Genomic DNA, 230686 nt, shown 5'->3' on the forward strand with positions numbered 1-230686 from the left:
TTATTTGTTTAGTACCTTCCAGTGAGAAAGAACATACTGTAGGCTCCATTTCTTATATTGATGAAAATACAGTGATTTTCGTTACAAATTATGAAGAAGAGTTTTCCTATGTAGCTTCTTTTGATTTAAATAAACAGGAATTCAAACCAATCTGTAAAATAGAGAAGGAAGATATATCCGATATAAAATGGCATGCTGAAACAAAAAATGGCTACATTGTTTCGTCGAAAGGTGTTACAGATAGGTTATATAAATTTGTATGGGATAAAAAAGAGTTAATTCTATTGAATTCTCCGGTAGATACGATAAGTCAAATTGAAATTACAAAATCGGAAAATTTATATTTACTAGGTGAAAGTGCGACGAAAACAGCAAACATCTATTACAAGAAGAATAGAGATACAGAATGGGCAGCATTAACAAAAAACTATGTTATTGGTCTATCTGAATCTTCTTTTGTTGAACCGGATGTTATAACATATGCCTCTTTTGATGGGTTAAACATAGAAGCATTATTATTCCGGGCGAAAGGAGAAGTACAAAACGGATATACAATATTTTGGCCTCATGGTGGTCCACAAAGTGCTGAGACGAAAGATTTCAGAGCATTATTTCAATATTTATTAAGGCAGGGATATAATATTTTTGCGCCAAACTTTAGAGGTAGTACAAGATATGGTTCAACGTTTACAAAAATGATTGAAGGTGATTGGGGAGAAGCGCCGCGTTTAGATTGTGTAGCAGGGATCGAATGGTTATTTGAACAGGGGATATCAACTCCTGATAAATTATTTGTTATGGGCGGTAGTTATGGAGGATATATGACCTTATTGCTTCACGGGCGTCATTCAGAGTATTTCCGTGCAGCCATTGACATTTTTGGACCTAGCAATTTATTTAGTTTTATCGAATCTATGCCTGAAAATTGGAAACCGCTCGCAGTTAATTTAATAGGTGATATTAATAATGATAAAGATAAGCTTATACAAGATTCACCAATTACTTACTTAAATCAAATGAATAAACCACTCCTTATCATCCAAGGGGCAAATGATCCACGAGTTGTAAAGGAAGAATCGGATCAAATTTTTCACGCGTTGCAAGAACAAGGAGTAGATGTAGAATACCTAGTATTAGACGATGAAGGGCATGGATTTTCAAAAAAAGAAAATGAAATATATGTATATCGTCGCATAACAGAATTTTTAGCAAAGCATAAGTAAAAGAAATGGCATTTTACGGGGTATGATCATATCGCTATCAGGCTAAAAATGCAGAGAAATGACAATGAAATTATTGAATAAATAAGAATGAAACAACTTAATCGTTACGTAACAAAAACGCTATTCTTTCCCTAGAATCATAGGAAAGGATAGCGTTTTTGTTGTGAACTTATTGATTTTGTATGAACTGGAATTGTTGTCTAAAGAGTTGCAACAGATTTTTTTATAAATTGAAAGACAAGGAGACGAACTTGGAGGGAGTATTGGAAGCACACAATGAATATATTGAGGAGTGCATGTTTGAAAACATTAAATCAATGGAAAATGAAATGTTTTGTTAGAATGTCTGAGCTGCGGACCAATTCTATCACTTTAATTAACTAAAAGAAGAATTTCCCCATCCCGATTAGACTACTAATCATTCCTATTCCATTCATGGTGCCTTTTCCTGCTGTAAATAAGTTTCCAAGCATTCCTGGCTGACCGTTACCTCCGTTATTTCCCCATCCCATTGGGGCCCACGGACTACCCCATCCTGGAGGGTTTCCAAAAACACCCGAGTTATTGGTATTGAAATGAAAAGGCTTAGTTGGCGGCGATAGTAAAGCGGCAAGATGCCCTTGTGCGAACATCCCTGTATGATTGAATGGTTGGGCCCAGGGGAAGGAAGGTTTTTGAAAATTAAAACCTGCATGACCTGGTAGTGGAGTCCAATTATCGGGATGTCCTTGGGGCATCGTCCCTGCATAATTGATTGGCTGCCTCCAAGAGAAGGGAGGGGATTGGGGACTGAACCCCGTATAATTGGCTGATGAATCCCAACTAACTGGATAAACTCGGTAACTCCAATTCTCAGGAATCTTCAAATCATTCATTACCTCAGATGTAGTTATTTCGGGCTGTGAATATAATGAAATTTCGTTAGTATATTGTTCCCCGTTTCCCTTTGAATTCAAATACCAATATTGGTCCATACGCTTATTCTCCTCACTTTAAAAATGTAATGTTAGACTTAGCCTATGTAATATTCCTTTTTATGGATGGTTACATAACTAGATATACAAGCCTGTATTTAAAGGAATGGGTGCGTGGTCTTTTTGATTTTTCTCGCTGCCCGTAAAATACCCATTGATTTAAAGTTTCACTTTATTTTAGAAGGTGATTTTCAGTTGCTTATTTTGTGTATTTCAGCCTAATTTAAATTCCGTTAACAAACGTTTTTATAAAGGTTTCATCAACAAAAAGATTTTAAAATGGTATGTTGAGCAAGTGGAATTGCTAAAAAGAGAATATCCATTCGAAGAGTTTGGCAAAATACTGCAAGGGTAATGTTTTCTTGTGCAAATATGTAAACGATTTAAACGAATCAATGAAATTTATAATGAAGGGGCAATTAAATATATGAGTGAAACATTACATAAAAGAAAACCACCATATTTAATGCTTGTAATCCTTTTTATTGGGGCATTTGTTTCATTTCTAAATAACTCCCTTTTAAATGTAGCCTTGCCATCAATAATGAAAGATTTAAACATTCAAGATTATTCAACGATCCAGTGGCTTTCTACAGGGTATATGCTTGTAAGTGGTATATTAATTCCGGCATCAGCATTTTTAATAACGCGTTTTTCAAATAGGAGCCTATTTATTACATCTATGGTGATTTTTATTCTTGGTACTGCCTTAGCGGCTGTAGCACCGAACTTTGGTTTATTACTTACTGGGCGGATGGTTCAAGCGGCAGGCTCTTCAGTTATGGGACCTTTGTTAATGAATATTATGCTAGTAAGCTTTCCAAGAGAAAAAAGGGGAACAGCAATGGGGATTTTTGGACTAGTTATGATTACAGCTCCAGCAATTGGGCCAACACTATCAGGTTATATTGTAGAGTATTATGACTGGCGTTTGCTGTTTGAAATGATTTTACCGTTAGCAATCATTAGCTTACTGTTAGGGATTTGGAAATCTGAGAATGTCATGAAACAAAACAAAAATGCAAAACTTGATTATCTCTCATTACTATTATCTTCTGTCGGTTTTGGCGGTTTGTTATATGGATTCAGTTCTGCAAGCTCCGATGGTTGGACAAATAAATTTGTCTTAACAACCTTAATCATAGGCGCTATTGCCCTAATTGCTTTCATTATTCGTCAATTAAAAATGGATGAGCCGTTATTGGATTTACGTGTTTACAAGTACCCAATGTTTGCACTTGCGTCTGTAATTGCAATTGTTAACGCGGTAGCCATGTTTTCGGGTATGATTTTAACACCAGCTTATGTACAAAACGTCCGTGGCATTTCTCCGCTGAGCTCTGGACTGATGATGCTTCCAGGTGCGGTTATAATGGGGATTATGTCACCAATTACAGGTAAACTATTTGATAAATATGGTCCTCGGATTCTTGGCATAGTGGGGCTTTCCATTACAGCTGTTTCAACTTATATGTTGGCAAGTCTGCAAATTGACTCTAGTCACACACATATTATTCTTATCTACACACTGCGGATGTTTGGGATGGCGATGGTTATGATGCCACTTATGACAAATGGTCTTAATCAATTGCCAACTCGCTTAAACCCGCACGGTACAGCTGTTAATAATACGGCTCAACAAGTGTCCGGTTCGATTGGTACTGCTATTCTTGTTACGATTATGAACTCTGTAACAAAAACAAAAGCTGAAAGTTTAATGTCTCATATAGATCCAACAACCTTTACAGAAACTACGAAGGCAATAGTAACTCAGAAGGCTTTATTATCTGGAATTCAATATTCATTTTATGTAGCGCTTGGCATGAATGTTGTTGCACTACTATTAGTTTTTTTCGTTAAACGTGTAGATACAAGTGCGGAAGCTGTCGAGAAGTTAAATCGGTAGAGAAGAATAAAACGCTTGATAATGATTCCTACAAGTTTTTTGCTGCTAAGGCGCCGGTATTTAAAGCTGGAAAAGAACTGAAAGAAGCAGTGAAATAATTATGTGGTGAAAGAGGACCTGATATTCATATCAGGTCCTCTTTCATTAGTAACACGGTATACTTGCTTATCGTATTGGTTTAACTAAACTACTGATTTTTCGAATACTACAATCTTAAGCTCGTCAACTTTTCTATTTTGGGGTGTTTTAGAAGAAAATAAATCAAAATAATCGTTTTTATAAACAAATACAAGAGATGAGATCCGTTTGCAATTTCTCATAAACATTACAAGTCTAGATTATCTTTTAACACCAACATTAAAAGGCTCCAATTATATTTATTCGCTTCATTTTAATTTAGTATTTTTCTACAAGTTATAAATTTAATTGCCAAGCTTATACGCAATATCATAATCATGAATAGTTAGGGAAAAGATAAAATAAGGTAATCAATTATATATCTTTATCCCAGGCGATTAGTTGCTATTTCTTCTTTATTAAATGGGATATGTTATCCCGAATTAACGGGCAGTAAGACCCCCACCTCAAAATTTAGCGGAAGCAAAGAAGTTAGGTGGGGGACCAACTGCCCGTAAAAGCCCGATTGGTTCAACTAATAATCAGTGGGGGATGAACAAAACCCCCACTGATTAAAGTTTCACTTTATTTCATGCTTTTTTGAAAGGGTGTTTTAAATGGAAAAAAAAGTATCTGCCATTCCTCAGCCGAAAACATATGGACCGCTGGGTAATCTCCCATTAATCGATAAAGATAAACCGACCCTATCCTTTATCAAGATAGCGGAAGAGTATGGTCCCATTTTTCAAATTCAAACTTTAAGTGATACCATCATTGTCGTTTCTGGACATGAATTGGTAGCAGAAGTTTGTGACGAAACACGGTTCGATAAAAGTATAGAGGGTGCTTTAGCAAAAGTTCGTGCCTTTGCTGGGGACGGATTATTTACTAGCGAGACTCACGAGCCTAACTGGAAAAAAGCTCATAATATTTTGATGCCTACATTTAGCCAACGGGCAATGAAAGATTACCATGCCATGATGGTCGATATTGCTGTACAACTCGTTCAAAAATGGGCACGACTTAATCCGAATGAAAACGTAGATGTTCCGGAGGATATGACTCGTCTTACGTTAGATACAATTGGTCTATGTGGTTTTAATTACCGATTCAATAGCTTTTATCGTGAGACCCCTCATCCTTTTATTACTAGCATGACCCGTGCTCTAGATGAAGCGATGCACCAATTACAGAGGCTGGATATAGAAGATAAACTCATGTGGAGAACGAAACGTCAATTTCAGCATGATATTCAATCTATGTTTTCTTTAGTAGATAATATTATTGCTGAACGTAAAAGTAATGGGAATCAGGAAGAAAATGATTTACTTTCCCGTATGTTAAATGTGCCAGATCCGGAAACTGGTGAAAAATTAGATGATGAAAATATTCGTTTCCAAATTATTACCTTTTTAATAGCTGGACATGAGACAACAAGTGGATTGTTATCTTTTGCAATTTACTTTTTATTAAAGAATCCGGATAAGTTGAAAAAAGCCTATGAAGAAGTAGACCGTGTTTTGACAGATCCTACTCCAACATACCAACAAGTTATGAAACTGAAGTATATACGGATGATTTTAAATGAATCGCTACGTCTATGGCCTACCGCTCCAGCATTCAGTCTCTATGCAAAAGAAGATACAGTGATTGGCGGGAAATACCCAATTAAGAAAGGAGAAGATCGTATTTCTGTTCTTATTCCACAGCTACATAGGGATAAAGATGCATGGGGAGACAATGTGGAAGAATTCCAACCTGAACGATTTGAAGAGCTGGATAAGGTTCCTCATCATGCTTATAAGCCATTTGGAAATGGCCAGAGAGCATGTATCGGTATGCAATTTGCACTTCATGAAGCCACTCTTGTAATGGGAATGCTTCTTCAACATTTTGAATTAATCGATTATCAAAACTATCAGCTGGACGTAAAACAAACATTAACGCTAAAGCCCGGTGATTTTAAGATTAGGATTCTACCCCGAAAACAAACTATTAGTCATCCTACTGTTCTTACACCTACAGAGGACAAGCTGAAAAACGATGAAATTAAGCAGCACGTTCAGAAGCCACCTTCTATTATTGGGGCCGATAATCTTTCACTTCTTGTTCTGTACGGCTCGGATACAGGTGTAGCAGAAGGTATTGCAAGAGAATTAGCAGATACAGCTAGTTTAGAAGGGGTTCAAACGGAAGTGGTAGCTCTTAACGATCGGATTGGAAGTTTGCCAAAAGAAGGAGCGGTTCTTATTGTAACTTCTTCTTATAATGGAAAACCGCCAAGTAATGCAGGACAGTTTGTGCAGTGGTTGGAGGAACTAAAACCGGATGAGCTAAAAGGTGTTCAATACGCAGTTTTTGGTTGTGGAGATCATAATTGGGCTAGTACCTATCAACGGATTCCAAGATACATTGATGAGCAGATGGCTCAAAAAGGAGCAACAAGATTTTCTAAACGCGGAGAAGCGGATGCAAGTGGTTATTTCGAGGAACAGCTTGAGCAATGGAAACAAAGTATGTGGTCTGATGCGATGAAGGCATTTGGATTGGAACTCAACAAAAATATGGAAAAAGAGCGCAGTACTTTGAGTCTACAATTTGTCAGTCGTCTTGGAGGATCTCCTCTTGCACGAACATATGAAGCAGTTTATGCATCTATACTAGAAAATCGTGAACTCCAATCACCCAGCAGTGATAGAAGTACACGACATATCGAGGTATCTTTGCCAGAAGGCGCTACATATAAAGAAGGAGACCACCTTGGAGTGTTGCCAGTTAATAGCGAGAAAAATATCAACCGAATTTTAAAACGTTTTGGATTAAATGGGAAGGATCAAGTTATACTGAGTGCAAGTGGACGAAGTATAAATCACATACCTTTAGACAGTCCTGTTAGTTTATTGGACCTTCTTAGTTATAGTGTTGAAGTTCAAGAAGCTGCCACTCGAGCACAAATACGAGAAATGGTAACATTCACAGCATGTCCTCCTCATAAAAAAGAATTGGAAGCATTATTAGAAGAAGGAGTTTACCATGAACAAATACTAAAGAAACGGATTTCAATGTTGGACCTTCTTGAAAAGTATGAGGCTTGTGAAATCCGATTTGAACGCTTTTTAGAACTTCTTCCTGCGCTCAAACCGCGTTACTATTCTATTTCAAGCTCTCCACTCGTTGCACACAATCGTCTGAGCATTACGGTCGGTGTTGTTAATGCGCCTGCATGGAGTGGGGAAGGGACATATGAAGGAGTCGCTTCTAATTACTTAGCTCAGCGTCATAATAAAGATGAGATTATCTGTTTCATTCGAACGCCACAATCAAACTTTGAATTACCTAAAGATCCAGAAACACCAATTATTATGGTTGGGCCAGGTACTGGAATTGCACCATTCCGTGGATTCTTGCAAGCGCGTCGTGTTCAAAAGCAAAAAGGTATTAACTTAGGACAAGCGCATCTATATTTTGGTTGTCGTCATCCTGAAAAAGATTATCTCTATCGTACAGAATTAGAAAATGATGAAAGAGATGGATTAATCTCTTTACACACAGCTTTTTCTCGTCTAGAGGGACATCCAAAAACATATGTACAGCATTTAATAAAACAAGATAGAATCAATTTAATTTCGTTATTAGATAATGGAGCTCATCTTTATATATGTGGTGATGGAAGTAAAATGGCTCCAGATGTAGAAGATACCCTTTGTCAAGCATATCAAGAAATTCATGAAGTCAGTGAACAAGAAGCAAGAAATTGGTTGGATCGTGTGCAAGATGAAGGGCGATATGGAAAAGATGTTTGGGCTGGTATATGAATGTTTCTTAATTAGTTACGTATTAACTAATGAATTTCTTTCGAATAAATTTCACTTTATTAGTATAGTGTATTTAGATGAATAGTAATTAACCGGACTATTTAGTATCTACTAAATAAAAAACAGGACCTGATATTCATCTATCAGGTCCTGTTTCACATAGACATTATACATGGATATTTTCCACACATTATCAATGTTTGTAATGTAGTTAGTCTTGTGGGTCAGCAATAAAATCAGATATTATTTTTTCGATATCGAAAGGAGTAATCCCTTTATCCAAAGAAAAAATGCTTTCTGCTTCTTCGATTTCTTGAACGAGTTCACCTCTAGCTTCAATATGTAATCGGAACAAGTCATATAAATTCGGTTTAACTAAATTAGTTAAAGCCTTTCCAACTAGTATCATACCTTTTTGATTAGCCTCGATGGTATTATCATAAGTTAGATCTCTTGTAAGAGACAAATCTGTCCAAATCAATTTTCGTTCCTTTAAGTCTAAAATAACTGGAATAGAGATTTGGGTGTCGGCAGTAATATCCACTTTATCTTGAACAGTAGAAGGTTCAAATACTTCACCTGAACCAGGATATTGACGAACCATCCAACCAGTAAAGCATTCTGGTAAATCTTTATATGGTTGGTCTGTGTAAGAAAGCAAAGTCATAACTACATAGCGTCCACCTAAGAATATTGTTAGAATTGGAGATCAAGCTTTAGATGTTTCGCAGAAAGAAACCTATGATTGGCGTGATGATGATAAGCACGTTAAAGAAATGCCTAAACAGTTTAGTAGATAAAACAAGAAAATTTAAATGTATTTAATCTTATTTGTTTAACTATAGATAGTATTATATGAGTGAAAGAGTCCATTTAAATCTTCTAAATGGACTCTTTTAGGTTTCTAGATACGACTACTGATAAAAATGGAACAAACTTGTTACTTAGGTTGTCTATTAAGTATACGTATAAAACAGGTGTTCATGATAGTTCAATCATTTTATGAAAAGTGAGATGCAAGAAGAGTGATATCCGATACACTCTTTAATTGTATCGATATGTATAACACCTAGAAAAACTATATATTCTTGAAAGAGGTTGAAAATATATGATAGTCTTAAACAAGTTTTTTAACATTTTACATTACAAAAAGATGGTACCTGTAGTATTTCTTTCGTGTGCAACGCTTATAGGCTGTTCCGATGGCAATACTCAGTCTGAATTACCTAAACAAACAAAACAAACAAATCAAACCAAACAAGAAACTACTGGTAATGATTCTTTTGCTAAACTTGAAAAAGAATTTGATGCTAAACTCGGTATTTATGCATTGGACACTGATACGAATCAAACCGTTACGTATCAATCAGATAAACGGTTTGCATACGCATCTACCCACAAAGCTTTAGCTGTGGGAGTACTTTTACAAAAGAAATCAATAGAAGATCTAAATCAAAGAGTTTTGTATACTTGTGAAGACCTTGTTAATTACAATCCAATTACAGAAAAGTATGTTGATAGGGGTATGACTCTGAAAGAGCTTGCAGATGCTTCCCTTCGATATAGTGATAATACTGCGCAAAATCTTATTCTTAAACAATTAGGTGGACCTAGTGAATTCAAAAAATCACTGAGAGAAATAGGAGATACCGTTACAAATCCTGAACGTTTTGAACCAGAGTTAAACGAAGTGCATCCAGGAGACGTACATGATACTAGTACCCCAAAGGCATTAGCTACTAGTCTTCAGGCTTTTGCGCTAGGAGATGTACTTTCAACTGAGAAACGGGATTTATTAATAGATTGGATGAAAAGGAATACTACGGGAGACAACTTAATTCGTGCTGGAGTTCCAGGAGGATGGGAAGTAGCTGATAAGACGGGCTCGGGATCTTATGGAACCAGAAATGATATCGCAATTATTTGGTCACCAAATAAAAAGCCAATTATTCTTGCGATACTTTCTAATCATGATAAAGAGGATGCTAAATACGATGATAAGCTTATTGCAGAAGCAACCAAAATAGCGCTGGGTGTCTTAAAAGCTAAAAATAAATAATAATAGTATTAGTTATTGAAATTTTCTTGTTTTTTCGTCACAATACTGTGACGGTCTTTTTGTGTATTTTACAAAAGATCGTCTTAAGTAAAGAAAGAAGATAGAAACCATCTCTATTAAGTTTATTAACTAAGTAACAACAAATATATGCTTTATTGAATACTTATTGCATTTAATGTGGAGGAATAAAATGGAGTCGAAAATTCTTATTGTTGATGATGATAAAGAGATTAGAAATCTTATCTCGGTATATCTGGAAAATGAAGGTCTAAAAACTCAAAAGGCAGAAGATGCTATACAAGCTTTACAACTGTTAGAAGAAAAGGACTTTGATTTGATTATTTTAGATATTATGATGCCGAATATGGATGGCATTGAAGCATGTATGAAAATTAGGGAAGATCGCAATATGCCTATCATTATGCTATCTGCAAAATCTGAGGATATAGACAAAATTCAGGGCCTAGCCTCTGGTGCAGACGATTATTTATCAAAACCGTTTAACCCACTAGAATTAATTGCTAGGGTAAAATCCCAATTAAGAAGGTTTAAAAAATACAATACATCCATAGAACATAATAAAAGCATTCTAGAAATTGGTGATTTAACCGTAAATACAGATACACGTCAAGTATGGGTAAGGGGAAAAGAAACAAGGTTAACTCCAAAAGAGTTTGCTATTCTCGAACTACTCGCCCGCAACAAAGGGATTGTCCTGAGTGTAGCAAAAATATATGAAGCAGTTTGGAAAGAGGTTTTTTATAAATCAGATAATACCGTCATGGTGCATATTACAAAAATAAGAGACAAAATTGAAGAAGATTCTAAACATCCCATTTATATTAAAACTGTTTGGGGAATTGGGTATAAAATATGAAGAATGTTAGTTTCAGAAATAAGATTATTATAAAACTTCTTGGTGCTGTTGCAATTAGTTTTTTTATTTCATTTGGTTTAACAATTCTCATTGTGCAATACGTCATAGATCCATTTTTTATAAAACACGAAGATTTTGGCATGTTTGAAGTGAGACTCGCAATGTTGTTCTTATTTACGTTCGCAATCTTAAACTTTATAGTAATCTTTTTGCTATTGGTTCGAAAGAAAATAGTATATTTGAAGCTCATTTCGGAAAATGTGAATGATATTGCAAATGGAAAACTGGGTTTAACAATTGGGATTAAGGGGAAGGACGAATTGACCCAACTTGCTCAAAATATCAACTATATGTCCAAGGAATTGGAGAATACATTTGAACAAGAAAGACAATTAGAACGTACAAAAAATGAACTTATCACCAATGTATCTCATGATTTACGCACACCTTTAACATCTATTATTGGCTATATAGATTTATTAAAAAGAGGGCAATACAACAGTAACATACAATTACAGGAATACCTTGAAACCACGTATTCAAAGTCACAGAGACTGAAATATTTAATTGATGAGCTGTTTGAGTATACTCGTTTATCAGGTATAGATGCTAAGTTAAACCTTAATGAAGTTGATTTATCAGGTTTGTTGGAACAAATAGTTGGAGAATACATACCTATATTTGAAAAGGAAAGTTTAATCGTTCAAAAATCAATTACGCAAGAAACAATACCTATCTTCATAGATGTAGAAAAAATGGTACGTGTTTATGAAAATCTTTTTATGAATGCGATAAAGTACAGCATGAAACCATCCGAATTATCTATATGTCTTGAACTAATAGGTAACAAGGCAATGTTGAAAGTATCAAATAAAGTCGAGAAACCGCCTGTTAGCGATCCAAATAAATTGTTTGAAAGGTTTTTCAGGGGGGACAAGGCAAGAAAAGATGACCAGGGAAATGGACTGGGACTTGCTATTTCAAAAAGAATTGTTGAACTTCATCATGGTAATATACATGCAGAATATAAAGATGGTTGGATGTCTTTTATTGTTGAACATTCAATTAGATAGAAAGCTTATGGAACTACAGGTTCCATAAGCTTTTTTTAAAACTTAAGAAATCTTAAGGATTTTACGGGGTGTTTCCTAATTTTCATAGTTTATCATGGGTGTATTCAAAGTGATGAGGTGAGCAAAGAAGATAAAAGGAAAGATTTCATTGTAGCTTAAGTGTGGAGGTAACATGTCTATTTTGTTAGTAGTAAACAAATTTAGTAGCTTATTGTAATGAAATAAAAAAATGTAGGAGGATATAAATGATAAAGCCAGTTGTAGATGTAAAAAACATTCAAAAATTGTACGGTAAAAAAGGTGAGAATCAATCACACGCATTAAAAGGTGTATCATTCTCAATTCAAGAGGGAGAGTTTGTTGGTATTATGGGGCCTTCTGGTTCTGGTAAAACAACATTATTAAATGTAATTTCAACGTTAGATAAAGCGACAGGCGGCGTTGTTGAAATTGCAGGAACGGATATTACGAGGATGAAGCAGGGTGAACTTTCTGATTTTCGTTCACAAAAGTTAGGATTCATTTTCCAAGACTTTAACTTATTGGAGAATTTATCCATCTATGAAAATATCGCACTCCCACTTTCACTTCAAGGTGTTTCATCTCGTAATATTGGAAAGAAAGTAGAAAAAGTAGCTGATATGTTAGGCATTACAGCTATACTTCAAAAATATCCTTCTGAAGTATCTGGTGGACAAAAGCAACGTTCCGCAGCAGCACGTGCGTTAGTTCATGAACCAGCAATTATTTTGGGAGATGAGCCGACTGGAGCTTTAGATTCTAAAAATGCAACGAGTTTACTTAATGCCATGACAAGCTTAAATAAAGAGCAAGGTGTATCCATTATGATGGTTACGCATGATCCTTACAGCGCAAGTTACTGTCAACGTATTTTATTCATTCAAGATGGTGAGTTATATAAAGAAATTCATCGCGGTAGTACCCGTGAAGAATTCTATAAAGAAATTTTAGATGTGCTTGCAAACTTAGGCACACAAAAAGCGTAAGGAAGGAAGTTCAATCATGTTATTTAAGCTTTCTATGTCAGGCCTAAAAAGTAAGTTGCAAGATTACATTGTTTTACTTGTTGGTCTTATTGTCTCTATTTCAACTTTTTATATGTTTCAAACGCTAGCATCCAATAAAACGTTCCTTGAATCTAACTCTTCTATTAGGGATATTGTGGCTGTCTTTAAAATTGGTTCCGTTTTGTTAGCGATTATCACATTTTTCTATATTTTATATGCAAACTCTTTCTTATCAGCTCTTCGTCAAAAAGAATTTGGTATGTATATGATGTTAGGAGCAAAAAAGCATAAAGTTACCTTACTTATGTTCATTGAAACAATCATATTAGGTGCCACCTCTCTTTTGATTGGAATTACAATTGGTGTAGGACTTGCAGAAGGTATCGGTCAGCTATTAATGAAACAACTCGAGTTTGCTGGCGAAGGTTATAAAGCATTTTATCTGCCATCTATAGCTATTACTTGCATCTTTTTCTTTGCACTCTTTGTATTATCTGCAATTATGAATAGTATTAAATTATCTCGTATTTCTGTACTGCAACTTGTACATGCTGATGAACAAACAGAACGTGTTGCCATAAAAGGAAAAATGACAGTTGTAGTTGCATTCCTTGGTATTCTTTTATTGGGTATTGGTTATGCATCACTTATTTATATATCATATGCAAATTCGCTAATTGTTTTGGGATTAATGGCTGTTGGATTAATCTCAGCAACTGTTGGTACTTACCTTATATTTGGATCACTTCTTCCAGTTATGATTAACAAGCTAAAGAGTAATAAAAAACGTAGTGAAAAAGGCCTCAATGCTTTTACTTTTGCACAATTAAATTTCCGCATTAATAGTCTAACAAATGTGCTTGCAACAGTAGCAATTTTAGTGGCTCTTGGTGCTGGTGGAATTGCTTGTGGTATGGCATTTAAAAACAACATCCTAAAAATTACAGATCAAATACAAATTTACGATTCAGTCATTCATAATCCAACAGTGGAAGAAAAGACAATTTTGGGTAGTATCTTATTTCAAGAAAAACTTGAATATCATTACAAAGTTGATGATAGATATGTTTATTATCTTAAAGAAGATGTAGAGAAAAATCGCCCTTTCTTGCAAGGTATGAAAATAGAGAAAGCTTCAGAGGAAATACCAATTGGTGCATTTTCAATAAAACGGGCTGAAGGAGAGACAGACACAAAACAATGGATTCAGGTTTTCAGAACGATCCAGCCCAATTATTTATATCCTGATTATGAAATAAAAATTGTAGATTATAACATATACAATGGATTGAAGGGGAAAGAAAGTATTGTGTTTATGGGGAAAACAGATGATTTTGGATCATACATAAAAGAATGGAAAAAACTTGATGAATTACAGATAGCAAAATATAAAAATGTGAAAGCGGAAGAATTGGGTAGTAAGTATCAAACATATATTATGAGTCATGATTTTGCCAGCGGACTAATGTTTATGGGTTTCTTCGTTGGAATTGCATTTTTAGCAATGATGGCAAGCTGCTTAATGTTTAAAGTTCTGTCGGGAGCATCAAAAGATGTAACACGTTATCAAATGCTTCATAAAATTGGTGTTCGCCGAGAGTTATTAACAAAATCGATTTATAAAGAGTTATTCTTCATATTCTTATTCCCAGCAATTGTAGGGATTACTCATATATTAGTTGGTATGAACATGTTTAGCCCTCTTGTAATCGATCCGTACTCTCGCATTTGGTTACCACTTGTTATTTTTGTAGTAATTTACTCGATGTATTACTGGATTACTGTTCAATTATTTAAAGGAATTGTACTCCCTAAAAAAGATTAATGTAATGATGTTGTTTATCCCGCATTAACGGGCAGCACGATTGGTGAGGGCTCATAATCAGTGGGGGATGAACAAACCCCACTGATTAAAGTTTCACTTTATCTTCTACTGTACCTTGTAACTACATTTTACCTTGCTGTAGAGAAACAAAAAAACATTTTTCTTATTCAATAATTCCAATTTCTAGAGCCTTTTGAACAGCTTCTTCTTTGTTACGGACTCCCAGCTTTGTATAAGCTGTGGAAGCATAATTTCTGACCGTACCATTCGATAAATATAACCTTGATGCTATGGTAGTGTATCGAAGTCCCTTTGCTACTAGCTGCAATATTTCTATCTCCCTAGCTGTTAGCTCATAAGCGGTTGCTTTTGATTGTGGTGTCTCTTTTTGCTCATCAAATTTCTCAAATATTTTGTGAGACATTCCTTGATCAATCAGTGTCCCACCTTTGTGAATAAGTCGGATCGTATTAGCTAGCTCCAATGTTTCAATAGATTTGAGTAAAAAACCATCCGCACCGTTGCGAAGCGATTCCAACGCCTGTTCGGTATCCTGAAAAGTGGTAAAAATCAATATGCGGATATGTGGCCATTGTTGCTTAATCTTTTTGGTTGCTTCGACTCCATCCATGTGTTGCATATCTAAATCCATAAGTATAACATGAGGCTGAAGGCGCCCACACAAATCGATGGCTTCATTGCCATCCTCGGCCAAACCGACTACATTTAAATCTTCATATCTATCGAGTAGTGTCCTCAAACTTTCCCGAATAAACGGCTGGTCGTCTACAATTAACAAACGAATAAGTCCATCTTTTATTTCAGTTTGTCGCGGTATGGTACATGTAACAAGCATTCCTTCATCTGGCTTTGTATATACAGACAATTGACCTTGCAAATTCATTGCTCGTTCTTTCATTGCATTCAGACCGAAGCCTTCCTGCCATTCTACATTTCCTTTTCCATTATCTTGAACTTCTAATCTCGTATATTGTTGTTCAAACTGCAATGAAACTATAATTTCAGTTCCCTGACCATGACGTACTGCATTCGTAAGGGACTCTTGTAAGCAACGAATGAACGCTATCTTCGCTTGCCGAGACAATTCATATTCCTCTCCGTATGCCCGAAAACTTACATTAACCTGAGCGTGCTCCTGAAATTCGGCTCCAAGATTTTGGAGAGATTGAATTAAGGAAGGCGATTGACAAGGAGACTCCATTTGATGTAGGTAACCTCTCACGTCCTCGATGCTTTTACGTCCCATTTCAAGCAGAGAATCTAGCCTCTGTATACCCATTTCAGTAGCAAGTTCGGTGCGCAACGTTTCCATCCCCATAATAATAGAAGTATAAGCGTGACCAACTGTATCATGAAGCTCACTCGACAGTCTGTTTCGTTCTTCCGCCAGTGTAATGCGTTCAATCTGAGACATATATTGCTCAAGTACTGCGTTTTGTTTACGAATTGATTCATTTTGTTTATGATTGACGATTAATAAATGAAAAGCGAAGCCCATTACATATGCGAATCCATAATAGGTGACCATAATCCAATAGCTATTACTTGGCGAGACCGCATAGAAAATTCCAGTTGTTATAAAAACCGTTATTGGAGCTGTCCAATAATAGGACAAATGCTTACTATTCGCAGCAATTAGAAACACTGATATAAGAAATGTGTTGTAAGCCCCTGGAAATAATGAGGTTAAATATATACATAGTCCACCATACAGCAGTATTTCTGTGAACAAATAATATTTATAATTGAATAGTAAGGCTACCCATGGAACAGAGAAGGCAATAATTTCCCAAAGAATAATAATCCAAAGTGGTAATGTTAAACCATCCTGAAAATTTAATGTAGCTAGAATGATAGACACACTAGCAAGTAGGCGTACCCCTAACATAATCCAATCATACCAAAACCAATACTTAACCATATCTAACAAGTCCTTTACCCCCTAAATAGCCTACCATTTTACTTCCTATATTATAATTTAATCCTTCCTGCCTTATTATACTTTTTAATTTAAAACTACGATACTACTCACAAACTGCAAACTTCTATTGATTTAGTTGCCGAATCATACTACGTGTATAGCCCCCAATTTTCTTTGTCAAACCATCGACTATTCTAATACTTATGGCGGTAAATACTATACCCATAAACATTACAAAGAGTGACTTGGCAAAAGTATCTATTTGTATAAATATAATATTCATATCGATGTATCGATACAGTAGTGGTGTCAACAGGAACATAAGTGGCATTACGTAAAAAATGATTGCACTAATGAGACTGAAAATGCCAATCGTAAATTTCTGCATTAGCCAATAGACAGCACACCAAGTGCGACGATCTGTTAGCACTAATTTCACCTGAGACCAGTTCGATGTATCCATTGTTATACTTCTATCGTAAGAGTCTGTTGAAATATCTGTATAAATTTTCGTCTGTATGCGCTCGAATTGGATAAAGGGTGTGGTAGTCTGTAGTACGCGTATAACTAGTGGAATCCCAACAACAGTAAATGAAAGGGTTAAACTAAATAGCAGAGCTATTAGGTAAAAACAAAAATAAAACAATCCTGTACCGAAAGTTAGCAATAAAAAATAACCATTCTGGATGAATCTTGATTTCATAAAGTTCATCGCTCCTATCTATGTAATAACCGAATCATACTGCTTTTTTTGTCATTCTCACTAGTGTAAAAGTGTCATATGACAGTTCTAAATGATGTTAAAAAGGGGAGAGCAGCTTACTTCTGATTAAAAAAGATGCTTTTATCCCGCTATTTACTGGGCAGTAAGACTCCCACCTCAAAATTCAGCGTTAGGTGGGGGGCGGGCTGCCGGTAAACGCACGATTGGTGAAGGCTAATAATCAGTGGGGGATGAACAAAAACCTGCTGATTAAAGTTTCACTTTATTAATCCTCACAAAACAATCCCGTTCTTACATCTGCAAGAACGGGATTGTTTTGTACTTTTATTTAATATGAGATGGACTTGTTTTTCGAATATGAAAAATAATATCAAATTGCTCAAACAATGAAGTATCAAAATACACCGAACTGTTCGGGAGGATTTGTCCCCCTATACTTAGTAATGGTCTTTTTGCTTTAACCCATTTTTCTGCTTGTCCTTTAAGGTGACGGTTATCCAATAAAAACATTTTATATGGCACTTTTCCGAGAGTATAATTGAAACTTTTTACATCTTGTGGAATAGTGTCGGTTGTAATCTTACCTCCAGTGGAAGGATCATATTCGCTGTATAAGGTAAAATTCCCCTCCGTAGTTGTACTACCAATTGTGACATAATTATTGTCTAAACGTTCCTTCAAAAACTGCCCCGCAACATAAGGGTATAATTTCTCATCGATAATTCCTTTAGCTATATGAATATTGTGTGCCCATACCATCGTTTTACCACCAAATGTCTCTTGTGCCCACATTGCATGATCGGCCAAGTATTGTTCATGTAGTTTTATTATACTTGGATAGTCGTTAGGAAGTAGCATTGTGGTAAATTTCTCTATTGCACTTGCCGTTGCTTTCGCCCAGATGTACTCGGATGGGATTATTTCTGTGTTGGCTTGCTCATTCTCATCTTTTAGTAATCGGGCTACTCTCTCAGCGTTTGCTTTAAACTTCTCTTTTCTTTCAGGAGCAAGTTTCATATATTCCTGTATACTTCCAGTAAAAGAAGACAATTCTTTATAATTTTCTTCTACTTCTGCCAGCAAATCTGGTCGATGGAGCCTTACATAATCAATTACTTTATTAAAGCTACCTTGGTCCAATGCCTTTAAGTCGAGCCCAATAAATTGGATCTTTTTTTTATTGGATGGATCAGCATTATAATCTTTCATCCACTCAATCATGGCTATAATTTCATCAGTAGGATATAACAATTTTAAAAATTCCCTAGGGTTTCCTTTTCCTGTTTGGATATATTCATTTAGTTTTAAGCCGTTTCCCCAATCTTCTTCCATTGCAAAATTCGTAAAACCCATTTCAGTAACCAAATATTTCACAAGGCGAAACTTCATAGTAAAAATTTCAGAGCTTCCATGAGTATTCTCTCCTAATCCTACATATTGCGCGTTCCCAATCATTTTCTTAAGTGGTTTTAAATCTTCAAATGGTTTTGACGGCTCTATCGTTTTTAATGGGTTAGCCTGTGATTGTATTGATTTAACTATATTTTTTTGGACTGATTGACCTGAATTTTCGACTGCTACAGTTTGAGCGTTTCCTACTTCCGCGCATCCTGTGACTAATAAAGCTGTACTAACCATTGCAATCATTCTTTTCTTATTCATTTTTGCCCACCTCAATTGAATTATTTTTATAAACAAGATTGATTCATGTACTTGCACGAATCAATTGCCTTGATTCAATTGTTATTTATTCCATATCATATTTTCTAGTTACATATTGTCATAAGATTAATTGACACAAGTCATAGGTTAATCATTACACTTTTGTACTATCGGCTATGACAGTTTATAAATAATAATTAAATTGTTGAATCGCAAGTAAGACTAGATTATGAATTTGGGAGGGATTTTAAAGATGAATGATCTGTATGTCAAAATATTTTTATTCTAAGTTGTAGCTGTTGAAATGACAGGAAGTAAATTTGATAAACAAATGAATAAAAGGGGAAGGGCGGATTACAATGTTATTACACGGAGAAGCATTCCACAATAAAGATAAAATCCAACGTGCTAAAATAGGACTTCAACTCTTTCTAAGTATCTTAACCATTACTTCTATTATTCTAAATGTAGTAGTAATGATTACTAAAAGTATGCCGCTTATTGTGGTATATATGTTTACCCCAGCATTTTCTTCTATTTTGACTCGCATAATATTGAAAGAAGGGTTTAAAGATGTATCTTTTAGTCTCGGTAACTTAAAAATATGGAAGGGGATTGGTTTTGCTCTGCTAATACCTATGATTATTTGTGGAATTACTTATTCTATCGCCTGGTTGAGCGGAATTGCGAAGTTTCAGCCCCCGCAAGGTGGTATGCTAGAACCTATTTACAATATACTTGGATTTCAGTATCTACCGATACCATTAAGTTTCATTTTTATAGTAGTATTGAGCGGAGTTTTAGGAAGCTTGCTTAACTTAATCCCAGTTATGGGGGAAGAAATAGGATGGCGAGGTTATATGCTCACAAGGCTAATCGATGCAGAGTTTTCACGTCCCATTCTTATTAGCGGATTAATTTGGGCAACGTGGCATGTTCCAATTGTTATTGCTGGTCTATATGTAGAGGGAACATCTGCCCTACTTTCAGTACTTGGCATCTATTTTTGTATTGTGCCATTCAGTTATATTACAGCTTATTTACGACTTATCACAGGTAGCGTTTGGCCTTCGGTTATCATTCATACTACTTGGAATGCCATTATTCAAGGACCTTTCGCACGTGCAAGTACAGGAGATCAAACTGAGATTTGGATTGGAGAATCTGGTTTGATAACCGCTATTATTATCTTGGCTACTGCAATAATTATGTCTCGAATCGTAAATTTTCCTAAATAGCATACGGATTTGTTTTAAATTCAATTAGTGTAATATGACGAGGCTGAAATAAGATACTCCTAAAAATATTAGAAAAAATCTAGTTGAACGGACTCTTACTTAATCTTAGGCTGCTGGATATATGGAAGGCATCAAGCTAAGGGTTTAATTTATAAAAATAAACTTGATTGTCATAAAAAAATAATGTTTTTCATTTAAAGGCTATGAGATGAAATTTCATCATCTTCATCACATTAGACCTTCAGGAAATAAAAAGTTAAACGATTATACAAATACTCTAACTGAAAAAACGATAGTCCTTTTATCAAAAATGTAGAAGGACTATCGTTTATTTTTTTTACAAAATTAGGGGTTGATGTTCATGAAAATGGATAATATAATTCGTATTTTACGTAAAGAGAAAAATTTCCCCCTAGAATATTAAGCTAAATATCTTGGTGTGACGGTTAATTTAAGTTTCACTTTATGACTTGTAAAGGGCTGTTCAATGCATCGTACTATTAAAAAATCTAAATTAAATCATTAAATTGCGATAAAATGTGGTCGGAAATAATGAAATTTTAGGAAAAATAAGGTACACTAGTCTATGATTTTAGTTGAAAATCGTTTGACGTTAATGCATACGGGGGAAAGATTGATGAACAACAATACAACAAATGAATCAGTTGAAGAAATTGATCAAAAACGAGTAAGATCAAAAAAACGTTATACAAATTGGAAGTTTATCGCAGCGGGTATTGGTGTAATTGCACTTCTTATTGGGGGAATGAGTTATTATCAGGCAACTCACTTCAATTCGAATGTTACAATTAATGACACAAAAGTTGGTGGTCTGAGCGCTGATCAGGCAATACAGAAATTAAAGACATCTGGACTAGCAAACAAAGTCTATGTTGATCAACAACAAATTTTAGATGAAAAAGATACAAAAACGGAACTTACGGAAAAAGATTTGCCTCAAGTTAAGAAACTATTAAAAAGTCAGTGGACATTTTTCCCTTCCTCAAAGGGAGAAAATTATTCATTGCTACCAGAGAAGGCAGATCAGTATCGTAGTGAAACGATGAAAAAACTTGTAGAAGAAACGCTCATCTCTATGAATGAAAAATTAAAAGCGCCTCAAGATGCTATGGCGAAGCTAGAACAAGGGAAAATTGTTATTTCGAAAAGTGTTGAAGGAAAACAGTATGACGTTACTAGTCTACTGAAAGATTACGATAAGCAAAAATATAAAAGCGAAATTCATCTGAAGTCTGCATACATAAAACCTATTAAAGAAGACGATCCGATTGTCAAAAAAGAGGAGAAAGCACTACAGAATCTTCTTGGGCAGTCTGTTGAGTATAAAGTGCAGGATGAAGTTTATCCTTTAAAAGCGAAAGATTTAATTCAAAATGCCTCTATGTCAAAGGATATGAAAGTTACAATTGATGCGAGTGACATTAAGAAGAAAATTACTGAAATTAATAATGCCAAATCAACATTAAATAAAGATTTCTCATTTAAAACGCATTCCGGTTCAGTTATATCAGTAAAAGGGCAAGGCTACGGCTGGGCACTAGATGTTGAAAAAGAAACTAAACAAGTTCAACAAGCCTTTGAGAAAGGCGAAAAGGCGCTTTCTGCTTTTAATATTCACGGAAATGGTTGGGAGAAGGAAGGTATCGGTTATAAAACAACAGCGAATAATGGCATCGGAGACACGTATGCGGAAGTTTCAATTGCAGAGCAACAAATTTGGATTTATAAAGATGGGAAATTAGTCGTTACAACAAATGTAGTAACGGGTAAACATAGCACGGGTGAAGATACATCACCAGGTGTGTGGTACGTCCTATACAAACGAACACCATACACGCTAAGAGGTAGCGCAGTAGGGAAAGCTGATTATGCGGTTAAAGTAGATTACTGGGTTCCATTCACCAATAGCGGTCAAGGATTCCACGATGCCGGCTGGCGAAAAGACTGGGGAAATAATGCTTATTTAACAGGAGGATCAGGTGGGTGTGTGAACCTTCTTCCTAATGTTGCAAAAACTGTATATGATAGTTTGAACACGTATGATCCGGTTATCGTGTACTAGAAAATAGCTACGTATCAAGAAATAAACAAAGTAGGAAATCTTATCTGATGGTATATGAAAAAAACACCTCTTGCATTCGCATACTAAGTGTGCAAATGTAATGGAGGTGTTTTTGTTTGAATATAAAAGTGTATTGCTTATAAGAAACAAAGTAGAAAGAGATTAAGAATAAGTATTCAAATAATCAATAAAATTGACAATGAATATCATTTTCACTTAATATAGAATCGTCGCATTTAATTAGACATGAATTTTTGTTAATATAATAGATTTCTATTAAGTTGTCATATTTACGAACTATCATTAAATATTTTAAGAATTTAAACGTAGGAAAGGGTAATATAAAATGAACTGGAAAAAAGGCGGGTTATGGGTTATTATTTTTTTCGTTGTAAAAGGCACGATTTCTACACTTTTAATCGTTACAGGTGCTAAATATTTTGATTTATCATTTATGCAACTTATCTTATTAATTCTGACCTTATTAGTGATTTCTCTAATAAGTCGAAAGTTACTGTATAGACATAAACAAAACAAAAAGCAAAAAGAGCTAAATATATAATGAAGCCCCAGAGACCGTTGGATTTCTGGGGTTTTATTTCGATAGTTTTTTTCGCATCCACATTAATTTAACAGAAAAGGTTGTCCAAAATGATAAAATCGTTGATGTTTAAAATGCGTCAGTTATTTTTACATAAGGATTGTAGAGAGCCTTTGAATCAATCTTTATTCTGAAGCTACAGACACGCATAAATTATGCTCTTTTTTCAATTGGTAGTTTAAATGTAAAAGTACTGCCTTCTCCTAATTCACTTTCAACTGTAATTTCTCCTCCGTGTAGTTCGACAATCCATTTTACCATCGACAATCCTAAACCTGTGTTTCCGATGTTTGAAGATGTGCGTGCTGCATCAATTCGATAGAAGCGGTCCCATATTTTAGTAATATGTTGCTCGCTGATGCCTATGCCATTATCGGAGACTTTACCTATTATGTTGGTTTCATCACGGAATAGTTGCATATTCACAGTTCCGCTCGCTTTACTATAAGCAATCGCATTCGTTAGTAAATTCATTAATAAACGCATCATCAATGTTTGATCTGCTTTAATAAACAGGTCTTCCTCTATATTAGTTGTTAATTCAATCGAAGCTTCTTGAACCATTAATGAAAGTTCTTCTACAACGATTTCCGTTAATTCACTCATATTGATACATTCAAATTGGAAAGTATTATGGTTTCCTTGGTCAGCTCTTGCTAATAATAAAAGTTGTGAGATTAGAGCGGACATTTTACGTGATTGCTTTAAAATTACTTCTAACGATTCTTCCATTTCTTTCGGGTTATTCCTCTGCGATAAAGCGTATTCGCATTGTGAAATAATAACAGATGTTGGTGTTCTTAATTCATGAGATGCGTCAGATGTAAATTGTTTTTCACTTTCAAATGATGTCTCCAATCGCTCAAACATTTTGTCAAAGGTTTGTGCTAAATGATACATTTCGTCTTTCGGTGAACCTTGTAAATTAATTCTCTTCGAAAGGTCTTTACCATCACCAATTTTACTGGCGGAATCACTCATTTGTTGCACAGGTCGAAACGCCCTTTGCGTAATAAAATATCCTCCGAATGCCGCAATAAGAATAAGTAATGGGAATGAGATGATTGTTACCACGATAAGCGTATTCATCGTTGAGGATAATTGGTTCATAGTCATTATTCCACGAACCCAGACTTGCTCATCGCCGCCTGCATTATGGAGAAAATCATATACTATCCATTCTTTATTGCCGTCTTTAATGGTTTGTATTTCATCGGATTTAAGCGATATCTTTTTATTAAAGCTTGTTGGACTATGTCCTACCAACAGCTCACCTTGTTTACTATAAATACTAAGATTTACTCCATCTTCTAAGGTTTCAAAATCATCGTCAATCTTTAACTGCCCATGCTTATATTCGATATCTTCCATGCTTTCTTTTACTGTGCTCTTTAATTGATCTTTCATATTAAAAAGCAAAACTTTATCTGAAGAAGTTAAAATAAAAGCTAACACGAGTGCCATAATAATTACAATTAGCCCCGTATACCACAGGGTCACTCTCATTTTTATTGATAGTCTTTTCATGATTCTACTCGCAATACGTAACCAGTTCCGCGCACTGTATGAATTAACTTCGTTTCAAACTGGCTATCAATTTTTTTACGAAGATAGCGGACGTAAACATCAATAATATTCGATCCGCCTTCATAGTCGTAATTCCACACATGTTGCTCAATTTTATCTCGTGTCAGCACAACTTCTTTATTACGAATCATATATTCTAAAATAGCAAATTCTTTACTGGAAAGAGTGATAACTTGGTCTCCTCTTGTTACTTTATGCATATTGCAATCTACCACTAGGTCAGCGATTTCAAATACATTAGATGTATTTCCTGTTTTTCTTCGCATTAACACTCGAATTCTTGCTAACAGTTCATCAAAAGCAAACGGCTTTACTAAATAATCATCCGCACCTAAGTCGAGTCCTGTTACACGATCATCAATTGTATCTTTAGCTGTAAGAAGCAAGACAGGAGTTGCATTATTGTCCGCGCGTAATCTTTGTAATACGCGTAAACCATCTATTCCGGGAATCATAATGTCAAGGACAATCAAATCGTAGGTAGCCATGTTTATATAATCCAGGGCATCTTCTCCATTCCCACATGCATCGACACTATAATGTTCTGCATTTAATCGTTTCACCAATATATTTTGTAAGTCTTGTTCATCTTCGACAATAAGAACTCGCATTAACATTCTCCTTTTCTTCTTATTAATATGTATCACTATAATTCCAAAACATTAAAGAAAGATTAGAAACTAGTTAATTATATCATTTTATCCCGCATTAACGGGCAGTAAGACTACTCCCTCAAAATTCGGTGAATGCGAGGGAGTTAGGTAGGGATTAACTGCCTGTAAAAGCCTTCACTTTATTTTTTTGTACATTAATCTTCCTTTAATGTTTGTTCGGTAATATAAAGGCAAGGATAAGGTGCACATGTAAAGGGAGGAAAACAGAATGGGAAAATGGATGCTGATTGGAGCAATGTCCTGTGTATTGTTATCAGCTTGTTCTACTCAAGCTGATAACAATACAGAAGTACAACAACTGAAAGTGGAAAATGATAAATTGCAAAAAGAAGTCGCTCAACTACAACAAGAACCAAACAAAACACAAGCTGCTACAAATGATAAGAAGCAAATACAAGATTTCAAAAACGAAGTCACATCTATTGTAGAAAAGGCAAATAAAACAAAACCAGTTGGAGCAAAAGAAGAAAACTTAAATACGTACTTAGCAGCAAAAAAAGAAATTGACCAATTGGATGACAAGATAGATCTATCTGATAATCAGCTAGAAGCAGATTATCGCGCTGGAACGATAACTGTTGAACAATATCAAACGCAAGAAAAAGAACACGATATACTAGAAGATCAATTAGAGCAAGCAGAAAATGCACTTGAAGCAAGATTTGGAATAGATGATTAATCATTAAGGAGTGGATGAAAATGTTAAAACATAAAAAGAAAATAATTATAAGTGTAATTGCTATTTTAGTAAGTGGTATTGCTATTGTTGGTGGATATTATGGTATGGGTTACAATTATGCAAAAAAGAATGAAAACTACACAGAGAAACAAGTTCGTGAAATTTCTTTAGCTCATACAAATGGAGAAATTATTAATGTGAAAAAAGAATTCGAATTAGAAGATGACAACTTAGCACAATCAAAATTTGAATATGAAGTGGAAATCAAGACACCTGATAATCTGTTAAATATTTTAAAAGTTAGTGCTAGAACAGGTACAATAGAACTCAATAATGAAGATTAAATAAATATCGCGTATTTGAAAAAACTCCGAACAAAATTTGTTAGGAGTTTTTTCATGTTTATACTTTACTATTTTAAAATGTGGAAAATCTCCATACTTCTACAATCTATATAAATGACTCAAGCTTCGCATCTTTTGAATGCCCTGAAGTGCTAAACCTAAGCAAAATAATGAACTATCCTATGGAAGAAAGTTGAGGGAGCTAATCGCATATGTTTTATTGAAAGGATGTGATTGAATTATGGAACGGCCGAATTGGGGAATTGGAGGATTAGTATTCGTTGGCTGTATGTTTCTTGGTGGAGGAGTGGGATCTATGTTAGGTAATGCCCAAACTGGATGGCTAATAGGAATGGGCATTGGATTTCTTGGGATGGCTTTAACGAGACTGATCAGAAAATAATGTAACTGAGATTCTTCTTCTGGTAAATAAGGAAATATGTAAGTAATTCATGGCATAAGAGCTCTATAAATTATAGTTAGAAGCTTCTCTTTTCTAAATTTCTCCATACATAGATATGATTCTCAAATCGGAGAATGGCACCTTAAGGTGTCTTTTTTATGCTTTTTAAAAATGTCTTAATATATAGCTGAGTTAATTTAAATAATCAAGAATAATTGAGCTAATAGCTCTCGGTAGATTGCCATCATTTTTTTAATAGATTAGATTCATTACCGTTTCAGACCTATGTATTCATTCATAACCTAACAGTAAAAGGGGGATGATTAAAGGTATGGCGTTTAATGATGAATTAATTTGTCAACAGTTTGCAAGAATTATCGGCGGGCAAGAAGGATTCGCCGGTGGGAAATGCGTGGCAACAATAAACAGGGATGAAATACGAGCAACAATCTTAGGAAAACGTTTTAGAGTAACAACTTCCTTTTCATTCGAATCACGAGACAATAAAACTGGACGGGCATTATGCCTAGGCCGAGTAGCACTCTTACAAAAAGAAGTCACTGAATTTGTGGCGACAATTATTAAACAAGGAATAATCGTTTCGTCTATACACAATGAGTGGTTATGTGATGATCCAAATTTGATTTACGTTAATATCGAAGACGTTGATGATCCACTAAATTTTGCAAGAAAAGTGAGAAGAGCGTTATGCATGTAATCAATTTCTTTAGTTAAACGAGTGATTATATTAAATTGAAAAGTTCAGCGTGTTGGATGGTTTTATAAAACGAAAGAGGGTGTTTCATATTTGGAATGCCTTTTCTTTATGTTTTCGTTGCTAATGTGGGTGGTTAACGGATTATATGCTGTTTATCTTGTAACAGCAAGAACTGGACGAGGTATCTTTAAAGGTGTTTGACTATTTGTCGATACCATATTTTATCAAATGTTATTAGAATATCATAAAACGACAGGGGAGAAATCGTCAGAGAGATACGTCAAATTAGTCATTCCTTCTATAATCTAAGGAGGCGATTTTGTTTTTGAAAAATAATAGGTAAATCATTTGACAATTAAAATAATCTACTTTAATATATGTGCCATAGCATATATATGTTGAAACAAATACATTCATTGTGAATGATTGACTGGTATGCTATATCCTTTTATATCTTAATTTATAGAGGTGATATATGAACTTACATGATTTAATAGGCTATCTTGTTCATCGTACTGATGTGAAAATGACCAATTATTTTACGAAGAAATTAAAGCCTTATGGAGTTACGCCAGAGCAGTGGGGGATCATTAGTGTTCTTTGTAGCCAAAGGAGCACTACTCAAAAAGAGTTGGCGGAAGCTATTGATAAAGATCAAACTACTGTTGTTAGAATGATACAGTCAATGGAGAGAAAAGGGATTGTAAAGAAGGCTTTGAATGACCAAGATAGGCGTTCACATAACCTTTTTTTAACTGAAAAAGGTGACGAATTAAAGAAAACAATCTTGCCTGTAGTGAAAGACGCTCACCATTTTGTTACGAGTAATTTGAGCGAGGAAGAAATTAAAGTATTACAATCGTTATTAAACAAATTGTATGATACACACTATTAATATTTGTTCCTTATTGATGCTATGCTATTCATAAGGAACAAACTTTGTTTTAGATATTATATATGCTGCAGCATATAATTTCTGTTTGTTTGGACGAATGGGAAGATAACTTTATTTTGTATCATATTTGATTCAGGTTCACTTTTTTGCCTAGTACCAGTCAAATTTCCGTATTATATATGCTATAGCATGTAATTTTTAGCCCTTTAATATGGAAAAGGGTAATGTAAATGGAAGCGACTTCCATGCGGGTAATCTCAGGAAATAGGGTAAAGGTAGTGACTACTACCTGAACAATACTGATTTTTTATCAAATAATAAGAAAGGTGTGATTACTATTTTAATTTTCATCAATATTGTAAAAGTAGTGTTGTTTCTGTTCTTTTTAATGACAGGAACGAAAATTATATCCGGGAAAATGGCAGATGAGTTCAAACGATTTGGTTTACCTTCGTTTTTTAATTTCTTAACTGGAGCTTTTGAGATTGTAGGAGCGATTGGAATGTTGATAGGAATCTGGATTCCAGTAGTAGCTTTATGGGCAGGATTGTTATTAGGCGGTACGATGCTTGCAGCCGCATTAACTCTAATTGTATTAGCGAGAGATCCTTTTAAGAAAGCAATACCTGCGCTTGTTTTGTTTGTCCTTAGTTTAGGGGTAAGTTTGTATCATATTTTTTTAACATAACTGAAAACTATTAAACTTTCACTTTATGCGTTCAAGTTACTATCGTTTTGTGATTATGTTACAAATAGGGGGATTCTCCAATTAGTGCTTGAATAATAATAGCAATACGAATTTAGACATTACTATCATTCGAATCATAGTAAAAGAATGGGAAGAATTTTATATTAAAAATAGGAGTGAGTGAAAATGGCATATTTATTACAAGTTGATTTTCCGTTTGAAGGTCCTTTTGGTGAAGAAATGGAAAAAGGATTTTGGGATTTAGCAAATAGTATTAACGAAGAAGAAGGATTCCACTGGAAAATATGGACTGAGAATGAAGAAACAAAAGAAGCTGGAGGCATTTATGTATTTGAAGAGAAACAAGATGCTGAAAAATACGCGGAAATGCACAAGAACAGACTTGAAGCAGCTGGTGTTAAAGATATTAGAGTAAGAATTTTTAACATCAATGAAAAGTTAACTAAATTGAATCGTGGTTATATTAAATAATTCCGACAGTCGGAGCAAGCGTAAAAAGGAGGGGGGATAATCCCCTCCTTTTTTAATTCTTAAATTGATGGTGAGGGGGCTCACATAAAAAACAATCAATTATAAAAGTGATTTTGAACGTAAGGAATTTGTAAGGAAGAGGTAAGAAAAAAGAGATTTTCATTGTGTAAGATGAAAATGTAAAGAAGAGTGAGAGGAGAAAAATACTATATATTTCTATAAAAAACAAATCAATTAATAAGACTTGTTTGGAGGAAAAGAGACATTACAGATTCAATGTCGTCCTTTTGCAGTGGGGTAAGAAGAAAGCTGTGTGATTAGTTCCAAACAGCAAATAACCATTTATACAATATGAATAGGGGAGAGGAATATTTTGATGAAAAAGCATCGCCAAATTACATGTACAGGTTTAGCTCTATTAATAACTGGAGGTTCCCTGTTTTATACACCTCTAACCTCAAGTGTAAAAGCGGAGTCCATTCAAAATGTATCTAACTCGTTACAAACAAGCACTCAAAGAGACCGTAATTCCGTCAAAGAGGCAATGCGGGATACATTGAAACTAGGATATCCAGGGATACTTGCTAAAACTTCTGAGGGTGGAAAAACATGGAGTTATGCGGCTGGTGTAGCTGATCTGAGTAACAAGAAAGCAATGAAAACAGATTTTCGTTTTCGGATTGGCAGCGTGACAAAGACGTTCACTGCAACAGTTGTACTTCAATTAGCAGGAGAAAACCGCTTGAATTTAGACGATTCTATTGAAAAATGGTTGCCTGGTGTCATTCAAGGAAATGGATATGATGATAAACAGATTACTATCCGGCAATTATTGAATCACACAAGTGGTATCGCTAATTACACAAGGTCAAAGGATTTTAATATGATGGATACAAAAAAATCTTATACTGCTGAAGGATTAGTAAAGATGGGAATATCCATGCCTCCAGATTTTGCTCCAGGAAAGAGCTGGTCGTATTCAAATACAGGATATGTATTACTAGGAATTCTTATTGAAAAAGTAACTGGGAACAGCTATGCGGAAGAGATTGAAAATCGAATTATTGAACCACTTGAATTAGCGAATACATTCTTACCTGGAAATTCAAGCGTCATTCCAGGAACCAAGCATGCCCGCGGATATATCCAATTAGACGGAGCAAGTGAGACAAAAGATGTTACTTATTATAACCCAAGTATGGGGAGCTCGGCCGGAGATATGATTTCTACAGCTGATGATTTAAACAAATTCTTTTCTTATTTACTTGGGGGCAAGTTATTGAAAGAACAGCAACTAAAGCAAATGCTTACAACAGTCCCTACAGGAGTAGGTGAGCTTGGTGATTCCGGGCTTGGAATTTTCAAAATGAAGCTTTCAAACGGTGAATCGATATGGGGGCATGGAGGAACCATTCCTGGCTTTTTAACTTTTGCTGGAGGCACACTTGGAGGCAAGCATACATTGGCAGTCAATTTGAACAGCCTTAAAGCTGATACTCCTGATCCTTTTAAAAATATTTTACTTGCTGAATTTAGCAAGTAGTCTAAAAGTAAAAACGGGTAAAATTTATCATGGTTTCATAGTTAAACAAATTAATGATGAAAACGATCCATTATTTAAGGAGGTATCCGTGATGAAAAATAAGCTAACTGGTGTGTTAGCCACTGCATTAGTGGTAACTATGATTCTACCAACAGGAGCGAAAGCATTTTCTGAAAGTAAGACTACTGTTGTAACTGGTGAAGAAGTAGCTAGTCAGGAACTGAAGAAGATTGCAGCAGAGAAGGCGGAGCTACTTACGAAGTCCCATGGGGCAGCTAGCGTGCAGTATGCACTAATTGATAATGGAAAACTTATTTTGTCGGGTCAGGCTGGCAAGAACGATATGGAAGGGGAAAAGCCGCTAACCAAAGATACTTTATATGGGATTGGTTCAGTTAGTAAAATGTATGCAACAGCGGCTGTAATGAAATTGGTCGATGAAGGGAAAGTCGATTTGGATGCTCCTGTTGTCCGCTATGTTCCTGATTTTAAGATGAAAGACGGTCGATACAAACGTATTACACCGCGTATGTTATTGAATCACTCCTCTGGATTGCAAGGTTCTACGTTAGGTAATGCATTTTTATTTAACGATAATGATACCTATGCCCATGATACTTTGTTACAGCAATTGTCAAATCAAAACTTGAAGGCGGACCCTGGTGCTTTCTCGGTATACTGTAACGATGGTTTTACGCTGGCCGAAATTTTGGTGGAAAGAGTTAGTGGTATGAGCTTTACTGAATTTCTACATCAAAACTTTACAGGGCCTTTAAAAATGAATCATACGAAAACGCCGCAGGACAAATGGAGGGATGAAAATCGGGCTGGACTATATTACCCGGCGTACCAAGGGCAACTTCCAATTGAATCGGTGAATGTTATTGGTACGGGAGGTATATCTTCCACGGCAGAAGATATGGTGCGATTCTCACAACTATTTATGGGACAGGGAAAAGGAATCCTCTCTGATAAGGTAGTTAAGGCAATGGAGCAAGAGGAATATAAAAAAGGAATGTGGCCGGGGGCTGGCGAGAATATTTTTAACTATGGTCTTGGCTGGGATAGTGTGAAACTATACCCATTCAGTGAATATGGGATCAAAGCTTTGGCTAAGGGCGGCGATACGGCATTGCAACATGCTATATTAGTCGTGCTTCCGGAACAGAAAATAGCAGCGGCTGTATTGACATCTGGTGGACGGAGCTCTACAAATCAGCTAATGGCAACTGAATTGCTGCTCGCTACGCTTAAAGAAAAAGGTATTATTAAGGAAATCAAGCCGAACAAATCCTTTGGTAAGCCGGTCAAAGTCAAAATGCCTCAAGGCGTAGCAAAGAAAGCTGGATTTTATGGTAATAGCGAAACTCATTTCAAGATTGAAATTACGAAGAACGGTGAACTATTCTTACCATCTAATCCAGAAGAAAAATATGTATATACTGCTGATGGAAGCTTTATTAATGAGGGGGGTACTTCCAAGCTCAACTTCGTAACCGAGAAGAATGGAAGAACTTATTTGAAGGAGAGCGCATATAAATCTCATCCAGGTTTAGGGCAAAGTGTGATGACCCACTATTTAGCTGAGAAACTAGAAGATAACGTGCTTTCGAAGAAAACCGCTGCTGCATGGGCAAAGAGGGAAGGTGTCAAGTTTTATCGTGTAAACGAGAAATTTAGTTCTATTCAATATCTTGTTCAGTCGAAACATCTTAGTACTCAAATTACTCGCAAGGAAGGCCCAGCAGGCTATTGGGATGGCAGAAAAATTACAGGTCCGAACACCGCGGTGCATCAGATCCAAGTACCCGTGATGAATGGTCGTGATACGACGGAAACGCATTTCTATACAGAAGGCGGCAATGAATATATGGAGATGGCTGGATTGTTATACGTAAGTGAATCTAATGTAAAACCAATTGATGTAGGCCAATCATCCAAAGTTACGTTGGATGCAAATGGGCATGCGAAATGGTTTACAATTCCACAAGCGGCAACAGACAAAAGGATGACCGTGACGCTGCCATCAAATGGTTCATTTGCGGTGTATGATGAGAAGGGAGTTTGCGTCAACTTCACCATTGTGAGTGGCAATAACAAGGTGGAACTTCCGAAGAACGGAACAATCGTATTCGCTGGGGCACCGAAATCGGAATTTGCAATCTCGGTGAACTAGCTATAATTTAAGATGATCTTAAACAAAACCAGTACGGTACAGAAAAGATGTATTACTGGTTTTGTTTGTATTTATGCATTCTCAATGAAAAAACTTGAATAATATCACGCTCAAGCACTATAAAAACATCAAAACTAGAAAATTAGTATCTCTAGAAGATGTACAGTTTTTTGGGAGTTGAATAATTTTAACAGGGTAGAGAGATTAAATTTCTACTCTTTTTCTTCAATTAATAGAAATGTATGTACATACACATTGTATTTTTATTCCATAACTTTTAAAATTTTGTTCGCGATAGTTTGATATTGTAAAAAAAGAAAATATGTGGCACGACATCACTTTGTTTTTTATACAGCTTTGTAATTAAACTATAGTATTGTATTTTTTTTCATTATTGAAATTAGTAATAATAAAATGTATTATTGAAAAGCACAATTTATAATTCAAGTAATCAAGCATATGTACCCATAATAATTTGAACATTCAGAAATTATAATATTGTCTAAAAACGAGGTGAGATTCATAGAAACAGTACATATTAAGTGGTATGGCATGTATAGTATAAATGACTTTTATAATAGGGAAGAAGCTTCTAAGAAGGGGATATTTGCAATCTCTAGAGTATATGCTAAGAATGTAACATTGCTTTATATAGGACAAACCAAAAGAAGCTTTATACAAAAGATAAGAGAACTTAATAAAGAGTGGACTTTTGATGAGAGCGAATTAAAGATTACATTAGGAATAATAGAATTTCCTAGTGGTGAAATTTACTCTGAAAAGAAGGTAAAAGAGATAAAATCTCTTTTGATTTTACGACATACCCCATTAGAAAACGAAACATCTTTATTATACTATAGAGGGAAATTTAATTTAAAAATTATAAATAAGGGAAGAAGAGGCTTAATTGTTAAAAAGCTTTCTACAGGAGATCTAATGTGGACGTAATTGGAATCACCTTTGAATAAAATTGAAGGTTCCTTAAGTGCAGAAGCTTATCAATTTTTAATGTATTAAACTATTTTGAATAACATATGTCAGATACTTGAAAAAACACAAATTATATTATGATATGAAATCCTGTATGGAAAGTGTAGTTTATTTCTATTGTTTAATAAAAATATTAAGAATTTTAGGGATAATACATAAAGAGTAGAGGAGAAAGTAAACACGGAGGTTTGAAGAATGGGACAAGTAAGCAGATTTCAAGAAAAACAACAGAATCGTCGTCAAAAGGCAATTTTTAATATTGCATTTACTTTGGTGTTAGTGACAGTTGGTATAGTGACATACCAATTGTTTACCCCTTCTAATACATCAACGAAAGCAATTGCTCAAGAAAAGAAAGTAACAAAGATAGAAGAGAAGAAAACTGAAGATAAAGAAACAGCAAAGATAGAAGAGAAGAAAACTGAAGATAAAGAAACAGCAAAGATAGAAGAGAAGAAAACCGAAGATAAAGAAACAGCAAAGATAGAAGAGAAGAAAACTGAAGATAAAGAAGCAGCACAGTTAGAAGGGAAACAAAAAGTAGAAAAATCGGTAAAAACGAACGGAAATGAGAATAAAGAGGAAGAAAAAACGGTATCTCAAGAAAAGGACCCTCAAACTAATCCTTCATGGAAGCCAATTGGTACAGAGCAAGGAGCGAAACCTGATATGAAATTTAAAGAAGGAACAGTAGATTGGAGTGAAATGAAAAAAGCAATCTCTTATGCTGTTGATGTTCCAGAGAGCCAATTGATTTTCGATTTTATTGGAAATAATGGTAATAATAAAGCCTACGGTAATGTACGAGATAAACAAAGTAATAAAAAATATAAGGTTAATATTGATTGGGTAGAGAATCAGGGGTGGAAACCAGCATCTGTACAAGTGGTAAAATAAATAGTAGAAATGTAATTATATGTTTAAAAGTTTACTCTTGTAAAACTCATAAAAGAGTTTGTTTCAATCAGGACTCTTTTGCTATGTTGACAGGATTAATTACTCAGGCTCAATTGTGAGATCCTGATGCAGACAAAGTTCGAAGTTTATTAAAATCTATCTAATTTAGTGCTTCGAAAGGTTCAAAATTGCATTTTTAAAGCATTAAATAATTAATGGTACCTTTTGAAATATTTTTGGTCTCATTTTATTAGAAACAATTCCGTCTATATACATTTCCTTTACTATTTTTAAAATTGAATAGATATTTCAATCTGTGTAATTACAATAGACTTGATTAAAATTAAAACTGCAACAAGGATAATACCGTCCATATTTGTAGTAAGAAATATATATATAATATCTTAATGCAAGGTTGGCCTATGTTCTATGAAGATACTAAAGAATTATAGGAAACATTGAGAAACGGGAATTATTTTTATTACAATATTTATGCATCTTTAGGCCTAAATAGCTGGGTATTAGCTAAGAAACTTGAGATATTAGACTCCTATTAAGTTAAAAATGACCTTAAGTGTACTTCCCATAAAGAAAATTGTGTAAATAAGCTGTCCATATGGGCAGCTTATTGTATTTTTTGGCTTAGCTTGTTTTTTTCGAAGTGCTGGCGGTTCCTCTACAAGTATTCTTGCATTTAAATTATTTTTAATATATTATATTTATATGGTTATATAGAAATGGATGTATACAAAAAAGACTCAAATCTATTAATAAGATTTAAGTCCTTTTCAAAGATAAAAAGATTGTACCGAAATGGAATACAACTTATACTTTTCTTTTTAATATGTATCTAGTAAAAAGACATCTTTCATCAATAAAATTGTATTTTCAATATAAATGGAAGTTCATTTATATTCAATGATAGGAAATAGTGGGTCTAGAACATAGAGGAACAAAGAACCATACAGAGAAATTTGAAGAACCTGAAAGCTATTGTATGTAGTTTGTTCATCTCAAGTACAATAAAAGAGTCTTACCTCTGTAGGCAAAACTCCACTAGTATTGTTGTATAATATTTACATATCAACTAAAAAACAAAAACCATATAACACCAAGTAGCAGAATCCTAATATTCCTCCTACAGCTAATACTTGTTTAAACCAACTTTTAAATTTTATATTACTGTAAATACCTTGAACTTTTTCCATATTTCCTCCTATTAAGGAGAACCCTTAAAGACTCTCACTTCGTTATGGTACCATTAAAGAATGACTAATAGAGGTTAAATATTGTCAAAATGTATAAATATGCAATATTGCATAAAGAAATGTATTGTTACAAATGTAAACGTTTACTATAATAAGGGTATAAAGTTTAATCACATCCCAGTACTAACAAAAGAGGAGGAAATAATATGGAAATCGCAATGGCAGTTTTAAAATTTATAGGTGGAGCAATCCCATTAGTTCAAGAGCTTCTAAAAGCATTTATGTAAATTCACTATTTAGCAATTATTTATAAAAATTATCATTCGTATGAGTAAAGCCCCTTTAACAATATTAGGGGGCTTTTTAAATTTCTAAATATTTAAGGTTACGTCACTTTTAGCTAGCAGAATTAATAGAGCTATTGAATTTTATAAGAAACAAGAAGCAGTTTCCTCACCACCTAAGATTATTTTCTCTGGTGGACAAGGATCAGATGAAAATATTTCTGAAGCGAAAGCTATGCAGGAGTATGCTGTGAATAATAGGATTCCTCTAGAGAATACAATAAAAGAGGACCGTTCTACTACAACATACCAAAATATGCTTTTTTCAAAGAGAATTATGGAATCATTAAAAGGAACACAGTATAACTGCATTTTTTCTACAAACAACTTCCATGTGTTTCGCGCCGGATTATACGCTAAAATAGTAGGATTAAATAGCCAAGGAATTGGCTCAAAAACAGCCTTCTATTATTGCCCAAATGCGATGATTCGAGAGTATATTGCAATCTTCGTTATGAATCGTGTACGTCACAGTATTGTAATAGCAATTATTATGGGATTCTCTATCATAGCAACCGGAGTAAATTATTTATTTTTTTAAGGATGTTGTATAACTTATATTTTGGGAGTTATCTTAGGCAAGGAGTCACCTTAGGGTGACTCCTCTTTTTTGTGTTATATGGGTTGGTTTATTTAAATGTTAGACTACAATGCAAGTGATTGTTATGATGTTGATTAAAAAGGCAGCTGTTGTAGTCGTCTTTTTATTATCTTACAAAAGTGTAATCTTCATGTCAGGTTCTTGAATTTCTTCTCAAATAAAAAGGGGTTATGATAACAGCATAATAAAAAACACATGAGGTGAATGACGTGAAAAGATATATTACACTTTTTAGTATTCTAGTTGTATTTGCTACAATGTTAGTTGGTTGCGATGTGAATCGTATGGGAAAAGATGAATACTATGTTCAAATTACAACTGATGCGAAAATAAAGTCAGGGGTATCTAAAGAAGGAAATAAATACACAGAGTATAATTATGAATTACAAGGATTTGACGAAAATGGTAATGAAAAAACAGTGAAATTTAATGGATTTAAAGAGCTTCGTAAAGAAGCATTCTTACGCGTATTCCACTCCGATAAAAAAGGTGTAACTGCTTGGGAAGAGGTGAAGAAAGACGAGCTTCCTGGGAAGGTGAAAGAAAAATTAGACGTGAAATAAATGATTTATAATGGCGAACCCACATATTCGAAGGGTTCGCTGTTTTTTTGTGGGGTAATTTTGCCCAAATCCCCGAAAATGGAGAATAAGCTAAATTAAGTAGGTATACCACCATATCGCCATAAAGACGTTATTCTTACGGTAGAATTATAGGAAAGGATGACGTTTTTTTATGTCTAATTCTGTATCTGACGACTTACAATTATTTGCACAGGAGATTAAGAGTCTTTTATCACCAAATACCTTACAGAATCTAGCTAGAGATGTTGGATTTGGGGTACTGCCACATCGCCATCAACCTAAGATTTTGAATTATCCCCAAAACGAAAATTTCATTCTTTCATAGTTGTCCATAGAAGTTCAGTTCGTTTTTTCGTTTATGGGAAGAATGTATTTTTTAACTTGATAGCACTGTGACGATTCCCCTAAGAGACCTAAAAAAACTATGTAAAGAAGGTTTTCCAAAAGATTAGGCATAGCGCTACTCTTTTTGGAAAACCCTAATCGATAAATTCGTGTTATTATTCTTGATATTGCTGTTGAACCGCCTCTGGTAGTTCCTCAAAGATTATTCTTTTAAAATGTTAATAATACTTCATTAAATTCTTTTGTAGGAGTTGCGTTTAATCCATGAGGACAACTTGTATTAGAGCAAGTTTACTATCAGGAATGGAATCATATGTGCGTTTCCACTTAACTCAAAAGGTACAGTTGCATCAGAGTCACCGTGAATTATAAGATTTAATATAAATATAAAATTTACCAATATATATAAACCAGTATTATAGTTTGATACTAATTTATTTGATTCTTTTATTTATGTGCTTGTTAATTTAGCATAGACGATAAAAAATAAGGTTAATTGTCCTATTATCACAATATTCGGCACTACTATAATTAAATTAATAACAAAAAAGACTGCTAAAATTCCTAAAAACAAGCACAAATGATAAATGTTCAAGCGGTGTTGTTCAAACCTGTATTGATGAAAAACAATTGTAGTTGACAGGAAATAGAGCAATACAGAACCAAAAACAAAATATAAGATAAAAGAATAATAGACCTCATGTAAAAATAATAATCTAATGGATGCTGCAACCATACTCAAAGACATTAAAATAAATAGATGACCGTAAATAATAATTTGACCAGAAGTTTGTCTAGACTTGTCGAGTTTCTTCTCCATGTTATCGAAATATTGCCACCACATCGAAATAATGAGGATAAATGAAATGATCGCAAAGCTTATTGAATCCCAATTTCCTTGTTTAGGTTGAATGACCACAAGAGTGCTTACAAGAGCTTCCCCAAAGAGAATAATGGAAAATAGACCAAATCTCTCTAACAAGTGGGCTGTATTTGTAGGAACCTTTTCTAAACACTTCCTTCCAAGCAGTGGGACAATAATATCGATAAGAATCCCAAAATATAACACAGCATATCGAATCCAAGAATCAAAAAAGACGGATAATAATGAAATAACGATTCCAATCCAAAAATATCTTCCTAAAAAGAGTGCTGCTTTTTTTCGAGCTCCCTCTTCTATACGCTGGACAACAAGATATTGAATTGCAGTCACGACCCTTAAGCCAATATAGCCAATTAAAAAAGAAAGATAATAAGGATCAAAATCAGCTGATAAGCTTGATGTCATTATTAGGACAAAAAACATTTGCAGGATCAAAAAAATTCTTTGATGAAATAAATCTTTTCCAAACCGGTTAACAAAGATGGTTTGCCCTACCCAAGCCCACCAGATCGGAATAAAAATTAAGACAAATTTTACTAAATACTCTGCATGGATTTGACCATCTTCAACATGAAGTAAAACATGAGTCGCAGCCGTCACTGCCGCCACAAATAACAAATCATAAAAGAGTTCTAACCACGTCACTTTCTTTTCTTCCATTTCGGTACTCCCTCCTTATAGTTAATAGTATGCTAAAAAGATATAGTAATTGGAAGAGAAAATAATATAGACATAAACCATTTTTCCTCATTATTGTATTCAACATAATCCCCTGGAACGTCAGTGTTACATTTTATATAGTTGGCTACCCTTAAAATTTTAATATTAAAATACAATACTTTTAGACCGTTTAGTTTTTCTCCTATGTCATCCGCTACGATTCTATCTCCACCATATAGGGGACACCCTATATTCCCATCAATTTAAGAAATTTTAATACCTTTAAGTACAAAAAAACGTTATCATTTCTAAACAGGATAGATTAGAAATGATAACGTATGGATGATACTAGCTTATATTAGTCTTTCTGGTGCTGTGATGGTATATCATACTAATTAATAAAATGAAAGAATGTAGCAATAATAATTCTAGAATTTTTTATCATAAAGATGTAGCAACTATAGAACGCTTAGTAACAGCTATGAACAAGAAGAACGTAAAGCTAGAACAGGCTATAAATCGAGCAATGTCAAGTGTTGAAGAAAATGAGATAGCAACTGTTGCTACAGATAGTGTAGCGGATACAGAACATGAACTTCATCACATGAGGGTCATCCGAAATCGGTACTTGAGTTAATCGTCAGCTGAGGTCTTTGGAATTGAATTGACGGGTAACTTTAACAAAATAAGGAGTACAATTAAACAGCCTAAAATATGCAAGTTTTTATGCGGAACTGCTTGCGTATTTTGGCTATTTTTGCATTCGTAAAAGATACTGCTATAAGTAAACAGCATTTTTGAATTGCAAAATACCCCCATGACATCAATAGTATAAGTACCAAAAAACGATAATAAAAACTGTATTCATCAGTTTGTACTCCTTATGTGGATCATAAAGTTATTATCCCGTTTATTGTGGGCTGACTAAAGTTTCACTCTATCTCTCCGTCTCAAAAAACTCAATCCACTCCCCATCAGGACCAGCGAAGAATATGTAACGTGTTCCATCTGGTAATGTTTCGATTTCTTCTCCTAGTAAAAAGGTTACGCCGTGTTTTTGTATTCTTTCAATTTCATCCTCTAATGAATCTACCTTAAAGCAAATGTGATGTACTTTTCCTTCTGCTGGCAAGGAAGAATTGTAGCCTTCAATGAGTTCGAGTATCGTTTCTTTCGATTCTTCCACACCTAAAAAAGCGAGTTTTAAATCTGGATTCGGGTGCCCCATACGTTTAAGGAGCTGTAAGCCGACTACTTCTTCATAAAATGAGATAGATGCTTCTAAGTTTGCAACCATAAGTCCTACGTGTTCAATTCTTCTAACTGGCATGTAGATTCCTTCTTTCTGAAAATTATATACAATATATTATTGAAAATTAAGAAAATAAGCAAGATAAAAACCTTACAAATTTTAGCGTGTTGTATGGTATAGTGAGAAAGTATGTTTGGGGAGAAGGAAGGAGATTATACGATGAATACAACTACTCAAACTCCTTCATTATCAGAAACGATGAAAGAGTGGCATTATGCATTAGCATATGAAATTAAACATTGGAAAACGATAGGTGGTAGTAAAATTTCTATCATGAACGGTCGTTTTTTATATACAGATTATGAGAATACAGTGTATGTATTTCAGCTTATTTCGGAAGTAAGCTTACCTGAAGGATCACCAATTCGAATTGAGTTCGATGGTGAGGAAGCGACAGGAGAAGTATTATCTGTACATGGATTAGAAATAGAATTGAAATTAAATGATTATATACAAGGTGAAATAAGAGAAGCGGTTTTATACAGTGAACCGTGGCAACTTTTAGAGCAACTGCAAGAGCGATTGAAAGAAGCACGTAAAGACAAGCTAAAACGTAATCGTATAAAGCGTCTTGTTGATGGGACGAGCAGTCCGAAACATATTGAGAAGATGAAAAATCCAAAAAATGAACTGGCATATCGCGCGTTTTACAATCCGACAACGTACGTATGGGGACCGCCGGGAACAGGGAAGTCTTACAATTTATCACGTATTATTTCGGCTCATTATCAAAAAGGAAAATCGGTACTTGTGTTAGCTCATAGTAACGCGGCAGTAGACGTATTAATGAGTGAAGTAACGAAGCAAATTGAAAAGAAAAAGAAATGGACGCCTGGCGAAATTGTTCGTTACGGTTATAGTCAGCATGAACATATACGAAATCATGAAACGTTACTTGCATCTAAGTTAGTTGAAACGACGAACGGATCATGGGGTGAGGAAAGACTCTACTTAGAAGAGACACGCCAAGATCTTCGTGAAAAAATCTTATCGTATAAAGCAACATCTGCTGATAAGAAGCGTATACAAGAGATTGAAAGTGAGCTTCGAAAGCAAAAGGCTAAAATTAAAGAAGTAGAAAAAGAATATATTGAAAATGCGAAAGTAATCGGCGCAACTTTATCGAAATGTGCCATTGATGCGCTAATTTATGAGCGTACATTTGATTTAGTTGTCGTAGATGAGGTGAGTATGGCGTTCGTTCCGCAAATTGCATTAGCTGCTTCACTTGGGAAACGTATCGTCGTTTGCGGTGACTTTTTACAGTTACCTCCAATTGCGATGGCAAACCATGAACTCGTTCGCAAATGGCTTGGGGAAGATATGTTTTACCACGCTGGGATTGTTGATTCTGTAAATAAATCAGAAGCGCATCCGAACCTATTTATGTTGCAGGAACAAAGACGTATGCATGCGGATATATCGAAGTTTACGAATTCATTTATTTATAAAAATAGAGTATACGATCATCCGTCTGTTTCAGAGCGTAAAGAACTTGCGCAATTGCAACCGTTCGCAAATGAAGCGAGTGTTTTATTTGATACGAGCCAAATGGGAGCTTTTTCGTTAAAAGATGCTGCTTCTGGTTCACGTTTTAACATTATGTCTGGTTTAGTAGCGATGCAAATGATGTTAATCGGATTGTTAGACGGTATTCAATCAATTGGTGTTGTGACACCTTACAGGGCGCAGTCACGCTTTTTATCGACGTGTATTAGAGAAATGTTGCAGAGAACGAAATATCAAAACATACCAGTTTTAGCGGCGACAGTTCATAAGTTTCAAGGTTCTGAAAGAGATATGATGATCTTTGATACAGTTGACAGTTATCCGCAAGAACGACCTGGCGTGTTATTCTTTGACCATAAAAATCATCGCCTCGTCAATGTAGCAGTGACAAGGGCGAGAGGGAAGTTCATTCAATTATCAGATTGCCATTATATGCGTAAAAATCTTTCTAGAAAACAAGCGTTATCGCAATTAACAGCTCATATAGAACGTCATGGAGATGTGTATGATCGCACGACATCAAGACAATTGTGGGAACGGAAAATTTCGAAACGTTTACGCTGGTTTATGGAAATGAATCTTGAAGAGCCGAAAGGGCTATTAAAAGATATTTTAGCCGCAAAACGAAAAATTATTATTTCACTTCCAAGTACAAAACAAGTGGATAAGCGAGTATGGCAAGCGTTAATGCGTACAAATGCACAGATAATAGTTTATAGTGATGGACCAGTTCCACTGAAAAATGTAAAGTTACAAAGACAAAATAAAGCATTCCCGTTTATCGTAATTGATGATGAAATCTTCTGGGCAGGCGCACCGCTCACATCTCAAATGATATTTGAAGGTAGCACGGAATTTCCGTACGTATGTGCAAGACTGCAAGCACCAGAAACAATTGGTGTATTAAAAGGATTTTTAGATATTCGGTAAATTCGGATAGGAATTCCTTGACTTTTACTTGGAATGAACTTAGAATAAAAAATAATTTAATATAATTTTATGAAAATTCTTATCACGAGAGGTGGAGGGACTGGCCCTATGATACCTCGGCAGCGGATTCGTTATGAATACTGTGCCAATTCCAGCAAGGTAACTTGAAAGATAAGAAAGAAGCTCATTTTGACTGTATATACAGAAGCCTCTTTCTATCTTTTAGAAAGAGGCTTTTTTACGTGAAAATAAAAGGAGGAAGAACAATGGGAGCGACAGGAGTAACGTCACAAAGAAAAACAATTGAAGAGAGTATCGAAAGAAATAAGGAAAAGTACATAGAAACAAGTCATGATATTCATGCGAATCCAGAGATTGGTAACCAAGAGTTTTATGCATCTAGAACGTTAAGTTTATTGCTAGGCAGTGCAGGATTTCAGTTGCAGCACAATATAGCTGGACATGAAACGGGATTTATCGCGCGAAAAAGCTCTGGAAAACAAGGACCAGCAATCGCATTTTTAGCGGAGTACGACGCTTTACCAGGACTAGGCCATGCGTGTGGTCACAATTTAATCGGCACAATTAGTGTTGCAGCAGCAATTGCATTATCAGAAACGCTTGAAGAAATTGGCGGGGAAGTTGTTGTGTTTGGTACGCCAGCAGAAGAAGGCGGGCCAAATGGTAGCGCGAAATCAAGTTATGTAAAGGCAGGTTTATTTAAAGACATTGATGCGGCGCTTATGATTCATCCGAGCGGAAAAACAGCGACAACGAGTCCTTCACTAGCAGTCGATCCACTTGATTTTCATTTTTACGGAAAAACAGCTCACGCTGCAGCTTCGCCAGAAGAAGGGATTAATGCATTAGATGCGGTTATTCAGCTCTATAACGGTATTAACGCACTTCGCCAACAACTTCCGTCAGACGTGAGAATTCATGGCGTCATTACAGAGGGCGGAAAAGCACCTAATATTATTCCTGACTATGCCGCAGCAAGATTCTTCATCCGCGCAGCAACGAGAAAAAGATGCGCGGAAGTAACAGAAAAAGTAAGAAACATTGCTGAGGGAGCAGCGTTAGCAACAGGTGCAAAAGTAAAAATCCATCAATTCCAAAATGAAATCGATGAATTACTCGTAACAAAAACATATAACGATATTGTAGCGGAAGAACTAGAACTATTAGGTGAAGATGTAAATCGTAAAGAAAGAGTAGGGATCGGTTCAACCGACGCAGGAAACGTAAGTCAAGTTGTACCGACAATTCATCCGTACATTAAAATCGGACCAGATGATTTAATTGCACATACGAATGAATTTAGAGAAGCAGCACGTTCAGAACTTGGAGATAAAGCATTAATTACATCGGCAAAAGCATTAGCAAATACGGCGTATCGATTAATTACGGAAGAAGGGTTGTTAGAGAAGGTGAAGGAGGAGTTTAGAGAGGCGCAGAGGAATCAAGGGTAAGGGGATTAAAGTGCTCTTTTCAAAGAGTAATCTAATTAATAAGTAGAGATACAAAAAGAACATTGAAATATCAATGTTCTTTTTTGTTTACTAGTCATTGATTTTGTTGGTTTTTCTCAAGAAAGAGAAACTTTTACTGTTAGTGAGGATAATACGTATCCCTTTATCAAAACGACAATTTCTCCTCAAATTCACTCTTTAATACTATTAAAGGAGATGACAAGCCAAATTGCATTAAGGAGTCTAAAAATGCAGCGAGGGAATCCATCGAATCGCTCATGACCTTCATCATATAATTAAATTCCCCACTAATTCGAAATAAATCTGTTACTTCAGGAGCTGCATTACAATACTGGATAAAATCAGAGCATTGGCTCGTTTTAAACATGATGAATGCTTGAATGTTTTTATTAATTTTTGCAGGCTCAAATTTCGTTCGATAAGCCGCTATAACTCCTTGATCTTCAAGCTTGTTAATACGTTCTTTTACAGCAGGTTGCGTCATGGATATAATTCGTCCTATTTCTGAAACAGAAATTCTCGCATTTTCATACAACAAGTTCATAATTTTATGATCGATTTCATCCAGTTTTACGGCGTTTTGCATTGTGTAGCCTCCTTGTTTTGTTTTCTAAAGTGAATCGCAAATTATAACTATAATATCATAAGTGAACGAACTAAAACACCTATAAATATGTATTTAAAATGATTGTTTTTTGCATGAAAATATAATTATAGGATTTATCAAACGGAAATTTAGGAAGGATGGAAAAAATGAAGAATCTTGATGGAAAAGTAGCGTTAGTAACAGGAGCGAGTCGCGGAATTGGCCGTGCGATTGCGATGAGATTGGCGAAAGATGGAGCATTAGTTGCGATTCACTACGGCCGAAATAAAACAGCTGCAGATGAAACGATTAGTGAGATTGAATCTAATGGAGGAAAAGCGTTCTTAATTGAAGCTGAACTCAATTCAATTGATGGTGTCAAAAAGCTAGTAAAACAGTTAAAGAATGAATTACAAATAAAAGTTGGTACATCAGAGATTGATATTTTAGTAAACAATGCAGGGATAGGTACACAAGGAACGATTGAAAATACGACAGAAGAAGTTTTTGATGAAATTATGTCTGTGAATATTAAAGCACCATTCTTTTTAATTCAGCAAACATTACCATTAATACGAGCAGAGGGCCGTGTGATTAACATTTCATCAGCTGAAGTACGACTTGGTTTTACAGGCTCAATTGCATACGGTTTAAGTAAAGGTGCATTAAATACGATGACACTGCCTCTAGCTAAACATCTTGGAGAAAGAGGTATAACAGTGAATACAATTATGCCTGGATATACGAAGACAGATATCAATGCAAAATTGCTAGATGATCCGGAAATACGAAATTTTGCTACAAACTCATCTGTGTTCGGACGAATAGGGCAAGTTGAAGATATTGCAGATGCAGTAGCATTCCTTGCTTCTTCTGATAGCCGCTGGGTAACGGGGCAGATTTTAGATGTTTCTGGTGGGTTTTGTTTATAGGGGCACTACTCCATAGCTATCAAGATAATCAAGTAAATTACTAGTTATGAAACGATCCTTGTTTCATAACTAGTAATTTATAGAAAGGTAGGGATGATAAAGAAGTCTATTAAAACGTGATTTTTTCGCTAGGCAATTTGAATAAGGGGGCTATTTTTCATTATTCGTAATCTAAAATAATCAAATTTTATTTTACAGTAACAATAAAACAAAATTATTGACCGCATGGTACAAAAAGGGTATTCTATTCATGTTATCTTTAAAATGAGAGGAGGATACGATTGAATAAACGCGGCAGACCTCGAGAGTTTGATTATTCCTCAATTGTAGATGTTGCAATGAAAACATTTTGGTTAAGAGGATATGAAGGGTGTTCTACACAAGATTTATGCAGTGATACAGGACTTGGAAAAGGAAGTTTATACAATACTTTCGGTAGTAAACATGAACTGTATAAACAAGTATTAGAACGCTACCATGAAATTGGGATTAGGGAACAAAGGAAATTGTTACATACTTCAATTCCAGTTAAAGAACGATTAAGTAATTTTTTTGAATGGGCATTGAAAGAAGACTTTGAGAATATGGATCAAAAAGGATGTTTATTGATTAATGCCAGTATAGAACGTGCTAAAAACGATTTAATGGTACAAGAAATTTTCTCGAAGCATGTTGAACTTCTTAAACAAGCTATTGAAACAGTGATGGAGGAAGGATTGCAAACAGGTGAAATTTCAAAGAAGCAATCAGCTGAGGAATTAGCTAGTCTGCTTTTAAGCAGTTATTACGGATTCCGTGTTCTTAATGTATCGATGCAAAATCGGATGTTGTCTGAACAAGTTATCAAAGGAACAATAGAGTCTATTTGTGGCGCTTAGTGCGCTCTTTTTTCGCACTATTTTTGTACCGATCATTACAATAATGAATAAGGAGTGTTTTTATGCCATCGATTATTTATTTATTAGCTTTAGCAATCTTTTGTATGACTACATCAGAATTTATGGTTGCAGGTATGATGAATGAACTTGCTCTTGCATTCCAGGTTCCTGTATCATCTATTGGGTATTTAATTTCAGCTTATGCAGGAGCAATGGTAATAGGAGGCCCCATTTTAACTGCAATCCTCTTACGAATGCGCAGCAAACAAGCATTATTGTTTTTAATGTTCATATTTTTAATTGGTCAATCGCTCGGAGCTATCGCTTGGAACTATGATATTATGATGATTTCACGTATTATAACTGGTATTGCTTCAGCTTCAGCTTTTGGAGTTGCGATTTCCTTTTCTGCGACATTGGTTCACTCTGATTCAAGGGGAAAAGCTGCATCAATTGTACTTGCAGGTTTAATGTTCGCAACTGTATTAGGTTTACCTATAACGACCGTTATTTCGCAATATTTTGGCTGGCGTATTAGTTTTGGGGCTGTTTCTGTTCTTGTGCTAGTATCAGGGATTATGATTCAACGGTTGTTACCATCCTCTTCAAATAAAGAGCAATTAAATTGGAAAGACGAACTTCTGCGATTTAAGAATATTCATCTTTGGGCAGCGTATATAACAAGTATGTTCATTATTGGTGGTACGTTTGCAGCATTTAGTTATTTCACTCCTATCTTTACAAATGTTACAGGGTTTTCAAGTGCAAGTATTCCATATTTACTTGCTCTCTATGGTAGTGCGACGGTAATTGGGAATATAATAATTGGCAAGTTCGCTGATAAATTTACAATGAAAATACTTACGGGTGGATTAATTATATTAATCATAGCGTTGTCTTTATTTGCTTTAAGTGCAGAGAATAAATACATTGCAGTGATTTCTACGATTTTTATTGGTTTAACTGGTGTAGCATTGAATCCAGCTATGGTTGCGAGGGTGATGAAGACAGCTAGTAATGGCATAATGATAAATACCGTTCATAGTTCTTTTATTACGCTAGGTATTGTTATTGGTTCGTCACTAGGTGGTATTGGGATCAGTAAAGGATATGGTTTTGTATCTCCGCTATGGATTGGAGCTTGTTTAGCTATCCTTGGGGTAATTTCGTTATTCCCATATTTACATAAAGGAAAGGCAGATTAAGATGTTTAAAATTTCTTTATATGAGGTACCGCCACATCGCTATCAAGCTAAGCTTATGCAAAGTCCATTTTAGGCGAAATTGTTTCTTTTTCTAAAGGGCAAGTGTAGGTGATTGAAAGATTTGCATACGAAATAAACCTTAACGGGTTTCACTTTTTTGAATTAAGCGGCTTGATTATCAGACATGGTACAATTGTAAACGACACCTAATATATCAAAGACCGTTTTTTTCTCATATCGATAAGATTTCCGCCCGTTTTGCTGTAGGAGGTTGAACAGGAGAATGAGAATCTTTGATAATTCTTGGGTGTCTTTCTGTATGGCTTGATAAATAAGAAAAAAATAATCTCTAATCATATATATGGCCTTATATTCACTCAGCTCTCGTTTCTTTTTCATAAGAAGTAATTGACGCATTTGAAACATAGTAGAAGAACAGAGGAGAATGGCGATCAGTTGCCCATACAAATGGCATTCTAATCTTTCTCGTTTTATCTTTTTACAATGGTGAATATAAAAGAATGATTTCCATGTTTTAAATAAAATCTCGATTTGCCAACGTAAAGAGTACAAATCATGTACTTGTCCCATCGAGACAATATCTGTAGAGGCGTTTGTCATATATACATTGATACCACTAAGTCGTTTGCTACGAGGAGAATACGTCATTCCTTTCTTTTTTTCTCGTATAGCTTGATCACGTAATCGTTTTTGTTGTTGTTCTTTTGTTAGCCGATGAACAATCACACGAGTTGGGACTTTATCAGTCATTCCTACATAAGCGTCGGATATTTCATATGTTTGTCCTGGTTGAAGAGAGCTCATTAAAACCTCCATATCTATCTGGATATACTCTGTACCTTTCTTGATTCTGCTATCTTGAAAATAATCAGGGTTAGGATTTTTTTGATAAATACGTGTATTCGATTTAATACGTGAGATAGAATAAGCTTTTTTATCTTGTATATGTTAAAGATGTTTCAAATAAAAGAATGGGGCAGTTAATGTAGAAGCATTTGATAAAAAAATCGCATAAATGAATTCAAAAAATAGAAATACATTTAATAAAACATATATGGACTTTTCTTTAATATCATAGCTTCAGTTTAACGATAGATAATTACCATGTAATTAGCCGTGCTAAAAAATACATATGATATTTCTATCTCCAGAGTTATATAATAGTGAGCTGTTGTACGTTAATACCACGAAATTTCTTCAATTTCTTTTTTATACTCTTTTTCATCATCTTTGTTTAACTTTTTATTATTAATGTAAACATAGTGCCATTCATAATTTTGTTTTTCTAAATATACATAGAAAACTATTTGTACATGTTCTTTTTCACTATTATCATAACCTGTAAATTCAACTACATAATGTTTTCCTTCTTTTTTTATATACTTCCATTTCGAGTTAGTGGTAAAGGATTCTAATGTCTCTCCTTCTTCACTCCAACGTACAACATTTTTCACATTTGTTTGGGTTGGTAAATATGCTAATTTTATGTCCATAATGTAAAGAAATGATAATAAAAATAGATTGAGGCATAGCATAATTTCAATGTGAGTGCCACCTTTTGCTCGTAAATACAGGTCTTGTTGAGTTTGAGGTAAACTCTTCACTTTTCCTAGAATTTGTATAGCGTGCTTAAAATACCAACGATTACCGTTCCACCCTACAACAAAACAAAATTCTAAATATAAGACTATGTCTACCCACAATGGGATATCTATTAGATGGAAAATAATAAACCATGGAATTTGTAGTAGTCCTAAGAGAAAGAAAAGTTTATACATTTTTCGATATGCTATCCAAAATAACGTGAAGAAGAAGGCTATCCAATTCCAAGTATTTTCTTTTGCTGGATCTTTAACTTCTCCCCATTTAAAGTCATAATAAGATTTCTTATTTTGAACGATTTTAAGTAGTGCTGGAAATGATGTAGCTTCTCCATCTAAATTAGTTATTTTCATCAAAAATTCCTCTCAGTACTGTTTGCATATAATTAGAAAGTGAAGGTAAATCGACAGTTTCGTTTTTCATACTTCTTCAATATGTTATGTATTTTTATAAATTTAATTTTGGTATTTATCATTTTTCTCTAAAGTGTTTTGATGAAAATAATTCTTCATTCATCAGACCAAAGTTCACTCATCAAATATATGAAATTGCAAATTATGGAGTTATCTCATGAAGTGAGACAACATTTACAGATTATTTCTGAAATGAGTGAAATGATAAATAGGAACATAGATCTCATTTCACTCCAACGTAGACACTACGATATATTAATTGGAAAGAGGAGTGAAATAAGTGTCATAACGCAAAGATTACAAATCGATATTAATGATATGGATGAACATTTTAATTCTTATATAAAAGAGTACAAATGAGTGATTTTCAAATAGTAGGTTCTCCATCTGCCATTTTCTATGATGAAGAGTATATTCCGAACCACAATGATATTGAATTAAGAATTCCAATTATATATGATAACACTGGAAATGTATCGCGGGATTGGGAGATAAAAAGCTAGATCAGCATCAAATTGTTACTACCTTACATCATGGGAGTTATGACGATATAGGTTACGATTATATGGCACTAGAAGAATGGATCAAGAATAATAGATATTCTGATAGTTGCTCCACTATATGAAGTCTATTTAAAGGGTCCCGAATGTGATTGTCCAGTGGAGGATTATGCGACGCAAATTTGATATTCGGTTATTAAAAAATAACAACAATAATGATTTGACCTTGACAATATGTTAACGTTTATTCTATTTTCAAAAGTAATTTATCTTAATAAAATAGGTAGAATCTAATTATTTAGTTCACATTTTAATCCAAGGGGTACAAATTTGATGCGACGTGAAAAGGATTTGTTGAAACAATGGAAGGCGGATTTGCAAGCTATTCAAGAAGAGAAGAGACTGAAGAAGAAGAAGGCTAAGAAAAAGAATAAGAATAAGAAATATAGCATTCCGGGTAATACAGTTGACTTCATGGATGGCAAGAATACTTATCGTAAAGAGAATGGGGTATGGAAACAAAGGAATAAATAAAGTGAGGATAAATGATTTTGATTAAGTGTATGGAAATTACTGTAGGTGCTGACATAATCTAGCTAGCGTCTTATTTGTTGTTAAGGAAAGATACTGAAGCAAAAACAGAGTTTGTTAACAAATACACTAAAATTGCGAAAACTAAATTTGAAAACAAATACTATAGTAAATATGAATGGACCATACAGCGGGATAGTAAATGAAGAGATTCAATTTCATAGTGATGGTACAAAAAGTGAAAATGAAAAAGTTATTTCTTATCTATGGAACTTTGGAGATGATACAACAAGTACAGGAGCAAATCCTACCCATGTATATGGAGAAAAAGGAACATACACTGTGGAATTAACAGTAAAAGATAGTAGGGGAAAAGAAAGCAAAGAACAAACAAAGTTACTGTAAAACAAGATCCGCAAACAGGTGAATCCCATGAAGAGGAGAAGGTACTCCCGTTTAATACGCTTGTAAAAGGAAATCTGATTACTCCTGATCAAACAGATGTTTATACGTTTAATGTTACAGATCCAAAAGAAGTAGATATTTCTGTGGTAAATGAACAAAATATTGGGATGACATGGGTACTTTATCATGAATCAGACATGCAAAATTATGTAGCTTGTGGTGAAAATGAAGGAAATGTTATAAAGGGGAAATTTACAGCGAAACCAGGTAAATATTATTTAAATGTATATAAATTCGATGATAAAAACGGTGAATATTCATTATTAGTAAAATGAATTTATTTCTAACATGTATAGAATGATTGTTTTAAGGAGGAGTCTGTTAGGATAGGCTCCTCCTACTTTTTATTTACATATTAGAACCATTAAGAATAGAAAAAAATCGTGTTTGAAAAAAGTTTAATTATTTCCTATCTGCATTACTATAATATCAGACTCTTTTCTTTAATAAGTCTAAAAGTTAATGTACAAAATTCAAGTGCTTATAAGGAATACTTAGCTAACTGTTCACCCCAAGATGATAATTCAGTTTCAATAAATCCTGCTTTTTTATATACAAATTTAGCTGTAAGGTTTTCAGGAGCATATCCAATCATTATTTTAGAAATGTTTGGGTTATTATTGCTTCTTATCTTATCAATTACCAGAGGTATAGCTTGTTTACCTATACCTTGCCCTTGAAATTTTTTATCAATCATAAGTCTATAAATCCAATAATTATTATCATCAGGATCTATCCCAAACATAGTAAATCCTATCATTTTTTCATCAAGATAAATACCGTTTGCATAGAAATTATCTAGAAATTGAACTTCTGCGATAGAATAAAGGTTGGATGCAATAAATGTTTGTTGTTCTTCTGTAACAGAAAGTGTAATTGCTTCTTCCCAATTACTTTTGTCAATAGCCTTTAAATAAATCTTATTCAATCTGAAACTCTCCTTCCAATATTGAAGAGGAAGCACATAGTTTATGGGCTAGTGATACGTTATCCTCTTGTTTTTTTGCCCAATCAAATAGAAATATTTTCTCATCGACAACGCCTCCTTAAAGTTACAATTCAAAAAACATTATTATAATCAATATCAATATAAATATATTTTATCCACTATAAATTATTTTCCTGTTGAAAAGATTCTATTTTTCTGTCTAATTTATCCAAGGTATATGATACCAAGTATCGGGAGAATCTCTTTGCAAACAATTATATTTCACTTTGAATAAAGAATAATGTTTTTTGTTTTGGAGAAGAATATGATTGTTAACTTGATAGCAGTGTGGCGGTACACTATTGTCATCAACCTATTATTCTATGATTTTTGTTTCTATTTACTTATATTTTCATTGTTGCTGAACTCTACTTCATTAAAAGTTTGTTTATACCCCAGATTACCTCGTGTGAAAATAAGAATAAGTAAAGCGACAAATCCCAATCCTATCACTACAAATATATCCGTATTCTTTATAACAGGGTTGGTGGAATGAGTTTGTGCTAAACTAAACGTATTTATACTCGCATGAATTAGTATGACAATAAATAAATTACCGTGATTGCAGTTATAGCTCCAAGTAAGAATGATTGAGATCGGCAAACATAGTAAAATAAAAATTGGCAAATGGATATATAGGAGAGAAAGGTCAGAACCCGGGCCACCCTTTTGTGCAGCCGTTAAGAAATGTGGAAGATGCCAGAAAGTCCACAAAACACTAAGTAGTAAAGTAGCTTTTAACGGTCCAAATTTCGATTGTAATCGAGGCAGAGCGAAACCACGCCATCCGATTTCCTCGGGTAAAGGCCCACCGAGAAAGAAAATTGCTATAAAAGAGAAGAGATAGGTTATAAAAAATTCAAAATTAAGGTCACGGAAAGTAGGTATCTCTCCATTTACTATTACCATACCCAGAAACATTGCAGCGGGGATAACGATGAGGGTAAAAAAGTACCACTTCAAACCGACCTTAGTAGTTAGAATGCTGTTTCTAATTTTTTTCCATGACTCTTTGCCTTCAAGAATTCGGATCATGATACATGCTGCTAGCATAGGACCTACAAATGCATTGGCATAAAAGAAAAGATTAAACATTTTTGTTTTCGGGAAAATACCCCATTGTGACAAGATAAATGGAATTAATACAACCCACGAGAAAACATATGCCATAAAAAAAAATGAAGTTAACGGATAGAATTCCAAATACCTTCTCAAACCTGTTGATGAATTTTTTGATTTTGTTAAATAATCCAACACAATCACCTCTTCATTTATATAAACCTGCATCCGTGCTAATTCTACATGTTTTGATAAAGAACCTTTTTGATGTAATAATGTTCACTAAAATTTATTTGGTTTGCCGGCTCCAAATAAGAGAAAAAAACTTGCAGAATCTTTCTGTAAGGTTTTTTCTTTAAAAGTATGAGCTATCAGTACTAAAAACCTACAGTACCATATCTAATCTTGTTTCATTAGTTAATTCAATAGTATTAGTAACATCAGTTGGAGAGTTATTTTTAGTTTAGTTTGATTCCTTCTCCTTATCAGCACGGAACTTGTTTAGCATCTCCATAATAATCCATAAGGGGACACCTTTATCTCTTAATATTTTCCATAAATCCATTTCAGTAAATTTGACACTAGATTGTTTTTCTTCTTTTTCTGATGACCGAATATCAAATTTGATAGCTAAATCATTAGTAGCTTCTTTTCCCTGAGTAGAAGGGAAGCCTTGAGTATTTTTTTTTGTACCCACAGTTGAATATATTGTAGATTGATTTACATTATGTGCATGTAACCCAAATTCCATTTCTTGCATATATTTTATATTAATTTAATATATAAATGTAATTGTTTTAAATGTGCTTTGTAAAAATAGCAAATACTAATTAAGTGTGAAGTTAAAATTCAATTCTATATAAATAGGGGTATCACCCATCGCTATCAAGCTAAGAAAGGTAAATGCCCCCAGAACGAGATTTTGTGCTAACTTGTAGCAAAATAGCTCATTTTTTCGTTTTGGGGGCATTTCTTTTTCTTAAGTTAATGGATATGTATGGTGACCTCTATTAGTCGATAGTGAATGAACAATTTCGGGGTTCAGTTCAACTTTATTCAAAATAAGATTTTTTTGCAGTAAAATCAATGTTAGTGGAACTTTTTTAATCAAACTTTTTTAAAAATTAACATAAATACTTGCAATATTTAAATTAGTACTATATAGTTCTAGTTATGACAAAGATAAAATTAATGAATCAAAAACGTGTGATTGAAGTAGCTGCAACATTATTTTTAGAAAAAGGGTTTGCTTATACAAGTATGGATGAATTAGTACGTGTAAGCAAAGTTTCAAAGTCTAATGTGTATTATCACTTTTCTAATAAGGAAGTATTATTAGAAGGGGTCGTTGATTATTGGATTGAAATGTATCAATCTGCAATTGATGACGTACTTTCTCAGAACCAATTTTTAGTTGAAGATCGTATCCAACTGTTTTTAAAGCAATTATCACAAGGAGTTCAGTCGAGAGAGTATAAGGGGAGCTGTCCATTTATTACTCTTTATATTCAAAGTCCTACACAGGCCACGCAAATAAAAGAAAAAATAGGTCTTTTTTTTACAGGATTACAAAAGAAAGTTTCTCTATTACTTAAACAAGGGGTAGAGAATGGAGAATTTAGAAATACGATTAATATTGATGAGGTTGCATCACTTTTTATTACAAATCTTGAAGGAGCGTTATTTATTTCAGAAACATTGAAGGATGCAACTGTAATCACGAAAACAGCAGATCATTTTTTAAAATTGCTTCGATAAAAGAAGCATTTTTTTTACATTAAATTAGTACTAAGCGGTACTAAAAGGGGGATTTTATATGAGAACAGTATTTTTAACTGGTGGAACAGGCTTTATTGGAAAGCAATTAGTAAAAGAATTAGCCAAAGAGGATGTTAAAATTCTTCTTTTAGTGAGGTCGAAAAATAAAGCAACACGCCTTTTTCAAGAAAGAGGCATCTTAAAAAAGGAAGTTATGCACTTTATTGAAGGTGATTTGACGAAAATAGATTTAGGTCTAAGTGCTGAAGATAAGGAGAGGGTATTGAAAACGGATGTGATTATTCACGCAGGAGGCCCCATGGATATTCAAGCGACAAGTAAAGAGGCAGCTTCCGTATTTTTAAATGGCGCCAAACATATTAGTGAATTAGCTAAAAGTATTCATCAATTGAAGGGTTTGCAACAATTTATTCATGTTGTAGGTTATATGAGTCCCTTTGATGATAAAAATAGCAAGATTGCAATTGATGTGTTTAAAGAAGGAAACAATTATTTGAAAATAAAAAATCCATATGAGAGAACAAAATTTTTAGCAGATCTTTATATCCGTCAGCAGGCATCAGCAGTAGGTTATCCGCTTTCTGTAATTAATCCGCCAACTGTAGTCGGTAGTAGTAAAACAGGGAGTACAGAGCAGATAGCAGGATTAGGTTTGCTTGTGATGAGTATGCGAAGAGGGCTCATGCCAGTGATTCCTGGATGTAAGGGATATAGGTTACCACTTATTTCAAACGATGAGCTTGCGAAGTTTATTGTGCAGGTTTTCAGATTGGAGCAACCGACTATTCAAACATATACACTTGTTGAAGACAAACAGCACGATCAAAACATTGCTGAATTATTAAGTATTATGTCGGAAAGTATGAATATGAGGGCACCAAAAATCTCTGTTCCAATGCCATTTATGAAAGCAATTATGAATAGTGGAGGAAGTAAAATAACAAAAATTCCTTCTGATGGACTGAATTTTATTACAAAACAAAAATTTTTAAATGTTTCAGCGAAAAAAATTATGGGAGGAGATTGGTTTAAGAAGACGAGTGTAATGAAATTTTTCCCTGCCGTAGTAGCTGATCTGGATTATCGAATAATGTATCAAAATGGCCGGCATAATCATTTATTTAAACGAACATTATGCGATAACACTACCCTTTACCAATTACAAGGAGAGGGTAAACCGTTTATATTATTACATGGTTTATTGAGTGATGGAGAGGACTTATTTCCTTTAGCACAAGAGCTTCATGAAAAAACTGGTCAACCTGTATGGATCCTGGATCTTCCAGGTTTGGGACGGTCTCCTTTTAAACTAGAGAAAAATCTTCTAGATATCTATTTGAATGTAGTGAAAAAGTTATTGGAGAAAGCTACGAATGGTGCACATCTAATTGGCCATTCATTCGGTGCGTTTATTCTTCTGGAAGCGTTGGTACAAGAGTACATAGATAAGAAGTATTCAATCACTTTACTTCAGCCACCTGTTGCTAAAAAAAATGCTAAATCGCTAAATGTTCCTCAATTTATGAACAAATGGACATTAAAATTGGCAACTACTAATTTGATAGGGCGATATTTATTAAGTAATGGTTTGTTTGAAAGTATGGAGAGCATCCCTGAATATTATATTGAAAAAATAAGAAAAAGTTTTACTTCTCCTAGAATTTTAAATACTACGGTTCAGCTTAACAGTTTACTACTAAAAAATGATCAAGGTGATTTCAATGAAGTAACAAAGTATAATCTTCACATTATTTGGGGGGAGTATGACAGAGGCTATTCTGCTCCATCGCATCTTGGTAAGGTTGATTTTGTTCCATATGGCCATCATTTTCCTCTTAGCCATCCGAGTGAAACGGCAACATTAGTAATAAAAAATAGTAATACTAGTAGATGAGAGTGTGGGATAAATAAAAAGTGTGTAGTAAGATCGTTGTGTCTTTGAAATAAAATCGTACTGTTTGGGGGCCCGCGAACAAGACGCGAATTTTGCACGCTAAGCAAAAAAAAACAATAAGCTGTCCACATGGACAGCTTATTTACATTATTCTCGTTATTGGAAGTTGTTTTTAACTTTTCTTGATCTGAAAGAGTCAATCTTTTTTTATATAATTTATCAATAATTATTCTTTTTTCTCCGGCTGATAGGAAAGAATAACGACACCTGAACTGGTCGTTCTTGTTTCGATCAGTTTTAAAGCCTTTGTATCGTTTCCGTTTTTAAAGAGATGCTTTCCGCTTCCCACGATAACGGGATTGACCATAAAATGATATTCATCAATGAGGTCGTGTTGCATCAATGTTTGTATAAGTTCACCACTACCATAAATTAAAAGGTTCTGACCGGGCTGTTCCTTCAGTTTCGATATTTCTTCTACAATATTGCCCTTGATAAGGTTTGCATTCCATTCGGTTTCTTCCAAAGTTGTTGAAGCAACAAATTTAGGCATGCTGTTCATCTTATCAGCAAAACCCTCTTCATCAGTCATAGAAGGCCAAGCAGCTGCAAAACCTTGATAGGTTACTCGCCCTAGTAGAAGAGCTTCACTTTCAAACAGTAAATTGGATTGAAACTTTGCTACTTCTTCATTGAAGTATGGAGCAGTCCAAGCTGGTTCCTCCATGACACCATCTAGTGAGAGGTACATCGATACAATTATTTTTCCCATTTTGTTCTCCTTTAGTTTTAAATTGAGATTTTTACATATTGGTAACACAATTATTAATTCTCCAGCTAAAGAAATTCTCCCTTTTTAATAGTTTCGACAAAATGTGTTTATGTATGTTTCGGAATAATCTTATATATTAATAACTTTGAAACATTGTATAACAACTAATTTTTATGCGTTATTGATTAGCATTGCTTATTGTGCTAACGAATTAGGGTAATGTGGCGACCGACCAACTAAATAGTTGCTTATCCTCAATTATTAGAAGGAACGTTCTATCATTTCGCGAATTTATTAGACATAGACGAGTGCTATAATTTTCTATATCTACATAAAGAGGTGACTACGCATGAATCAAAGACCGTCAGAAGAAGAATACGCCGGGAGCTCCGGCGAATATATCCGTTTGGTGCCGGACGGTAACATCATCGACATTCTGCTCGCCCAGGAAAAGCAAATGACCGAGTTCCTGGCATCGTTGACCGAAAGCCAGGCCGCGTATCGGTATGCGGAAGGGAAATGGACGCTGAAAAAAGTCGTGGGCCACATTACAGACGCGGAACGCGTCATGACCTACCGCCTGCTTCGGTTCGCAAGAGGGGACCAGACGCCTCTGACCGGTTTCGATCAGGAATTGTTCATGCCTCCTTTCGGAAGCTGGACAACTGCGCAATTGGCCGAAGACTACCGGGCCGTACGGCAATCAACGATCACATTGCTGCGCGGGCTACCGGCTGAGGCGTGGACCCGCAAGGGCACAGCCAACAACCTAAGCATTACGGTGCGCGCCCTCGCGTACGGCGTCGCAGGACACGAACTTCATCACATGGCGGTCATCCGAAATCGGTATTTGAGTTAATCGCCGGCTGAGGCCATTGGAATGGAATTAACACCTCTCATACAACCTTAGATACCGTTCTTATTGGGGTCCCGCCCCACAACCATCTTAGACAATTTTTGAAATTAAAAGCACGTTACTATTCTCTTATGTTAATGAGAAAGATTGACGTGCTTTTTATGAATATGCACCAAAAACAAGAGCATATCGATTTTTCTCATTTTGGGGTATTTGTTTTTCTTAGATTGAGGGTGAGGGGGCACTACTCTATAATGATCAAATTAAAATTTAAAATAGTTATAGAGACTCCATTTCTCGGAAATATTGTAACTATTAAGTTGTAAAAAGAACCGTAGTTTTTCATTTTTGAAAAGGTTATGGTCTTTTTTAATTGTAACAAAGATATGATGCGAGGAAGTTTTTTAGATAAATCAAAAAAACTTGATTAATAAGTTGCATATAGAACTCATCTACGTATATACTATAAATATCAAAAAAAGTTGATGAAGGGAAGTGAACTACATTGGCACAAAATTTTCAGCTCTATGAGAAAAAGTTTAAAGCGTTGGCGGATCAGAAACGTTTAGAAATCATGTATGAACTTTGCCAGCGAGGACAGACGTGTGTATGTGATTTAACAGAAGTTTTTGAAATGACGCAATCTAAATTATCATATCATTTAAAAATTTTATTAGATGCAGGTTTGATTGTAAAAGAAACAAAAGGTACGTGGAGTTATTATGATTTAAATGATGCGGAAGTGGATAATTTATTATCAGAAGAATTGTGCTGTATCTTTAGAAAAACAGGGAAAGGTAGTTGTTGTTAAAATTTTGTAATATTAATCAAAAAAACTTGATTAATGACATGTAAAGAGGAGAAATAAGGTATGAGATATGTTCACGTCGGTATAAACGTTACGGATTTAGAGAAGTCTATTGAATTTTATGAAAAAGTATTTGGTGTATTACCAGTTAAAGTGAAAACAGATTATGCAAAATTTTTATTAGAGACGCCAGGACTTAATTTCACGCTGAACGTGCGAGATGAAGTGAAGGGAAATCAAGTAAATCACTTTGGTTTCCAAGTGGATACAGCTGAAGAAATTACATTACATAAAGAACGATTAGAAAAAGAAGGTTTCTTTGCGCGTGATGAGATGGATACGACTTGTTGCTATGCAGTACAAGATAAGTTTTGGGTAACGGATCCCGATGGTAATGAGTGGGAGTTCTTTTATACAAAAGCAGATAGTGATGTTCATAAAATAGAAGATCCATCTTGTTGCACGACTTCAAATGAGGTAGCTAAAAATTCTTGTTGTTAATAGGAGATGGAAAATAAAATGAAACGTTTATCCTTTCTAGATCGATATTTAACACTATGGATTTTTCTAGCAATGGCTGTTGGGATTGGTTTAGGGTTTGTGTTCCCTAGTGTAGTAGATGGACTGAATACATTACAGGTTGGAACGACGTCTATTCCGCTTGCTGTTGGATTAATTATAATGATGTATCCACCGTTAGCGAAAGTTCGCTATGAGGAAATGGGCCGAGTATTTAAAGATGTAAAAGTGTTAGTGCTATCTTTAGTACAAAATTGGATTATTGGTCCGGTACTTATGTTTGTGTTAGCAATTATTTTTCTTCCTGATAAACCAGAATACATGGTTGGTCTCATTATGATTGGGTTAGCACGTTGTATTGCAATGGTAATTGTTTGGAACGATCTTGCTGATGGGGATAAAGAGTATGCGGCAGGTTTAGTTGCTTTTAATTCGGTATTCCAAATGCTCTTTTTCTCAGTTTATGCATACGTATTTGTAACTGTAATTCCAGAATGGTTAGGGATTGAAGGTGCTATTGTCGATATTACAATGATAGAAGTAGCAAAATCAGTATTTATCTATTTGGGAATTCCTTTTATAGCAGGTATGTTGACACGCTTTGTACTAGTTAAGTTAAAAGGAAGACAGTGGTATGAAAAGGTGTTTATACCTAAAATTAGTCCACTTACATTACTTGCATTGCTATTTACGATCATCGTTATGTTCTCTTTAAAAGGGGAGATGATTGTTAGCGTGCCACTAGATGTAGTAAGAATAGCGATTCCGTTATTAATCTATTTTATTGTAATGTTTTTTGTTTCTTTCTTTATGGGAAGAAAAATTGGTGCAAACTATCCAGTAACAACAACGTTAGCATTTACAGCAGGTAGTAATAACTTTGAGTTAGCGATTGCTGTAGCGGTTGGTGTGTTTGGTATTCATTCGGGCGCAGCATTCGCAGCTGTCATTGGACCGTTAGTCGAAGTACCTGTCATGATTGCACTTGTAAATGTCGCTTTTTGGTTTAAACGTAAATATTTTAATGATCAATCAACTTAAAAACAAAGGTGGAAAACAACATGGAAAACAAAAAGACAATTTACTTTTTATGCACAGGAAATTCATGCCGAAGCCAAATGGCAGAAGCATGGGGAAAACAATATTTAGGGGATAAGTGGAATGTGTATTCTGCAGGTATTGAAGCACATGGAGTGAATCCAAATGCGATTAAAGCAATGAATGAAGTGAATATCGATATAACAAATCAAACATCAGATATAATTGATGCAAACATTTTAAATAGTGCTGACTTAGTCGTTACACTTTGTAGTCATGCGGATTCTGTTTGTCCATCTACTCCGCCGCATGTGAATCGTGTTCACTGGGGATTTGATGATCCAGCAGGAAAAGAGTGGTCTGAATTTCAACGTGTTCGCGATGAAATTGGTGAACGTATAAAGCGATTTTCTGAAATTGGGGAATAAATAAAGGCAAGAGCCAATCTTCTATTGTGTTGGAGATTGGCTCTTTTTTATTATGTATTTCATTTACTTATCGCATCGCTTTAAAACCACTATTAGTAATAATACAGAATATTATGTAAAAATGGTAAAGTTAGAATAGAGCAGTTTAAAAAAGTGGGTGTAACGTATGATCTGTGAACTAAGCAAGGTTGATTTTTATAGGTGTAATCGTTTAGTGAATGAACAAGGTCAATTAGAGGTACGTGCTGTAATTGCAGGAGTGAATCCTGGTCGTATATTTGTAGATAACATGTCTTCTCCTAATTCGGGACTCATTTGGTTAGGTAATAATGATGGCTTCTTCTTTATTGGAGATGCTGAAAATGAAGAGTTTAATAAAGAAATGAATCGTTTTATTAATAATGTAATAGTACCTGGAGCGAGGAAAGCAGGACTAGATTGCTTTGAAGGAATCGGAAATCATTCAAAGTGGAACAAAACAATTGAAAGAATATTTCAGCACCGTAACTTAAAGAGTTGGAATCAAAGAGTGTATACGCTAAGAAAAAAGGGTTATGAAAATCATCATGAACCTGAAATTGAACAGGAATATACTGTGCTGAAAATGAGTAAAGCTCTCTATGAAAATAGTAATAATACATTTAAGAATATTGATTTTTTACAATCAAAAATTTTAGAGTTTTGGTCTTCATCGGATCGTTTTTTCAATGAGGGAATCGGTTATTGCATTGTTTATGATGATGTAATTGTGAGTGTTTGTTTTTCAGGGTTTGTATTTGAAAATATACACTGCATAGATATTGAAACAATAGAGGGTTACCAGGGGAGGAAATTAGCTCAAAAGATAGCGCATAGTTTTGTAAAAGATTGTTTGGAGAATGATATTATTCCATATTGGGACTGTATGGAATTGAACAAGCCTTCTGTTGCAGTTGTGGAAAATGTAGGGTTTACAAATGTTTTTAATTATGTAGGATATTATTTTCTATTTGAATAATCTGTTGAATATAGAAGTAGTTTTTTTAATTCATACATGTAAGAAAAGGACATGCAAATCCGATTTTACGAAAAATCTAATGACTTAAAATTCATACGAGGTGAAAATAATGGTAATAAAACAAGACCAAATGAAAGTAGTAGTGGCAGCTGGGGGATTTAATAACAATCCGGGCTGGATTCAAACGCAAGAAGATGATCTTAACTTATTAGTTGAAACAATGTGGGAAGCAAGATTTGAACATAACTCCATTTCAGCTATTTTAGCAGAGCATGTATGGGAGCACCTTACTTTTGAAGAAGGGGTAAAAGCAGCTAGCATTTGTTATAAATTTTTAAAACCGTCAGGCCATATTCGGTGCGGTGTCCCTGATGCATTTTTCCAAGATGAAACATATCAAAATATAGTGCAAGTAGGCGGACCTGGCCCGAAAGACCATCCAGCTGCAAGCCATAAAATCGTTTATAATTATAAAACATTAACGAAAATGTTTGAAACAGCTGGATTTGAAATAGTTTTACTGGAATATTGCGATGAAAATGGGCAATTTTATTACAAAGAATGGGACGCAAATGATGGCGTTATTTTCCGATCAAAAAGATATGATCCTAGAAATCAAGGAGATAAACTTGGTTGCCCATCGTTAATTGTGGATGCGATTAAACGGTAAGGTATGCGTTAGTTAAATAAGTTTATGAGCCGCAAATGCGGCTTTTTGTTTGTATTGTAATTATTGCTGAGGTTTTTTTTCGAAAAACTGAATGATTTTTTTAGAATTATCTTCACTTAAATCATAACCTTCACCGTGTGTTTCATCGCTCGCTTTTGCCATTACGATGTCACCATCCGATTCTATCCAAACAAAAAATTCCTGTATAGATTTATCTTGATAAGTAACCTTCATTTTTGAATGCATATGGTTTTTTGCATCTTGATCTAGAAGGAGTGTTTTTTTCTCTGCACTTTCCATACTTGTAAAAATTGTTTTCATATTTGCTTTATTTACTATTTTATTACTCCCTTTTGAATTTACAGGACTAATCTCAAGTTTTCTCACTTCTTTTTGTTCAAACATAACGTTTTCATATACAATTTCTTTTTCTTTCACTGTTGTGGATGCTTCTTTATTGGAAGCTTTCGTTTCATTTGAATTACTTGTACATCCAATTAATAAGGTGATACTTAATGCTCCAATTATACCGAATGTTAATCTCTTCAATAATATGCCCCCCATCTACTATTTTCTATAATTCTATTTCCTATTTGAAATATCCTAGCTATGCTTAATGAAGTGAAATACATTTTGTTATGGGGAATAGAATGGATTGCATGTACGTTAATTTTTTGTATGAAAGGAGAGAAGGAAGTGAAGCACATAATAAAAGATGTATTAATGAATTATTTTACAGAAATCCGTTCATTAGTAATAGAAGAAGAATTACATATAAATAGCTGGCATACAGATTTACACTATAAAATCATGGTAAATGGAAAGCGATATTCCGCACGGTTTATGAATAGCAATCGAATAATCAATCCAGCTTTTGGAGCGCTTTCAAACCAACAATTGAAAGAGCAAGTACGCTTTACTTATTATTTACGTGAGCATGGAATTCCTTTTATGAAAATTAACAAGAATACGTCAGGGGAGTCATTTACATTAGTCACTTGGAATGATGAACAGTACCGATTTGTATTGGCAAATTGGATTGAAGGAGAGCATCTTACACACTGCACAGAATCTATTGCAGAATCGTTTGGAAAGGAAGCAAGAAAGATTCATGATATTTCTAGTACATTTCAAAGCTCGATTTTTCAAAAGAAATCTCATTTAGATGGGTATGCCCAGTTTATTGATATGTTAGAAAGTAAGGTAAGCGCATGTAAGGAATTACGGGAGTACATAAATCTTGCTACATATCATATAGAGTGCGCATATACGAGTAATTTACAGTTTATTGTACAAACAGATTTAAATCCTTTGAATGTTTTATGGGACTCAAGTCAATGTGTAAAAGGAATTGTAGATTTTGAATCAATTGGATATGTTGATCGTATTGAAGGACTAGCCTTTTTAATAAAATGGTACTCGCGAATAGAAGGAATACAGTCTCATGAAGTATGCTCAAGTGTTGCTAGTTCATTTTTAGAAGGGTATACGGTACATAATATTGTAACACCAAATGATTATAAGAGACTTTCTTCATTGTTATGGTTATCCGGTAGTTTGAATTGGAATTTTGTGAAGAAAACGCTAAGTGTATTAGAAGATGCGAGGCAGTTAGAGGAACATTTGAAGGTTTATAGAGTAAGGGGAGAGAGGTTGTCTTCATTATTAATTTGTAGATAACCTTTCTTCTCCTTTGGGATTTATAAAACAAAACATATGAGGTGTTCTAAAAATGAAAATACAAACTGTATTGTTTGATGGTTTTGGAGAACTTGTCTCATTCGCACCGTTTGAGGTACTGAAAAGAGCGATAGAAGAAGGGGCTCCATTTACAATTGAATTCGTTTCGAGTGAACCAAAATAAGAAGTTACTACTGATTAAAGTTTCATTTTATAAATTTTACTTTATTAAAAGTTGATTTGTTAGAAAGGATAATCATTTATTGCTATAATGAATGGATGCGTGGCAGGAAATAGATAGAAAGATACTGCTAGTAATTTATACTTAAAATGTAGGGAGATTGAACAGAGTTATGGGGACAGAAAAAGAAATTAGTTCCGCTAAATTAATATGGAAGATGACGCGCCCGCATACATTAACGGCGACGTTTTCTCCTGTAATTTTAGGGACAGTGGCATCACTTTATGTTGCCAAAATTGATTGGCTTTTATTTATTGCGATGATGCTTGCATGTTTAGCGCTGCAAATAGCAACGAACTTATTTAATGAGTACTATGATTTCAAACGTGGATTAGATACCGCTGAATCCGTTGGCATCGGTGGCGGAATTGTCCGTCATGGATTGAAGCCAAAAAATGTGTTAACAGTTGCGCTTTTATTATATGTCGTAGCAGCTTTTATTGGCATTTATATTTGTATGAATAGTAGTTGGTGGTTAGTGGTTATTGGTTTAATTGGGATGGCAGTTGGCTATTTATATACAGGCGGTCCATTACCAATTGCGTACACCCCGTTTGGAGAATTAGTTTCTGGGTTGTTAATGGGAACATGTTTTGTGCTCATTGCTTTCTTTATTCAAACGAATACTGTAACGATTGAAAGTGTATTGATTTCCATTCCAATTGGAATTTTAGTAGGTGCAATCAATATGTCAAATAACATCCGAGATATCGAAGAAGATATTAAAGGTGGAAGAAAGACATTAGTAATCCTCCTTGGGAGAGAAAAAGCTGTGGTAACACTAGCGGTAGCCTTTTTCATTGCGTATTTATGGATTGCCGTAATTGTATTAATGGGTTATATAAGCCCTTGGGCATTAGTTATGTTCTTAGGTTTGAGAAAGCCAATTTCTGCGATTCAAAGTTTCCAAAAAGGGGCAAAGGATCCTGGATATATGCGCATCGCAATGAAATCAACAGCGATGACAAATACGATTTTCGGCTTCTTGTTGTCAGCAGGATTATTAATTAGTTATTTGTTTTAAATAACTTAACCCCAATTTCTCGATTTTAATATAGAGAAATTGGGGTTTTATTTTGAGTTTTTTACGTTATAAACTATTATCATTTGAAATGTATATACCAATAAATTGCAACTTCATCACTTGTCTTATCCAAACCTTTATAAACAAGAAAATCAAACCCACCAATTACAAATCCACATTTTTCATAAAATTTACATGCTGCGACATTATTATTTTGCGTTTCAAGCATGATACCTGGCATATTTCCTTTTTTTGCCCACTGCTTTGCTTGATCAACTAATTTTTTGCCAACTCCGATTGTACGATATTTTTTATCTACCGTTATATCTTCTATGTAAGCATAGTGGTTCCAATTCTTTTTCAATACCATTAATCCAATGATTTGGTTATGTAACATAGCTATGTAAATGACTTGATTAGGTTTATTTATATATTCATTGTAAGCCAGTTCTTCATTATCATCTTGATTTTGTAAATAACTTTTTTCATAACTCGGAACGTCTTCTACTGTATATTCTATGCGTCTATTTCCTTTGGAAAGAGAAAGAATTAACCGAGCATTCACTATAAAACTGTCATCAATCTCCGGGAGATTATCTAAATCATTTGTTTCTAACTCTCTAATTACAAGGTTCATCGGAGTACCTCCACATAATAATATTTCTTCTAGTTCTTCATTTGGTTCAAATGAATTCCAATTACAAAATTATAATAGAATTTCAATAGTACGGCCATCTCTGTATTTTATCTTTATACCGACATGCTGTTATCTTGATGTGAAAATGTTATTTAGAAAGAGTAGTATTTTTTATTTTGGATGTATATCGAGTTTTCAAATTTAACTGTAGTAGAGAAACAAATATTTTTTTAAAGAGTGGATGTAATAGGCTATTCTTTAACTAATTTCGACATTATCTGCATTTTATCTTCACCTTCCTCTATTAATCTATTTATTGTAAATATCAGCTGAAGTTAATGTTTAGCTGCATAAATAATGAATATGAAAATGAGTAGGGAAAGGATCGAAACATAATGAAAGAATCACAAAATAAGAAAAAAACAAGTGTAGTAACTAAGGCAATACTATCTCTAGGAGTTGTTTTAGCAACGACCTTTTTCACGTTCTTTTTAATAGGGAAATGGAACTCTATCCCAGCGAAAGGGGTAGCTAATGAAAATATTAGGCTAGCTAATACGCAACAACAAAAAAAGAAAGAGGACACATCGCTGGCAAAACAGAAAAGAGCTGATGGAAAACCAGTAGGAAAGGTTGTTTATTTAACATTTGATGACGGTCCTAGCGAATTAACTGGAAAATTTTTAGATGTACTAAAAGAGCAACATGTTGCTTCGACATTTTTTATGCAAGGTAGCAATTTACAGAATACCGGTTTTCAGGAAAATGTAAAACGAGCAGTAAAAGAAGGACATTATATTGGTGCACATAGTATGACACATAATAGTGATAAGCTATACAAAAAAGGACAATTTGTAACGGAGATGAAAGAAACGTTAGCTCTTATTCATAATATTACAGGTACAACTCCTAAACTAGTCCGTCCGCCATATGGATCTGCACCAGGATTAAAGGAGCAGGACATTCGTAACAAAATTGTAGAAGCAGGAATAAAAGTTTGGGATTGGACGATAGATTCAAATGATTGGAAATTAAAAGGTAACCCACAGCAAATTATAGAAAATGTAAAGCGTACAACAACAGAAGATGTGGAAGTAGTTCTAATGCATGAAAAACCACAGACATTACAAGCACTTCCGGAAATTATTAAATTTTATAAGGAAAAAGGATATGAATTCGGGGTATACAATGAAGCGGATCATTTTCAACTAAACTTCCAGAAAGATCAACGTCTATAGTATCAAATAAATAAATTAAGAGCATGTTCTGATTTATCTTTCTTCAGAACATGCTTTTTTTGCTCGTTTCTATAAGCTTATTACTATCAATTTAACAAAGCATCATTTACAAGTTACTTTATGGATAACTCATTTTAGAATAACTAACTTATAGAAAAAATTGAATAATTTTCATGTGTAAGGAGATTTTAAGAAGGATATAGAGGGGATATTTTCCTGTTGTTTTCTAGATAAATGATTACTTACAAAAAACATTTATTGGAACTGTTTTTTAAAGCTATTCTGTGAAGATATTATTAACAATTGGGTTCAAAACATAACCACTCGATAAATGGGGTAGTATGATGAAAAAACTTAGTAGAAAGCGTTTGAGAAAAGATATTCAGGAACTTGAGAGTGCAAGTATGCTGCTCCAAAATGATCAAGAGTGCGAAATCAAGCAGAGTGTATCTGCGAATGAAGAAGTTTTGAGACAAGTTTTTGAAAATTGTTCCGATATTGTTTTTCGTCCAATAATCATAGATAGTCAAAATAAAATTCTCTTTATTTATATAGATGGATTAATTGACGCTAAAGTTGTGGAACAAGTTGTTTTGAAACCAATGATGTTTGAAGGTCTGCCTAGATCTCTGTTCGTGGCCCTCGGGACGGGTTTACGGAAACGATAAGGGTCAATACGAGCCTGATTCGCCGAAGAATTCGAAGCCAAAAACTAAAAATGGAACCTTATTCGATTGGGGAATTGTCACAGACAGATGTGGTAATTGCCTATATTGAGGGAATTGCACCTGATTCGGTTTTGGATGAAGTTCGCCAAAGGGTAAAGCGAATTCAAATTGATGGAGTATTGGAGTCAGCTTTCATTGAAGAGTTTATTGAGGACCAACCCTTTTCGCCCTTTCCACAAATTCAAAATACTGAGCGGCCAGATGCGGTTTGTGCAAGTTTATTAGAGGGAAAAGTCGCCATTTTAGTAGATAACACACCTTTCGTTTTGATTGTTCCTATGACATTTTGGACTGGTCTACAAGCAGCGGAGGATTATTATGAACGCTCCATCTACACAACTTTTGTTCGATGGATACGTTTAATATTAATTAATATTTCATTATTTCTTCCTTCTCTCTATGTTGCTATTACAACCTTTCATCCTAAATTAATTCCGACAAATTTGCTTATTAGTATTGCAGCTGCGCGAGAAGGCATTCCGTTCCCGGCTGTCATAGAAGCGCTAATGATGGAGTTTTTATTTGAAGGCTTGAGGGAAGCGGGGGTTCGGTTACCAAAACCTGTTGGATCAGCAGTTAGTATTGTCGGAGCACTTGTTATCGGGCAAGCTGCTGTGCAAGCAGGTATTATTTCCGCACCTTTGGTCATTGTTGTGGCGACGACCGGTATTGCGTCATTTGCGTTCCCGCGCTACAACTTAGGAACAGCTTACCGGATGTTACGCTTTCCGATGCTGTTATTGGCAGGGATGCTCGGGCTATACGGTGTTGCAATAAGTACCCTTGCGATTTTGATTCATTTAACTAACATTCGTTCTTTTGGCATTCCGTATTTAAGTCCAGTTGCACCTCAGACTCCTCGTGATTTAAAGGATGTTTTTCTCCGAACACCTCGTTGGAATATGACCCACCGCCCAATAATGGTATCTGGTGAAGAGAAAGTCCGTTTTCCAGGTGGACAAAAGCCAGATGAGAAACGGGGAGGGGAAACAGAATGAGCCTGCACAAGGCACTCTGTATGATACTGGTCATTTCTTTATGCTTCTTGACGGGATGTTGGGATCGGACAGAATTAAATGATTTGGCAATAGAATTAGGATGGGGACTTGATCAAGCGAAGAATAATAAGATTGAAATTAGTGCTCAGTTTATTATTCCATCAAAAATGGGAATGGGACAGAGCGGAAGAAGTAATGCAGGAAAAGCGTTTTTTACAGAATCGGGAACGGGAAGGGATACACATGAAGCTATACAAATGATGCAAACAAAAATGTCGAGAGAAATTTTTCGAGGGCACCAGCGTGTAATATTGATTGGAGAAAAAATGGCTAAAAGTGGTCTTGCTCCAGTTTTAGATGCATATAGCCGCGATCCTGATATTCGATTACGAGCAGGTGTGTTTGTCATAAAAGGGAATACTGCAAAAGATTTTCTGAAAGCATCCATCCCTTTAGAGTCTATCCCGGCACTTGGGGCACTTAAAGAGCATATGCAAATAGAGGCAGCGGGAGATATGTCTTTATTAAATTTTCTTATTGCTGGTACGAGTGATGGAATCACCCCGATTTTGCCCGTTATTAAACTAAATGTGTCTCATAAAAAAGGTGAAACCGTGGTCAAAGGGTTTCAAATTGTAGGCGGTGCTATATTTAACAACGATTTCAAATTGGTAGGATACTTGAACATGCAGGAATGGTTAACTACTCTTTGGATAGTGAATCGTTTAAGTAAACAGACAGTTACAGCAACGGCCTCTAAAGGAAATGGTAGTGCAAGTTTATATATGACAAAGATCAATAGAAAAATCATACCTACTATACAAGGGGACACAATTAAGTGTGACATTGTTTTTTCTGGTGAAGGAACAATTCAGGAGAACAATACGAATTTAGATCTTTCGCAGCCAAAAAATCTTACTCTTTTAGAACATGTATTGGAAAAACAGTCCGAAAAGGAAGCTCTCCAAACTATTAAAAAGGTTCAAAAACAATACGGAACCGATATCTTTGGATTTGGAGAAGCCATTCATCAAAAATATCCATCCGAATGGAAAGGGTTAAAAAAGAATTGGAGAAAACAATTTCGAAAAGTGGAGGTTTCTGTTCATACACAGCTCACTATTCGGCGAGTAGGACTGACTGGACCACCGTTGCAGTTGAAGAAAAATGAAATGAAAAAATAAGGAGGAATATAGAGTGTGAGAAATTCGATGAAAATCTCTGGCAGGCAAATCTTTTGGATGATGTTCACATTTGAAGTGGGACAATCACTCCTTCTAGTTATTCCAGCGACGATTCGTACTGTCAAACAAGATGCGTGGATCTCGATTTTGATTGCAGGAGTGATAGGGGTTGCTCTTACTTTTTTGGCAACTACACTTGGTTCGCTTTATCCGAAACAAACTCTCATTGAATTTAGTCAAACTATTCTTGGTAAATGGCTAGGAAAGCTACTGATGATTCCTTACTTCTTTGGGTGGTACATGATAATTTGGATAACCGTCCGTGAATTTGGTGAGTTCATTATTATCGCTTTGTTTCATAATACACCTTTGTGGGTCATTGTCTTTACTGCGATGTTATTGCTCATTTTTATCATTTACCAAGGAGGGGTGGAAGGTATTGGACGTTTAAGTGAAATCATAGGGCCAATTGTACTTTTAATGATAACGTTTGTAATCATTTTGAATGTTGGTAATATGAATTGGGATTATATGCGGCCTATTTATCACGATTCTGGCTGGCTTCCCATCCTGAAAGGTTCCTATACGCCTGTAGCCGCATTTTTTGGAGAGGCTGTCATGATGATGATGTTCGTTTTCTTTATGGATAAACCAGAGCAAGCGTCATCAAGGGCGATGTTGGGGGTAGGATTAGCCGTTTTCATGGTAACGATCGGAACATTAGCGGTCATTTTAACATTCGGTCCGAATTTATCTTCAAGTTTTTTGTATCCCGTTTACGATTTGAGCCGATACATATCTGTCATGGAGTTCATTCAAAATGTGGATATTTTGATAGTTATTATTTGGTTTTTTAGTATTTTTGTGAAATTGGCGTTATATATGTTTATCGCTTGTTATGGAACAGCGCAAATATTTCATTTGAAGGATTGGCGAAAAGTAGCGTTCGTTCTTGCTCCTATTTCGTTCATCATAGCTGTGTCAGTTAAAAATATCCAAACATTTACCCATTATTACTACATATTTTTCGTAATTCCAATTGCATTTCCCGTTTATGAGCTAGGGATTCCTTTACTGTTATTGGTGGTTGGCAAAATTCGAAGGAAATATGCATAAACCCAATCGGTAATATGTTTGGAGGGCAGGTATACTTTTAGTTTTTTGACTAATATAAAAAGAGAAAAATCCTATTCATAAGTGTAGGATTTTTCGTTTGTATATTACGTTACAAGAGTTTCCTTATTTTCTCCGGAATGTCCTTTTTAGAAATGTATGCAACAGAGTCTTTATAGTAAGAGTATTTTGTTTGGGATAGTAAAAAAACGTATATTACAATATGAAAATTCACTTTAATATTAAAGGATACATGACAACGATTCCTATAAATTCTTCTCAATAATTGAAAATAAAATCAATCCAGATTATTATATTGTTATTGTAATTATAAATGTAATTACATTTTATTGAAGGAGGATACAAAGATGAAAAACTCAAAAGGCTCTATTGAATCAGAGATAAGCAAAGCAATTACTCACTGGGAAAAGGACTACCTAGGACGCGGGTCTATATCCGTTAAGACAGATATATTAAGGGATATGATTATCGTAAATCTACAAGGTATTTTAACGCCGGCTGAATATACGGTTTGCGAAACGAAAGACGGTATGCTAACGATAAAGAAAAATCGTTCGGAGCTAGTTGAATCTGGAATTGAAGATTTGAAAGAGATTATACTAGAATTAACTGAAGAAAAAGTGAAAAGCTTTCATACGGATATAAGCTCCCGCACTGGTGAACGAGTAATGATTTTTAAATTGTTTCATAATCTTGAGGAAAAATTTTAAAAATTAAAACCACCGTAGGGTTAGTGGGAGATAATTAAGAAACCTAAAAGTTTTGCACTTTATTTAAATTTATTAACATAATAATAATTAAAAACTTGAAATTATTTACGTATACTGAATTTTAATTGGAATAACGTTCAAAAAAACTGATAAATAAATTGACAAACTGCTTAATATAGTTTATCTTATAATTGTTTTAAAAAATTAATAGATGCGTATTTTAACTGTTTGCTATAATTAAGGCTTTAGCATTTTTTTAATATGTAATATTGACTAAATGAAAAAGTTTCTTAATTGAAAGATAGCGCATAACATAAATTGATATATTGATTGCATAATCTAGGAGATCAGAGATATACTGTTATTTTTAATAGGAGTAATACATACATTACTATCCTCTATAAAATGGGAGCTCTTCAAAAAACTTTATTGAAGTTAGTTGAAGTGAAACCGACAATCTCCATAATTCAATGATGATATAAAATCATTGAATTATGGAAGTTGTCGGTTTTTTTTATGGGGAAAAAACGATGCACGAAAAAGAGTGAATGAAAATTGAAATTTAAAAAACTATCGTAATTAAAAGGAATTTTTATAGGTTATTTTCGCTTAGAAGGGAGTATTTAACATGTTAATTTCACTGAGTTCATCAACACTGTTAACTTTATTTTTTATGGCGCTTAGTGCTTCTTGGCTAAGTGGATTATTGTTTTTACATGCAAGGGTACCTTTACGTTTTGTTCATATCCATATTGGTATCGCTGCTTTGCCTTCATTGGTTTCTTTACTCGCACTTGTTAATAACAATGGAGATAGAGTTGTGGGGCCTTGGCATCTAGATACTTTAGCTTGGTTAATGGCTTTCTTTGTTCTTACAATTGGTTTAATCATTCAGCGTTTCTCTGTACGTTACTTAATGGGGGATCACTCATATCGAAAATACTTTGCACTTTTTACATTTACTACAGGTGTATCTTCGGTTGCATGGTTAAGTGATGATCTTCGCTTAATGCTCATTTGTTGGGGAGCAACGCTTATAGGATTGGTTCTACTTATAGGGCTAAATAAAGGGTGGAAAGTAGTTAGTGAAGCAACTAAAATCTCTGGCTATTTATTTACAATAAGTTGGATTGCCTTACTATCAGCTATCATTTGGCTTTTTCAAGTAACAGGACAGTGGCAGTTAACGTCAGTTTTAACGAATGAAAATGTAGCGCTACATGGAACATTGGAGAGAACAGGAATTAACTTATTAATTATATTAGCTGTGATGATTCCAGCAGCACAATGGCCTTTTCAAAGATGGTTAATTGAGTCTGCTGTTGCTCCAACTCCTGTTTCTGCTATTATGCATGCGGGTTTAGTAAATGCTGGCGGTATCATGTTAACTAGATTTTCACCTCTTTTTCATGATGATATTGCACAAATAATTTTACTAATTTTCTCTAGTATTTCTGTCTTAATAGGTACAGGAATTAGTTTAGTCCAAGTTGATTATAAACGTCAGCTAGTAGGTTCAACTATTGGACAAATGGGATTTATGCTTATTCAATGTGCATTAGGCGCCTATTTAGCGGCTGTTATTCATTTAATTTTACATGGTTTGTTTAAAGCTACACTGTTTTTACAAGCTGGTTCTTCCGTGCAACGTTTTGGGGTAGTGAATCAGTCTAATGAAAATATATCTAATTTATGGATTATAGTTGGGCGTGTTTTAGGATTATTTATAGCAATTACTTTCTGGTTTATGTCTTCTGGAGAGGGGTATCAACTAGTTAGTGCGTTAATCTTAGGATGGTCACTATACTTTTCATGGAAACAGCTTGTTGTTTTTGGAGAGGGAAGAATGGGACGAATTGCTGGCTTAATTGTTTTGATTGGATTTTCTCTCATTTACTTTACTGTTCATAATTCTCTTTATAAATGGTTGCATACTGATATTTATCAAAGTGTTCAACCTTCAGCTCCAGCCGTTATCTTTGTTATATGTATTTTACTATTTAGTAGTGTTATTAGTACTTTCGTTACTCGTCATCAATCTTCTGCTTTATTCGCTGTACTTTATCTTTGGTTAGTTCGAGTAGGTGAGGCGAAAAGAAAGTCAGTAGAAAGTCACCCAAGCTATCTGAAACATTATGTATCAAAGGGAGGTAATTCGTGATGAACATACCGTCAATATTAAAGAAAGATACAAACATTGATATGCAAGAAAATAATATAAATGATTTAGTTGCATCTGCTAGCCGAGTTATTGCACCACTTTGGCCTATCTCGACGTTTGCAGCTCACCACCCTTGGATGGGACTTGAAAAGCAATCATTTGAACAAGTCGCAAATTGGTTAAAAGAAGCTCGTAATGTGGATATTTATCCTAGTGCCTCCATGATTCATTCGGCAAAAGCAAAAGGTGAGATTGAGGAATCATTTTTACAAATGAGTTTGTCTCGTTGGCTGGATTCACAATCTTTTAATATTCCGCGAGAGAAAGCAGAGCGATTTTGCCAAGCAGCTTTAAAGTTAGAAAAATTACCTTCTAGTCTATTATCATCGCCAGAAGTAAATAAATTGGCAGAAGAAATGAGTTATATAAATACAGCAAGTATGAAAGCGTCTGTTATGCAGCCAATAAGTTCGCTTATAGAGAATCAAAATAGTGAAAACCTATCTGATGTTCTTAATTATCATATCATTAAATGGTGTAAATTATATCTTGATGACTCCGGATCAAGTTGGACGATGCCAAATCGAGAGAAAGGTTTTTATCGTGCATGGCAACACCTTATTAAATTTGATCCAGCGCTCAGTAAAAATGAGCGTAAAGTTTTAAAAGATTGGCCACAAGATGCCGAAGTAGCTTTAGCGAGAGCATTATCTGAACTAGGAATTTCTGAATCTAACATACAATCTTACCTTGAAGGGCACTTGCTTTCTTTGCCTGGGTGGGCAGGAATGATACGATGGCGCTCACAACAATCAATTCAGGAACAGGAACTTCTCATAGAATATTTAGCAGTTCGAATTTCTATGGAGCTGGCTATTGCAAAACCTTATTTACCTTTAAAAAATCAAAAGGTTGAGAAAAAAGTTTCGATCGTCCCACTTATAGCTTCTTGGATCTATTGGGGGAATATTTCAACACGGGAATGGTTACAAATGCCTGCTGCTGAACAAAGTGAATTATTAGTATTCGCTTATCGTTTTGATGAAAATATTCGCAGAAAACTTTGGCTGGAAGCTTGGGAACAAACGCATGCAGAGCAATTAAGGGAGAAGATTGCTTCTACACAACGTGCAACCGATGATAAAAAGCGTGTATTAGCTCAATTAGCATTCTGTATTGATGTACGTTCAGAACCGTTTCGTCGCCATCTTGAAAAATTAGGTCCGTTTGAAACATTTGGGATAGCTGGTTTCTTTGGATTACCAATTGCAACTAGTGAACTAGGTAGCAATAACAACCATCCTTCTTTGCCAGTTATACTCAAACCGAAACATCAAATAAAAGAGCTCACAAATGAAAATGAACTTAAATCTTATGAGCAACGTAAGAGGGTAGGCAGTTCGGTACGTTATACATTTAAAACGATGAAACAGAACGTACTGACAAGTATGGCGCTACCTGAGTTAAGTGGTCCTTTACTTGGTCTACAGATGGTGACAAGAAGTTTTGTCCCAAGAGGAGTTGGTGGTTTCATTCGTAACCTTCGTAAAACTATGTTACAAAAACCTGATACAACATTCTCGCTTAATCATGTTCATGACACAAAGGGTGAGATACCTATCGGTTTTACTAAAGAAGAAAAAGTGAACTATGTGCGTCAAGCTTTAAAAATGGTGGGACTGACAGAAAAATTTGCTCCTTTAGTTGTAATGTGCGGACATAGTAGTCAAAGTACGAACAATCCTTATGCTGCAGCACTTGAGTGTGGTGCTTGTGGCGGAGCAGCAGGGGGATTCAATGCAAGAGTTTTTGCTACTTTATGTAATCTTCCAAAAGTGAGAGAAGCGTTGTTTGCTGAAGGTATTAAAATTCCTGAGGATACCATTTTTGCAGCAGCTGAACATAAAACAACAGTGGACGAATTGGAATGGATTTACGTTCCAGAACTTTCGGAAACTGCGCAAGAAGCATTTGATTGTATCGAGTCGATTATGCCAAATGTGAGCCAACATGCAAATAGAGAGCGTTTAACGCAATTACCAAATTTTAAAACGAAAATAAAAAATGCGAGTAAAGAGGCACATCGATTTGCAGAAGATTGGAGTGAAATACGTCCAGAATGGGGATTAGCTCGTAATGCATCTTTTATTATCGGGCAACGAGAATTAACTCAGGATTGTGACTTAGAAGGTAGGGCTTTCCTCCATAATTATGATTGGAAACAGGATGAAAGTGGCGATATATTAGCTAACATTATTGCAGGACCAGGAACAGTAGCTCAGTGGATAAATCTACAATACTACGCTTCAACTGTAGCTCCTCATTATTATGGTAGTGGAAACAAAACAACCCAAACCGTAACGGCGGGTCTTGGTGTTATGCAGGGAAATGCAAGTGATTTGTTGCCAGGCTTACCTTGGCAATCCGTTATGCAGTCAGATAGTGAGACGTATCATTCACCACTTCGTTTACTAATTGTAATTCAAGCGCCTATTCAATATATAGAACGTTTGCTAAATAATGATTTCACATTTAGAGAAAAAGCTCAAAATGGATGGGTTAGACTTGCAAGTGTTGATCCAGAGGGACGCTGGAAAAATTGGTAACAATCATGCAATGCATAATCAACTATTGTTACTAGCTTAAAAATTTCATAAATACAATAATGAAGAAGGAGTGCTCCATATGAATTCAAAGAATAAAAAAGTTTTATTGTTAACAGACATTGAACATGGAATAGAGCCTATTATCCAACAAGTAACTAACATTCAACAAGAAAACATGTTGACTATACACAGCTACGATTCTATAATTGTACATCCTTATGGAGATATAATGAGATCTATTATTATTGCTATTTATCAAGAAAATGTTGAAGAAATTATTGTTGTAGGAATAGAGGATAAAGAAACTGATGTAGTTAATCTACAAATTCAACGTGATTCCATAAAAAATAACAGGGAACTAGATTATCTCTTTGAAAATTGCATGCCTGAATTTTCAAATGGTAGCCTTGATGAATGGCTAAGTGGAAAAGAAAATGTTAGTGAAAATATTGAGAAGAGTATAGATATGATTTGTCATCATCCACTAGTACCGTCTGATGTTAAAGTTCATGGTTTCAAGATTGATAGAACAAGGGGAAAAGAAACGGTCGTTAAAATTCCTACTAAAAAAATAGTTGAAAAAGTTAACTAATTTATTAAAGACAAATAAATTCTTATGTAAAAATTGCTGTTGTATAATAAAATTTATTATGTTTTAAAAATCAGAAAGGATAGCCATGCAAAATAAAATTATTGTTATGTTTCAAAAAGATTTTCGTTTATATGATAACCCAGCTCTATTTGAGGCTGTTCAGTCTGGTGAGGTTCTTCCTGTATATATACAAGATGAAACTTTTTCAATAGGAAGTGCGGCAAAGTGGTGGTTGCACCATGCTGTAATAGATGTAAAGAAGCAACTTGAGGCATTGGGCTCTACTTTAATAATTCGTAAAGGACGTACGGAGGAAGAAATACTTTCTCTCATAGAACAATTAGATATAACAGCTGTATATTGGAATATTTGTTACGATCCGGACAGATTACAATCTAATCAAAAAATGAAAATGATGTTAGAGGATAAAGGTATTATCTGTAAAGAATTTAATTCGCATTTATTATTAGAACCGTGGATTATTAAAAAGAAAGATAACACTGAATATAAGGTGTTTACGCCTTTTTACAATGCATTTCAAAAGCAGGTAATACTTAAACCTATTAGCAGAGTGCAGAGTGTAAAGTGGGGAAACTCTTTACCAGCAAGCTTATCTGTTTCAGAATTACACTTGTTGCCAACTATACCGTGGACATCTCATATGGAAGTAATATGGGATCCGACAGAAGAAGGGGCATATAAAACATTCAAGAAATTTTTCTCTAGCAAATTAGTCTCTTATAGTGAAGGAAGAGATTTTCCAGATCAAAATGTCCATTCGATGTTGGCACCGTATCTTTCATTTGGTCAAATATCAGTAAAGCTAATGTTTCATTACTTAATAAATAAAAGTACCGAAAGACAATGTAGTCTTTTTGAAAAACAAGTTAATAGCTTTATACGTCAATTAATTTGGCGAGAGTTTTCTTATTATATACTATACCATTATCCATTTACAGTATATAAACCTCTTAATAAGAGCTTTGAACATTTTCCGTGGAATAAGGAAGAGGAGTTATTAAGAGTATGGCAAAAGGGGAAAACGGGTTATCCGTTTATTGATGCGGGAATGCGAGAACTATGGCAAACAGGTTTTATGCATAACCGGGCAAGAATGGCTGTAGCCTCTTTTCTTGTAAAGCATTTGTTAATTCCGTGGCAAGAAGGAGCAAAATGGTTTATGGATACACTACTAGATGCTGATATTGCAAATAATACAATGGGATGGCAATGGGTTGCTGGAAGCGGAGCAGATGCATCACCGTACTTTCGTATTTTTAACCCCATCACACAAGGAGAAAAGTTTGATAAAAATGGAGAGTATATAAGAAGATGGGTACCAGAATTAAAAGATATCCCAAACAAATATATATATAAGCCTTGGGAAGCACCTGAGCATATTTTACAAAAATCCAATATAAAACTTGGGGATACATATCCTTATCCGATTGTTGATCATAAGGCAGCACGAGAGAGAGCCCTTTGTGCATATAAAAGTATGAAAGAATTTGTATGAAATAGGTTAAACAATATGTATTTGGAATTTAAATATTAGGATTTTATCCATTACAAGGACATACTAATCATATAAAGTTTCTATAATCTTCTAGTAAAAAGGAGAATGTTTATGAAAAAATCTAGTATTATAGTATTTTTACTAACATATGGTTTGTTTTATGTTTCTAGTGTTTTATTCCCTATTGATCGTACTTGGTATGATGCGTTAGAAAAGCCGTCTTGGACACCTCCTGGTATGACAATCGGAATGATATGGGCTGTATTATTTGGACTTATTGCATTATCAGTTGCAATTATTTACAACAACTATGGATTCAAGCCAAAAACATTTTGGTTTTTATTCCTTTTAAATTATATATTCAATCAAGCGTTCAGCTACTTTCAATTTAGCCAAAAGAATTTGTTTTTAGCAACAGTAGATTGTTTACTAGTCGCTATTACTACGTTACTTCTCATTATGTTTTCTTCCAATTTATCTAAAGTATCGGCATGGTTGCTAATCCCATATTTTTTATGGGCTACATTTGCTACATATTTATCTTGGACAATTTATAGTATAAATTAAAGACGTAAATGAAAACTTGAGCACAATGAAAATGCTCGAGTTTTTATGTTTATTAATGATAATCTAAAGTATAGAATATACACATCTTAGGGAGGTCATATATGTGAAGAAATGGATAAAAATTGTTCTGTACTCTTTACTAGGTATTTTACTCATCGGAAGTATTACTTTTTTAACTTGGTCTCAGTTTACTTATAAACCAACGAAAGAGGCTTTGTCTTTAGTAGATGATAAAAAAGATGAAGATTATATAGCTTTTGGAGAGAAAGATGCTAAAATAGGGGTTATTTTTTATCAAGGAGCTAAAGTAGAAGCCGAGGCTTATAGTTACTTAGGGGAAGCACTTGCAAAAGATGGGCATTTTGTAGTAATGCCTAAGTTACCATTAAACTTAGCGATATTTGGAATAAATGAGGTAGATAGTGTAATTGAACAGTATCCTGAAGTTCAAAAATGGTATGTTGCTGGGCATTCAATGGGTGGAGCTATGATTTCTAGGTATGCCTTTCAACATGAAGAAAAGGTAGACGGGATTATTTTCTTAGGTTCGTATCCTGCAGATGACTTCTCTACTAAGTCGATTCCAATGTTATCAATTTACGGAGAAGTAGATGCTTTAGCAACTGTAGAAAAAATAGAGAACAATAAAAAGTTAATGTCAAAGAATACAACTATGCACATAATAAAAGGGGGCAATCATGCTCATTTTGGCATGTACGGTGAGCAAAAAGGTGATAATGCGAGTTTAATTACGCCAAAAGCACAACGAGATGAAACAGTGAAAGTAATTGAAGAATGGTTATTGAAACAATGATAACGAATTTAATAAATCTACCGAAAGAATTCTCCCAGCGGTAGATGGAAGAGAGAATAAAGAGCCAACTCGTATGAATTGGCTCTTTTATTTATTTGCTATCTCCAATTGTCCCCTTATTTTCTCCGGAATATCCTCTTTAGAAATAATATCGTAAGAATACACATACTTTCCTTTTACATGAATTTTTAAGTAAGTTTTTCTTATAAAATCATTAGGCGTGTTCGTTCCAACATTATATTCTTTTTCATTGCTTAATTCATCAACAGCTTTTAGTGAGTACATAGCTTTTCCTTTTTGATGATAATCCGGAACACCATATCCTTTCGCAACGGCATATACATTTTTTTCTTCAGCAATCGGATTAAATCTGTCTAAATCCCCGCGTAATATGAAAGGTAGTAAGTATATAGGAAGGCCTATTCCTAATATGCAAATTACAAATTTTCTCATTATCGTTTCTCCTCTTGTTCATTTACATGCTTCAGTATAGAAAAAAATTCTTATGAATAAAGGGAGATTTTCTTAAGTTTTTCTTAAAAAGAGTTTAAAGGTTATTTTAACCAAACATTATGTCACTAGAACATATAGAAGAGAAAAGAAAAACTATCACCAACATGTTAAACATGTATCTTTATAGGGTAGCGAGTATTGGGGAATTTACACAATTTAGATTCTGAAATTTTAAAATTAGTAGTTGTTAGGGAAGAGAGAGGGTTTAGAGTTTCAAATGTGTGTCAGTTACAATTGAAAAGTTACATCAACAACAAAAAGGAATACATAAGTAAAAAAGACAGCAAGAAATGTATCTAATGTCTTAAAAGTGTAATTGTAGGAACTATTAGGATATTTTTCCTTAATATATGCATACTAAACATACTATAAAAGGTACATAGAAAGTGAGGGAATCATGGCTAAATTTTTGAGGCGTTTAAAATATAGAGACAACCCTAAGTCATGTTCAATACGAGACAATACTCATTTTCAGGAAAAAAATATTGAAGACTCCCTCTTAGACGCTGATTTATCCAAAAACATAGCTCATATTCAGAATATATTTCGTCAAGCGCCTGATTTAGTAATTCGGCAGTTTCAAATAACAGTAGGTGGATTAGAAGCAGCCTTAGTATACTTATCTGGATTAACAGATAAAGAATTGATTCAAAATCATGTTCTCAGTCCTTTGATGAATATTGATTTTGATACTAATAGAGAACTTCCAATTCCGTTAGGACAAATTAAGATTATTAATACATTAAGTCAGATTGAAAATGCTATTTTTGGGGGAGATAGTGTTTTATTAATTCACAGTCGAACAACAGCACATCAATTGGATACAAAAGGGTGGCCACAAAGAAGTGTTGAGGACGCACATAACGAAATAGCTCTAAAAGGAGCACATCAAGCTTTCATAGAAACTGGAAGTCAAAATATCGCAATGATTCGAAGATATATTCCTCATCGTGAATTAGCGATAAAAGAAATAATAATTGGTGTACGGAGCAAAACCAAAATTTCTATTTTATATTTGAAAGATGTAGCTTCTGAAGATGTGCTGAAGGAATTAGAAACACGAATTCAAAATATTACAATCGACGCTGTTGCTAGTAATGGCGAACTTATAGAATTCATTGAAGATCACCCTTACTCACCGTTTCCGCAATTTATATTAACTGAAAGACCTGATTTGGCTGTATCTCACATTTTACAGGGCAGATTTGTAACTGTAATGGATCATTCACCTAATGTATTAATTACTCCAACAAATTTTATTTCCTTTTTTCAAGGAGTGGATGATTACGGTACAAGGTGGTTAGTTGCTTCGTCTATTCGGTTGCTTCGTTTTGTCGCCTTTATGGTTGCTTTATTTCTGCCTGCGAGTTATGTTGCGTTTATTTCCTTTAATTTTGAAGTTATTCCTGTAGAGCTATATTTATCTATTGCTGAATCAAGAACGCGCGTACCCTTTTCTCCAGTTATGGAAGCGTTACTTATGGAAATAACATTGGAAACGATGAGAGAAGGGGCTTTACGGATACCTACTCCGATTGGTCAGACAGTTGGAATTGTAGGTGGTATTGTCATCGGCCAGGCGGCTGTTCAGGCGGGAATTGTAAGCAATATTATGATTATTGTTGTTGCTGTTACCGCCATCTCTTCTTTTGTTATCCCTAACTATGATATGGGAGCGGCAGTAAGACTTTTACGCTTTCCAATGATGCTAGCAGCTGCCTTATTTGGAATTGTAGGACTTGTTATCGGGTGGATGACTTTAATTGGGCATCTAAGTAGTCTTAAATCGCTAGGTACTTCTTACGGAACACCATTAGCACCCTTTCGTTTTGCAGATATGAAAGATGTTTTTGTACGCTTTCCTTTATGGACAATAAGAAGGCGTCCTAAGGGGAATGGAACCGATCAAACTATTCGACAAGGAAAGAATCGTAATAAAAGGTGAAATTATGAAAAAGTATGCCTATAATGAAATCACTCTTATGCAGTATATTATTTTAATTAATGGAGTGCAGGTGGGCACTGGCGTTTTATCGCTTCCACGTGTGCTTGCAGAAAAGGCTGGAACAGATGGATGGATAGCTATATTGATTGGTTGGATTTTCTCCACAATATCAGGTGTGTTTATAGTGAAAACAGCTGCAAGATATCCTGAGGATACGATTTATGATATTCTTATACGATTGTTTGGAAAAATAGTAGGGAAAGCATTCGTTGTTATTTACATGATGTACTTCGCTTTTTATTCTTGTATCGTTCTTATAAACGCTATGCTTTACCTTAAGGGATGGCTTCTCCCGAAAACGCCTGACTATATCGTTATCTTTTTGTTTTCGATTCCTACTTATTTTGTTGCACGTAACGGTCCTAGTATTTTAGGACGATACGCCGAACTTTTTTTTTATATGGCGCTTTGGATTCCGATATTTTTTTTAATCCCTCTTATAGGGAATGGAAGCTGGATGCCTTTCTTTCCGCTTTTAAAAGAAGGGTGGAAACCGATATTAACCGCTGTACCAAGCACTGTTTATGCTTATTTAGGGTTTGATATTGCTTTCTTTTTATATCCATTTTTACAAAAAAAACAGTATGCAGTCCATGGAATGGTTATAGCAAACACCTTAACGATGTTATTTTATTTATTTGCTACTATTGTTTGCTTTGCCTATTTTAGCCCTGATAGCATTACGCAATATAATCAACCGGTAATAAATTTACTGAAAGTAATTGAATTTCGTTTTTTAGAACGTTTTGACATGATTTTATTGGCTGTTTACTTAACCATTGTTTCCACATCATGGATCCCTGCCCTATACTGTTCTGTATTTTGTTCAAGCCAATTACTTGGAAAACAAGATCACAGCTCTCATGTAGTTGTTCTCTTATTGCTTATTATCGGATTCACATTTTGGACTCATCCTAGTTGGAATGAATCTGAAATTTGGCAACAGGTATTATCGAATACTGGATTAGGAGTAACATATATATTACCTATTATTTTATGGCTGTATTGCTGTCTATATGAGAAGTTTCGCCGGAGGAGAATACATTGAAAAGAAAAGTACTATGTTGTATTTTGTTATTGGTGTTCTTGATGACTGGATGCTTCGATCAAAGAAATGTTGAAGATGTTTCTCTTACTCTTATTCTTGGTATCGATTTAGATCCTAATGATAATTTATTAGTGTATATATCAAGCCCTGTTTTCAATAAAGAAGCAAAAATAAAAGAAGAAACTACTGGTGTGAAATCTGCTACGGTTCGAAAAGCAAGAGACAAATTTGATGCTACGGTTATGGCACTTACCGCCGGAAGTAAAACACAGGTTATTTTAGTTGGAAAAAGGCTACTGAAACAAAAAAACTGGGAAATTTACCTTGATCCATTTTACCGTGATCCCAAAAATACAGTTACCGCAAGGGTTGTCGCTGTAGATGGACCTGTTTCAGACGTCATCTTCTATAGTCCAAAAGATAAACCAAGGCTTCCTATATATTTAACAAAACTAGTTGATACCGCTTTTTTAAGAAATATCACGGTGAAAACAACACTTCAAGAATTATATGAACAAAGAGCAGACAAAGGGCTAACAGCAAATATTACTGAACTGAAAAAAAAGAATAAAATATGGGTGACAGGTACAGCCTTATTGGATGAAAAAGGAAAGTATAAATTAACACTGAAACCTGATGAAAACAAACTCTTACGCATTTTGCAACAAGGAACTGCAGGGGAGTTACCATTTACAGTTCCAATTAAGCTAAATTCAGATAGTCAAGATAAAGATTTGATAAGTTTTACTGCCTATGGTATTAAAGTAAAGACAAAGGCAAGATATGATGATCATTTTATATTTAATGTAGATGTAAAGATGAGAATCGGTATTACAGAACGACTTTTTTCGTTTAACACTAGAAAGGACGCAGCAAAATTACAAAAGGCGATTGAAACTAAGTTGGAAGCTGATTTCAAGCAATTAATACAAAAAATACAAACCGCCAAAATTGATCCTATTGGGCTTGGAGGATATGCAAGAACATACACATATCCTAAATGGAAAAAAATACAAAATAATTGGGGTAACGAATTAGCAAAAGGCGATGTAAACGTCAAGGTTAAGATTAAAATTGCCGGAATGGGTACGATTAAGTAACATGAATTCAACTGTGATTCGTACTAAAATTACAAGTACTGTCTGTTTTAGAAGGAGAAATGCCTTTAATAATAGTGCCGCCACATCGCTATCTGGGCTTTTCCGTTATAGGTAACATTTTTCAATGCGTAAATAAGAAGGTTCTAGTGTAAAAACTTCAGAGCAATTGCGCCAGAATCACTATTGGATCAGTTTAGATCCATAATAAAAAAAGATTCGATATTCTGAAGTTAAAAGTAAAAAATGAAATTATGAAAGGTAAATTTCAAATAATGCTAATGTTTTATAAAAACATTGTATACGAAGGGATGTACCATTTATGATTGACGAGAAAACAATACAAATTGTGCAGTCAACGGCTCCAGTATTAAAAGAACACAGTATAGAAAAGGAAATGATTCATTATGAATCATTTAGCCCATTTGCAATTTTAGGTGAGTAACTAATACCGGATAGGGTTATAGTCATAATAATGTAAGTAAATAGTTTTTTTGCGATACTTCAATAGTGAAGTATCGTTTTCTTTGTATAATTAAAGCCCAACTATGGATTCTGATGTAATGTTGAAAAAGGATCGCAAGTAATGATCGGTCTGTTCTAATACTAAGTAACTATGATGAAATTGAATCTAAAAAGTATTACGCTAATAAAATAGCGAAAAAATTTTGGAAAAGCAAAAAATAATAGAGCTTAGATTTGCAATAATAAATGTTTTTTTCATTAGATAATTACTTTACCAATAATCGGGATGTTTGCGGATACATTTATTTTTGGGATACATAATTATATTTAGAGAATACCCAGTTACAGTATTTGAATTTTTAATAAGAAGGGATGCGAAGGAATGAACTCACAGAGACAAGGCTATGCAGGCTGGTGGCAAGGCGGACACGGTGGTTGGCCGGGTGGACACGGTGGTTGGCAAGGCGGTTGGCAAGGTGGACACGGTGGTTGGCAAGGTGGACACGGTGGTTGGCCGGGCGGACACGGTGGTTGGCAAGGCGGACACGGTGGTTGGCAAGGCGGACACGGTGGTTGGCAAGGCGGACACGATGGTTGGCAAGGCGGACACGGTGGTTGGCAAGGCGGACATGGTGGCTGGCAAGGCGGACATGGTGGCTGGCAAGGTGGACATGGTGGTTGGCAAGGTGGACATGGTGGTTGGCCGGGCGGACATGGTGGTTGGCAAGGCGGACATGGATATTAAAAAGATACTATAAAATCATTTTTTTATGCAAAGTTTGTATATTTAGTATCGTTGTATATTTTCATTTGTATAGTAAGGATATAGTGAAAACAGCAAAAAAATCCTGTGAAGTAAGGATTCTATCCATAAAATTAAAGCAGTGGAAATGTCAAAAGAACAAAAGACACCGCTTTTTATTATTCAAGGAGAACGAGACTATCAAGTTCAATCAAAAATTGAAATTCCTCTTTGGAAAGAACAATTAAAAGAACGAGATAATGTAGATTATCGACTATATCCAAAGTTAAATCATTTCTTTACAGAGGGGGATGGGGGAATAAGTAAGCCAGATGAATATTATAGTCCTACTAATATCCCTGAGTATGTTTTAGATGATATTGTTACTTGGGTGCAAGGCAAATCGCAATTAAATTAGCAACCATATGTTTTAATAAAGACTTTCTTTCCGTAATCAAAATAGAAATATTTTTATTAGGTTATATGTTTTTTAAAAGCACTCTTTGAAAAGGAGTGCTTTTTTATTTTTCTATGATTTCTATAAAACAATGGGCTTGCCTTCCAAACAAATCGTTATTTGTAGCGCTTTTATCAAAGCAAAGTTCTTGTGACATTTCTTTGATATTAAAAACATGAATAACCTATTGTGTGAAATTTTTTGAAAATTTAGGTTTAACATCTTTAAAATAGGTGTATTACATATTACATAACAACTAAATAAAAAATCTAAAGGAGGAAAGATACCATGCATACGAATGAAAGAAAAACGGTAGTGTATGAATATCAAAATGAACAGGAAGTAGTTATGAAAGTAAAAGAGCTAGAATTGCAAGGGGTTCGCCACGATGACATTTATGTTTTAGCACATGAAAAACATATAACAAAAAGGATTGCGGATGATACAGACACAAATACGATTGGAGTAAAAGAACAAGGATTGGGAACAAGTATTATCAACTTTTTCTCCAAAAAAGGGGACGAACTTCGAAATCAAATGGAAGAAATGGGGTTGTCGAAGGAGGAAGCTAACTTATATGAAGAAAAACTAGATCAAGGGAAGATTTTACTCCTAGTAACAGCTGAAGTACCAATGGCGAATGATAGGCAGCCGCAAAACTATCATTCTCTGTAATAGATTGCAACATCTGATAAATAGGTAAGGTAATTATTTTAGGTTGTAGCATTGAAGAAAATAAAAATAGAAAAGGATGAGAAAAATGAAACATACAATATTTAAATATACTGTGATTGGAATTACGACCGGAGTCATAGTCTCCCTATTAAAAAAAGAAAATCGGAAAACTATACAAACAAAAGGAAAAAGCGTAAAAGAAAAACTACAAGAAGGAAACATAAAGGAAACATTGGAGAAGGTAACTGAGACAAGTAAACAATTTTCTGTAACTGCAGCTAATGTTGCAAAACAAACATTACCACAACTGCTTACAGCCACACCAGTTGTCATTTCTACCATTAAAGACTTAACAGAAAACGAAAATAATAAAAAGAAAACAGATGAAAAGGATTACGAAATAAATGAAAATAGTAAGAACTTAGACGGGGAAAAAACGAAAAATGAAAAGAAATATGTGAAAGAAGGGAAAGAAGAGAGTGCCTAGATTTAACTCTAAAAATAGAAAGTGGGGAAAAAAGTATGAAATCTCTGTATGCAATTGATGTAGGAATTGGCTTTACCAAAAGGGCATATCGACAGGATGTAGCTTCTGAGATGACAGTCAAGAGTGAAGCTTCCACACTAGCCCCTGTACCTAATCATGCTGAAAGTGAAGATTTAACAAAGGTAAGTTTTATAGACTTAGACTTTGCATACTACATGGGAAATGAAGCACATCAATCTGACGCTTCATTTCTTCCTCCATTTGACGATGAAATAGAAAATTATTATGAAAGCGAACGATTTAAACAACAAATATTTGGTTGCATTGCAAAGGATTATAAAGAAAATGTCGTGTTACCTCTAGTTGTTACCGGGCTTCCCATCACTTGTTTTGGTAGTCAGCATGAGCAATTACAACGTGCACTAAAAAAAGAAACTTCCGTGCAAATTGATGGGAAATTTATTCATATTACGGTGGAAAATGCTTTGATTCTTCAGCAACCGGTCGCTTTACATGCCTATTTCTTAAAAGAGGGAATCATTCAGGAACGAGATCGTATCTTAATTATTGATGGTGGATTTCGTACATTAGAAATGACAGATATGAAACAGAATCTCATTTTAAATCATTATGAGACGGAACTAGGATGTAGCAAGCCTTTGAAAAATATTAAGAATATCGTGCAGAATTATGAGGGTGAAAGTAATCAATTGCATATTAACGACATGCCAAACATATTAGAAAAAGGATATGAATGTCGAGAAGAAAATCATGAGACAAGTCAGGTTCATACTTTGATTCAAAAAGAGTTGGATGCACACTTCCAAGACGTCATACGTGTATTACAAGAACAATTTACGTTAGAACAGTATGATACTATTATTTGGACAGGAGGAATAGTAGATCTCCACAAAAAACGAATTGAAAAAATGCAAAGTGAAATTTCTTCTTTCCGTATGGTAGACGCTTCGAAAGAGGCTGCACTTCATGGATACTACATTATTGGGAGTCAAGTATTTGACGACATCACCAATCAATCTGCATATGAATCCAAATTATAATAACGACTGAAATGGAGTTCGTTGAATAGACGTGCCAAATTATGTAGCTTCTTTTCCACATATAATAAATTCTTTATAAGAAAAGATAAAAAGTGATTGTATAGAGGAAATGTTTAAAATTGAGAATAAAAATAATTAATATATAGGGGGTCTTCCTTTTAAAAGAATAAGGCCTCCTATGTCATTTATTTTGTAATTTAGATGATCTAAAAACTTTTCCTCCAAGACATGAATACCTACATACAAATGTCATATTACGGTTATGATTCGATTAAACATAAAACTATTTAGAAAGGAAGAATAATATGGAATGCATAAAAATGACGAAATGGAGTTGGTATCATGTGAAAACTAGTGAGCTTGAAAAATTTTCTTCTATAATCCCTCGTGATGTAACATCTTATTTCGCTCAATTTGTAAAGAAAATAAGTTCTCCTTGTGAAAATGGATTATATGTTTATACGTTATCACCAAGTCAAACTTGTGTATATGGTTCGTTTTTATATGATCAAGATAAAAAGGACGCCAAAATTCAAAAATTTCTTCATTATTTCGTAGCTCATGGAATACTGATAACAGTTCAGGAAAAGGAGGAAGAGGATTTCCAAAAATTAATACATAATATCCCTATGGGTACAAAAAATTGTAATAGTTCTGCTGAAGGATTATGTGCTATCTTATCAATGTTTATATCTCACTATTTGCGAAAGCTTGACTACTTTGAAAACAATTTCAGAAATGTATTATGGGATTTTTATCATCATAATAACATAGCAGTTTTAGAAAGGATTTATCATATTCGTCATGAATTATTTATGAACACACATGTGTTTCGCTTAATACAAGAAGTGTTACAAGGCCTAAAAGAAGCTTGGTTAGAAAAACTAACAAACACCCTTTGTTATAAACAAACACACGTAAAATTAGAGCGTGGATTACAACTTGTTAAAGAGTACCAAGAAGAATTAGACACGATGATTCATTTACAAGAAGTTGTTTCTTCTCATCGTGGGAATGAAATTATGAAAGCTCTTACTGTATTAACTGCTGTGAGTACGCCTTTGACAGCCTTAGGAGCATTATGGGGTATGAATTTTAAATACATGCCTGAACTAGAATGGAAATATAGCTATTTAATCGCTCTCTTATTTATTATTTTCACAACAGCGGGTATGTATATGCGATTCAAAGGATGGACAGGTGACTTATTACGAGTAAAGAAAAAGAAATCTTTTTTTAAATCTAATTAATCCTGTTTATAAAAAATATGATAGATATATGGTTTGTAATATTTGTTAATTGAGATAGCACCATATCCCCATCAAGTTAAAGTTTTGATGTCCTCGCAATGATAAAAATGGTGAATATTTATATGAAAGATTAGAGCCCTCCTTCTTGTAGGAGGGCTCTAACCTTTGTTAAAAAAACTATATCATATACTTGGGGGGGGCAGACTCATCATCTGAAATTTGTCCGAATTCAATTTAGAATATGGCAAAAGAGAACTTGTGATTAAAAACAAGCTCTCTTTAAAAGAAATAACGTAATTGAGATACTTATATATTAACAATTGTTTTCTTCTAATTCCATATGTCATATGTTGAGAAATAAATTATAAATGGATTGATAAAGCTAAAATGAATGATTGACATAATATTTTGACGATAATATAATGAATCTCGAATTCAAGATAACTTGTAAAGGATTGGTAATTATGAGCGTGATTAACGATGAGAGCTTATCTTTAAAGTTATTTGTTATATTATCTAGGGCAATACAGTCAATTACTAAGCGTATTGAAGAGGATATAAAAAGTTATGGACTTAATCCAACAGAATTTGCAGTGCTTGAGCTACTGTATAGTAAAGGCGATCAGCCTATACAAAAAATTGGAGACAAAATATTACTTGCAAGTAGTAGTATCACGTATGTAGTGGATAAGTTGGAAAAGAAGAGGTTCTTAATACGAAAACCATGTCCTAAAGACCGCCGTGTCACGTATGCGTCAATTACTTCAGAAGGTATTGAACTAATGGATATTATTTTTCCTCAGCATAAAGAGGCGATTCAGCAAATATTTGGTGGTTTGGACTATATTGAGAAAAAAATGATAATCGAAAAGTTGAAAAAATTAGGGTATTATGCACTAGAACTATAAATCTTTAGAAATATATCTCGAATTAGTAATGTCCTAATTAAATATAATTTAAATAAATAGGAGGAAAAATTAATAAATGGTAGTAAATTTATTATAATACAAAATGAATAAAGCGTGTAATTTCAATCGGTATAATATGAAATAAAGTTGTTATGTTAACGTATACATATCGTCCTTTAAATTATAAATCTTTCATAAAGCGGAGAGTGGGTATCAAGAATGGAATTACGTCATTTAGAGTATTTTATTCAAGTTTGTAATAATAATAGTTTCACTAAAGCTGCGGAAGTTCTAGGTATTTCACAGCCGACTTTAAGTCAACAAATACGAGTTTTAGAAGGTGAACTTGATACACCCTTGTTTCATCGAGTTGGAAGAGGTATCAAAATGACAGAAGCGGGTAAGCTGCTATTTGATAAAGGAAAATTTATCATGCAACAATTTGATGACGTTTATAATGAAATTTTTGAATTAAAGGGTGTAAAAAGAGGTGTGATTACTATAGGAGGTCTATTAGAGGATCTCACTTATTTAACACCTTATATTATGAAGTTTCAACAACATTATCCCAACATTGTAGTAAAGATTATAGAATCCGAAGTTGCTGTAAATCAAATCGTTGACAAAAATATTGATTTCGGGATTACACGTAGTGCTCAAATTCCAGACACATTAACAAACACCCTTTTGTATAGTGAAGAGCTCGTCCTTGTAATTCCAAAAAATCATCCTTTGAATGATAAATCATTTGTTTCTTTTCGAGAATTAGTGGGGCTCAGTAGAGTAATGGTTTCATGTAGTTGTCGTGAATCTATTAAGATATATTGTGAGAGTTTAGGGTTATCTTTATCTGAAGCAAATATAGAAACAAAATCTTCTATTTCTCTATTGAGCCTTGTATACAATGGACATGGGGTTGCCATAATACCTCTTTCACTGGTTAACTTTGTTAATAATGATACTTTGAGCATAGTTCGTATTACTGATCCAACACCAAGTCAAGATATTAATCTTATACACTTTGATGATAAATTTTTAAGTTTTGCAGCACGCATCTTTATGCAGAAGTTAAATGATTCTCAAAAAGTATCAGTGTAATAGAAATAATAATGATTCTAGTGTAACAATTGAAAAAATTAAAATCTATATTAAAGTCAAAGGACAGTGGGGTTATATGTGTGGTGTAGTCGATCAAAAAGGGGGATACCATTGACTTTTAATTAAGGAAAAAAGACAGAGTTTGCAAGGAGAGAAGGCTATCAAAAACAAGTTAAGTTAATCAATCAATTCTTTGGTCTTATCGCATAGTAACAGATTCCATGTAGGGATATACACTGCTATTTTGAATCTACATATCCTTATTGTAGAAAGAAAACCACCGGCATTATACCGGTGGTTTTGATTTAGAAAGCAAAGCAAGTACAACCAATCCCCCATTTAGTTCCATCTTTTCCTATTACGGTATGAGTGTGTTGATGGAGAGGGTTACTACAACTATGTAACTTGTTATCATGGGAATCGTGAGAAAGTATAGTGTTTGCTAGGTTAGCACCACCATAACCATAAACGCCCGTCGGTGACCAATCAGGTGATGCTGGCGGCAATTCAGGTGATAAATTTTTAAATTCATCATTTCCATAAACAACCTGCCCACCCATAATGGTAAGTAATGATTCAAGGTCTTTGATTTCTTCTTCTGGCACAGTAAAGTAGTCAGCAGACAATACAGCAATATCAGCAAACTGACCTACTGCAAGGGTTCCCTTTTTACCTTCATCACCAGAGAACCACGCACTTCCTTTTGAATATAATTCCAGGGCTACTTTTCTATCAAGTTTATTTTTTTCATCGTATATGGAAAGACCACCAATGGTTTTTCCGGCAACCATCCAGTAAAGAGCGACCCAAGGGTTATAGCTGGAAACCCTTGTTGCATCACTACCGGCGCCAACAGGTATACCAAGATCTAACATACGATAAATCGGAGGAGTATGCTTTGCAGCTTCCTTTCCGTATAAGTCAACAAAGTATTCACCTTGAAAAGCCATGCGGTCTTGGATGGCAATACCGCCATTTAAAGCCTTAACACGTTCCATACTACGATCTGAGATTGTTTCTGCATGATCAAACCACCAGCGTAGCCCATTAAAAGGAATTTCTCTGTTAACTTCCTCAAATACATTTAAGAAACGTGTGATTGACTCGTCATAAGTTGCATGTAAACGGAATGGCCAACGGTTTTCCACCAATAGAGAAATTACTTTCTTTAAGTCGGCTTCCATTACTGTAGCTAGTTCGGGCCGTGGCATTTGAAATTTTTCAAAATCGGCTGCCGAGAATACTAACATTTCTCCGGCACCATTCATTTTATACTTATCATTTCCTTGACCAGGAGAAACAATTTTTGCCCATGAAGCAAAGTCTTCATATTCATGATTAGGATTTTGCGTAAATAGATTATAAGCAATACGCAAAGTTAATTGTTCCTTCTCGGCTAAATGTTCAACAACTTTGTAGTCATCAGGGTAATTTTGGAAACCGCCACCTGCGTCGATGGCGCTTGTAATACCTAATCTATTTAATTCACGCATAAAATGGCGAGTTGAGTTAATCTGGTCGTCAAGATTAAGTACTGGAGCTTTACCCAAACTTGAATAAAGAATAGAAGCGTTAGGGTTAGCAATTAAAAGGCCTGTTGGATTACCTCTTTTATCCCGCTGAATTAAACAGCCTGGAGGGTCTGGGGTATCTTTCGTGTATCCCAGTGCACGTAGCCCTGCACGATTTACAAGTGCTCTATCGTAAAGATGTAGCACAAAGACAGGCGTGTCTTCAGAAACAGCATTAATCTCTTCTAATGTTGGCATCCGTCTCTCTTTAAATTGAAATTCAGACCAACCTCCAACTACTCTTACCCACTGAGGAGCAGGTGTACGCCTTGCCTGTTCTTTGAGCATTTCTAGAGCAATAAAAAGTGATGGCACGCCTTCCCAACGTAATTCCATATTATAATGCAGACCACCACGAATCACGTGTATATGGGAGTCATTCAGGCCTGGAATAGCTCTCTTTCTTTTAAGGTCTATTTTTTTTGTTTTTTCCGTGGCACTATTAAGAAGCTCATCTCCACCTACTGCAGTGACTAAACCATCAGTTATGGCGATAGCAGATACCTCAGGCTGAGATGGGTCAAGGGTAGTAATTTTTCCGTTATATAAGATCATATCCGGTAAATTCATGTTCACACCTCGTCTACTTTCTATTATTTTGTAACCATGGATGAAATAATTTACCGAAAATCGGCATGACTACCCATGATAGCAAGGAAACTATACATACAGAAACAAAAAAAGCTGACATAATAGGATTCATATGTTTTATAATAGGTCCTATCACTTTAGGAACTAACATGCTAAGAGGCCATACACCCAGAAGGGTAACGATAGACATTTTCCATTTTGGAGGTGGAACTGGCGTTTTCGGAGTAACAAACCAATAAGCCAAACTGCTTTCAGTTTTGTAAGTTGGATTAGTGGCTTGAAATTGCTCGGCCGTTTTTAACAAATCCCGGCGAACATCTGATTCTTGCCAAGCACGTAGATGCTCATACGTATCAAAGCGAAAAATAACAGTATACTCTCTGGATTCGTTACTTGGGACTATTAGATTTACACCTAAATGTCCTGGGAATTTAGTAGCCGCAGCCTCAATTTCATGTCTCCATGTTTCAAACTGTTTTTCTCTACCTTCTTGAATTTCCCATGTAACAATCGTTGTTACTGGATTGCCAGCATCCATCGTGTTCCCTGTATAAGTCTCTTCGACAGCTACTCCTTCTTGTTTCATATTTTCCTGCTTGGAAGTGCGCCATGCACCATAGTATATGCGTATTCTACACCTTGACCATAAGCACCAGTGTGTTCCTTTACAATCTCCATTACAGCATCATAAGTGTCTTTGTGTGCCCAGTCACGTTGGTATTCAAGTAAAACTTGAATTGCTGTCACTGGAGTTGCACCAGCTTGTTCTACACGACGCATAGCAGCGTTATGTGCTGTCAAACTAGTACCACCTGAAGCATCATCAACTGCATACACCTCATAGCCAGCTTTAATTGCTTCAAGCACAGGGAATGCAAGGCAAACTTCAGTCCAAAGTGCTGCAAATATTAATTTCTTTCTACCGGTTGCTTTAACTGCCTCAACAAATTTCGGATCTTCCCAAGAGTTCATTGAACTACGTTCTATAATTTCATGGTTTGGGAATATATCAAGAATTTGTGGCCAAAAATAACCAGAAAAGCTGCGTGTTTCAACTGTAGTAAGAATAGTAGGTACGTTAAAAGTTTTTGCTGATTTAGCAAGCAGCATAACGTTATTAATCAATGTTTGTCTATCAATACTTGCAACTCCAAAAGTCATTTGAGGTTGAAAATCAATTAAAATTAATGCACTGTTCTCCGGATTTAACAATTCTAAATTACTCATAATAAACAGCTCCTTTTTTAATTGTTTAAAATTAATATTATTGAAAAAATATATTTTCTGTTAATTAAACCTGTAATCGTAAAAATAAAATATTTGCTATACCTTTTAATTTAAAAGAGAGTGCTGATTTAATCAGCACTAAATGTATACTATCTAGTTTTTTGAAAGAAAAGCTATTATGCATTTTGTTTACTAAGATCTCGCTGCGCGCCCATATAGCTTCCAATTATATTTTGATAGCCTGGAAGATTGCTAGCAAGCAAATTGCCAAAACCTTCGACATCGTTGTGCCAATCGCGTTGTAATTCGCAAGCTACGCTAAACCAGTTCATAAGTTGCACACCACTATGTGCCATACGAGTATTTGCAGCATCTGCAACTTGTTTACTGAAAGTTCCTGAAGCATCAGTAACAGCAAATACTTCATATCCAGCTTTTATAGCGGAAAGTGCAGGGAAAGCAACACAAACGTCCGTAACTACGCCGGCGATGATAAGTTGCTTTTTTCCAGTTTCTTCGATTGCTTTTACAAAATCATCATTATCCCATGCGTTAATTTGTCCAGGTCGAGCTATTTTTGGTGCATGAGGAAAGAGATCAACCAATTCTTGCATTAAAGGTCCGTTAGGTCCGTTTTCAAAACTTGTTGTTAAAATAACTGGTAAATCAAAAAACTTAGCAGTATGAGCAAGAGCTAAAACATTGTTCTTGAATTCATCAACACCATAGTCACGTACTAGTCCGGACATAAGACCAGTTTGATGATCTACTAAAAGAACGACAGCATCATCTTTGTTAATACGAGAATAGAGATCAGTCATTATGTATTCCTCCTAAAAATTAAGTAATCGAAGAAAGTTTAAATAGTCAAATACTATCATAAGTTTCTTCGTTTATAACTAAGCTGACCAATAATATTGGTTATAGCAGCATTCACAGAACATGAAGTGCTATACAAATTTATAGTATTTGAAAACTGATTCATTAATCAATTCTAAATTTTCTATAATTTGTATAGGTCGTAACTATAGTTGTTTTCACTATAAAATAGATTGGTTTTACCTATACATCCTATAGATAGAACAATATTGATAGTCACCTATTTTTGTTATTACAATTGAATATGAGTAATGTTCAGTAATTATTTTATGATGAAAAAGGTATTAGAGGGGGGATTGTTCCAAAAGGAGAAAATGAATGCATTGGAACAATAGAGTTTCATACTTAGAGTTCACAACATAAACGTGCATAAATAGATTGTGAGATTCATCCGGATTATTGAAGAAAAGGATACATATTAGAATACTTTTTGGAGGTAGAAGCATGGCTAAAATTACTGTGGGAACCGAAAATCAAGCACCAATTGAGATATATTATGAGGATCATGGCACAGGAAAACCAGTTGTACTAATTCATGGTTGGCCGTTAAGTGGTCGATCTTGGGAATACCAAGTTCCAGCTCTTGTTGAGGCTGGATACAGAGTTATAACGTATGATCGTCGAGGGTTTGGAAAATCATCTCAGCCGTGGGAAGGGTATGAATATGATACCTTTACTTCTGATTTACATCAACTATTAGAACATTTAGAGCTTCAAAATGTCACACTTGTTGGTTTTTCTATGGGTGGAGGCGAGGTAGCCCGGTACATTAGTACGTATGGAACAGATCGTATTGAAAAGGCTGTTTTTGCTGGAGCAGTGCCTCCATATTTATACAAATCAGAGGATCATCCTGAAGGGGCATTAGATGATGCTACAATTGAAGCATTCAAAAGTGGTGTGATAAATGACCGCCTTGCATTTCTTGATGAATTTACTAAGGGATTTTTCGCGGCTGGTAATCGAACAGATTTAGTTAGTGAACCATTCCGTTTATATAATTGGGATATTGCAGCCAGTGCATCACCTAAAGGAACGCTTGATTGTATTACCGCCTTTAGTAAGACAGATTTTAGAAAAGACCTGGAGAAGTTTAATATACCTACTCTTATTATTCACGGTGACTCTGATGCAACTGTACCTTTTGAATTAAGTGGAAAACGTACATATGATGCCATTCCTGGTAGTAAACTCGCTTTAATACAGGGCGGTCCTCATGGGTTAAACGCAACTCATGCTAAAGAATTTAATGAAGCACTCCTATTATTTTTAAAGGACTGATTACAACTATATAATTGTTAATTGATAAATTATAAACAAGTAAAAATAAATCTAAAAAAAGATGCTCTTGGATAAATCCAGGAGCATCTTTTTAAATGGTGATATTGAGATGTTAGGCTGATAAATATCCATTAATTTTGGATTGAATATTCTTCTTAACAGCTAAAATGTATTGATTAGAGTTTTTTAGATTTCTTAGAAGTATTGTTATTTTACTATCAAGATAATATTTTGAATAATCCTCAAAACAAAGAAATGTACATTTTTTTTGAGGAAGAAATATCTTGTCAGAAAACAATAAAATCTTATTAATTTTTATAATTGGTAGAATTTTTATGGAAATAATTCTCTTGATATATTAAAATAACATCGTATTATGTCAGATTTTAATTAGGGGAGAGAAATTTTATGTTGAAAAAAATCATTCCAGTTGCTTTAGCATTAAGTACAGTTACTTTTACTAGTGTATTTGCTGCGCCTTCAATCCAAGCGAGTACAGAACAAAACCGCTACATAGATGTACAAATGCTCGGTATTAACGATTTTCATGGGCAACTAGACACTGTAAAAAAAATTAACAATAAAGATGCAGGGGGAATTGAGTACTTAGGGGCTTATTTACGTGATCGTGAAAAACAAAATCCAAATACATTAAAGGTACATGCTGGAGATGTTGTTGGAGCAAGTACTCCTGTTTCAGCATTATTACAAGACGAACCTACAATTGAATTTCTAAATGATTTGAAATTCGATGTTGGAACGATAGGAAATCATGAATTTGATGAAGGTGTTGAGGAAATGCATCGTCTTATTTATGGTGGATACCATGAGAAAACAGGTAATTTTAAAGGAGCAAAATTCCCATATGTTGCTGCGAATTTCTATAATAAATCCACCGGTCGTTTATTTTTACCACCATTCACTATAAAAAAGGTACAAGGAGTTCCAGTTGGCTTTATTGGAGTCGTGACAACAGATGTTCCTAACCTTGTTATGCCTACTATGCTAAAGAATGTAGAAATTACAGATGAAGTTGAAGCTATTAACAAATCCGTAAAGCAATTAAAAAAACTAGGCGTTAAATCTATCGTTGTTCTTGCGCATAACGGAGGTATAACAGATGGGAACGGCGTAACAAATGGTGATATCGTCCGATTAGCAAATGAGACTGATCCAGAAGTCGATGTTATTTTTGGTGGGCATAGCCACACCTATGTAAATGGAACTGTTAATAATAAACTTGTCGTACAAGCAAATTCATATGGTATGGCTTTTGCTGATGTTGATGTAAAGATTGATCGTAAGACACAAGATATTGTTGAGAAAAAAGCAGAAATTGTTACAACTTACCATGAAGGCATGGAGCCTGATAAAAAAATAAAGAAGAAGATGGAGAAATATCAAGCAAAAATCGCACCTCTTGTTAATGAAGTTGTAGGTAAGTCTATTGCTCCACTAGATCGCAAACAAAATACAGCTGGTGAATCTACTCTGGGAAATTTGGTTGCTGATGCCCAGCGTGCAACAATGCAATCCCAAATTGCACTTATGAATCCTGGTGGTATTCGTAATGACTTAGATGCTGGTGATATTACATGGGGAGAGATATATGGTATTCAACCATTCGGAAATCAATTAATAAAAGTAAATTTAACAGGTCAAGACATTCGTGATATTTTAAATCAACAATGGCAAAAAGATATAACAAGAATGCTTCAAATTTCAGGGATCCAATACACTTGGGATGCGAACAAGCCTAATGGAGAAAAAGTAACAAGTATTCGCTTAACAAATGGAGAAGAAATTACTCCATCTAAAACTTACAGCGTCGTTGCTAACGCATTTCTAGCTTCAGGTGGAGATGGATTTGTATCCTTTAAAAACGGTAAAGATGCTGAAACAGGACCAACTGATTTTGAAGCATTAGTAGATTATATAAAAAAATCAAAAGAACCAATTCAGTCTATTATTGATGGAAGAATTCAAAAAATAAATTAGTCTTTTATTAATCTCAAAAACAACTAGATTATCTGTGCGCTATACTTTTTAGTGTACAGGTAATCTATTTTTTTGATTTGAAATAGTCTAACTGTGGCCAATGCGTATACTGTCTAGATGCAGAGTGCCGAAAAAAATGAAGTGAACAAAAAATAACCCCTAAATTAACTCTATGATAAAGAGACTACAAACAATCAAAATTTGGAACCTCATATTAACCATATATTAACTACGTTAATAATACATACTGAAATTGAATACTTTAGATAACATCATTTATAACGAATATCTATACATTATGATGTTATGCAATGAGGAGTTTACACTACAATGGATTGAAGCTTATGTAGTTTTATATTCGTATAAGTGAATTAAGAATTTCTTAAGAACCTATTAAGAAATAAGTGAGTTTTAGGAACTAGAATAAATGTATCTGAACAGTAATAAGAAAATGAATGTTTTAAATAGAAGTTGGCAGAGTATGTCAAAAAGCTATAAGTAAATATTTCAGGAGGTTTTTTATGAAAAAGAAAATAATTATTGCAATTGTTGCTTCTGCTATAACAATGACTCATTTTGTAGGAAATACTTATGCAGATTCGAAAACAAAGGTTTCTGTTACAGCTCCCTACAATACAAATCAAATAGCAAAATGGTTAGAGGCACATGCAAAGCCTTTAAAAACAACTAATCCAACTGCACCTCTTAATGATTTGAAACCACTTAAGAATATGGTAGGTTCAGCTTCAATTGTAGGTCTAGGTGAAGCTACGCATGGGGCTCATGAAGTTTTTACGATGAAACACCGTATTGTTAATTATTTAGTATCTGAAAAGGGCTTTACCAATCTAGTTTTAGAAGAGGGATGGGACAGGGCCTTGGAACTTGATCGATATGTTCTTACTGGTAAGGGAAACCCAAGCCAACATCTAACACCTGTATTTAAGACGAAAGAAATGCTAGATTTACTTGATTGGATTCGGCAATATAATGCTAATCCAAAACATAAATCTAAAGTACGTATCATCGGGATGGACATTCAATCAGTAAACGAGAATGTTTATAATAATATAATAGAATATATTAAAGCGAACAATTCAAAACTATTGCCTAGAGTAGAAGAGCAGATAAAAGGTCTTATTCCTGTAACAAAGGATATGAATGCTTTTGAAAGCCTTACGAAAGAAGAAAAAGAAAAGTATATTTCAGATGCTAAACAAATTAGTGCTTTATTAGAAGAAAATAAAAGTTATTTAAATGGAAAATCTAAAGAGTTTGCATGGATAAAACAAAATGCTCGTATTATTGAACAGTTTACTACAATGTTAGCGTCACCTCCTGATAAACCATCGGATTTTTATTTGAAACATGATATTGCAATGTATGAAAATGCGAAGTGGACCGAAGAACATTTAGGAAAAACCATTGTATGGGGACATAATGGACACGTTTCGAAAACAAATATGCTTTCTTTTATATACCCTAAAGTAGCTGGGCAGCATTTAGCAGAATATTACGGAAAACGGTACGTATCTATTGGAACGTCAGTTTATGAAGGACAATACAATGTCAAGAATAGCAATGGTGAATTCGGCCCATACGGAACATTAAAATCGGATGATCCAAACAGTTATAACTACATTTTTGGACAGGTGAAAAAAGATCAATTTTTTATTGATTTACGTAAGGCGAACGGCGTGACAAAAACTTGGTTAAACGAACAACATCCAATTTTCGCTGGAATAACTACCGAAGGGCCTGATATACCAAAAACTATTGATATATCATTAGGTAAAGCGTTTGATATACTCGTTCAAATTCAAAAAGTGAGTCCATCTCAACTACATTAATAAATTTAGAATAATGTGCCTTAATGACAACTTGAGAAGTGTTTCATATAATACTATGAAATTTGTTTTATATAGTAAGAAGAATAATCGTATTAGAAAAAATCAGCAATTTAACCTGTTAAGAGTAAAATGAATCTTCAATATGTAAAGCGCAAAAAACACTGAAGCGAAAAGCATCGGTGTTTTTTGCGCTTTCGGGCACAGATGCTACTTCAACCCTAGTGTACAAGTGATTTTGAATGTAAGGAATTTGTAAGGAATAGGTAAGAAAAAAGAGATTTTCATTGTGTAGGATAAAAATATAAGGAGGCGTGAAGGGGGGAACAATTACGGCCTACATATAAAACAAACAATCAGTAACAAGAGTGTTTTGTGAAAATAATGAGTACAATGATTGCAAATGCATTGTTGCCTTTTCATCATTTGGAGAATGGATAGCTGTGTGGTTCGTATATGACACTTCTATCAACTATCTATACAATTTTAATAGAAGAGAGGAATTCTTTATGAAAACACGCAGTAAAATTACATGTGCAAGTCTAGCACTTTTAATAGGTGGAAGTTCCCTGTTATACATAACACCAACATCAGTTGTAAAAGCAGAACCTACGCAAAATGTATCTAGTTCGTTACAAACAAGTACGCAAAGCGATCGTACTTCCATTAAGAAAGCAATACGAGATGAACTGCAACTTGGATACCCGGGAATACTCGCTCAAATTTCTAAGGGTGGTAAAACTTGGAGTTATACGGCTGGGATAGCGGATCTGAGAACTAAGAAACCAATGAAAGCAGATTTTCGCTTTCGCATTGGCAGTGTGACGAAAACGTTCATTGCAACAGTTCTACTTCAATTATCTGGAGAGAACCGTTTGAATCTAGACGACTCCATTGAAAAATGGTTACCTGGCGTTATTCAAGGAAACGGATATGATGGTAACCAGATTACTATCCGTCAAATATTGAATCATACAAGTGGTATTGCTGATTATATAAATTCAAAAGACTTCGATATTATGGATACAAAAAAATCGTATACGGCTGAAGAATTCGTCAAAATGGGGATTTCTCTTCCCCCAGATTTTGCACCAGGAAAGGGTTGGTCTTATTCAAACACAGGTTACGTATTACTGGGGATTCTTATTGAAAAAGTAACTGGCAACAGTTATGCGGAAGAGGTTGAAAACCGAATTATTGAACCGCTTGATTTGTCAAATACATTTCTACCTGGTAATTCAAGTGTGATTCCAGGCACCAAGCATGCCCGTGGCTATTTGCAACTAGACGGAGCGAGTGAGCTAAAAGACGTTACTTATATTAACCCAGGTAGCTCAGATGGAGATATGATTTCTACTGCTGATGATTTAAACAAATTTTTCTCTTACTTACTAGGTGGTAAATTACTGAAGGAACAGCAGTTAAAACAAATGCTTACTACAGTTCCTACAAATAGAGAGGGAACCGGATATGGTCTTGGAATCCTTGAAATTAAGCTTCCGAACGGTGTCTCGGTATGGGGACACAGAGGTGGCGTTCTAGGGTTTTCCACTTTTGCTGGTGGAACACTTGGAGGCAAACATACACTTGCTATCAATTCGAACAGTTTTAACATTAATAATCCAGAGTCTTTTAAAAACGTTTTAATTGCTGAATTTAGCAAGTAGGCAAAAAGGAAAAACAGAAAAATTTTGTCATTTGTAATTTCAATCGGAATGGATTACCGCTTGAAATGAGTATAGAAGGCGTTAAGTATCTAGGAATAATCAAACCAATCATGAGAGATGGCTAAGTAAAAGGATTGGTTTATATATTGTATTCTCTCTAGCCGATTAAAGAAGTAACAGATATAATGAGTGATTATTATGTATATATTATTGCATTTGTGTTTGTATCGTCACTGATTATAAATTTGTATAAGGTGCGAAGTCTAATTTAAGACTTCGCACCTTTGCTGTTTAACAGCTTTTATTACTAAGCTATTAATAATAGCAAAAAGGAGAATGTAACTAGTTATGCAGATGAATCTTGGCACAGGTGCTATAGGAGATTTTGCTGAAAATAAATTTAGAAGAATATATGAATTAGAGACATGAAAGCTGAAATGAATTTTAGTATTTTTTATGTTCATCAGTTACTTGAAATTCTAGCTGTTTTGTATACAGAGTTTTTCCAACCGTGATTGATAGCGCGTAAATATCATTCTTAATTATATGTAGTATGCATTGAGTGAGATTTTTTAGAACTAAATACAGTGTCATCTCCTAATGGTGAAAACAGTATTTGAATATTGTAGGGCTCTTAAGTGTTTTTAGATTTTTAAAGCCCGGTCATTTTAACCAAAATTTTCATAGAAATACCTTTTAAAAGAACGTAAGTTCGTATATAATAAGAACAAATGTTCTTCCGTTAGGAGTGATTACCTTGTATGATTATTTTCTTTTACCGAATCGTATTATTCTTTGTGTAGATCTTCGTAGCTTTTATGCGAGTGTATCATGTATTAAAAAAGGACTTGATCCAAGATATACAAAATTGGCTGTCGTAGGGGATGTGAATCAGAGCGGATCAATTGTATTAGCGGCAACACCGCCATTAAAAGCGTTAGGAATAAAGAAGATGGCTCGTTTGTACGAAATACCGAAGCGATCAGATATTATTATTGTGAATCCAATTATGCATACGTATATGAAGTGTTCAACTTTCATAACGGGTTTAGCTTTGCAGTATGTCGCGCCGGAAGATTTTCATCAATATAGTATCGATGAATTTTTTATGGATATGACTGCAAGCATTCATTTGTTTGCCAGTAATCCGCGCGAGTTCGCATTAAAGTTCAAGCGAGAAATATATGAACGCACACGGATTGAAAGTACGATTGGTATAGGGCCTAATTTATTATTGAGTAAAGTTGCGATGGATGTGGAAGCGAAAAAGAATAGGGATGGAATAGCGCAGTGGACGTATGACGATATACCCGAGAAGTTATGGAGCATTAGACCGCTCAGTAAATTTTGGGGTATATCGTATAAAACGGAAATGAAATTGAACCGAAAAGGTATACATACAATTGGAGAATTAGCTCAATATCCTTTGAAATATTTAAAGCAATCTTTCGGAGTAATTGGAGAAGAATTGCATCTACATAGTAACGGAATTGATTTTAGCAGAATAGCAGAGAAATATGTTCCAGCGACAACATCTATAGCGAAAAGCCAAATATTATTGCGTGATTATTCGGTAGAAGATTTCATAGTTATTTTATTAGAGCATATAGAAGAAGTTTGTTATAGGTTGAGGAGAGAAAAGAAATGCGCACAAACAATCCACTTTTCAGTTGGATATAGCAAGGAATATGGTGGAGGAATAAAAAAGGCACATACGTTAAATAGAGCAACAAATTTAACGATGGATATTTATAATGTCTGTACATATTTTTTATACGAGCGTCATACAGGGGAACCAATTAGATCGTTAAGTATTTCATTAACAAACCTTACTAATGAAGGAGAAGAGCAAATTTCACTTTTCGATAACATTGTACATAGAGAAAAAGAAATGCGATTAACGAAAGTTATGGACGAAATTCGAACACGATTTGGTAAGAACAGTATTTTACGAGGTATTTCTTACACAAGCGTCGCAACAGCAAGATATAGAAACACATTATTAGGAGGGCATAAATCGTGAAGAATGCTAATATGCCAAAAGGAAGAGGGATGGTAAAGTGGCAACCATTTGCCAGTATGCCGGAGCAGTTCGCAGTTATTAAAGAAATGATAAAGGAGCAAACGAAAGCCTCGCGTCCAATTGTAACACAAGATGCAAAAGAAATGATTGAAAATAAGCTATTAACTTCATTTTTAGGTGAGGAAGAGGTTTTACTTACATATTATAAAGATGGTTATTTATATAAAAATTACATAACAGTAGTGGATATTAATCCATTAATGGAGACGATTACTTGTACCGATGCTTTTCATAATCAAAGAATGTTAAAGTTTGGCGATGTAATTGAGGTTGATTAGAATACTTTTCTATGCAGTAGGTTTATTTTTAGCAGTCTACTGCATAGAAAAATAAAAGGTTCAGTCACATAACAATTTTCAAGGTTTTAAAATAACTTTAATACAATCATCTTCACGATTATTAAAAATCTGATAACCATAGCTCGCTTCTTCAAGGGGAATTTTGTGTGTAATAATCTCTTTTGGATCAAATTCTTTATTTGTTATTTTTTCAAATAGTTCCGGCATAAAATGAATGACAGGTGCTTGTCCCATTTTAAGATTAATATTTCTAACCCAAAATGCCCCGAGTGGAAAGGCGTTATAATTGCCACCATAAACGCCGGTCATTTGAACCGTTCCATATTTTCTTACGGCTTTCGTAGCGATTTGAATAGGACCGAGAGTTCCACCTTGTAATTTTAATTTTTGTTCCAGAAATTCTAGAGGCGATTTTTTTCCATCCATCCCCACACAATCAATAACTACATCAGCACCGCCATGTGTAATTTCCTTTAAATGTTCTCCCATATCGGGGAATTTTGTAAACTCAAATACCTCAACATTGTTAATCTTTTTTGCATAATTCATCCGATAATCTAAGTAATCCACTGCAATTACACGTTTAGCACCTTGCATCCAAGCGAATTTTTGTGTCATTAATCCAACAGGTCCACAACCAAGGACGATAACAGTATCACCTGGCTTAACGCCTGCGTTTATTACACTCCAATAGGCTGTTGGTAAAACATCTGATAAAAATAGTAGGGATTCATCTTCAAGTTCGCATGATTCCGGTATAACAAATGGAGTGAAATTACCAAATGGAACTTTTAAATATTCTGCTTGTCCTCCTGGATGATTACCAAATTTCTCTGTATAACCAAAGTATCCACCAGAATCGTAATGAGGGTTTGAGTTATCACATTGACTTTCCATTTCATGTTGGCAATAGAAACAATGTCCACAAGAAACGTTGAAGGGGATGACAACACGATCGCCTTTTTTCACTCTAGTGACATCTGGCCCGACTTCTTCAACGATTCCCATTGGTTCATGGCCGATAATGTATCCTTGAGGTAAGGGCATGTTGCCTTGATATAAATGTAAATCAGAACCACAAATAGCGGTTGAAGTAATTCTTACAATAATATCATCTTTTTTTCTAATTTTGCATCATCCACTTGTTTAACCTGTACTTGGTTTGGTCCTTGATAGGTTACAGCTTTCATCTCATATCTCCTTTTGAATTATGTCTCAAAACATAATTTTATTTAATCTCTTGGTGAAATAGAAATCTTTCTTTTATTTACTGAAGGGAATTAGAAAGTATACATAGTGTTGTTATGAAAGTATGTTATATCAGTTATTCTTTCTTATATGTTTTGCCCTACTTTAAGAAAAAAATCAATTTTTATCCATAATGCAATTACCATAAAAAGGATAATTGTTTTTTCATAATTTGTAGCATATTAACAACATCGGAGGTGAAACAATATGGCAAACAATAATAGTGGAAGTCGTAATGAATTATTAGTTCGAGGCGCTGAACAAGCTCTTGATCAAATGAAATATGAAATTGCACAAGAGTTTGGTGTACAACTTGGTGCAGATACAACAGCTCGTTCAAACGGATCTGTTGGTGGTGAAATTACAAAACGTTTAGTAGCAATGGCAGAACAACAACTTGGTGGTAGAGCTAACCGCTAAGTAAATTGGCATAAAATATAGCAAATATGTAAATCAATTTCTTTTGTGTATTCATAAAAATAAAAGCCCTTATATTAAACAGATCCTCACTCAAAGATTATTGATAATCTTCTTTCATAATCTTTGAGTCTTTTATTTGTAAACTACTTTCCTAAACAATAAACACGCAGTGTTGGAAAGGTGTTTTCCATGTATAGTAGAAAATCTTTTGCAGGAAAAAGCATACTTAAAAATTTGATTTCAATATTGAAATCAATATTTATTATGATATTTTCGAAAGGTAGGAATTTAAAAATGGGTATATTAAGTGGAAATCCTCACAATGAACCTTTACATTACGGAGAAGTGTTTGATACTTGATGAGTTCAATTATTCCCCCAACATGATCAAAATGGCCGTGAGTTAAAATAATTGCTTTTGGGCGACTATTGGTACCAAATCGATCTTTAGCGATAGAGATAATTTCATTTGCACATTTAGGCATTCCAGCATCAACTAAAACAAAATCATTGGTCTTAGGATTTCCAACAAAGCATATATTGACGATTTGAATCGTGTAACAAAATAAATCACTTAATACTTCGATGCCGTGACCACTCTCAATTGAAGTTGCTGGAATAAACTTGTAATCACTTCCATAATTCATTTCATTGTCCAATTTTTCTCCCCCTTAATATATTTTAATACGACATTATAGTTCCCTAATCTTGAAAATTCATTTTGACGAATTTTAGAAAAGAATTAATATGGGATTAAAAAACAATAATTTAGTCCTAGAATTAAGAGGGATTCATATCAATTTATATAAAGTGCAAACAAAAATATTGCTTTTAAAGTCACAGATTCTACTATTTTTTGAGGCGAATTTATGGCTTAATAAAAGATTTATAAAGATATTACAATATGGATTTATATAAAAAATACATAACAAATGTCGATAGAAATCCATTATGTCTAATGATTGCTTTTCATAATCAAAGAATGTTTAAGTTTGGTGATGTAATTGAAGTGAATTAGAGGGGAAATAGAAGTGATAATCTCTTCCTAACTTAATTATATCATGTAATTTACGTTCGAAATAGACTGTTTCTTCTCATTTACTACTGTTACAATCAAGAACACATGAATAGTAAGGAGAGGTGCCAAATGAGTTCTTTCGTTCTCGATTTTCAGGAAATAGAAAAAACGCAGCTTTTTCTCGTTGGTGGAAAAGGATTGAATTTAGGGGAGTTATCCAATATTCAAGGGATACAAGTGCCAGAAGGATTTTGTGTTACAACGGTAGGGTATGAACAGGCCATCGGAAAAAATGGAGCGTTTCAAACTTTATTGAATCAATTAGCAATGCTAAAAATTGAGGAACGAGATCAAATTGGTGAAATTAGTAAGAAGATTAGAGAAGTCATTATGGCGGTGGAAATTCCAGTTGATGTAGTGGAATCAGTAGCTCATTATCTCTCGCACTTTGGCGATGAACATGCATATGCAGTGCGTTCGAGTGCTACTGCTGAAGATTTACCGTATGCCTCGTTTGCTGGTCAACAAGATACGTATTTAAATGTTATTGGAAAAGAAAACATTTTGCAGCATATTAAAAAATGCTGGGCTTCTTTATTTACAGATCGAGCGGTTATATACCGAATGCAAAACGGTTTTGATCATAATCAAGTTTCTATATGTGTTGTCGTTCAAAAAATGGTTTTCCCTGAGGCTTCAGGGATTTTATTTACTGCGGATCCGATTACTTCGAATAGGAAGGTGTTATCAATCGATGCCAGCTTTGGACTTGGCGAGGCGCTAGTATCTGGATTGGTTTCTGCCGATAATTATAAGGTAAAAGAAGACGAAATCGTCGAAAAGGTCATCGCAACGAAAAAATTAGCTATCTATGGACGAAAAGAAGGCGGAACAGAGACAAAGAAAATTTCTCCTAATCAGCAAAAAGTTCAAACACTTACTGAACAACAAATTTTACAACTAGCACGCATCGGAAGACAAATCGAAGCTTATTTTGGTTGTCCGCAAGATATTGAATGGTGCTTAGTTGATGATACAATTTATATAGTCCAAAGCAGACCGATTACGACTTTATATCCAATTCCAGAAGTAAATGATGGGGAAAATCACGTGTATGTATCGGTTGGTCACCAGCAAATGATGACTGATCCTTTGAAGCCATTAGGAATGTCTTTATTTCAGTTAACATCTTTCGGACCAAGGTTTCAAGCTGGGGGAAGGCTGTTTGTTGATGTTGCACAAAGATTGGCTTCACCTGCAAGTAGGGAGTTTTTATTAAATACAATAGGTGAGTCGGAGCCGCTTATTAAAGATGCATTAATGGCTGTAATAGAGCGAGATAATTTTATCAAATTGTTACCGGATGATGAAAAAGAAAATAGTAAGAGAACGCCGCCTGCAGGCTCACAACCACAAATCGAAAATGATCCAGTAATCGTTACGGATTTAATAAAGAATAGTGAAGCATCAATCGAAGAATTAAAACAAAACATTCAAATGAAATCAGGATCAGATGTACTTAGTTTTATTTTAGAAGATATCCAGCAATTAAAGAAAATATTATTTCATCCGCAAAGTATGGCTGTAATTATGGCAGGTATGAATGCTTTATCATGGATCAATGAAAAAATAGAACAATGGCTAGGGGAAAAGAATGCAGCAGATGTACTTTCACAATCTGTACAACATAATATTACGTCAGAAATGGGGCTAGCGTTATTGGATGTGGCAGATGTGATCCGGCCGTATCCGGAAGTCATTGCGTATTTACAGCATGTAGAAGATGACAGATTTTTAGATGAATTAATTCAGTTTAAAGGCGGGGAAAAAGTTCGGGATGCAATCGATGCCTTTCTAAATAAATATGGAATGAGATGCAGCGGAGAAATTGACATTACGAAAACTCGCTGGAGTGAACAGCCAGCTACAATTATACCGATGATTTTAAATCATATAAGGGACTTTGAATATGGTGCTAGTAAACGGAAGTTTGAAGAAGGGCTGCAGGAAGCTTTGAAAAAAGAAGCAGAGCTGTTAGAGCGATTGCAGCACTTGCCGGATGGGGAACAAAAAGTAGAAGAGACGAAGAGAATGATTCGTAACCTCCGCAATTCCATCGGTTATCGTGAATATCCGAAATACGGCATGATTCATCGTTATTTCATATATAAGCAGGCATTACTGAAAGAAGCAGAGAAACTTGTGAAAAATAATGTTCTGGATGAAATAGAAGATATATACTATCTAACTTTTGAAGAACTTCACGAAGTCGTCCGCACAAATAAACTAGATTACAAGATTATTCATAAACAAAAAAATGCGTACAAATTATATGAAAAACTAACACCTCCGCGTGTTATCACGTCTGATGGAGAAATCATTACAGGTAAGTACAAACGTGAAAATCTCCCGGCTGAAGCAATTGTAGGTTTGCCTGTTTCTTCTGGAGTGGTTGAGGGGAGAGCACGCGTTATTTTAAACATGGAAGACGCGAATTTGGAAGATGGAGATATATTAGTTACGGCATTTACTGATCCTGGCTGGACGCCTTTGTTTGTTTCTATAAAAGGGTTAGTCACTGAAGTCGGCGGGCTTATGACGCACGGAGCAGTGATTGCTCGTGAGTATGGCCTGCCAGCAGTTGTTGGAGTAGAGAACGCTACGAAATTAATAAAAGATGGGCAACGAATTCGGGTACATGGAACAGAAGGGTATATTGAAGTGCTGTAGTTGTATTTTAGATAAATAAAGAAATCGTCCACTAAATATAGTGGACGATTTCTTTATGATTTTAATAGTTTTATCAACTTTCATCAATATTTTCTGAAATATTGATGAATCAGAATGTATGTTCATCTAAAATAAAGGATTTTTTCAAAAATATTACAAATCAAGACAATGAATTGATTGTTATCTGAATTTTCTGTAATATATAAACGTTGTATCGTATTTAATATTAGGGAGGAATGGGGATGAAGAAAAAGCCTTTTAAAGTGCTGTCTACGTTTGCGGCGGCAGCTGTGCTTAGTTGCACATTTGGGTATGGGGGTCAATCTGTTTATGCGGCAACGCCGTCTAATGGAGGAACTTTAAGTCCGATTGATGAAAATTTAATTCAAGAGGAGCGTTTAGCAGATGCGCTCAAGAAACGCGGTGTAATTAATGAATCTACGTCGAAAGAAGACACATTAAAAGCTGTTGAAAAATACGTAGAGAAGAAAAAAGGAGAAAATGCGGGAAAAGAACCAGCGGCGGGGGATAGTGTTACGAGAGAAGCTGCTGACTTTTTGAAAAAAGTTAAAGATGCAAAAGCAGATGAGAAAGAAAAAGCAGATCAACCTGCTAGTGGTCCAGTAGCGGGACAAGAGCCGGTTAAAGGGGGATTAAACGGCCAAGTACCAACTACTTCAGCGAAGCAAAAACAATATAACGGTGATGTTCGTAAAGATAAAGTTCTCGTATTGCTAGTAGAGTTTGCGGACTTTAAGCATAACAATATTGATCAAGTACCAGGTTATATGTATTCAAATGATTTTAATCCAGAACATTATCAAAAAATGTTATTTGGTAATGAGCCATTTACACTCTTTGATGGTTCAAAAGTACCAACATTTAAACAATATTATGAAGAGCAATCTGGTGGTAGTTATACAGTAGATGGCACAGTAACAAAGTGGTTGACAGTTCCTGGTAATGCGGCAGATTATGGTGCAGATGCAGGAGATGGCGGTCATGATAATATGGGACCGAAAGGACCTCGTGATTTTGTAAAAGAGGCATTAAATGCGGCTGTAGAAAGTGGTATTGATTTATCTGAATTTGACGAATACGATCAATATGACAATAATGGTGATGGCAATAAAAATGAACCAGATGGTCTGATTGATCACTTAATGGTCATTCACGCTGGAGTTGGGCAAGATGGGGGCGGTGGTAGACTAGGTGATGATGCAATTTGGTCACATCGTTGGCACCTTGGAACACCATATCCAATTGAAGGAACAAAAGCAAAAGTTGATAACTGGGGCGGTAAGATGGCAGCATACGACTACACAATTGAGCCAGAAGACGGAGCGGTTGGTGTATTCGCACATGAATTTGGTCATGATTTAGGTCTTCCAGATGAGTATGATACGAAGTACACAGGAGCAGGTGAGCCAATTAACTCCTGGTCTGTTATGAGTGGCGGTAGCTGGGCTGGTAAGATTGCAGGAACAACGCCACCGAGTTTTTCTCCGCAAAACAAAGAGTTCTTTCAAAAGAACATAGGTGGAAACTGGGCCAATATTGTAGAGGTTGACTATAATAAATTAAATCGTGGTATTGGCTATGCGACGTATTTAGATCAAAGTGTAACGAAATCAAATCGTCCTGGACTGATTCGCGTTAACTTACCAGATAAAGAGGTGAAAGGTATTCAGCCTGCATTCGGTAAGAAGTACTACTATAGTACAAAAGGTGATAACCTTCATACAACATTAGAAACGCCAGTGTTTGATTTAACAAATGCAACAAATGCGAAGTTTGATTACAAATCAATGTATGAAATTGAAACGGATTATGACTTCCTTGAAGTACATGCAGTGAAAGAAGATGGTACGAAAACGTTAGTGGATCGAATTGGTGAAAAGAATGTGAAAAATGGTCTAGACACAACAGATGGTAAATGGGTAGATAAGTCATATGACTTAAGCAAATTTAAAGGTCAAAAAGTAAAATTAGTATTCGAATACATTACAGATGGTGGTTTAGCGCCGATCGGTTTTACTTTTGATAATGCTACATTAACTGTAGATGGAAATGTTGTGTTCTCTGATGATGCAGAAGGCGAAACGAAATTAAAATTAAATGGTTTCGTTGTAGCAGACGGCTTTGATAAGAAGAAGCATAACTACTATTTAGAGTGGAGAAACTATGCTGGTGCTGATCAAGCGTTAAAATATAGCAATGGTGTACCGTATAATACAGGTCTTCTAGTATGGTATGCAGACTCTAGCTTTACAGATAATTGGGTTGGTTTACATCCAGGTGAAGGTTTCTTAGGAGTTGTTGACTCTCACCCAGAGGCAATTGTTGGAACGCTAAACGGAAAACCAACTGTTAAAAATAGTACACGATTCCAAATCGCAGATGCTGCGTTCTCCCTTAACCAAACGCCAGCATGGAAAGTCGTATCTCCAACACGTGGAACATATGATTACAAAGGATTACCAGGTGTAACAAAGTTTGATGATTCTAAATTGTATATAAATGATTTAATCCCAGATGCAGGACTTAAATTACCGAAATTTGGATTGAAATTTGAAGTAGTTGGACAAGCAGATGATAATTCTGCAGGTGCAGTTCGTTTATATCGTTAATAATGTAAAAGCTGTTGAAGGGGAGTCCTTTCAACAGCTTTTTTTACAGAAATATAAATTTCAAGTTATTAATAAAATAATAGAAATTACTAAGCAAGCTGGCTTATTTCTTTAAGCCAGCTGCATAAAAAGGTCCATGAACTGCAATAGTTGATAAAAAGCGAGCAATCTCCTCAGGTGTTTCTTTTTGTCCATTATTTAACCATTGCTGGATGACACCTATATGTGCAGATGCCATATAAGAAGTTAAGTATTCGCTTGGAACAAGTAAATTCTCCTTATTAATGAGAGGACCATTCGTATCTTCAAATAATGTTTTCCACATAAAGTCTTTCAGTTTTGTTTGGAAAGATAAATCTCCTTTCGGACTTAGTACAGCTCTCATAAAATCACTATTTTCATTTAGAAATTCAAGAATAGAAGTGATAAGTATAAATGGCATTGTTGGAGAAGGATTTGTTCCAAGGTCAGCAATAACTTCCGGGAATTTCTGTTTAGCAATGTTAGAAAACTCGTACATAATGTCTTCTTGGCATTTTGTCATTAAATCAAATTTATCTTGATAGTGCGCATAAAAAGTACCGCGATTAATATTTGCTTTCGTTGTGATATCTTTCACTGTAATGGCGTCAAAACCCTTTTCTTCAATTAGCTCCACCAATGCATTTCGTATGGCAGTTTTCGTACGAACAACACGCAAATCTAAATTACTATCGCGCAAGGCATGTCCCTCCTTTATTTTTTCAACACATTTAGAAAATGTGTCTTATAACCGACACATTCGAGATTTTTGATTATTGAATAAGGCTTAACTCAAACATATAATTCAAAATATAAATAAACAACACGTTGTCCGCTTATTGTAACTGAAGTTAAAGGAGGAGAAAAGAGAATGTTGAAAAACAAACTGTTATTTTTATCACCAGTTATTGCACTACTTATTGTTTTTATTTTTTCATTAACATTATTCCCGACAGTTCAACCTCAGCCGAAAAACTTGCCAATTGCAATTGTAAATGAGGATCAAGGTATAGAAATTCCGAATCAATCGAAAATGAATATGGGGCAAACAATTGTTGATATGGTGAAAAAATCATCGAAATCAGATGAAGAACCTGCGGTAAAGTGGGTAGAAGTGAAAAATAAGGAAGCAGTTCAAAAAGGGTTAAATAATAAAGAGTATTATGCAGCGTTAGTCATTCCGAAAGAATTTAGCGCAAAGCAAGCGTCATTACGAACACCACAGCCATCTTCACCAGAGATAGAAATATATATTAATCAAGGAATGAATACGGTTGCATCAACTATGGCAGGGCAAATATTAAATGGTGTAGTTGATAATATGAACAATAATGTCCGTACGCAAATATTAGAAGGGTTGAAAGCAAAAGGAGCTACTGTAACAACAGATCAAGCTGCGAAATTAGTAACACCTATTGTAAAGAACGTGAAAAATGTGAATGAGGTTGGCAAAAATAGTGCGAACGGTAACTCACCAATATCATTGTTCCAGCCGTTATGGATTGCAAGTTTAGCTAGTGCAGCGATTATTTTTATTGCGATTAGTAAAATGCCAGTAAGCTCAAGAAAAGAAAACTTTCTGTTAAAAGTAAAACAAATCGTAACAGGAGCTATTGCGACACTTGTAATTGGATTTGGTCTTACATGGATTGCAGATGGGATGGTAGGATTAAATATTTCGAACTTCACGGATACAGCTCTATTCTTATCCATTACTTCTTTTAGTTTCTTCTTAATGATATCTGCGGTACTTTCATTAGTTGGGCTAAAAGGAATCGGTTTATTCGCTTTATTACTATTCTTCGGGGCGCCGTTATTATCGTTAGCACCTGAGATGTTGTCTCCGTTTTATCAAGACTGGGTTTACTCATGGTTACCAATGAAATTTATGATTGAAGGCCTAAGAGAAATCTTCTTCTTCGGAAAAGGGTTAAGCTGGAATACACCTGTTACTGTACTCGTTTGGATTGGTATAGTAAGTATGGTTACTATATTAGCAACTGCATTCAAACGTAGTGTAGTAAAAGGGCATAAAACAGAATTGAACGCTTAAAAAAAGCCGTTTCACTAATTAGTGAAACGGCTTTTTTGTGATGAAATCTAAAAGCTGAAGAATGAGTATCTGCTGTTGTCGCCTTAGAATTAAGTCGGAATCTCTAAAGATCGCGTACGTTCCAAACAATCTCACCACGTTCATCATCCCACGTACTGTGATGACGCTTAAATCCTATCTTTTCTAGTACCCGGAGGGAAGCGATATTCCAAGCGCCTACAGTCGACCAAAGTTTGTGGCGCCCAGTAGCAATCGCAGCGTCCAGTACAACGGATGCCGCCTCAGTTGCATAACCTTTACCATGGGCGCTGCGGAACAACTCGTATGCAATCTCCGGCTCTTCAAGTGTGGAACGACCGATAATTAAGCCGCAGTATCCGATGAAATCGCCTTCGTCTCTCCTCCGAATAGTGAGAAGGGAAATGCCATTTTCGTCTGCCTTTTTGCGCATCTCAATAAGCCGGCTACGAACGGAATCAACGGCTGGAATGTCCACACCACGTTCACCAATTAATTTGCTCAGCCAAACGGAATCGGATTCCTCCCACATACTAAGCTCAAGTCTTTCGGTTTTCAGCTGGAAGGCCATAGGTTTAAATAAAGATGGCATAGTGGTACCTCCTAGTTATATGACTGGATTCATAATAGCTTCGCATCTCAACACCACATCTGGTTGGAAACCTGATTCATTCGCGAATTTATAGCAACAGCGTACAAAAAATAGTGATATTTTATCCGCTATTTGCCGTGTAGTAAAATCCCCACTGATTATAGTTTCACTTTATGAATAAGCAATTCCTTTGCAAAATAGACCCTTTTCTTAAACTTTACTTTCAATCTAAAGCCGTCCCGTTATATATACAGGCTCCTACTATTTCTAAATGCATAAAATGTTAAAAGTATGGAGGGATACGATGTATAATCCGAATTATTATGATTGGTATAGACAAAATGATAAGTTGATTAGTGATATTGAAAAAGCTATAAATGGAGAGTATAGCGCTATAAGCTGCTATGCAAAATTAGCGAATATGGCTCCAAATCAAGTAGAACAAAAACAAATTCTTGAAATTCGTAATGATGAAATAAAGCATTTCCACAACTTTGTACAAATTTATACGAACTTAACTGGCAGGCAGCCGAAACCACAGATTACCGAAGACTGTCCGAATACCTACTTACAAGGATTAGAGTTCGCTATACAAGATGAACAAAAGACAGTAGATTTTTATTTGGAAATTTCAGATGAGACATCGGATGCACATTTGAAAGAGTTGTTACGGAGAATAGCTGCGGATGAACAAAATCATGCGGTATGGTTTTTATATTACTTCGTGAAGTCGAAGTGAGCATTAAGAATGAACGACTGATGTGGTGAAGATATTAAAAAATATTTTAAAACGCAGTGAAACAATTGAATGAAATATTTAAATGTAAGCAGAAGGAAACCGTTTCGCTAGTAGTGGAGCGGTTTTTTATGATGTACATATGTATCGACAAAATATAGTAATTAAATTCGATATATAATGTATGAAACGAAAATGAATAAGTTAGGAGCAGACATATGAAAAGAGGGATTTTTGTAGATATTCCAAATGAATACAGCAATGTACTTTGGAAAGTGTTAAAGTCTATTGATATTGCTGTATTTGATTGGCGAGTGAGGAATGAAGAGTCCTATTTAATAGCACGTGGTGAATTGGATGAGGCATTATTTCCAGAAGAACCAAGTGTAGTGGAAGGGTTAGCGTTGAAAAAATTAGTTAAAGACAACGTATATTATCTTATTTTTGCAGATTTAAAAGCATATCCTAAAGGAGAAATAGCGATAGATATTGAAACATACGAAGAGTTTAAGGAAAGCAAGTGTGAGGTAGTTGTATTAGCGGTGGATGCTCAATACATACAAATTTATGCGAAAGATCAAAAAGCGATTGAATTGATGTATGAAAACGCACGGAATCAAGGTTTTTATGTTGAATACGTTACAGACGAAAACGATGGTAGAACGCGTTTGTCAGTATGGTAGCAATTTGAAAGGGGAAAGGCAATATGGAGAGAAATATAAGTAAAGAATATGCAATTCGAATTGCTACTGAAAATGAAAGTGATAGTATTATCCTTTTATTAAAAGAGGTAGCACAATGGCTACAATATAAAGAAGTGGATCAGTGGCAGTATCTTTTAGGAGAGGAAGCTACGGCTGAAATACTAGAATGTATAAGAGAAAAATGTACATATGTTGTTCTGAAAGAAGCTGAAATAGTTGGTACGGTTACAGTTTCTCCTAAACAAAATGAATGGGATGAGCGTATTTTTGGTAAGGAGGAAGTTTCTAATTCTTTATACATTCATCGATTTGCGGTGAAACGGAAGTATAAGGGAAATGGAATAGGAGAATGGATTTTACGGTGGGTAGAAGAGAATGTACAACATGACAAAGAGTATTTGAAGTTAGATTGCGTGGTGCATAATCGTACGTTGAATGATTTTTATAAGAAAAATGAGTTTGAATATGTTGGGAGTACGGATGGGCTTAGTAAGTTTCAAAAGAAAAGGAGAATGTGAATGCATCCAATTAACGTAAGTTTAGTTGAAAAGTTAATACAGGAACAGTTTCCTGAATGGGTCCATTTAGAAGTGAAGTCTGTAAAGTTTAGTGGGCATGATAATAGAACGTTTCACCTAGGGGATGAGATGAGTGTAAGGTTGCCAAGTGATGCGGCATATGCACCGCAAGTAGAGAAAGAAAATAGTTGGCTTCCTATATTAAGTAAGGGACTTTCTTTACCAATTTCTACACCGATTGCGAAAGGGAATTCGTCTGAAGCGTATCCATGGCCTTGGTCTATTAATAAGTGGATAGAAGGGGATACAGTTACGAAAGAAAATGTTCGTGATTTAAGTGAATTTGCGGCGGACTTAGGATCGTTTTTAGTAGAATTACAATCTATTGATGCGAGTAACGGCCCTTTAGCTGGAGCACATAATTTTTACAGGGGCGGACTTATATCGGTATATGATGAAGAGGCGAGAGCTGCTATTGAAAATAATAAGGATGTTTTTGACGAGGCATTATTAAAGCATCTTTGGAATTTAGCACTTAGTTCAACATGGGATCGTGAACCAGTTTGGGTGCATGGAGATGTAGCGCCGGGTAATTTACTCGTTAAAGATGGAAAACTTTGTGCTGTAATTGATTTTGGTATTTTAGGCGTAGGAGATCCTGCTTGTGATGCAGCGATGGCTTGGACGTTTTTTGATGAAAATAGTAGAAATGTATTTAAAGAAGTATTACGCATGGATGAAGAAACGTGGAATAGAGCGAGAGGATGGGCACTTTGGAAGGCGTTAATTACATATGATGCGAATAGGGATAGTAATGAAAAAGTAGCAGAAGAATCTTATCGTATCATTCAAGTGCTTGTGGATGATTATGAGAGGTAATAGAAAAGCCTATTTTAAAATAGGCTTTTTCATATGATTAAATAGTAGAAATGGAAAGAAGGAATACAACATTATTATACAGAATATTTAGATAATAGGAGGTGTCGAATTTTGAGTGAAATTGAATTAAAGAGTAATGTAATTAAGACAGGGCGAGAGAAGGGGATTATTCTTCGGTTTATACTTGCTAGTCTTGTTGGAGTGTTTATGTTTTTCGTTCCTGTTACGATAAACGGTGCATCGTCTATTATGATTGATCATATCGTATCGTGGATCAGGGCTTCCGTTCCAGGCGTAGTACCTTATTATGCATTGTTTGTTATGGCAATTGGTGCGATTTATCCATTTTATACGAAGAAATGGAATGCATCTATCGTAGACATTTGTTTTTCTATTTTAAAAGTAGTTGGCGTTGTTTTTGGAGTATTATATTGTTTGAAAATAGGGCCAGCTTGGTTCTTTGCACCAGATGTTGGGCCGTTTTTGTATGAGAAGCTAGTCATATCAGTAAGTTTGCTCGTTCCAATTGGTTCGGCATTTTTAGCGTTATTAGTTGGATATGGATTGCTTGAATTTATCGGTACATTTTGCCGTCCGATTATGAGGCCATTATGGAATACGCCAGGGAGATCGGCGATTGATGCAGTTGCTTCCTTCGTTGGAAGTTATTCGCTTGCCCTTCTTATTACGAACCGCGTGTATAAAGAAGGAAAGTATACGACAAAAGAAGCGGCGATTATCGCTACAGGATTTTCTACAGTATCCGCTACATTTATGATCATCATCGCAAAAACATTAGATATTATGCATTTATGGAATGTTTATTTTTGGACTACACTTGTTGTAACATTCATCGTGACTGCTATCACCGTAAGAATCCCGCCCCTTAGTAGAAAACCAGATACATATGTAACAGAAGAAGGGTTCCCAGAGCCTGTTTATAAAGAAAAAATGCTAGAACGTGCTTGGGAAGATGCGTTAGAAGTATCAAAATCTGCACCGAGCATTATGAAAAATATTGCAGTGAATTTAAAAGACGGATTTATTATGACGATGGGAATTTTACCAACTATTATGTCAGTAGGATTAATTGGTATCGTCTTAGCGAAGTTCACGCCAATATTTGATTGGATCAGTTATATTTTCTATCCGTTTACATGGCTATTACAATTACCGGAAGCAGACTTAGCTGCTAAAGCTGCATCAGTTGGTATTGCAGAAATGTTTTTACCGTCATTATTAGTAGTAAGTGCACCACTTGTGACAAAGTTTGTCATTGCAGTTGTTTCCGTATCATCTATACTGTTTTTCTCCGCTTCCATTCCTTGTATATTATCAACAGATATTCCGTTAAAAGTATCTGAACTTATTATTCTGTATGTGCAGAGAACGATTTTAACGTTGCTTATCATTACGCCGATTGCTTATTTGTTGCTTTGAACTATAATGTAAGTTCTAAATATATGGCGTTTACTAAATTATGTAAATGAATATTTATCGTAAAATCGTAGGTAGTGCAAAATTATAAGTGCGATGCTTGAATAAAGGCATCGCATTTTTTATTTTTAGATGTACTATATGTTTATGATATGAATTTATTTTTATGTATATATTAATAAAATGATTTTAATGATATGTTATAGTAACAACAAAGGGGGCTTAAAAATGGAAATTATTCACGAAAGAGCAAAGTTACGGTTAATAGATAGTGATGATGTCGAAACTTTGTTTTCGATTGTAGAAGGAAATCGGGATATTTGGGCGTATTTAATCTCTAAAATGGATATTGTGCAAGATATGCAGCAATATGTTCAAAAAGCGATAAAGGGTTATGGAAGGGGTAATGAAATACCTTTCGTTGTAGTGGATCAACAGACGAATACGATTGTAGGAAGTACACGTCTATATAATATTTCAGTAGAAGATAAAACAGTCGAGTTAGGGCAAACATGGTATCATCCGAGTGTGCAACGTACGAGTATAAATACAGAGTGTAAGTATATGCTTCTTCAGTATGCTTTTGAAAAATTGCATATGCTGAGAGTGCAAATTAAGACGGATGCAAGAAATGAAAAAGCACAACGAGCAATTGAAAGGTTAGGCGCAGTAAAAGAGGGTGTGCTTAGAAATGAAAGAAAATTACCGAATGGTTATGTGAGAGATGCGGTGGTGTACAGTATTATCTCGAGTGAATGGCCAGGCGTAAAAGAACAATTGTTAGAAAAATTAGAGTTGTATAAAGAAAAGTTATAATTCGTGTTTTGAAAGGTATATTGTTCGTGAGGCATGAAAAATATACCTTTTTTCTTACAAAATGCTACTTTATTTTAATTCCTTTTGTTTCATCGTTCCCTTCTGAGAAAAAATTCGTTACAATGTAGTTGTATGGTAATAAACTTATGAATTTAAAAAATGTAATGAAAACCGCAAATGAAAATGAATTGATAATCCTCAATTTTAAATGAAAACCCTTTTATACATAAATAACAAGTAAAGTTCCTTCTTTTAAATAAACTCAAACAAAACGATTTGATATAAATGTTTTTTATAGAAGTATGGATGATGTACGGAGGCAATTACAAATGAAAGAAAATAAGAAGAGTAAGAAAAGACGAATCTTTCAAGTATTTTTACTAATGATTTGTTCTGCTATTTTATATGTAAGTTATGCAGCTTACGATATTTGGAGTTATCGTTTTAAAGCAAATGATGACGTGAAAACGGATGCTGGTATCGTACTAGGAGCAGCTTCATGGAACGGAAAACCATCTCCTGTATTTAAAGAAAGAATTAATCATGCGATTTCTTTATATAAGAACGGAAATATTAAAAAGATTATTTTTACAGGTGGTACAAAGTTCGAGGCAGAACTTGAGGAAGCACGTACTGCAAGAGTATATGCAATGAAACAAGGTGTAAAAGAGGAAGATATTTTAATTGAAACTAAATCCCTTTTCACTGAAGAAAATTTAAAAAATGCGAAGCAAGTTGGAATAGAGAACGGTATACAAACATACACGATTGTAAGTGATCCACTTCATATGAAACGCGCAATGAGAATCGCAAAACATATTAATATTGAAGCGTATGCTTCACCAACGCCGACATCAGCATATAAAACGTTAGATACAGAAATACCATTCTTCTTTAAAGAATTATTCTCGTATATTGGATATGTAACCTCTTTGCCGTTAAAAGCATTGAAGGGGGACTAATATAAGAAAAGGATCTATCCTTAAATAGGAACTTTTCTTATTAGTCAAAAACATTGTATTTTTATCGGAATAGTGAAACAATAGAGAGGTAGCTTCATATAATCATAATGACAAAATGAACGGTTTATGAATCGAGCATAAAGTGAAACTTTAATCAGTGGGTGGGTTTCTCACTGATTATTAGTTGAACCAATCGGGCGTTTACGGGCAGTTGATCTCCCACCTAACTTCCTTTGCTTCACCTGAATTTTTAGGTGGGAGTTTTACTGCCCGCAAATAGCGGGATAAAGGAGATTATAGTATGGCACTCTCATTTGTTGAAACAGAAGAACAGTCTTTAATTATTGAGAAAATAAATAAATTGATTCCGAAGTTCATGGAAAGGGAGCATCAGCTAAGTGAATTAGGATCATTTCCGTATGAAAATATAAATGATTTGAAAGATATCGGATATACGAAATTAACGTTACCGAAGGAATTTGGTGGTAGTGCCATTTCTTTATATGACTTTGTTTTATTTCAAGAGAAAATCGCGGAAGGCTGTGGAGCTACTGCATTATCGATTGGCTGGCATCTTGGCATTGTGAAGGAGCTAGCGGAAAATCGCTCTTGGAATGATGAGATGTTCAAATGGTTTTGCGAAGAAGTTCGTAATGGTGCGCTCTTTAACAGGGCAGCAACAGAACCGAAAACAGGGAGTCCGACGCGTGGCGGTAAACCAGAAACAATAGCGGTTCAACAAGGCGAGAAGTGGGTTATAAATGGAAGAAAAACTTTTACAACGATGGCGCCAGTACTTGATTATTTTATTATTTCAGCAAGTATGGAAGGCCAAGAAGAAGTTGGTGAGTTTGTTATTCCAAGAAATACACTCGGTGTATCTATTGAAGAAACGTGGGATAGCGTTGCAATGAGAGGGACTGCTAGCCACGACCTTGTCTTACAAAATGTAGAGATAGAAAGCCGCTTTTTTACGGATGTGAAGGGCGGAAAAGTAAAACAAAAGGGTATTGGCTGGTTGCTACATATACCAGCATGTTATTTAGGAATTGCACAATCAGCAAGAAATTATGCAGTTCAATTTGCGGGATCATACAAACCAAATAGTTTAAATCATTCTATTAGTTTATTGCCGAATGTTAGAAGATTAGTTGGAGAATTAGAACTTGAGCTTATGCAAGCTCGCGTCTTTTTATATCAAATTGCGAAAAAATACGATAAGGCAGAAGATAAACTGTCACTGCAAGCAGAATTAGCGGCAGTGAAATACGCCGTAACAAATGCGGCGATATCCATAGTGGATAAATCAATGCGCATCGTAGGAGCAAAAAGTTTATCAGAAAAAAATCCGCTTCATCGTTACTATTTAAACGTCAGAGCAGGATTGCACAATCCGCCGATGGATGATGCAACACTATCTATATTAGCGGATGCGGCGTTTCGGTCGTAGTTTTTTTAACTTGCATTTTATTGTTTATGGACAATATAGTTGTTTTGAAAGCACGTGTTTGATTACTAATCAAACACGTGCTTTTTATGTGTACGACGTACCAAATTGAGATATAGATTTTTAATATAAATGGTTATCATGATTTTTGATTGTTATTGGCTGAAAGAATATTTATTGCAATGTTAGTTGAGAAACTTTTAATCCCAAATTAAAGGTCTTTCCAAGTTAACCATTCGCAAATATTGTAAAAATTGACCTGCATGGACCGCATCATGATAGGCAATTCGTAATAGCATATCACCTAAATATCGTTGATAGCCAACATCACTTCGATCAATAAGTCTTGAATCTAGCTCGGCTATGCTTATTGATTGAACATATTCTATGAAATCGGCAAAATATGATTGTGCTAATTCAATCTCTTTTTTAACACAAGTAATTGGTTCGTCATCATACGGGATGTGAATGTCGTTTATTGAACCGTTGTTTTTTATAATCATATGATAGTAAAAAGTTGAGCTCCATACGTGACGAATCATTTCACCAAAGGACATAGCCTCAGGATCAGGCTTCCAATTAAGAAAATTATCGGGAAGAGAATTCCATAATTTTTCTGAGCGCCTTCTCGTTTCTTGCAAATTTAATATACTAAGATCAATTGCATTCATAATACATTCTCCTTTACTATTAAAGTTAAAATAATTGTATCAATTTAATAGTTAGGGTATCATCGAAATATGAATGTATATCCGAATATCTCATATATAGCTAAACTAATTGCTGAACCTACAAGAGCAATCATCTTAGATTGTCTAATGAATAATCAGGCACTACCTGCTAGTGAATTGGCTTATATGGCAAAAGTGTCACATCCAACAATTAGTTCGCATCTTTCTAAATTAGTAGAAGGGAATTTACTTACAGTTGAACAACATGGTAGACATCGTTACTATCGACTTGCTAATCAAGAAGTTGCAGAAGTGCTTGAAAAGTTAGGGACAATTGCACCAACAGTTCAAGTTCGCTCTTTAAAACAATCAAGCCAACTAAAACAAATTCGTTATGCTCGAACTTGTTATGATCATCTTGCAGGTAAACTCGGTGTAGAGATAACCGAAAAATTATTAGATAAGGAATTTATCATTTTAGAGAAAGGAGAATACATTGTAACGGAACAAGGTAAGCAGTGGTTTCTGAATTTTGGAATAAATGTTGATGAGGCAGATATAAAGAGAAGAATATTTGCAAAACCTTGTCTTGATTGGAGTGAACGACGCTACCATATTTCTGGTTGGTTAGGATCTGCAATAGCAAAACTGCTTTTTGAACAGGGATGGATTATGAAAGCGGATAAGAACCGAGCTGTCCATCTTACAAAGAAAGGTGTAAAGTTATTGGAAGATCAATTAGGCATTGATATGAAAACTGAGGAAAGAAAAGATTGAAATTAGAAAAGTCCGTCAAAATGACGGGTTTTTTCATTATGGTAGGAGTGTACATGAATAATAGGATGTTACCAATAATCGTTGCCAATAAAAAAATCTTTCTTTTCATTCTTCTTTTTTAAGTTTTAAAGGAGAAAGCTAGGCTTCTTATTTTTACTAATGTTATAATAAGAAAAAAGCACGAAAAGAGGTCATCTCATGCTAGAGGTTATTGCAACATGTTTAGAAGATGTAAAACGAATTGAAAGTGCTGGCGGGAAGCGGATTGAATTAATTTCATCTTATACAGAAGGTGGTTTAACACCGAGTTATGCTTTTATAAAAAAAGCGGTAGAAGTGGTAAGTATACCAATTCATGTTATGATTCGTCCGCATGCGAAGTCTTTTACATATACGGAAGAAGAAATTGAAATGATGAAAGAAGATATTATAGTTGCGCAGAAGTTAGGAGCAGCTGGTGTAGTATTAGGCGTATTAAACGAACGAAATGAAGTGGATGAAGAGAAATTAGCGGACTTACTATCTGTTGTAGATGGAATAAATGTAACGTACCACCGTGCGATAGATGATATAGAAAATCCAGTAGAAGCAATGAACACTTTAAAGAAGTTTCATAAAGTGACTCACGTTCTAACTTCAGGTGGACAAGGAAATATAGTAGAGAATATTCCGGTGCTTACAGAAATGCAAAAGGTAAGCGATGGTCAAATTCAGCTTGTAGCTGGAGCTGGCGTGACGAAAGAAAATATAAAGCGATTGCTAGATGAAACTGGAATTTCGCAAGCTCATGTCGGTACAGCGGTAAGAGAAGGAAAATCATGTTTTTCTGAAATAGACCCTAATTTAGTACAAGAATTAGTTAAAATCATAAAATAAGTGCTTAAGAAAGAGGAGAAATGATGAAGGAAAATACGAAGAAAGAATTATTCTCTTGGGCTAAAACGATAGGTTTTACCCTTGTATTAATTGCTATTATTCGCGGTGTTTTATTTACACCTTCTTTAGTGCAAGGTGAATCAATGATGCCCACTTTAAAAAATAACGAACGAGTTCTAGTGAATAAGATTGGTTATAGTATAAGTGGATTAGATCGCTTTGATATTATCGTCTTCCACGGAAAAGAAGGATACGATTTAGTAAAACGAGTAATTGGTTTGCCAGGAGATACAGTTGAGTATAAAAATGATGTTTTATATGTAAACGGAAAAGCGATGGAAGAACCATATTTAAAAAAGTTTAAAGAAAAAGCAGTAGGCCGTGTATTAACTCCAGACTTTACGTTAGAACAAATCACTGGGAAAACGAAAGTGCCAGAAGGCCAAGTATTTGTTTTAGGGGATAATCGTGAAGTTTCTAAGGATGGTCGCATGTTTGGCTTTATTTCAGAAGATGAAATTGTCGGAAAAGGACAAGCTGTTTTCTGGCCGTTGGAACAAGTAAGAGCGTTATAAAGAAAAAGTATGGGAGAAATATTCTTCCGGTGGATTTAAATTACATTTTTTTGTAAAACCGAATGTTCAATTAAGAAAGACAGAGGTCATTTTGATTATTACTTTTCAAAATGGCCTCTGTTTATTTGAAGATAGTATTGCAAGGAGGGAATTTAAATGATAAAGAAAGAATCAGAAATTATCTTAAACAGGAAAGGAGCCAGGAAAGTAAACGAAATTCCTAAAGAGGTCTTACAATTACTACAGCAAGGGAAAGTAGAAAGTGTTAATCTAACAGAATGGCTAGCTATAAATCATATTGAACTACTTAAAAATGTCTTACCTTCAATAGGACTCAAGAATAGTTTGGAATGTATAGTAGCTGAATTAGAAAAACAGAACGTTGAAACAGGAATGAAAGTCATACGAATAACAGGGACTTTATTGGATGAAATTATACTCAAAGAGAATGATGGAAACAAGGAAGACGTACTGTTAAAATTATCTAATCATATTTCAGATAGTGTACGATGTTGGGCAGCGTTTATGAATAAAAAATCAAATGACACATTAAAAGATACATTAACATACATTCGACCTTTTGCGGCGGATCATCATTTTGGTGTTCGAGAAATTGCTTGGATGTCTATTAGAGAAGAACTTTCACAAAATATAGAAGAAAGTGTGGAATTGTTAGTAGAATGGGCAAAAAGTGAAGATGAGAATATTCGCAGGTTCTCTGTAGAATCTATTCGTCCTCGAGGTGTATGGAGTAAACATATTGAAATATTAAAACAAGAACCTGAAAAAGCACTTCCTATTCTTAATTTACTTAAATCAGATCCATCAAAATATGTACAAGATTCGGTTGGAAACTGGTTAAATGATGCAAGTAAAACTAAACCGGATAGGGTAATGAACCTGTGTAAAGAATGGGAAAAGGATGCTGACATAAAATCAACTAGTAGAATTATTAAAAAAGCTAAAAGAACGATTTTGAAAAATAAGTAATATACAACTAATAGACTCGGTAGTTGTACGAAGGAACATTCAATCATGTTAAAAAAGAATAATTTGAATAACTATGAGAAGAGCATGTATTGATCAATACATGCTCTTTATATTTACTTTTTTATTGCAGCTTTTATTCTAATAGTTTTGTAGCAATGTGAACTTTAGAAATTGAACCGTCGTGATTTCTAGGGTTAATTTTATATTCACTGTCAGGAAGCGAATCACTCCAATATAAATTACATTCACTAATAGTTCATTCTTCACGTGTTAAAGTTTTTTCAATCATCCAAGAGCCTTTCATTTTATATAAATCACATATTATTTTTGTTTTTTAATAGCGGACAAAATATATCGGATTATGTACGTGAAAAAAATATTGATAGAATTGAAAGAATATTTTATAATTTTAAATTATATGTTTGTTTCGAAAAACGGAATTTAAGTTCCGTAATTCGGAACGAAAGGGAGATAGAATGAGTATAAATAAAACGGCAGTTAAGACAATGGATATTTTAGATTTGTTTTATGAGCATGAAGAGCTAAGTTTAACTGAGATGGTTCAGCTTACAAATATGCCGAAAACATCTGTTTATCGTTTAATTGGCTCGTTAGAAGAGATGGAGTTTTTACAAAAAAGCGAAAAGGGGAAATATCGTTTAGGGGTCGTATTTTTACGGTTCGGTCAACTTGTTTCACAACGATTATCAGTAAGGAATATAGCAATTCCTTATATGAAAGAACTTAGAGATAGTTTAGGACAGGCAGTTAATTTAATAATTCAAGATGGTAATGACGCAATTTATGTTGAAAAGATGGAAGGTGTTCAGCCAGTACGCGTGTATACGGCGGTTGGAAGAAGAGCACCGCTTTATGCTGGTGCATGTCCGAGAATTTTACTATCGTATTTTTCTGAGGAAGAGAAACGGAGATACATAGAGGAAGTGGATTTAAAACAGTTTGCAGATGGAACAATTGTGGATAAGGAACAATTGCTAGAAGTGTTGCAAATGGCAAAAAAGGAAGGCTACACAATTAGTTATTCTGAGTTAGAAAATCATACAGCCGCAATAGCAGCGCCCATTTACGCAAGTGATGGAACGGTTGTAGCAGGTATGAGTATTTCGGGATTAGCAATTGAGTACAGCGAAAGTAACATTTCATATTTTATCGCTAAGGTGAAAGAAACAGCACATCGCATTTCGAAAGAACTCGGCTTTTTGGCATAGAAAGAGGGAGTAGGATGAAATTTTCTGCGTTAGGGGATCAAGCAATTATTGTTACATTTGGTGAAGAAATTAAGATGGATATATATGAGAAAGTACAGCGGTTATTTCAAGCACTGCAGCAACATCCATTTGCAGGAATGATTGAGTGCGTTCCGTCGTTTACTTCATTAGCTGTTTACTACAATGTATACGAAGTATGGAAGAGAAATGAGAGAAGTGAAAGGCCATATGATTACGTTCACCAGTATATAAAGGAGCTGTGTGATTCTTATAAAGAAGAAGTAAAACAGGATGTGAAACATATTTCTATACCAGTGTGCTACGGGGGAGAATATGGACCTGATTTAGAAGAGGTTGCGCATTATAAAGGTTTACAAGTAGAAGATGTGATTCGAATACATAGTGAAACTACATATTTTGTATATATGCTAGGTTTTACACCAGGGTTCCCGTATTTAGGAGGACTATCAAAAGAATTAGAAACACCTAGAAAAGAAATACCGCGGTTACAAATCTCACCTGGTTCGGTAGGAATCGGCGGAAATCAAACAGGTATTTATCCACTTGAAACACCGGGTGGATGGAATATTATTGGTCGAACACCAATCTCCTTATTTAATCCGGAAGAAGAAACACCAACCTTTATTCAAAGCGGTATGTATTTACGATTTATCCCAATAACGAAGGAAGAGTACGTATCACTTGAGGGGGCTAAAGAATGGATGTAGAGGTTTTGCATGCAGGAATGTTTACAACAGTCCAAGATTTAGGGCGATCTCATTATCAACAATACGGTGTACCAGTTGGCGGGACTATGGATCAAAGTGCACTTCGGATGATCAATATGTTAGTTGGTAATGAGGAGAATGAAGCGGGACTCGAAATGACGATTATGGGACCTAAATTGTTAATAAAGAAAACGACTTTACTTGCGATTGGCGGAGCAGATATGGAACCGTTATTGAATGGAGAACGTATCCCGTTATGGCGTCCCATTTTAGCGGAAGAAGGTAGTATGCTTTGTTTTGGAAAAGTGAAAAGTGGTTGCAGAGCGTATGTAACTTTTGCGGGTGGTATACATATTGAGCGTACAATGGGAAGCAAAAGTACGTACATACGTGCTGCGATTGGTGGTATAGAAGGAAGAATGCTGAAAAAGGGTGACTACTTCCAAATTGGTGCACAACCAGAAATGGCGAATCGTTTCATTCAAGACTTACAAAAAGATGAGTGTATAAAAACGAAGTGGGCAATTAGCAACAGCGTACTACCAAAGTATAAGAAACATCCTAAGCTTCGTGTCATAGCTGACTTTGAATATAATCAATTTACAGAAGAAAGTAGAAAGGCATTTTTTACGAAAGAGTATAAGGTATCTAATTATGCTGACCGTATGGGCTATAGGGTTGAGGGAGAAGTTTTAAATAGGATTGAAGAAAAAGAGATTTTATCGAGTCCTGTTACATTTGGAACCATTCAAGTTCCTAATGGTGGACAGCCGATTATATTAATGGCAGATAGGCAAACGACAGGTGGCTATCCGAGAATGGGAAATATCATTTCAGTAGATTTACCTCTTCTTGCCCAGCTAAAGCCGGGGGACTATGTTTCTTTTGAGAAAATTACGCTTGAAGAAGCGGAACAATTGTACATAGAACAAGAAGTAAATATGAATCTATTAAAGAAATTCATCGCTTTACGAAGCTGAAATTAGGAGGAATACATTATGACTACAATCGATTTAAACTGTGATTTAGGAGAAAGTTTTGGCTCTTATAAAATGGGGAATGATGATGAAATTCTTCCGTTCGTTTCCTCTATAAACGTTGCTTGCGGTTTTCATGCGGGTGATCCGTCTATTATGCGTCAAACTGTTGAAAAAGCTTTGGAGCATAACGTAGCAGTAGGGGCGCATCCTGGATTTCCTGATTTAATTGGATTTGGTAGAAGAAACATGAATGTTTCAGCAAGTGAAGTATACGATTATGTTTTATATCAAACAGGCGCATTAGACGCATTTGTGAAAGCGGCAGGCGGGAAAATGCAGCATGTAAAGCCGCACGGTGCCTTATATAATATGGCGGCGTCTAATCCGGAAATTGCAGATGCAATTGCAAAGGCAATTTATCATATAAATCCAAGTCTATTACTTTATGGATTAGCAAATAGCGAGGCGTTTATACAGGCTGCAGAAAAATACAAAGTAACTCTTGTACAAGAGGCTTTTGCGGATCGTACATATAAGCAAGATGGTACATTAACGAGCCGTACAGAAGAAAATGCGCTTATAAAAGATGAAGACGAAGCGATAAAGCAAGTACTTCAAATGGTGAAAGCAGGCCATGTAAATGCGGTCAATGGAGAGAAAGTAGCAGTTCAGGCGCAAACAATTTGTTTACACGGTGATGGGGAAAAAGCAGTGCAATTTGCAGAAAGAATATACAGAACATTCAAACTTAATGATATTTCTATTTGTGCACCGAAATAAAAAATAGGGGGAAGTGCTGGGATGATTAAATTAATCGGAATACTACTTGTTGCAGTGGGCTTTTTATTTAGATTAAATACACTTTTAGTAGTTATGGTTGCAGGTATTGTTACTGGTATGGTTTCAGGATTAAGTTTTTATGATGTGATCAGCATGTTCGGTAAATTTTTCATAGAAAATAGATATATGTCTATGCCAATTATATTAACTTTACCGGTAATCGGAATTTTAGAGCGTTACGGTTTAAAAGAAAGAGCAGAAGCACTTATAACGAAATCAAAAGGAGCAACAACTGGAAGAGTATTAATGTCATATTTTACGATAAGAGAATCATCAGCAGCACTAGGGCTTAATATTGGTGGGCATGCGCAAACAGTAAGGCCGCTCGTTGCACCGATGGCAGAAGGGGCCGCGCAAGGTAAATACGGTAAACTTCCTGAAAAATTAAGAGAAAAGATTAAAGCAAACGCAGCAGCTGCTGAAAATACAGCTTGGTTTTTCGGAGAAGATATTTTCATCGCAACTGGAGCTATTTTATTAATGAAAGGATTCTTCGATTCAGTAGGTATGCATGTCGGAGTATGGGATATGGCACTTTGGGGCATTCCGACAGCAATATCTGCACTTATTGTAAGCTGGATTAGATTTAGAAGGTTTGATAAATATATAGAGAAAACAATGAAGGCAGAAGGAAAAGAAGAGAAGGAGGCAATTTAATATGAACATCATCACAATGGATACAATCTATTATGTATTAGGGATAATCGTTGCTTTTATCGCTGTTCGTATCGCATTCGATCGTGAACATCCAAACAGATTCGGTTCTAGTTTATTTTGGGCATTGTTTGCAGTTACATTTTTATTCGGAAATGTAATTCCTTCGTTTTACGTTGGCTGTATAGTGCTCGCTATGGTCGTTTTAGCTTCACTAAATAAAGTAACAAAATCAGAGGAAAAAGAAGTTCCAGTACAAGAACGTGTGAAACATGCTGAGAAATTAAAAAATAAAATTTTTATGCCTGCACTATTAATTCCTATTTTTACAATTATCGGTACGTTGACGTTAGGGAAAATTAAATGGGGAAATGTCTCTCTTGTTGATCCAGATAAAGTAACATTAGTTGCATTAGCGCTTGGTGCATTACTCGCATTCGTTGCGGCGATGCGTATTACAAAATCAAAAATAACAACGCCTGTACAAGAAGGAAGCAGACTATTACAAGCTGTCGGCTGGGCTGTTATTTTGCCACAAATGTTAGCAGCACTTGGCGGTATATTCGCGAAGTCTGGCGTTGGACAAGTTGTTTCAGACTTAGTTGGACAAGTGCTACCGACAGAGTATCCGTTCGTTGCTGTTATGGCGTACTGTTTAGGCATGATGCTATTTACAGTCGTAATGGGAAATGCATTCGCAGCGTTTGCTGTTATTACTGGCGGAATTGGCTTACCTTTAATAGTTCAAATGCACGGCGGAAACCCAGCAATTATGGCAGCACTCGGTATGTTTGCTGGATATTGCGGAACGCTGCTTACACCAATGGCAGCAAACTTTAATATCGTACCTGCGATGCTTTTAGAGCTAAAGGATAAAAATGCGGTTATTAAAGCGCAAGTACCAATTGCTCTTTCAATTTTTATCATAAATATGTTTATTATGTACGGCCTTGTATATCGTTTCTAATTAGGAGGATAAAACTATGAAAACAGTATTATTAACAGGGTTTGATCCGTTTGGCGGAGAAAATATCAATCCAGCTTGGGAAGTAGCAAAAGGTTTGCATGAAAAAACAATTGGAGAATACAAGATAATAAGCAAACAAGTACCAACTGTATTTCATAAATCAATAAGCGTATTAAAAGAGTATATAGAAGAACTAGCGCCGGAAATTATTATATGCATTGGACAAGCTGGGGGCAGACCAGATATTACGATAGAACGTGTCGCAATTAATATTGATGATGCAAGAATTGCTGATAATGAAGGGAATCAGCCGGTAGATGTACCAGTTGTAGAAGAAGGAGTGATTGCATATTGGTCTACACTTCCGATGAAAGCAATCGTAAAAAAACTTCGCGAAGAGGGCATACCGTCATCTATTTCACAGACGGCAGGCACATTCGTTTGTAATCACTTATTCTATGGACTTATGCATGAACTAGAGAAACATGATAAGAAAATAAAAGGTGGATTCATTCACATTCCGTTCTTACCAGAACAAGCGAGTAATTATCCAGGGCAACCGAGTATGTCACTTTCTACTATTCGTAAGGGGATAGAATTGGCAATCGAAGTAACGACGACAGTTGAAGTAGATATTGTAGAGGTTGGGGGCGCAACGCATTAAGTAAAATGAATTGTACAACACCTCCTGTAAACAACTGGTATAATAAGAATAGGAAAATACATAGAGGTGATTTTTGTGCAACAATTTGAAGAAGTACGTTCAATTTTAGAAAAAGCGAAGAAAATTACAGTATTAACAGGCGCTGGTGCAAGTACGGAAAGTGGTATTCCAGATTTTCGTTCAGCAAATGGGTTGTATGCTGATGCGAATGTGGAGATGTATTTATCAAGAGGGTATTATAATCGAAGTCCGAAAGAGTTTTGGAAGCATTATAAAGAAATCTTTCAAATTAATACGTTCCATCAATATAAACCAAATCGTGGACATCGCTTTTTAGCTTCGCTAGAAGAACAAGGGAAAGATATTACGATTTTAACGCAAAATATTGACGGTTTACATCAATTAGGTGGCAGTAAGCATGTCATCGATTTACATGGAACACTTCAAACAGCACATTGTCCAAAATGTAAATCAGGCTATGATTTACAGTATATGATTGATCATGAAGTACCGCGTTGTGAGAAGTGTAATTTCATTTTAAATCCAGACGTTGTTTTATACGGAGATACATTGCCGCAATATCAAAATGCTATCAAACGTTTATATGAAACAGATGTGCTTATCGTTATGGGAACATCACTAAAAGTACAGCCTGTCGCTTCATTCCCGCAAATTGCAAAGAGGGAAGTGGGAGCAACAACTATTTTAGTAAATGAAGAGTTAGCAGGACAGGAATATAACTTTGATTTTGTTTTTCAAAATAAGATTGGTGAGTTTGTTGAAGGGTTATCGTCGGTTAAATAAGTTATTATTTTTATGAAAAACTGAGGTGTATAGAGAACACCTCAGTTTTTTGTTTGAATAAAATTCATGTTATGACTTATGAAGGGGAATGGTAATAAATAGGTTATAAAATTAAAAAACTGAAAATTAAATCTTTTATTTCTTTAGTAATTAATATAAAATTCTATATATATCATATAAATAAATTTGATACATAATGATTTTGCGTAGAAATGTTAATAGAATGAAGCGAGGGAGCGAAATGAGACAGAAAAAGGAGCAGAAAAAACAATCGAAAAAGAAAAAGACTCATATTCCATTTCGGTTAAATGTACTATTTTTTATTGTCTTTCTTTTATTTTCAGCTATTATAATTCAATTAGGTAAAGTACAAATCATTGATGGAGAAACGTATAGAAATGAAGTAAACAAAAAGGAAGATGTAACGGTAAGTACTCCCGTTCCTAGAGGGAAAATGTTTGATCGACAAGGTCACGTTATTGTAAATAATAAACCATTACGAACCGTTACATATACGAAAATGAGAGGAGTGGACTCAAAAGAAGTTTTACAAGTAGCAAGAGATTTAGCCAAGCTAATTGAAATGTCGCAAGAGGACATGGATAAGTTAACAGAGACAGATAAGAAAGATTTTTGGATGCAGTTAAATGAAAAGCGGGCAGCAGCGAAAGTAACGAAAGAAGATGAGAGTAAATTTAGAAAGCAAGAAATAGAAGGAAAAGAATTAGATAAAAAAGTAGAAGAACTGCGCCGGGAAAGAATTACGCAAGAAGAATTAAATGAGCTTTCAAAGGAAGATATAGAAGTATTAGTAATTAAAAGCAAAATGAATGCAGGATATAAAATGACACCGCAAATCGTTAAAAAAGATGTAAGTCAAAATGAATATGCTGTTGTTAGTGAAAGGTTGGCAAGTTTACCAGGGGTAGATACGACAGTAGATTGGGAACGTGAATACCCAAATGATAAAATACTGCGTTCTATACTAGGTAGCGTTTCTAATGAAAATGAAGGGTTGCCAAGAGAGCAATTAGATTATTATTTAGTTCGTGATTATAATCGAAACGACCGTATTGGTAAAAGTTACATCGAAAAACAATACGAAGATGCACTACATGGAACGAAAGAACAGTCTAAAAATATTATGGATAAAGCAGGGAAGATTGTTCGAACAGAAAAAGTGACCGAAGGAAAAAGTGGAAATAATTTAATGTTAACAGTCGATATGGATTTGCAGAAAAGAGTAGAGGGAAGTCTTGAAAAGAATTTACGAGCCTTTCATGCTGCAGAGCCGATGATGGATCGTGCGTTCGTAGTAATGATGAATCCGAAAAACGGTCAAATTTTATCAATGGCAGGAAAGAAAATTGTAAATAAAGATGGCGGTATGCAAATAGAAGATTATGCATTAGGAACGATGACAAGTTCTTATGAGTTAGGATCAACTGTAAAAGGGGCTACTTTATTAGCTGGATATCAAACAGAAGCGATTAAGCCGTATACACATTTCTTTGATGCACCAATGTATTTTAAAGGAAGTTCTAAGCCGAAGAAATCGTGGAAAGAATTTGGGGATATTGATGATTTAAGAGCTTTACAAGTGTCATCAAACGTTTATATGTTTAATACAGCTTTAAAAATGGCAGGCATTAATTATGTCCCAAATAATCCATTAGACATTAAACAAGAAACATTTAATAAAATGCGCTACTATTTTAGACAATTTGGCCTAGGTGTGTCGACTGGTATTGACCTGCCAAATGAATCAATCGGTCAAATAGGTAGAACTGATAACATACCCGGATTTTTACTTGATTACGCGATTGGACAGTATGATACATATACGCCGCTTCAGCTTGCACAATATATTTCCACAATTGCAAATGGCGGTTACCGAATGAAACCACAAATTGTACAAGAAGTTAGAGAGCAACCGAATAGACCAGAGGATGTAGGAAAAGTCGTTCGGTCGATTGAACCAGTTGTATTAAATAGATTGGATATGGACACTTCGTACATTAATCATGTAAAAGAAGGATTTAGAAGAGTTTTTCAAGAAGCTGACGGAACAGGTACCGGAACGTTTAAAGGTCTACCATATAAACCAGCGGGAAAAACAGGAACAGCTGAGACAGTATATGGTGGAGAAAGTGATATTGGAAGAGATGAGAACAACAACCGAAAAAAATGTTATAATTTAACTCTTGCCGGTTATGCACCATATGATGCTGATCCGGAAGTAGCTTTTTCAGTTGTTGTACCATGGGTGAATGATGATAAATCAGGAATTAATTCTGCGATTGGTAAAGAGATTTTGGATGCGTATTTTGAATTAAAAACAAATAGATCAAATACAAATTCAATTCCAGTAGAACAACCGAACAAGGCACAGTAAAAATAGTATCACTGCATGGAAACATATTGTGCAGTGATATATTTTTTGAGTTAAAAAGCGCTTTATAAGGTGGGAATGGATATGAAAAAGGAGATTAAGAGAGGCTGGGGAAAGTACATACTATTTATATTTGTGATGGTAATAGGCTACCATTCTTTTACTTTATGTAAAGTGGAAGGCGAATCGATGCAGCCGACTTTATATGAAGAAGACTACGTATTTGTAAATAAAGCAGTAGTACGTCTTTCTAATTTACAGCACGGAGAAATTGTCATTATAAAGGAAGAGGATGAATCGAAATATTATGTGAAACGTGTAATAGGGCTTCCTGGTGATGTAATTAACATAACGAACGGAAAGGTATATGTGAACGATAAAAAGCAAGAAGAACCATATACGAACAAAGATTTATTTAACAACACACAAGTGTTTTATAACTTTCAAAAGACAAAAATTCCGCCAAATAAGTTATTTGTAATGGGAGATAACCGCGAAGTGAGTAGAGATAGTCGCAATGGCTTAGGATATATTGAAGAAGATAACATAATTGGCAAGGTGGAATTTGTATATTATCCTTTTTCAAAAATGAAAATGATAGAATAAGTGGGGATGTGCAAAACCCCACTTATTAAAGTTTCACTTTATTTTCTTTAAAAAACCTTTTGGATTAAATGATATGAAAAATTTATGTTTAGACTCGTCGATTATGAAGTTATTGTTTTTAGTTAAAAACTCTTCCACAGCTTCCATTGGGCCAGGACCCCAATCGGGAAGAAGCGGATTTCCGTTAATGGAGGTATCTTCTACAATTATATAACTGCCAGTAGTGACGATAGATTTATATAGCAAGAGTTCTTTGGAAACATGCTCTTTACTATGATCAGAATCTAAAATAACTAAAATCACATCATCAGGTTTGCGCATACTTACTATTGTTTGGATGGCCTGCACAGAAACAGAAGATGCTGTTAAATACGTAATCCGATTATGTGATGGCCGATTTGGCTGCGGAGTTATATCGATAGTAAGTACGTGACCTTTTCCAATTAAATCTAACATAGAAGCTAAATACAGTGCACTACCACCGTGAAAAGTCCCGCATTCAATAATTAAATCGGGCTTTAATTCATAAATAATTTCTTGATACAAAAAGAGATCAGAGGGAAGTTTACAGATTGGAACCCCGAACCAGTGTGTATCGTTTAACCACACGAGGCTGTTGTAATATTGGTTTAAAAATTTATTGCTTATATTATCGATTTTAAATTCTCCTTTCTAAAAAGGATTCTCTCGTTTGACGTAAAGTGTTTACGCATGAAAGTTGTACTATATATTATGTAGTAAGGAATTGTAAGGCGAGTGTTTTTACTTGAAAATAAGCCAAATAACTCATGTGGAAAATGAAAGGAAATGATCGTATGTACAAATACACAATTTGCTTTATTAGAAAAAGCGATAAAATACTGCTATTAAATAGAAATAAAAAGCCGAATATGGGGATGTGGAATGGTGTTGGAGGAAAAATAGAAGAGAATGAAACGCCATACGAAGGAATAATTAGAGAAACGTTTGAGGAAACGGGCATAGAACTTTCAAGTGTAACGTATAAAGGGACTGTTGGTTTTAAAGGTAAAGGTGAGCCCCAGGCTAGTGAAGGAATGTATGTGTTCGTTGCTGATTTGCCAGATGGAATGCAAATGAATTCACCATTACGTACGGCTGAAGGCTTATTAGAATGGAAAGAAATTGATTGGATATTAGATGGTGATAATAGAGGAGTAGTTAGCAATTTACCAAAATACTTACCCACAGTATTAACAGAAGAAAATAAGTTAAAACATATATTCACGTACGATAACCGGAATATTATTCATTACACAACTGCATGTTTGAAAGAAGATGATGCGAACAAGCGATATGAAAAACAACTCGTTTCTCAATAGAAGAGGAAAGTGAAAAATCACGTTTTTGCTCTCGTTATATATGCGAGGTGATTATAAGTTTCAGAAATACAATTCATTGGTCATAATTGTAATATGTATGATATAACTTTTCTTATGGTGAAAGAGTAGAGAACATACGTAAACGGAACAAAAAAGGAGGTGGCTTTGCCACCTCTTTTCCGTTAGTCACGAATCGCCTTAATCATAAATCGATGTTGCTTCACATCAAAATATCCTTTTTGCAAGATAATCTCATGTATACGATATAACTCCTCATAGTACCTTTCGACAGTGAAATCAGGAATTTGCCACGGAATTGCTTTTAAATAATAGACGATAGCGCCAATATCATAAAAGCGTTGGAAAGGGAATTCTTCTTTCGCTTCTAAGATAGTAAATCCGTTTTCCTGTAGTTCATTACATGCCGCTTCAAGCGACCAACTTGCAAATTCACTATTTAGTAGTGTGTCAAATTGGTCATTAAGTTCCGCGCAATCGAGACCGCCAACTTGTTGTGTAAGAAATGTTCCATTTGGAGAAAGGATTCTTTTTACTTCAGAAGCAGCATATGATTCATGTTGGTTTAGGATTAGATTAAACTGACCATCTTGAAATGGCAATGAAGTATCATCGTTCACCTCTACAACAGTAACCCCTAAAGGCTCTAATTTCTTTCGAGCAATTGGCACGTTTGGAGCGTAGCCCTCAGTAGCATAAATAGTTGACGGGAACGGTTGTAACAGAGATAAAAACTCTCCGCCGCCAGTACCCATATCGAGCATTGATTCTGCATGCTGCATAAGCTGGAAAGCTGTACTGCCATATGACCACGATAAAGGCTCACTCTTCATTCGACCCGTTTCTGAAATAAAAGAAAAATCCCAACCGCTAAAATTTGTATTAGCACTTGCTAATAAAGTTAAAAATAATGGATCACGTTTCATAATTGTATCCTCCTATTTTGTAAGTAAATGATATGGTGAGAAAAGAAAAAAGGAGGACCTCTTATGAAAGGGGAACGGTTTTACGTTTCGTGTTCGAATAGATTCATATAAATTCGCTCCTTGTGAGAATAGTAATTTATATATTTGGGATAATCGAGTGGGAATCCTTTAAAATTATGGGAGAAGGTAGTTGTTTGATGAAAGATTGGATGGAGTGTACAGAAAAAGGGTGCACTCAAACTTTAGAAAAGGTATTTAGTAAACTTAAATTTCCGCCCAGCCCTTTTATGAGATATGTGATATTTCTCACTACTATTAAGTAACAATAAATTCGTACTGTTTATAAAAGAAGTGACGTTTTTGTATCCCTTTGGATTTACTTATCTATGGGATAAGTAAAGAAGTAGACGTATAAACTGAATATAAAAACGTTTTAATTCTTTGGAAGCATTCCATAATTTAGTATTGTTATATATGGAATAATTTATTTGTACGAAAAGAGGAATAAGATGTTTATACAAAAGTATAAGGGTTTGATGCTAGGGATAGTTGGTGCTGTATTAGGAGTAATATCCTTTGTTTATTTTAAAGATTTAGATTATATATAAGACGGGCCTTAAGTTATTATCTGTAACATTAATCATTATAGGTCGGGTTATTGCCTGTGATTCGACCCGTTTCAATAAAAAAGAGAATAATAACGTATAAGATTATTATTATATAAATTTAGCTTGTTGAGCATGGGGAATACTAATCTTACAAAATTGTAAGATTAGAAGTCACATAGTTAGATAGAAGTCATTAACTTATGAAAAAAACTCATCTATAATCCAGATATAAATCATTTACTAAAGGAGTATTCTAATGAAAAAAATTATAAGTTATACAGTTGTTATTGCTATTTTTATAGGAATAGGATTAGGAGTAAAACGTTATGTGCAAGGTCCAGGACAACTAGTCGATGGGATTCTAGTTAGTGGTACTGCAACTGACGTAGAAAAAGTTAAACAAGAGTTTAAAGATGACACTAAACAATCAATAGACTATAAGGTAAAGTACGTCACAACAACAAAAAGGATTCCATTATCAGAAGAAGATAAGAAACAAAATGATACAAATGAAGAATTTGAAATCAGCACTACAGAATATGCAGTTATTAATAGTTCTACCGCGGTAAAATTATTTAATAAGGGACTTCTAAGAGCTAGAAAAGATCCAAATTTAGCATCTACTATTTCTGAGAGGGTGAAAGATAAAAATAAAGTATCTAGTGATCAGAATCTATTATTTTCTTATGCGGATAAGGATTCTATGGTTGATAATTTTGAAAATAACCAGTTGAATTTGAACGGTAAGATGGTATCTGCCCAGTATGTTAAACAGCAAATTTGGATTGGGTATGCCCCAATGAACCTTGTTATTCTAAAAGACCAAGACTATAATGCAATTTCTGAATCAGAGTCAATAATGAAATTGATTCAATTTCAAAAACGTAATTTTGATTATAAAAACAAACAAGAAGTAGACAAAGTTTTACAACAGATTGATAAGCTCTCTTCGAATAATCAGAATAAAATAAACTTTGTAGAGGTACAAGACTAAATTAAAATGAAAATAAGGTGATATAAATGGAAATCGTAAGAATAGAAAATGTAGTCAAAAGTTATGGTGAAGGAAATAGTAGGGTAGATGCTTTGAAGGGCATAAATCTTTCTATACAGCAAGGGGAATTTGTTTCAATCGTAGGAGCTTCTGGCTCAGGTAAAAGTACATTGTTGCATATTTTGGGAGGATTGGACCGTCCGAGTTCAGGACAAGTATTTATTGGAGAGAACAATATTTATAATTATTCAGATAATGAACTTTCGATATTTAGAAGAAGAAAAGTTGGTTTTATATTTCAGTTCTTTAATTTAATTCCTGTATTGAATGTGCAAGAGAATATAGCTTTGCCCACTTTACTAGATAATGAACCTGTAGATAATCCTTATATGGACGAAATTATTGAAATTCTGGGACTTCATGAAAGACGAAATCATTTACCATCTGAATTATCAGGAGGTCAGCAACAACGGGTTTCGATTGGGAGGGCACTTATAAATCGCCCACATTTAATCTTAGCTGATGAACCTACAGGAAATCTGGATACTCAAAACACAAAAGAAGTCATGGATTTATTAAGATTGACAGCAAAAAAATATAATCAAACTATTGTATTGATTACTCACGATTTAAAAATTGCATCAACTTCTGACCGTATTATTACAATTGAAGATGGCCAAATCATTTCCGATCAGCGGCTATCCACGAATAAGCCTAAGACGGGAGGAAACTAATCTTGATTGGTAATTATAAACAATTAAGCAGGAGATACTTAAAGGGAAATAAGAAACGAACAATTTTAACTTTGATAGGAATCGTACTCTCTGTATCGTTAATTTCTACAATCGGCCTATTTATGAACGGTACTCAGATTTCTCAAATCGAGAATACGAAAAAGAGGCAAGGGTATTCTTTTCATGCCGTTGTATTAAATTACGATGAATCGATATTGAAAAAAATTAAATATAACCCGCAAATTGAATCATTTGGTTTAATGTCACAGGGAGAAACAGTCCAAGTTGGAGAGGCTGCTGTAAAAATGAATTTTGCTGATGATAACGCCTTGGAATTTTTAAAATACAGTATTATTAAGGGCAGATTGCCATCTAATGATCAAGAAGTTGCTGTTGATCCCTGGGTATTACCTTATATAAAAGAAAATATTCAAATAGGTGATTCATTCGAATTAAATGAAAAAAAATACAAATTGGTTGGTTTTCTAAGTGATAGTACATATACACAGGAAAATAAGGTGGGACGGTTACTAACCTATAAGAGTAAGTTTAGCGCTGGTGAAGGAAAAATATTAGTTGGAATTAGCTCAAAAGCAAACTTTAATGAGGTTTTAGAGGGACTCAAGACCATTTCCGGAGAAAATAATATTAATATAAGTAATGAATTAATTCAATTAGAGAAACCAGGTTACAATAATTCGATTATGGCTACGCTAATTATTACAATCAGCATTGTTGTGATAGCGACAATTGTTGTGATTTACAACGCTTTTCAAATCAGTGTCGTAGAACGAACGAGGCAGTTTGGCTTGTTGAGAAGCATTGGTGCAACACGAAAGCAAATTAGGCAAATCGTTCTGAGAGAAGCTACTTTTCTGGCTGTTATCGCTATACCAATTGGAATTATATGTAGCCTAATAGCACTTGCCTCTCTGCAGTTCACTTTTTCACTTTTAATGGAAAATAGTAAAGCGGTCTCGATATTTTATGTTGATTGGAATATTTTACTAGTAAGTTCGATTATTACCTTGCTTTCTGTAATAGCGTCAAGTTTGTACCCAGCTTATTTTGCAGGGAAAATCTCCCCTTTGTTGGCAATTAGTAGCAGGTTGTCAATTAAAAAGGAACAAATCAAAAAACAAAAGAATTCCATGGTGAAAAAACCTTTATCTATTCCTTTGAGCATGGCTATGAAAAATGTTAAGCGAAATAAAAATCGCTATACCATTACAATCTTATCAATTATTATAAGTAGTGTGTTATTTATTACTTTCTCGTATTTAATGAGTGTTGCATTTGCATCTAAATCTTTTGATAAGTTATCTGTTAAATCGGATATTACAATTAAGATAGTGGATAATAATCCAGATCATTTAGCTGAAAGTGAACAAGTTTTGCATCAATTGAAATCACTTGAAAATATATCTAAAGTATACGAAAAAAAGGAGAATAGCTTTGAAACTAAATTAAAGGATGTAACTCAATCTTCCGCGACAGTAAAGGAAATAGAAAACACGATTGGAAAAAGCTATACCATTACAATCGTAAATAATTATCAAGAAAATAAAACAAAAAAAGAAGAAAAACTTACTTTACAAGTGCTTGCATATGGTTTCATCACAGTCATTTCTTTAATTAGTAGCGTTAATATCCTCAATACTATAACTATAAGTATCATGACTAGACGAAAAGAATTGGCCGCTTTGAAATCCATTGGTATGTCACAAAAGGATTTGAAAAAAATGATTACCTATGAAGCTTTGATTTACGGTTTTTCTGGAAGTTTACAAGGAATCTTTTTTGGCTGTATATTGTCTTATATTATATATTTAGCTATATCTGATATGTTGAAAATGACATGGACGATTCCCTATGAGGCTTGTATCATTACGTTTGTTTCAGCTTTAATAATTAGTTATTTATCAGTCTTAAATCCATTGAAAAAAATTCAACAAGATAATATTATTGATAATATCAGAGAACAATAATATTATAAGCCTGGCTAGATTATAGCCAGGCTATTGTAATTGGAGTATAAGCTAGGGGAAAAAAGGAGAGGGCATACTTGAATAAAAAAATATTACTAGTTGAAGATGATGAAGCTCTTGGCATAGCCATCGAATTTTCATTGAGAAATGAAGGTTATGAGGTGATTAGAGCGTCCAGTGTAAAAGAAGCTAAACACCAGTTTGTTCACAATACATTTGATTTGTCCATCCTTGATATCGGCCTACCAGATGGTAATGGTTATGACTTATGTTTGTATTTTAAAAAGAAAAACGAGAATTCGATTATTATTTTCTTAACTGCACTAGATGAAGAAGCAAATGTGGTAATGGGGCTGGATATAGGCGGTGATGATTATATAACCAAACCTTTTCGGGTTAGGGAACTCATGGCCAGAGTGAAAGTACAATTGCGTAAACAAGCGTCGCTAGAAACGCCATCTCAAATTTTAAGATCTGAGAATATAAGAATCGATACGAACCTAGTCAAGGTTTATAAAAATTGTGAAAGTATTACATTGACGAATTTAGAATACAAGCTGCTATTGAATTTCATGAAGAATTCTCACAAAGCATTAAAAAGAGATGAACTCCTACAACAAATAACAGAAGGAGAAAATGTTTTTTTTGATGAAAACACGTTATCTGTATACATAAAGCGTTTAAGAGCTAAAGTTGAAGACAATCCTCAAAAACCACAGTTTATCGTTACCGAAAGAGGATATGGTTATCGTTGGAGCAAGGACGTGATTGGGTGAGCAAGATAATGAAAAATACCGAGTTAAAAAGCTATATGACGATACTAGCCGTCCTTTTATCTATATTTGTGATTTACCAATTTATTATTCAACAATTATTTTATGATCATTTGAAAAGAGACTCTATTGCAACATGGGGGGAAATTACAGCTAGGTTGGTAGAGCAGAATCCAGAAAATGAAGCGGAAATTATGAAAGTCTTATCAAGTCATTCGTCTCACTCAAGTAAATATCAGGAAAAAGGGACAGAGATCCTAAAGCAATATGGATTATATGAAGACTTGGATTCAAAATTTTTTCCTCACTTAAATAATCTAATTATTAATCACAATCAATTTATGATGTGGGGATTGATTGCTTTTGGATTTTTACTTTTTGTTGCAAACTACATGCAACAAAAAATTATTTTCAATAAGATTAGCCAGCTTACTAGAGCTGCAAAAAAGATAATCGAGGGAGATTACTCGGTTGTCATCAATGAAAATAAAGAGGGGGATTTCGCGAAACTGGCGATTTCATTTCGTTCAATGAGGGATATCATTAGAAAAAATATGCATGATTTGCTTGAAGAGAAACGGTTTTTAGGAGAAGTGTTGCAGGATATATCTCATCAGTTAAAAACGCCGCTTTCAACTATTTCTATCTATAATGAAATGTTGTTAAATGAGAAACTATCCCGAGAGCAACAAGCTCAATTACTACAAAATAATGATATTCAGATTTCTAGAATGAATGTCTTAATTCAGAATTTGTTAAAAGTAGCAAAAATTGATGCAAAAGCGATTTCGTTTGATAAAGAGCCAGGGAATTTAGTAGATACGACTGAGGAAGTACTAAATCGCTTGCAAAGCATGATAAGTGATAAAAATATTTTGATTGATTGGAATGCACCAAGAGAAATAGTCGTTATTCACGACAAATTATGGATGCAGGAAGCTTTGTTAAACCTGTTGAAGAATGCAATCGAACATTCTAAACCCGGTGGTAAAATAATGATTCAGGCCAAAAATTCTCCAATCTATACAGAACTAGTAATCCAAGACTTTGGAGAGGGAATTTCAGCTGAAGAATTACCTCATATTTTTGAACGATTCTATAAATCAAGTAGTTCTAAAAAGCACGGATCGACCGGAATTGGATTGGCACTTGTCAAAGCTATTATAGAGGCACATCACGCCTTAATTACAGTTGAAAGTGAAAAAGATGCTTATACAAAATTTACAATTATTTTTATGAAATTTTAATAACAGTTTGGTATATATTTTAATCTTTTTAATATAAAGGGGTTTTTTTATGTTTAATAGATTGAAGTGTTTTCTTTTATCTGAGAAAGAAATAGTTGATACTGTGAAAAAATACAAGGAGGAAAAAATACACGTTTCCATAATAAAAGATTTTTTAGGGGATTTAATCATAATAAGAACTTTTACATTTTTAATGTTTGTTCCAGTATCAACTTTTATTTTTTCAGTTATAATTTATGGAGCTGTTTTCTTTTTATCAGGCATTAAGATTACTGTTTGGGGCATCACTATAATGTTATTAGTTCCAATAACATTACTTTTCTATATGAATATAACTAATACATCAATTATTATTACTGATTTAGTGAGAAAATTTTTATTAACCATAAAATATCTAAATCCATTTTACTCAATCATAAATAAACCTTGGCTCTTTATTTTTGAATTATTAATTGGTTTTTTATATGTATTTCTGCTATCTTTATTTTCTATTTGGATAGTATTACATTCATTAGAAATAGATTTTTCTGAATTTAGTTCGGAGGACAATCGAAGTTTTCAATTTTCAATTATTATTTTACATACAGCAATTTATTTGTTTATAAGAGTTCATGGCCAGTATTGTAAGACAACTAAGCAAAAAATTAAAAAGCTGAAAATGAAGTTTTATTTATGGTTTTGTTCTATGATTGCAAGTATTGTATATATATTTGAATCACTCTTTAATTATATGAATGGAATCCAAGCAATTTATTTTATTTTTGTTTTAATGATTGCTTTAGAAAGAACAGTGACACATTATAAGAAATTTATAGATTTTTTAGAATGTGAAAATTTGTATGAAAAATATTTTTAGAGAGAAAAGTCTTTTGAAATATAAAAAGTTATACCTACTAAATGCTGGACGAGTAAAAAAACGCTATTCTTTTTCTAGAATCATAGGAAAAGATAGCGTTTTTATTTAATATACTCAAAAACAAAAATCTTTTGGTAAAGTACCATTTTTAATAACTGTTCTTAACCCATGTTTTATAATCCAAGGATTAATAGGATGCTGTTTATCACGTAATTGCTGTAACCACTGAAAAACGAGTTCTTTATCTTCTTTCGTAATATCGTTAATATGATTGGCTACAGATTTTTGAACATATTTAGAAGGGTCATTCATTAATGGTTCAAGGAGTTGTAAATTGTACTTAAAATCACCTTTTAGAGCTCCTATTTTTTTAGCCCAAGGAAGCCTTGGTCTTGTACCTTCAGAAACTAATCTCCTAATGTGGCTGTTTTCGTCATGAATCCACTGTTGTAATATGTTTAGTGTATCTTCATGGTATGTTTCAAGAAAGGGCCGAATGGCATATTCAGCAGTATTCCTTTTCGTTATTTCATACATTGCATTAAACGAGATTTTAAAATCGTTAAGCCCATATTTTTCAACGTATTTTGCAACAGGCATGTACATATATCCATTTGTAAATGTGCCTACTTCTGTTGTATTTTCTGGTCCTAATGTTTTCAGTAATATATGTATTGCAGCATTAAAATCTTTTTGTAAAGCATTGTGTAATTCATCTGCAATTACTTCAATACGCTGTTTTAACTCTAAATTTTCAACTTTACAAGCTACAGAATCTACAAAGATGCTTTTAGAGAAACAAGGATCGTGTTTACAAATAGAATCAGCTATTTTTTCTGCTAATTCTTCATTAAATAAAAATTTTAACGGAACATATTTACCCATTTTTTCACCTCGGTGGTCAAATGAAAACAATTTTTATTTTTTAATCGACAATCCATAAACCAAAGTCTCACTCGGAGTCGTAATACTAAAACCTGTCGTCTTATAATCAAGTTTCACCGTATCACCAGTGTAGTCTTTCGTGAATGAATCCATTTGTACGATAAGCTCTGCATCTTCATATACAACATCATCTGCGTTATATGTATCCCAAATTAAATCGATATCAACGAAAATACTACAAGAGTTCGTCATTGTTCCTCTAATGCGAACGATTTTTTTATCTTCAAGTTCTAATCTATGTATAGCTGCTTTCGCTTCATCAGTAATGCGGATGTTCATTGTATCCCAACCTTTATTTATATTTCCTTTATTATTGCAAAAACAGGAGCAATAGGGAAGTAAAGAGGTTTGCAACAAAAAACGAGCAAACAAATTTGTTTGCTCGTTTCACTTTATTTTAGTTCACATTTATCAAGTGGAATCACTTTTGTTTTTTTCGTAAATTTATAACCTAACCATAGTACTAAGAAGAGTGGTAAACCGATGTAAGAAACGAGTACACCGTTCCAATCAATTGCTTCACCCATAAATGCGCCGTAGTTTTGTCCTAAAATTACGATGATACAAAGTGTAAATGCGAAGATTGGACCGAATGGGAACCATTTTGCTCTATATGGTAAGTCATTTAAATTTTTTCCTTGTGCGATATATGCTTTACGGAAACGGTAATGACTAATTGCAATTCCAACCCATGCGATAAAACCAGACATTCCGGATGCGTTTAATAACCAAATGTATACAACACCATCACCGAATAAAGAAGCAATGAAAGCAATACTACCAACAATTGACGTTACGATTAACGCGTTAACAGGTACACCGCGGCTATCTAATTTACCAAGAAACTTTGGTGCTTTTCCTTGGCGTGCTAAATCCCAAAGCATACGAGTTGATGCATACATACCAGAGTTACCAGCAGATAGTACAGCAGTTAAAATAACAGCGTTCATAACAGAAGCAGCAAAGGCAACGCCCGCTTTTTCAAAAATAAGTGTAAACGGACTTACTGTAACATCACTTGCAGCAAGGCTTTCAGTTGTATAAGGAATTAATAAACCGATAACGAGAATCGCAAGGATATAGAATAAAAGAATACGCCAAAAGATTGAACGAATTGCTTTTGGGATATTACGTTCTGGATCAGACGTTTCACCAGCAGCTACTCCTAATAGTTCAGTACCTTGGAATGAGAAACCAGCTGCCATAAACACACCGATAATTGCCATGATACCGCCGTTAAATGGTGCATCTGCAACAGTGAAGTTTTTAAATCCAACCGTTTCACCGCCCATAATTCCAAAAATCATCATGAAACCAACAATTAAAAAGATAATAATCGTAACTACTTTAATAAGTGCGAACCAATATTCAGATTCACCAAACCCTTTAACAGATAAATAGTTTAAAAGGAAAATAATAGCTAAACATAATCCGCTCCAAATAAGAGAAGGGGTATCTGGGAACCAAAATTTCATAATTAATGTTACGGCTGCAAGTTCAGCAGCAATCGTAATTGCCCAGTTATACCAATAGTTCCATCCAAGTGCAAAGCCAAGTGATGGATCAACAAATTTTGTTGCATACGTGCTAAAAGATCCAGTAACAGGCATGTAAGCTGCAAGTTCAGCTAAGCTTGTCATTAAAAAATAAACCATAATTCCAATTGCGGCGTATGCAATTAATGCGCCACCAGGTCCAGCTGTATGGATGACACCACCGCTGGCAAGAAATAGTCCGGTACCAATTGTACCACCGAGAGAAATCATCGTAAGGTGACGAGATTTTAATCCGCGTTTTAATTCACCTTGTCCTTGTGTAGTTTGCGTTTTAGAGGTAGATTGATTTGTTGCGCTATTCATGTTCAACACTCCTTTTCTTGTAGGTTAGGAAGGAGCGGGGGAGAAAAATACAAAAAACCGCCAAAGGAATTTGGCGGAACGTTTCACAAATAACCACCCCATCATACCCTTCCGTTAAGATAGCACCCCACGTTTACACGGTAATTTTGTAAACGTGACAGTTCTGTTCCTTTCGGAGACAGCCCCAGCTCATATTTCCAGAGAAGAAATATAAACTTCGGCAACTTTTCCTTTCAAACGGAGTCAGCTGACATTCTCTGTGTCTCGTCCGTTTTACTATTAAAAGTCGCAACCTCTACCTCATCGGATTGATGAGGATTTATATATTGCTAAGATTTTTAATATATGGCAATTGTAATGACTTTCTGAATATATTGCAAGATATTTTGTTAGGAAAAGTCAAAAAATATCGGTTATTGTATAGGAAACGCTTGCAAAACTCCACCCGAACCTACTATTATGTAGCAATAAGCAAAGAAAAAATTGTTATACAAATGTTTCGCAAAAAATATTGAAAAACCCTCTAAATTAAAAGAAAATTCAGAAAAATATAATTCGACATAACTATCAAAAGAGGATTATTCCTTAAATTCGTTTCAAAGAATAAGTATAAATTTAACGAATAGGATGAATATTCTTTTTATTTTTAGTAAAATTGAGGTATTGTTTAATTGAAAAGGGGAAATCAATATGAAATTAGAAACAGAAAGGCTCTATATAGTGCCGTGTACAGAAGAGAGAATTCAAATTGCTAACGAGCAAGGATACAATAGCGGTCCGCATATTGTAGGGCATGTAAAGAATGTAAAACAAGATGCAGCTATATTACCATGGGGCGCGTGGTATGTTCTTCGGAAAGAAGATGATAGCGTTATAGGTGATATTGGGTTTAAAGGGAAACCAAACGAGAATCAAACAGTGGAAATTGGCTATGGATTTATTGAGAAATATTGGAATAAGGGCTATGCAACAGAAGCTGTAAGAGAACTAATCGATTGGGCTTTCAAAACAGGAGAGGTAGAAACAATAATTGCAGAGACACTTCTAGATAATTATAGTTCGATTCGTGTTTTAGAAAAGTTACATATGAAGAGAGTAAATGCTACAGAAACGATGATTAATTGGAAAATAGAAAAATAAAAAATACCGCTCTAAATTGGGCGGTATTTCTTATAGTTATGGTAGCATTTGCTTCTGATCATTTGGATACTCAGCGGTTGATGCGTTAGGACGATTGGAATGATTTCGAACAGCAATGAAAATAGAAATAATAACGACAAGACCAACTGCAACGTAAGAAAGTGAAATAATAGTTGGATCCACTTTAAATGTAGTAAGCAGTGTACGTATATTCGTAAAGATAATAAGACCGCCAACTAATACCCCAAGTAAATGTGCTGGAACGATACGAACTAACCATGCAGCAATTGGAGCTGCGACAATACCGCCAAGCATTAAGGCAAATACCCAAACCCAGCTTACTTGTTCCCAGCCAAGTGAGATGAAGAAGCCAATTGTTGCAGCGAGTGAAACAGGAAATTCACTTGTATCTACAGATCCAATAACTTTTCTAGCTTCATTTCCTCTTGCTAGAAGAACAGGCGTCGTAATCGGCCCCCAACCACCGCCACCAGTTGAATCAACGAATCCAGCGAATAAACCAAGCGGCACAAGTTGTTTTGCAGACATACGCTTATTTGAAGTGACAATTTGTTTTTGAATGATGAATCGTAATAAAATATAAACCCCTAAAGTAAATAAAAATACGGAAATGTACGGTTTGATTACATCGCCAGGCAAATTACTTAAAAAACATGCCCCAACAAATGCGCCGATTGCCCCAGGTAATGTAAGCCTGGAAACTGTATATTTATCAACGTTTCCAAATTTGATATGAGATGCGCCAGAAGCTGCAGTTGTAACGACTTCAGCTAAATGAACCGATGCGGAAGCTACAGCCGGTGCAATACCAAACATTAATAATAGTGAAGTAGACGTTACCCCATACGCCATTCCAAGTGCTCCATCGATCAATTGAGCGAAAAATCCAATAATAGCAAAGACAATTAATTTCTGCATAAATAATCCCCCTGTAATAATAAATGAAAAAGACACTTTTCCCGTATGAGAAAAGTGCCTTTGGTTTTTCCAATCAGCAATAATTAAATTTGTTTCATTATAATACATATTAATCGTATAAATCAACTAGGTTTTAAAGTTTTTGAATTGAATGAAAGAAAAATAAAATATACAATAAAAGGATGGAGAGAAAGGGGAGAAAGACATGTTACGATTTGATCATCTCGTTCACACAGTTCATGGTACACCGGAGGAAGCGGCAAAACAAATGCAGGAACTTGGATTTCATACTGTATTAGGCGGAGAGCATACGAATTGGGGTACTTGGAATAGTTTAAGTTATTTTGATTTATCATATATAGAATTTTTAGCAGTTCAACATGAAGAAAAAGCGAAAGAAGCAGAAAACCCATTAGTACAAGAAACAGTGGTGAAACTACAAAATGGAGAAGGAATGCTACAAATCGCAATCCGAACAGATGCAATTGAGGAGCTAGTAGTTAACTTTAAGAAGCACGGTTTACATACGATAGGGCCATTTGAAGGGAAACGCATGAGAAAAGATGGCCGGCTTTTAGAATGGAAAATGTTATTTGTTAAGCAAGAAGAGAACGAACTGAAATTACCTTTCTTTATACAGTGGAATGAAACGGACGAAGAAAGAAGAAACGATTTACGTAACATTGGAACGATTACGGAACATAAAAACAAAGTACAACAAATTGAAACAATCCATTATGCAGTGAAAAACGTTCGAGAAACGGTGCGGAAATGGAAAGAAGTAATGGGACTATCTACAAGCTCAGTTGTGAAAAATGAAAAATGGAATGCTGAGTGTCAAAGTGTAGTGTTTGGAGATATTCATGTACAGTTTTGTGAACCGATTGAAGAAGGGCTAGTGCTAGAACATTTGAATAAGAATGGCGAAAATCCATTTGCAGTAGAGTTTACAGGTGGAAATAAACGAGAGCATGAAGTGCTAGGTAGTTTGTACATATATTAATAGAGGTGAATGTTGTGGAAGAAATGCTTAGAGAGATAGAGAGAAAACTAGAATGGCCTCGTATTGCAAAGTGTACAGCTATTTCAAAAGGTTTTTCACATGAAGAGAAGTATAAAATTGAATTAAAGAATCAAGAAACTTATTTTGTAAAAATATGTGATGCTGTTCATTTTGAACGTAAACAAGAAGAATATACGTATATGCAACAATTAGAGTCATTACATATTCCAACACCCAAGTTAATTCATTTCATAATACTTGAGAAATTAAATAAATGTGTTCAAGTATTTGAATGGACCCGAGGTATAAATGGTGAAGAAGGTTTAACGAAGCTAACGGTGGAAGAACAGTATAATGCAGGAAGAAAAGCGGGGGAAGTATTAAAGAGGATTCACTCAATTGAAAGAGAAAGTGCAAGTAATAAATGGGAAACATCTAGATGGAATAAATACGAAAGATACATAGAGGCACTAGCAGATTACGAGGTGAATTTTCTGGATTTGAAGCCAGTATTAACCTTTGTAGAGAATCATAAAGATTTATTGAAAAATCGTCCAATAAGATTTTTACATGATGACTTCCATCCAGCAAATAGTATGATTCATAATAAGGAGTTTATCGTTATTGATTTTGGTGGATATGATTTTGGCGATCCAATACACGATTTTTATAATGTAGCGATTTTTACTACAAGAATAAGTAAACCATTTGCGGTTGGACAAGTTCACGGTTATTGCGGAGGCGAACCATCGCTTCATTTTTGGAAACTGTATTCGTTATATGCAGCAATGACATTCCCAGCTGATATCGTATGGACGAACCGAAGTACGCCGCATTTAGTAGATGATATGAAGGAAAGATTAAACGGAATTTTAGAAGAGCATAATCATTTTTCATCTTATATTCCAAAATGGTATCAATCACAACATGTAGATATAATAAATAATAAATAACGGAGGGATTCATATGGATAAAATAGCGATAATTTCAGATATACATGGTAATATTCCAGCTTTAGAATCTGTGCTACAAGACATTAAATTAAGAGGAATCGAGCGCATTATTTGTCTTGGAGATTTAGTAGGAAAAGGACCTCATTCCAGTGAAGCAATTGAAATCATTCGTAAAGAATGTGAAGTAGTCGTAATGGGAAACTGGGATGATTTTATTACAAAGCCGACTGAATTTGAAGCATTAAAATGGCATCAAAAACAATTATCAGAAGAACAAAACGACTATTTAAGAAGTTTACCATTTTCAATCGAATTTTTTATGAGCGGCAAACTCATTCGTATGTTCCACGCTTCACCGAGAAGTTTGTATGAAAGAATTCAACCACACGCTTCAAGAGAAGAGCGTATTAGTATGTTCGAAAATAGTGATTTGACTGAAAATATAGAAGGGGAAAGAAAACCAGATGTCGTTTGTTACGGTGATGTTCACCAAGCGTTCGTTCAAAATTTCAGAGGGAAAACGTTATGTAATGCTGGTAGCGTAGGAAACCCACTTGAAATAACACAAGCTTCCTATTTAATATTTGAAGGGACTTACAATGAAAAAGAAGCAGAAAGTTTTTCTATCCAACTCGTACGAGTACCGTATGATATTGAATTAGCTATCAGACTAGCAGAAGAACTCGAAATGCCAGAAATTGCAGAATACAAACAAGAATTACGGACTGCACTGTATCGAGGATTTAAGGGGAAATAAGGAGAAATATAAATCAATATTTGTTGTTTATAATTATGTTATGTAGACTAATTACAGGGGAGATATTAGATGGATAAAAAAGAGAATCCGAACGATTGGCCTGTATGGGCGAATGAGTCAGTAGAGATAGTTAGTGCAAATCCTGATTGGCAAGATAAAGGCCGATGTGAAGAACAGCAACTATATGAACTGCTTGCTCCTCTCGGTATAAGCAAAGTAATACATATAGGAAGTACATCCATACCTGATTTACCTGCAAAACCTATCATTGATCTAATGGCTGAAATAGACTCATTTGAAAGAGTACTAGATATTTCAGCTACATTGGCCATATATAATTGGCATTATGTAAGCCCAGAATTAGATGAAAGACCTTGGAGAAGGTTCTTTGTGAAAGTTAAGAATAATAGGCGTGTAGCTCACCTGCATTTGATGGTTAAAGGAACTGAGCGATGGGAGCAACAACTTTTATTTCGCAACCACTTACGAGAAAATCCACAATTAGTTTATGAGTATTCAAATCTTAAACAAGATTTAGCTAAAAAATTTAAACAAGATAGAGAAGCATACACAAAAGCTAAAACAGAATTTATTAAACAAGTTCTAAAATGATACAACCTTGGATTGTAACTATGTTTGAATACAAAAGAAAAAACAAACTTTATTTTATAACTTAAACTTACATGAAAGGCATGTAAACAAAGTGATAGACTGCGATATTTTAATGTATTTCCTTTTATTTATTAGGATAAATTATATATAATTGAATCAAGTTCATATAAGGATAGGCAATTACAGGGGATAAGGCGAAAATATGTTAAAAAACGCAAAAAGGGGACAAGAAATTTAATGAATGAAGTACTAGAATTAAAAGAAGAACTACTACAAATTAAAAATAATAATTATGCTGTACCAGAAGATGTGGATGCATATCCATATGCGCAGTGGATGTTAGATTATATCGGATCACCTGATGCTGAATTACGTGATGATTTAATTTATAGTACGCTTCACACATGGATTACAAATGATGTATTTAGACAAAAAGAATTACGAGGATTAATGCTGCAAGCAATTAGCCCTGATTATTTATTTTATAAAATTGGTGAAAAGGGAACAGACTCTGTTTTTAAACGTGCATTCTCCGTATTAATTCCACCACTTATTTTATCTGTTCATGAAAGAGAACCACTGTTATCTGAAGAACAACTGTACAGTGTGGCAGAACAAGTGCTGGAATATGTATATTTAGAAGAAGATGTAAGAGGCTACGTAGAAGAAAAAGGCTGGGCACACTCTACTGCACATGCAGCAGATGCGCTCGACGCTTTAGCACGTACAATCCAAAATCGTGAGTTCTCATATGCAATACTAGCTGCCGTTCGTCAGAAGGTACGCTTACATGACTACGTATACATTCACTTTGAGGATGAGAGATTAGTAGCACCAATTATGTCGTTACGTAACCAAAATCTTTTAACTGAAGAAGAGTGGAGCAACTGGTTACATAGTATAGCAACTGTTGAAGACATCCGACATCCGCAGCATGCTATTTTAGTACAAAATATTAGAGCTTTCTTAAGAAGTTTATATTTTAGAGTTTTAGAGACAGAGGGTAATACAGCCTTTACAGATGATGTATTGGAGACTTTGAAAGGATTGCGTAGATATTAAAATAATCCATAATTAGAAACAAAGAATACATGTTCATTTTGAAAAATTTATTAGAAATTTATTTTTACATTGTACCCTTTTAGTATAGGCTGAAAGGGGTGTTAAATGAAAAAGTTATTAAAGTCAGTGAAAATAATATTTTTAATGTGTATTAGTATGATTTTCTTTGGAACAGGCGCTGTATTTATATATCATAACTATCAATTAAAAATGGAATCGAAATTAATGAACAATGAAGGCGAACTTGTTAATTTCGAAAATAAAAAAGTGAATGTTTATAATGAGGGGAGCGGGAAGGATACGTTTGTATTTATGGCCGGATCTGGAATTGCCGCTCCTGTTTATGAATTGAAAGGCTTATATAGTAAATTTTCGAAAGAAAACAAGATTTCTGTAATTGAGAGAGCTGGTTATGGATACAGTGATGTTTTTCAAGATGATAGAGATATTGATACGATATTAGAACAAACGAGAGAAGCGCTTATTCGAAGTGGAAATAAACCACCTTACATTTTAGTACCACACTCTCTATCGGGTATTGAGGCTATTTATTGGGCACAAAAATATCCAAGTGAAGTAAAAGCGATTATTGCGTTAGATATTGGTTTACCTAAACAGTACGTAACTAATAAAATAGGTATGGTTGATTCATTAAAAATAAAAGGGATGAATATTTTAACGAAAATTGGTTTTCAGAGATTAGCTCCCTCTATTACTTATAATCCCGAAGTCATTCGTCAATCCTTTTTAAACGAACAGGAAAAAGATACTTATAAAGCGCTTACGTATAAGAGGGCTTTTAATGATGATATGAAGCAAGAACTTTTACAAAGCTACAATAACGGTAAAAAATCAAATTCTTTATCGATCCCAAAAGAAACACCTATGTTATTTATAGATGCGATTGCTAGGCAAAATAAAGATTCGAAGTATACAAAGCAAAAAAACAAAGATTATAAGGAATTTGCTAGCGAGTTATTAATAGCTGATATGAAAATAATTGAAGGTACACATAGTATTTATTTATACGCTCCTGATGAAATATACAAATTTGCTATGGATTTTATTAATAATAAAGTAGTGAAGAACTAAGTTATTATTATTTTAGCGATGAAAGGTCTACATAATGAAAGTATATAACATATTAATTGTTGAAGATGATTTGATGATAGGAGATTTATTACAAAAAATTTTGCAGCACGAGAAGTATAATGTGTATTGGGAGAAAGAAGGAAAGCAAGTTCTTGATGTAATTCATGAGATAGATTTAGTCATAATGGATGTTATGTTACCAGGCGAAGATGGTTATCAAATTACAAAGAAAATAAAAAATTTAGGATTAAATATTCCAATTATATTTCTATCAGCTCGGAATGATATGGATAGTAAATTAAAAGGTTTGATTATTGGAGAAGAATACATGATAAAACCTTTTGATCCTAGAGAGTTGCTATTAAGGATTCAGAAAATGTTAGCTAATCGATATGGTACTTTTACGCAAATTAAACATTTATTTATAGATGCAGAATACAAAAGAGTTCTAATTTATGGTTTGCGTGATGAAGTTGCTTTTACTGCGATTGAGCGTAAAATATTCTTCTATTTATATGAAAATAGAGATAGAATTTTATCGAAAGAACATTTCTATGATTACCTATGGCAACTCGAAGATAGAAATCAAAATATCATGAACGTACATATAAAGAAAATTAGGACCAAAATTGATGATAAAACAGGTGATATTATACAGAACATATATGGAGAAGGGTATAGACTAAATACCTACATGAAGAAATGAACTTAAAGAAAAAATATCAGTTACTACTATTCTCCGCTATTATTAGCGTACCACTGTTATTGTTGTCGATTAGTATCTTTGTATCAGTTATTTATAATGTTGTCTTTAAAACTAAAAATAAGAACATCCCTTTTCACGAATCCTATGCATATCCTACTATGTTAATCATATTTTTATTATCACTATTAGTATTAGCTTTTGTATTTTCAAAGTCGATTAACACCGTATTAAACAAAATTAATATATTAAATCAAACAATTCGAGATTTAGCTAGTGATAAAAAAATCCCTAATATAATAGATGTTAAAAGCGATGATGAAATGGGAGAACTGATTAAATCAGTAAACTTGCTTATAGAAAGAACAACTTATCGAGAATTGGAACTAGAGCAACAGGAACAAATAAAAAAGGAACTATTAAATAAATTACGGCATGATATTAATACACCCTTAACAGCGGTCAGATTACAATTATATTATTTAGAAGGTGAGTACAAGGAACAAGTACCAGTAATTGAATCACTTTATGATCAGATACAATATATAAGTGATTTAACTAACGAATTTAATATTCAATCTACAGAAACCTTAGAGAATACTTATATTGTGCATGATGAAGTGAATATACACAATTTAATAGAAAATATGATTAAAAAATGGAGCTATTTGTATAGCATTCATAAAATTGAATTAGTATATAATCCACAAGATAAAGAGTTGATATGGAATAGTAATGAGTTATGGATTCAAAGGCTATTTGATAATATTTTTCAAAATGTCCTTAAACATTCAGAAGCTAAAAAACTCAAAATCATTATAGATGAAGATGTTGTTTCTTTTAGAGATAATGGGATTGGGTTTGATATAAATAGTAAAGGAACGGGACTTGGTTTGAAAAATATTGAAGATATATCAAAGATGTTCGATATAAAATACACTTTACAATCAAATAGTGAGGGGACAATGTTTTCATTTGAAAATACTAAAGTTTAGAGCAAATTACATAAAATCAACATCTCCCAACCATACTAATAAAATGTGTTGGAGGTGAGTTTTATGGACAAAAAAGACTTTGAAAAAGTGTATAATGATTATTTACATCAAGGAGAAGAGCAAGCTCAATTTGAAATAGCTCAGGAAGTTACTTCAGGAGCAGAACAAATTGTTGCCGTTCGTAAAAATGATGATGGAGATTTAATAGCGTTTAAAACAAGTAGCGGGAGAGAGTTAGATTATATGACTGCTCTTAATGAAGCAAAATCAGGGAAGTTAGCTCATGTGGACGTATTTCATAAGTATGGCAGAGATATTATACGTAGTGAACCGGATGGAATAAAAGAAAATAACTTAGATAATTTACCTTCATTTTAAACGGGTAAACCTCAAGAAGAGAATGTTCATTACGATATTCTCTTCTTTGTTTTGCGAAGTTTTCCTAGCAAATAGACGATTCATTTTTAAAGTGAGATCATACTTTTAAAGAGTGCTCTAAATTTCTCTTTATCTTCTGCTGTAAATGGTTTCGGTCCCTTTGTACGTTTACCACTTTTTCGAACCATTGCACTTAAATATCGTGTTTGTAACAATTGTTCAATGTTATCATTCGTATACTTATAGCCTTTATGATGAAGAACGATACAGCCTTTTGCTAAAGCGAGCGAAGCAAGACCGTAATCTTGTGTTACGATTAAATCTTCTTTTTTTGCTAACTGCATAATTCGGTAATCTGCAGCATCTGCTCCAGAATCAACATAAATGGTTTCGACACCTTTTGGCTGCTCTGCATTAGAATAATGTGAAAAACTAGTAACGAGGGTAACAGGAATTTCCACATTCGTAGCCTCAAAAATAATCACATCTTTTACAGGACAAGCATCTGCATCAACGTAAATCTTCATTTTATCACTCCTATAAATAGGTTCGAGTTGATAATAATGGTAGATTTAGGTTTTGTCAAACGAGAAAGCTTTATTTAAAGTTATTTTCACATACCAAAATAGCCTCGCGTAAACGAGAAATACCTTCCGCAATTTGATCAATATCCACTTTTCCATAAGATAAACGTATATAACCATCTTTCGCACCGAAAATACTACCTGGCATAAAAGCAATTTCTTGTTTTAAACTTTGCATAATGAGTTGTTTTTCGTTTATAGGTTCTTTTAATTTCCCCCAAATGTATATACCACCAGTAGGGTTTGAAAAAGAGATTTTATCATGAAGTTGCTCGTTTAGGGCACGAACGATAACGTCTCTTTTTTCTGCTAATTGTTTTCGTAACGGTACGATATGAGACTGAAATGGTACGGTTTCGAAAAATTGCTGCATAAGCCACTGCGGGAAAATACTCATTCCTAATTCCATTTGGTGCCGTGCGTCTGACAATCGCTCTACGACAGACTGTGGGGCGACAAGCCAACCGACTCGTAATCCTGGCGCAATCATTTTTGATAAAGAATGTACATAAATGACAGTTCCGTTTTCATCTATTGATTTCAAAGTAGGACAAGGTTGTTTCTTTTCTAGCGTCAGCAAACTAGAGGGATCATCTTCAACGATTGCAATTCGTAAATCTGCGCAAAGTGATAATAGTTTTTTTCTACGGTTTGGATGAAGCATCGTCCCCGTAGGATTTTGGAAGTTTGGATTTAAAAAGATCATTTTAATACGGTGTTTTCTATATAACTCCTGTACATCATTTGGATTAATACCATGTTCATCGACAGGTAACGGGAAAATACGAATACCTGCTGATTGGAATAACGGCAAGGAATAACAGTGTGAAGGACTTTCGAAAGCAACGGCATCACCTGGATTTAATAAACATTGCACGATAAGGTGAAGTGCTTGCTGTGCGCCAGATGTAATCATAATGGATTGTTCAGTAGCCTCAACTTTTAAATATTCCTTCATATATTTTACGACCGCTTGTCTTAGCGGGAGATAGCCTTGCGGATGATCGTAACTTAATGAATGCGTTAACGGTTGTTCACGTAAAATCGCTTGTAGTTGATCGTGGGGATAAAGATTACAACCGAGCTCTCCGTTTGCAAAATCAATAATATTTTCATTTTGTTGTACTTCTGCCCGAATATGGCGAAGTAGTGGTAAGTTTGGTAAAAAAGTACCACCTTCTACGAAATTTCTCCAGTTCGGCGTTAATGTTGGAGAAACACCCCACATATGTGTACTCACTCGTGTTCCTTTACCAGTCGTACTCTCTACAATTCCCATAGCACGTAGTTCATTATAAGCAGTCGTTACTGTACTTCTGTTTACATTTAACTGCGTAGCTAATTTCCGTTCTGAAGGGAGGAAGCTTCCTGGAGGAAGTTCTCCATATGTAATACGTTTTTCAATAAAGTCAACAACTTGCTGATAAATAGGGATTTTACTGTCACTATCTAGTTTCCATTCCATAAAAAACGCCTCCGTATCTCTTATATACATCAAGTATAGCAAATTGGCTGGGTAAAAAAACAGCCAATTGGACGGTGTTATATCCAGCCAATTTTACTATGCTAAATAGGGAAGGGGAGATTCGGATGAAACGATGGCAAATGGAATGGCTCCTAGTATCAGTTGCATTAGTATGGGGAGCAAATTATACAATAGGAAAGTATGGAGTGGCATTTATGTCATCCATTCAATTTAATAGTTTACGATTTTTAGTAGCATCACCGGTATTATTACTTATCACTTTTATGATGGAACGCTCATTACGTATTGAAAGAAAAGATTGGTTACGATTAGTAGCAGTCGGTATCGTTGGTACAACAATGTATCAAACGATGTTTATGCTATCTGTGAAATATACTTCAGCAACAAACGCCTCATTATTAATTGCAATGTCACCTATTTTTACAGGGATATTAGCAGTATTACACAAACAAGAACGTTTTTCGATGAAAGTACAAATTGGTTCAATAGTGGCCTTTGTTGGTGCAGCATTCGTTTTATTAACAGGGCATACAGGAGGAGCTACTTACGAATATGCGTGGCTCGGAAACATAATTGGATTAGTCGCAGCGATTGCGTGGGGATGGTACCCAATATTAGCGCAACCTCTTATAACAAAATATTCCGCAATGAGAGTCACATCTTGGTCAACTTTAATTGGAATTGTACCTCTCGTTGTATATTGTTTATTCAACGTAAATACATTAACGTGGCCAGTAGACATGCCAAGCTGGGGGTCTCTAGCATATTCAATCGTCTTCGCGACAATCTTCGGACTTGCAATGTGGTATGTCGGTATTAGTAAAATAGGCTCAACGAAAGTAATGGTTTATATGTATCTTGTACCATTGTTCGCAGTTATCTTCGCGGCAGTAACTATCGGAGAGCAAATCAACATGATGCAACTCGTTGGCGGACTTATAATCTTTATCGGTTTATATGTTGTAAAAAAGGGTGGAATTCAAAAGCCAGCTCTCAATTTGAAAAAAGTAAGTTAACAATAAAAAGGATCTCTTTCATATAGAAGGAGATCCTTTTGGTTTTTGTAATAAAAGCGCTTGTTCAACAGCCCATTTTTGATGATCATGAATGAGAAGCTCTACAGCAAGTAAAGGAGACATCCACCGCAAAACATGATCTTCCTCACAGTTTTCAGTTTGTGTCTGCACCATGTTCGCAATATAAAAGAACCCATCGTTTAAATAATAAGTATCTTCTTTTTCCGCATAAAAATATCGCATTGCATTACCGATATATTGATTAATTTCAATTACCCATCCTAATTCCTCTAGTAGTTCACGATGTAAGCATTCATCTTTTGTTTCGGTACCTTCCATACCGCCACCAGGTAAAAAATAACGGTCTTCTTTTTGGATAATAGCAATGTTTGAAGAAGTTGAGTTAAAAATAATTGCATAACAACTAGGCCGTAATACATATTGCTCAGTAGGCTTTTTATAACCAAAAATAAGTTTAGATATCATAAAACACGTCACCTCTCTATAAAATACACAAAAGGAATAATAAGGTAAAAATAGAATTGTATAAGTATAATCTTACGAGACTGGAGTGATAACAAAATGATAAATCGAAAGTGTTCGCGCTGTAAAGAAATTACAGGTACATTGCACGGTGGTAAAAAAATTAAGGAAGAATTTCTATGTGAGGACTGTTTACAAAAAGGAATTGCGAGTGAAGAAATCGAATTATCACAAGTGGAAGAAAAACAAACTTCATATCTTTCTATAAAAATATTAAAAATAATGAGTGTGATTTATTTAATAGGATCAATTTTAATGGCTTTTTCAACTGGTCCATTTATACATAATCTTGGGTTTGATGAAATATCTATTTCGGGATCGGAATTAGGTTTAATAAGTATTGTTATGCTAGGTTCTATATTTCAGTCAGTTCTCGTATTTTGCGGGATATGGGTATTCATCCTATTAGTAGAAACAGTCATTAAAATTTATGAAAAAATGAAGTGAGTGAGAGGGAGAAACATATGCGAGTAAGAAACATCCAAGGGGAAGATTATGCAAAGATTCATTCTGTTTTAAATGATTGGTGGGGCGGGAGAGACATGGCTGCCATGTTGCCAAAATTGTTCTTCATTCACTTTCAAGAAACGAGTTTTATTATTGAAGAAGAGGGAGAAACGTTAGGTTTCTTATGCGGATTCTTCTCACAAACGCATAAAGAGGAAGCGTACGTTCATTTTATCGGTGTCAATCCGAAGTATAGAAGAAGAGGAATTGCATCGACATTGTATTCGTATTTCTTTGATGTCGCTCGTGCAAACAATCGTAAAGTTATAAAAGCAATCACGTCACCGGTTAATAAAAAATCGATACAGTTTCATAGGGAGATTGGCTTTCAAATTGAAGCTGGAGATGATGAGATAGAAGGTGTATCGGTACATACAAATTATGATGGGAATGGCGGTAGTAGAGTTTTATTTTTGAAACATGTGTAAAAGTAGGCTAGCGTGAAGTTAGCCTTTTTGTTGTGAGGAGGTATTAGTATGGAAAATAAACAAAGCAGAAATGAGTATGTAAGACGCATACATACAGTTCAAGATTATATAGAATCAAACATAGACAGTTTACTATCCATTGAAGAGCTAGCGGATATAGCAGGATTTTCAAAGTTTCATTTTCATCGAATTTTTAAAGGAATAGTAGACGAGCCGTTATCACGATATGTAAATCGATTGAAGTTAGAAAGGGCAACAAACCTTCTTACATATCGATTGGATATGACGATTACGGATATCGCTTACCATTTTGGTTTCACAGATTCAGCAGTTTTCTCCCGTACATTTAAAAATTATTACGGAGTAAGTCCGTCTCAATATCGAAATCACAATAGCAAGAATTGCAAAGACGTAAGGGGAATTCCTCAATACAATGAATGTAAGAAGGTTCGAGGAAATGTTGAAATTGTAACAGCGGACGATATAAACGTCGCATACATAAGACATATCGGTACATATGAAGAGTTAACGCTAGCTTTTCCAAACATGATAGAGAAATTATTTCATTACGCAGCAGAGGAAAACTATCATGTATTTGAGGATACGAAAGTATTAACCATTTACCACGATCATCATGAATTTACTGAGGACTATCATTTAAGAACAAGTCTATGTGTAACAATTTCAGATGAATCCACAGTAGAAACGAACGACGTTGGAATAATGGTAATACCTTCTGGAAAATATGCAGTAGGACATTTTGAAATATTCCAAGATGAATATAAAGGAGCATGGGATTTCTTATACGGTGAATGGCTGCCAAATAGCGGATATAAACCGAGAGACTCGTATCCTTTTGAAGTATATAGAAATGATCCAAAGCAGCATCCAAAGCATAAACATTTAGTTGATATATATGTACCTATCGAACCTTTTTAATTATTGGTTAAAGGGGAAGGAATAATGAAAACTGCTGAAAAGTTAGATCAGATTATAAAAGAAGAATATGAAAATATGAATGGTATGTTAGTAGTGCAGAAAGGTAATGTTATTTTTGAAAAATATTATAACGGTTACGGTCCAGATGATGCATTTCACATAGCGTCAGTCACAAAAACGATAATCTCTGCGCTAATTGGGATATGTATAGATAAGGGCTATATAAAAAGCGTTGATCAAAGAGTAATAGAATTTTTCCCGGAATATAACGTTAATTCATCTGAAGTAACAGTAAGCCATCTTCTAACGATGACAGCTCCACATCCATTCGTAGACTGGCAGGAACCGTTAGAAGAACTATGTACACAACAAGATTGGATACAATATACGTTAAATAGGATAGGAAGCGGCGGAGAAATTGGATCTTTTAAATATTCATCTGCAGGAGCTCATATACTATCAGCGATCATAACGAACGCAACAGGAAAAAATGCGCGTGAATTTGCGAATGAATACTTATTTCAGCCACTGGGCATAAGAGAAATTCCAAACTATAATATGAAAGCATTTGGATTTGATGACTTATTCGGAAAAGATGTGAAAGGATGGGTTCACGATCCAAATGGTATTTCGACGGGCGGCTGGGGACTAACGTTAACGGTTAGAGATATGGCGAAGTTTGCACAGATTTATTTGAATGAAGGTATTCATAATGGAAAACAAATACTATCAAAATCATGGATAAAAGAATCGACAGAAATGAACCAAAATCAATATGGTTATTTATGGTGGTTACGAGAAGAAGAGGGTGTCTATTCGTATTGTGCAATGGGTGATGGTGGGAATATGATTTGTTGTATTCCGGAGAAGGATTTGGTTATAGTAATTGCTTCTGAAATTATGCCGAATGCACGGGATAGATGGGAATTGATTGTGAAATATATTCTTCCTTGTATACAGTCAAATCAATAATGATAGCAAAAAGATGGTGTGAATTGGAGTTTCATACCATCTTTTTGTTTTATGACGGAAAGTTCAGGGGAATGTAAGAATTGTGTTAATAAATGTAAATATTAAGTTTTATCGATATATGATTATTTTTTTATGTATAATGAGGACAAGGCCTAAAAATACTTAAATATTTAAGTGAATATTTTAAAAAGGGAGATTAAGGATATATGAAAAGCTTACTTCAAAAAACTTTAGCTGTTACAGGATTAACTGCTTCTTTATTAGGTATGGTTTCTTCCGTTTCATTTGCTTCGATTAGTTGGGATAATAATGCAACGTGGACAGGAAGCGGAGCAAAAGCTAAGGCAACTGCCTATACTGCGAAAAAGAACGAACCTCATTTTTACAAGATGACTGTAAGAGCTAGCTTTGATGATGGGACTTCTAAAGAGTTAGCATTGTATGATGCTAAAATTTCAGATCGTATAAACGTTAGCGTTGCATCCAAAGGACCGGTGACCAGAGGTTATTCGGGTCATGAATGGATAATGGTAGGGGATAGTGCGTACACTTCTAAGGAAATGGTAATTAAATAAAAATCAACAAAACCGTGAAAAAGGATATATACTTTTTTCACGGTTTTTAAAATGAGGAGGATATATGAATCTAGTAATAAAAGAAATAGTGGTGAACAAAGCGATATTCATTATGTTATTTATTACGTTTGTATTGACAATATGGCCGATACTTATCGCAATGTCGACGAAAGATTATTATGATGAAAGATTTTATGATAGTAAAAATGGTTATTTTAATTATTACTATTCCGTTCAACTTACTAATATGGGGGAATTCAATTTCAAACAATTTCAGACGTTAGTAGAATCTGATTTTAAAAACGCTAGCGTTATTACAAATGATATTCGTACTACTATTCCAGGTATCGGCCGAGTAACAATGAATGGTCTCCTTAATAAAAATTGGTCTCCACCATTGCTAAAAGGTTCTCAGATAGAACAACATGAGGAAAATAGTGTAATAGTCGGGAAGAAAATTTATAAAAATACGGAAACAATAAAACTATTTAATAAGGAATATACAGTTAAAGGCGTAGCTGGAGTAAGTACCGAATATGAGTATAATATGAAAATTTATGTCTCTCTAAATGACATGCCAGATGAAGTGAAACAAGTGATACAAAATGAAAAGACATTCCAAATGATCGTTCGTTCTAACGAAAACCCTAAAGAAGAGATAGAAACTTTCATACAGCATTTAAAGCAGAACAATACAGATATAAATGCCAAAGTGATTAGTGAAAAAGAGAACTATGAGAAGGAAAAAAACTCTAGTGAAGCCGTAGAAGAGTTACTCAGTTTTCCAAATAGGCTTTTATGTATAGCTTTAATTACCAGTATAATAGTCAGTTATTATTGGATTTATACGAAGAAAAAGAGTTTGTCGTTAAGGAAAGCTTTGGGAGCAAGTAATGTAAATCTTTTTATTTTTATATTTAGTCAATTGTTTTTATGTGCAATCGCTGCATCAGTCTGTGCAATATGCATTCAATGGATTTTTAAAACTTTGAGTGGAAATATTTTAGAGTTTACAAGTTATAGCATTAGTTTACAATCTACTCATATTGTAATGTGTGTATTTCTTTCACTTACTATAGCTTTTATCCTCTCTGTAATACCATTTGTATATGTGATTAAAAGTGAACCTGCTAAAGCATTAAAGGAGTAAACATGATGAGAATAAAAAGTGCGTTCCTAGCATTAAAAAAGAGATTTCTATTTTCGGTACTTCTTCTAATACAGATTACATTTGGATTAGCAACTATAACGAGTTCAATTAATGTATTTTATAATTTACACCATCTGAATGATAAATCCAGCTCGGTATTAAATGCGGATAAAACATATTTAGTTACTTTTGAAATGACGACAGATAAGTTACAAAGCAATAAATTTAATAAAGAGCAAATTCAAGAAGTTTATAAAACGTTTCAACAAAATAAAGATGTGATTTCGTATGGTACATACGAGACGAGAGTTATTGAAATAGAGTCAAGTAATAGACCATTTCAAAATAGTATGATTACTGATTTGAAACATAAAACGTTTCGCGATGACAGACCTACTATTACAACAATTTTTGTAGATGAAAATTACTATAAAATGTTACAGTTACCTTTAAAATCTGAAGAAGGTTTCTTGCATGAAGATTTTCAAAAAAATAGTGAAGAGAAAACAAAGGTTTTAATGGGTTCATACTTTAAGAAATATTTTCAAGTTGGAGATACAATTAATAATCAATATACAATTACAGGCTTTTTGCCGGAGAATAAATTTATCGTAAATAATAATACGACGAACGCATATTCGAAGTTGGATTACGTAATGATAATACCTATGTCATCTAATAGAGTTGAAAAATATGAAGCAATGTTTTTAAGACTACATCAAAGTACAGTTTTATATTTACGAAAAGATGCAGATGTAAAGAAACTAGAAGAATCAATTCAACTTAAAGGAAACGGCGGTACGTTTTATTTAAAAAATTTGGGTGATGAAATAAATGAAGATGTTACTTTTAACAGCTATTCTGAAATACCTCAACTGATAGTCGGAATCTTATTTATTTTATTCTCAATCGTCGGAATTGTAGTAACGACTATTATTTCTATCTTGATGAGAAAGCGGGAATTTGGTATAAAAATAGCTTTTGGCGAAAGTAAATTTGGAATGTTTATTCAAATTGTTCTAGAGAACATTATTGTAGCAATAGTTGGCTTAGGGATGTCACTAGTTTACTTTTCATGGAGATATGGGGTTCTATTACAAATGTCGAAGGATTTAAAGGAATCAACGGTATTAGACTTTAAATTGAATATGCCTATATTATTTTTAGTATTTCTATTCTTATTATTGATCATCGTTGTCTCAAATGTAATTGTCTTCTTATTTATTAGAAAGCTTGAACCAAAAACATTAATAGGTGGGATGGAATAATGAGTTTAATTGTATTGAAAGACATTAAGAAGGTGTATAGTAACAAGAACCATAACACGTTCGCGTTAAACGGTATAAACTTAACGATAAATAAGGGCGAAATTATAGCGATAATGGGTCGGTCAGGCTCAGGGAAAAGTACGCTATTAAATGTTATAGGGTTAATTGATTTGCCAAATGAGGGTGAATATACGTTAAATGAAAAAACATTAACTGAAATTAGAGCAAATAAAGTTCATAAAACAAGAAATGAAATGATTGGATTTATATTTCAATATTTTGCATTGTTAAAAGAACATACTGTACTAGATAATGTAGCACTACCACTCACATATAGAAAGCTAAAGCAACGAGAAAGAGAAAATAAGGCGAAGTTCTATTTAGAAAAAGTAGGTTTAAAAGAACATATGTATAAAACACCGGACGAGCTATCAGGTGGACAACAGCAGCGCGTCGCAATTGCTAGAGCGTTAGTAGGTGAACCAGAATTAATATTGGCTGATGAACCGACCGGAAATTTAGATAGAAAAACAGGAGAAGAAATTATGAATTTGCTATTACAACTGAATGAAGAAGGCCGAACGATTATTATTGTAACGCATGATATTGAAGTAGCGAATAAGTGTAATAGAATTATTGAGTTAGTTGATGGGGAAGTTGTGCGGAGTTAGTAATTCAATAATTATATCTAATGTAAGAATCCGTATTGATTAATTTTTCAAAATGGATTCTTTTTATTTGTAGGATTAAAGTAAAATAACAAATCCTCCCGTAACTTTTTATAACAGAAATTCGTTTAACAAAAGAAAGGATTTTTAATGATGAATGGGGGAGAACCATGAAAATTTTAATACTAGGTGGTACACGATTTTTGGGAAGAGCTGTTGTAGAAGAGGCTTTGAACAGAGGGCATGAAGTTACATTATTTAACCGCGGAACAAACAAAGAAATTTTTCCTGAAGTGGAGCAGCTTATCGGTGACAGAAATGGTGATGTATCAAGTTTAGAAAATCGAAAATGGGACGCGGTAGTCGACACGTGTGGATTTTCTCCGCATCACATTAGAAATGTCGGAGAAGTCTTACAAAATAATATAAAGCATTATATATTCATCTCAAGTCTCTCCGTATATAAAGATTGGATTCCGCATGATATTAAAGAAGATTATATATTACAACCCGAACTTACGGGTGATCAAATAAAGGCTGTAGAGAATGGTGAAGTTTCACCTTATGAGTATTATGGTGCACTGAAAGTATTATGTGAAAAAGAAGCAGAGAAGTATTGGCCGGGGCGTGTATTACACGTAAGAGCAGGACTTCTTTCAGGAATGTTCGATTATACAGATCGACTTCCATACTGGATCGGGCGTGTAGCAAAGGGTGGGAAAGTATTAGTACCAGGAAGAAAGATTCGTCCCGTGCAATTAGTTGATATAAAAGATGTCGCGGGATGGGGGCTAAATATGGCAGAACATAATAAAGCAGGAACATTTAATATAACAGGTCCGAATGATGAATTGACGATGGAAGAGCTATTAAATACGTGTAAAAAGGTTACGAATAGCGATGCTGAATTTGTTTGGGTAGACGAATCATTTATGAGTGAACATAATGTGCAGCCTTGGACAGAAATGCCTTTGTGGATTCCAGAAACTTTCCCATTAGATGGTGAGACGAAGCCGTGGAGAGGCGGGTTTTCTATTTGTATCGAAAGTGCGGTTAATGAAGGGCTTACTTTTAGAAGAATAGAAGAGACAGTTACAGATGTGTATGAGTGGATGGAGAGTATGGAGAATTGGGAATTAAAAGCAGGTATTTCAGGGGAAAGAGAAAAGGTGTTATTGGATAAGTGGTATGAAAGAAAGAGAGTTTAAATAAGAATCTTGTGAAAAAAGGAATCTGTTTATTGAATAAACAGATTCCTAATATAAATCTACCACTCAATTGGTTCTTCTCCGTACATCTCCCATAGCTTAGGAAACATCTTTTTTAAACCTTCCTCATCGTCTTCATCCCAATCTAACTCGATATCAACTTCCTCAAACTCTTCATTTGTTAAGACATGGTATAGTGTAAAGTATGTATCATCTTCATCCCCAGTCTTCTCCATGTAAACTTCTTGCCCGAAATATAGAGTAAGTTCTTCAATCTCTGGAACGTCATACTCACTTAAATTTTCTAATACAGGAATTAATTGTTCTGGATTTTCAATACAAGCATCGTATGTCTCTTTTCCTTGATATAATAACCATCCACGGAAGTAATCGAAAGTATCATCTGAACAGCCACCCATAATAATATAGGCTGCTGCCCATAAACGGGAGGTATAGGAGTCTTTCAAAAGGCGATGCATATGCGTATCAAAAGCTACAATTTCATGTACTGTACGTTTAGCAAGGTGGGAAGTAAGCCATTCTATTTGTTCTTCTTGGTCCTCACCTTTCGTTTTTGCACGATGAAGTAGTTCCCAAAATTCTTCTTCGGTTATCGTCTTTTCTTTTATGTAATCTTCCCCTTGAATAGGGTCTATATATCCTTTTTTACGTTTGGAAGCAACTAGTTTATTAGCTTCTTTCATACATTCTTCTTCTGTTTCAAACTCTTTCGCTTTCACGCTGCCAGCTGTGCCGATTTTTCCGTAAAACACAACATAGTCTTTTTCTTTCACAACGATTTTCCAAAACTTATTTGATTTCTCAGTTTGCTGGATTAATAATGTTTCCATCCGTACCCCCATAATGTTTTCTAGCGTGCAATGTGATTGTAACATATGTATATACACTTGTAATGATGAAAAATAAGAGTTCGGAAAATTCGAAAATGATTGAATGAAGTGGATAAATTTAGTAACCTTATTTGTACAGTAATTACATAATTGTTTTGTAATAATTCGATATTTATATAAGGGGGCGTTACGGATGGATCTTACGTTTAAAGTAGAGGAAACATGTTTTAATTACCGCGTTGGAGCAATTTGTAAACAGAATAATAAAATACTTATTCTTCAAAACAAAGGGGAAGATTATTGGTATGTACCAGGCGGAAGAGTGAAAATGCTAGAAAATAGTGAAGCTGCGTTAAAACGAGAACTTGCAGAAGAACTAGCTGTTCCTATGAAAGGGAAGAGATTAATATGGACAGTAGAAAATTTCTTTACACTATCTGAGCGAAAGTTTCATGAGATTAGTTTTTATTATGAAGTAGAGCTACATGAATTACCTGCAAATGGAGCGGATCAATATATTTTGGAAGAAGAGGGTAGAACGTATTTGTTTAAGTGGGTACCGGTAGAAGAGTTAGATGCATATAACTTACAGCCTGCATTTATAAAAGAGAAAGTAAAGGAGATAGCAGTTCATACAGAACATATCGTTTTACAAAATTAAATGTATTCGGAGGGGAAAAGGGTGAAGGGGACTAAAAAAGAAATACATATAGATGATAAAGTAATTCGTTACACACATATCGAAAAAGGTTCTAGTAGGATTTGCTTTATGTTCTCAGGTTCAGGATACAATTATGATAAGCCGTTATTTTATTACGCAACGATGTTAATGCTTGAACATAAAATAGATGTTGTACATATTCATTATTCTTATGATGGACAATTAATGAATAAACCAATGGAAGAAGTAACGAAAGTAATGATGGATGATATTAATCCGGTAATAAATGAAGTATTAAAAGATGAGCAATACAACTATATTATGTTTTTAGGGAAATCACTCGGAACAATTCCGATTGCAAATGATTTAATGAAGAGAGAAGAATTCGCGCAGTCAAAAATGATGCTACTTACACCTTTACTGACGTTTGATACAATTTTTGATTCTATCTTACATAGTCGACACGAAGGGCTTTTAGTTATTGGGGATAATGATCACCAATACAATGCAGATCAAATTGATCAGTTATATAAAACAACTTTAACGATTGATGTTGTTAAAAACGCAAATCATTCTGTAAATGTTGGGGAATATGAAACAAAGAATTCAATTGAAGCGATAGCAAATATAATAGAAAAGCTTAAAGAAGTTGTTAGGAAAAAATAACTTATCAATACATGCAAAAAGAGGTGCGAATTGCACCTCTTTTACTTTTAATAAGCCTTCAACACATGAAGCAAATAATCTTTTCGGTTCAGCGGATTATAATCAACACGTTTTCGAGTAGGGAAGGGAGCCATAAGCTTTGTGAAACCAGCTGGCTTCGTTGTAAATATGCCTTCTCCTTCTGTAAATGAATGTAGTATTCGTTTGAAACTCTCTGTTTTCGCAACAGGTAATGATCCTGTTAACTGATAAGAATTGTAATGGAATATAGGCTCTGCAAAAGTTGCTGGAACGGCAGCGAGTTTATACATTGCAGTACTAATTGCGTGCTCCGGTACAGTTAATTCAAACTCATTTACTGGTTCATATACATATGTTTCAGCTTGCTTTAAAGCATCCATTAATACGATCGGTGTCAAATTTCTAAAGTCACTTGCTGTTGTAACAGGACTAGCATAACCAGTATGTGTTAACGTGACGATAATATCTGTAACTTCCCATCCATATAATCCTTGTTTTAACGTTTGAAATACCGTATCTTCAATCGCTTTATGAAATGCTAAAGGTAGTGATCCGAGTTCAACCCCTAAGTGATATGTTACGCCAGAGTTAAGTTCACCACGTTCAACTTTGAATCCGACTGTTGCGTAAAATGGATTCTCTTTTTCACCCATTACTTCAACAGAATTGCCTAAGCCAATTGGTTTCTCGATACATACAACTCGCGTATTTGAAAAAGTAACTTGCAAATTATATTTCTCATAAAGTGTTGTTTCAATTACTTCTTTTTGTACCTCACCGAAAAGGCGAATGTATAGTTCATTATGAACATCATCTTTCCACACTTTAATAAGTGGATCTTCTTCACATAGCTCCATAAGTGCAGCGTATAAATCATGAATTCTTTCTTTTGATACTGCATCAATGGAAGCTTCCATTTGTGGTTCGGCAAAGTGAATATCTTTTATATAATCCGTACGTTCACCAATAATATCACCAATTTTTATATCATTCAGTCCCCACACTTTGCAAAATTCTCCGCTAGGAACGATAGTAGATTGAACAGCATTTCCGCTATGAAACATACACATTTTTTTAATCTTTTCTTTATGTGGTAGAGACTCATCGCGCTGTATATCAACATATTTTCTAACATGTAAGCTACCTGAAAAAACTCTTATATAAGCAATCTTTTCTCCAGAAGGTTCACGTTCAATTTTAAAAACAACACCGGATAATGGTTCCTCTTGTGCCGATGTAAGAGCCGGCATTAGGGCCGGAAGTTTGTCAAGTAGTTCTGTTACTCCTATACCTGTCATTGCTGAACCGAAAAAGATTGGATACACACTTGCTTGCTGTATTTGCTGTTCTAGTTTTTCTCTTAATAGTGCGTCCGGTATTATTTCGTTATTTACATATGATTCAAGTAACGATTCATTAAATGGTGCTAACAGTTCCATACAATCGTCAATCCGGGCTTCTTTCGTTCCTTCGTTTAGAACAGAGTAGAAGGGGAATGCTTCATTTGAAAGAACCTCTTTTATTTGTTTCATAACTTTTTCAGTGTTTGCGCCACTACGATCAATTTTATTAACGAATAAAATAGTCGGTATGTTTAGTTTCTGTAATGTTCGCATTAAAATTTTTGTTTGTGCTTGCACACCTTCAACGGCAGAGATAACTAAAATCGCACCGTCTAGAACGCGGAATGATCGCTCCACTTCAGCGATAAAATCAGCGTGTCCAGGTGTATCAATGACATTTACTTTTACATCATCAATAAAGAAAGAAACGACAGATGCTTTAATCGTAATTCCGCGTTGTCTTTCTAATTCCATTGAGTCAGTTTGTGTATTACCACTATCTACTCGGCCAATTTCTTTAATCACATTCGTTTCATAAAGAATACGCTCAGTCAAACTCGTCTTGCCAGCGTCTACGTGCGCGACAATCCCTATATTTATTGTTGTCATTTGTGAATATCCTCATTTCATTTTCCATTTTCATTTCCTCATTTCTATTTGTGTATTGCCGCATTATCAATCACTCTCCAGTTCTTTAAATTAGTATTATTATAGTGCAATTAACATTATTTGTAACGCTACAAAGCGCCTTAATTTGGAAAAAATAAAATAAAAACAAAATGCTTGCATTCTAAATCGATATAGATTATATTGATTGACATATCAACTATTGATACATCAAATGTTTTTATTTTGATTGTAAAGGAGGGGTAATTTGACAAGTTCATGCTCAAAAGAAGCGATTATTTTATATAAATTACACTTTCTAAATAAAGAAGTAAGTTCGAAATTTGAAGGGTGTACGGGTATGAGCCAGTCTCGATTAGAGCTTATACTTCAGTTATATGAAGTAGGTGAAATTAGTCAAAAAGCACTTCAGCAAGAAGTGAATATTGATAATGCTGCGATAACGAGGCATTTAAAGCAGCTTGAGGCCAATGAGATGATTGTAAGACGTAAAAATCCAGATGATAACAGAATTACGTTAGTTTCTCTTACTGAAGAGGGACGAAATAAAATTCAAGCGTTTCAAGAGGAAAAAGAACGTTTTGCAGCATCTGCATTTAAAGGATTAAGTGAAGAAGAACGCGACAATCTTTTAAATATGTTAAACCACATTCAAGAAAATATAAAAGAATTATAAAAAAGGGAGAATACAACTATGACTAACTCAGTAAAAACAAATGATTTTAACGAAATTTTAACAGGACGTCGTTCAATTCGTAAGTACGACCCTTCAGTGAAAATTAGCAAAGAAGAAATGATAGAAATTCTTACAGAAGCAACACTTGCACCATCTTCAGTAAACATGCAACCATGGAGATTCCTTGTGATTGAAAGTGACGAAGCAAAAGCAACACTTGCACCACTTGCGAAATTCAATCAATCTCAAGTAGAAACATCTTCAGCAATGATCGCTGTATTCGGTGACTTAAACAACTTTGATAACGCAGAAGAAATTTATGGTACAGCAGTAGAGCGCGGACTTATGCCAGCTGAAGTAAAAGAAGATCAAATGAAAAAACTTTCAGCTTATTTCTCAATGGTTACACCAGAAGTAATGAAAGACACAGTACTAATTGACGGTGGTCTTGTAGCAATGCAATTTATGTTAGCAGCTCGTGCTCACGGCTATGACACTTGTCCAATTGGTGGTTTTGAGAAAGATCAAATCGCAGACGCTTTCGGACTAGATAAAGACCGTCACGTACCAGTTATGTTAATTTCAATCGGAAAAGCTGCTGACAGTGGTTACCAATCAGTACGTCTTCCAATTGAAAAAGTTGCAGAGTGGAAGTAATTTTAAAGAAATAAGTGGAATATGAAAGGGGAAACACCATGATTATTATTCACGCAATATTTCAAGTAGATCCAGCAAAACAACAAGCATTTTTAGAAGAAATTCAGCCACTCATTCACGGTTCAAGAGAAGAAAGTGGAAATGTATCTTATGACTTATATAAAGATACAGAAAAAGAAAGTGTTTATACGATGGTAGAAGTATGGAAAGATGAAGCAGCAGTTGCGAGCCATAATACGAGTGAACACTTCACATCTTTCGTTAGTAAAGCAGCACAATTTTTAACTGCTCCGCTTAATATAAAAGCTTATAATGGAGAGTTAGTAAAATAAGAAGGTAGAAAAAGATGACTTTAGCGTGTGGCTGAGGTCATCTTTTTTATTTCAATTTAAGGTTTAAATGGTTATATTAGTTAATTCTGTTACGATTTTCTAATCAACATTATTATTCTTCTTCTTCATGTATGTAATCACCTTTAAATAAGTGAAGTGAATTAAGTGTAAATTAATTTGTTTTACTTATACTTAATTTTGTGTTAATGTATATTTAATTTTTTAATGTATTTATCCTTGTTTTATTAAAATAGAAAGAAAAAGAAATGTATTAGAGTTAAAAGTTACACGGTCAGCATGTAAATAATAACTTATAATTTATTTTTAAATTTTTTAAGGGTGTGAACTATAATGAAATCGGTATTAAAAAGCATACTTATTTCCTTTGTTTTTTCAGCAGTAGGTATGTGTTGGTTGCTGTTCTTATTATTTCAAGGGGACGGTGATTGGTTATTATCTTGGATAGGCGTATTAATGTCATATTTATCTTTATATACTTTAATAGATTTATACTGTAAAAATACATACGATAAAAAATTAAATAAATGGCTTATAAAAACAGCGGTGACTAGCTTTAGTTTTGCAGTATTAGGAATCTCATTTTGCATCATACATGAGCTATTAACACCATGGAGTCTTAGTTTAATGGTGTGGTATTGGTTGCTAATGTTAGTATTATTTTTAACGACTATAATATCATTAATCAGTTTAGTATTTGTTAATCGTAAAAATCACAATTTCACCGTTGGATATAGAATGCTCATACTTCTAAATGTATTTCTTACATTAGGACCAGTATTATGGCCGTTATTACTTTCTATTATTGGAAATGGTATGAATGCTAGTGCAGGCTGGTAAAAAGGAATTTAGATTAGTTGTGTAAAGAATAGGATGAAAAGCTGATATAGAATTTTAAATGTTTATGAGAACATGTTTACATAAAAAGTGAATACATGTTCTCTTTTTATTTGCATGCATAACTCTACCTCAGTTTACCCTATTTAAATTTAAACGTAAGTATTTTGTAAGGAATGAATAAGAAAAAAGAGAGATTTATCGTATAGGATGAAAGTATAGCTTGAATCAATACGATATTAATAGAGGAGAGAAAGCCTTATGAAAACACGTAATCAAATTAAGTTGGCAAGTTTAGCAGTTTTATTAGCGGGTACTACTCTATCTACACCTGGTTTTACTGTGAAAGCAGAGTCTACTCAAAATATTTCTAATTCGTCACAAGAACCTAATCAAAAGAATCGGAATGGATGGAAACAAGTAATGCAGGAAACAATACAAATTGGGGCACCAGGGGTATTAGCTAAGACGTCTAATAAAGGGAAAGTTAATAGTTATACTGCTGGCGTGGCGGATTTAATTACAAAGAAACCGGTGAAATCGGATTTTCGCTTTCGGATTGGTAGTGTGACGAAAACTTTTACCGCCACGACTGTTCTTCAATTAGTAGGAGAAAATCGCGTACAACTTGACGATCCAATTGAAAAGTGGCTGCCGGGTCTCGTGCAAGGAAATGGGTATGATGGAAATCAAATTACGATACGACAACTTTTGAATCATACGAGTGGTATCGCTGAATATTTAAAGTCAAAAGATGCTGACGTAATGAATTCGAAAAAAACGTATACAGCAGAAGAAATAGTGAAAATAGGCCTTTCTCTGCCTCCAGATTTCTCGCCGGGCAAAGACTGGTTGTATTCAAACACAGGATATGTAATATTGGGAATGCTTATTGAAAAAATAACTTGTAATAATTATGCGGAAGAAATTGAAAAGCGAATTATTGAACCTCTGGACTTGCCAAATACGTTTTTACCAGGAAATTCACCCGTCATCCCAGGAAAGAATCATGCTCGTGGATATGTGAAAATGGAAGAAACAGGCGAGTTGAAAGACATTACGTATTATAATCCGAGTTTAGCTAATGCAGCTGGAGATATGATTTCTAATGCGGATGATTTAAATAAATTCTTTTCATCTTTACTTGGTGGTAAGTTACTGAAGGAACGCGAGCTAAAAGAAATGCTTACTACAGTTCCTGTAGAAGGAAAAGGGGTTGGGGATGGATATGGTCTTGGAATCTATGAGACTAAACTTCCAAATGGTGTCTCAGTATGGGGGCACGGAGGATCAATTCCTGGGTTTATGACTTTTGCTGGTGGAGTAATTGGAGGCAAGCATACATTTGCTGTCAATGTTAATTCTTTAGGTCCGGTTGATATTCTTACACAGTTTGATAAAATGATGCAAGTTGAATTTAATAAATAGATGAAGAAAAAGCGAATAGGTTTCTGCAATAGCTGTAAATAAAAGAGATGCTTTTTAAATTTCACAAATAAGGACAGTATTAACATTCATAATATGGTATTAAGTATATGTAGAACATAAATATGATACAAGTGTATTTCAAAGTGCAATTCAATCTTATAGTTTAGTTTAAAAAAGATGTCAGTTGCATGACATCCTTTTTGTTGTGGGACAAAGAGGTGTTGTTTGTTTTGAAAATTGTTATTTTTGAGAGTATTCCATATAATGAGAAGTATAGGGGCTATACAGGGGAGTTATGAATGGATAATACTTTAGTTTGTTAATTATTTTGTTTTAATAAAAAAGTAAATTGATTTGGAGTGAAATACATTGGGACAAAATCAGTTTAGATGGAGTAACAAGCAATTAGGAGAACATGTTGAAATAATAGACGGTACAAGAAGTCCACACAAATTATTAAAGAATGCAACATACTTAAATTCCTATATACGTGAATGGATGCAAGCAAATATTTGGATTTATGATGACCGTATTATATATGTAGGAGAAAAGTTGCCAGAGCAACTATATAAATGTGAAGTCATTGATTGTGATGGAAAGTATGTCGTTCCCAGTTACATAGAACCGCATGCACATCCATATCAGTTGTATAACCCAGAGACGCTAGCAAATCATGCGATGCAATTTGGGACAACGACTTTTATTAATGATAATTTAACTCTATTTTTCACATTAAAACGTGAAGAATCATTTCGTTTATTAGAGGAATTTAAAAAGATTCCAGCTACTATGTATTGGTGGTGTCGTTTTGATGGACAGACTGAATTGCAAAACGGGGAATCTTTGTTTAATAGTAAAGAAATAATAGAATGGCTGAAACAAGAAGCTGTTCTTCAAGGTGGGGAGTTAACAGCATGGCCAAAATTATTACATGGTGATGATGAAATGTTAACTTGGGTGCAGGAAACGAAGCGATTGCAGAAGAAAGTAGAAGGCCATTTTCCGGGTGCATCTGAAACGACTTTAGCGAAGTTAAAACTGTTAGGTACAGATTGTGATCATGAAGCGATGACAGGGCAGGAAGCTTTCACTCGTCTTATGCAAGGTTACACCGTTTCTCTTAGAAATTCTTCCATTAGACCGGATTTAGAAGTTTTATTAAAAGAATTGTTGGAATTAGGCGTGAAACAGTTTGATAGATTTATACTTACTACAGACGGCTCACATCCTTCGTTTTATGAAAATGGAATGACAAACGTAATGATTTCTACCGCGATAAAACAAGGAGTGCCAGTAATAGATGCATACCATATGGCAAGTTATAATATTGCTCGCTATTATAATATGGAACATGTACATGGTTCGATTGCGACAGGTAGAATTGCTAATATCAATATTTTAGAAAGTAAAGAAAACCCAGTACCAATTAGTGTCCTTGCAAAGGGGAAATGGGTGAAGCGTGACGGTGTAAATACGCATGAAGCATTACATATAGACTGGAGTAAATATAAAGTAACTCCATTATCATTAGATTGGTCAATAGAAAAAGAGGATATGATTTTCTCTAATAAAACGGGGATACACTTATTAAATAACGTTATTACAAAACCATATACTAGTGAAATCAATATAGACTGTGATGAATTATCCACAGATCATGATGAATGCTTCCTCATGATGATTGCTCGTGATGGTACTTGGCGAGTAAATACAGTTGTAAAAGGTTTTGCGAAAGAATTAGGTGGTCTTGCTAGTTCTTATTCCGGCACAGGTGATATGATTCTCATTGGAAAAAGTAAAGAAGATATGCTTACAGCTTTTCGTAGAGTAAAAGAGCTCGGTGGTGGAATGGTCGTAGCAGAAAACAATGAAATGTTACACGAAATAGCATTACCATTGCTCGGGATTATGTCTAATTTAAAAATGAGTGAATTAATACAGGAAGAGAAACAGATGGTGAAATTACTACAAGAGCGTGGCTACGCGTATGATGATCCAGCATTTACAATTTTATTCTTTTCTGCGACGCACTTGCCTTTTATACGAGTAACACCTATAGGATTATATGATGTGAAAAGTAGTAAGGTACTGGCTTCGCCGGTGAATTTAATAAAGCAATATTAAAAGGAAAGGCCCTATAATAGTCTAAATTATAGGGCCTTTTACATTATTAGTATAAGAATATTGTAAGCCTCAAATGATATAGTATCTAAATCATTTGAGGTGATATGTAAATATGAAAAAAATATTTTACATTTTAAGCATATTTATTCTGTGTGTATCGATACAACACGTTGTACATTCCCAATCAGATGCACCAAGGTTATCTTCGGATTGTCTCGACGAAAGAAAAGTTCGAGATGAAAAGTATGTGAAGAATATAATACAGGACATTAAATCCACATTTAATTTAAATATTGATGAACATAGTTTTTGGGAAGTAAGTAAAAGAGATCTGGAGGCTGCCCATTTGATGTATGGTGGAAAGGAAAATGATTCTTATTATAATTCGCTAACTAAAATTTATGATAGTGGTGGATTTAGCGAACAGCCCAGCTTATTTGTGAGGGCGCAAGAAGCATTTTTACTTTATAAAGAAAAAGATAATATCAATGTAATGAAACGCCTAAAACTAGACGTTGAAAAAGGGGAATGGCTCGTTATAAAAACGAAAAAGAAGAAAGGGAAAAAAGTGAAATTCAAGCCTTTGCAATGTGAAAAAGATTATATGAAAAAGAGAAATGAATAACAAAATACGTATTCATGCTGTTTTTATTCAACGATATTTTGCTGTTGATTTGAAATAGAAAAAGGTAAACGAACATATTAGCTTTATGGAATATGTTTGTTTACCTTTTTTTGAGAGATTTAAAAATTGGGGATGTTTTTAGTTGGAAATTATGTACTGGCTAATGAACTTATAACATTCAATGAATTTGTTCTTCATAAACATTAGATTTTGTGTCAAATGATTTATACATTGCCGAACCACCTATGTATATTTTATTCTACAGTATTTATAAAAGAATATTGGCCATGCATAAGAAATATGATTGGCACAGTTTTTGCTTGTATTACATGTAAGGAAGGGAGATTGTATGTAAGGAATCTGTACTCGTAATAGTATAAAACAAGCTACTATTGCAGTATTAATCATAGTTGTATTTATAGCGGAACTGTAAATACATACAAATAAGTAGGTTTTTGGTTTAAAAATTCTGAATTTTCTTTTAAATTATTAGGGGGCAATGGTATGGTTAAATATTCGAAAATTTCTAAGTGGATTCTTGGTGTTGGACTAGTGACAATAACATGTAATGGTTTGCAAATTCAAGCAGAGACAAAAGAGAAAAATGTGAAGAACGTATTACAAATGGAGCCGGTAGGAATACAGAAATCTGTTGATGAATTGGCGCACCCTTCAAAAGTACAAGAAAATGCATCTTTTACAAAACGGTTAAAATTAGCGGATTTATCGCAGCGTCCACTAGCACCAAACGATAATATTAAACCGTTAGCTGAAGAAAAAAAGTATTCAATGGCTGAGTTAAATCAATTAAATAATAAACAATTAACTGATCTTCTTGTGACAATTAAATGGTATCAAATTCCAGAATTATTTCAGTTTAATAGTGATAGTCTTAAATTCTATCAAGATGATAGTCGAATGCAAGCAATTATTAATAAACTAGCAGAACAAGGACAAGCTTATACGAAAGATGATTCAAAAGGGATTGAAACATTAGTAGAAGCTCTACGTGCAGCATTTTATTTAGGTTTTTACCATGATGAATTAAGCAAACTAAATGAGCGTAGCTACCATGATAAATGTTTACCAGCTTTAAAAACAATTGCAAAAAATCCAAATTTCAAACTTGGTACATCAGAACAAAATAAAGTAATTGCATCATATGGAAAATTAATTGGAAATGCATCAGCAGATGTTGAAACGGTTTTATATGCAGGTGAAATTTTTAAACAATATAATGATAATCTTGCAACTTTCATTGAAGATCGAACAAAAGGAGACGCTATATATGAGTTGATGAAGGGAATTGACTTTGATATTCAGACGGATATGTACACGACTGGAAAAGAGCCAAAAGATACGATGTGGTTTCGAAATATTGATAACTTTATTAATGAAGTAAATCGTTTTGCACTACTTGGTACAGTAACAAATAAAAACGGATGGTTAATTAATAATGGGATTTACTATGCTGGACGATTGGGCAAGCTTCATAGCACGCCGACAAAAGGACAACAAGTTGTTACAGATGCAATGCGAATTTATCCATATTTAGGAGAGCAATACTTTGTTGCGGCAGAACAAATTACTACAAATTATGGAGGAATAGATGCAAACGGAAAAACTGTAAATTTAGATCAAATTCGAGAAGAGGGTAAAAAGAAATATTTACCGAAAACGTATACGTTTGATGATGGAGCAATTGTCTTTAAAGCTGGGGATAAAGTTAGCGAAGAGAAAATTAAACGTCTATACTGGGCGGCAAAAGAAGTGCGTTCTCAATTTTATCGTACAGTTGGTAGCGATAAACCACTTGAAAGTGGACATGCTGATGATGTGTTAACGATGGTTATTTATAATAGCCCAGATGAGTATCAATTTAATCGTCAACTGTACGGATATGAAACGAATAATGGTGGGATTTATATTGAAGGGACAGGGACTTTCTTTACATATGAACGTACACCAGAGCAAAGTATTTATAGTTTGGAAGAATTATTCCGCCATGAATTTACGCACTACTTACAGGGAAGGTACGAAGTTCAGGGATTATGGGGACAAGGAGAAATGTATCAAAATGAACGTTTAACATGGTTTGAAGAAGGAAACGCAGAGTTCTTTGCAGGTGCAACGCGATTAGATAGTGTAGTACCGCGAAAAAGTATAATTGGTGGGTTATCTAATGATCCTGCAAAACGTTATACAGCATCACAAACATTAAATGCGAAATATGGAACGTGGGATTTTTATAATTATTCGTTTGCGCTGCAATCATATATGTATAATAAGCGCCCTGAAATGTTCGATAAAGTGCATGATTTGATTCGCGCAAATGATGTTTCAAGTTACGATGCATACCGTGCTACATTAAGCAAAGATAATAAGTTAAATGAAGAATATCAATCTTATATGCAAATGCTTATTGATAATCGCGATAAGTATACAATTCCACAAGTATCAGATGAGTATTTAACTCAGCATGATCCAAAATCGCTTTCCGACATTACTTCAGATATTACAAATGAAGCGAAATTAAAAGATGTGAAAGTAACAAAGAATAAATCACAATTCTTTAATACATTTACACTACAGGGGACATATACAGGAAGTGCGGCTAAAGGAGAAGTTGAGGACTGGAAAGTGATGAATGAAGCAACAAATGATATGTTGAAACGTCTTTCAGGAAAAGAGTGGACTGGATATAAAACATTGACTGCTTATTTTGTAAATTACCGTGTAAATAATGCTGGGCAATATGAATATGATGTTGTGTTTAGCGGAGTGAATACGGAAGAAGGTACGGCTGTAGAAAAAGAACCAAATAATTCATTTGAAACAGCAAACCCACTATCTTTGAATATTTTGTTAAGAGGAACCTTGAGCGATCAAGATCAGGGGGATAAATTTGTTATTGATGTAAAGGATCAAAAAGATTTACAAATTTCTGTTACGAACGAACAAAATCTTGGACTGAACTGGGTATTATATTCTGAATCAGATCTAAATAATTATGTAGCTTATGCAACAAAACGTGATGGAAACAAATTGCTTGGAAATTATAATGCAAAGCCAGGGAAATATTACTTAAGTGTATATAAGTATGGTGGTGGAACAGGGAATTATACGGTACAAGTAAAATAGTTTACTATAATTTATTTTGAAAGGAAACTTATTGCATTTTTAGCAAAATAAAGTATGTAATGTTAAAAATTAAACTATATCAATATATCCCTGTTCTAATTATAGAACAGGGATATATTGGCTTTATATTTTTAAATTAAATAATCTCATTGGATTTTGACAAGAAAATAATTAATATAGATTTGAATTCTCATTCGTAAAGAATACTTTAATCTTCTTAATGCTCTTTCATTTTTGTCTCAATGCTTGTTTTCAAATCAGTTGATACTTGATTGAAATACCCCAAAACGATCTCCCTAATATCATCGGATATAACTTTCAAATCACTAGCTAAGTTCTCAGCGAGATGTTCTTTTTCTATCGGTTTTAACTTCGTATAAAATTCACCAGCCTGCGTAAAGTCATTCTGTTTTGTTATAGAAGTTCTTTCAAGTTTACCTTCAACGTATCTTCCGTCACCGCTTGTAATTTGATTAGCGGGTGTCCAATCTTGCTGTTGGTTAATCGTTAATTTGCGAAATTCGGGACCAATTCTTCTTCTTTGTGAATCACTGTAAATGTTAGCGCGCCCTTGCAGCATTTTATCATCTGATAGTTCTGCACCATCCAGTAAATTAGAAGGGGAGAATGCGACTTTCTCTACTTGTTCCATAAAATTTTCAGGATTTTTATTTAATACCATTTTCCCGACTGGTATGAGAGGATACGTCTGTTCATCCCATACTTTTGTGTCATCTAAAGGATCATAAGATAGGTAAGCTTCATCTTTCGGATCCATGAGCTGGACGTATAAACCATACTCCACTGGTTTACCATTTTCAATAGCATCATATAAATCTTTCCCGCTATAATCAGGATTTTCAGCAGCTAGTTTAATTGCTTCTTTATTAGTAATGTACTGTACACCTTCAAATGGGTACCAATGATACTTTACATACTTTCGATTACCTTCCGCATTTCTCCATACATATGTATTAACACTATGTCCTGGAATGTGGCGAAGACTTTTGGCCGTACCATTATTAGAGTATAAACGGACAACAAAATGAATAGATTCAGGTGCTTTAGCGACAAAATTCCAAAATCTATTAGGGTCTATTAAGTTATTTTTAGGTGAAGGCAATAATGCTTGAATCGTTTCAGGGAAACGCATTGGGTCACGAACAGAAAAAACAGGAATGTGATTACATAAAAGGTCGAAAATTCCTTCTTTTGTATAAAATTTTGTAGAAAAACCGCGTACATTTCTAGCAGTATCCGGTGTTCCTTTCGTACTAACAGCTAACGAAAATCGCACCATAACAGGAACTTTCTCATTAGAATTTTGTAAAAAACTTAATTTAGTATGTTCAGACATCGAATATATCGTTTGAAAATAACCGAACGCACCAAATCCTTTTACATGAACAGGTCTTTCTAAAATTTTTTCATGAATAAATTCTTGTAATGACTCATGCAGTACACTATCTTGCTCTAGTACGGGTCCACGTGAACCAACTGTTTGAGAGTGAAGTTTAGCTTGTTCATTACGTTCGTCATTTTCATTAAAGTCTTTCCCTAGTATAGATTGCCCCTGTTTATCATAGTTTTCATCCATCGATATAGCCTCCAAATCTTTTTTGTCCATTGTTACTAAATATGATTCTATAGCCTTAATTATGTATGACACGCACAGTTCAAAGCAGTAACATACCGCTAGATGAAAAAATCACATATGTAGTGGACCTGTTGAAATAGAAGAAATTATGGAAAAATGAATATCGGGAAGAGAAAGCACACGTTTTACTAAAAATGTGGAAGAAAACCACTATTAAAATTTCAATCTTAAAACTTAATTTATAAACGATTATATAGAGAATGAACGTTAAAAAAGGGAAAATAACTAGGAGGAATTTAACATGTCGGATTGGTTTCAATTAGATAAAGAATATATGATGTCTACATATTGTCGTACAGAGGTTGCAATGGAAAGAGGAGAAGGGTGTAAACTGTATGATGTAGATGGTAAAGAGTATTTAGATTTATTTTCTGGCGTAGGAGTAAATGTATTAGGATACAATCATCCTAAAATTGTACAAATGACAATGGAGCAAGTTGCGAAATCGTTGCATTTACCGTTTCATTTTTTAAACCCAGTTGCAATTGAGTATGCAAAAAAATTAGTAGATTGTACTTTAAAAAGCGGAAAAGTCTTTTTTACAAACTCTGGTACGGAAGCGACAGAAACAACGTTGAAATTAATTGATAAATATAGAGCTAATAAGGGTGAAGAACGTGAAGGAATTGTAGTACTGAAGAATAGTTTCCACGGGCGTACGTTAGGAGCACTTCATTTTACGAGACAGGAAAGTGTATATCAAAATTTCCCTAAAACATCTATTCCTGTATATGAAGTAGAGCGCGAGAATATAGACCAATTAGAAGAAACCATTATTAAAGAAAATCCAATTGCGATTATGCTAGAGCCTGTTTTAGGTAGCGGGGGGATTTATCCTTTATCAAGTAAATATTTACATGGTGTTCAAAATTTATGTGAGAAATATAATGTACTACTGATCGTCGATGAAGTACAAAGTGGTATGGGGAGAACTGGTAAACTATTTGCTTATCAAAATTTCAATATTACACCGGATATTATTCAAATTGGTAAAGGTGCAGGAGGCGGGATACCGCTTGGCGGAATTATTGTAGGTGAAAGGTTATGTGATGTATTTTCACCAGGAGATCACGGGACAACATTTGCTCATTCATCAATGGGAACAGCTTTAGGTTTAACTGTATTAAATACATTACTTGATGATGGGTTAATGCAAGAAGCTTATGAAACGTCACTATATTTGAATGACAAACTGCAAGATATTCAGAAAGAAAATGCTTATTATATTCAGGAAGTACGTCATGCGGGGATGATGTTTGGGATAAGTGTGAATGACACGAATGAAAATGTGAAGAAATTACAGATTGAGTTAATGAATAAAGGGATGTTAGTCGATCTAACACAAGGGAATATTATTCGATTACTTCCGCCGTATATTATTACGAAAGAGGAAATTGACGCATTCACTTATGAGTTTATTTCCTGTGTTCATAACATAGCTGCTACAGCAAGTATTTAAAAAAATATAAAAAATATAAAAAGCTGAAGAAGCCGCTATGTTAGCGGCTTCTTCAGCTTTTTAAAATAGTAAATTACTTAACCTAGAGAGCATCTCATTGGACAAATAATTAATTATGTGAAACAATAATAACAGATAAGGAGACGTTAATTTTCCTTAAGTGCTTCGAATTAATTTTATTCAATAAGAGAAGGTGTGCTTAAAGAAGTTAAATTAAAAAGGAGCTGTTTTATTATATGCAACAAAATAATGATTTAAATTTTGAACCTCAAGACGTTAATATTGTCAATCCTAAACAAGCCAGGAAAGCAGTAATTGCTACTGGTATAGGGAACGCAATGGAGTGGTTTGACTTCGGATTATACGCGTATTTAGCGGTTATCTTAAGTCAATTATTCTTCTCAGGTGTTGATAATAGTGGATTGCAACTTGTACTTACATTCGGTACATTTGCAGCAGCCTTTCTCGTTCGACCAATCGGAGGTGTATTCTTTGGTAGAATAGGAGATAAGTACGGCCGAAAAATCGTGTTAAGTACTACTATTATTTTAATGGCACTTTCTACATTATTCATCGCATTACTACCAACCTATGAACAAATTGGTGTATGGGCACCAATACTACTTTTAGTTGCCCGAATGATTCAAGGCTTCTCTACAGGCGGCGAATATTCAGGAGCAATGGTTTATATCGCAGAATCTTCTCCAGATAAAAAGCGTGGTATACTCGGTAGTGGTCTTGAAATTGGAACACTCTCAGGTTACATTGCTGCATCGGTAATTGTTACCATTTTGACGTTATTGTTAACAGATGAGCAAATGCTCAGCTGGGGATGGCGTATTCCGTTCTTAGTAGCTGCACCAATTGGTTTGGTCGGTTTATACTTACGCCGTCATCTAGATGAATCTCCAATCTTTGAAGAGATGGAAAAAGCACAAGAGGAATCTGAAGACAATGAACAATTTTCATTTATGGATATTATTAAATATCACAAAAAAGACTTCTTATTAAGCACAGTAATTGTCGCCTTCTTTAATATTACGAATTATATGATTCTTTCGTATATTCCTTCTTATCTAACTCAAGTACTTAAAGTCAAAGAAACAACGGGCTTATTAATTATTTCTATTACGATGGCACTTATGATTCCACTAGCACTATATTTCGGTAAATTAAGTGATAAAATTGGTAATAAACGCGTCGTGCAAATTGGTTTACTTGGTTTAACTGTATTTGCAATTCCAGCATTTTTACTAATAGGTAACGGACATATTGCAGCTATATTTGCAGGTATTTTCGTACTAGGTTTCTTCTTAAGTGTATATGAAGGAACATTACCTTCATTATTACCATCACTCTTTTTCACTGATGTACGTTATCGAGCACTTTCGATTTCATTTAATATTTCTGTATCGATATTCGGTGGAACAACACCGCTCGTATGTTCATACTTAGTTCATGCAACTGGTAACCCGCTTGCGCCAGCATTTTATTTGACGGGTGTAAGTATTATTGGATTAGTTGTATTTAGTGTATTATTTGTTACGACTTCAGGGCGTGCGCTAAAAGGTTCATATCCTACAGTAGAAACGAAAAAAGAAGCACACCTAATCGCTAAAGAAGACCCTGAAGAAACACTTTGGTGGCATGAAGAGTCATTAGAAATTGAAGCAGGGAAGAATGCTTCCATTTAAAAAGCAACGTAGAAGTATAAAAAGACTCCTATGAATATAGGAGTCTTTTTGTTACGTTATTTCTTTCGTTTCTTCAAACTTTTCTGACAGGCATAAAGCTTATGAATCTCTTCCTTAAATTCATGCAGAAGTACAATGCTTTTACCATTTGAATAACGCACCGTATTATAAGCATCTATAATAATATTACTTTGAATATTTACATCTTCTTCATCATTTATTCTTTCTAGCCAAGCCTCAACAGTTTCTCCCCGTTTTCTATTTAAAGGAGGGGTTAACTTACTCTCTAGCTTGAAAATTTCCTTCCGAATTTCGTTATGCGGCGGTTTATTTCGTTTAAAACGATTTTGGTTCGTTCCTTCTTTATTAGTAATGATAGTAGATTCGAAGGCAGGCATATTTGGTAAACTGAATTGTTTTCGTCTTTTTATTATTTTCCAAACAACGTAAATAGCAATGGTTGTACATACTATTATGGTAATGCTATTCATGAGTGTGGGGTCAAAAGCACGCTGTCCAAACACATCCTTAATTTGAGGATCCTTTAAATTCCCTTTATTCGACCAAAAATCATCAGTTTCTTTTAATTCAGCTGCTGAAAATAACGGATTGATAGCGTATCCGAATCCTAATGCAACTGTTTCTATGATATAGGAAAAAATAAGTCGAATGAAAGGAAACACTTGAACAAGTACTATACTCATTACACCAATCGTAATGATAGAAATGAAACGTAATAACTGTTGATTCCGATTTGCCCCAGTTAACCAAAATGTAATCATAATGTGTATAACTAATAGTAACAGCTTCCACAAAGGTGGAAAGGGCGCATAAAATATGGTTGAAATACTAAACCAAACAATACCGCCTAACGATTTTTGAACTGGATATCCTGGTCCGACTACATGTACGATAAAGAAGAAAAGCGGTAACATAATTGTGCCAAATAGAGAGAATGGGAGAAGGAAAGAACAACCAATTATTTGAGTAATGAACAGTATGACAAATCCTGTTGTTTTTTTCTTCATAAATTTATGAAGAAGAAATACGCCTACATAGCCTGTTGCTAAAAATATGGAAATAGCAACAAGGTCATCCCTTTCTGTTAATAATGAAAGGAGGAGAAGCAAAATAAAGTCATTAACGTGATAGAGCCAAGTTTTCAACCGATTCCACCATCCCTTCGCTATTAATGAGGAACGTTGGCTGCGAGAGAAGAGGGAGTTCATTTTTCTGTAAACCAATGTATATCATTGTAGACGAACGTTCTCTCTTTCTCATTACATAATGAAGGAATCCTTGTTTCGGCAGTAACGTACTATCATCTGAAACACGTGCTAATTCTTCTAAAGCTTTTGCATATTGTGTTTGCCCTTCATGTAACGATAAATGTAATGCACCACCTTCTGCTAATACACTAATAAATAATTCAAACGGTATGTGATGCTTCGTTGCATATTGGCAAATGTATGTTGCGAATGAAATTAAATCTTCAACATTATCTTTCCAACCAAATCCACGATCGGCAGCTAAAGAAAGACAAATCGTCCAACTATAATTTTTTACAGGTTCAAATTGCTTCGCTTGTAATTCTTGCATTTTAGCAGATGCCTTCCAATGAATAGAGCGGAAAGACTCACGCTCATATCGCTTTACACCGATAATAGATGTTTCATCATTGTAAAAAGAAAAATTAGTTCGATAAGAACCAGTTAGAAGTTGCTGAAGTTCTTGCAAACCTGCTACTTCTTTAGGAGAAGGATACACAATAATTTCAGTTTTTAACTTATCGAAAACAGGTAAGTGTACATTTAATAAATGAAAAGGATCTTTTAAAACGCATTCGAACTGTTCAATTTGAAACACACCACGTTTCGTTGCGGTTAATGTTAAATCCCATTTTTGCGCCGAATGTGCAGGTTGTGAAAATGGAAAAGAGAATAACGTTTTTGATATTCGTTCAATTCCTTGATCTTTATGCTGTATAAGAGACGAATCTAAATGAAAATAACAAACACCATTAACGAGAGGGATATGTGCACCGTTTTTCAAATGAATAAAAAACTTTCCAGATTCATCAGGGAAAAGCCGAGTTGTTTGTCTCTCGTTTATAACTTCAAATTTTTTCTCTATGTAAGCGACATATTTATAAATGAAAATCGCAAATAAATAATAGGAGAAAAAGAGAAACATTATAATTCGTTGCGGCATAAAAAAGGTAAATAGTATAGCGCCTGGCACAGTTAGTTGAATAATATGGAGTTGAAAAAATAAAGGTACAGTTACTACACGCTGTCCATTCATGCTTGCTCAATCTCCACAGGTACGTCAACTTCTTTTAAAATACTTTGCATTATATCATTTTTAGTCGTGCGCAGGGCACCTTCCATTGATAAGACAATACGGTGATTCCAAACAGAAGGAGTTAAAAATTGTATATCTTCAGGGGTGCAATATGCTCTCCCGCGTAAGAAGGCTAATGCTTGAACTGCGCGCACTAAAGAAAGTGTAGCACGTGGGCTTACACCGTTAGCGATGTAATCGTGATTTCGAGTAGCTTGTGCAAGTTTAATTATGTAATGTTCTAACGGTTCTGATATGAAAATTTCTTTTATTCGTTTCTGTGATTCTAATATATCTTCTAAAGAGATAACAGGTGTGACACGTTCTAGCGGTATATCGTTACGAAAACGTCGCATCATTTGTAACTCATCTTCAGGAGTTGGATAACCAATTGAAATCGTCATTAAAAAGCGATCAAGCTGTGCATCTGGAAGAGGGAAAGTCCCTTGTGATTCAATTGGGTTTTGCGTTGCAATAACAAAGAACGGTTTTGGGAGAGGAGTAGACTGTTTTTCAAGCGTCACTTGTCGCTCTTCCATTGCTTCTAACAAACTAGACTGTGTTCTCGGCATTGCACGGTTAATTTCATCTGCTAGCAAAATGTTTGTCATAACGGGTCCAATTCTTAACTCAAATTCATTTGTTTTTGGGTTGAAGTATTCAATACCTGTTACATCACTTGGAAGTACATCAGGGGTAAATTGAACACGAGAAAAACTACCGCCAATACTTTTTGATATGGTTTTCGCCAGTAACGTTTTCCCAGTACCAGGCACGTCTTCGAGTAGTACATGTCCATCAGCAAGCAGTGAAACAAGCAGTAGATCAATAACATTTTCTTTACCAACAAACACAGATCCTATGTTTTCTTTCAATTTATTTATCATATGTATCATTCCTTTCGGTATAAAAGAGCTAATATTTCTATATTTTAACAAATTATTCAGAAAATTGGTATCATTTTTTAATTCAAAGAAATGGATATTTAATTATTAAATTACTCTTGCATATTTTGGAATATGATTATACAATATCGGTATATGATATATCGTGAGTCGATATATCATGAGGCGATGTATCGGAGGTAGTTATAATGAATGCGAAGGCGCAAAAATATATTCCGTTAACTGAGGCGACATACTACATATTATTGTCACTTGTAAAGCCAATGCATGGTTATGGAATTATGCAAATGGTAGAAGAGATGACAAATGGAGAAGTAAAACTCGGTCCGGGTACGTTATACGGGAATACGACGAAATTACTTAAAGAAAAATTAATTGTTGAAGTTGCCTCTACAGATAGAAAGAAGTGCTATGAGTTAACGCCGTTTGGGAGAGAAGTACTGGAACTGGAGTACAACAGATTACAGCGGTCTGTAAAGAATGGAAATAGTATATTAGGGGAGTGAATGGAAGATGGAGACAAAAAGGGTATTTAAGTTTTTTACGGCATGGAATTTAGAAAAAGAAGAAGCTTTTTTACGAAAGATGCATCAGCAAGGTTGGGCATTACAAAAATATAATTTAATGTATACGTTTCAAAAAACTGAGCCAAAAGATGTAATATACAAAGCTGATTTTAGATTGGTTTATAGAGATTCGAAAGAACAACAACAAGAGTATTTCGAAATATACGAAATGTCAGGTTGGAAACGCGTAACAAGTTTCACAAGATGGAATTATTTTTGTAAGGAAGTAGAGAAGGGAATTGAGTTACCTGACATATATTCAGAGAAGGACACGAAGGTGCAAAAAATGAAGGAATTATTACAATTTTTCGCATTAATTTCAATAACTATATTACCCTCAATGTATAGCGTATTTTTAAGTTCAACAGAATCAAGAGTGCCAATTTGGGCGAAAGTTATGACAGGGCTTGTAGGTTGTATGTATGCTTATTTCTTCATGAGAATTTTTTGGAAAATCAAGAAATTGAAAAGTGAAATATTATAATAAAGATTAGACTCTAGAAGAAGATAATGATGACAATGACATCATTATCTTCTTCTTTAATTTTTATGTAATTCTATTTTGTTAACTATTTTTTATATAATAAAAATATATATTTAATTCATAGAACTAACAGTTACAAAGATAATACCAGTAACAATACCTAAAAAAATCATAAATGAAGAAGAAATAATTAATAATAAAGAATTAGCAATAAATATCACTTTATTAGATTTTTGATTTTTAAAATGGTAATAAAGTAAAAGACCACAAATAGTAGAAACAATCCATATTGTTAGACCGTAAGGAGTCGTTATTTTTTCAAAATCGAAGATCCAAAAGTAAAAGATGACTATGTGGCAAGTTACTAGTAGAAATGTTGATGGAAGCATTATCTTTTTATTTAAAATCATTTGTTATCCCCCCTTTTATGTAAATATTACCAAAAGGGTGTGGGTTTTAATATATAAAAAGGAAGAAATACATCTTTAATTAACTTATTAAATGGAAAAATCCCTTATAGAAAAATCTATTTCTACAAGGGATAATAATGTTTTTATTAGAAAGACTGATTTTGAGCAGGTTTAATAAATTGTTCAGGGTTTTCAACAAGCCCACATACAGCGCATTGGACGCGGTATGTAGGTCCTTGATAGGCCATATGAAAAGCATTCATCGTTTCATTTGTGTATTCTTCTTCTACTTGACCAGTTTGTGGATTTAATTTGACTGGTTTTACTTGTTGTTCAAGAATATTAAAGCGAGTACGGTTCGTTTTACAGCTTGGACATAGCATTGGTTCCATATGTATACACCTCCATTTGTATCATTTCTTAAAATCTTTAATTTTATGCAAGCAAAAAACTTTCTCAATATAAATAGGTGTTTAATGTATTTAAAATTCAGAAAAAATAAAATATAATAAAAGTACGAACTGGTTATGTCCAAACCAAATCTCCTGTTTTATGCCAATAAGCTGGGGGGCCGAGAAATCGGCCTCATTTTTTTTGCTCATTACTACAAGGAACAAGGTTTTTGTGAGACTTTTGTCGAAATTTTAGAGATAGATATAAAGGGGGATGTAAAATGGATTTGAAAATGAAGTACATCATTTTATATGTAGAAAAGTTTGAGGAATGTTTAAAATTCTATAAAGATATTTTACAGTTACCTATAAAAGCAGAGCACGGTACATATATTGAATTTAATACTGGAACTACCATTTTAGCGATGAATACGCGGCAAGATGTGAAAGAATTAACAGGACTACCGCTTACAGAAGGTGAATTACAGTCTTCTCATTTTGAATTAGGATTCGTTGTTGAGAATGTACAAAAAACGATTGAGCAATTTAGAGAACAAGGAATCAAGATTTTAGTTGAACCTATTGTAAAACCGTGGGGACAAACAATTGCTTACATTGCTGATCCAGATGGAAATTATATTGAAATTTGCAGTTCATTAGAATAGAGGGAGAAAGAGAGATGGGATTTCCAAAACTAGAAACAGAACGTTTACTCTTAAGAGAACTTACACTATTAGATGCAGAAACGATGTTCCAATATTTTTCGAAAGAATCAGTTATACGTTATTTCGGAATGGATTCTTTTGAAAATATTGAGCAAGCGAAAACAACGATTCAAACGTTTAACAATCGTTATGAAGAGGGCAGTGTATTTCGCTGGGGAATCGAGAAAAAAGGGACGGGCCAATTAATCGGAACGTGCGGATTTCATTTAATTAATAATATTCATAAACGAGCTGAAATTGGTTATGAATTAGATGATACATATTGGGGACAAGGATATGCATCGGAAGCATTACAAGCGATTTTAGCTTACGGATTTGAAATGCTGCAACTGATAAGAATCGCAGCGGTTGTATATGTAGAAAATAAAGCTTCTCAAAAGTTGTTAATAAAAGCAGGATTTCAAGAAGAAGGATTACTTCGAAAACATATGATTCAAAATGGAGTTGCTCATGATACCATTTTATATTCTTTATTAAAAGAAGAGTGGAAGAAGTAATGAGTACAAACGAACTTATAACGATTATGAAGAATCATAGGGAAAATAGATTCATTTTAGGTATAGATGGTTTAAGTCGTTCAGGAAAAACAACATTCGTAGCAAATTTAAAAGAAAATATGAAACAAGAAGGCATTCCGTTTCATATTTTCCATATTGATGATCATATAGTAGAGCGTAATCGACGCTATTATACAAACCATGAAGAATGGTATGAGTATTATTGTTTACAGTGGGATATTACATACTTGAGGCAGAAGTTTTTTCAGAAGTTACAACATGAGACAAAATTAACTTTGCCTTTTTATCAAGAGGAAACAGACTCATGTGAAATGAAAAAAGTGCAGATTCCTATTGTAGGCGTAATTGTTATTGAAGGAGTTTTTCTGCAGCGAAAAGAATGGAGAGATTTCTTTCATTATATGGTCTATTTGGACTGTCCAAGAGAGACAAGGTTTCTACGTGAGAGTGAGGAGACACAGAAAAACCTTTCAAAGTTTGAAAATAGGTATTGGAAAGCAGAGGATTATTACTTAGAAATGGAATCGCCGAGGGATAGGGCGGATTTAGTCATTAAATGATTTGAACATAGCAGGTGAATAGAATGAATATTTTATGGGATTTTGATGGGACGTTATTTGATACGTATCCTGCATATACAATGTTGTTTTCTGAAATATTAGGTGATTCAGTAGAAAAACAAGAAATATACAAAAACTTAAAAATATCATACTCTCATGCAATTCAGTATTATAATATTTCATGCGAGCAGGAAGAAAAGATTAAAGTTTTGAAGGGAAAATTCACGTCAAAAGATATGAAACCTTTTGCAGGTGTCGAAGAGGTTTTGAAATTTGCAAATAAAAATGTGATTATGACCCATAAACATAGGGAAGGGGTTATGGGCATTTTAAAATATTACGGCTGGGAAAAATACTTCGTAGATATGGTTACAATTAACGATGGCTTTCCTCGAAAGCCAAACTCTTTAGCTTATAATCATCTGCATAAAAAATACAATATTGATTTAGCTATTGGAGATAGAGAATTAGATTTATTACCTGCAAAAGAATTAGGTATTTCAACATGTATGTTTCAAGGTAATTGTGATGTAGCGGATTATTCTTTATCACATTACTCGGAGTTTTTTAAGGTAGTGAGTGATAGAGAGTTTTCTTTATAAAAAAAGTTATTAATAAAGACTGTATCTTTCATTTTAAAGGTACAGTCTTTATTTTTTAGAACTCTTTCATTTTATTCCGCATTAACGGGTAGCCTGATTGGTTCAACTAATAATCAGTGGAGGGTGAACAAAACCTCCACTGATTAAAGTTTCACTTTATTTTCTGTATATAATAATTACTAGAGGTTAAAGAATGATTGTCCATCTTTATTAAGGAAGTAGCCAAGTTAATTGTTAGATAGAAATAAACCAAAAGATAAAGTGATAGCGTCTACTTTATCTTTTTTATATTTTAACCAAATTATGGTTATTCATGCTAATATAAAATCATAGCTATATAGAAGGGGTGGGATTAGTATGAAAACAGAAATAGTTCCTAAAAAGAAGTACAGTATAATAAGCTATATATCTTTACTCATCGGCATTTTGTGTTTTCTATTCGTTTTTATAACGCCAACAAGGATAGCGAATGCAGGTAATATAGTTGGAGATTATATTACAATTGCCCTGACAGGTGTAGGTATCATGCTTTCAATAATCACAATGACGAAAAGAACAGAGAAGAAGGGAATTGCTATTCTTTCATTAATACTGTCCTCATCATTTTTTATATTTTGGATCATAGCAATTATCCTATTGTTTACTGGTCAAATTAGTTTTGCACCGTAATGTGTAATAAAAAGAGTCCATCTCGTATGAAGGACTCTTTTTACTTGGTATCTTCAGGTTGATATTCTAAAATATCCCCGGGTTGGCATTCTAATGCTTTACATATTGCTTCTAAAGTTGAAAAACGGACTGCTTTTGCTTTTCCATTTTTCAAGATAGAAAGGTTAGCCATTGTAATTCCAACCTTCTCCGAAAGTTCTGTTACACTCATTTTTCTTTTTGCTAACATTACATCAATATTAATAATAATTGCCATATTATTCACCTCAGACCGTTAAATCATTTTCTGATTTTATATCTATAGCATCTTTTAATAGTCTTTGGAGAACGGCAGCAAAGACCGCGATTACCATTGAAGCAAAAATCATAATCATTCCGATAATAATAATGCCAGGGGCATCATCTCTCTCTGCCACGAGATAGAAAAGTGGCATACCTAATACATATAATACACTAATTGCCAATGCGCTGTACTTAATATTTTTTAAAGCTTGAACAGATAACTCTGAGAATGCGTTGTTTTTATCAATATAGTTTAAAAGCTTAAATGTTTGGTACAGTGCGAAGTAATAAGGTATTGCTGTTGCGTATAAATTGATAAACACAAGATATTTAATATATGAAATATCTGGATATAATTCTGCGGCGAAATTTCCTATTTTAGGGACTAAAAAAATGCACATAGCAAGAACGGGGATTCCGATCAGAATCACAACGGTCTTTAAAAAGAGTGTGGATCCTTGTTTCATAAAAAGCACCTCATTTATTTAATATCTTATTAATTTAACATGAAATTTATTGTTTAACAATAAAATTTTATTTCTTTTAATCGAGGATTTATTGTTAAACAAGTAATTAATGAATGAATGCTAAATCTTTTTTATAAGATAGATGACACATACCGATATTTAATTAAGGAAAGAAATAGAAAGTAACTATTGTTAGCTTTATGAGAATTGGGAACTAATAAAACATATGTAGGTTGTGGAATGAGAAAGGAAATAAGGTGTATTGAAATGAATGCAAAGTTTATGGAGGAACAATCATGTTGAATTATGGTGTGAAGATGAAAAAGTTACTATTAGTGGGAGCTATAATAGTAAGCGTATTAAGTACGGAAAGTATGATGAATTATCATGCGGCCAAAGCTAAGGTGAAAAAAGTAGAACACCAGCCTAAAAATATAATTATGATGGTTATGGACGGAACAAGTTCAACGGCGACAACATTGGCTCGCTGGTATAAAGGGGCACCGCTTACGTTAGATCAAATTGTAACAGGAGGTGTTCGTACATATTCTGCAGAATCAGCTATTACAGACTCAGCACCAGCAGCGACAGCATTAGCAACTGGAAATAAATCGAATTCAGGATATGTAGGCGTACTACCTTCTACTGTAAATTCACCTAACTTAAAGCCAATAAAAGAAGAGGACAAGTTACGGCCGGTCGCAAACGTATTGGAAGGTGCAAAACGTACTGGCCGTGCAACTGGAATTGTTGCTACATCTGAAATTCAGCATGCTACTCCGGCGGGATTCTCGGCTCACCATGTTAATCGCAAGCAATTTGACGTAATTGCGAAGCAACAAGTATATCAAAATATAGATGTCGTATTAGGCGGGGGAAAAGCGGCGCTGCTACCTATGAAAAGTAATGGAATCCGAAAAGATGGTGAAAATTTAGTAAAGGTGATTCAAGACAAAGGATACGATTTTGTTGAAACGAAAGATGCGTTATTGAACTCCAAATCTAATAAAATTTGGGGCTCTTTCTCAAATCATGCTCTTGCGTTTGATATAGATCGTATAGCAACAAATCCAGAACAACCAACACTTTCTCAAATGACAGAAAAAGCAATTCAAACATTATTAAAAGACAAAGATGGTTTCTTTTTATTCGTAGAAGGTAGTAAGCCTGATTGGGCAGCTCATGCTAATGATCCAATTGGGATGATTAGTGATGTATTGGCATTTGATGAAGCGGTAGCAAAGGCGTTACAATTTGCGAAGAAAGATGGGGATACGATGCTCATAGCTTTAACTGATCATGGTAACAGCGGTATCTCTATAGGGAATAGAAATACGACAAAAGGATACAATACTACACCGGTTTCTGCATACATTGATTCATTGAAAAAGGCGAAAATGACACTTGAAGGAACTATAAATAAACTGAAATCTGATTTATCAAATGTAGAAGATGTAGCTAAACTATACGGTTTGGATAATCTAACTCATGATGAAAAAGAAAAATTAAAAGCGGCAAAAAAGAAAATGGATGTAGGACGAATTCTTACTACATTATTGGCTAATCGTGCAAATATCGGCTTTACGACAGGAGGACATACAGGTGAGGATGTATTTTTACATTCTTATGGACCTCAAAAACCAGAAGGCTTAATCCAAAATACAGACATTGCGAAGACGATGGCGAAAGCGATGGGCTTTAACTTAGAAGAAGTAACGAATAAAATATTTTTGGAGAGTGAACAAGCCTTTAAGAAAATCGGTGCAACTGTAACAGCCGACAAAACCGAAGGAGCAAACCCGTTACTCGTAGTAAAACATAATAAAGTAGAAGCACAATTATTTGGTAACAAAAATATAATTCGTATCAATGGTAAAGGGTATGAATTAGGAAGTATTATTGTAGAGAGTAATGGAAAGTGCTATGTACCAGAAGAAGCAATTCAACTATTTGTAAAGCATTCTCGTTAAAAAATTGCCAACCAGTTAAGCTAACTGGTGGCAATTTTTTGTGTTTATTCTAAATATAAGGGTTCGGATTGTTTTGGAAAGTTTTCCAGATGAGATTTGTATAAATGTGAAAGGGGAATTATATTTTTTCTTACATTAAAAAATTTCGTTTTGTAGAATAGAGAATTTATACATATAGTAAAGTCTAATGTATTATCAATTAATATTTACGAAAAATATATTAATACTTTAGAATTTCTTTAATTTTCGTTATTTTTTATTTAATATTATTCGTTATATTTATAATGTGTTTATTTCAATTTATCGTATTGAAGCGCAGTTTTATATAATTATAAAGCAATCAACAAAATAAAATCTCCACTAGAGTAAATTTATTATTTTTTTTGCGTCTTATTTATCCCGCTATTTGCCGGACAGTAAGACCCCCACCTCAAAATTAAGCGAAAGCAAAGAAGTTAGGTGGGGGTCAGGCTGCCTGTAAAAACCCGATTGGTGAGGGCTGATTAAAATTTCACTTTATTTACGAAAATTATTATGCAGCTAAGAAAACTGTAATTTATTGAATTAGAGATATATTAGAATTTAGTTGAAGAAAGAGAGAGGGAATAAAATGAATATAGTGCACTTACGTCCTAAACAGCGGTCTAAGTATCGTATTATGCTAGGGAAGTGGTATTACTCTACAAAGAGGTACATTCAGTGGTTAGTAGACGGAAAAACATATGCAAAAAGGCTCCAACAAGAAAAGCTACCTTGTACAGCAATTCAGCACCGAACGATATTACTTCGTAAGCTCAAAGATGTAGATATGTGGTATCAACAGAATAAGGTTGTTAATTTGAAAATTGCTGTTAAAAAACTAAATGGTATCGTCATTAGACCAGGAGAAACATTTTCTTACTGGCGTTTAATAGGTAAGCCTACGAGGAAAAAAGGATATGTAGAAGGTATGGTATTACACTACGGATCTTTTCAAACAGGTATTGGAGGAGGTCTTTGTCAGCTTTCGAATTTAATATATTGGATGACTTTACATACACCACTGACAGTAACAGAACGATATCGTCATAGCTTTGATGTCTTTCCTGATTCGAGGCGAACTCAACCGTTTGGGAGTGGAGCGACTTGTTCCTATAACTATTTGGATTTACAAATTAAAAATGAAACGGACCAACCGTATCAACTTCACCTTTATATGACAGATGAATATTTAGTTGGTGAATGGAGAACAGTCTATCCGCAACTTTATCAATATGAAGTGTATGAGAAAGAACACTCAATTCAACCTGCATACTGGGGCGGTTATATACGACATAATGTGATTCAACGTAAAGTATATAATCAACAGAAACAGTTAATAGAAGATCAATATGTAACGGAGAATCACGCTATAATGATGTATGAACCACTATTAGCTTGTAATAATGAGAATAGTGAGTAATATGATAATCCATAGATTAAATAGTATAGAAAATATTTAATTCTTATTTTTATTAAAAAAATATAAATCTCAGATTTACTGGATTTTGATTGTAACTAAGAACATATAAAAGTTCACTGTTATTTATTGGAGAGCCTGTTTGTTTTTCTATCTTTTGTATTTCACTCTGCATAAAAAAATATTTCTCAACATTTTATTTGTTGAAAAAGATTGAATATTCGTATTATAATGAATATTATGTTGTTATCGGCAAAAAACGATAATTTGCAGACACTGGGGAGGAAATACATTGAAAAAGAAAAAGAAATTAAAACCATTAGCGGTATTAACAACAGCAGCGGTACTAAGTAGTACGTTTGCTTTTGGAGGTCACGCAGCGTATGCTGAGACACCAACATCATCTCTACCAATAGATGAGCACTTAATACCGGAGGAGCGTTTGGCAGAAGCGCTAAAACAACGGGGGGTAATTGATCAATCTGCATCACAAGCTGAGACGTCAAAAGCTGTCGAAAAATATGTTGAGAAAAAGAAAGGGGAAAACCCTGGGAAAGAAATCTTAACAGGAGATAGTCTTACACAAGAAGCTTCTGATTTTATGAAAAAAGTAAAAGATGCAAAAATGAAGGAAAATGAACAGGCACAGCAGCCTGAAGTAGGCCCAGTAGCTGGACAAGGTGCAGCATTAAATCCAGGGAAATTAAATGGAAAAGTACCTACTACATCAGCGAAGCAAGAAGAATACAATGGAGCTGTTCGAAAAGATAAAGTACTTGTTTTACTTGTAGAATTTAGCGATTTTAAGCATAACAATATTGATCAAGAGCCAGGATACATGTATTCTAAGGACTTTAATCGTGAACATTATCAAAAAATGTTATTTGGTGATGAACCATTCACTTTATTTGATGGATCGAAGATTAACACATTTAAGCAATATTATGAAGAACAATCTGGTGGTAGCTATACAGTTGATGGGACTGTAACAGAATGGCTTACTGTTCCAGGAAAAGCATCAGATTATGGTGCTGATGCGGGTACTGGTCATGATAACAAGGGGCCTTTAGGACCAAAAGATTTTGTGAAAGAAGCATTAAAAGCAGCGGTAGCAAAAGGAATCAATTTAGCAGACTATGACCAATTTGATCAATACGATCAAGATGGTGATGGAAATAAAAATGAGCCAGATGGAATTATTGATCATTTAATGGTTGTACATGCTGGCGTTGGTCAAGAAGCTGGCGGCGGTAAATTGAAAGATGATGCGATTTGGTCACATCGTTCAAAACTCGGTTCAAAACCATATGCAATTGATGGCACGAAATCTTCTGTTTCGAACTGGGGCGGAAAGATGGCTGCATACGATTATACAATCGAGCCTGAAGACGGAGCGGTTGGTGTGTTTGCACATGAGTATGGCCATGATTTAGGCTTACCAGATGAATATGACACAAAGTACTCAGGACAAGGTGAACCTGTTGAGTCATGGTCTATTATGAGTGGTGGTAGCTGGGCTGGAAAAATTGCAGGAACAGAGCCAACGAGTTTCTCACCACAAAATAAAGAGTTTTTCCAAAAGAATATGAAGGGGAATTGGGCGAATATCCTTGAAGTAGATTATGACAAACTTAGCAAAGGCATCGGTGTTGCGACATATGTAGATCAAAGTACTACAAAATCTAAACGACCTGGAATCGTTCGTGTTAACTTGCCGGACAAAGATATAAAAAATATCGAATCGGCGTTTGGTAAGAAGTTCTATTATAGTACAAAAGGAAATGACATTCATACAACACTTGAGACGCCAGTATTTGACTTAACAAATGCAAAGGATGCTAAGTTCGATTATAAGGCATTTTACGAACTTGAAGCGAAGTATGATTTCCTTGACGTATATGCGATTGCAGAAGATGGAACGAAGACACGCATTGATAGAATGGGCGAAAAAGATGTAAAAGGCGGCGCGGATACAACTGATGGTAAATGGGTTGATAAATCATACGATCTAAGCCAATTCAAAGGAAAAAAAGTAAAACTGCAATTTGAGTACTTAACAGATATTGCAGTAGCTTATAAAGGATTTGCGTTAGATAATGCAGCCTTAACTGTAGATGGAAAAGTTGTTTTCTCTGATGATGCGGAAGGTCAGCCAGCAATGACGTTAAAAGGCTTTACTGTGTCTAACGGATTTGAACAGAAAAAACATAATTACTATGTAGAGTGGAGAAATTACGCTGGTTCTGACACTGCGTTACAACATGCACGTGGACCAGTATTTAATACAGGAATGGTTGTATGGTATGCGGATCAAAGCTTTACAGATAACTGGGTAGGCGTTCATCCAGGTGAAGGGTTCTTAGGAGTAGTAGATTCTCATCCAGAGGCAATTGTAGGGACATTAAACGGACAACCTACTGTGAAGAGCAGTACGCGTTATCAAATTGCCGATGCGGCATTCTCATTTGATCAAACGCCAGCATGGAAAGTAAATTCACCAACTCGCGGTATTTTTGATTATAAAGGATTACCAGGAGTGGCGAAATTTGATGATTCTAAGCAATATATCAACAGCATCATTCCTGATGCAGGACGTAAGTTGCCGAAACTAGGACTGAAGTTTGAAGTAGTAGGCCAAGCTGAAGACAAGTCTGCAGGTGCGGTTTGGCTTCATCGATAAAATAAGTTAAAACGAAGAGGAGCTGCCACAAGTCGGTGAAACTGACTTATGACAGCTCTTTTCTTCTTGTGAAAAAACTCTCTGTTTTTTTATGTACTTATTGGAAAAATTCGAAGTTTCTTTGATACATAAAATGCTCCGTCTGTCCAATTATAGAAGCTATTTTGGACGTAAGAAATTTGTAAGTAATGAGTAAGAAAAAAGAGATTTTCATAGTATAAAATATTTATTATAGCTACTTTTAACACCTGATACTAATAGTGTGTTATAATATGAATTAGCAACAAAAAGGAAAGGAATTAGAACAATGACCTTAGAAAATACTAAAAATTTAAAAAAACAAGTTGCTCCTTTTGAAAAATCAACGATTAAAAAAAGTGTTTGGCAACTGATCAACACAATCGTGCCATTTATTATTTTATGGTACCTTGCTTATAAAAGTTTGTCAGTTTCTTATTGGTTAACATTAGTTCCAGCACTGTTAGCCGCTGGATTTATGACAAGGATTTTCATTATTTTTCATGATTGCACCCATTATTCGTTTTTTAAAAGTCGACGTGCAAATAGAATAGTTGGAACGTGTATGGGTGTTTTAACATTATTCCCATTTGATCAGTGGGGGCATGAGCATTCTATTCACCACGCTACGAGTGGTAATTTGGATAAAAGGGGTACAGGAGATATTTGGACGCTTACAGTAGATGAATATGTAGCAGCACCATTTAGACTCCGTTTAGCATATCGTTTATATCGCAATCCATTCGTTATGTTTGGGTTAGGCCCGATTTATGTTTTCCTGCTTAAAAATAGATTTAACCGAAAAGGTGCTAGAAAAAAAGAACGTATGAACACATATTTAACGAATATTTTAATCGTTGCTATTATAGGAATGCTTTGCTGGGCAATTGGATGGCAATCGTTTCTTTTAGTACATGGTTCTATATTTTTAATAGCAGGTTCAATAGGTATTTGGTTGTTTTACGTACAGCACACATTCGAGGATTCTTATTTTGAAGAAGATAAAGAGTGGGAATATGTGAAAGCGGCAGTGGAGGGAAGTTCTTTTTATAAACTTCCAAAAATTTTGCAATTTCTAACGGGTAATATTGGATTCCATCATGTTCACCACTTAAGTCCAAGAGTACCTAACTATAAATTAGAAGAGGCACACAACAATACGCTTCCTTTAAAAAATGTACCAACGATTACGCTTGCTACAAGCTTACAATCACTACGTTTCCGTCTTTGGGATGAGAAAAGTAACAATTTTGTTAGCTTTAAAGATGTCAAAAATATAATTAAAAATAATGTTTCTGTTCGAGTGAAATCTGAACTATAATTGCATCGTATATAAAACTCCCCTTAATCATTTTCGATTTAAGGGGAGTTTTTGTTTAAAGAGTAGATGCCAGATAAGAAGAAAATTTACATAATTCAAATTGTAATTGAAGCAGATTAGGAATTGCTCGTACGTAAGTACAAATATAAGATGACAATAAATACACTATGTTAACAAATGGAGTTATCATGAATTTTCCATTACGAAAACTGTTCATAAATCCGAAGAAAATTAATAGCAAAAGGGGAATCGTACAACATTATATCCAAAAATAAGAAAAGACTTGAACGAAAATTCCATTCATTTTTCTTGGTGTTCCGTATTCCATACACTTAAATAGGATGCATATTCTAGTTCATCTGGATTCTCATGTAACATAGAAATGAATTCTAATTTATTTCCATCACAATCTAGAAAGTATACACTTGCAGCGGGCATCCACCTTTGGACAATTGGCTCTTGATTTCCTTTTCCTTGACTTCCTATCACTTCTATTCCGCGTTCCTCTAACCACGCTTTAGAAGTCATTAAAGACTCTAAATTTACACCAAAAGCAAAATGTCTCGGCTCAAAGTCTTCAATGTTATGTACTTCCCATAGTCCAAGCATTTGTTGTTTATTTTCTCCGACCCAAAAGAAAGCCACTCTTCTTTTGGAGAATTTTCTTGCTAACGTTAATCCTAGCTTGTTTTGATAGAAATTTATTGCGTTTTCTAAATTTCTTACATGTAAATGAGTCTCGTATATGTTCTGTATTATTATGATCATTCCTTTCTTTATGGGTAACTACCAATTAAATAGTGAATGTAATTCTAAAGTTGAAATATGTATAAGCCTAGTAATGTACATCTATATCCGATATACCTATTTACTATTATATTGAAATTGGAATGTGATAAATCCCACTGAGGTAGTAAGTGTTTAAATGAACACTCTACTACTTTTGTAGGAGAGGGGATATATCTATTAAATTCAGATGAAATCATATTTAAATAATGAAAAACGCTATTCTTTTCGTAAGAATAGCGTTTTTTTATGTTTTTAAGTTGGTGGCCATAGGGTAGAATTTGAAAAATGAGGATTTACAAAGCTAAGAAGTTTAACTCCAAAAAAAATCGATTTCCTGTGGAGTTAAAGGAATCGACTTTTTTATTTACCTTGATGTATTAACGCAGCTGTTAACTTAATAGTAAATAAGTAGAATCCACTATTTCTCCCAAAGTTCGATCAATCGACCTTCAGGATCCTTAATCCAAATAAACTGTCCAAATTCACTGATTTCTTCTTTCTTCTCAAGAGGTACACCAATATTCTCAAGATGCTTTATAGTCTCGTTTAGATTATGTACTTCGAAATTTAACATCACTTGTTGTTCTTTTGGAAAATAATTGTCATTCTCTGTAAAGAAAGAAAAGATTGTCTCATTTCCTAACTGGGGTTTAATCACAGTTCCATTCCAATCTTCTATATCAAGTTTCAACACTTCACTGTACCATTTTTTTATAACTTCAAGATTCTTAGTTCTCCAAAATATTCCTCCAAAACCTTTTATCATCGTATCTAACTCCTGTCTGTCTTTAAATATATATTAAATATATCAAAACAAAACAGTATTAGTAAGCAGAATTATCAACTTATGAATAGTAAAAATAGTAATTGTTAGTATTATAGTATTTACTACATTAACACTTTCTACAACATCATTAGCAGAACTTGAAATTTCGGGAAAGGTATAGAAATGCTCATTTTTCAACCCAAAGTTCACCTGAGCAATCCAGAACTTAAAGTGTTATAAATAATTCTTTCAATAGTAGGGGGAAATGAGAGAAGGAACGATAAAAGACCACACATGAAGTGAAACGCCATGTGTGGTCTTTTATGTATCGTCAAATATTACGAAGTCTCGCTAATTTTAGTTTCACTATGAGTGTTAGTAGAATTTCTTTTCTTAACTTTAAAGTGATAGTAAGTGTAGCAAAAGATGATAAATGGGACAGTGCAATAGATTCCAAGTCGTTGTTCTGGGATAAAAATAAGACTGATTAATATAATGCCATACAATCCAAAACCAAGAATTGGTACGAGTGGATAAAGTGGCGTTTTAAATTTTAAGTCTTCTAATTTTCCGCCGTCTGCTAAATAATGTTTGCGGAAAAAGAATTGAGAAACACAAATTGACATCCAAACAATAATGGTAATGACTCCGGAAATTGAAATGAGCCATAAGTAAACCGTTTCAGCAGCTACTACGCTTGTCAAAAGAGAAAAAGCAGAAATAGCTATCGTCATGATTAAAGCGTTGAGAGGAATCCCACGTGATGATAATTTCTTTAAAAAGGCTGGAGCCATTTCGTTTTTTGATAAAGACCAAAGCATTCGAGTAGCAGCGTATAGTCCTGAGTTTGCAACAGAAAGAACAGCAGTAAGAATAACAAAGTTCATAATATCAGCTGCATATGGAATACCGATATTATCAAAAACAGCAACGAATGGGCTCTTTGTTAATCCAGCTTCTTCCCAAGGAATTAAAGCAACAAGAACAAAGATTGCTAAGACGAAGAAAAACATTGTGCGCCATATAATATTTCTAATAGAACGAGGTAAAGTTTTTGCTGGATCTTCACTTTCACCTGCTGCGATTCCAACAAGTTCTGTACCTTGGAAGGAATAGTTGACTGTAACCATTGTTAAAAGAATAGCGGCAAGTCCATTTGGGAATAAACCACCATGATTTACGAAATTTGATAATAGCGGAGCGGGTTCGTCACCTTTTAAATCAATAAAACCGAACATAGCGGCGCCGCCAAGAATAATGAAAGCGATAATGGCAGATACTTTTATACTTGAAAACCAAAATTCTGTTTCTGCATAACTACGAGCAGATAATGCGTTAATAGTGAAGATTGTAACGCCAAATATTAAACACCAAACCCAAACAGGAATATCAGGAAACCAGCGCTGCATTGTAATGCCGGCAGTTGTAAATTCAAGACCAGTCGTATTCGCCCAGCTTAACCAATACAACCATCCGATTGTAAAGCCAGTTGCAGGATTGATGAACTTAGTGGCATATTCCTGGAAAGAACCTGAAACAGGCATGGCTACAGCAAGTTCACCAAGACATAGCATAACGAAATACATTAATAATCCACCGGCCATAAAGGCAAGTACGGATCCGCCAGGTCCAGCTTGACTTATAATAAAGCCAGATCCGTTAAATAACCCCGTTCCAATCACACCACCGAGTGCAATCATGAATAAGTGTCTACTTTTCATCGTCCGTTTTAATTCATTGTTTGTATTGCTTACTTGCGCCATTGTTTTCCTCACTTTCATAGTTGATAGAATAAAGTTTGGTGTTTTTCCGTATTATGGAATGTATTCCGTGATGTGAAATCTTGTTATAATTTTCAGATAATTAAAAAGAAAAGTCAATATTTTTTTTGTTTGCGTTTTCAATTCTTTGTTAGTGATATGTTTTTATTATTAGAAAATTAAATAAATAGATTGATTTCATTTCGAATGTTTGCTAAATTGATAGTTAATTAAGCATACTAACATATTACGAGTAAAGTTGAGGCGAGTTATGGTACAGTCCATTGATCGAGCGATAAGTATTATTAAATTATTGAATTCTACAAATGAAAAAGAGTATTGGGCTATTTCTGATATAGCTGATGGAACACATCTCCCGGTTAGTACAGTACATAGATTACTTAACTCTTTAATGGAGCATGGGTTAGTTACACAAATTTCAGAGACAAAACAGTACAAAATTGGACCAATGTGGATGGAAATAGGGTTACGTCAATTGGAGAAGGTAGACTACAGATCTGTTGCAAGAGAAGTGATGAAACGTTTGGCTGCTGAAGTGGAGGAAAGTGTCTATTTAAATATTCCAAACGGAACACATTCTATTATCATTGAAAGAATTGATAGTCCTTTAAAAATTCGAGTTATCGATAATCTAGGGGAACAAATTCCACTTTCAATTGGTGCCGCAAATAAAACGATGCTTGCCAATATGAAAACGAATGAAATGGAACATATTGTAGAAAATTTACTTTCTTCATTACCAGAACAAAAGCAAATTCTTCTTAATCAAATAAAGCAAATAAAAAATGAAGGATATGCTGTCAGTTATGGTGAAAAAACAGAAGGGACAGCTTCAGTAGCTGCACCTATTATCGGATTTAATCATAAAGTAGTAGGAGCATTAAGTGTTGGGTTAATTAGTCATCGTATTAATGATGATCGACTATCTTTTCTTATTAGCAAGGTAAAACAAGCGGCTCATGAAATATCAATAAAAATCGGCAGTACATCAGAACTATAATTTTGATAGCTGTCGTCATTTTTTTATTCATATACTGGAATTAGTTTTCATAATGCGGAAAAATAGGGGGATTTATATGTCAAAGTGGCAATCAAAAGAACAATTGATTCAATTATTAAGCGGTCTTGTTGAAATTCCTAGTATTACCGGTTCAGAAGCTGAAGTAATATTGCCAGACTTTGTTGTGGAACAGTTATCTGATTTACAGTACTTCAAAGAAAACCCGCATCATTTACAAAAAAATCCGACAGGGGACGGACGATATTTTGTTACAGCACTAGTAAAGAAAAGCGATAGTACAAAAAATACTGTAATTCTAGTAAGTCACTTTGATGTTGTAGATGTACAAGATTACGGAGTGTGGAAAGAAGATGCATTTAATCCTAAAAAGTTAACATCTATGTTTTATTCTCATAAAGATGAACTTCCAGACCATGTACGTGAAGATATAGAACATGGAGAATGGCTGTTTGGTAGAGGGACAATGGATATGAAATGCGGCCTCGCATTACAAATGGCAATGATTGAACAAGCATGTGAAGGAAGATTCGATGGGAATGTTCTTTTATTGGCTGTACCAGATGAAGAAGTGAATTCTATAGGGATGAGGGCGGCTGTTCCGAGATTGTTAGATTTAGCAAGAGAGCATAACTTAGATTATAAAACGGTCTTAAACTCAGAGCCTATGTTTTCAAGACATCCTGGTGACCAAAATAAGTATATTTACACTGGCTCTATTGGTAAAGTGTTACCTGGTTTTCTTTGCTATGGAAAAGAGACACATGTAGGTGAACCTTTTGCAGGCTTAAATGGGAGTTATATGGCCTCATTAATAACAGCAGAATTAGAGTTAAACACAGACCTTTGTGACATTGTAGAAGGGGAAGCGAGTCCTCCGCCAACTAACTTACTTCAAAGGGACTTAAAAGAGGATTATTCTGTACAAATTCCGCATCGTGCAGTTACATTATTTAATTTGTTTTTATTAGAAAAATCAATGACAGATGTAGTTTCATTGTTACGTCAAAAAGTAACGAAAGTAGCAGAGAAAATAGAAGAGTCGTATGAAAAACATGCATATCGTTTTTCTAAATATAATCCATTTATACCACCTAATCTCAAAGTAAATGTATTAACTTATGAAGAGCTTATCACATATGCAATTGAGCAACATGGACAAGAAAAAATAAATCATATTCAATCTAATATTATAAAAAATAGAGAAGATAAAGATGATCGTGCGGTAACGATTGATTTAGTAGATAAATTAGCGATTTTATGTAAAGAAAAGGCACCGATGATTGTACTTTTCTTCGCTCCTCCGTACTATCCAGCTGTGAGTTCACGCAACAATCCTTTAATAAAAGAGGTAGTTGTAGAAATGGAAAAGTATGCACACTACAATCATAAGATTACATTTGAAAACCAAAATTATTTTGGGGGGATTTCAGATTTAAGCTATGTAGGCTTGCAGTATCCACTGGATTCAATGAGTTCGCTTGTAGACAATATGCCATTATGGGATAAAGGTTATTCAATTCCGCTTCAGGAATTAGAAGAGTTTGATGTTCCAGTATTAAATATGGGGCCGGTAGGAAAAGATGCACATCAATGGACAGAACGTCTAGATGTAAACTACGCATTTGAAACACTAATAGATATGTTACCGAAATGCATTGAAAAATTATTAGTTTCTAATAAAATTACACAATCATAGTAGGGAATAGGTAAGGGATAAAACAGAACCTTTAAAGAAGATTTGAATTAAATTATTTTAATATAATTAAAAAGCGGAACGGCCAAGCTCAATTTTATATGAGTTTGGCCGTTTATCATGTAGTGAATTTTTAATTAAAATTATGTAAATTCATAGCTAACGTAATCTCTTTTATAGTTTTATTTTTTAGTTTGACCAGATAGTTCAACAGACTTTTGCGTACAACGTTGCATAGCTGAAATAATCGCTGTTCGTAATCCTTTTTCCTCTAATGTTGCTACAGCTTCTATTGTCGTTCCACCAGGAGAACAAACCATATCTTTCAATTCACCTGGATGTATTCCTGTTTCTAGTACCATTTTTGCAGAGCCTAACACAGCTTGAGCAGCGAATTTATATGCTTGATTTCTTGGCATACCATCTAGTACAGCAGCATCTGCCATCGCTTCTATAATCATATATACATAAGCTGGTGAAGAACCACTTACGGATGTGACAACATCCATTAATTTTTCACTTACGATCTCTGTTTGACCAAAACTATTGAAAATGTTTAGTACATCTTCTAAATCTTTTTCTGTCACCATTTCATTCGGGCATAATGCAGACATTCCTTCTCCAACAAGAGCAGGAGTATTAGGCATTACCCTTACAACCTTTACTTTTTTATTAAAGGCATTTTCAGTACTTTCAATACTTTTCCCAGCAGCGATCGTAACGATGATAGCATCGTTTTTGATTACTTCTTTTATTTCATTAATTATTGACGCGTATAGGTCTGGTTTGATTGATAAAATTAAAATATCAGCATTTTTAGCTACTTCATTGTTGTCGGTAGTTGTAGTTAGCCCATATTTTTCACTAGCATTTTTTAAATTAGCAGTGTTTAAATCTGAACAAATAATTTGATTTGAAGACACTATATTTTTGTTTATCATTCCGCCAATCATAGCCATTCCCATATTTCCGCAACCGATGAATCCAATTTGTTTATCCATAATAACTCAATCTTGCTCCTTTTATAATCAATTATATCGGTTTGATATTATTTTCTTAGAATAAGAATAACATCCCTGTGCAATATAAAGAAACATTCTAAGAGAATATATTCCTTTTTGCAACACTAAAAGATAAAAATTAATTATATTCGACATTATGTAAATATATACACTATAATTTAAGGTTTTATGTTTATGAATAGGAGTTAAACTTATATCAATTTGTATTTTCATTCAGTAGGGCAATAATTTCATACAAGTAACTTGTGGCTCTATTTATTTTTTAAGATACCTCTTGACACCGAATCGAACTATATCGCATAATATAAAAAAATTAGATCGAAAATCGTTGAAGGGAATTAGTACATATGTCTTCTTGCGAAAGAGAGTGGAATTCACCGGCTGAAAGATTCCTCGTATAGAATGTATCGAACCTATCCCTGAGTCTTAAATGAAAGTTTAGGCGTTCGCCTGCGTTATAGGCACCAAGTGGATATCTATGTATATCAATTAAGGTGGTACCGCGGAACAATGACCGTTTCGTCCTTTTTATTTTATTAAGGGCGAAGCGGTCATTTTTATTTTGCTCTTAAATAATTCAGTGCAGCATTGATGAGAATAGATATAGTTGCAAAGTGAATGAAGTGTAAATTATAAAAACTTTGATTTTAGACTTGGGGGATAAAAAAGTGAAAAAACAACGAATTGTTGTAAAGATTGGAAGTAGTTCCTTGGCAGATAGTCATGTAGGCATCTCTACAGAACAGCTTTCAGATCACGTTGCCGCATTGGCTCGGTTGAAAGCTGATGGGCACGAGGTTGTGTTAATTACATCTGGAGCCGTTGCTGCAGGGTTTTCAGCGCTAGGATATCCTAGCAGACCTGTAACGATTAAAGGGAAACAGGCTGCAGCAGCTGTCGGACAAAGTTTGTTAATGCAGGCGTACACGGAGGAATTCCGTAAATATGGCATCGTTACTGCGCAACTTTTGTTGACGAGAAGTGATTTTTCTAGAAAAGAACAGTATAGTAATGCTTACGCTACGTTAGGAGAATTATTAAACCGTTCCGCTCTTCCAATTATTAATGAAAATGATTCCATCTCTTTAGAGGAGCTGACGTTCGGTGATAATGATATGCTGTCAGCTTTAGTAAGCGGGCTTGTTTCGGCGGATATGCTTATGATCTTTACAGATGTGAACGGGTTATATGACAAAAATCCTCAGAAAAATGCGGATGCAAAAAAATATTATTTTCTTCCTGAAGTTACGGAAGAAATTTCTTCTCTTGCAGGAGATGCTGGCTCAAAACTTGGGACTGGCGGTATGAAATCAAAAATCGATGCTGCAAAGACAGCACTCTCTCTTGGTGTGAGTGTATTTATCGGAACAGGACGTGGGCAGGAAAAGTTTGTAGATGTTTTGAAGGGTAAGGGTGACGGAACGTATGTCGGTAATGCTCCTCAAAAAGAAATGAAGATGAACAAGCAATGGATTGCCTTGCATTCGCTTGTTAGCGGACAAATTGAAGTAGATGCTGGGGCAGCTACTGCCATCATTCAGCATGGTAAGAGTTTACTTCCAGCTGGTGTTACGAATGTATCAGGATTTTTCCAAGTGGGTGAAGTTGTAGAGGTTGTAACGCAACAAGGGCGCGTAATAGGAAAAGGACAATGCACATATAGTGCAGAGGAACTAAGAGATGTAAAAGGTATGCAAAGCCAAGATATTCAAGTAAGAGGCGAGAGACATAGTTATGAAGTCATCCATAGGGATCATTGGGTTTCACTTTAAAAAGGAGGAAATAAAAATGAATGAAGTGTTGGCAAAGGGGATAAAAGCAAAAGAGGTTGTTAGGGAACTTGTACTAAAATCTACAAATCAAAAAAACGAAGCACTTGCTGCAATTGCAAATCAATTAATAAGTGAAACAGCTTATATTTTAGAGGAAAACAAACGGGATATAGAAGAAGGTAAGGCAAAAGGGTTTTCTGATTCTCTCATTGATCGCCTTATGCTGAATGAACAGCGTATTGTTGATATGACAGAAGGGATTAAGCAGCTAATTGAATTACGTGATCCTGTAGGAGAATGTGTAAGTGCATGGGAAAGGCCAAATGGACTATCTATTCAGGAAATGCGCGTACCACTTGGTGTTGTTGGGATGATTTATGAGGCAAGACCGAATGTAACAGTGGATGCTGCTACAATTTGTTTGAAAACAGGAAACGCAGTCATATTACGTGGTAGTTCTTCTGCTATTCATTCTAATAAAGCGATCGTTGCCGTTATTCACAGGGCGCTCAAACAAACAAGCTTACCTCAAGAAAGCGTCCAGCTTATAGAAGATACAACGCGAGATAGCGCAAAGCAGTTGTTTACAATGAAGGATTATCTAGACGTTCTTATTCCAAGAGGTGGCAAACAATTAATCGATACTGTTGTGAGAGAAGCGTCTGTTCCAGTACTTGAAACAGGTGCGGGAAATTGTCATATTTTCATTGATGAAACAGCGGATAAACAAATGGCATTGGATATTATTATAAATGCAAAAACGCAGCGTCCATCTGTATGTAATGCGATTGAAACGATTGTTCTTCATGAGAAGTGGGCAGAGAAATATGGTAGCGAGTTGTTTTCTTCTTTGAAGGGTAGAGGCGTGGAGCTACGTGGTGATCAAAAAGCATTTGCAATGGATTCTTCAATTGTACTTGCTTCAGAAGAAGACTGGGGGACAGAATTTTTATCTCTTACACTAGCAGTGAAAGTGGTTTCCACTGTTGAAGAAGCGATTCATCATATAAATACGTATGGATCTATGCATTCTGAAGCAATTATTACTGAAAACGAGGAAAACGTCAGCAAGTTTTTTACTTCTGTAGATGCCGCGGCACTTTATCATAATGCATCGACTCGTTTTACAGATGGATCCGAATTTGGATTCGGAGCGGAAATTGGTATCAGTACACAAAAGTTACACGTAAGAGGACCAATGGGGCTTCCAGCATTAACTTCTACAAAATATGTGATTCGTGGAAATGGACAAATTCGAAAATAATAATAAAAGACACTCAATTGGCCTGAGTGTCTTTTATTATAAAAATTATTTACCATACAAATAGCCCAACGAGCATAGCACTTAATAAAGAAACAGCCATCCCGCTAACAAGAAGCTTCCAAACATTTTTACCGATGACTGATGATTTTTCTCCGCCAAATAATGAATTGTAAGTTCCGTAAATCATACCTACTGTACTAAAGTTAGCAAAAGAAGCTAGAAATGTCGTTGCAACCGCAACCGTATGCGGTTGTAGCGACTTTAAGTTTGATTTTAAATCCATCATTGCAACAAATTCATTCGTCGTTATTTTGATCCCCATTAATTCAGCTACGTACATAGCATCACTGCCTGATAAACCGAGTAAAAATGCAAAAGGACTAAAGATAATGGAGAAGATTTTTTGAATTGTTAACCCCGTTACAAAAAAGCCTAAAATCCCATTTAAACATGCTGTTAAAGCTACATATCCAATTACCATGGCTAAAATAACGATAACCATATTCATCCCGACTAACATACTGTTTGAAATAGTAGAAAAGAAATCCTTTTTTTCATGTTTGGAAGGTGTGTAAACAACGTCTTCTTCTTTCGAAACTTCCACAGGATTTAATACATTGGCTAAAATTAATGCGTTAATACAGTTTAATGGGATTGCACTGAAAATATATGTTGCTGGAACCATTGATAAATAAGCGCCAAGAATGGATCCGCTAACGCTACTCATACTCATAATTCCAAAAGTTAATAATCGATTTTCTTTTAAAACAGATAATTGATCACGAACAACTGCAAGTGCTTCGGTGTTCCCTAAAAACATCATTTGAATGGAAAAGAAACTTTCTAACTTTGGCAAACGAGAAATCTTTGAAATAACTGCACCTACTTTATCAATAATCCAAGTTAAGATTCCGAAATAAGATAGAATATCGAAAAAAGTAATAACAAAAATGATAGGAAGTAATGCACTAAAGAAGAAATCAATGTGTGGACTGTCCATAGCGGAAGGAAATGCAAATCGAATACCTTCGTTCGCGCATGCCAGTAGCCAACTGAAAAATGACGCTATTTTATTAATGATAATACTGCCTAGCTTTGTGCCTAACATAAACCACGTAATAAAAAGCTCCAATATGATGAGAATTACAATTGGTCTCCATTTTATATGTTTTTTATTAGGCGAACATAAGAAAACGATTAATATGACAACGAAAATCCCTAACATATTTAATATGAAATGCATGTCAACCACTCCTTGAGCTTTATTATTTGTATATAAAAAAGCTCTTATTCTTCTTAATTTAGAATGAATGTGGTTTAATTTATATTTTTGTAAATTCTAAAAGAATAGAAGGTAAAATTCGATAAAAATAGAATTTAATACATAGCAAACAAGGAGGGGATAAAAATGGAGGTCTATCACATAAAGAGTAAAAAGAGGGAAACATACAACGTTCAGGTGAAATATTCGATACTTTTCGAATGTGCACTTGGCATTGCAGCAATTACTCATAAAAGGTTAATTGATACTCTTGAAAAGACTGAAAGTGAATGGAAAGGAATTAGACAATCATTAACAGATGAGATGGAAGAACACTTGCAGTTTGTAGAAGAACATAATACGTGGAAAGCATTGCTTCAGTTATTGTATGAAGAGGATTTTCAAGAGTTATCGCAGTTTAATTTTAAAATTGATTTACTTTCAGAAGAAGATTTGAAATTTATATGTTTACCGTTTTTAGGGGAGAAGTATGAAGAGAAAAGACGTTTAGCCGCAAGTAGAGATGTAACTGCAATACATGAACTAAAGGAATTAACGCAGGATCATCCGTTTTTTTCTACTTATATTAGCTTTATATGTGATGTAGATGTACAAGTGCTGAAATCTCATTTAATCACTGTAATGACAGGTTGGTATGAGAGCATAATTAAGAAAGAGGAAGAAGAAATACTTTCTATATTAAAACGAGATTATGAAGCAAAAAATGAAATGAATAAAAAGATGAAACCGGAAGAGTTTGTCGAGTGGGCGACTGGCGGAGTGAACTATATGCCAGAGCCAAGTGTTCATCACGTACTTCTTATTCCGCAAATGACGTACAGACCGTGGAATATTGAAGCAGATATTGAAGATACGAAAGTATTTCATTATCCAGTTGCGAATGAAAGCATTCATCCCGAAGATCCGTATGAGCCGAATTATTTTTTAGTTCAAAAACATAAGGCTCTTGGGGATGAGGCGAGATTGCGAATTATAAAAATGTTGTTTGAAAAAGAACGTACTTTACAGGAAATAACGGAAAGATTGCAGCTTGGTAAATCGACAGTACACCATCATTTGAAATTGTTACGTGCAGCGAAGTTAGTTGATATACATGACGGAAAGTATGTATTAAGGAAGAAAGCAGTGCAGTCGTTAGCGAAAGAATTAGATGTATTTTTAAATAGATAATTTACAACGAGAATGTACATAAAGGGAGGAATTTAAGAGAAAAGTTGGTGAGCTATAGTGAAGAGTGTATTGAAAAATCGTTCTTTCTTTTTTATGTGGATTGGTAGTGCAATCTCAGAATTAGGAGGGGCTTTCGGAACGTTATGTAATTCAATTCTAGTATATGAGTTAACAGGATCGGAAATGGCTTTAAGTAGTATGTGGCTATTATATTTCATCCCATCACTCATACTGCAATTAATAAGTGGCCCATTTATTGATAAATGGAGCCGAAAGTGGATTATGATTTTTTCACAATGGATACGATCATCCGTATTCTTATTACCTTTGATGATGCTAGTTACAGGTAGTATAGAAGTTTGGCATATTTATGTTGTTCAAATTGTAGTGGGACTTATTACACCTCTTTATACACCTGCGAGTCAGGCAATTACACCGAGCATTGTAAGTAAAGAACAACATCAAGACGCAAATGCGTATATTGATGGAATGACTCGTCTCATGATGTTTCTTGCGCCAGTATTAGGTGGAGTAGTAATTCATTTCATTGGAACAGAACTTACATTATCTTTCGTATGCATATGTTTATTTGTTAGTGGCACTTTCTTATTTTATATAAAAGAAATTAGAACGTCGCAACCTATTCGGAAAACGTGGCTAGAACAATTTCTTCACGGTTTTACATATTTTTTCACAAAACCAATCATCGTTTGGCTCGGTATATTTCTTACTTTCGTGCAGTTTGGAGTAGGGGTAACGATGGTCACAAATCTTCCTTATATAAAAGACGAGCTGTCAGCGGGATATGCAGAGTACGGTTATTTCATGGCAGGTTTTCCACTTGGCTACGTAATTGGCTCAGTATTAGTCGGAAAAGTAACATATAAAAGCCGGCGTATACTTATGCTTGGAGGATTGTTTATAGGGGGACTCACATACATTTCATTAGGATTCAATCATAGTATTATCATTGCAATAATAATTGAAGTAATAGCAGGGATTTGTATTGCATTTTTCAATGTTCATAACACGACAATATGCCAACAAACCGTCCAAAATAATATGATAGGACAAGTATTTTCAGTGCGTTTATTTTTTATACGATCCGCTATGCCATTAGGTGTGTTAGTAGGGGGAATATTAAGTGAAATGTGGGGAGTAAGAGCACTATATGTAATCATCGGTGCAATTATATGTGTTACCTCTTTAATAGGAATGTTACTTCCGTATTTCAAATTTTTAGATGAGGCGATAGAAAAGAAATCAGCATAATTCAAAAAATTAAAACTTTACAATTGAAAATAATTATCATAATCAATTATAATAGAAGCATACTAGTATTCGTATTACAAAGAGGGAGTGGGATATATGTTTATCGAAACGAAAACATTTACAGTAAAAGAAGGTACATCAAATATAGTTGTAGAACGTTTCACTGGAGAAGGTATTATTGAAAAATTTGAAGGCTTTATCGATTTAAGTGTTCTCGTGAAAAAAGTAAGACGCGGCGACGAAGAAGTTGTCGTAATGATTCGCTGGGAATCTGAAGAAGCATGGAAAAACTGGGAAACAAGTGAAGAACACTTAGCTGGACATAGAGCAGGCCGTGGTAAACCAAAACCAGATCATATTATTAATGTGGATCACGCAGTTTATTATGTGAAATCGTCGAAATCGGCTTATCAACAGTCGTAATATATAAGTAGAGGATACATGTTGTAGAAGCAAACATGTATCCTCTTTTTTATTACTGGGGGGATGTAAATGATAGGAAATCTTTCATTCATTAAAAAAATGTTCTAGGATATAGAAAAAAATATTAGACTTATAAAGCATAGTCTTAGATGGAACGCTTGAATATCTTGCCTTACATATTTAAGGGTTATGAAAATGAGTCTATATCCCTTCTGTTTAAAAGGAGATGAGTACATGAAGCTGAATCATTTAAATTTATGTGTTGATGACTTATCAGAAGCGAGACATTTCTTTGAAACATTTTTTGATTTTCAATTTTTGGAACAAAAAGGGAAAGCACTTGTAGTTATGAGTGATGAGAGTGGATTTATACTTGTGCTAAGTGATCCAAAAGCATTTAAAGGGAATAAGGAAGTTACGTATCCGGAAGCTTTTCATATTGGTTTTTTAGTGGATACTTCAAATGAAGTTGATCAAGCGTATAATCGTTTAGTAGCAGGCGGCATTGAAATAGATAAGGAACCTTATTCGATGCGAGGTAGTAGTTATGGTTTTTATTTTACAGTATTTAATGGCTTATTAATTGAAGTGTCTTGTCTTGATTATAGAGAAGGTAAGAAAGTTTCAAAGCTTAATAGTAATCACCAAGAGTAATCATTTGAAGGTGTATAAAATTTAAGTATGTATCATATTAGAAGACGAATTAAGAAAGTTTCACTGTAAAGTAAAAAAGACAGACTAATAAATAGTCTGTCTTTTTACATTAATTCTTCACATCATCATAAAGTTCAAGCGCCTCTTTCACATTCAATCTATTCTTCACAATACCATGTATTGCTTGAATCATCGCAGCTGGGTGCTCCGATTGCCATATGTTTCGGCCCATGTCTACTCCGATAGCGCCTTCTTGCAATGCATTGTACGTAATGTTTAATGCGTCTTCAATTGAATCTAGTTTTGGGCCGCCCGCGATGACGACTGGGGCAGGGCATGTGCTCGTTATTTTTTCGAATCCTTCGCAGTAATACGTTTTAATAATATCAGCACCCATTTCAACACATACGCGGGAAGCAAGTGCTAGAAAGCGAGCTTCACGTTTTTGTAATTCCTTTGCGACTGCGGTAATGCCGAGTACTGGTAGGCCGTAATCATGAGCTTCAGAAACTACATTTGCGAGATTTGTAACAGTTTGTGTTTCATAGTCTGATCCGACAAAAACAGAAACGCCAACGCCAATTGCGTTTTGCTTCACTGCTTCCTTCACAGGTGTAACAATTGTTTCATTCGCTAAATCTTTACCGACGACAGTAGCGCCACCGGATACACGCATAACCATCGGTGTGCTGCAGTTTTCAGGAATGCAGGAGCTAAGTACACCGCGTGTTAAAAAGAGGGAGTCTGTATAAGGAAGTAAGTTTTTAACTGTTTCAAGTGGTTGTTCTAGCCCGTGAATTGGCCCTAAAAAGTAGCCGTGATCTATTGCTAACATAACCGCTCTACCATCAGGTAAAATTGTATTTAATCGATTTTTAAATCCCCAAGTCATTCAAAATCACTCCTTCGTTAATGTTGGATTTTCCGTTTGTACCGTATCTTTATTTGGTAAATGTGGTGACTTTATAAAAACAGCTTTAAAAGGTTTGTCAGAATGGTTAATCAGATAGTGAGATTCATGAGGGCGAACTTGCAGGACATCACCTTGTTTAATCGGAACTCTTTCGTTATTTACATAGAAGTCTATTTCACCTTCTAACGCATAAAAAACTTCTTCACACGTTGTATGGTAATGATTTTGAAATTCTTGCCCAGGCTGAATGACAACAAGGCCAAGATCAATATTTGGACCTTGTATTAAATATTTCGGCCCGTTATCACCGAAGCGATAGGAGAAGTCATTTTCATTCGCTTTTAACATACAGTTCACTCCTTTATGTAATGTGTTACAGTGCACCAGGTGCAATCCACATATGTGTTGTAAGTCCTTTATCAGCTAAAGCGAGCTGACTGCTATACACGGTTTTCCATGTTTCATAGAATTCTTTGTATAGCTCGTGATTTTCAGTGACTGGTTCAAATGTATTTTCCCACTGTACAAATTGTTCGGCAGTCTCTTCCATAGATGAATATATGCCAGCGCCAACTCCAGCAGCAATTGCAGTTCCTAAAGCAGCCGCTTCTTTCACAACTGGTACTTTTACAGGAATGCCGAGTACGTCTGATAGAATTTGTGGCCATAGTTTCCCTTTAGCGGCACCGCCAGCAAAAACAACTTCAGAAGGGAATGTACCAGTAAGATTTTCAATTAGTTTTAAGTTTCCAAGTGTAACGAAGGCCGCATTTTCTTCAATAGCACGGAACATTTCCTTTTTTCCGCATTTGTCAGCGTCTAAACTTAAATTTAAGAATGAAGGTGCGGCATGACGCCAAGAAATGTAGTTCATAACGTTTGAAAAAGTAGGGATAATACCATATGAACCGACAGGTACGTCTTTCGCTTGTTCTTCTAATAATTCATAAGCGTCTACACCGAGTTTTTCAGCGAACTTTTTTTCTTCTTGGCAAAAAGCGTCTCGAAACCAACGCATAACGAGGCCAGGGAAAAAGGCAATCGTTTCATATTGCCAAAGGTTCGGAACGACGTGACAATTTACTCGAATTGCAGCATTTGGATCCGTTGTTGACTCTGTAATATTCACTTCCTGTTGCCAAAAGCTGCCGCCGCATATTAAAGTTTGATTTGGCTTTACGACTCCAGTCCCGAGTGCTGCCATTTGAGCATCACCGCCACCAGCGACGACAGGAATCCCTTCAAGTAAACCAGTTAGTGCTGCACACTCTTTTGTAACATTACCAATTACAGTGCCAGCTTCATTTATTTTTGGTGAAAATGGCAACGTTATACCACATTCTTTAGCGACTTCGTTATCCCAATTTCTATTTTGTAAATCAAAGATTCCGGACGTACAACCGTTGGAAGGATCGATTTGCAGTACGCCGCTTAATTTATACAAAATCCAATCATTTAACATCGAAAAGGATTGAATATTGTTGTAGATGTCTGGTTCATGTTTTTTAATCCAAAGTAGACGTGGTAAAGCACCTAATGAAAAAGTTTGCCCAGATTTTCTGTATAAATCTTCTTCAAGATGTGAGCGGATTTCTTTTAGCTCACTAACTTCAGCGGATGCACGGCCATCAACATTTGCACATGCCCATATTTCTTGCCCATTTTTATCATATAAAACAAAACCTTCTCGCATACTTGTAGCGCTAATAGCTTGAATAGAAGAGGGAAGTATATTACTTTTTTGTAGAACTTCTTTCGTACACTGTTGTACAAGTTGCCAGTTTTCTTCTACATCAAAATTCATAGAACCGGGGTAACGAGGATCAGTTTTATGAACCCATTCTTTTTGACTTACTGCAATTTGATTGCCATGTAAATCAAAAAGAACAGCTCGAATGCTTCCTGTACCAGCATCGAAAGCTAATAAAGTAGACATTAAGAATCACCTTCCTTTCTTAATAAGGAGAGCGCAGTTTCTTCATCAGTAATTAATGTATGAATAAATTTCCCTTTTAAAGCCCCATAAATGGCATCTATCTTTTGAGTACCTCCAGCCACACCAATGACATGATTCATGCTGCGAAGAATCGTAAGTGGTGTGCCAATTAGACGATTATGATGCGAGAGCTCTAATAACTCACCATTCGTATTATAAAACTGTCCTAAAATATCGCCCGCTCCGTTTTGACTTCGAATATATGTCATTTCACGTAGCGTTAATTTTTCTTCTTTTACAATCGTAGCGTCTTGAGATAACCCGCCAATACCGACAACTGCCGTATGTGCAAGTGAAGCGACATGAAGCATATCTTTCACACTTGGTTCTGATAAAATACTTTGTGCCATTTCAGTAGAAGATGCTAGAAAAGGAGTAGGAATAATATGAAGATCACCTTGCATGTAGTGTAAATAGTTTTGTTTTCTTGGAAGATAGTGGTTTACTCCGCCTGTTAGCGTTACGAATGAAAGATTAATAGAACTTTCAAAATGAATGTTTTCTAGCATTTTACTTATTGTTTCACCCCAGCCGATGCCGAGTAAATCACCTTGTTGGAGATGAGTCTCTAAATATTGTGCAGCGGCTTTTCCGAGAGAAGTAGCATAATTGTCTATTGGAGTAGGGATAATAAAGGCATCTTTCAAGTGGAACTTTTTCATTAAGTCACGTTCAATGCTCAAGCAATGCAAACCGGTTCCTTTTACGTGAAATGTAACGATACCTTCACTGCGTGCCTTATCTAATAACCGGACGACTTTATTTCTTGAAATATGAAGAAGTGAAGCAATCTCTTGTTGTGTTAATTGATCTTTATAATAGTACCAGGCTACTTTAGTTAATAAATTTTCTTCAAAGTTCAGCTGTGACATACTCTTCATCCCTTTCAACAATTGACCAATGCTTAAACATATGTAGCATATATTTTGTTTATTCCAGTTGAAACGATTAATAGCACATTGAAAAAAGTGTTCTAGATATGAAAAAAGGAATATACAATGCTACAAAACAAGTAGAACAAATAATCATTTTCTCAAAAAATGTTCTGGATAGAGGCAGGTGACATCATGTGGAGAATGTGCCCTTATTACAAGTGAAGAAAATGAGTAAGGCGTTTTCGAATCAACTTGTGCTAAAGGAAGTGAACTTACAAGTAGAGCATGGTGATATATACGCTTTAGTTGGTGGCAATGGCGCCGGGAAATCGACATTAATGAAAATATTAACGGGGTTATATTCGTATGATAGTGGAGAAATGTATGTGAAAGGAAAGAGACAGCAGTTTGTAAATCCAAAAGAAGCACACCAAGAAGGGATTTATTTAATACCACAAGAACCGCTCATTTTTCCGCATATGACCATTGAAGAAAATATATGTATCGGGTTAAAAGAAAAGAAAAAGAAACTAAAAGTACAGATTCAGCAATTGATTAGCAGCTTAGGATGGGATATTGACCTTAATAAACTAGGAGGAACATTATCGATTGCGCAACAACAGTTAGTAGAAATCGTTAGAGGATTAATAAGAGAAGCTGAGATTCTTATTCTAGATGAGCCAACATCGACATTAACAACACACGAAATTAAGAGTCTTTTTGTGTTGATGAAAAGTTTACAAGAAAAAGGAATTGGGATGATTTATATTACGCATCGTTTTCCAGAAATCTTTGAAATTGCCAACAAAGTAGCAATACTACGTGATGGAATGGTTGTAAGCCAAGGTGATGTATGTGACTATACATATGACATGCTGATGGAGGGACTATTGCCAAAAGGATATAAACAGAAAGAGAAAATAGAAGTAGTTCAAGAGACAGCAAGGACGAAAAAAATATTAGAAGTGGTTGATATAAATGGTCACGCATTCGAAAATATATCATTCACTGTACATGCGGGTGAGGTTGTAGGTGTTGCTGGCATTATAGGATCTGGCAGAACGGAATTAGCGGAAGCGATATTCGGATTGAAAGCTATAAAATCAGGTTCTATTTTATTAGAAGGAAAATCAATTGATACATGTTCTTTGCATAAAAGACTAAGTGAAGGGCTCGTTTATGTGCCGGAAGATAGGGCGAGAAATGGAATTTTCTCAATTGCTTCTGTTAAAGAAAATATTACAGCAGCAAGTTTATATCAAAATAATCGCTTTTTTATAAATCAAGAAAAAGAAAGCGCTTTAGTGAAGTCATTTATAGAAAAGTTCCAAATTGTTGTATCAAGTATGAATGAAGAACTTACATCTTTATCGGGAGGTAATCAGCAAAAAGTCGTACTTGCGAAATATCTCGCGTGTAATCCAAAAATCATTATTCTTGATGAACCAACTCGCGGAATTGATGCAAAAGCGAGGCTTGAAGTGTATGAGACGATAGAAAAAATGAAAAGGGAAGGACTCGCCATATTATTAATTTCTTCAGATGTTGAGGAAATTGTCCAATTAGCTAACCGTGTATACGTCATGCGAAATGGTCAATTTGTTTCTCATTTGGAGAAAGAACAAATAAGTGTAGAAGAAGTTACACGTCTTGCATACGGAGGTGTAATGGAATGAAACGTATGTATAAAGTGCACGAAACGTCTATCATACTGTTACTACTAATTTATATAGCTATTGTCGGGATGATAAATCCTAATTTTGTTCAGTTTAACTCATTATCATTAATGATGAAATCAAGCGTTATTTTAGTCGTTCTAGCAATTGGCCAATCGTTCGTTTTATTTACGAAAAATATAGACGTATCAGTTGGCTCAATTATGGGATTAAGCGCGGCAGTTTGCGGGATGTTGTTAACGAACGGGTATAATGCATTCATGTCAATTCTTGCTGCGATAATGCTTGGTGCTATTATTGGTTTCATAAACGGGATTGGCGTTGCAAAGTTTCGGGTACCAGCCATTATTATGACATTAGGGATGCTAGGAATTGTTAGAGGTGCAATGTTAATCTTCACAGGCGGGAAGTGGATTGAAGATATTCCAAACGATTTTAAGCAGCTGTCATCTATCATCATTCTTGGTTTACCTATAACTGTATGGTTCGTCTTTATTATTTTACTACTACTATACTTCTTTTTAAGAAAAGTGCCATTGGGAAGATACTTTTATGCGGTAGGTGATAATGAAGATGGCGCGAGGCTTATTGGTATACCTGTTAATAAAGTGAAGATATATGCGTTTATGATTTCAGGCATAAGCGCTGCGCTCGCTGGTTGCATATTTGTTATGAATATCGGGTTCGTCCCAAATCAAACAGGTACAGGATTAGAATTACAAGTAATCGCAGCCGCTGTACTAGGAGGAATTCATTTAAAAGGAGGAACAGGTTCTATATTTGGAGCCGCATTAGGAGCATTGTTTCTAGAAGTGATAAGCAGCTCACTCGTCTTTTTAAAAATACCAGCATTTTGGAATAATGCCATTTCAGGCTTTTTATTATTACTCATCATCATATTAGATAGTGTTATGAAAAAGTGGAAGGCAAAAAGGAGGATGAATCTATGAAGTATTTATATAGATGGGAAGGGGTTCTAATTGTATTACTTCTTATAGAATTCATCCTTTTTAGTTTTATAAATAGTGATTTCTTAAATATTAGTAATCTCCTTTTTAGTACAAATGATTTCCTATTTATCGCAATTGCGGCGATACCAATGACTTTCGTTATTGTAACAGGAGGAATTGATGTATCGGTCGGATCAATAATGGGGCTCACTTCGATCTTGATTGGTGTACTTTGGATGAACGGAATACCTATTTTGTTTGCTGTCATAATCGCCCTAATAATTAGTTGTTTAGCAGGAGCTTTAAATGGACTCATTATAAAAATGACAGATGTAGAACCACTCGTCGTTACACTCGGAACGATGTTTTTATACGGAGGAATTGCACTCGTCATTTCAGGAGGAGCAGGTGCTTCTGGGTATGAAGGAATAAGCGGTTTACCTGACACATTTGTACAACTGGCAAACGGTAGTTTTATAGGAATACCGAATTTATTATGGCTACTGATCGTATTAACAGTTTTATATACTGTATTATTTCACCGAACTATATACGGGCGCCATGTAAAATTAACAGGTGCGAACGAAAATACAGCAAAATACACCGGGATTAAAACGAAAAAAGTAGTCATTATCGCTTACATACTTTCTGGGTTAGGAGGTGGATTAGGAGGTGCTTTCTTAACTGCATATTTCGGTTCTGCACGTGCTGATATAGGAAGTGAAACAATATTACCAATCATTACAGCAGTCGTATTAGGCGGGACACTTATTACAGGTGGAAAAGGAAGTATTTTCGGTACTGTACTTGCAAGTATTTTTATAGGCCTTATGCAATATGGCCTACAAATGACAGGCTTAACAAATGAACAATCAAATGTCGTAATAGGTATTATCCTTATTCTTTCAGTTATTATGAGACATTTCAAATTACATCAATTTTTAGCGGGGAAAAGACAGAGTTGGCATAAGGGGGAAATGTCATGAAGAGAAAACTGGGGATTGTATTGATTGTATGTATTTGTTTAATAGGTTTAATCGCTTGTTCCAGTCAAACGGCAGATAAGAAAAAAGCGGATGATGTGAAATTTGCATTTATCCCGAAATTAACTGGAGTTGGCTTCTTTACATCGGGCGGTGAAGGAGCAAAGGAGATGGGAGATAAGCTAGGCGTACAAGTGAAATATGATGGGCCGTCTGAAGCGAGTGTATCAGGGCAAGTAAAGTATATAAATAATTTTATTAACCAAAATTATGATGCACTTATGGTTTCCTCTACATCAGTTGATGGTTTATCGCAATCATTGCAACGTGCTAAGAAAAAAGGAATGACTGTCTTAACGTGGGATTCTGATGTGAATCCCAAAGACCGTTCTTTTTATATAAGTCAAGGGACACCAGACCAACTTGCTAACTTATTAATTGAAATGACTTCCAAGCAAATTGGAGATAAAGGGAAAGTAGCGTTCTTTTATTCTAGTCCAACAGTAACGGATCAAAACCAATGGGTAACGAAAGCGAAAGAAATTATTAAAAAGAAATATCCGAACTGGGAAATTGTAACGACGCAGTACGGTGAAAATAATGCACAAAAATCTTTATCCGTAGGGGAGAACATATTAAAAACGTATCCAGATATTAACGCAGTTATTTGTCCAGATGCAACAGCACTCCCAGCCATGGCGCAAGCAGCTGAAAACTTAAAAATGGATAAAAAAGTAGTGGTAACTGGATTTTCTACACCGAACGTTATGCGTGATTATGTAAAACGAGGAACAGTACAACAATTCGGATTATGGGATGTCAAACAGCAAGGTGCGTTGGCAACTTAT

207 protein-coding genes, 14 pseudogenes, 2 riboswitches and 1 other annotated feature (2 of these 224 running past the window's edge) are annotated in these 230686 nt (G+C 34.6%); of the genes and pseudogenes, 163 read left to right on the plus strand and 58 right to left on the minus strand.

The features are described from left to right. Positions 1 to 1223, plus strand: the 3' portion of a protein-coding gene (locus tag MRP26_RS18925) for a S9 family peptidase (protein WP_242806576.1). The gene continues 568 nt to the left of window position 1, outside the view; only the last 1223 of its 1791 coding nucleotides appear in the window; its start codon lies beyond the left edge, outside the window; it ends in the stop codon at positions 1221 to 1223. 380 nt (positions 1224 to 1603) lie between these two features. Here the strand turns inward: MRP26_RS18925 and MRP26_RS18930 are convergent, their stop codons facing one another. Then, positions 1604 to 2197, minus strand: coding sequence for a hypothetical protein (locus tag MRP26_RS18930; protein ID WP_242806578.1), 594 nt, complete (start codon positions 2195 to 2197; stop codon positions 1604 to 1606). A 427-nt stretch (positions 2198 to 2624) separates the two neighbouring features. Here MRP26_RS18930 and MRP26_RS18935 point away from each other — a divergent pair, with 427 nt between their 5' ends. Continuing rightward, positions 2625 to 4103 (plus strand): DHA2 family efflux MFS transporter permease subunit, encoded by a 1479-nt coding sequence (locus MRP26_RS18935; protein WP_000005108.1) that lies wholly within the window; start codon positions 2625 to 2627, stop codon positions 4101 to 4103. A gap of 734 nt (positions 4104 to 4837) precedes the next feature. Further along, positions 4838 to 8035 (plus strand): bifunctional P-450/NADPH--P450 reductase, encoded by a 3198-nt coding sequence (cypD, locus tag MRP26_RS18940; protein ID WP_242806581.1) that lies wholly within the window; start codon positions 4838 to 4840, stop codon positions 8033 to 8035. A 211-nt stretch (positions 8036 to 8246) separates the two neighbouring features. Here cypD and MRP26_RS18945 read toward each other — a convergent pair. Further along, positions 8247 to 8720: pseudogene (locus MRP26_RS18945) on the minus strand (cytoplasmic protein); the annotation flags it as partial. Between the two features lie 423 nt (positions 8721 to 9143). On the opposite strand from MRP26_RS18945, the gene bla reads away from it, so the two are divergent. The 5 genes from bla (at position 9144) to MRP26_RS18975 (ending at position 14897) form a co-directional block, all read left to right on the plus strand. Further along, a complete protein-coding gene (gene bla, locus MRP26_RS18955; protein ID WP_242806583.1) occupies positions 9144 to 10094 on the plus strand; it encodes a class A beta-lactamase in 951 nt (316 codons plus the stop codon). A gap of 190 nt (positions 10095 to 10284) precedes the next feature. Then, complete coding sequence (locus MRP26_RS18960; RefSeq protein WP_075678214.1) at positions 10285 to 10971, plus strand: response regulator transcription factor; 687 nt, start codon at positions 10285 to 10287, stop codon at positions 10969 to 10971. Next, the gene (locus MRP26_RS18965; RefSeq protein WP_000800285.1) at positions 10968 to 12044 is read left to right on the plus strand and encodes a HAMP domain-containing sensor histidine kinase; all 1077 of its coding nucleotides are present in this window, start codon (positions 10968 to 10970) and stop codon (positions 12042 to 12044) included. Before MRP26_RS18960 ends, MRP26_RS18965 begins: the two co-directional genes overlap by 4 nt. Before the next feature lie 245 nt (positions 12045 to 12289). Next, complete coding sequence (locus MRP26_RS18970; RefSeq protein WP_000595170.1) at positions 12290 to 13051, plus strand: ABC transporter ATP-binding protein; 762 nt, start codon at positions 12290 to 12292, stop codon at positions 13049 to 13051. Between the two features lie 16 nt (positions 13052 to 13067). Beyond that, positions 13068 to 14897, plus strand: a complete 1830-nt coding sequence (locus tag MRP26_RS18975) for an FtsX-like permease family protein (protein ID WP_000897821.1) — start codon at positions 13068 to 13070, stop codon at positions 14895 to 14897. 163 nt (positions 14898 to 15060) lie between these two features. On the opposite strand, the gene MRP26_RS18980 is transcribed toward MRP26_RS18975, so the two are convergent. The 3 genes from MRP26_RS18980 to MRP26_RS18990 form a co-directional block, all read right to left on the minus strand. Then, on the minus strand, positions 15061 to 16848 hold the full coding sequence (locus MRP26_RS18980) for a helix-turn-helix transcriptional regulator (protein WP_098679691.1): 1788 nt from the start codon (positions 16846 to 16848) through the stop codon (positions 15061 to 15063). 115 nt (positions 16849 to 16963) lie between these two features. Beyond that, complete coding sequence (locus MRP26_RS18985; RefSeq protein WP_071731931.1) at positions 16964 to 17542, minus strand: sensor domain-containing protein; 579 nt, start codon at positions 17540 to 17542, stop codon at positions 16964 to 16966. Positions 17543 to 17887: 345 nt separating this feature from the next. Next, positions 17888 to 19225 (minus strand): erythromycin esterase family protein, encoded by a 1338-nt coding sequence (locus MRP26_RS18990; RefSeq protein WP_001036229.1) that lies wholly within the window; start codon positions 19223 to 19225, stop codon positions 17888 to 17890. Positions 19226 to 19584: 359 nt separating this feature from the next. On the opposite strand from MRP26_RS18990, the gene MRP26_RS18995 reads away from it, so the two are divergent. The 3 genes from MRP26_RS18995 to MRP26_RS19005 all read left to right on the plus strand — a co-directional run bounded on the left by MRP26_RS18995 (position 19585) and on the right by MRP26_RS19005 (position 23108). After that, on the plus strand, positions 19585 to 20463 hold the full coding sequence (locus tag MRP26_RS18995; protein ID WP_197241663.1) for a CPBP family intramembrane glutamic endopeptidase: 879 nt from the start codon (positions 19585 to 19587) through the stop codon (positions 20461 to 20463). A 637-nt stretch (positions 20464 to 21100) separates the two neighbouring features. Continuing rightward, on the plus strand, positions 21101 to 22546 hold the full coding sequence (locus MRP26_RS19000) for a L,D-transpeptidase family protein (protein ID WP_197241665.1): 1446 nt from the start codon (positions 21101 to 21103) through the stop codon (positions 22544 to 22546). Positions 22547 to 22892: 346 nt separating this feature from the next. Continuing rightward, on the plus strand, positions 22893 to 23108 hold the full coding sequence (locus tag MRP26_RS19005; RefSeq protein WP_001104104.1) for a hypothetical protein: 216 nt from the start codon (positions 22893 to 22895) through the stop codon (positions 23106 to 23108). A gap of 192 nt (positions 23109 to 23300) precedes the next feature. Here the strand turns inward: MRP26_RS19005 and MRP26_RS19010 are convergent, their stop codons facing one another. Both MRP26_RS19010 and MRP26_RS19015 read right to left on the minus strand, forming a co-directional pair. Next, a complete protein-coding gene (locus tag MRP26_RS19010; RefSeq protein WP_098679694.1) occupies positions 23301 to 24674 on the minus strand; it encodes a sensor histidine kinase in 1374 nt (457 codons plus the stop codon). After that, positions 24671 to 25345 (minus strand): response regulator transcription factor, encoded by a 675-nt coding sequence (locus MRP26_RS19015; protein ID WP_001264528.1) that lies wholly within the window; start codon positions 25343 to 25345, stop codon positions 24671 to 24673. Before MRP26_RS19015 ends, MRP26_RS19010 begins: the two co-directional genes overlap by 4 nt. 271 nt (positions 25346 to 25616) lie before the next feature. Between MRP26_RS19015 and MRP26_RS19020 the strand changes: the two genes are divergently transcribed. The 11 genes from MRP26_RS19020 (at position 25617) to MRP26_RS19070 (ending at position 35233) form a co-directional block, all read left to right on the plus strand. Further along, entirely contained in the window at positions 25617 to 26087 is a 471-nt protein-coding gene (locus MRP26_RS19020) for a hypothetical protein (RefSeq protein ID WP_197241666.1), read from the plus strand. A gap of 20 nt (positions 26088 to 26107) precedes the next feature. Further along, a complete protein-coding gene (locus MRP26_RS19025) occupies positions 26108 to 26431 on the plus strand; it encodes a PepSY domain-containing protein (RefSeq protein ID WP_000912131.1) in 324 nt (107 codons plus the stop codon). A gap of 241 nt (positions 26432 to 26672) precedes the next feature. Continuing rightward, positions 26673 to 26834 carry a hypothetical protein gene (locus tag MRP26_RS19030; protein ID WP_179118707.1) on the plus strand — a complete coding sequence of 54 codons (162 nt, stop codon included), beginning with the start codon at positions 26673 to 26675 and terminating at the stop codon, positions 26832 to 26834. 319 nt (positions 26835 to 27153) lie between these two features. Then, entirely contained in the window at positions 27154 to 27552 is a 399-nt protein-coding gene (locus MRP26_RS19035) for a DUF1259 domain-containing protein (protein ID WP_000589728.1), read from the plus strand. A gap of 475 nt (positions 27553 to 28027) precedes the next feature. Next, positions 28028 to 28447 carry a MarR family winged helix-turn-helix transcriptional regulator gene (locus MRP26_RS19040; RefSeq protein WP_001048563.1) on the plus strand — a complete coding sequence of 140 codons (420 nt, stop codon included), beginning with the start codon at positions 28028 to 28030 and terminating at the stop codon, positions 28445 to 28447. A 331-nt stretch (positions 28448 to 28778) separates the two neighbouring features. Further along, complete coding sequence (locus MRP26_RS19045) at positions 28779 to 29135, plus strand: DoxX family protein (protein WP_088054153.1); 357 nt, start codon at positions 28779 to 28781, stop codon at positions 29133 to 29135. 186 nt (positions 29136 to 29321) lie between these two features. Beyond that, positions 29322 to 29627 (plus strand): monooxygenase, encoded by a 306-nt coding sequence (locus MRP26_RS19050; RefSeq protein ID WP_000323765.1) that lies wholly within the window; start codon positions 29322 to 29324, stop codon positions 29625 to 29627. 376 nt (positions 29628 to 30003) lie between these two features. Next, positions 30004 to 31170, plus strand: coding sequence for a serine hydrolase domain-containing protein (locus MRP26_RS19055; protein ID WP_088024239.1), 1167 nt, complete (start codon positions 30004 to 30006; stop codon positions 31168 to 31170). A gap of 91 nt (positions 31171 to 31261) precedes the next feature. Next, a complete protein-coding gene (locus MRP26_RS19060; protein ID WP_000791785.1) occupies positions 31262 to 33346 on the plus strand; it encodes a serine hydrolase domain-containing protein in 2085 nt (694 codons plus the stop codon). Positions 33347 to 33859: 513 nt separating this feature from the next. Then, positions 33860 to 34294 (plus strand): hypothetical protein, encoded by a 435-nt coding sequence (locus MRP26_RS19065; protein ID WP_002094078.1) that lies wholly within the window; start codon positions 33860 to 33862, stop codon positions 34292 to 34294. Positions 34295 to 34531: 237 nt separating this feature from the next. Next, complete coding sequence (locus MRP26_RS19070; protein ID WP_197235374.1) at positions 34532 to 35233, plus strand: YrrS family protein; 702 nt, start codon at positions 34532 to 34534, stop codon at positions 35231 to 35233. Positions 35234 to 36309: 1076 nt separating this feature from the next. Here MRP26_RS19070 and MRP26_RS30790 read toward each other — a convergent pair. Next, positions 36310 to 36441 (minus strand): hypothetical protein, encoded by a 132-nt coding sequence (locus MRP26_RS30790; RefSeq protein ID WP_000416933.1) that lies wholly within the window; start codon positions 36439 to 36441, stop codon positions 36310 to 36312. Between the two features lie 99 nt (positions 36442 to 36540). Between MRP26_RS30790 and MRP26_RS30935 the strand changes: the two are divergent. The 3 genes and pseudogenes from MRP26_RS30935 (at position 36541) to MRP26_RS19080 (ending at position 37949) form a co-directional block, all read left to right on the plus strand. Beyond that, positions 36541 to 36728 (plus strand): annotated as a pseudogene (locus MRP26_RS30935) (hypothetical protein). A gap of 94 nt (positions 36729 to 36822) precedes the next feature. Beyond that, positions 36823 to 37326, plus strand: a pseudogene (locus tag MRP26_RS19075) (YdcF family protein); the annotation flags it as partial. Between the two features lie 269 nt (positions 37327 to 37595). Further along, positions 37596 to 37949, plus strand: a complete 354-nt coding sequence (locus MRP26_RS19080; RefSeq protein WP_000833211.1) for a YxeA family protein — start codon at positions 37596 to 37598, stop codon at positions 37947 to 37949. Between the two features lie 817 nt (positions 37950 to 38766). Here MRP26_RS19080 and MRP26_RS19090 read toward each other — a convergent pair. After that, on the minus strand, positions 38767 to 39858 hold the full coding sequence (locus MRP26_RS19090) for a low temperature requirement protein A (RefSeq protein WP_053564027.1): 1092 nt from the start codon (positions 39856 to 39858) through the stop codon (positions 38767 to 38769). A gap of 409 nt (positions 39859 to 40267) precedes the next feature. Between MRP26_RS19090 and MRP26_RS19095 the strand changes: the two are divergent. After that, a pseudogene (locus MRP26_RS19095) lies at positions 40268 to 40450 on the plus strand (hypothetical protein); the annotation flags it as partial. Between the two features lie 345 nt (positions 40451 to 40795). Here MRP26_RS19095 and MRP26_RS19100 read toward each other — a convergent pair. After that, complete coding sequence (locus tag MRP26_RS19100) at positions 40796 to 41188, minus strand: VOC family protein (RefSeq protein ID WP_001145268.1); 393 nt, start codon at positions 41186 to 41188, stop codon at positions 40796 to 40798. A 111-nt stretch (positions 41189 to 41299) separates the two neighbouring features. Here MRP26_RS19100 and MRP26_RS19105 point away from each other — a divergent pair, with 111 nt between their 5' ends. Together MRP26_RS19105 and MRP26_RS19110 are read left to right on the plus strand one after the other, a co-directional pair. Beyond that, the gene (locus MRP26_RS19105; protein ID WP_141544834.1) at positions 41300 to 43609 is read left to right on the plus strand and encodes an AAA domain-containing protein; all 2310 of its coding nucleotides are present in this window, start codon (positions 41300 to 41302) and stop codon (positions 43607 to 43609) included. Between the two features lie 76 nt (positions 43610 to 43685). Further along, a riboswitch (SAM riboswitch) is annotated at positions 43686 to 43787 on the plus strand. 88 nt (positions 43788 to 43875) lie between these two features. Continuing rightward, positions 43876 to 45081, plus strand: a complete 1206-nt coding sequence (locus MRP26_RS19110) for a M20 family metallopeptidase (protein ID WP_000501367.1) — start codon at positions 43876 to 43878, stop codon at positions 45079 to 45081. A gap of 166 nt (positions 45082 to 45247) precedes the next feature. On the opposite strand, the gene MRP26_RS19115 is transcribed toward MRP26_RS19110, so the two are convergent. Continuing rightward, positions 45248 to 45688, minus strand: a complete 441-nt coding sequence (locus MRP26_RS19115; RefSeq protein WP_001178563.1) for an Lrp/AsnC family transcriptional regulator — start codon at positions 45686 to 45688, stop codon at positions 45248 to 45250. Between the two features lie 167 nt (positions 45689 to 45855). Here MRP26_RS19115 and MRP26_RS19120 point away from each other — a divergent pair, with 167 nt between their 5' ends. The 3 genes from MRP26_RS19120 to MRP26_RS19130 all read left to right on the plus strand — a co-directional run bounded on the left by MRP26_RS19120 (position 45856) and on the right by MRP26_RS19130 (position 48703). After that, positions 45856 to 46620 carry an SDR family oxidoreductase gene (locus tag MRP26_RS19120; RefSeq protein WP_000792650.1) on the plus strand — a complete coding sequence of 255 codons (765 nt, stop codon included), beginning with the start codon at positions 45856 to 45858 and terminating at the stop codon, positions 46618 to 46620. A 281-nt stretch (positions 46621 to 46901) separates the two neighbouring features. Further along, positions 46902 to 47498, plus strand: a complete 597-nt coding sequence (locus tag MRP26_RS19125; protein WP_001042196.1) for a TetR/AcrR family transcriptional regulator — start codon at positions 46902 to 46904, stop codon at positions 47496 to 47498. Positions 47499 to 47560: 62 nt separating this feature from the next. After that, complete coding sequence (locus MRP26_RS19130) at positions 47561 to 48703, plus strand: MFS transporter (protein WP_001139228.1); 1143 nt, start codon at positions 47561 to 47563, stop codon at positions 48701 to 48703. Positions 48704 to 48865: 162 nt separating this feature from the next. On the opposite strand, the pseudogene MRP26_RS19135 reads toward MRP26_RS19130, so the two are convergent. Continuing rightward, a pseudogene (locus MRP26_RS19135) lies at positions 48866 to 49672 on the minus strand (IS4 family transposase); the annotation flags it as partial. A gap of 230 nt (positions 49673 to 49902) precedes the next feature. Continuing rightward, positions 49903 to 50679 (minus strand): DUF2628 domain-containing protein, encoded by a 777-nt coding sequence (locus MRP26_RS19140; protein ID WP_071731940.1) that lies wholly within the window; start codon positions 50677 to 50679, stop codon positions 49903 to 49905. A gap of 141 nt (positions 50680 to 50820) precedes the next feature. On the opposite strand from MRP26_RS19140, the pseudogene MRP26_RS19145 reads away from it, so the two are divergent. The 3 genes and pseudogenes from MRP26_RS19145 to MRP26_RS19155 form a co-directional block, all read left to right on the plus strand. After that, a pseudogene (locus MRP26_RS19145) lies at positions 50821 to 51425 on the plus strand (GyrI-like domain-containing protein); the annotation flags it as partial. 147 nt (positions 51426 to 51572) lie between these two features. Beyond that, a complete protein-coding gene (locus tag MRP26_RS19150; protein WP_197241668.1) occupies positions 51573 to 51773 on the plus strand; it encodes a hypothetical protein in 201 nt (66 codons plus the stop codon). Positions 51774 to 51923: 150 nt separating this feature from the next. Beyond that, positions 51924 to 52510: pseudogene (locus tag MRP26_RS19155) on the plus strand (PKD domain-containing protein); the annotation flags it as partial. 206 nt (positions 52511 to 52716) lie between these two features. On the opposite strand, the gene MRP26_RS19160 reads toward MRP26_RS19155, so the two are convergent. From MRP26_RS19160 to MRP26_RS19170, 3 genes and pseudogenes are all read right to left on the minus strand, one after another. Further along, positions 52717 to 53163, minus strand: a complete 447-nt coding sequence (locus MRP26_RS19160) for a GNAT family N-acetyltransferase (RefSeq protein WP_053564032.1) — start codon at positions 53161 to 53163, stop codon at positions 52717 to 52719. Between the two features lie 396 nt (positions 53164 to 53559). After that, on the minus strand, positions 53560 to 54510 hold the full coding sequence (locus tag MRP26_RS19165) for a CPBP family intramembrane glutamic endopeptidase (protein ID WP_142419455.1): 951 nt from the start codon (positions 54508 to 54510) through the stop codon (positions 53560 to 53562). A gap of 157 nt (positions 54511 to 54667) precedes the next feature. Next, positions 54668 to 55033: pseudogene (locus MRP26_RS19170) on the minus strand (DUF3914 domain-containing protein). A gap of 440 nt (positions 55034 to 55473) precedes the next feature. On the opposite strand from MRP26_RS19170, the gene MRP26_RS19175 reads away from it, so the two are divergent. Beyond that, positions 55474 to 56040, plus strand: coding sequence for a TetR/AcrR family transcriptional regulator (locus tag MRP26_RS19175; protein ID WP_001072324.1), 567 nt, complete (start codon positions 55474 to 55476; stop codon positions 56038 to 56040). Positions 56041 to 56098: 58 nt separating this feature from the next. Continuing rightward, positions 56099 to 57955 carry an alpha/beta fold hydrolase gene (locus tag MRP26_RS19180; RefSeq protein ID WP_242806591.1) on the plus strand — a complete coding sequence of 619 codons (1857 nt, stop codon included), beginning with the start codon at positions 56099 to 56101 and terminating at the stop codon, positions 57953 to 57955. Between the two features lie 226 nt (positions 57956 to 58181). Here the strand turns inward: MRP26_RS19180 and MRP26_RS19185 are convergent, their stop codons facing one another. Further along, complete coding sequence (locus MRP26_RS19185; protein ID WP_197241670.1) at positions 58182 to 58727, minus strand: dihydrofolate reductase family protein; 546 nt, start codon at positions 58725 to 58727, stop codon at positions 58182 to 58184. Between the two features lie 349 nt (positions 58728 to 59076). On the opposite strand from MRP26_RS19185, the gene MRP26_RS19190 reads away from it, so the two are divergent. The 7 genes from MRP26_RS19190 (at position 59077) to MRP26_RS19220 (ending at position 64043) form a co-directional block, all read left to right on the plus strand. Continuing rightward, positions 59077 to 59586 carry a DinB family protein gene (locus MRP26_RS19190; protein ID WP_197241671.1) on the plus strand — a complete coding sequence of 170 codons (510 nt, stop codon included), beginning with the start codon at positions 59077 to 59079 and terminating at the stop codon, positions 59584 to 59586. Between the two features lie 502 nt (positions 59587 to 60088). Next, on the plus strand, positions 60089 to 60394 hold the full coding sequence (arsR, locus tag MRP26_RS19195) for an arsenical resistance operon transcriptional regulator ArsR (RefSeq protein ID WP_071731954.1): 306 nt from the start codon (positions 60089 to 60091) through the stop codon (positions 60392 to 60394). A 60-nt stretch (positions 60395 to 60454) separates the two neighbouring features. Then, entirely contained in the window at positions 60455 to 60892 is a 438-nt protein-coding gene (locus MRP26_RS19200; RefSeq protein WP_197241673.1) for an ArsI/CadI family heavy metal resistance metalloenzyme, read from the plus strand. Between the two features lie 18 nt (positions 60893 to 60910). Continuing rightward, a complete protein-coding gene (arsB, locus tag MRP26_RS19205) occupies positions 60911 to 61951 on the plus strand; it encodes an ACR3 family arsenite efflux transporter (RefSeq protein ID WP_000826550.1) in 1041 nt (346 codons plus the stop codon). Between the two features lie 20 nt (positions 61952 to 61971). After that, the gene (gene arsC, locus MRP26_RS19210) at positions 61972 to 62376 is read left to right on the plus strand and encodes an arsenate reductase (thioredoxin) (RefSeq protein WP_098313836.1); all 405 of its coding nucleotides are present in this window, start codon (positions 61972 to 61974) and stop codon (positions 62374 to 62376) included. 166 nt (positions 62377 to 62542) lie between these two features. Continuing rightward, positions 62543 to 63373 (plus strand): GNAT family N-acetyltransferase, encoded by an 831-nt coding sequence (locus MRP26_RS19215; RefSeq protein ID WP_242806593.1) that lies wholly within the window; start codon positions 62543 to 62545, stop codon positions 63371 to 63373. A gap of 109 nt (positions 63374 to 63482) precedes the next feature. Further along, positions 63483 to 64043, plus strand: a complete 561-nt coding sequence (locus MRP26_RS19220) for a class I SAM-dependent methyltransferase (protein ID WP_197241675.1) — start codon at positions 63483 to 63485, stop codon at positions 64041 to 64043. Positions 64044 to 64103: 60 nt separating this feature from the next. Here MRP26_RS19220 and MRP26_RS19225 read toward each other — a convergent pair whose 3' ends face one another. After that, positions 64104 to 64592 carry a hypothetical protein gene (locus tag MRP26_RS19225; RefSeq protein WP_197241676.1) on the minus strand — a complete coding sequence of 163 codons (489 nt, stop codon included), beginning with the start codon at positions 64590 to 64592 and terminating at the stop codon, positions 64104 to 64106. Between the two features lie 147 nt (positions 64593 to 64739). Here MRP26_RS19225 and MRP26_RS19230 point away from each other — a divergent pair, with 147 nt between their 5' ends. The 3 genes and pseudogenes from MRP26_RS19230 (at position 64740) to menA (ending at position 66988) form a co-directional block, all read left to right on the plus strand. Beyond that, a complete protein-coding gene (locus MRP26_RS19230) occupies positions 64740 to 65723 on the plus strand; it encodes a phosphotransferase (RefSeq protein ID WP_197241679.1) in 984 nt (327 codons plus the stop codon). A gap of 52 nt (positions 65724 to 65775) precedes the next feature. Further along, positions 65776 to 65904: pseudogene (locus tag MRP26_RS19235) on the plus strand (DJ-1/PfpI family protein); the annotation flags it as partial. A gap of 172 nt (positions 65905 to 66076) precedes the next feature. Next, positions 66077 to 66988: a 1,4-dihydroxy-2-naphthoate polyprenyltransferase gene (menA, locus tag MRP26_RS19240; protein WP_000536369.1), complete on the plus strand. Its 912-nt coding sequence runs from the start codon at positions 66077 to 66079 to the stop codon at positions 66986 to 66988. Between the two features lie 79 nt (positions 66989 to 67067). On the opposite strand, the gene satA is transcribed toward menA, so the two are convergent. Further along, on the minus strand, positions 67068 to 67625 hold the full coding sequence (satA, locus tag MRP26_RS19245; RefSeq protein ID WP_001054998.1) for a streptothricin N-acetyltransferase SatA: 558 nt from the start codon (positions 67623 to 67625) through the stop codon (positions 67068 to 67070). 395 nt (positions 67626 to 68020) lie between these two features. Between satA and MRP26_RS19250 the strand changes: the two genes are divergently transcribed. From MRP26_RS19250 to MRP26_RS19300, 11 genes and pseudogenes are all read left to right on the plus strand, one after another. After that, on the plus strand, positions 68021 to 68863 hold the full coding sequence (locus MRP26_RS19250; RefSeq protein ID WP_242806594.1) for a polysaccharide deacetylase family protein: 843 nt from the start codon (positions 68021 to 68023) through the stop codon (positions 68861 to 68863). Between the two features lie 341 nt (positions 68864 to 69204). Next, positions 69205 to 70589: pseudogene (locus MRP26_RS19255) on the plus strand (spore germination protein). Further along, a complete protein-coding gene (locus MRP26_RS19260) occupies positions 70586 to 71773 on the plus strand; it encodes a Ger(x)C family spore germination protein (RefSeq protein ID WP_097988167.1) in 1188 nt (395 codons plus the stop codon). The pseudogene MRP26_RS19255 and the gene MRP26_RS19260 overlap by 4 nt, the downstream one beginning before the upstream one ends. Before the next feature lie 27 nt (positions 71774 to 71800). Beyond that, positions 71801 to 72889 carry a GerAB/ArcD/ProY family transporter gene (locus MRP26_RS19265; RefSeq protein WP_078400336.1) on the plus strand — a complete coding sequence of 363 codons (1089 nt, stop codon included), beginning with the start codon at positions 71801 to 71803 and terminating at the stop codon, positions 72887 to 72889. Positions 72890 to 73254: 365 nt separating this feature from the next. Continuing rightward, positions 73255 to 73617, plus strand: a complete 363-nt coding sequence (locus MRP26_RS19270; protein ID WP_000798161.1) for a Na-translocating system protein MpsC family protein — start codon at positions 73255 to 73257, stop codon at positions 73615 to 73617. A gap of 628 nt (positions 73618 to 74245) precedes the next feature. Continuing rightward, positions 74246 to 75778, plus strand: coding sequence for an NADH dehydrogenase subunit 5 (locus MRP26_RS19275; protein ID WP_242806595.1), 1533 nt, complete (start codon positions 74246 to 74248; stop codon positions 75776 to 75778). After that, complete coding sequence (locus MRP26_RS19280) at positions 75778 to 78384, plus strand: DUF2309 domain-containing protein (protein WP_242806700.1); 2607 nt, start codon at positions 75778 to 75780, stop codon at positions 78382 to 78384. The genes MRP26_RS19275 and MRP26_RS19280 overlap by 1 nt, the downstream gene beginning before the upstream one ends. Positions 78385 to 78463: 79 nt before the next feature. Beyond that, on the plus strand, positions 78464 to 78976 hold the full coding sequence (locus MRP26_RS19285) for a carbonic anhydrase (RefSeq protein WP_242806596.1): 513 nt from the start codon (positions 78464 to 78466) through the stop codon (positions 78974 to 78976). 85 nt (positions 78977 to 79061) lie between these two features. Continuing rightward, on the plus strand, positions 79062 to 80492 hold the full coding sequence (locus MRP26_RS19290) for a cryptochrome/photolyase family protein (RefSeq protein WP_242806597.1): 1431 nt from the start codon (positions 79062 to 79064) through the stop codon (positions 80490 to 80492). Between the two features lie 111 nt (positions 80493 to 80603). Then, a complete protein-coding gene (locus tag MRP26_RS19295) occupies positions 80604 to 81059 on the plus strand; it encodes a TspO/MBR family protein (RefSeq protein WP_000749744.1) in 456 nt (151 codons plus the stop codon). 103 nt (positions 81060 to 81162) lie between these two features. Further along, the gene (locus MRP26_RS19300) at positions 81163 to 81873 is read left to right on the plus strand and encodes an alpha/beta hydrolase (protein ID WP_098680188.1); all 711 of its coding nucleotides are present in this window, start codon (positions 81163 to 81165) and stop codon (positions 81871 to 81873) included. 87 nt (positions 81874 to 81960) lie between these two features. Here the strand turns inward: MRP26_RS19300 and MRP26_RS19305 are convergent, their stop codons facing one another. Further along, positions 81961 to 82326 carry a YxeA family protein gene (locus MRP26_RS19305; RefSeq protein WP_001225224.1) on the minus strand — a complete coding sequence of 122 codons (366 nt, stop codon included), beginning with the start codon at positions 82324 to 82326 and terminating at the stop codon, positions 81961 to 81963. A 457-nt stretch (positions 82327 to 82783) separates the two neighbouring features. Here MRP26_RS19305 and MRP26_RS19310 point away from each other — a divergent pair, with 457 nt between their 5' ends. The 6 genes and pseudogenes from MRP26_RS19310 to MRP26_RS19335 form a co-directional block, all read left to right on the plus strand. Further along, complete coding sequence (locus MRP26_RS19310) at positions 82784 to 84331, plus strand: spore germination protein (protein WP_053564049.1); 1548 nt, start codon at positions 82784 to 82786, stop codon at positions 84329 to 84331. A gap of 4 nt (positions 84332 to 84335) precedes the next feature. Then, positions 84336 to 85439 carry a GerAB/ArcD/ProY family transporter gene (locus MRP26_RS19315; protein ID WP_003270936.1) on the plus strand — a complete coding sequence of 368 codons (1104 nt, stop codon included), beginning with the start codon at positions 84336 to 84338 and terminating at the stop codon, positions 85437 to 85439. Beyond that, positions 85436 to 86539 carry a Ger(x)C family spore germination protein gene (locus MRP26_RS19320; protein WP_242806598.1) on the plus strand — a complete coding sequence of 368 codons (1104 nt, stop codon included), beginning with the start codon at positions 85436 to 85438 and terminating at the stop codon, positions 86537 to 86539. Before MRP26_RS19315 ends, MRP26_RS19320 begins: the two co-directional genes overlap by 4 nt. A 319-nt stretch (positions 86540 to 86858) precedes the next feature. After that, the gene (locus tag MRP26_RS19325) at positions 86859 to 86981 is read left to right on the plus strand and encodes a flavoprotein (protein WP_053564051.1); all 123 of its coding nucleotides are present in this window, start codon (positions 86859 to 86861) and stop codon (positions 86979 to 86981) included. Between the two features lie 402 nt (positions 86982 to 87383). Then, the gene (locus MRP26_RS19330) at positions 87384 to 87746 is read left to right on the plus strand and encodes a hypothetical protein (protein ID WP_242806600.1); all 363 of its coding nucleotides are present in this window, start codon (positions 87384 to 87386) and stop codon (positions 87744 to 87746) included. A 115-nt stretch (positions 87747 to 87861) separates the two neighbouring features. Continuing rightward, positions 87862 to 88161: pseudogene (locus MRP26_RS19335) on the plus strand (alpha/beta hydrolase); the annotation flags it as partial. 118 nt (positions 88162 to 88279) lie between these two features. Here the strand turns inward: MRP26_RS19335 and MRP26_RS31070 are convergent. Next, positions 88280 to 88357, minus strand: a pseudogene (locus MRP26_RS31070) (acyl dehydratase); the annotation flags it as partial. A 131-nt stretch (positions 88358 to 88488) separates the two neighbouring features. Between MRP26_RS31070 and MRP26_RS19340 the strand changes: the two are divergent. From MRP26_RS19340 to MRP26_RS19365, 6 genes are all read left to right on the plus strand, one after another. Continuing rightward, positions 88489 to 88875, plus strand: coding sequence for a YflT domain-containing protein (locus MRP26_RS19340; protein WP_065484307.1), 387 nt, complete (start codon positions 88489 to 88491; stop codon positions 88873 to 88875). Positions 88876 to 88960: 85 nt separating this feature from the next. Continuing rightward, a complete protein-coding gene (locus tag MRP26_RS19345; RefSeq protein ID WP_242806602.1) occupies positions 88961 to 89362 on the plus strand; it encodes a peptidase U61 in 402 nt (133 codons plus the stop codon). 35 nt (positions 89363 to 89397) lie between these two features. After that, positions 89398 to 90423 (plus strand): ParM/StbA family protein, encoded by a 1026-nt coding sequence (locus tag MRP26_RS19350; protein WP_242806605.1) that lies wholly within the window; start codon positions 89398 to 89400, stop codon positions 90421 to 90423. A 305-nt stretch (positions 90424 to 90728) separates the two neighbouring features. Continuing rightward, the gene (locus MRP26_RS19355; RefSeq protein ID WP_242806607.1) at positions 90729 to 91673 is read left to right on the plus strand and encodes a magnesium transporter CorA family protein; all 945 of its coding nucleotides are present in this window, start codon (positions 90729 to 90731) and stop codon (positions 91671 to 91673) included. 464 nt (positions 91674 to 92137) lie between these two features. Then, a complete protein-coding gene (locus MRP26_RS19360; RefSeq protein WP_016122794.1) occupies positions 92138 to 92581 on the plus strand; it encodes a MarR family winged helix-turn-helix transcriptional regulator in 444 nt (147 codons plus the stop codon). Positions 92582 to 92800: 219 nt separating this feature from the next. Further along, positions 92801 to 93679: a LysR family transcriptional regulator gene (locus MRP26_RS19365; RefSeq protein WP_000423186.1), complete on the plus strand. Its 879-nt coding sequence runs from the start codon at positions 92801 to 92803 to the stop codon at positions 93677 to 93679. A gap of 305 nt (positions 93680 to 93984) precedes the next feature. Here MRP26_RS19365 and MRP26_RS19370 read toward each other — a convergent pair whose 3' ends face one another. The 4 genes from MRP26_RS19370 to ycaC form a co-directional block, all read right to left on the minus strand. After that, complete coding sequence (locus MRP26_RS19370) at positions 93985 to 95820, minus strand: amidohydrolase (RefSeq protein WP_141545031.1); 1836 nt, start codon at positions 95818 to 95820, stop codon at positions 93985 to 93987. A 13-nt stretch (positions 95821 to 95833) separates the two neighbouring features. Beyond that, a complete protein-coding gene (locus tag MRP26_RS19375; protein WP_000806856.1) occupies positions 95834 to 96427 on the minus strand; it encodes an antibiotic biosynthesis monooxygenase in 594 nt (197 codons plus the stop codon). After that, a complete protein-coding gene (locus MRP26_RS19380) occupies positions 96424 to 97068 on the minus strand; it encodes a hydrolase (RefSeq protein WP_242806609.1) in 645 nt (214 codons plus the stop codon). The genes MRP26_RS19375 and MRP26_RS19380 overlap by 4 nt, the downstream gene beginning before the upstream one ends. A 176-nt stretch (positions 97069 to 97244) precedes the next feature. Beyond that, positions 97245 to 97889 carry an isochorismate family cysteine hydrolase YcaC gene (gene ycaC, locus MRP26_RS19385; protein ID WP_242806611.1) on the minus strand — a complete coding sequence of 215 codons (645 nt, stop codon included), beginning with the start codon at positions 97887 to 97889 and terminating at the stop codon, positions 97245 to 97247. Positions 97890 to 98391: 502 nt separating this feature from the next. On the opposite strand from ycaC, the gene MRP26_RS19390 reads away from it, so the two are divergent. The 6 genes from MRP26_RS19390 to MRP26_RS19415 all read left to right on the plus strand — a co-directional run bounded on the left by MRP26_RS19390 (position 98392) and on the right by MRP26_RS19415 (position 107101). Then, positions 98392 to 99228 carry a bromoperoxidase gene (locus tag MRP26_RS19390; RefSeq protein ID WP_053564059.1) on the plus strand — a complete coding sequence of 279 codons (837 nt, stop codon included), beginning with the start codon at positions 98392 to 98394 and terminating at the stop codon, positions 99226 to 99228. Positions 99229 to 99636: 408 nt separating this feature from the next. Then, positions 99637 to 101226, plus strand: a complete 1590-nt coding sequence (locus tag MRP26_RS19395; RefSeq protein ID WP_242806613.1) for a bifunctional metallophosphatase/5'-nucleotidase — start codon at positions 99637 to 99639, stop codon at positions 101224 to 101226. Between the two features lie 521 nt (positions 101227 to 101747). Next, the gene (locus tag MRP26_RS19400) at positions 101748 to 103076 is read left to right on the plus strand and encodes an erythromycin esterase family protein (RefSeq protein WP_000726839.1); all 1329 of its coding nucleotides are present in this window, start codon (positions 101748 to 101750) and stop codon (positions 103074 to 103076) included. Between the two features lie 506 nt (positions 103077 to 103582). Continuing rightward, positions 103583 to 104740 carry a serine hydrolase domain-containing protein gene (locus MRP26_RS19405; RefSeq protein ID WP_242806616.1) on the plus strand — a complete coding sequence of 386 codons (1158 nt, stop codon included), beginning with the start codon at positions 103583 to 103585 and terminating at the stop codon, positions 104738 to 104740. Positions 104741 to 105497: 757 nt separating this feature from the next. Then, positions 105498 to 106763, plus strand: coding sequence for a Y-family DNA polymerase (locus MRP26_RS19410; protein WP_078400232.1), 1266 nt, complete (start codon positions 105498 to 105500; stop codon positions 106761 to 106763). After that, positions 106760 to 107101: a YolD-like family protein gene (locus MRP26_RS19415; RefSeq protein WP_078400233.1), complete on the plus strand. Its 342-nt coding sequence runs from the start codon at positions 106760 to 106762 to the stop codon at positions 107099 to 107101. Before MRP26_RS19410 ends, MRP26_RS19415 begins: the two co-directional genes overlap by 4 nt. Before the next feature lie 78 nt (positions 107102 to 107179). Here MRP26_RS19415 and MRP26_RS19420 read toward each other — a convergent pair. After that, a pseudogene (locus MRP26_RS19420) lies at positions 107180 to 108312 on the minus strand (zinc-dependent alcohol dehydrogenase). A gap of 265 nt (positions 108313 to 108577) precedes the next feature. On the opposite strand from MRP26_RS19420, the gene sasP reads away from it, so the two are divergent. Then, positions 108578 to 108790: a small acid-soluble spore protein, SasP family gene (gene sasP, locus MRP26_RS19425; protein WP_000002841.1), complete on the plus strand. Its 213-nt coding sequence runs from the start codon at positions 108578 to 108580 to the stop codon at positions 108788 to 108790. Between the two features lie 352 nt (positions 108791 to 109142). Here sasP and MRP26_RS19430 read toward each other — a convergent pair. Continuing rightward, a pseudogene (locus MRP26_RS19430) lies at positions 109143 to 109448 on the minus strand (MBL fold metallo-hydrolase); the annotation flags it as partial. Between the two features lie 488 nt (positions 109449 to 109936). Here MRP26_RS19430 and ppsA point away from each other — a divergent pair. Next, entirely contained in the window at positions 109937 to 112537 is a 2601-nt protein-coding gene (gene ppsA, locus MRP26_RS19435; RefSeq protein WP_197242653.1) for a phosphoenolpyruvate synthase, read from the plus strand. Positions 112538 to 112779: 242 nt separating this feature from the next. After that, entirely contained in the window at positions 112780 to 115167 is a 2388-nt protein-coding gene (locus MRP26_RS19440; RefSeq protein ID WP_242806625.1) for an immune inhibitor A domain-containing protein, read from the plus strand. Positions 115168 to 115270: 103 nt separating this feature from the next. On the opposite strand, the gene MRP26_RS19445 is transcribed toward MRP26_RS19440, so the two are convergent. Beyond that, a complete protein-coding gene (locus tag MRP26_RS19445; protein ID WP_043315287.1) occupies positions 115271 to 115888 on the minus strand; it encodes a TetR/AcrR family transcriptional regulator in 618 nt (205 codons plus the stop codon). Between the two features lie 171 nt (positions 115889 to 116059). Between MRP26_RS19445 and MRP26_RS19450 the strand changes: the two genes are divergently transcribed. Next, positions 116060 to 117241, plus strand: coding sequence for a YhgE/Pip domain-containing protein (locus MRP26_RS19450; RefSeq protein ID WP_197242650.1), 1182 nt, complete (start codon positions 116060 to 116062; stop codon positions 117239 to 117241). A gap of 103 nt (positions 117242 to 117344) precedes the next feature. Here the strand turns inward: MRP26_RS19450 and MRP26_RS19455 are convergent, their stop codons facing one another. Beyond that, positions 117345 to 117851, minus strand: coding sequence for a GNAT family N-acetyltransferase (locus MRP26_RS19455; RefSeq protein WP_016081068.1), 507 nt, complete (start codon positions 117849 to 117851; stop codon positions 117345 to 117347). Positions 117852 to 118155: 304 nt separating this feature from the next. On the opposite strand from MRP26_RS19455, the gene MRP26_RS19460 reads away from it, so the two are divergent. From MRP26_RS19460 to MRP26_RS19495, 8 genes are all read left to right on the plus strand, one after another. After that, positions 118156 to 118590 carry a ferritin-like domain-containing protein gene (locus MRP26_RS19460; RefSeq protein ID WP_016081069.1) on the plus strand — a complete coding sequence of 145 codons (435 nt, stop codon included), beginning with the start codon at positions 118156 to 118158 and terminating at the stop codon, positions 118588 to 118590. Between the two features lie 215 nt (positions 118591 to 118805). Next, entirely contained in the window at positions 118806 to 119270 is a 465-nt protein-coding gene (locus tag MRP26_RS19465) for a DUF2691 family protein (protein WP_069355866.1), read from the plus strand. 23 nt (positions 119271 to 119293) lie between these two features. Next, positions 119294 to 119809, plus strand: a complete 516-nt coding sequence (locus tag MRP26_RS19470) for a GNAT family N-acetyltransferase (protein ID WP_016081071.1) — start codon at positions 119294 to 119296, stop codon at positions 119807 to 119809. Further along, positions 119810 to 120688: an aminoglycoside phosphotransferase family protein gene (locus tag MRP26_RS19475; protein ID WP_242806626.1), complete on the plus strand. Its 879-nt coding sequence runs from the start codon at positions 119810 to 119812 to the stop codon at positions 120686 to 120688. 111 nt (positions 120689 to 120799) lie between these two features. Beyond that, positions 120800 to 122128 carry a YjiH family protein gene (locus MRP26_RS19480; protein ID WP_242806629.1) on the plus strand — a complete coding sequence of 443 codons (1329 nt, stop codon included), beginning with the start codon at positions 120800 to 120802 and terminating at the stop codon, positions 122126 to 122128. Between the two features lie 225 nt (positions 122129 to 122353). Then, positions 122354 to 122941: a GNAT family N-acetyltransferase gene (locus MRP26_RS19485; protein WP_242806631.1), complete on the plus strand. Its 588-nt coding sequence runs from the start codon at positions 122354 to 122356 to the stop codon at positions 122939 to 122941. Between the two features lie 329 nt (positions 122942 to 123270). After that, entirely contained in the window at positions 123271 to 123903 is a 633-nt protein-coding gene (locus MRP26_RS19490; RefSeq protein ID WP_000662215.1) for a YdcF family protein, read from the plus strand. Positions 123904 to 124204: 301 nt separating this feature from the next. Beyond that, a complete protein-coding gene (locus MRP26_RS19495; RefSeq protein WP_098679886.1) occupies positions 124205 to 125353 on the plus strand; it encodes an acyl-CoA dehydrogenase family protein in 1149 nt (382 codons plus the stop codon). Between the two features lie 197 nt (positions 125354 to 125550). Here the strand turns inward: MRP26_RS19495 and MRP26_RS19500 are convergent, their stop codons facing one another. After that, the gene (locus MRP26_RS19500; protein ID WP_069355863.1) at positions 125551 to 126021 is read right to left on the minus strand and encodes a DinB family protein; all 471 of its coding nucleotides are present in this window, start codon (positions 126019 to 126021) and stop codon (positions 125551 to 125553) included. Positions 126022 to 126090: 69 nt separating this feature from the next. On the opposite strand from MRP26_RS19500, the gene MRP26_RS19505 reads away from it, so the two are divergent. From MRP26_RS19505 to lepB (MRP26_RS19575), 14 genes are all read left to right on the plus strand, one after another. Beyond that, complete coding sequence (locus MRP26_RS19505) at positions 126091 to 126798, plus strand: ArsR/SmtB family transcription factor (protein WP_069355862.1); 708 nt, start codon at positions 126091 to 126093, stop codon at positions 126796 to 126798. A 198-nt stretch (positions 126799 to 126996) separates the two neighbouring features. Beyond that, the gene (locus tag MRP26_RS19510; protein WP_069355861.1) at positions 126997 to 127674 is read left to right on the plus strand and encodes a copper homeostasis protein CutC; all 678 of its coding nucleotides are present in this window, start codon (positions 126997 to 126999) and stop codon (positions 127672 to 127674) included. 23 nt (positions 127675 to 127697) lie between these two features. Next, on the plus strand, positions 127698 to 128249 hold the full coding sequence (gene lepB, locus MRP26_RS19515; RefSeq protein WP_000662498.1) for a signal peptidase I: 552 nt from the start codon (positions 127698 to 127700) through the stop codon (positions 128247 to 128249). A gap of 156 nt (positions 128250 to 128405) precedes the next feature. Next, on the plus strand, positions 128406 to 129239 hold the full coding sequence (locus MRP26_RS19520) for a DNA alkylation repair protein (RefSeq protein ID WP_242806633.1): 834 nt from the start codon (positions 128406 to 128408) through the stop codon (positions 129237 to 129239). A gap of 476 nt (positions 129240 to 129715) precedes the next feature. Further along, positions 129716 to 130468, plus strand: coding sequence for an IclR family transcriptional regulator (locus MRP26_RS19530; protein WP_242806634.1), 753 nt, complete (start codon positions 129716 to 129718; stop codon positions 130466 to 130468). Positions 130469 to 130482: 14 nt separating this feature from the next. Next, the gene (pxpB, locus tag MRP26_RS19535; RefSeq protein ID WP_069355859.1) at positions 130483 to 131196 is read left to right on the plus strand and encodes a 5-oxoprolinase subunit PxpB; all 714 of its coding nucleotides are present in this window, start codon (positions 130483 to 130485) and stop codon (positions 131194 to 131196) included. Continuing rightward, entirely contained in the window at positions 131187 to 132176 is a 990-nt protein-coding gene (locus tag MRP26_RS19540) for a 5-oxoprolinase subunit C family protein (RefSeq protein ID WP_000382243.1), read from the plus strand. The genes pxpB and MRP26_RS19540 overlap by 10 nt, the downstream gene beginning before the upstream one ends. 18 nt (positions 132177 to 132194) lie before the next feature. Further along, entirely contained in the window at positions 132195 to 132956 is a 762-nt protein-coding gene (pxpA, locus tag MRP26_RS19545; RefSeq protein ID WP_242806635.1) for a 5-oxoprolinase subunit PxpA, read from the plus strand. Positions 132957 to 132977: 21 nt separating this feature from the next. Then, on the plus strand, positions 132978 to 133673 hold the full coding sequence (locus MRP26_RS19550) for a DUF969 domain-containing protein (protein WP_000593392.1): 696 nt from the start codon (positions 132978 to 132980) through the stop codon (positions 133671 to 133673). A gap of 1 nt (position 133674) precedes the next feature. Beyond that, complete coding sequence (locus MRP26_RS19555) at positions 133675 to 134637, plus strand: DUF979 domain-containing protein (protein WP_001021658.1); 963 nt, start codon at positions 133675 to 133677, stop codon at positions 134635 to 134637. 16 nt (positions 134638 to 134653) lie between these two features. Then, entirely contained in the window at positions 134654 to 135301 is a 648-nt protein-coding gene (gene pcp, locus MRP26_RS19560) for a pyroglutamyl-peptidase I (RefSeq protein WP_161114332.1), read from the plus strand. Positions 135302 to 135376: 75 nt separating this feature from the next. After that, positions 135377 to 136105: an NAD-dependent protein deacylase gene (locus MRP26_RS19565; RefSeq protein WP_242806636.1), complete on the plus strand. Its 729-nt coding sequence runs from the start codon at positions 135377 to 135379 to the stop codon at positions 136103 to 136105. Between the two features lie 241 nt (positions 136106 to 136346). After that, entirely contained in the window at positions 136347 to 138500 is a 2154-nt protein-coding gene (locus MRP26_RS19570; RefSeq protein WP_016081082.1) for a peptidoglycan D,D-transpeptidase FtsI family protein, read from the plus strand. An 81-nt stretch (positions 138501 to 138581) separates the two neighbouring features. Further along, on the plus strand, positions 138582 to 139103 hold the full coding sequence (gene lepB / locus MRP26_RS19575; RefSeq protein ID WP_016081083.1) for a signal peptidase I: 522 nt from the start codon (positions 138582 to 138584) through the stop codon (positions 139101 to 139103). 33 nt (positions 139104 to 139136) lie between these two features. Here lepB (MRP26_RS19575) and MRP26_RS19580 read toward each other — a convergent pair whose 3' ends face one another. Next, a complete protein-coding gene (locus MRP26_RS19580; protein WP_340672920.1) occupies positions 139137 to 139760 on the minus strand; it encodes a cephalosporin hydroxylase family protein in 624 nt (207 codons plus the stop codon). A gap of 158 nt (positions 139761 to 139918) precedes the next feature. On the opposite strand from MRP26_RS19580, the gene MRP26_RS19585 reads away from it, so the two are divergent. After that, on the plus strand, positions 139919 to 140443 hold the full coding sequence (locus MRP26_RS19585) for an NUDIX hydrolase (protein WP_242806637.1): 525 nt from the start codon (positions 139919 to 139921) through the stop codon (positions 140441 to 140443). Positions 140444 to 140625: 182 nt separating this feature from the next. Here MRP26_RS19585 and MRP26_RS19590 read toward each other — a convergent pair whose 3' ends face one another. Then, a complete protein-coding gene (locus MRP26_RS19590; protein ID WP_242806638.1) occupies positions 140626 to 141387 on the minus strand; it encodes a class I SAM-dependent methyltransferase in 762 nt (253 codons plus the stop codon). A gap of 864 nt (positions 141388 to 142251) precedes the next feature. Here MRP26_RS19590 and MRP26_RS19595 point away from each other — a divergent pair. The 6 genes from MRP26_RS19595 (at position 142252) to MRP26_RS19620 (ending at position 148587) form a co-directional block, all read left to right on the plus strand. After that, a complete protein-coding gene (locus MRP26_RS19595; protein ID WP_242806640.1) occupies positions 142252 to 142989 on the plus strand; it encodes a lipoprotein BA_5634 family protein in 738 nt (245 codons plus the stop codon). 26 nt (positions 142990 to 143015) lie between these two features. Beyond that, on the plus strand, positions 143016 to 143723 hold the full coding sequence (locus MRP26_RS19600) for an ABC transporter ATP-binding protein (protein WP_242806642.1): 708 nt from the start codon (positions 143016 to 143018) through the stop codon (positions 143721 to 143723). Between the two features lie 2 nt (positions 143724 to 143725). Then, positions 143726 to 145711, plus strand: coding sequence for an ABC transporter permease (locus tag MRP26_RS19605; protein WP_088021872.1), 1986 nt, complete (start codon positions 143726 to 143728; stop codon positions 145709 to 145711). 77 nt (positions 145712 to 145788) lie between these two features. After that, positions 145789 to 146487, plus strand: coding sequence for a response regulator transcription factor (locus MRP26_RS19610; protein ID WP_001035094.1), 699 nt, complete (start codon positions 145789 to 145791; stop codon positions 146485 to 146487). Positions 146488 to 146495: 8 nt separating this feature from the next. Next, positions 146496 to 147731, plus strand: a complete 1236-nt coding sequence (locus MRP26_RS19615; protein WP_242806702.1) for a HAMP domain-containing sensor histidine kinase — start codon at positions 146496 to 146498, stop codon at positions 147729 to 147731. Between the two features lie 49 nt (positions 147732 to 147780). Continuing rightward, a complete protein-coding gene (locus tag MRP26_RS19620; RefSeq protein WP_053564107.1) occupies positions 147781 to 148587 on the plus strand; it encodes a hypothetical protein in 807 nt (268 codons plus the stop codon). 114 nt (positions 148588 to 148701) lie between these two features. Here the strand turns inward: MRP26_RS19620 and MRP26_RS19625 are convergent, their stop codons facing one another. The 3 genes from MRP26_RS19625 to MRP26_RS19635 all read right to left on the minus strand — a co-directional run bounded on the left by MRP26_RS19625 (position 148702) and on the right by MRP26_RS19635 (position 151391). Beyond that, a complete protein-coding gene (locus MRP26_RS19625) occupies positions 148702 to 149472 on the minus strand; it encodes a DNA alkylation repair protein (RefSeq protein WP_000521691.1) in 771 nt (256 codons plus the stop codon). 33 nt (positions 149473 to 149505) lie between these two features. Continuing rightward, a complete protein-coding gene (locus tag MRP26_RS19630; protein ID WP_029442697.1) occupies positions 149506 to 149811 on the minus strand; it encodes an iron-sulfur cluster biosynthesis family protein in 306 nt (101 codons plus the stop codon). Between the two features lie 113 nt (positions 149812 to 149924). Then, positions 149925 to 151391: an amino acid permease gene (locus tag MRP26_RS19635; RefSeq protein ID WP_242806645.1), complete on the minus strand. Its 1467-nt coding sequence runs from the start codon at positions 151389 to 151391 to the stop codon at positions 149925 to 149927. Between the two features lie 112 nt (positions 151392 to 151503). Continuing rightward, positions 151504 to 151697: riboswitch (Lysine riboswitch) on the minus strand. Between the two features lie 384 nt (positions 151698 to 152081). Between MRP26_RS19635 and MRP26_RS19640 the strand changes: the two genes are divergently transcribed. Beyond that, the gene (locus MRP26_RS19640) at positions 152082 to 152531 is read left to right on the plus strand and encodes a GNAT family N-acetyltransferase (protein ID WP_025117841.1); all 450 of its coding nucleotides are present in this window, start codon (positions 152082 to 152084) and stop codon (positions 152529 to 152531) included. A 36-nt stretch (positions 152532 to 152567) separates the two neighbouring features. Here MRP26_RS19640 and MRP26_RS19645 read toward each other — a convergent pair whose 3' ends face one another. Then, positions 152568 to 153470: a sulfite exporter TauE/SafE family protein gene (locus tag MRP26_RS19645; protein ID WP_001170743.1), complete on the minus strand. Its 903-nt coding sequence runs from the start codon at positions 153468 to 153470 to the stop codon at positions 152568 to 152570. A 205-nt stretch (positions 153471 to 153675) separates the two neighbouring features. Here MRP26_RS19645 and MRP26_RS19650 point away from each other — a divergent pair, with 205 nt between their 5' ends. From MRP26_RS19650 to MRP26_RS19690, 9 genes are all read left to right on the plus strand, one after another. Next, positions 153676 to 154473, plus strand: coding sequence for a VOC family protein (locus tag MRP26_RS19650; RefSeq protein WP_088022780.1), 798 nt, complete (start codon positions 153676 to 153678; stop codon positions 154471 to 154473). A gap of 14 nt (positions 154474 to 154487) precedes the next feature. Then, a complete protein-coding gene (locus MRP26_RS19655) occupies positions 154488 to 155426 on the plus strand; it encodes an aminoglycoside phosphotransferase family protein (RefSeq protein WP_242806647.1) in 939 nt (312 codons plus the stop codon). 13 nt (positions 155427 to 155439) lie between these two features. Then, positions 155440 to 156183 (plus strand): metallophosphoesterase family protein, encoded by a 744-nt coding sequence (locus MRP26_RS19660; RefSeq protein WP_088022776.1) that lies wholly within the window; start codon positions 155440 to 155442, stop codon positions 156181 to 156183. Between the two features lie 69 nt (positions 156184 to 156252). Beyond that, positions 156253 to 156795, plus strand: coding sequence for a GrpB family protein (locus tag MRP26_RS19665; protein WP_053564111.1), 543 nt, complete (start codon positions 156253 to 156255; stop codon positions 156793 to 156795). Between the two features lie 237 nt (positions 156796 to 157032). After that, positions 157033 to 157857 carry a DUF2785 domain-containing protein gene (locus tag MRP26_RS19670; RefSeq protein WP_242806650.1) on the plus strand — a complete coding sequence of 275 codons (825 nt, stop codon included), beginning with the start codon at positions 157033 to 157035 and terminating at the stop codon, positions 157855 to 157857. A gap of 105 nt (positions 157858 to 157962) precedes the next feature. Next, complete coding sequence (locus MRP26_RS19675; RefSeq protein WP_242806652.1) at positions 157963 to 158949, plus strand: alpha/beta fold hydrolase; 987 nt, start codon at positions 157963 to 157965, stop codon at positions 158947 to 158949. A 34-nt stretch (positions 158950 to 158983) separates the two neighbouring features. Continuing rightward, on the plus strand, positions 158984 to 159655 hold the full coding sequence (locus MRP26_RS19680) for a response regulator transcription factor (protein ID WP_053564114.1): 672 nt from the start codon (positions 158984 to 158986) through the stop codon (positions 159653 to 159655). Then, positions 159652 to 160647, plus strand: coding sequence for a sensor histidine kinase (locus MRP26_RS19685; protein WP_242806654.1), 996 nt, complete (start codon positions 159652 to 159654; stop codon positions 160645 to 160647). Before MRP26_RS19680 ends, MRP26_RS19685 begins: the two co-directional genes overlap by 4 nt. A gap of 63 nt (positions 160648 to 160710) precedes the next feature. Then, positions 160711 to 161025 carry a DUF3892 domain-containing protein gene (locus tag MRP26_RS19690; RefSeq protein ID WP_000358159.1) on the plus strand — a complete coding sequence of 105 codons (315 nt, stop codon included), beginning with the start codon at positions 160711 to 160713 and terminating at the stop codon, positions 161023 to 161025. A gap of 86 nt (positions 161026 to 161111) precedes the next feature. Here the strand turns inward: MRP26_RS19690 and MRP26_RS19695 are convergent, their stop codons facing one another. Both MRP26_RS19695 and pdxR read right to left on the minus strand, forming a co-directional pair. After that, positions 161112 to 161552: a YaiI/YqxD family protein gene (locus tag MRP26_RS19695; protein WP_000708772.1), complete on the minus strand. Its 441-nt coding sequence runs from the start codon at positions 161550 to 161552 to the stop codon at positions 161112 to 161114. Between the two features lie 70 nt (positions 161553 to 161622). After that, positions 161623 to 163074: a MocR-like pyridoxine biosynthesis transcription factor PdxR gene (gene pdxR / locus MRP26_RS19700; protein ID WP_053564116.1), complete on the minus strand. Its 1452-nt coding sequence runs from the start codon at positions 163072 to 163074 to the stop codon at positions 161623 to 161625. Positions 163075 to 163199: 125 nt separating this feature from the next. Between pdxR and MRP26_RS19705 the strand changes: the two genes are divergently transcribed. Then, on the plus strand, positions 163200 to 164111 hold the full coding sequence (locus MRP26_RS19705) for a DMT family transporter (RefSeq protein WP_053564117.1): 912 nt from the start codon (positions 163200 to 163202) through the stop codon (positions 164109 to 164111). A gap of 18 nt (positions 164112 to 164129) precedes the next feature. Here MRP26_RS19705 and MRP26_RS19710 read toward each other — a convergent pair whose 3' ends face one another. After that, positions 164130 to 164597: an NUDIX hydrolase gene (locus tag MRP26_RS19710; RefSeq protein ID WP_157417912.1), complete on the minus strand. Its 468-nt coding sequence runs from the start codon at positions 164595 to 164597 to the stop codon at positions 164130 to 164132. Between the two features lie 96 nt (positions 164598 to 164693). On the opposite strand from MRP26_RS19710, the gene MRP26_RS19715 reads away from it, so the two are divergent. The 9 genes from MRP26_RS19715 to MRP26_RS19755 all read left to right on the plus strand — a co-directional run bounded on the left by MRP26_RS19715 (position 164694) and on the right by MRP26_RS19755 (position 172369). Next, entirely contained in the window at positions 164694 to 165101 is a 408-nt protein-coding gene (locus MRP26_RS19715) for a DUF3980 domain-containing protein (protein ID WP_053564119.1), read from the plus strand. A gap of 17 nt (positions 165102 to 165118) precedes the next feature. Further along, positions 165119 to 165589 carry a GNAT family N-acetyltransferase gene (locus MRP26_RS19720; RefSeq protein ID WP_242806656.1) on the plus strand — a complete coding sequence of 157 codons (471 nt, stop codon included), beginning with the start codon at positions 165119 to 165121 and terminating at the stop codon, positions 165587 to 165589. A 48-nt stretch (positions 165590 to 165637) separates the two neighbouring features. Then, on the plus strand, positions 165638 to 166528 hold the full coding sequence (locus MRP26_RS19725; protein ID WP_000428682.1) for an AraC family transcriptional regulator: 891 nt from the start codon (positions 165638 to 165640) through the stop codon (positions 166526 to 166528). A 24-nt stretch (positions 166529 to 166552) separates the two neighbouring features. Beyond that, positions 166553 to 167500, plus strand: coding sequence for a serine hydrolase domain-containing protein (locus tag MRP26_RS19730; protein WP_053564120.1), 948 nt, complete (start codon positions 166553 to 166555; stop codon positions 167498 to 167500). 206 nt (positions 167501 to 167706) lie between these two features. Next, the gene (locus tag MRP26_RS19735; RefSeq protein WP_023522327.1) at positions 167707 to 168075 is read left to right on the plus strand and encodes a hypothetical protein; all 369 of its coding nucleotides are present in this window, start codon (positions 167707 to 167709) and stop codon (positions 168073 to 168075) included. A 64-nt stretch (positions 168076 to 168139) separates the two neighbouring features. Further along, positions 168140 to 169225 carry an FtsX-like permease family protein gene (locus MRP26_RS19740; RefSeq protein WP_053564121.1) on the plus strand — a complete coding sequence of 362 codons (1086 nt, stop codon included), beginning with the start codon at positions 168140 to 168142 and terminating at the stop codon, positions 169223 to 169225. Between the two features lie 2 nt (positions 169226 to 169227). After that, positions 169228 to 170493: an ABC transporter permease gene (locus MRP26_RS19745; RefSeq protein ID WP_053564122.1), complete on the plus strand. Its 1266-nt coding sequence runs from the start codon at positions 169228 to 169230 to the stop codon at positions 170491 to 170493. Next, positions 170493 to 171164, plus strand: a complete 672-nt coding sequence (locus MRP26_RS19750) for an ABC transporter ATP-binding protein (protein ID WP_053564123.1) — start codon at positions 170493 to 170495, stop codon at positions 171162 to 171164. The genes MRP26_RS19745 and MRP26_RS19750 overlap by 1 nt, the downstream gene beginning before the upstream one ends. Positions 171165 to 171331: 167 nt before the next feature. Beyond that, positions 171332 to 172369, plus strand: a complete 1038-nt coding sequence (locus MRP26_RS19755) for an SDR family oxidoreductase (RefSeq protein ID WP_242806659.1) — start codon at positions 171332 to 171334, stop codon at positions 172367 to 172369. Positions 172370 to 172428: 59 nt separating this feature from the next. Here the strand turns inward: MRP26_RS19755 and MRP26_RS19760 are convergent, their stop codons facing one another. Next, positions 172429 to 173220, minus strand: coding sequence for a DUF4240 domain-containing protein (locus MRP26_RS19760; RefSeq protein WP_098033532.1), 792 nt, complete (start codon positions 173218 to 173220; stop codon positions 172429 to 172431). A gap of 193 nt (positions 173221 to 173413) precedes the next feature. On the opposite strand from MRP26_RS19760, the gene MRP26_RS19765 reads away from it, so the two are divergent. Continuing rightward, entirely contained in the window at positions 173414 to 173881 is a 468-nt protein-coding gene (locus MRP26_RS19765) for an NUDIX hydrolase (protein ID WP_242806662.1), read from the plus strand. Beyond that, a complete protein-coding gene (locus MRP26_RS19770; RefSeq protein WP_242806664.1) occupies positions 173882 to 174547 on the plus strand; it encodes an alpha/beta hydrolase in 666 nt (221 codons plus the stop codon). A gap of 47 nt (positions 174548 to 174594) precedes the next feature. Here the strand turns inward: MRP26_RS19770 and MRP26_RS19775 are convergent, their stop codons facing one another. Then, the gene (locus MRP26_RS19775) at positions 174595 to 176520 is read right to left on the minus strand and encodes an elongation factor G (RefSeq protein ID WP_242806667.1); all 1926 of its coding nucleotides are present in this window, start codon (positions 176518 to 176520) and stop codon (positions 174595 to 174597) included. A gap of 265 nt (positions 176521 to 176785) precedes the next feature. Between MRP26_RS19775 and MRP26_RS19780 the strand changes: the two genes are divergently transcribed. The 8 genes from MRP26_RS19780 to colA all read left to right on the plus strand — a co-directional run bounded on the left by MRP26_RS19780 (position 176786) and on the right by colA (position 186376). Beyond that, positions 176786 to 177214 carry a MarR family winged helix-turn-helix transcriptional regulator gene (locus MRP26_RS19780; RefSeq protein ID WP_000204172.1) on the plus strand — a complete coding sequence of 143 codons (429 nt, stop codon included), beginning with the start codon at positions 176786 to 176788 and terminating at the stop codon, positions 177212 to 177214. Positions 177215 to 177232: 18 nt separating this feature from the next. Further along, the gene (locus MRP26_RS19785; RefSeq protein WP_242806669.1) at positions 177233 to 177871 is read left to right on the plus strand and encodes a nitroreductase family protein; all 639 of its coding nucleotides are present in this window, start codon (positions 177233 to 177235) and stop codon (positions 177869 to 177871) included. Positions 177872 to 177909: 38 nt separating this feature from the next. Next, on the plus strand, positions 177910 to 178203 hold the full coding sequence (locus MRP26_RS19790) for a putative quinol monooxygenase (protein WP_000583805.1): 294 nt from the start codon (positions 177910 to 177912) through the stop codon (positions 178201 to 178203). Between the two features lie 351 nt (positions 178204 to 178554). Then, positions 178555 to 179061: a DUF3902 family protein gene (locus MRP26_RS19795; protein WP_000843829.1), complete on the plus strand. Its 507-nt coding sequence runs from the start codon at positions 178555 to 178557 to the stop codon at positions 179059 to 179061. A gap of 258 nt (positions 179062 to 179319) precedes the next feature. After that, positions 179320 to 180486: a serine hydrolase domain-containing protein gene (locus MRP26_RS19800; RefSeq protein ID WP_242806671.1), complete on the plus strand. Its 1167-nt coding sequence runs from the start codon at positions 179320 to 179322 to the stop codon at positions 180484 to 180486. Positions 180487 to 180855: 369 nt separating this feature from the next. Beyond that, a complete protein-coding gene (locus MRP26_RS19805) occupies positions 180856 to 182610 on the plus strand; it encodes an adenine deaminase C-terminal domain-containing protein (protein ID WP_242806673.1) in 1755 nt (584 codons plus the stop codon). Between the two features lie 112 nt (positions 182611 to 182722). Beyond that, complete coding sequence (locus MRP26_RS19810) at positions 182723 to 183235, plus strand: hypothetical protein (protein WP_242806676.1); 513 nt, start codon at positions 182723 to 182725, stop codon at positions 183233 to 183235. 504 nt (positions 183236 to 183739) lie between these two features. Then, the gene (gene colA / locus MRP26_RS19815) at positions 183740 to 186376 is read left to right on the plus strand and encodes a collagenase ColA (RefSeq protein WP_088022747.1); all 2637 of its coding nucleotides are present in this window, start codon (positions 183740 to 183742) and stop codon (positions 186374 to 186376) included. Positions 186377 to 186593: 217 nt separating this feature from the next. On the opposite strand, the gene MRP26_RS19820 is transcribed toward colA, so the two are convergent. Further along, positions 186594 to 187973 (minus strand): catalase, encoded by a 1380-nt coding sequence (locus MRP26_RS19820; RefSeq protein WP_063547730.1) that lies wholly within the window; start codon positions 187971 to 187973, stop codon positions 186594 to 186596. 301 nt (positions 187974 to 188274) lie between these two features. Here MRP26_RS19820 and MRP26_RS19825 point away from each other — a divergent pair, with 301 nt between their 5' ends. Together MRP26_RS19825 and MRP26_RS19830 are read left to right on the plus strand one after the other, a co-directional pair. Beyond that, the gene (locus tag MRP26_RS19825) at positions 188275 to 189492 is read left to right on the plus strand and encodes an aspartate aminotransferase family protein (RefSeq protein ID WP_242806677.1); all 1218 of its coding nucleotides are present in this window, start codon (positions 188275 to 188277) and stop codon (positions 189490 to 189492) included. Positions 189493 to 189728: 236 nt separating this feature from the next. Then, on the plus strand, positions 189729 to 191186 hold the full coding sequence (locus MRP26_RS19830; protein WP_001186932.1) for an MFS transporter: 1458 nt from the start codon (positions 189729 to 189731) through the stop codon (positions 191184 to 191186). Positions 191187 to 191242: 56 nt separating this feature from the next. On the opposite strand, the gene MRP26_RS19835 is transcribed toward MRP26_RS19830, so the two are convergent. The 3 genes from MRP26_RS19835 to MRP26_RS19845 are packed head-to-tail and all read right to left on the minus strand — an operon-like array spanning position 191243 to position 194416. After that, entirely contained in the window at positions 191243 to 192352 is a 1110-nt protein-coding gene (locus MRP26_RS19835; protein ID WP_242806679.1) for a DUF4018 domain-containing protein, read from the minus strand. Continuing rightward, positions 192327 to 193490: a DUF58 domain-containing protein gene (locus tag MRP26_RS19840; RefSeq protein ID WP_078400967.1), complete on the minus strand. Its 1164-nt coding sequence runs from the start codon at positions 193488 to 193490 to the stop codon at positions 192327 to 192329. Before MRP26_RS19840 ends, MRP26_RS19835 begins: the two co-directional genes overlap by 26 nt. After that, positions 193487 to 194416, minus strand: coding sequence for an AAA family ATPase (locus tag MRP26_RS19845; RefSeq protein ID WP_242806681.1), 930 nt, complete (start codon positions 194414 to 194416; stop codon positions 193487 to 193489). Before MRP26_RS19845 ends, MRP26_RS19840 begins: the two co-directional genes overlap by 4 nt. Before the next feature lie 206 nt (positions 194417 to 194622). On the opposite strand from MRP26_RS19845, the gene MRP26_RS19850 reads away from it, so the two are divergent. Both MRP26_RS19850 and MRP26_RS19855 read left to right on the plus strand, forming a co-directional pair. Next, positions 194623 to 194940: a PadR family transcriptional regulator gene (locus MRP26_RS19850; RefSeq protein ID WP_000991890.1), complete on the plus strand. Its 318-nt coding sequence runs from the start codon at positions 194623 to 194625 to the stop codon at positions 194938 to 194940. A gap of 7 nt (positions 194941 to 194947) precedes the next feature. After that, the gene (locus MRP26_RS19855; RefSeq protein ID WP_242806683.1) at positions 194948 to 195484 is read left to right on the plus strand and encodes a DUF2812 domain-containing protein; all 537 of its coding nucleotides are present in this window, start codon (positions 194948 to 194950) and stop codon (positions 195482 to 195484) included. Between the two features lie 113 nt (positions 195485 to 195597). On the opposite strand, the gene MRP26_RS19860 is transcribed toward MRP26_RS19855, so the two are convergent. Together MRP26_RS19860 and MRP26_RS19865 are read right to left on the minus strand one after the other, a co-directional pair. Then, entirely contained in the window at positions 195598 to 195894 is a 297-nt protein-coding gene (locus MRP26_RS19860) for a hypothetical protein (protein WP_098853149.1), read from the minus strand. A gap of 146 nt (positions 195895 to 196040) precedes the next feature. Next, the gene (locus tag MRP26_RS19865) at positions 196041 to 196286 is read right to left on the minus strand and encodes a hypothetical protein (RefSeq protein ID WP_000433609.1); all 246 of its coding nucleotides are present in this window, start codon (positions 196284 to 196286) and stop codon (positions 196041 to 196043) included. A gap of 281 nt (positions 196287 to 196567) precedes the next feature. Here MRP26_RS19865 and MRP26_RS19870 point away from each other — a divergent pair, with 281 nt between their 5' ends. The 5 genes from MRP26_RS19870 to MRP26_RS19890 all read left to right on the plus strand — a co-directional run bounded on the left by MRP26_RS19870 (position 196568) and on the right by MRP26_RS19890 (position 199360). Then, a complete protein-coding gene (locus MRP26_RS19870) occupies positions 196568 to 196951 on the plus strand; it encodes a VOC family protein (protein ID WP_000364502.1) in 384 nt (127 codons plus the stop codon). Between the two features lie 14 nt (positions 196952 to 196965). Continuing rightward, complete coding sequence (locus MRP26_RS19875) at positions 196966 to 197508, plus strand: GNAT family N-acetyltransferase (protein WP_000506654.1); 543 nt, start codon at positions 196966 to 196968, stop codon at positions 197506 to 197508. Further along, complete coding sequence (locus MRP26_RS19880; protein WP_000106123.1) at positions 197508 to 198089, plus strand: kinase; 582 nt, start codon at positions 197508 to 197510, stop codon at positions 198087 to 198089. The genes MRP26_RS19875 and MRP26_RS19880 overlap by 1 nt, the downstream gene beginning before the upstream one ends. 23 nt (positions 198090 to 198112) lie before the next feature. Beyond that, a complete protein-coding gene (locus MRP26_RS19885; protein WP_088022733.1) occupies positions 198113 to 198691 on the plus strand; it encodes an HAD-IA family hydrolase in 579 nt (192 codons plus the stop codon). A gap of 357 nt (positions 198692 to 199048) precedes the next feature. Continuing rightward, positions 199049 to 199360, plus strand: a complete 312-nt coding sequence (locus MRP26_RS19890) for a hypothetical protein (RefSeq protein WP_000845550.1) — start codon at positions 199049 to 199051, stop codon at positions 199358 to 199360. 40 nt (positions 199361 to 199400) lie between these two features. Here MRP26_RS19890 and MRP26_RS19895 read toward each other — a convergent pair whose 3' ends face one another. Both MRP26_RS19895 and MRP26_RS19900 read right to left on the minus strand, forming a co-directional pair. Beyond that, a complete protein-coding gene (locus MRP26_RS19895; protein ID WP_000974620.1) occupies positions 199401 to 199616 on the minus strand; it encodes a helix-turn-helix domain-containing protein in 216 nt (71 codons plus the stop codon). Positions 199617 to 199626: 10 nt separating this feature from the next. After that, entirely contained in the window at positions 199627 to 200109 is a 483-nt protein-coding gene (locus MRP26_RS19900) for a DUF2975 domain-containing protein (RefSeq protein WP_000809125.1), read from the minus strand. 296 nt (positions 200110 to 200405) lie between these two features. Between MRP26_RS19900 and MRP26_RS19905 the strand changes: the two genes are divergently transcribed. The 4 genes from MRP26_RS19905 (at position 200406) to desA (ending at position 207536) form a co-directional block, all read left to right on the plus strand. Then, positions 200406 to 202079, plus strand: a complete 1674-nt coding sequence (locus tag MRP26_RS19905) for an alkaline phosphatase (protein WP_242806686.1) — start codon at positions 200406 to 200408, stop codon at positions 202077 to 202079. Positions 202080 to 202689: 610 nt separating this feature from the next. Next, on the plus strand, positions 202690 to 203520 hold the full coding sequence (locus MRP26_RS19910) for a VanW family protein (protein ID WP_001028244.1): 831 nt from the start codon (positions 202690 to 202692) through the stop codon (positions 203518 to 203520). Between the two features lie 289 nt (positions 203521 to 203809). Next, positions 203810 to 206197 carry an immune inhibitor A domain-containing protein gene (locus MRP26_RS19915; protein WP_000727446.1) on the plus strand — a complete coding sequence of 796 codons (2388 nt, stop codon included), beginning with the start codon at positions 203810 to 203812 and terminating at the stop codon, positions 206195 to 206197. Between the two features lie 307 nt (positions 206198 to 206504). Next, positions 206505 to 207536, plus strand: a complete 1032-nt coding sequence (gene desA, locus MRP26_RS19920; protein WP_106081960.1) for a Delta(5) desaturase DesA — start codon at positions 206505 to 206507, stop codon at positions 207534 to 207536. Between the two features lie 300 nt (positions 207537 to 207836). Here desA and MRP26_RS19925 read toward each other — a convergent pair whose 3' ends face one another. The 3 genes from MRP26_RS19925 to MRP26_RS19935 all read right to left on the minus strand — a co-directional run bounded on the left by MRP26_RS19925 (position 207837) and on the right by MRP26_RS19935 (position 210854). After that, the gene (locus MRP26_RS19925) at positions 207837 to 208295 is read right to left on the minus strand and encodes a VOC family protein (protein WP_242806704.1); all 459 of its coding nucleotides are present in this window, start codon (positions 208293 to 208295) and stop codon (positions 207837 to 207839) included. 448 nt (positions 208296 to 208743) lie between these two features. Then, positions 208744 to 209091, minus strand: a complete 348-nt coding sequence (locus MRP26_RS19930; protein WP_000589591.1) for a VOC family protein — start codon at positions 209089 to 209091, stop codon at positions 208744 to 208746. Positions 209092 to 209429: 338 nt separating this feature from the next. Beyond that, complete coding sequence (locus tag MRP26_RS19935) at positions 209430 to 210854, minus strand: amino acid permease (RefSeq protein ID WP_000079995.1); 1425 nt, start codon at positions 210852 to 210854, stop codon at positions 209430 to 209432. Between the two features lie 268 nt (positions 210855 to 211122). On the opposite strand from MRP26_RS19935, the gene MRP26_RS19940 reads away from it, so the two are divergent. Both MRP26_RS19940 and MRP26_RS19945 read left to right on the plus strand, forming a co-directional pair. After that, positions 211123 to 211872, plus strand: a complete 750-nt coding sequence (locus MRP26_RS19940) for an IclR family transcriptional regulator (protein WP_000250751.1) — start codon at positions 211123 to 211125, stop codon at positions 211870 to 211872. 52 nt (positions 211873 to 211924) lie between these two features. Continuing rightward, entirely contained in the window at positions 211925 to 213589 is a 1665-nt protein-coding gene (locus MRP26_RS19945; protein ID WP_003274521.1) for a M20/M25/M40 family metallo-hydrolase, read from the plus strand. A 179-nt stretch (positions 213590 to 213768) separates the two neighbouring features. Here MRP26_RS19945 and proC read toward each other — a convergent pair whose 3' ends face one another. Continuing rightward, a complete protein-coding gene (gene proC, locus MRP26_RS19950) occupies positions 213769 to 214587 on the minus strand; it encodes a pyrroline-5-carboxylate reductase (protein ID WP_000360725.1) in 819 nt (272 codons plus the stop codon). Positions 214588 to 214927: 340 nt separating this feature from the next. Further along, positions 214928 to 215138 (plus strand) — a binding site (T-box leader). Positions 215139 to 215276: 138 nt separating this feature from the next. Between proC and proB the strand changes: the two genes are divergently transcribed. Together proB and MRP26_RS19960 are read left to right on the plus strand one after the other, a co-directional pair. After that, the gene (gene proB, locus MRP26_RS19955) at positions 215277 to 216380 is read left to right on the plus strand and encodes a glutamate 5-kinase (RefSeq protein WP_097822376.1); all 1104 of its coding nucleotides are present in this window, start codon (positions 215277 to 215279) and stop codon (positions 216378 to 216380) included. A gap of 16 nt (positions 216381 to 216396) precedes the next feature. Next, complete coding sequence (locus MRP26_RS19960; protein ID WP_001006624.1) at positions 216397 to 217644, plus strand: glutamate-5-semialdehyde dehydrogenase; 1248 nt, start codon at positions 216397 to 216399, stop codon at positions 217642 to 217644. Between the two features lie 49 nt (positions 217645 to 217693). On the opposite strand, the gene MRP26_RS19965 is transcribed toward MRP26_RS19960, so the two are convergent. Further along, the gene (locus tag MRP26_RS19965; protein ID WP_000545482.1) at positions 217694 to 218887 is read right to left on the minus strand and encodes a NupC/NupG family nucleoside CNT transporter; all 1194 of its coding nucleotides are present in this window, start codon (positions 218885 to 218887) and stop codon (positions 217694 to 217696) included. A 165-nt stretch (positions 218888 to 219052) separates the two neighbouring features. Between MRP26_RS19965 and MRP26_RS19970 the strand changes: the two genes are divergently transcribed. The 4 genes from MRP26_RS19970 to MRP26_RS19985 all read left to right on the plus strand — a co-directional run bounded on the left by MRP26_RS19970 (position 219053) and on the right by MRP26_RS19985 (position 222445). After that, a complete protein-coding gene (locus tag MRP26_RS19970; RefSeq protein ID WP_053564147.1) occupies positions 219053 to 220096 on the plus strand; it encodes an ArsR/SmtB family transcription factor in 1044 nt (347 codons plus the stop codon). A gap of 57 nt (positions 220097 to 220153) precedes the next feature. Beyond that, positions 220154 to 221368 carry an MFS transporter gene (locus MRP26_RS19975; RefSeq protein ID WP_346770927.1) on the plus strand — a complete coding sequence of 405 codons (1215 nt, stop codon included), beginning with the start codon at positions 220154 to 220156 and terminating at the stop codon, positions 221366 to 221368. Between the two features lie 96 nt (positions 221369 to 221464). Then, complete coding sequence (gene hmoA / locus MRP26_RS19980) at positions 221465 to 221791, plus strand: heme-degrading monooxygenase HmoA (RefSeq protein WP_000469498.1); 327 nt, start codon at positions 221465 to 221467, stop codon at positions 221789 to 221791. Positions 221792 to 222025: 234 nt separating this feature from the next. Further along, a complete protein-coding gene (locus MRP26_RS19985; protein WP_000773084.1) occupies positions 222026 to 222445 on the plus strand; it encodes a VOC family protein in 420 nt (139 codons plus the stop codon). Positions 222446 to 222554: 109 nt separating this feature from the next. Here the strand turns inward: MRP26_RS19985 and lsrF are convergent, their stop codons facing one another. The 4 genes from lsrF to MRP26_RS20005 are packed head-to-tail and all read right to left on the minus strand — an operon-like array spanning position 222555 to position 226244. Beyond that, a complete protein-coding gene (gene lsrF, locus MRP26_RS19990) occupies positions 222555 to 223337 on the minus strand; it encodes a 3-hydroxy-5-phosphonooxypentane-2,4-dione thiolase (protein WP_000219785.1) in 783 nt (260 codons plus the stop codon). A 6-nt stretch (positions 223338 to 223343) separates the two neighbouring features. Continuing rightward, positions 223344 to 223706 carry a cupin domain-containing protein gene (locus tag MRP26_RS19995; RefSeq protein ID WP_000909986.1) on the minus strand — a complete coding sequence of 121 codons (363 nt, stop codon included), beginning with the start codon at positions 223704 to 223706 and terminating at the stop codon, positions 223344 to 223346. A 25-nt stretch (positions 223707 to 223731) separates the two neighbouring features. Then, a complete protein-coding gene (gene lsrK, locus MRP26_RS20000) occupies positions 223732 to 225294 on the minus strand; it encodes an autoinducer-2 kinase (protein ID WP_242806687.1) in 1563 nt (520 codons plus the stop codon). Further along, the gene (locus MRP26_RS20005; protein WP_242806689.1) at positions 225294 to 226244 is read right to left on the minus strand and encodes a sugar-binding transcriptional regulator; all 951 of its coding nucleotides are present in this window, start codon (positions 226242 to 226244) and stop codon (positions 225294 to 225296) included. The genes lsrK and MRP26_RS20005 overlap by 1 nt, the downstream gene beginning before the upstream one ends. A gap of 179 nt (positions 226245 to 226423) precedes the next feature. Between MRP26_RS20005 and MRP26_RS20010 the strand changes: the two genes are divergently transcribed. The 4 genes in view from MRP26_RS20010 to lsrB are tightly spaced (each overlapping or abutting the next) and all read left to right on the plus strand, a layout consistent with a single transcriptional unit that may run on beyond the window. After that, entirely contained in the window at positions 226424 to 227905 is a 1482-nt protein-coding gene (locus MRP26_RS20010) for a sugar ABC transporter ATP-binding protein (protein ID WP_242806691.1), read from the plus strand. Beyond that, positions 227902 to 228855: an ABC transporter permease subunit gene (locus tag MRP26_RS20015; protein ID WP_053564152.1), complete on the plus strand. Its 954-nt coding sequence runs from the start codon at positions 227902 to 227904 to the stop codon at positions 228853 to 228855. Before MRP26_RS20010 ends, MRP26_RS20015 begins: the two co-directional genes overlap by 4 nt. Further along, the gene (locus MRP26_RS20020; RefSeq protein ID WP_071732043.1) at positions 228852 to 229841 is read left to right on the plus strand and encodes an ABC transporter permease; all 990 of its coding nucleotides are present in this window, start codon (positions 228852 to 228854) and stop codon (positions 229839 to 229841) included. The genes MRP26_RS20015 and MRP26_RS20020 overlap by 4 nt, the downstream gene beginning before the upstream one ends. Next, positions 229838 to 230686, plus strand: the 5' portion of a protein-coding gene (gene lsrB, locus MRP26_RS20025; protein ID WP_000823652.1) for an autoinducer 2 ABC transporter substrate-binding protein LsrB. 195 nt of this gene lie beyond the right edge of the window; 849 of the gene's 1044 nt are visible here — the first part of the coding sequence; its start codon is at positions 229838 to 229840; its stop codon lies beyond the right edge, outside the window. Before MRP26_RS20020 ends, lsrB begins: the two co-directional genes overlap by 4 nt.

Source organism: Bacillus sp. CCB-MMP212 (genome assembly GCF_022748145.1).
Classification (GTDB): domain Bacteria; phylum Bacillota; class Bacilli; order Bacillales; family Bacillaceae_G; genus Bacillus_A; species Bacillus_A cereus.

Bases quoted from the DNA above. Each gene is read 5' to 3' on its own strand.
- MRP26_RS18930 (WP_242806578.1), bottom strand. From the start codon at position 2,197: ATGGACCAATATTGGTATTTGAATTCAAAGGGAAACGGGGAACAATAT.
- MRP26_RS18935 (WP_000005108.1), top strand. From the start codon at position 2,625: ATGAGTGAAACATTACATAAAAGAAAACCACCATATTTAATGCTTGTA.
- cypD (WP_242806581.1), top strand. From the start codon at position 4,838: ATGGAAAAAAAAGTATCTGCCATTCCTCAGCCGAAAACATATGGACCG.
- bla (WP_242806583.1), top strand. From the start codon at position 9,144: ATGATAGTCTTAAACAAGTTTTTTAACATTTTACATTACAAAAAGATG.
- MRP26_RS18960 (WP_075678214.1), top strand. From the start codon at position 10,285: ATGGAGTCGAAAATTCTTATTGTTGATGATGATAAAGAGATTAGAAAT.
- MRP26_RS18965 (WP_000800285.1), top strand. From the start codon at position 10,968: ATGAAGAATGTTAGTTTCAGAAATAAGATTATTATAAAACTTCTTGGT.
- MRP26_RS18970 (WP_000595170.1), top strand. From the start codon at position 12,290: ATGATAAAGCCAGTTGTAGATGTAAAAAACATTCAAAAATTGTACGGT.
- MRP26_RS18975 (WP_000897821.1), top strand. From the start codon at position 13,068: ATGTTATTTAAGCTTTCTATGTCAGGCCTAAAAAGTAAGTTGCAAGAT.
- MRP26_RS18985 (WP_071731931.1), bottom strand. From the start codon at position 17,542: ATGAAATCAAGATTCATCCAGAATGGTTATTTTTTATTGCTAACTTTC.
- MRP26_RS18990 (WP_001036229.1), bottom strand. From the start codon at position 19,225: ATGAATAAGAAAAGAATGATTGCAATGGTTAGTACAGCTTTATTAGTC.
- MRP26_RS18995 (WP_197241663.1), top strand. From the start codon at position 19,585: ATGTTATTACACGGAGAAGCATTCCACAATAAAGATAAAATCCAACGT.
- MRP26_RS19000 (WP_197241665.1), top strand. From the start codon at position 21,101: ATGAACAACAATACAACAAATGAATCAGTTGAAGAAATTGATCAAAAA.
- MRP26_RS19005 (WP_001104104.1), top strand. From the start codon at position 22,893: ATGAACTGGAAAAAAGGCGGGTTATGGGTTATTATTTTTTTCGTTGTA.
- MRP26_RS19010 (WP_098679694.1), bottom strand. From the start codon at position 24,674: ATGAAAAGACTATCAATAAAAATGAGAGTGACCCTGTGGTATACGGGG.
- MRP26_RS19015 (WP_001264528.1), bottom strand. From the start codon at position 25,345: ATGCGAGTTCTTATTGTCGAAGATGAACAAGACTTACAAAATATATTG.
- MRP26_RS19020 (WP_197241666.1), top strand. From the start codon at position 25,617: ATGGGAAAATGGATGCTGATTGGAGCAATGTCCTGTGTATTGTTATCA.
- MRP26_RS19025 (WP_000912131.1), top strand. From the start codon at position 26,108: ATGTTAAAACATAAAAAGAAAATAATTATAAGTGTAATTGCTATTTTA.
- MRP26_RS19030 (WP_179118707.1), top strand. From the start codon at position 26,673: ATGGAACGGCCGAATTGGGGAATTGGAGGATTAGTATTCGTTGGCTGT.
- MRP26_RS19035 (WP_000589728.1), top strand. From the start codon at position 27,154: ATGATTAAAGGTATGGCGTTTAATGATGAATTAATTTGTCAACAGTTT.
- MRP26_RS19040 (WP_001048563.1), top strand. From the start codon at position 28,028: ATGAACTTACATGATTTAATAGGCTATCTTGTTCATCGTACTGATGTG.
- MRP26_RS19050 (WP_000323765.1), top strand. From the start codon at position 29,322: ATGGCATATTTATTACAAGTTGATTTTCCGTTTGAAGGTCCTTTTGGT.
- MRP26_RS19055 (WP_088024239.1), top strand. From the start codon at position 30,004: ATGAAAAAGCATCGCCAAATTACATGTACAGGTTTAGCTCTATTAATA.
- MRP26_RS19060 (WP_000791785.1), top strand. From the start codon at position 31,262: ATGAAAAATAAGCTAACTGGTGTGTTAGCCACTGCATTAGTGGTAACT.
- MRP26_RS19070 (WP_197235374.1), top strand. From the start codon at position 34,532: ATGGGACAAGTAAGCAGATTTCAAGAAAAACAACAGAATCGTCGTCAA.
- MRP26_RS30790 (WP_000416933.1), bottom strand. From the start codon at position 36,441: ATGGAAAAAGTTCAAGGTATTTACAGTAATATAAAATTTAAAAGTTGG.
- MRP26_RS19090 (WP_053564027.1), bottom strand. From the start codon at position 39,858: ATGGAAGAAAAGAAAGTGACGTGGTTAGAACTCTTTTATGATTTGTTA.
- MRP26_RS19100 (WP_001145268.1), bottom strand. From the start codon at position 41,188: ATGCCAGTTAGAAGAATTGAACACGTAGGACTTATGGTTGCAAACTTA.
- MRP26_RS19105 (WP_141544834.1), top strand. From the start codon at position 41,300: ATGTTTGGGGAGAAGGAAGGAGATTATACGATGAATACAACTACTCAA.
- MRP26_RS19110 (WP_000501367.1), top strand. From the start codon at position 43,876: ATGGGAGCGACAGGAGTAACGTCACAAAGAAAAACAATTGAAGAGAGT.
- MRP26_RS19115 (WP_001178563.1), bottom strand. From the start codon at position 45,688: ATGCAAAACGCCGTAAAACTGGATGAAATCGATCATAAAATTATGAAC.
- MRP26_RS19120 (WP_000792650.1), top strand. From the start codon at position 45,856: ATGAAGAATCTTGATGGAAAAGTAGCGTTAGTAACAGGAGCGAGTCGC.
- MRP26_RS19130 (WP_001139228.1), top strand. From the start codon at position 47,561: ATGCCATCGATTATTTATTTATTAGCTTTAGCAATCTTTTGTATGACT.
- MRP26_RS19140 (WP_071731940.1), bottom strand. From the start codon at position 50,679: ATGAAAATAACTAATTTAGATGGAGAAGCTACATCATTTCCAGCACTA.
- MRP26_RS19150 (WP_197241668.1), top strand. From the start codon at position 51,573: ATGCGACGTGAAAAGGATTTGTTGAAACAATGGAAGGCGGATTTGCAA.
- MRP26_RS19165 (WP_142419455.1), bottom strand. From the start codon at position 54,510: ATGCAGGTTTATATAAATGAAGAGGTGATTGTGTTGGATTATTTAACA.
- MRP26_RS19175 (WP_001072324.1), top strand. From the start codon at position 55,474: ATGAATCAAAAACGTGTGATTGAAGTAGCTGCAACATTATTTTTAGAA.
- MRP26_RS19180 (WP_242806591.1), top strand. From the start codon at position 56,099: ATGAGAACAGTATTTTTAACTGGTGGAACAGGCTTTATTGGAAAGCAA.
- MRP26_RS19185 (WP_197241670.1), bottom strand. From the start codon at position 58,727: ATGGGAAAAATAATTGTATCGATGTACCTCTCACTAGATGGTGTCATG.
- MRP26_RS19190 (WP_197241671.1), top strand. From the start codon at position 59,077: ATGAATCAAAGACCGTCAGAAGAAGAATACGCCGGGAGCTCCGGCGAA.
- MRP26_RS19200 (WP_197241673.1), top strand. From the start codon at position 60,455: ATGAGATATGTTCACGTCGGTATAAACGTTACGGATTTAGAGAAGTCT.
- arsB (WP_000826550.1), top strand. From the start codon at position 60,911: ATGAAACGTTTATCCTTTCTAGATCGATATTTAACACTATGGATTTTT.
- arsC (WP_098313836.1), top strand. From the start codon at position 61,972: ATGGAAAACAAAAAGACAATTTACTTTTTATGCACAGGAAATTCATGC.
- MRP26_RS19215 (WP_242806593.1), top strand. From the start codon at position 62,543: ATGATCTGTGAACTAAGCAAGGTTGATTTTTATAGGTGTAATCGTTTA.
- MRP26_RS19220 (WP_197241675.1), top strand. From the start codon at position 63,483: ATGGTAATAAAACAAGACCAAATGAAAGTAGTAGTGGCAGCTGGGGGA.
- menA (WP_000536369.1), top strand. From the start codon at position 66,077: ATGGGGACAGAAAAAGAAATTAGTTCCGCTAAATTAATATGGAAGATG.
- satA (WP_001054998.1), bottom strand. From the start codon at position 67,625: ATGAACCTTGTAATTAGAGAGTTAGAAACAAATGATTTAGATAATCTC.
- MRP26_RS19250 (WP_242806594.1), top strand. From the start codon at position 68,021: ATGAAAGAATCACAAAATAAGAAAAAAACAAGTGTAGTAACTAAGGCA.
- MRP26_RS19260 (WP_097988167.1), top strand. From the start codon at position 70,586: ATGAGCCTGCACAAGGCACTCTGTATGATACTGGTCATTTCTTTATGC.
- MRP26_RS19265 (WP_078400336.1), top strand. From the start codon at position 71,801: ATGAAAATCTCTGGCAGGCAAATCTTTTGGATGATGTTCACATTTGAA.
- MRP26_RS19270 (WP_000798161.1), top strand. From the start codon at position 73,255: ATGAAAAACTCAAAAGGCTCTATTGAATCAGAGATAAGCAAAGCAATT.
- MRP26_RS19275 (WP_242806595.1), top strand. From the start codon at position 74,246: ATGTTAATTTCACTGAGTTCATCAACACTGTTAACTTTATTTTTTATG.
- MRP26_RS19280 (WP_242806700.1), top strand. From the start codon at position 75,778: ATGAACATACCGTCAATATTAAAGAAAGATACAAACATTGATATGCAA.
- MRP26_RS19285 (WP_242806596.1), top strand. From the start codon at position 78,464: ATGAATTCAAAGAATAAAAAAGTTTTATTGTTAACAGACATTGAACAT.
- MRP26_RS19290 (WP_242806597.1), top strand. From the start codon at position 79,062: ATGCAAAATAAAATTATTGTTATGTTTCAAAAAGATTTTCGTTTATAT.
- MRP26_RS19295 (WP_000749744.1), top strand. From the start codon at position 80,604: ATGAAAAAATCTAGTATTATAGTATTTTTACTAACATATGGTTTGTTT.
- MRP26_RS19305 (WP_001225224.1), bottom strand. From the start codon at position 82,326: ATGAGAAAATTTGTAATTTGCATATTAGGAATAGGCCTTCCTATATAC.
- MRP26_RS19310 (WP_053564049.1), top strand. From the start codon at position 82,784: ATGGCTAAATTTTTGAGGCGTTTAAAATATAGAGACAACCCTAAGTCA.
- MRP26_RS19315 (WP_003270936.1), top strand. From the start codon at position 84,336: ATGAAAAAGTATGCCTATAATGAAATCACTCTTATGCAGTATATTATT.
- MRP26_RS19325 (WP_053564051.1), top strand. From the start codon at position 86,859: ATGATTGACGAGAAAACAATACAAATTGTGCAGTCAACGGCTCCAGTA.
- MRP26_RS19330 (WP_242806600.1), top strand. From the start codon at position 87,384: ATGAACTCACAGAGACAAGGCTATGCAGGCTGGTGGCAAGGCGGACAC.
- MRP26_RS19340 (WP_065484307.1), top strand. From the start codon at position 88,489: ATGCATACGAATGAAAGAAAAACGGTAGTGTATGAATATCAAAATGAA.
- MRP26_RS19345 (WP_242806602.1), top strand. From the start codon at position 88,961: ATGAAACATACAATATTTAAATATACTGTGATTGGAATTACGACCGGA.
- MRP26_RS19350 (WP_242806605.1), top strand. From the start codon at position 89,398: ATGAAATCTCTGTATGCAATTGATGTAGGAATTGGCTTTACCAAAAGG.
- MRP26_RS19355 (WP_242806607.1), top strand. From the start codon at position 90,729: ATGGAATGCATAAAAATGACGAAATGGAGTTGGTATCATGTGAAAACT.
- MRP26_RS19360 (WP_016122794.1), top strand. From the start codon at position 92,138: ATGAGCGTGATTAACGATGAGAGCTTATCTTTAAAGTTATTTGTTATA.
- MRP26_RS19365 (WP_000423186.1), top strand. From the start codon at position 92,801: ATGGAATTACGTCATTTAGAGTATTTTATTCAAGTTTGTAATAATAAT.
- MRP26_RS19370 (WP_141545031.1), bottom strand. From the start codon at position 95,820: ATGAATTTACCGGATATGATCTTATATAACGGAAAAATTACTACCCTT.
- MRP26_RS19375 (WP_000806856.1), bottom strand. From the start codon at position 96,427: ATGAAACAAGAAGGAGTAGCTGTCGAAGAGACTTATACAGGGAACACG.
- MRP26_RS19380 (WP_242806609.1), bottom strand. From the start codon at position 97,068: ATGAGTAATTTAGAATTGTTAAATCCGGAGAACAGTGCATTAATTTTA.
- ycaC (WP_242806611.1), bottom strand. From the start codon at position 97,889: ATGACTGATCTCTATTCTCGTATTAACAAAGATGATGCTGTCGTTCTT.
- MRP26_RS19390 (WP_053564059.1), top strand. From the start codon at position 98,392: ATGGCTAAAATTACTGTGGGAACCGAAAATCAAGCACCAATTGAGATA.
- MRP26_RS19395 (WP_242806613.1), top strand. From the start codon at position 99,637: ATGTTGAAAAAAATCATTCCAGTTGCTTTAGCATTAAGTACAGTTACT.
- MRP26_RS19400 (WP_000726839.1), top strand. From the start codon at position 101,748: ATGAAAAAGAAAATAATTATTGCAATTGTTGCTTCTGCTATAACAATG.
- MRP26_RS19405 (WP_242806616.1), top strand. From the start codon at position 103,583: ATGAAAACACGCAGTAAAATTACATGTGCAAGTCTAGCACTTTTAATA.
- sasP (WP_000002841.1), top strand. From the start codon at position 108,578: ATGGCAAACAATAATAGTGGAAGTCGTAATGAATTATTAGTTCGAGGC.
- ppsA (WP_197242653.1), top strand. From the start codon at position 109,937: ATGAGTTCTTTCGTTCTCGATTTTCAGGAAATAGAAAAAACGCAGCTT.
- MRP26_RS19440 (WP_242806625.1), top strand. From the start codon at position 112,780: ATGAAGAAAAAGCCTTTTAAAGTGCTGTCTACGTTTGCGGCGGCAGCT.
- MRP26_RS19450 (WP_197242650.1), top strand. From the start codon at position 116,060: ATGTTGAAAAACAAACTGTTATTTTTATCACCAGTTATTGCACTACTT.
- MRP26_RS19455 (WP_016081068.1), bottom strand. From the start codon at position 117,851: ATGCCATCTTTATTTAAACCTATGGCCTTCCAGCTGAAAACCGAAAGA.
- MRP26_RS19460 (WP_016081069.1), top strand. From the start codon at position 118,156: ATGTATAATCCGAATTATTATGATTGGTATAGACAAAATGATAAGTTG.
- MRP26_RS19465 (WP_069355866.1), top strand. From the start codon at position 118,806: ATGAAAAGAGGGATTTTTGTAGATATTCCAAATGAATACAGCAATGTA.
- MRP26_RS19470 (WP_016081071.1), top strand. From the start codon at position 119,294: ATGGAGAGAAATATAAGTAAAGAATATGCAATTCGAATTGCTACTGAA.
- MRP26_RS19475 (WP_242806626.1), top strand. From the start codon at position 119,810: ATGCATCCAATTAACGTAAGTTTAGTTGAAAAGTTAATACAGGAACAG.
- MRP26_RS19485 (WP_242806631.1), top strand. From the start codon at position 122,354: ATGGAAATTATTCACGAAAGAGCAAAGTTACGGTTAATAGATAGTGAT.
- MRP26_RS19490 (WP_000662215.1), top strand. From the start codon at position 123,271: ATGAAAGAAAATAAGAAGAGTAAGAAAAGACGAATCTTTCAAGTATTT.
- MRP26_RS19495 (WP_098679886.1), top strand. From the start codon at position 124,205: ATGGCACTCTCATTTGTTGAAACAGAAGAACAGTCTTTAATTATTGAG.
- MRP26_RS19500 (WP_069355863.1), bottom strand. From the start codon at position 126,021: ATGAATGCAATTGATCTTAGTATATTAAATTTGCAAGAAACGAGAAGG.
- MRP26_RS19505 (WP_069355862.1), top strand. From the start codon at position 126,091: ATGAATGTATATCCGAATATCTCATATATAGCTAAACTAATTGCTGAA.
- MRP26_RS19510 (WP_069355861.1), top strand. From the start codon at position 126,997: ATGCTAGAGGTTATTGCAACATGTTTAGAAGATGTAAAACGAATTGAA.
- lepB (WP_000662498.1), top strand. From the start codon at position 127,698: ATGAAGGAAAATACGAAGAAAGAATTATTCTCTTGGGCTAAAACGATA.
- MRP26_RS19520 (WP_242806633.1), top strand. From the start codon at position 128,406: ATGATAAAGAAAGAATCAGAAATTATCTTAAACAGGAAAGGAGCCAGG.
- MRP26_RS19530 (WP_242806634.1), top strand. From the start codon at position 129,716: ATGAGTATAAATAAAACGGCAGTTAAGACAATGGATATTTTAGATTTG.
- pxpB (WP_069355859.1), top strand. From the start codon at position 130,483: ATGAAATTTTCTGCGTTAGGGGATCAAGCAATTATTGTTACATTTGGT.
- MRP26_RS19540 (WP_000382243.1), top strand. From the start codon at position 131,187: ATGGATGTAGAGGTTTTGCATGCAGGAATGTTTACAACAGTCCAAGAT.
- pxpA (WP_242806635.1), top strand. From the start codon at position 132,195: ATGACTACAATCGATTTAAACTGTGATTTAGGAGAAAGTTTTGGCTCT.
- MRP26_RS19550 (WP_000593392.1), top strand. From the start codon at position 132,978: ATGATTAAATTAATCGGAATACTACTTGTTGCAGTGGGCTTTTTATTT.
- MRP26_RS19555 (WP_001021658.1), top strand. From the start codon at position 133,675: ATGAACATCATCACAATGGATACAATCTATTATGTATTAGGGATAATC.
- pcp (WP_161114332.1), top strand. From the start codon at position 134,654: ATGAAAACAGTATTATTAACAGGGTTTGATCCGTTTGGCGGAGAAAAT.
- MRP26_RS19570 (WP_016081082.1), top strand. From the start codon at position 136,347: ATGAGACAGAAAAAGGAGCAGAAAAAACAATCGAAAAAGAAAAAGACT.
- lepB (WP_016081083.1), top strand. From the start codon at position 138,582: ATGAAAAAGGAGATTAAGAGAGGCTGGGGAAAGTACATACTATTTATA.
- MRP26_RS19585 (WP_242806637.1), top strand. From the start codon at position 139,919: ATGTACAAATACACAATTTGCTTTATTAGAAAAAGCGATAAAATACTG.
- MRP26_RS19590 (WP_242806638.1), bottom strand. From the start codon at position 141,387: ATGAAACGTGATCCATTATTTTTAACTTTATTAGCAAGTGCTAATACA.
- MRP26_RS19595 (WP_242806640.1), top strand. From the start codon at position 142,252: ATGAAAAAAATTATAAGTTATACAGTTGTTATTGCTATTTTTATAGGA.
- MRP26_RS19600 (WP_242806642.1), top strand. From the start codon at position 143,016: ATGGAAATCGTAAGAATAGAAAATGTAGTCAAAAGTTATGGTGAAGGA.
- MRP26_RS19615 (WP_242806702.1), top strand. From the start codon at position 146,496: ATGAAAAATACCGAGTTAAAAAGCTATATGACGATACTAGCCGTCCTT.
- MRP26_RS19620 (WP_053564107.1), top strand. From the start codon at position 147,781: ATGTTTAATAGATTGAAGTGTTTTCTTTTATCTGAGAAAGAAATAGTT.
- MRP26_RS19625 (WP_000521691.1), bottom strand. From the start codon at position 149,472: ATGGGTAAATATGTTCCGTTAAAATTTTTATTTAATGAAGAATTAGCA.
- MRP26_RS19630 (WP_029442697.1), bottom strand. From the start codon at position 149,811: ATGAACATCCGCATTACTGATGAAGCGAAAGCAGCTATACATAGATTA.
- MRP26_RS19635 (WP_242806645.1), bottom strand. From the start codon at position 151,391: ATGAATAGCGCAACAAATCAATCTACCTCTAAAACGCAAACTACACAA.
- MRP26_RS19640 (WP_025117841.1), top strand. From the start codon at position 152,082: ATGAAATTAGAAACAGAAAGGCTCTATATAGTGCCGTGTACAGAAGAG.
- MRP26_RS19645 (WP_001170743.1), bottom strand. From the start codon at position 153,470: ATGCAGAAATTAATTGTCTTTGCTATTATTGGATTTTTCGCTCAATTG.
- MRP26_RS19650 (WP_088022780.1), top strand. From the start codon at position 153,676: ATGTTACGATTTGATCATCTCGTTCACACAGTTCATGGTACACCGGAG.
- MRP26_RS19660 (WP_088022776.1), top strand. From the start codon at position 155,440: ATGGATAAAATAGCGATAATTTCAGATATACATGGTAATATTCCAGCT.
- MRP26_RS19665 (WP_053564111.1), top strand. From the start codon at position 156,253: ATGGATAAAAAAGAGAATCCGAACGATTGGCCTGTATGGGCGAATGAG.
- MRP26_RS19670 (WP_242806650.1), top strand. From the start codon at position 157,033: ATGAATGAAGTACTAGAATTAAAAGAAGAACTACTACAAATTAAAAAT.
- MRP26_RS19675 (WP_242806652.1), top strand. From the start codon at position 157,963: ATGAAAAAGTTATTAAAGTCAGTGAAAATAATATTTTTAATGTGTATT.
- MRP26_RS19680 (WP_053564114.1), top strand. From the start codon at position 158,984: ATGAAAGTATATAACATATTAATTGTTGAAGATGATTTGATGATAGGA.
- MRP26_RS19685 (WP_242806654.1), top strand. From the start codon at position 159,652: ATGAACTTAAAGAAAAAATATCAGTTACTACTATTCTCCGCTATTATT.
- MRP26_RS19690 (WP_000358159.1), top strand. From the start codon at position 160,711: ATGGACAAAAAAGACTTTGAAAAAGTGTATAATGATTATTTACATCAA.
- MRP26_RS19695 (WP_000708772.1), bottom strand. From the start codon at position 161,552: ATGAAGATTTACGTTGATGCAGATGCTTGTCCTGTAAAAGATGTGATT.
- pdxR (WP_053564116.1), bottom strand. From the start codon at position 163,074: ATGGAATGGAAACTAGATAGTGACAGTAAAATCCCTATTTATCAGCAA.
- MRP26_RS19705 (WP_053564117.1), top strand. From the start codon at position 163,200: ATGAAACGATGGCAAATGGAATGGCTCCTAGTATCAGTTGCATTAGTA.
- MRP26_RS19710 (WP_157417912.1), bottom strand. From the start codon at position 164,597: ATGATATCTAAACTTATTTTTGGTTATAAAAAGCCTACTGAGCAATAT.
- MRP26_RS19715 (WP_053564119.1), top strand. From the start codon at position 164,694: ATGATAAATCGAAAGTGTTCGCGCTGTAAAGAAATTACAGGTACATTG.
- MRP26_RS19720 (WP_242806656.1), top strand. From the start codon at position 165,119: ATGCGAGTAAGAAACATCCAAGGGGAAGATTATGCAAAGATTCATTCT.
- MRP26_RS19725 (WP_000428682.1), top strand. From the start codon at position 165,638: ATGGAAAATAAACAAAGCAGAAATGAGTATGTAAGACGCATACATACA.
- MRP26_RS19730 (WP_053564120.1), top strand. From the start codon at position 166,553: ATGAAAACTGCTGAAAAGTTAGATCAGATTATAAAAGAAGAATATGAA.
- MRP26_RS19735 (WP_023522327.1), top strand. From the start codon at position 167,707: ATGAAAAGCTTACTTCAAAAAACTTTAGCTGTTACAGGATTAACTGCT.
- MRP26_RS19740 (WP_053564121.1), top strand. From the start codon at position 168,140: ATGAATCTAGTAATAAAAGAAATAGTGGTGAACAAAGCGATATTCATT.
- MRP26_RS19745 (WP_053564122.1), top strand. From the start codon at position 169,228: ATGATGAGAATAAAAAGTGCGTTCCTAGCATTAAAAAAGAGATTTCTA.
- MRP26_RS19750 (WP_053564123.1), top strand. From the start codon at position 170,493: ATGAGTTTAATTGTATTGAAAGACATTAAGAAGGTGTATAGTAACAAG.
- MRP26_RS19755 (WP_242806659.1), top strand. From the start codon at position 171,332: ATGAAAATTTTAATACTAGGTGGTACACGATTTTTGGGAAGAGCTGTT.
- MRP26_RS19760 (WP_098033532.1), bottom strand. From the start codon at position 173,220: ATGGAAACATTATTAATCCAGCAAACTGAGAAATCAAATAAGTTTTGG.
- MRP26_RS19765 (WP_242806662.1), top strand. From the start codon at position 173,414: ATGGATCTTACGTTTAAAGTAGAGGAAACATGTTTTAATTACCGCGTT.
- MRP26_RS19770 (WP_242806664.1), top strand. From the start codon at position 173,882: ATGTATTCGGAGGGGAAAAGGGTGAAGGGGACTAAAAAAGAAATACAT.
- MRP26_RS19775 (WP_242806667.1), bottom strand. From the start codon at position 176,520: ATGACAACAATAAATATAGGGATTGTCGCGCACGTAGACGCTGGCAAG.
- MRP26_RS19785 (WP_242806669.1), top strand. From the start codon at position 177,233: ATGACTAACTCAGTAAAAACAAATGATTTTAACGAAATTTTAACAGGA.
- MRP26_RS19790 (WP_000583805.1), top strand. From the start codon at position 177,910: ATGATTATTATTCACGCAATATTTCAAGTAGATCCAGCAAAACAACAA.
- MRP26_RS19795 (WP_000843829.1), top strand. From the start codon at position 178,555: ATGAAATCGGTATTAAAAAGCATACTTATTTCCTTTGTTTTTTCAGCA.
- MRP26_RS19800 (WP_242806671.1), top strand. From the start codon at position 179,320: ATGAAAACACGTAATCAAATTAAGTTGGCAAGTTTAGCAGTTTTATTA.
- MRP26_RS19810 (WP_242806676.1), top strand. From the start codon at position 182,723: ATGAAAAAAATATTTTACATTTTAAGCATATTTATTCTGTGTGTATCG.
- colA (WP_088022747.1), top strand. From the start codon at position 183,740: ATGGTTAAATATTCGAAAATTTCTAAGTGGATTCTTGGTGTTGGACTA.
- MRP26_RS19820 (WP_063547730.1), bottom strand. From the start codon at position 187,973: ATGGATGAAAACTATGATAAACAGGGGCAATCTATACTAGGGAAAGAC.
- MRP26_RS19825 (WP_242806677.1), top strand. From the start codon at position 188,275: ATGTCGGATTGGTTTCAATTAGATAAAGAATATATGATGTCTACATAT.
- MRP26_RS19830 (WP_001186932.1), top strand. From the start codon at position 189,729: ATGCAACAAAATAATGATTTAAATTTTGAACCTCAAGACGTTAATATT.
- MRP26_RS19840 (WP_078400967.1), bottom strand. From the start codon at position 193,490: ATGAATGGACAGCGTGTAGTAACTGTACCTTTATTTTTTCAACTCCAT.
- MRP26_RS19845 (WP_242806681.1), bottom strand. From the start codon at position 194,416: ATGATAAATAAATTGAAAGAAAACATAGGATCTGTGTTTGTTGGTAAA.
- MRP26_RS19850 (WP_000991890.1), top strand. From the start codon at position 194,623: ATGAATGCGAAGGCGCAAAAATATATTCCGTTAACTGAGGCGACATAC.
- MRP26_RS19855 (WP_242806683.1), top strand. From the start codon at position 194,948: ATGGAGACAAAAAGGGTATTTAAGTTTTTTACGGCATGGAATTTAGAA.
- MRP26_RS19860 (WP_098853149.1), bottom strand. From the start codon at position 195,894: ATGATTTTAAATAAAAAGATAATGCTTCCATCAACATTTCTACTAGTA.
- MRP26_RS19865 (WP_000433609.1), bottom strand. From the start codon at position 196,286: ATGGAACCAATGCTATGTCCAAGCTGTAAAACGAACCGTACTCGCTTT.
- MRP26_RS19870 (WP_000364502.1), top strand. From the start codon at position 196,568: ATGGATTTGAAAATGAAGTACATCATTTTATATGTAGAAAAGTTTGAG.
- MRP26_RS19875 (WP_000506654.1), top strand. From the start codon at position 196,966: ATGGGATTTCCAAAACTAGAAACAGAACGTTTACTCTTAAGAGAACTT.
- MRP26_RS19880 (WP_000106123.1), top strand. From the start codon at position 197,508: ATGAGTACAAACGAACTTATAACGATTATGAAGAATCATAGGGAAAAT.
- MRP26_RS19885 (WP_088022733.1), top strand. From the start codon at position 198,113: ATGAATATTTTATGGGATTTTGATGGGACGTTATTTGATACGTATCCT.
- MRP26_RS19890 (WP_000845550.1), top strand. From the start codon at position 199,049: ATGAAAACAGAAATAGTTCCTAAAAAGAAGTACAGTATAATAAGCTAT.
- MRP26_RS19895 (WP_000974620.1), bottom strand. From the start codon at position 199,616: ATGGCAATTATTATTAATATTGATGTAATGTTAGCAAAAAGAAAAATG.
- MRP26_RS19900 (WP_000809125.1), bottom strand. From the start codon at position 200,109: ATGAAACAAGGATCCACACTCTTTTTAAAGACCGTTGTGATTCTGATC.
- MRP26_RS19905 (WP_242806686.1), top strand. From the start codon at position 200,406: ATGTTGAATTATGGTGTGAAGATGAAAAAGTTACTATTAGTGGGAGCT.
- MRP26_RS19910 (WP_001028244.1), top strand. From the start codon at position 202,690: ATGAATATAGTGCACTTACGTCCTAAACAGCGGTCTAAGTATCGTATT.
- desA (WP_106081960.1), top strand. From the start codon at position 206,505: ATGACCTTAGAAAATACTAAAAATTTAAAAAAACAAGTTGCTCCTTTT.
- MRP26_RS19930 (WP_000589591.1), bottom strand. From the start codon at position 209,091: ATGATAAAAGGTTTTGGAGGAATATTTTGGAGAACTAAGAATCTTGAA.
- MRP26_RS19935 (WP_000079995.1), bottom strand. From the start codon at position 210,854: ATGGCGCAAGTAAGCAATACAAACAATGAATTAAAACGGACGATGAAA.
- MRP26_RS19940 (WP_000250751.1), top strand. From the start codon at position 211,123: ATGGTACAGTCCATTGATCGAGCGATAAGTATTATTAAATTATTGAAT.
- MRP26_RS19945 (WP_003274521.1), top strand. From the start codon at position 211,925: ATGCGGAAAAATAGGGGGATTTATATGTCAAAGTGGCAATCAAAAGAA.
- proC (WP_000360725.1), bottom strand. From the start codon at position 214,587: ATGGATAAACAAATTGGATTCATCGGTTGCGGAAATATGGGAATGGCT.
- MRP26_RS19960 (WP_001006624.1), top strand. From the start codon at position 216,397: ATGAATGAAGTGTTGGCAAAGGGGATAAAAGCAAAAGAGGTTGTTAGG.
- MRP26_RS19965 (WP_000545482.1), bottom strand. From the start codon at position 218,887: ATGCATTTCATATTAAATATGTTAGGGATTTTCGTTGTCATATTAATC.
- MRP26_RS19970 (WP_053564147.1), top strand. From the start codon at position 219,053: ATGGAGGTCTATCACATAAAGAGTAAAAAGAGGGAAACATACAACGTT.
- hmoA (WP_000469498.1), top strand. From the start codon at position 221,465: ATGTTTATCGAAACGAAAACATTTACAGTAAAAGAAGGTACATCAAAT.
- MRP26_RS19985 (WP_000773084.1), top strand. From the start codon at position 222,026: ATGAAGCTGAATCATTTAAATTTATGTGTTGATGACTTATCAGAAGCG.
- lsrF (WP_000219785.1), bottom strand. From the start codon at position 223,337: ATGACTTGGGGATTTAAAAATCGATTAAATACAATTTTACCTGATGGT.
- MRP26_RS19995 (WP_000909986.1), bottom strand. From the start codon at position 223,706: ATGTTAAAAGCGAATGAAAATGACTTCTCCTATCGCTTCGGTGATAAC.
- lsrK (WP_242806687.1), bottom strand. From the start codon at position 225,294: ATGTCTACTTTATTAGCTTTCGATGCTGGTACAGGAAGCATTCGAGCT.
- MRP26_RS20015 (WP_053564152.1), top strand. From the start codon at position 227,902: ATGAAACGTATGTATAAAGTGCACGAAACGTCTATCATACTGTTACTA.
- MRP26_RS20020 (WP_071732043.1), top strand. From the start codon at position 228,852: ATGAAGTATTTATATAGATGGGAAGGGGTTCTAATTGTATTACTTCTT.